The 227,457-nt window shown below is 71.3% G+C and carries 207 protein-coding genes, 6 tRNA genes and 2 riboswitches (2 of these 215 only partly in view); of the genes, 89 read left to right on the top strand and 124 right to left on the bottom strand.

From position 1 onward, the window contains the following. The 3 genes in view from DEJ22_RS04795 to DEJ22_RS04785 are tightly spaced (each overlapping or abutting the next) and all read left to right on the top strand, a layout consistent with a single transcriptional unit that may run on beyond the window. Positions 1-593, top strand: the 3' portion of a protein-coding gene (locus tag DEJ22_RS04795) for an ABC transporter permease (RefSeq protein ID WP_258379651.1). It extends 478 nt beyond the left edge of the window; only the last 593 of its 1,071 coding nucleotides appear in the window; its start codon lies off the left edge, out of view; it ends in the stop codon at positions 591-593. Further along, complete coding sequence (locus DEJ22_RS04790; RefSeq protein ID WP_111227556.1) at positions 590-1,468, top strand: ABC transporter permease; 879 nt, start codon at positions 590-592, stop codon at positions 1,466-1,468. The genes DEJ22_RS04795 and DEJ22_RS04790 overlap by 4 nt, the downstream gene beginning before the upstream one ends. Continuing rightward, positions 1,465-3,105 carry an ATP-binding cassette domain-containing protein gene (locus DEJ22_RS04785; RefSeq protein ID WP_258379652.1) on the top strand — a complete coding sequence of 547 codons (1,641 nt, stop codon included), beginning with the start codon at positions 1,465-1,467 and terminating at the stop codon, positions 3,103-3,105. Before DEJ22_RS04790 ends, DEJ22_RS04785 begins: the two co-directional genes overlap by 4 nt. 103 nt (positions 3,106-3,208) lie before the next feature. On the opposite strand, the gene proP is transcribed toward DEJ22_RS04785, so the two are convergent. After that, entirely contained in the window at positions 3,209-4,783 is a 1,575-nt protein-coding gene (proP, locus tag DEJ22_RS04780) for a glycine betaine/L-proline transporter ProP (RefSeq protein ID WP_258379653.1), read from the bottom strand. 225 nt (positions 4,784-5,008) lie between these two features. Here proP and valS point away from each other — a divergent pair, with 225 nt between their 5' ends. The 4 genes from valS to DEJ22_RS04760 all read left to right on the top strand — a co-directional run bounded on the left by valS (position 5,009) and on the right by DEJ22_RS04760 (position 10,829). Continuing rightward, complete coding sequence (valS, locus tag DEJ22_RS04775) at positions 5,009-7,600, top strand: valine--tRNA ligase (protein WP_111227557.1); 2,592 nt, start codon at positions 5,009-5,011, stop codon at positions 7,598-7,600. 82 nt (positions 7,601-7,682) lie between these two features. Further along, positions 7,683-7,934, top strand: a complete 252-nt coding sequence (locus tag DEJ22_RS04770) for a hypothetical protein (RefSeq protein ID WP_111227558.1) — start codon at positions 7,683-7,685, stop codon at positions 7,932-7,934. A 233-nt stretch (positions 7,935-8,167) separates the two neighbouring features. Then, positions 8,168-8,764, top strand: a complete 597-nt coding sequence (locus tag DEJ22_RS04765) for a TetR/AcrR family transcriptional regulator (protein WP_111227559.1) — start codon at positions 8,168-8,170, stop codon at positions 8,762-8,764. A 37-nt stretch (positions 8,765-8,801) separates the two neighbouring features. After that, positions 8,802-10,829, top strand: a complete 2,028-nt coding sequence (locus DEJ22_RS04760) for a M3 family metallopeptidase (protein WP_111227560.1) — start codon at positions 8,802-8,804, stop codon at positions 10,827-10,829. A 204-nt stretch (positions 10,830-11,033) separates the two neighbouring features. Here DEJ22_RS04760 and clpX read toward each other — a convergent pair whose 3' ends face one another. After that, positions 11,034-12,314, bottom strand: coding sequence for an ATP-dependent Clp protease ATP-binding subunit ClpX (gene clpX, locus DEJ22_RS04755; protein WP_111227561.1), 1,281 nt, complete (start codon positions 12,312-12,314; stop codon positions 11,034-11,036). A 196-nt stretch (positions 12,315-12,510) separates the two neighbouring features. On the opposite strand from clpX, the gene DEJ22_RS04750 reads away from it, so the two are divergent. Both DEJ22_RS04750 and DEJ22_RS04745 read left to right on the top strand, forming a co-directional pair. Further along, on the top strand, positions 12,511-13,233 hold the full coding sequence (locus DEJ22_RS04750; protein WP_111227562.1) for a YcnI family copper-binding membrane protein: 723 nt from the start codon (positions 12,511-12,513) through the stop codon (positions 13,231-13,233). A 65-nt stretch (positions 13,234-13,298) separates the two neighbouring features. Next, complete coding sequence (locus DEJ22_RS04745) at positions 13,299-13,913, top strand: copper resistance CopC family protein (RefSeq protein ID WP_258379654.1); 615 nt, start codon at positions 13,299-13,301, stop codon at positions 13,911-13,913. Positions 13,914-14,005: 92 nt separating this feature from the next. Here DEJ22_RS04745 and DEJ22_RS04740 read toward each other — a convergent pair whose 3' ends face one another. The 5 genes from DEJ22_RS04740 to DEJ22_RS04720 form a co-directional block, all read right to left on the bottom strand. Continuing rightward, positions 14,006-14,665: an ATP-dependent Clp protease proteolytic subunit gene (locus DEJ22_RS04740; RefSeq protein ID WP_058728413.1), complete on the bottom strand. Its 660-nt coding sequence runs from the start codon at positions 14,663-14,665 to the stop codon at positions 14,006-14,008. A gap of 26 nt (positions 14,666-14,691) precedes the next feature. Beyond that, the gene (locus tag DEJ22_RS04735) at positions 14,692-15,318 is read right to left on the bottom strand and encodes an ATP-dependent Clp protease proteolytic subunit (RefSeq protein ID WP_111227564.1); all 627 of its coding nucleotides are present in this window, start codon (positions 15,316-15,318) and stop codon (positions 14,692-14,694) included. Between the two features lie 167 nt (positions 15,319-15,485). Next, complete coding sequence (gene tig, locus DEJ22_RS04730; RefSeq protein WP_111227565.1) at positions 15,486-16,829, bottom strand: trigger factor; 1,344 nt, start codon at positions 16,827-16,829, stop codon at positions 15,486-15,488. Positions 16,830-16,865: 36 nt separating this feature from the next. Next, positions 16,866-16,942 (bottom strand) — tRNA-Pro (locus tag DEJ22_RS04725). A gap of 54 nt (positions 16,943-16,996) precedes the next feature. Further along, entirely contained in the window at positions 16,997-17,320 is a 324-nt protein-coding gene (locus tag DEJ22_RS04720) for a hypothetical protein (RefSeq protein WP_111227566.1), read from the bottom strand. A gap of 55 nt (positions 17,321-17,375) precedes the next feature. Between DEJ22_RS04720 and DEJ22_RS04715 the strand changes: the two genes are divergently transcribed. Further along, a tRNA-Gly gene (locus DEJ22_RS04715) sits at positions 17,376-17,449 on the top strand. Between the two features lie 239 nt (positions 17,450-17,688). On the opposite strand, the gene DEJ22_RS04710 is transcribed toward DEJ22_RS04715, so the two are convergent. Next, a complete protein-coding gene (locus DEJ22_RS04710; protein ID WP_111227567.1) occupies positions 17,689-19,416 on the bottom strand; it encodes a glycosyltransferase in 1,728 nt (575 codons plus the stop codon). Continuing rightward, the gene (locus tag DEJ22_RS04705) at positions 19,413-20,579 is read right to left on the bottom strand and encodes a hypothetical protein (protein ID WP_111227568.1); all 1,167 of its coding nucleotides are present in this window, start codon (positions 20,577-20,579) and stop codon (positions 19,413-19,415) included. The genes DEJ22_RS04710 and DEJ22_RS04705 overlap by 4 nt, the downstream gene beginning before the upstream one ends. A gap of 241 nt (positions 20,580-20,820) precedes the next feature. Here DEJ22_RS04705 and DEJ22_RS04700 point away from each other — a divergent pair, with 241 nt between their 5' ends. Next, entirely contained in the window at positions 20,821-21,135 is a 315-nt protein-coding gene (locus tag DEJ22_RS04700) for a hypothetical protein (RefSeq protein WP_111227569.1), read from the top strand. Positions 21,136-21,234: 99 nt separating this feature from the next. Beyond that, positions 21,235-21,387, top strand: coding sequence for a hypothetical protein (locus DEJ22_RS04695; RefSeq protein WP_181430876.1), 153 nt, complete (start codon positions 21,235-21,237; stop codon positions 21,385-21,387). A 36-nt stretch (positions 21,388-21,423) separates the two neighbouring features. Here DEJ22_RS04695 and DEJ22_RS04690 read toward each other — a convergent pair whose 3' ends face one another. The 4 genes from DEJ22_RS04690 to DEJ22_RS04675 form a co-directional block, all read right to left on the bottom strand. After that, positions 21,424-22,311, bottom strand: coding sequence for an EamA family transporter (locus DEJ22_RS04690; RefSeq protein ID WP_111227570.1), 888 nt, complete (start codon positions 22,309-22,311; stop codon positions 21,424-21,426). A gap of 13 nt (positions 22,312-22,324) precedes the next feature. Beyond that, entirely contained in the window at positions 22,325-22,987 is a 663-nt protein-coding gene (locus tag DEJ22_RS04685) for a response regulator transcription factor (protein ID WP_111227571.1), read from the bottom strand. A gap of 40 nt (positions 22,988-23,027) precedes the next feature. Beyond that, a complete protein-coding gene (locus tag DEJ22_RS04680) occupies positions 23,028-24,632 on the bottom strand; it encodes a sensor histidine kinase (RefSeq protein ID WP_111227572.1) in 1,605 nt (534 codons plus the stop codon). A gap of 93 nt (positions 24,633-24,725) precedes the next feature. Beyond that, the gene (locus tag DEJ22_RS04675; protein ID WP_111227573.1) at positions 24,726-26,132 is read right to left on the bottom strand and encodes a serine hydrolase domain-containing protein; all 1,407 of its coding nucleotides are present in this window, start codon (positions 26,130-26,132) and stop codon (positions 24,726-24,728) included. A gap of 33 nt (positions 26,133-26,165) precedes the next feature. Between DEJ22_RS04675 and DEJ22_RS04670 the strand changes: the two genes are divergently transcribed. Both DEJ22_RS04670 and DEJ22_RS04665 read left to right on the top strand, forming a co-directional pair. Then, positions 26,166-26,819 carry an FMN-binding negative transcriptional regulator gene (locus tag DEJ22_RS04670; RefSeq protein ID WP_111227574.1) on the top strand — a complete coding sequence of 218 codons (654 nt, stop codon included), beginning with the start codon at positions 26,166-26,168 and terminating at the stop codon, positions 26,817-26,819. Further along, the gene (locus DEJ22_RS04665; protein WP_111227575.1) at positions 26,816-28,294 is read left to right on the top strand and encodes an amidohydrolase; all 1,479 of its coding nucleotides are present in this window, start codon (positions 26,816-26,818) and stop codon (positions 28,292-28,294) included. Before DEJ22_RS04670 ends, DEJ22_RS04665 begins: the two co-directional genes overlap by 4 nt. A gap of 44 nt (positions 28,295-28,338) precedes the next feature. Here DEJ22_RS04665 and DEJ22_RS04660 read toward each other — a convergent pair whose 3' ends face one another. From DEJ22_RS04660 to DEJ22_RS04650, 3 genes are read right to left on the bottom strand one after another with little or no spacing between them, the layout of a single operon-like run. After that, a complete protein-coding gene (locus DEJ22_RS04660) occupies positions 28,339-29,268 on the bottom strand; it encodes an Fpg/Nei family DNA glycosylase (protein ID WP_111227576.1) in 930 nt (309 codons plus the stop codon). A gap of 18 nt (positions 29,269-29,286) precedes the next feature. Continuing rightward, on the bottom strand, positions 29,287-29,775 hold the full coding sequence (locus tag DEJ22_RS04655) for a ribose-5-phosphate isomerase (RefSeq protein WP_111227577.1): 489 nt from the start codon (positions 29,773-29,775) through the stop codon (positions 29,287-29,289). A gap of 10 nt (positions 29,776-29,785) precedes the next feature. Continuing rightward, positions 29,786-30,439 carry a helix-turn-helix domain-containing protein gene (locus DEJ22_RS04650; RefSeq protein WP_111227578.1) on the bottom strand — a complete coding sequence of 218 codons (654 nt, stop codon included), beginning with the start codon at positions 30,437-30,439 and terminating at the stop codon, positions 29,786-29,788. Here DEJ22_RS04650 and DEJ22_RS04645 point away from each other — a divergent pair. Beyond that, complete coding sequence (locus DEJ22_RS04645; RefSeq protein WP_111227579.1) at positions 30,438-30,965, top strand: GNAT family N-acetyltransferase; 528 nt, start codon at positions 30,438-30,440, stop codon at positions 30,963-30,965. The two genes, DEJ22_RS04650 and DEJ22_RS04645, sit on opposite strands and share 2 nt — an antisense overlap. A gap of 86 nt (positions 30,966-31,051) precedes the next feature. Here DEJ22_RS04645 and DEJ22_RS04640 read toward each other — a convergent pair whose 3' ends face one another. Further along, positions 31,052-31,696 (bottom strand): mycothiol-dependent nitroreductase Rv2466c family protein, encoded by a 645-nt coding sequence (locus tag DEJ22_RS04640; RefSeq protein WP_349775157.1) that lies wholly within the window; start codon positions 31,694-31,696, stop codon positions 31,052-31,054. Positions 31,697-31,816: 120 nt separating this feature from the next. Here DEJ22_RS04640 and pepN point away from each other — a divergent pair, with 120 nt between their 5' ends. The 3 genes from pepN to DEJ22_RS04625 all read left to right on the top strand — a co-directional run bounded on the left by pepN (position 31,817) and on the right by DEJ22_RS04625 (position 36,012). Continuing rightward, positions 31,817-34,396, top strand: a complete 2,580-nt coding sequence (gene pepN, locus DEJ22_RS04635) for an aminopeptidase N (RefSeq protein WP_111227580.1) — start codon at positions 31,817-31,819, stop codon at positions 34,394-34,396. Positions 34,397-34,480: 84 nt separating this feature from the next. Continuing rightward, positions 34,481-35,545 carry a mechanosensitive ion channel family protein gene (locus tag DEJ22_RS04630; RefSeq protein WP_111227581.1) on the top strand — a complete coding sequence of 355 codons (1,065 nt, stop codon included), beginning with the start codon at positions 34,481-34,483 and terminating at the stop codon, positions 35,543-35,545. After that, a complete protein-coding gene (locus tag DEJ22_RS04625) occupies positions 35,542-36,012 on the top strand; it encodes a globin (RefSeq protein WP_502862334.1) in 471 nt (156 codons plus the stop codon). The genes DEJ22_RS04630 and DEJ22_RS04625 overlap by 4 nt, the downstream gene beginning before the upstream one ends. 85 nt (positions 36,013-36,097) lie before the next feature. Here DEJ22_RS04625 and DEJ22_RS04620 read toward each other — a convergent pair whose 3' ends face one another. Next, positions 36,098-36,940 (bottom strand): NAD-dependent epimerase/dehydratase family protein, encoded by an 843-nt coding sequence (locus DEJ22_RS04620; protein WP_111227640.1) that lies wholly within the window; start codon positions 36,938-36,940, stop codon positions 36,098-36,100. A gap of 129 nt (positions 36,941-37,069) precedes the next feature. Then, positions 37,070-37,771: a DUF8185 domain-containing protein gene (locus DEJ22_RS04615; RefSeq protein WP_111227582.1), complete on the bottom strand. Its 702-nt coding sequence runs from the start codon at positions 37,769-37,771 to the stop codon at positions 37,070-37,072. 43 nt (positions 37,772-37,814) lie between these two features. Here DEJ22_RS04615 and DEJ22_RS04610 point away from each other — a divergent pair, with 43 nt between their 5' ends. Then, positions 37,815-38,672, top strand: coding sequence for an acyl-CoA thioesterase (locus DEJ22_RS04610; protein WP_111227583.1), 858 nt, complete (start codon positions 37,815-37,817; stop codon positions 38,670-38,672). Positions 38,673-38,727: 55 nt separating this feature from the next. Here DEJ22_RS04610 and DEJ22_RS04605 read toward each other — a convergent pair whose 3' ends face one another. Next, positions 38,728-39,210: an acyl-CoA thioesterase gene (locus DEJ22_RS04605; RefSeq protein ID WP_111227584.1), complete on the bottom strand. Its 483-nt coding sequence runs from the start codon at positions 39,208-39,210 to the stop codon at positions 38,728-38,730. A 3-nt stretch (positions 39,211-39,213) separates the two neighbouring features. Then, positions 39,214-40,899 (bottom strand): energy-dependent translational throttle protein EttA, encoded by a 1,686-nt coding sequence (ettA, locus tag DEJ22_RS04600; protein ID WP_111227585.1) that lies wholly within the window; start codon positions 40,897-40,899, stop codon positions 39,214-39,216. 65 nt (positions 40,900-40,964) lie between these two features. Here ettA and DEJ22_RS04595 point away from each other — a divergent pair, with 65 nt between their 5' ends. From DEJ22_RS04595 to DEJ22_RS04580, 4 genes are all read left to right on the top strand, one after another. Beyond that, positions 40,965-42,530, top strand: a complete 1,566-nt coding sequence (locus DEJ22_RS04595; protein ID WP_181430878.1) for a recombinase family protein — start codon at positions 40,965-40,967, stop codon at positions 42,528-42,530. Between the two features lie 842 nt (positions 42,531-43,372). Beyond that, positions 43,373-44,350, top strand: coding sequence for a major capsid protein (locus tag DEJ22_RS04590; RefSeq protein ID WP_111227587.1), 978 nt, complete (start codon positions 43,373-43,375; stop codon positions 44,348-44,350). Positions 44,351-44,425: 75 nt separating this feature from the next. Continuing rightward, on the top strand, positions 44,426-44,746 hold the full coding sequence (locus DEJ22_RS04585) for a hypothetical protein (protein ID WP_111227588.1): 321 nt from the start codon (positions 44,426-44,428) through the stop codon (positions 44,744-44,746). Positions 44,747-44,986: 240 nt separating this feature from the next. Beyond that, entirely contained in the window at positions 44,987-45,454 is a 468-nt protein-coding gene (locus DEJ22_RS04580; RefSeq protein ID WP_146241775.1) for a hypothetical protein, read from the top strand. A gap of 607 nt (positions 45,455-46,061) precedes the next feature. On the opposite strand, the gene DEJ22_RS04575 is transcribed toward DEJ22_RS04580, so the two are convergent. Further along, positions 46,062-46,595: a hypothetical protein gene (locus DEJ22_RS04575; protein WP_111227590.1), complete on the bottom strand. Its 534-nt coding sequence runs from the start codon at positions 46,593-46,595 to the stop codon at positions 46,062-46,064. A gap of 541 nt (positions 46,596-47,136) precedes the next feature. Here DEJ22_RS04575 and DEJ22_RS04570 point away from each other — a divergent pair. Next, positions 47,137-47,694 (top strand): DUF4352 domain-containing protein, encoded by a 558-nt coding sequence (locus DEJ22_RS04570; protein WP_111227592.1) that lies wholly within the window; start codon positions 47,137-47,139, stop codon positions 47,692-47,694. 263 nt (positions 47,695-47,957) lie between these two features. Here the strand turns inward: DEJ22_RS04570 and DEJ22_RS04565 are convergent, their stop codons facing one another. The 4 genes from DEJ22_RS04565 to msrA form a co-directional block, all read right to left on the bottom strand. Further along, positions 47,958-49,277, bottom strand: coding sequence for a P-loop NTPase fold protein (locus tag DEJ22_RS04565; protein WP_111227593.1), 1,320 nt, complete (start codon positions 49,275-49,277; stop codon positions 47,958-47,960). 269 nt (positions 49,278-49,546) lie between these two features. Further along, entirely contained in the window at positions 49,547-50,227 is a 681-nt protein-coding gene (locus DEJ22_RS04560) for a single-stranded DNA-binding protein (RefSeq protein ID WP_111227594.1), read from the bottom strand. A gap of 119 nt (positions 50,228-50,346) precedes the next feature. Further along, positions 50,347-50,550, bottom strand: a complete 204-nt coding sequence (locus DEJ22_RS04555; RefSeq protein ID WP_111227595.1) for a methyltransferase — start codon at positions 50,548-50,550, stop codon at positions 50,347-50,349. A gap of 37 nt (positions 50,551-50,587) precedes the next feature. Next, on the bottom strand, positions 50,588-51,115 hold the full coding sequence (gene msrA, locus DEJ22_RS04550; RefSeq protein WP_111227596.1) for a peptide-methionine (S)-S-oxide reductase MsrA: 528 nt from the start codon (positions 51,113-51,115) through the stop codon (positions 50,588-50,590). Between the two features lie 173 nt (positions 51,116-51,288). On the opposite strand from msrA, the gene DEJ22_RS04545 reads away from it, so the two are divergent. Continuing rightward, positions 51,289-51,555, top strand: coding sequence for a hypothetical protein (locus DEJ22_RS04545; protein WP_258379655.1), 267 nt, complete (start codon positions 51,289-51,291; stop codon positions 51,553-51,555). A 76-nt stretch (positions 51,556-51,631) separates the two neighbouring features. Continuing rightward, positions 51,632-52,831 carry a hypothetical protein gene (locus tag DEJ22_RS04540; protein ID WP_111227597.1) on the top strand — a complete coding sequence of 400 codons (1,200 nt, stop codon included), beginning with the start codon at positions 51,632-51,634 and terminating at the stop codon, positions 52,829-52,831. Positions 52,832-52,913: 82 nt separating this feature from the next. On the opposite strand, the gene DEJ22_RS04535 is transcribed toward DEJ22_RS04540, so the two are convergent. Both DEJ22_RS04535 and DEJ22_RS04530 read right to left on the bottom strand, forming a co-directional pair. Next, positions 52,914-52,986, bottom strand: a tRNA-Arg gene (locus DEJ22_RS04535). A gap of 14 nt (positions 52,987-53,000) precedes the next feature. Beyond that, a complete protein-coding gene (locus tag DEJ22_RS04530) occupies positions 53,001-53,561 on the bottom strand; it encodes a P-loop NTPase family protein (RefSeq protein WP_111227598.1) in 561 nt (186 codons plus the stop codon). Between the two features lie 369 nt (positions 53,562-53,930). Here DEJ22_RS04530 and DEJ22_RS04525 point away from each other — a divergent pair, with 369 nt between their 5' ends. Genes DEJ22_RS04525 through DEJ22_RS04515 form a run of 3 tightly spaced genes read left to right on the top strand, consistent with a single transcriptional unit; the run spans position 53,931 to position 57,047 of the window. Beyond that, positions 53,931-54,764 (top strand): acylneuraminate cytidylyltransferase family protein, encoded by an 834-nt coding sequence (locus tag DEJ22_RS04525; protein WP_111227599.1) that lies wholly within the window; start codon positions 53,931-53,933, stop codon positions 54,762-54,764. After that, positions 54,761-55,633: an N-acetylneuraminate synthase family protein gene (locus tag DEJ22_RS04520; RefSeq protein WP_111227600.1), complete on the top strand. Its 873-nt coding sequence runs from the start codon at positions 54,761-54,763 to the stop codon at positions 55,631-55,633. The genes DEJ22_RS04525 and DEJ22_RS04520 overlap by 4 nt, the downstream gene beginning before the upstream one ends. 13 nt (positions 55,634-55,646) lie before the next feature. Beyond that, positions 55,647-57,047 (top strand): DUF6716 putative glycosyltransferase, encoded by a 1,401-nt coding sequence (locus tag DEJ22_RS04515; RefSeq protein ID WP_146241776.1) that lies wholly within the window; start codon positions 55,647-55,649, stop codon positions 57,045-57,047. 172 nt (positions 57,048-57,219) lie between these two features. On the opposite strand, the gene DEJ22_RS04510 is transcribed toward DEJ22_RS04515, so the two are convergent. Next, the gene (locus tag DEJ22_RS04510; RefSeq protein ID WP_111227642.1) at positions 57,220-57,480 is read right to left on the bottom strand and encodes a thioredoxin family protein; all 261 of its coding nucleotides are present in this window, start codon (positions 57,478-57,480) and stop codon (positions 57,220-57,222) included. A 29-nt stretch (positions 57,481-57,509) separates the two neighbouring features. After that, the gene (locus DEJ22_RS04505; protein ID WP_111227602.1) at positions 57,510-57,800 is read right to left on the bottom strand and encodes an oligoribonuclease; all 291 of its coding nucleotides are present in this window, start codon (positions 57,798-57,800) and stop codon (positions 57,510-57,512) included. A 61-nt stretch (positions 57,801-57,861) separates the two neighbouring features. Between DEJ22_RS04505 and DEJ22_RS04500 the strand changes: the two genes are divergently transcribed. The 5 genes from DEJ22_RS04500 (at position 57,862) to DEJ22_RS04480 (ending at position 61,505) form a co-directional block, all read left to right on the top strand. Beyond that, a complete protein-coding gene (locus tag DEJ22_RS04500; RefSeq protein WP_181430880.1) occupies positions 57,862-58,314 on the top strand; it encodes a MarR family winged helix-turn-helix transcriptional regulator in 453 nt (150 codons plus the stop codon). Next, complete coding sequence (locus DEJ22_RS04495; protein ID WP_111227604.1) at positions 58,311-59,549, top strand: MFS transporter; 1,239 nt, start codon at positions 58,311-58,313, stop codon at positions 59,547-59,549. The genes DEJ22_RS04500 and DEJ22_RS04495 overlap by 4 nt, the downstream gene beginning before the upstream one ends. A gap of 723 nt (positions 59,550-60,272) precedes the next feature. Then, entirely contained in the window at positions 60,273-60,911 is a 639-nt protein-coding gene (gene orn, locus DEJ22_RS04490) for an oligoribonuclease (RefSeq protein ID WP_111227605.1), read from the top strand. Positions 60,912-61,009: 98 nt separating this feature from the next. Then, positions 61,010-61,085: transfer RNA gene (locus tag DEJ22_RS04485), tRNA-His, on the top strand. Positions 61,086-61,160: 75 nt separating this feature from the next. Then, the gene (locus DEJ22_RS04480; RefSeq protein WP_111227606.1) at positions 61,161-61,505 is read left to right on the top strand and encodes a metallopeptidase family protein; all 345 of its coding nucleotides are present in this window, start codon (positions 61,161-61,163) and stop codon (positions 61,503-61,505) included. A 1-nt stretch (position 61,506) separates the two neighbouring features. On the opposite strand, the gene DEJ22_RS04475 is transcribed toward DEJ22_RS04480, so the two are convergent. Together DEJ22_RS04475 and DEJ22_RS04470 are read right to left on the bottom strand one after the other, a co-directional pair. Continuing rightward, positions 61,507-62,775 (bottom strand): acyl-CoA dehydrogenase family protein, encoded by a 1,269-nt coding sequence (locus DEJ22_RS04475; RefSeq protein WP_111227607.1) that lies wholly within the window; start codon positions 62,773-62,775, stop codon positions 61,507-61,509. Then, positions 62,772-64,208 (bottom strand): LLM class flavin-dependent oxidoreductase, encoded by a 1,437-nt coding sequence (locus DEJ22_RS04470; RefSeq protein WP_111227643.1) that lies wholly within the window; start codon positions 64,206-64,208, stop codon positions 62,772-62,774. The genes DEJ22_RS04475 and DEJ22_RS04470 overlap by 4 nt, the downstream gene beginning before the upstream one ends. A 102-nt stretch (positions 64,209-64,310) precedes the next feature. On the opposite strand from DEJ22_RS04470, the gene DEJ22_RS04465 reads away from it, so the two are divergent. Beyond that, positions 64,311-65,654 (top strand): MFS transporter, encoded by a 1,344-nt coding sequence (locus DEJ22_RS04465; protein WP_111227608.1) that lies wholly within the window; start codon positions 64,311-64,313, stop codon positions 65,652-65,654. Here the strand turns inward: DEJ22_RS04465 and DEJ22_RS04460 are convergent. From DEJ22_RS04460 to DEJ22_RS04440, 5 genes are all read right to left on the bottom strand, one after another. Beyond that, the gene (locus DEJ22_RS04460; protein ID WP_258379656.1) at positions 65,644-66,216 is read right to left on the bottom strand and encodes a nucleoside/nucleotide kinase family protein; all 573 of its coding nucleotides are present in this window, start codon (positions 66,214-66,216) and stop codon (positions 65,644-65,646) included. The two genes, DEJ22_RS04465 and DEJ22_RS04460, sit on opposite strands and share 11 nt — an antisense overlap. Further along, positions 66,209-67,015: an energy-coupling factor transporter transmembrane component T family protein gene (locus tag DEJ22_RS04455; protein ID WP_258379657.1), complete on the bottom strand. Its 807-nt coding sequence runs from the start codon at positions 67,013-67,015 to the stop codon at positions 66,209-66,211. Before DEJ22_RS04455 ends, DEJ22_RS04460 begins: the two co-directional genes overlap by 8 nt. Next, complete coding sequence (locus tag DEJ22_RS04450; protein WP_502862322.1) at positions 67,012-68,613, bottom strand: ABC transporter ATP-binding protein; 1,602 nt, start codon at positions 68,611-68,613, stop codon at positions 67,012-67,014. Before DEJ22_RS04450 ends, DEJ22_RS04455 begins: the two co-directional genes overlap by 4 nt. Further along, complete coding sequence (locus DEJ22_RS04445) at positions 68,610-69,332, bottom strand: ECF transporter S component (RefSeq protein WP_349775156.1); 723 nt, start codon at positions 69,330-69,332, stop codon at positions 68,610-68,612. Before DEJ22_RS04445 ends, DEJ22_RS04450 begins: the two co-directional genes overlap by 4 nt. A 7-nt stretch (positions 69,333-69,339) precedes the next feature. Then, positions 69,340-69,451, bottom strand: a riboswitch (TPP riboswitch). A gap of 78 nt (positions 69,452-69,529) precedes the next feature. Then, the gene (locus DEJ22_RS04440; RefSeq protein ID WP_111227610.1) at positions 69,530-69,859 is read right to left on the bottom strand and encodes a spore germination protein GerW family protein; all 330 of its coding nucleotides are present in this window, start codon (positions 69,857-69,859) and stop codon (positions 69,530-69,532) included. 128 nt (positions 69,860-69,987) lie between these two features. Between DEJ22_RS04440 and glgX the strand changes: the two genes are divergently transcribed. The 3 genes from glgX to treZ are packed head-to-tail and all read left to right on the top strand — an operon-like array spanning position 69,988 to position 76,579. Beyond that, a complete protein-coding gene (gene glgX, locus DEJ22_RS04435) occupies positions 69,988-72,381 on the top strand; it encodes a glycogen debranching protein GlgX (protein ID WP_258379658.1) in 2,394 nt (797 codons plus the stop codon). Further along, entirely contained in the window at positions 72,378-74,828 is a 2,451-nt protein-coding gene (gene treY, locus DEJ22_RS04430; RefSeq protein WP_111227611.1) for a malto-oligosyltrehalose synthase, read from the top strand. The genes glgX and treY overlap by 4 nt, the downstream gene beginning before the upstream one ends. Then, complete coding sequence (gene treZ / locus DEJ22_RS04425) at positions 74,825-76,579, top strand: malto-oligosyltrehalose trehalohydrolase (protein ID WP_111227612.1); 1,755 nt, start codon at positions 74,825-74,827, stop codon at positions 76,577-76,579. Before treY ends, treZ begins: the two co-directional genes overlap by 4 nt. 117 nt (positions 76,580-76,696) lie before the next feature. Here treZ and DEJ22_RS04420 read toward each other — a convergent pair whose 3' ends face one another. The 4 genes from DEJ22_RS04420 to DEJ22_RS04405 all read right to left on the bottom strand — a co-directional run bounded on the left by DEJ22_RS04420 (position 76,697) and on the right by DEJ22_RS04405 (position 80,389). Beyond that, positions 76,697-77,491 (bottom strand): polyprenol monophosphomannose synthase, encoded by a 795-nt coding sequence (locus DEJ22_RS04420; protein WP_258379659.1) that lies wholly within the window; start codon positions 77,489-77,491, stop codon positions 76,697-76,699. A gap of 46 nt (positions 77,492-77,537) precedes the next feature. Continuing rightward, positions 77,538-78,251, bottom strand: coding sequence for a class F sortase (locus DEJ22_RS04415; protein WP_181430882.1), 714 nt, complete (start codon positions 78,249-78,251; stop codon positions 77,538-77,540). Continuing rightward, the gene (locus DEJ22_RS04410; protein WP_111227615.1) at positions 78,248-79,399 is read right to left on the bottom strand and encodes a family 8 glycosyl hydrolase; all 1,152 of its coding nucleotides are present in this window, start codon (positions 79,397-79,399) and stop codon (positions 78,248-78,250) included. Before DEJ22_RS04410 ends, DEJ22_RS04415 begins: the two co-directional genes overlap by 4 nt. Before the next feature lie 129 nt (positions 79,400-79,528). Beyond that, the gene (locus tag DEJ22_RS04405) at positions 79,529-80,389 is read right to left on the bottom strand and encodes a DUF4397 domain-containing protein (protein WP_111227616.1); all 861 of its coding nucleotides are present in this window, start codon (positions 80,387-80,389) and stop codon (positions 79,529-79,531) included. 21 nt (positions 80,390-80,410) lie between these two features. On the opposite strand from DEJ22_RS04405, the gene DEJ22_RS04400 reads away from it, so the two are divergent. Further along, positions 80,411-80,779 carry a hypothetical protein gene (locus DEJ22_RS04400; RefSeq protein ID WP_111227617.1) on the top strand — a complete coding sequence of 123 codons (369 nt, stop codon included), beginning with the start codon at positions 80,411-80,413 and terminating at the stop codon, positions 80,777-80,779. Here DEJ22_RS04400 and DEJ22_RS04395 read toward each other — a convergent pair. From DEJ22_RS04395 to DEJ22_RS04380, 4 genes are all read right to left on the bottom strand, one after another. Continuing rightward, on the bottom strand, positions 80,734-82,722 hold the full coding sequence (locus DEJ22_RS04395) for a glycosyltransferase family 39 protein (protein ID WP_111227618.1): 1,989 nt from the start codon (positions 82,720-82,722) through the stop codon (positions 80,734-80,736). The genes DEJ22_RS04400 and DEJ22_RS04395 overlap by 46 nt on opposite strands. Then, positions 82,719-84,245 carry a glycosyltransferase gene (locus tag DEJ22_RS04390; RefSeq protein ID WP_181430884.1) on the bottom strand — a complete coding sequence of 509 codons (1,527 nt, stop codon included), beginning with the start codon at positions 84,243-84,245 and terminating at the stop codon, positions 82,719-82,721. The genes DEJ22_RS04395 and DEJ22_RS04390 overlap by 4 nt, the downstream gene beginning before the upstream one ends. Continuing rightward, positions 84,242-84,820 carry a GtrA family protein gene (locus DEJ22_RS04385; protein WP_111227619.1) on the bottom strand — a complete coding sequence of 193 codons (579 nt, stop codon included), beginning with the start codon at positions 84,818-84,820 and terminating at the stop codon, positions 84,242-84,244. The genes DEJ22_RS04390 and DEJ22_RS04385 overlap by 4 nt, the downstream gene beginning before the upstream one ends. A gap of 238 nt (positions 84,821-85,058) precedes the next feature. Beyond that, entirely contained in the window at positions 85,059-86,063 is a 1,005-nt protein-coding gene (locus DEJ22_RS04380; protein WP_066652995.1) for an aldo/keto reductase family protein, read from the bottom strand. Positions 86,064-86,614: 551 nt separating this feature from the next. Between DEJ22_RS04380 and DEJ22_RS04375 the strand changes: the two genes are divergently transcribed. The 4 genes from DEJ22_RS04375 to DEJ22_RS04360 all read left to right on the top strand — a co-directional run bounded on the left by DEJ22_RS04375 (position 86,615) and on the right by DEJ22_RS04360 (position 90,402). Further along, positions 86,615-87,559: a hypothetical protein gene (locus DEJ22_RS04375; RefSeq protein WP_111228448.1), complete on the top strand. Its 945-nt coding sequence runs from the start codon at positions 86,615-86,617 to the stop codon at positions 87,557-87,559. A gap of 122 nt (positions 87,560-87,681) precedes the next feature. Next, complete coding sequence (locus tag DEJ22_RS04370; protein WP_111228449.1) at positions 87,682-88,242, top strand: YceI family protein; 561 nt, start codon at positions 87,682-87,684, stop codon at positions 88,240-88,242. 409 nt (positions 88,243-88,651) lie between these two features. Next, a complete protein-coding gene (locus tag DEJ22_RS04365; protein ID WP_111228450.1) occupies positions 88,652-89,218 on the top strand; it encodes a TIGR03086 family metal-binding protein in 567 nt (188 codons plus the stop codon). A gap of 257 nt (positions 89,219-89,475) precedes the next feature. Beyond that, positions 89,476-90,402: an aldo/keto reductase gene (locus DEJ22_RS04360; protein WP_284174817.1), complete on the top strand. Its 927-nt coding sequence runs from the start codon at positions 89,476-89,478 to the stop codon at positions 90,400-90,402. Between the two features lie 100 nt (positions 90,403-90,502). Here DEJ22_RS04360 and DEJ22_RS04355 read toward each other — a convergent pair whose 3' ends face one another. Then, positions 90,503-91,432 (bottom strand): oxygenase MpaB family protein, encoded by a 930-nt coding sequence (locus DEJ22_RS04355; protein WP_111228451.1) that lies wholly within the window; start codon positions 91,430-91,432, stop codon positions 90,503-90,505. A 59-nt stretch (positions 91,433-91,491) separates the two neighbouring features. On the opposite strand from DEJ22_RS04355, the gene DEJ22_RS04350 reads away from it, so the two are divergent. Next, positions 91,492-93,174, top strand: coding sequence for a long-chain-fatty-acid--CoA ligase (locus DEJ22_RS04350; protein WP_111228452.1), 1,683 nt, complete (start codon positions 91,492-91,494; stop codon positions 93,172-93,174). 77 nt (positions 93,175-93,251) lie between these two features. On the opposite strand, the gene DEJ22_RS04345 is transcribed toward DEJ22_RS04350, so the two are convergent. The 9 genes from DEJ22_RS04345 to DEJ22_RS04305 form a co-directional block, all read right to left on the bottom strand. Continuing rightward, positions 93,252-94,232: an EamA family transporter gene (locus DEJ22_RS04345; protein ID WP_111228453.1), complete on the bottom strand. Its 981-nt coding sequence runs from the start codon at positions 94,230-94,232 to the stop codon at positions 93,252-93,254. Next, complete coding sequence (locus tag DEJ22_RS04340; RefSeq protein WP_258379746.1) at positions 94,229-96,130, bottom strand: APC family permease; 1,902 nt, start codon at positions 96,128-96,130, stop codon at positions 94,229-94,231. Before DEJ22_RS04340 ends, DEJ22_RS04345 begins: the two co-directional genes overlap by 4 nt. A gap of 150 nt (positions 96,131-96,280) precedes the next feature. Beyond that, a complete protein-coding gene (locus tag DEJ22_RS04335) occupies positions 96,281-97,126 on the bottom strand; it encodes an ABC transporter permease (protein WP_111228455.1) in 846 nt (281 codons plus the stop codon). Beyond that, positions 97,123-98,199, bottom strand: a complete 1,077-nt coding sequence (locus DEJ22_RS04330) for an ATP-binding cassette domain-containing protein (RefSeq protein WP_111228456.1) — start codon at positions 98,197-98,199, stop codon at positions 97,123-97,125. The genes DEJ22_RS04335 and DEJ22_RS04330 overlap by 4 nt, the downstream gene beginning before the upstream one ends. 58 nt (positions 98,200-98,257) lie before the next feature. Then, complete coding sequence (locus DEJ22_RS04325) at positions 98,258-99,103, bottom strand: hypothetical protein (RefSeq protein ID WP_284174808.1); 846 nt, start codon at positions 99,101-99,103, stop codon at positions 98,258-98,260. A 114-nt stretch (positions 99,104-99,217) separates the two neighbouring features. Further along, a complete protein-coding gene (locus DEJ22_RS04320; RefSeq protein ID WP_258379743.1) occupies positions 99,218-100,792 on the bottom strand; it encodes an inositol monophosphatase family protein in 1,575 nt (524 codons plus the stop codon). 141 nt (positions 100,793-100,933) lie between these two features. Next, positions 100,934-101,338, bottom strand: coding sequence for a DUF3054 domain-containing protein (locus DEJ22_RS04315; protein WP_349775155.1), 405 nt, complete (start codon positions 101,336-101,338; stop codon positions 100,934-100,936). A gap of 50 nt (positions 101,339-101,388) precedes the next feature. Next, the gene (locus DEJ22_RS04310) at positions 101,389-102,042 is read right to left on the bottom strand and encodes a spermidine/putrescine ABC transporter substrate-binding protein (RefSeq protein ID WP_111228458.1); all 654 of its coding nucleotides are present in this window, start codon (positions 102,040-102,042) and stop codon (positions 101,389-101,391) included. Positions 102,043-102,400: 358 nt separating this feature from the next. Then, positions 102,401-103,333 carry a DUF3097 domain-containing protein gene (locus DEJ22_RS04305; RefSeq protein ID WP_111228459.1) on the bottom strand — a complete coding sequence of 311 codons (933 nt, stop codon included), beginning with the start codon at positions 103,331-103,333 and terminating at the stop codon, positions 102,401-102,403. Between the two features lie 95 nt (positions 103,334-103,428). On the opposite strand from DEJ22_RS04305, the gene DEJ22_RS04300 reads away from it, so the two are divergent. Then, positions 103,429-104,481, top strand: coding sequence for a zinc-dependent alcohol dehydrogenase family protein (locus DEJ22_RS04300; RefSeq protein WP_111228460.1), 1,053 nt, complete (start codon positions 103,429-103,431; stop codon positions 104,479-104,481). Positions 104,482-104,654: 173 nt separating this feature from the next. Here DEJ22_RS04300 and DEJ22_RS04295 read toward each other — a convergent pair whose 3' ends face one another. The 9 genes from DEJ22_RS04295 to mnmA all read right to left on the bottom strand — a co-directional run bounded on the left by DEJ22_RS04295 (position 104,655) and on the right by mnmA (position 117,717). Beyond that, on the bottom strand, positions 104,655-105,368 hold the full coding sequence (locus DEJ22_RS04295; RefSeq protein WP_258379744.1) for a methyltransferase domain-containing protein: 714 nt from the start codon (positions 105,366-105,368) through the stop codon (positions 104,655-104,657). Further along, complete coding sequence (locus tag DEJ22_RS04290; protein WP_111228461.1) at positions 105,365-106,450, bottom strand: type III polyketide synthase; 1,086 nt, start codon at positions 106,448-106,450, stop codon at positions 105,365-105,367. Before DEJ22_RS04290 ends, DEJ22_RS04295 begins: the two co-directional genes overlap by 4 nt. Before the next feature lie 115 nt (positions 106,451-106,565). Further along, positions 106,566-108,071 (bottom strand): Asp-tRNA(Asn)/Glu-tRNA(Gln) amidotransferase subunit GatB, encoded by a 1,506-nt coding sequence (gatB, locus tag DEJ22_RS04285; RefSeq protein ID WP_111228462.1) that lies wholly within the window; start codon positions 108,069-108,071, stop codon positions 106,566-106,568. After that, positions 108,071-109,618 (bottom strand): Asp-tRNA(Asn)/Glu-tRNA(Gln) amidotransferase subunit GatA, encoded by a 1,548-nt coding sequence (gatA, locus tag DEJ22_RS04280; protein ID WP_111228463.1) that lies wholly within the window; start codon positions 109,616-109,618, stop codon positions 108,071-108,073. Before gatA ends, gatB begins: the two co-directional genes overlap by 1 nt. Beyond that, positions 109,615-109,914 carry an Asp-tRNA(Asn)/Glu-tRNA(Gln) amidotransferase subunit GatC gene (gatC, locus tag DEJ22_RS04275; RefSeq protein WP_058728900.1) on the bottom strand — a complete coding sequence of 100 codons (300 nt, stop codon included), beginning with the start codon at positions 109,912-109,914 and terminating at the stop codon, positions 109,615-109,617. The genes gatA and gatC overlap by 4 nt, the downstream gene beginning before the upstream one ends. 149 nt (positions 109,915-110,063) lie before the next feature. After that, positions 110,064-112,478 carry a transglycosylase domain-containing protein gene (locus DEJ22_RS04270; RefSeq protein ID WP_111228464.1) on the bottom strand — a complete coding sequence of 805 codons (2,415 nt, stop codon included), beginning with the start codon at positions 112,476-112,478 and terminating at the stop codon, positions 110,064-110,066. Positions 112,479-112,594: 116 nt separating this feature from the next. Next, entirely contained in the window at positions 112,595-114,007 is a 1,413-nt protein-coding gene (locus DEJ22_RS04265; RefSeq protein WP_111228465.1) for an alpha/beta hydrolase, read from the bottom strand. 172 nt (positions 114,008-114,179) lie between these two features. Beyond that, positions 114,180-116,567: an NAD-dependent DNA ligase LigA gene (gene ligA / locus DEJ22_RS04260; protein ID WP_258379745.1), complete on the bottom strand. Its 2,388-nt coding sequence runs from the start codon at positions 116,565-116,567 to the stop codon at positions 114,180-114,182. Positions 116,568-116,610: 43 nt separating this feature from the next. Further along, on the bottom strand, positions 116,611-117,717 hold the full coding sequence (gene mnmA, locus DEJ22_RS04255) for a tRNA 2-thiouridine(34) synthase MnmA (RefSeq protein WP_111228466.1): 1,107 nt from the start codon (positions 117,715-117,717) through the stop codon (positions 116,611-116,613). A 53-nt stretch (positions 117,718-117,770) separates the two neighbouring features. Here mnmA and DEJ22_RS04250 point away from each other — a divergent pair, with 53 nt between their 5' ends. From DEJ22_RS04250 to DEJ22_RS04240, 3 genes are all read left to right on the top strand, one after another. Further along, complete coding sequence (locus DEJ22_RS04250) at positions 117,771-119,087, top strand: MFS transporter (RefSeq protein ID WP_111228467.1); 1,317 nt, start codon at positions 117,771-117,773, stop codon at positions 119,085-119,087. 66 nt (positions 119,088-119,153) lie between these two features. Continuing rightward, positions 119,154-119,234, top strand: a tRNA-Leu gene (locus tag DEJ22_RS04245). 119 nt (positions 119,235-119,353) lie between these two features. Further along, positions 119,354-120,082, top strand: coding sequence for a DedA family protein (locus DEJ22_RS04240; RefSeq protein ID WP_111228468.1), 729 nt, complete (start codon positions 119,354-119,356; stop codon positions 120,080-120,082). A 143-nt stretch (positions 120,083-120,225) separates the two neighbouring features. Here DEJ22_RS04240 and rdgB read toward each other — a convergent pair whose 3' ends face one another. From rdgB to murI, 3 genes are read right to left on the bottom strand one after another with little or no spacing between them, the layout of a single operon-like run. Then, positions 120,226-120,819, bottom strand: coding sequence for an RdgB/HAM1 family non-canonical purine NTP pyrophosphatase (gene rdgB, locus DEJ22_RS04235; protein WP_111228469.1), 594 nt, complete (start codon positions 120,817-120,819; stop codon positions 120,226-120,228). Next, positions 120,816-121,547 (bottom strand): ribonuclease PH, encoded by a 732-nt coding sequence (rph, locus tag DEJ22_RS04230; protein ID WP_111228470.1) that lies wholly within the window; start codon positions 121,545-121,547, stop codon positions 120,816-120,818. Before rph ends, rdgB begins: the two co-directional genes overlap by 4 nt. Then, positions 121,544-122,389, bottom strand: coding sequence for a glutamate racemase (murI, locus tag DEJ22_RS04225; RefSeq protein WP_111228471.1), 846 nt, complete (start codon positions 122,387-122,389; stop codon positions 121,544-121,546). The genes rph and murI overlap by 4 nt, the downstream gene beginning before the upstream one ends. An 816-nt stretch (positions 122,390-123,205) precedes the next feature. Between murI and DEJ22_RS04220 the strand changes: the two genes are divergently transcribed. After that, positions 123,206-124,495, top strand: coding sequence for a nicotinate phosphoribosyltransferase (locus tag DEJ22_RS04220; RefSeq protein WP_111228525.1), 1,290 nt, complete (start codon positions 123,206-123,208; stop codon positions 124,493-124,495). A 9-nt stretch (positions 124,496-124,504) separates the two neighbouring features. On the opposite strand, the gene DEJ22_RS04215 is transcribed toward DEJ22_RS04220, so the two are convergent. The 3 genes from DEJ22_RS04215 to DEJ22_RS04205 form a co-directional block, all read right to left on the bottom strand. Continuing rightward, positions 124,505-124,765, bottom strand: a complete 261-nt coding sequence (locus tag DEJ22_RS04215) for a DUF3039 domain-containing protein (protein WP_111228526.1) — start codon at positions 124,763-124,765, stop codon at positions 124,505-124,507. 118 nt (positions 124,766-124,883) lie between these two features. Further along, on the bottom strand, positions 124,884-126,455 hold the full coding sequence (locus DEJ22_RS04210; RefSeq protein ID WP_146241832.1) for an ABC transporter permease: 1,572 nt from the start codon (positions 126,453-126,455) through the stop codon (positions 124,884-124,886). Continuing rightward, a complete protein-coding gene (locus tag DEJ22_RS04205; RefSeq protein ID WP_258379751.1) occupies positions 126,431-127,681 on the bottom strand; it encodes an ABC transporter ATP-binding protein in 1,251 nt (416 codons plus the stop codon). The genes DEJ22_RS04210 and DEJ22_RS04205 overlap by 25 nt, the downstream gene beginning before the upstream one ends. A 302-nt stretch (positions 127,682-127,983) precedes the next feature. Here DEJ22_RS04205 and DEJ22_RS04200 point away from each other — a divergent pair, with 302 nt between their 5' ends. The 4 genes from DEJ22_RS04200 (at position 127,984) to DEJ22_RS04185 (ending at position 130,738) form a co-directional block, all read left to right on the top strand. Continuing rightward, a complete protein-coding gene (locus DEJ22_RS04200) occupies positions 127,984-128,679 on the top strand; it encodes a phosphocholine cytidylyltransferase family protein (RefSeq protein ID WP_111228536.1) in 696 nt (231 codons plus the stop codon). Between the two features lie 44 nt (positions 128,680-128,723). Then, complete coding sequence (locus DEJ22_RS04195; RefSeq protein ID WP_181430997.1) at positions 128,724-129,548, top strand: ABC transporter permease; 825 nt, start codon at positions 128,724-128,726, stop codon at positions 129,546-129,548. Next, positions 129,548-130,318 carry an ABC transporter ATP-binding protein gene (locus tag DEJ22_RS04190; RefSeq protein WP_111228529.1) on the top strand — a complete coding sequence of 257 codons (771 nt, stop codon included), beginning with the start codon at positions 129,548-129,550 and terminating at the stop codon, positions 130,316-130,318. The genes DEJ22_RS04195 and DEJ22_RS04190 overlap by 1 nt, the downstream gene beginning before the upstream one ends. A 108-nt stretch (positions 130,319-130,426) precedes the next feature. Further along, complete coding sequence (locus tag DEJ22_RS04185; RefSeq protein WP_111228530.1) at positions 130,427-130,738, top strand: hypothetical protein; 312 nt, start codon at positions 130,427-130,429, stop codon at positions 130,736-130,738. Positions 130,739-130,752: 14 nt separating this feature from the next. Here the strand turns inward: DEJ22_RS04185 and DEJ22_RS04180 are convergent, their stop codons facing one another. The 5 genes from DEJ22_RS04180 to DEJ22_RS04160 all read right to left on the bottom strand — a co-directional run bounded on the left by DEJ22_RS04180 (position 130,753) and on the right by DEJ22_RS04160 (position 137,028). After that, positions 130,753-131,985 (bottom strand): CDP-glycerol glycerophosphotransferase family protein, encoded by a 1,233-nt coding sequence (locus tag DEJ22_RS04180; RefSeq protein WP_111228531.1) that lies wholly within the window; start codon positions 131,983-131,985, stop codon positions 130,753-130,755. 99 nt (positions 131,986-132,084) lie between these two features. After that, positions 132,085-132,993 (bottom strand): glycosyltransferase family 2 protein, encoded by a 909-nt coding sequence (locus tag DEJ22_RS04175; protein WP_181430998.1) that lies wholly within the window; start codon positions 132,991-132,993, stop codon positions 132,085-132,087. Beyond that, positions 132,990-133,808 carry a CDP-alcohol phosphatidyltransferase family protein gene (locus tag DEJ22_RS04170; protein ID WP_111228532.1) on the bottom strand — a complete coding sequence of 273 codons (819 nt, stop codon included), beginning with the start codon at positions 133,806-133,808 and terminating at the stop codon, positions 132,990-132,992. The genes DEJ22_RS04175 and DEJ22_RS04170 overlap by 4 nt, the downstream gene beginning before the upstream one ends. Before the next feature lie 9 nt (positions 133,809-133,817). Further along, entirely contained in the window at positions 133,818-134,861 is a 1,044-nt protein-coding gene (locus tag DEJ22_RS04165) for a glycosyltransferase family 2 protein (protein ID WP_111228533.1), read from the bottom strand. A gap of 208 nt (positions 134,862-135,069) precedes the next feature. Next, positions 135,070-137,028, bottom strand: a complete 1,959-nt coding sequence (locus tag DEJ22_RS04160) for a S1C family serine protease (RefSeq protein WP_111228534.1) — start codon at positions 137,026-137,028, stop codon at positions 135,070-135,072. Positions 137,029-137,241: 213 nt separating this feature from the next. On the opposite strand from DEJ22_RS04160, the gene DEJ22_RS04155 reads away from it, so the two are divergent. After that, complete coding sequence (locus DEJ22_RS04155) at positions 137,242-138,444, top strand: aminotransferase class I/II-fold pyridoxal phosphate-dependent enzyme (protein WP_111228535.1); 1,203 nt, start codon at positions 137,242-137,244, stop codon at positions 138,442-138,444. Between the two features lie 1,018 nt (positions 138,445-139,462). On the opposite strand, the gene DEJ22_RS04150 is transcribed toward DEJ22_RS04155, so the two are convergent. The 4 genes from DEJ22_RS04150 to DEJ22_RS04135 form a co-directional block, all read right to left on the bottom strand. Beyond that, on the bottom strand, positions 139,463-140,278 hold the full coding sequence (locus DEJ22_RS04150; protein ID WP_111226898.1) for a carbon-nitrogen hydrolase family protein: 816 nt from the start codon (positions 140,276-140,278) through the stop codon (positions 139,463-139,465). A 79-nt stretch (positions 140,279-140,357) separates the two neighbouring features. Next, positions 140,358-140,434: transfer RNA gene (locus DEJ22_RS04145), tRNA-Met, on the bottom strand. Between the two features lie 63 nt (positions 140,435-140,497). After that, on the bottom strand, positions 140,498-143,512 hold the full coding sequence (locus DEJ22_RS04140; RefSeq protein ID WP_181430694.1) for a UPF0182 family membrane protein: 3,015 nt from the start codon (positions 143,510-143,512) through the stop codon (positions 140,498-140,500). 258 nt (positions 143,513-143,770) lie between these two features. Next, on the bottom strand, positions 143,771-144,880 hold the full coding sequence (locus DEJ22_RS04135) for a YlbL family protein (RefSeq protein ID WP_111226465.1): 1,110 nt from the start codon (positions 144,878-144,880) through the stop codon (positions 143,771-143,773). Positions 144,881-145,004: 124 nt separating this feature from the next. Between DEJ22_RS04135 and DEJ22_RS04130 the strand changes: the two genes are divergently transcribed. Further along, a complete protein-coding gene (locus DEJ22_RS04130; RefSeq protein ID WP_111226466.1) occupies positions 145,005-146,420 on the top strand; it encodes a zinc-dependent metalloprotease in 1,416 nt (471 codons plus the stop codon). A gap of 86 nt (positions 146,421-146,506) precedes the next feature. Next, the gene (locus DEJ22_RS04125; RefSeq protein WP_111226467.1) at positions 146,507-147,364 is read left to right on the top strand and encodes a TOMM precursor leader peptide-binding protein; all 858 of its coding nucleotides are present in this window, start codon (positions 146,507-146,509) and stop codon (positions 147,362-147,364) included. Here DEJ22_RS04125 and DEJ22_RS04120 read toward each other — a convergent pair. Together DEJ22_RS04120 and nudC are read right to left on the bottom strand one after the other, a co-directional pair. Further along, positions 147,255-149,009 (bottom strand): ATP-dependent helicase, encoded by a 1,755-nt coding sequence (locus tag DEJ22_RS04120; RefSeq protein ID WP_258379558.1) that lies wholly within the window; start codon positions 149,007-149,009, stop codon positions 147,255-147,257. The two genes, DEJ22_RS04125 and DEJ22_RS04120, sit on opposite strands and share 110 nt — an antisense overlap. Next, entirely contained in the window at positions 149,006-149,941 is a 936-nt protein-coding gene (gene nudC / locus DEJ22_RS04115; protein ID WP_111226468.1) for an NAD(+) diphosphatase, read from the bottom strand. Before nudC ends, DEJ22_RS04120 begins: the two co-directional genes overlap by 4 nt. Before the next feature lie 120 nt (positions 149,942-150,061). Here nudC and DEJ22_RS04110 point away from each other — a divergent pair, with 120 nt between their 5' ends. After that, complete coding sequence (locus DEJ22_RS04110) at positions 150,062-151,060, top strand: phosphotransferase (RefSeq protein WP_111226469.1); 999 nt, start codon at positions 150,062-150,064, stop codon at positions 151,058-151,060. A gap of 163 nt (positions 151,061-151,223) precedes the next feature. On the opposite strand, the gene DEJ22_RS04105 is transcribed toward DEJ22_RS04110, so the two are convergent. Together DEJ22_RS04105 and DEJ22_RS04100 are read right to left on the bottom strand one after the other, a co-directional pair. Then, positions 151,224-154,577: an ATP-dependent DNA helicase gene (locus DEJ22_RS04105; RefSeq protein ID WP_258379559.1), complete on the bottom strand. Its 3,354-nt coding sequence runs from the start codon at positions 154,575-154,577 to the stop codon at positions 151,224-151,226. Further along, on the bottom strand, positions 154,574-157,729 hold the full coding sequence (locus DEJ22_RS04100) for a UrvD/REP family ATP-dependent DNA helicase (RefSeq protein WP_111226470.1): 3,156 nt from the start codon (positions 157,727-157,729) through the stop codon (positions 154,574-154,576). Before DEJ22_RS04100 ends, DEJ22_RS04105 begins: the two co-directional genes overlap by 4 nt. 140 nt (positions 157,730-157,869) lie before the next feature. On the opposite strand from DEJ22_RS04100, the gene DEJ22_RS04095 reads away from it, so the two are divergent. Beyond that, the gene (locus tag DEJ22_RS04095; RefSeq protein WP_111226902.1) at positions 157,870-158,094 is read left to right on the top strand and encodes a DUF3107 domain-containing protein; all 225 of its coding nucleotides are present in this window, start codon (positions 157,870-157,872) and stop codon (positions 158,092-158,094) included. A 1-nt stretch (position 158,095) separates the two neighbouring features. Then, positions 158,096-158,392 carry a hypothetical protein gene (locus DEJ22_RS04090; protein ID WP_111226471.1) on the top strand — a complete coding sequence of 99 codons (297 nt, stop codon included), beginning with the start codon at positions 158,096-158,098 and terminating at the stop codon, positions 158,390-158,392. Positions 158,393-158,505: 113 nt separating this feature from the next. Here the strand turns inward: DEJ22_RS04090 and DEJ22_RS04085 are convergent, their stop codons facing one another. Next, positions 158,506-159,222, bottom strand: coding sequence for a ferritin-like fold-containing protein (locus tag DEJ22_RS04085; RefSeq protein WP_258379560.1), 717 nt, complete (start codon positions 159,220-159,222; stop codon positions 158,506-158,508). Between the two features lie 102 nt (positions 159,223-159,324). Here DEJ22_RS04085 and DEJ22_RS04080 point away from each other — a divergent pair, with 102 nt between their 5' ends. Further along, positions 159,325-160,830 carry a DEAD/DEAH box helicase gene (locus DEJ22_RS04080; RefSeq protein ID WP_111226472.1) on the top strand — a complete coding sequence of 502 codons (1,506 nt, stop codon included), beginning with the start codon at positions 159,325-159,327 and terminating at the stop codon, positions 160,828-160,830. A gap of 183 nt (positions 160,831-161,013) precedes the next feature. Here the strand turns inward: DEJ22_RS04080 and DEJ22_RS04075 are convergent, their stop codons facing one another. Beyond that, complete coding sequence (locus tag DEJ22_RS04075) at positions 161,014-161,895, bottom strand: PHP domain-containing protein (protein ID WP_111226473.1); 882 nt, start codon at positions 161,893-161,895, stop codon at positions 161,014-161,016. Positions 161,896-161,955: 60 nt separating this feature from the next. Here DEJ22_RS04075 and DEJ22_RS04070 point away from each other — a divergent pair, with 60 nt between their 5' ends. Beyond that, positions 161,956-163,440, top strand: coding sequence for an aminopeptidase P family protein (locus DEJ22_RS04070; RefSeq protein ID WP_111226474.1), 1,485 nt, complete (start codon positions 161,956-161,958; stop codon positions 163,438-163,440). A 9-nt stretch (positions 163,441-163,449) separates the two neighbouring features. Then, positions 163,450-163,977, top strand: coding sequence for a GNAT family N-acetyltransferase (locus DEJ22_RS04065; protein ID WP_258379561.1), 528 nt, complete (start codon positions 163,450-163,452; stop codon positions 163,975-163,977). A gap of 76 nt (positions 163,978-164,053) precedes the next feature. On the opposite strand, the gene DEJ22_RS04060 is transcribed toward DEJ22_RS04065, so the two are convergent. Then, entirely contained in the window at positions 164,054-165,037 is a 984-nt protein-coding gene (locus tag DEJ22_RS04060; protein ID WP_111226475.1) for a general stress protein, read from the bottom strand. 158 nt (positions 165,038-165,195) lie between these two features. Between DEJ22_RS04060 and DEJ22_RS04055 the strand changes: the two genes are divergently transcribed. The 4 genes from DEJ22_RS04055 to DEJ22_RS04040 are packed head-to-tail and all read left to right on the top strand — an operon-like array spanning position 165,196 to position 169,137. After that, positions 165,196-166,515: a magnesium transporter MgtE N-terminal domain-containing protein gene (locus DEJ22_RS04055; protein WP_111226476.1), complete on the top strand. Its 1,320-nt coding sequence runs from the start codon at positions 165,196-165,198 to the stop codon at positions 166,513-166,515. Between the two features lie 34 nt (positions 166,516-166,549). Further along, positions 166,550-167,083: a DUF1003 domain-containing protein gene (locus tag DEJ22_RS04050; protein WP_502862519.1), complete on the top strand. Its 534-nt coding sequence runs from the start codon at positions 166,550-166,552 to the stop codon at positions 167,081-167,083. After that, the gene (locus tag DEJ22_RS04045) at positions 167,076-168,242 is read left to right on the top strand and encodes a P-loop NTPase (protein WP_111226477.1); all 1,167 of its coding nucleotides are present in this window, start codon (positions 167,076-167,078) and stop codon (positions 168,240-168,242) included. Before DEJ22_RS04050 ends, DEJ22_RS04045 begins: the two co-directional genes overlap by 8 nt. Positions 168,243-168,285: 43 nt before the next feature. Next, positions 168,286-169,137 carry a class I SAM-dependent methyltransferase gene (locus DEJ22_RS04040; RefSeq protein ID WP_111226478.1) on the top strand — a complete coding sequence of 284 codons (852 nt, stop codon included), beginning with the start codon at positions 168,286-168,288 and terminating at the stop codon, positions 169,135-169,137. A 67-nt stretch (positions 169,138-169,204) separates the two neighbouring features. Here the strand turns inward: DEJ22_RS04040 and DEJ22_RS04035 are convergent, their stop codons facing one another. Continuing rightward, a complete protein-coding gene (locus DEJ22_RS04035) occupies positions 169,205-169,585 on the bottom strand; it encodes a twin-arginine translocase TatA/TatE family subunit (protein WP_111226479.1) in 381 nt (126 codons plus the stop codon). A gap of 65 nt (positions 169,586-169,650) precedes the next feature. Between DEJ22_RS04035 and DEJ22_RS04030 the strand changes: the two genes are divergently transcribed. Then, the gene (locus DEJ22_RS04030) at positions 169,651-170,283 is read left to right on the top strand and encodes an O-methyltransferase (RefSeq protein WP_111226480.1); all 633 of its coding nucleotides are present in this window, start codon (positions 169,651-169,653) and stop codon (positions 170,281-170,283) included. 70 nt (positions 170,284-170,353) lie between these two features. Here the strand turns inward: DEJ22_RS04030 and DEJ22_RS04025 are convergent, their stop codons facing one another. Next, positions 170,354-170,524 (bottom strand): DUF3117 domain-containing protein, encoded by a 171-nt coding sequence (locus tag DEJ22_RS04025; RefSeq protein WP_017887054.1) that lies wholly within the window; start codon positions 170,522-170,524, stop codon positions 170,354-170,356. A 127-nt stretch (positions 170,525-170,651) separates the two neighbouring features. Here DEJ22_RS04025 and DEJ22_RS04020 point away from each other — a divergent pair, with 127 nt between their 5' ends. Further along, a complete protein-coding gene (locus DEJ22_RS04020) occupies positions 170,652-171,812 on the top strand; it encodes an AI-2E family transporter (RefSeq protein WP_181430696.1) in 1,161 nt (386 codons plus the stop codon). Here DEJ22_RS04020 and DEJ22_RS04015 read toward each other — a convergent pair. Beyond that, complete coding sequence (locus tag DEJ22_RS04015) at positions 171,791-173,029, bottom strand: putative hexosyltransferase (protein ID WP_111226482.1); 1,239 nt, start codon at positions 173,027-173,029, stop codon at positions 171,791-171,793. The two genes, DEJ22_RS04020 and DEJ22_RS04015, sit on opposite strands and share 22 nt — an antisense overlap. Then, the gene (gene dapE, locus DEJ22_RS04010) at positions 173,026-174,108 is read right to left on the bottom strand and encodes a succinyl-diaminopimelate desuccinylase (RefSeq protein WP_111226483.1); all 1,083 of its coding nucleotides are present in this window, start codon (positions 174,106-174,108) and stop codon (positions 173,026-173,028) included. Before dapE ends, DEJ22_RS04015 begins: the two co-directional genes overlap by 4 nt. Positions 174,109-174,284: 176 nt before the next feature. Here dapE and dapD point away from each other — a divergent pair, with 176 nt between their 5' ends. Next, a complete protein-coding gene (gene dapD / locus DEJ22_RS04005; protein ID WP_111226484.1) occupies positions 174,285-175,253 on the top strand; it encodes a 2,3,4,5-tetrahydropyridine-2,6-dicarboxylate N-succinyltransferase in 969 nt (322 codons plus the stop codon). Between the two features lie 28 nt (positions 175,254-175,281). Then, entirely contained in the window at positions 175,282-176,100 is an 819-nt protein-coding gene (locus DEJ22_RS04000; RefSeq protein WP_111226485.1) for an alpha/beta hydrolase, read from the top strand. A 317-nt stretch (positions 176,101-176,417) separates the two neighbouring features. Here the strand turns inward: DEJ22_RS04000 and DEJ22_RS03995 are convergent, their stop codons facing one another. The 7 genes from DEJ22_RS03995 to typA form a co-directional block, all read right to left on the bottom strand. Continuing rightward, positions 176,418-177,716: a citrate synthase gene (locus tag DEJ22_RS03995; RefSeq protein WP_111226486.1), complete on the bottom strand. Its 1,299-nt coding sequence runs from the start codon at positions 177,714-177,716 to the stop codon at positions 176,418-176,420. 195 nt (positions 177,717-177,911) lie between these two features. After that, positions 177,912-179,030 carry a succinyldiaminopimelate transaminase gene (gene dapC, locus DEJ22_RS03990; protein ID WP_111226487.1) on the bottom strand — a complete coding sequence of 373 codons (1,119 nt, stop codon included), beginning with the start codon at positions 179,028-179,030 and terminating at the stop codon, positions 177,912-177,914. 15 nt (positions 179,031-179,045) lie between these two features. Next, on the bottom strand, positions 179,046-179,363 hold the full coding sequence (gene fdxA / locus DEJ22_RS03985; RefSeq protein WP_058728223.1) for a ferredoxin: 318 nt from the start codon (positions 179,361-179,363) through the stop codon (positions 179,046-179,048). Positions 179,364-179,400: 37 nt separating this feature from the next. Continuing rightward, positions 179,401-180,618: a PIG-L family deacetylase gene (locus DEJ22_RS03980; RefSeq protein WP_111226488.1), complete on the bottom strand. Its 1,218-nt coding sequence runs from the start codon at positions 180,616-180,618 to the stop codon at positions 179,401-179,403. Positions 180,619-180,637: 19 nt separating this feature from the next. Further along, the gene (locus DEJ22_RS03975; protein ID WP_146241693.1) at positions 180,638-181,177 is read right to left on the bottom strand and encodes a hypothetical protein; all 540 of its coding nucleotides are present in this window, start codon (positions 181,175-181,177) and stop codon (positions 180,638-180,640) included. Between the two features lie 76 nt (positions 181,178-181,253). Next, positions 181,254-182,447: an amidohydrolase gene (locus DEJ22_RS03970; protein ID WP_111226905.1), complete on the bottom strand. Its 1,194-nt coding sequence runs from the start codon at positions 182,445-182,447 to the stop codon at positions 181,254-181,256. A gap of 92 nt (positions 182,448-182,539) precedes the next feature. Further along, positions 182,540-184,462, bottom strand: a complete 1,923-nt coding sequence (typA, locus tag DEJ22_RS03965) for a translational GTPase TypA (RefSeq protein WP_111226490.1) — start codon at positions 184,460-184,462, stop codon at positions 182,540-182,542. Between the two features lie 139 nt (positions 184,463-184,601). Between typA and DEJ22_RS03960 the strand changes: the two genes are divergently transcribed. Then, complete coding sequence (locus DEJ22_RS03960; RefSeq protein WP_111226491.1) at positions 184,602-185,351, top strand: CPBP family intramembrane glutamic endopeptidase; 750 nt, start codon at positions 184,602-184,604, stop codon at positions 185,349-185,351. A gap of 187 nt (positions 185,352-185,538) precedes the next feature. Here the strand turns inward: DEJ22_RS03960 and DEJ22_RS03955 are convergent, their stop codons facing one another. From DEJ22_RS03955 to DEJ22_RS03945, 3 genes are read right to left on the bottom strand one after another with little or no spacing between them, the layout of a single operon-like run. Next, positions 185,539-187,677: a dipeptide ABC transporter ATP-binding protein gene (locus tag DEJ22_RS03955; protein WP_111226492.1), complete on the bottom strand. Its 2,139-nt coding sequence runs from the start codon at positions 187,675-187,677 to the stop codon at positions 185,539-185,541. Next, the gene (locus tag DEJ22_RS03950) at positions 187,674-188,702 is read right to left on the bottom strand and encodes an ABC transporter permease (protein WP_258379563.1); all 1,029 of its coding nucleotides are present in this window, start codon (positions 188,700-188,702) and stop codon (positions 187,674-187,676) included. Before DEJ22_RS03950 ends, DEJ22_RS03955 begins: the two co-directional genes overlap by 4 nt. A gap of 1 nt (position 188,703) precedes the next feature. Further along, positions 188,704-189,687: an ABC transporter permease gene (locus tag DEJ22_RS03945; protein WP_111226907.1), complete on the bottom strand. Its 984-nt coding sequence runs from the start codon at positions 189,685-189,687 to the stop codon at positions 188,704-188,706. Between the two features lie 144 nt (positions 189,688-189,831). On the opposite strand from DEJ22_RS03945, the gene DEJ22_RS03940 reads away from it, so the two are divergent. From DEJ22_RS03940 to DEJ22_RS03930, 3 genes are all read left to right on the top strand, one after another. Then, the gene (locus tag DEJ22_RS03940) at positions 189,832-191,514 is read left to right on the top strand and encodes an ABC transporter family substrate-binding protein (RefSeq protein WP_111226493.1); all 1,683 of its coding nucleotides are present in this window, start codon (positions 189,832-189,834) and stop codon (positions 191,512-191,514) included. Positions 191,515-191,583: 69 nt separating this feature from the next. Then, on the top strand, positions 191,584-192,060 hold the full coding sequence (locus DEJ22_RS03935; RefSeq protein ID WP_111226494.1) for a peroxiredoxin: 477 nt from the start codon (positions 191,584-191,586) through the stop codon (positions 192,058-192,060). A gap of 210 nt (positions 192,061-192,270) precedes the next feature. Continuing rightward, positions 192,271-192,816, top strand: coding sequence for a PH domain-containing protein (locus DEJ22_RS03930; RefSeq protein ID WP_181430697.1), 546 nt, complete (start codon positions 192,271-192,273; stop codon positions 192,814-192,816). A 121-nt stretch (positions 192,817-192,937) separates the two neighbouring features. On the opposite strand, the gene DEJ22_RS03925 is transcribed toward DEJ22_RS03930, so the two are convergent. From DEJ22_RS03925 to gcvT, 8 genes are all read right to left on the bottom strand, one after another. Further along, complete coding sequence (locus tag DEJ22_RS03925; protein WP_111226496.1) at positions 192,938-193,441, bottom strand: PH domain-containing protein; 504 nt, start codon at positions 193,439-193,441, stop codon at positions 192,938-192,940. A gap of 62 nt (positions 193,442-193,503) precedes the next feature. Continuing rightward, positions 193,504-195,246 (bottom strand): dipeptide ABC transporter ATP-binding protein, encoded by a 1,743-nt coding sequence (locus tag DEJ22_RS03920; protein ID WP_111226497.1) that lies wholly within the window; start codon positions 195,244-195,246, stop codon positions 193,504-193,506. Beyond that, positions 195,243-196,193 carry an ABC transporter permease gene (locus DEJ22_RS03915; protein ID WP_111226498.1) on the bottom strand — a complete coding sequence of 317 codons (951 nt, stop codon included), beginning with the start codon at positions 196,191-196,193 and terminating at the stop codon, positions 195,243-195,245. Before DEJ22_RS03915 ends, DEJ22_RS03920 begins: the two co-directional genes overlap by 4 nt. Further along, positions 196,183-197,112 carry an ABC transporter permease gene (locus DEJ22_RS03910; RefSeq protein ID WP_111226499.1) on the bottom strand — a complete coding sequence of 310 codons (930 nt, stop codon included), beginning with the start codon at positions 197,110-197,112 and terminating at the stop codon, positions 196,183-196,185. Before DEJ22_RS03910 ends, DEJ22_RS03915 begins: the two co-directional genes overlap by 11 nt. Positions 197,113-197,355: 243 nt before the next feature. Continuing rightward, positions 197,356-198,984 (bottom strand): peptide ABC transporter substrate-binding protein, encoded by a 1,629-nt coding sequence (locus tag DEJ22_RS03905; RefSeq protein ID WP_111226500.1) that lies wholly within the window; start codon positions 198,982-198,984, stop codon positions 197,356-197,358. Between the two features lie 401 nt (positions 198,985-199,385). Further along, positions 199,386-202,316 (bottom strand): aminomethyl-transferring glycine dehydrogenase, encoded by a 2,931-nt coding sequence (gcvP, locus tag DEJ22_RS03900; RefSeq protein ID WP_111226501.1) that lies wholly within the window; start codon positions 202,314-202,316, stop codon positions 199,386-199,388. Beyond that, positions 202,313-202,690, bottom strand: a complete 378-nt coding sequence (gene gcvH / locus DEJ22_RS03895) for a glycine cleavage system protein GcvH (RefSeq protein WP_111226502.1) — start codon at positions 202,688-202,690, stop codon at positions 202,313-202,315. The genes gcvP and gcvH overlap by 4 nt, the downstream gene beginning before the upstream one ends. A 5-nt stretch (positions 202,691-202,695) precedes the next feature. Then, a complete protein-coding gene (gcvT, locus tag DEJ22_RS03890; protein ID WP_111226503.1) occupies positions 202,696-203,799 on the bottom strand; it encodes a glycine cleavage system aminomethyltransferase GcvT in 1,104 nt (367 codons plus the stop codon). A gap of 171 nt (positions 203,800-203,970) precedes the next feature. Next, positions 203,971-204,061: riboswitch (glycine riboswitch) on the bottom strand. A gap of 95 nt (positions 204,062-204,156) precedes the next feature. On the opposite strand from gcvT, the gene DEJ22_RS03885 reads away from it, so the two are divergent. The 4 genes from DEJ22_RS03885 to DEJ22_RS03870 are packed head-to-tail and all read left to right on the top strand — an operon-like array spanning position 204,157 to position 206,079. Continuing rightward, the gene (locus DEJ22_RS03885) at positions 204,157-204,546 is read left to right on the top strand and encodes a BlaI/MecI/CopY family transcriptional regulator (RefSeq protein WP_111226504.1); all 390 of its coding nucleotides are present in this window, start codon (positions 204,157-204,159) and stop codon (positions 204,544-204,546) included. Between the two features lie 13 nt (positions 204,547-204,559). After that, on the top strand, positions 204,560-205,297 hold the full coding sequence (locus tag DEJ22_RS03880) for a M56 family metallopeptidase (RefSeq protein ID WP_111226505.1): 738 nt from the start codon (positions 204,560-204,562) through the stop codon (positions 205,295-205,297). 48 nt (positions 205,298-205,345) lie between these two features. After that, positions 205,346-205,828 carry an FBP domain-containing protein gene (locus DEJ22_RS03875; RefSeq protein WP_181430698.1) on the top strand — a complete coding sequence of 161 codons (483 nt, stop codon included), beginning with the start codon at positions 205,346-205,348 and terminating at the stop codon, positions 205,826-205,828. After that, positions 205,825-206,079, top strand: a complete 255-nt coding sequence (locus DEJ22_RS03870; RefSeq protein ID WP_111226507.1) for a hypothetical protein — start codon at positions 205,825-205,827, stop codon at positions 206,077-206,079. Before DEJ22_RS03875 ends, DEJ22_RS03870 begins: the two co-directional genes overlap by 4 nt. A gap of 122 nt (positions 206,080-206,201) precedes the next feature. Here DEJ22_RS03870 and DEJ22_RS03865 read toward each other — a convergent pair whose 3' ends face one another. Continuing rightward, positions 206,202-207,080 carry a LysR substrate-binding domain-containing protein gene (locus tag DEJ22_RS03865; protein WP_111226508.1) on the bottom strand — a complete coding sequence of 293 codons (879 nt, stop codon included), beginning with the start codon at positions 207,078-207,080 and terminating at the stop codon, positions 206,202-206,204. 68 nt (positions 207,081-207,148) lie between these two features. On the opposite strand from DEJ22_RS03865, the gene DEJ22_RS03860 reads away from it, so the two are divergent. From DEJ22_RS03860 to DEJ22_RS03850, 3 genes are read left to right on the top strand one after another with little or no spacing between them, the layout of a single operon-like run. After that, the gene (locus tag DEJ22_RS03860) at positions 207,149-207,634 is read left to right on the top strand and encodes a GNAT family N-acetyltransferase (protein ID WP_111226509.1); all 486 of its coding nucleotides are present in this window, start codon (positions 207,149-207,151) and stop codon (positions 207,632-207,634) included. 37 nt (positions 207,635-207,671) lie between these two features. Then, positions 207,672-208,130, top strand: coding sequence for a GNAT family N-acetyltransferase (locus DEJ22_RS03855; RefSeq protein ID WP_111226510.1), 459 nt, complete (start codon positions 207,672-207,674; stop codon positions 208,128-208,130). A gap of 17 nt (positions 208,131-208,147) precedes the next feature. Further along, on the top strand, positions 208,148-208,336 hold the full coding sequence (locus DEJ22_RS03850) for a hypothetical protein (protein WP_146241695.1): 189 nt from the start codon (positions 208,148-208,150) through the stop codon (positions 208,334-208,336). A gap of 24 nt (positions 208,337-208,360) precedes the next feature. Here DEJ22_RS03850 and DEJ22_RS03845 read toward each other — a convergent pair whose 3' ends face one another. The 3 genes from DEJ22_RS03845 to DEJ22_RS03835 form a co-directional block, all read right to left on the bottom strand. Further along, entirely contained in the window at positions 208,361-208,738 is a 378-nt protein-coding gene (locus DEJ22_RS03845) for a hypothetical protein (RefSeq protein ID WP_146241696.1), read from the bottom strand. Next, positions 208,735-208,941 carry a type II toxin-antitoxin system HicA family toxin gene (locus DEJ22_RS03840; protein ID WP_111226513.1) on the bottom strand — a complete coding sequence of 69 codons (207 nt, stop codon included), beginning with the start codon at positions 208,939-208,941 and terminating at the stop codon, positions 208,735-208,737. The genes DEJ22_RS03845 and DEJ22_RS03840 overlap by 4 nt, the downstream gene beginning before the upstream one ends. Before the next feature lie 235 nt (positions 208,942-209,176). After that, the gene (locus DEJ22_RS03835; protein ID WP_258379564.1) at positions 209,177-210,364 is read right to left on the bottom strand and encodes a MalY/PatB family protein; all 1,188 of its coding nucleotides are present in this window, start codon (positions 210,362-210,364) and stop codon (positions 209,177-209,179) included. Positions 210,365-210,532: 168 nt separating this feature from the next. On the opposite strand from DEJ22_RS03835, the gene DEJ22_RS03830 reads away from it, so the two are divergent. Both DEJ22_RS03830 and DEJ22_RS03825 read left to right on the top strand, forming a co-directional pair. Next, positions 210,533-211,309: an isocitrate lyase/PEP mutase family protein gene (locus DEJ22_RS03830; protein ID WP_111226515.1), complete on the top strand. Its 777-nt coding sequence runs from the start codon at positions 210,533-210,535 to the stop codon at positions 211,307-211,309. 370 nt (positions 211,310-211,679) lie between these two features. Continuing rightward, a complete protein-coding gene (locus DEJ22_RS03825; protein ID WP_111226516.1) occupies positions 211,680-211,967 on the top strand; it encodes a hypothetical protein in 288 nt (95 codons plus the stop codon). 91 nt (positions 211,968-212,058) lie between these two features. Here the strand turns inward: DEJ22_RS03825 and DEJ22_RS03820 are convergent, their stop codons facing one another. Both DEJ22_RS03820 and DEJ22_RS03815 read right to left on the bottom strand, forming a co-directional pair. After that, on the bottom strand, positions 212,059-212,406 hold the full coding sequence (locus tag DEJ22_RS03820) for a hypothetical protein (RefSeq protein ID WP_111226517.1): 348 nt from the start codon (positions 212,404-212,406) through the stop codon (positions 212,059-212,061). A gap of 130 nt (positions 212,407-212,536) precedes the next feature. Further along, positions 212,537-212,890, bottom strand: coding sequence for a hypothetical protein (locus DEJ22_RS03815; protein ID WP_111226518.1), 354 nt, complete (start codon positions 212,888-212,890; stop codon positions 212,537-212,539). A gap of 132 nt (positions 212,891-213,022) precedes the next feature. Here DEJ22_RS03815 and DEJ22_RS03810 point away from each other — a divergent pair, with 132 nt between their 5' ends. Further along, positions 213,023-213,649, top strand: coding sequence for a TetR/AcrR family transcriptional regulator (locus tag DEJ22_RS03810; RefSeq protein WP_111226519.1), 627 nt, complete (start codon positions 213,023-213,025; stop codon positions 213,647-213,649). Positions 213,650-214,039: 390 nt separating this feature from the next. Here DEJ22_RS03810 and DEJ22_RS03805 read toward each other — a convergent pair whose 3' ends face one another. Together DEJ22_RS03805 and DEJ22_RS03800 are read right to left on the bottom strand one after the other, a co-directional pair. After that, the gene (locus tag DEJ22_RS03805; RefSeq protein ID WP_146241697.1) at positions 214,040-214,936 is read right to left on the bottom strand and encodes a hypothetical protein; all 897 of its coding nucleotides are present in this window, start codon (positions 214,934-214,936) and stop codon (positions 214,040-214,042) included. Further along, the gene (locus DEJ22_RS03800; protein ID WP_181430699.1) at positions 214,933-216,687 is read right to left on the bottom strand and encodes an AAA family ATPase; all 1,755 of its coding nucleotides are present in this window, start codon (positions 216,685-216,687) and stop codon (positions 214,933-214,935) included. The genes DEJ22_RS03805 and DEJ22_RS03800 overlap by 4 nt, the downstream gene beginning before the upstream one ends. Positions 216,688-217,352: 665 nt before the next feature. Here DEJ22_RS03800 and DEJ22_RS03795 point away from each other — a divergent pair. After that, the gene (locus DEJ22_RS03795; RefSeq protein ID WP_146241699.1) at positions 217,353-218,075 is read left to right on the top strand and encodes a hypothetical protein; all 723 of its coding nucleotides are present in this window, start codon (positions 217,353-217,355) and stop codon (positions 218,073-218,075) included. On the opposite strand, the gene DEJ22_RS03790 is transcribed toward DEJ22_RS03795, so the two are convergent. The 4 genes from DEJ22_RS03790 to DEJ22_RS03775 form a co-directional block, all read right to left on the bottom strand. Beyond that, positions 218,044-219,195 (bottom strand): hypothetical protein, encoded by a 1,152-nt coding sequence (locus tag DEJ22_RS03790; protein WP_146241700.1) that lies wholly within the window; start codon positions 219,193-219,195, stop codon positions 218,044-218,046. The two genes, DEJ22_RS03795 and DEJ22_RS03790, sit on opposite strands and share 32 nt — an antisense overlap. Continuing rightward, the gene (locus DEJ22_RS03785) at positions 219,192-220,025 is read right to left on the bottom strand and encodes a serine/threonine-protein kinase (protein ID WP_181430700.1); all 834 of its coding nucleotides are present in this window, start codon (positions 220,023-220,025) and stop codon (positions 219,192-219,194) included. The genes DEJ22_RS03790 and DEJ22_RS03785 overlap by 4 nt, the downstream gene beginning before the upstream one ends. A 1,489-nt stretch (positions 220,026-221,514) precedes the next feature. Beyond that, positions 221,515-221,823, bottom strand: coding sequence for a hypothetical protein (locus DEJ22_RS03780; RefSeq protein WP_146241701.1), 309 nt, complete (start codon positions 221,821-221,823; stop codon positions 221,515-221,517). Beyond that, complete coding sequence (locus tag DEJ22_RS03775) at positions 221,820-222,005, bottom strand: helix-turn-helix domain-containing protein (RefSeq protein ID WP_111226908.1); 186 nt, start codon at positions 222,003-222,005, stop codon at positions 221,820-221,822. The genes DEJ22_RS03780 and DEJ22_RS03775 overlap by 4 nt, the downstream gene beginning before the upstream one ends. Positions 222,006-222,104: 99 nt before the next feature. On the opposite strand from DEJ22_RS03775, the gene DEJ22_RS03770 reads away from it, so the two are divergent. Both DEJ22_RS03770 and DEJ22_RS03765 read left to right on the top strand, forming a co-directional pair. Further along, on the top strand, positions 222,105-222,713 hold the full coding sequence (locus DEJ22_RS03770; protein WP_111226525.1) for a cupin domain-containing protein: 609 nt from the start codon (positions 222,105-222,107) through the stop codon (positions 222,711-222,713). Then, a complete protein-coding gene (locus DEJ22_RS03765) occupies positions 222,706-223,818 on the top strand; it encodes a tyrosine-type recombinase/integrase (RefSeq protein WP_181430701.1) in 1,113 nt (370 codons plus the stop codon). The genes DEJ22_RS03770 and DEJ22_RS03765 overlap by 8 nt, the downstream gene beginning before the upstream one ends. 22 nt (positions 223,819-223,840) lie before the next feature. On the opposite strand, the gene ychF is transcribed toward DEJ22_RS03765, so the two are convergent. From ychF to DEJ22_RS03750, 3 genes are all read right to left on the bottom strand, one after another. Then, positions 223,841-224,914 carry a redox-regulated ATPase YchF gene (ychF, locus tag DEJ22_RS03760; protein WP_111226526.1) on the bottom strand — a complete coding sequence of 358 codons (1,074 nt, stop codon included), beginning with the start codon at positions 224,912-224,914 and terminating at the stop codon, positions 223,841-223,843. A 130-nt stretch (positions 224,915-225,044) separates the two neighbouring features. Continuing rightward, entirely contained in the window at positions 225,045-225,245 is a 201-nt protein-coding gene (locus DEJ22_RS03755; RefSeq protein ID WP_111226527.1) for a hypothetical protein, read from the bottom strand. A 24-nt stretch (positions 225,246-225,269) separates the two neighbouring features. Beyond that, the gene (locus DEJ22_RS03750) at positions 225,270-225,809 is read right to left on the bottom strand and encodes a hypothetical protein (protein ID WP_111226528.1); all 540 of its coding nucleotides are present in this window, start codon (positions 225,807-225,809) and stop codon (positions 225,270-225,272) included. Between the two features lie 50 nt (positions 225,810-225,859). On the opposite strand from DEJ22_RS03750, the gene DEJ22_RS03745 reads away from it, so the two are divergent. After that, positions 225,860-226,525: an exonuclease domain-containing protein gene (locus DEJ22_RS03745; RefSeq protein WP_258379565.1), complete on the top strand. Its 666-nt coding sequence runs from the start codon at positions 225,860-225,862 to the stop codon at positions 226,523-226,525. Positions 226,526-226,656: 131 nt separating this feature from the next. Then, positions 226,657-227,415, top strand: coding sequence for a GntR family transcriptional regulator (locus DEJ22_RS03740; RefSeq protein ID WP_111226529.1), 759 nt, complete (start codon positions 226,657-226,659; stop codon positions 227,413-227,415). A 9-nt stretch (positions 227,416-227,424) separates the two neighbouring features. Here the strand turns inward: DEJ22_RS03740 and DEJ22_RS03735 are convergent, their stop codons facing one another. After that, positions 227,425-227,457: the 3' end of a tautomerase family protein gene (locus DEJ22_RS03735; protein ID WP_111226530.1), read on the bottom strand. 375 nt of this gene lie beyond the right edge of the window; 33 of the gene's 408 nt are visible here — the last part of the coding sequence; the start codon falls outside the window, past its right edge — the gene reads right to left on this strand; the stop codon is at positions 227,425-227,427.

Below are 227,457 nucleotides of genomic sequence, written 5' to 3'. Positions count from 1 at the left end.
CGCTGACGGGCGCGATCACCGTGACGGCGAGCGTCGTCCCGCACTTCTGGCTCGGCAGCGTGCTCATCGTGGTCTTCGCCAGCGCGCTCGGGTGGGTACCGGCGGTGTCGGACGGCAGTCTGCGCGGGTGGGTCCTGCCCGTGCTCACCGTCGCCGTCCCGGTCGCCGGGTACCTGGCCGAGACGGTCCGCGACGGCGTCGTCGACGCCCAGCGCTCCGCGTTCGCCCTCGCCGCCCGCGGCCGCGGGGAGTCCCGCGTCGGACTCTTCGGCCGTCACCTGCTCCGGCACGCGGCGCTCCCCGGCATCGCACTGTCCGCCTGGGCCTTCGGCTCGCTGGTCTCCGGCGCCGTGGTCGTCGAGTCGGTCTTCGCGCTGCCCGGGATCGGGCGCGCCCTGGTCACCGCGGTCACCCAGCGGGACATGCCGCTCGTGGCCGGGATCGCCCTCGTGTCCGCCGCGGCCTACGTCGTCGTGCTGGCGGTCGCTGACCTGGTCGAGCGGGCGGTGGACCCGCGGACCCGCGACCCACACGCGCCCGTCCGGGCAGGGCGAGTGCGCGTGCGCACGCAGCACGGGGCGGGCACGCGGTGAGCGGGGTGCTGGACCCGGGCCTCCAGGCTGGTGCGTCCGAACGACGGACCCGACGGTCCGAGCGGTTCCGTGGGGGGACGCTCGGCCCGGCGGGCACGGTCGCGGCGGTCGTCGTCGCGGTGGCGGTCGTGGCCGCGGTGTGGCCGTCGCTGCTCGGCGGCGGCGACCCCCTCGCGGTGCACCCGACCGACGCGCTGACGCCACCCGGAGCGGCGCACCCGTTCGGCACCGACGAGTCCGGGCGTGACGTGCTCGCGCGCGTGGTCGCGGGGACGCGGGCCTCGCTCCTGGTCGGGGTCGCGGCGACGCTCGTCGGCGGCCTCACCGGGATCCTGCTCGGCACGCTCGCCGGCCTCGGCGGTCGTGTCGTGGACGCGGTCGTCGGTCGGGTCACCGAGGTGGCGTTCGCGCTGCCGCTCCTGCTCGTCGCGCTCGTCGTCATCGCAGTCACCGGGCCCGGACCGGTACCGGCGACCCTGGCGGTGGGGTTCGCGACGGCGCCCGGGTACGCGCGGATCGTCCGGGCCCTGGTGCGGAGCGCCCGGTCGTCGCAGGTGGTCGAGACCGCCGTGCTGCAGGGCCGCTCCCCCGGCCGGATCCTCTTCCGCCACGTCCTGCCCGCGGCGCTCTGGCCCGTCGTCGCCGTCGCCACGCTCGGGGTCGGACAGGCGGTCGTGTGGGCGTCGGCGCTCAGCTACCTCGGTGTCGGGACCCCGCCGCCCGCCCCGGAGTGGGGTGCGATGCTCGCGGACGGCCGCACCTACCTGCTGACGGCACCGTGGATGAGCACGTTCCCCGGCCTCGCGATCGTCGTGCTGGCGACCGCGGTGACGGTGCTCGGGCGCGCGCTGCGCCGGACGGGGGCCGCGCGGTGACGGGCGCGGAGCAGGAGCCCGGAGACGTTCCGGCGCTGGTCGGTGCCGCACTGCCCGTGGGGACGCGGGTGCTCGACGTCCGCGGACTCTCGGTGTCGATCGACGGCACGACGGTGGTGCACGACGTCGACCTCCACGTCGACGCCGGGGAGTGCGTCGCCCTGGTCGGGGCGTCCGGCTCCGGCAAGACGGTGACCGCACGGGCGGTGCTCGGGCTCTCCGCCGCGGGTGCCGCCGTCACCGCCGACCGCCTCGACCTCGTCGGCACCGATGCGCGTGGGCTCACCGAGCGGCGCTGGCGGCGGCTGCGCGGCAGGTCCGTCGGCTACGTCGGCCAGGAGGCCCTCGGTGCACTCGACCCCCTCCGACCGGTCGGCCGCGAGGTCGCCGACGCGCTGCGCCTGCACACCGACCTGCGGGCGGCGGAACGGGTGGACGCCGTGCGTGCAGCACTGACGGGCGTGGGACTCGACCCGGCGATGGCGACCGACGGCAGACGCTCCGGCACGCTCTCCGGCGGGATGCGGCAGCGTGCCCTGATCGCGGCGGCGACCGTGGCGTCCCCCGCGCTCGTGGTGGCGGACGAGCCGACGACCGCCCTCGACGCAGCCGTCGCCGTCACCGTGATGGGGCAGCTCCGGGCGGTGCAGGACCACGGTGCCGGGCTGCTCGTCATCACGCACGACCTCGGGCTCGTCGCCGGGTGGGCGGACCGGGTGCTCGTCGTCGACGACGGCACGGTGATCGAGCACGGACCGGTCGCCGCCGTCCTCGCCGCGCCGCAGCACCCGGTGACCGAGGCGCTGGTGCGGGCCGCTCGTGCGGGGGTGGACCGGGGCGCACGTCCCGCGCCCCTGACCGGTGCCGGGTCGTCCCCGGTCCTGGCGGGTGCCCGGCTGTCCCGCGCGTTCGACCGGGTCCCCGCCGTGCAGGACGTCTCGATCGCGGTCCGCCCGGGGCGGGTGACGGGCGTGATCGGTGCCTCCGGGTCGGGCAAGACGACGGTCGCGCGGATGCTGCTCGGGCTCGAGGCACCCGACGCCGGCGCCGTCACGCTCGACGGCGCCCCCTGGGTGCCGCTGCCCGAGCGCGACCGCCGCGGCCGTCGGCACCGGGTGGCCGCCGTCGTGCAGGACCCCGGGGCGACGTTCGACGAGCGGTGGAGCGTCGAACGGGTGCTCGCGGACGCGCTGACCGACGGGCGGCAGCGACGGGCGGTCGGTGCCATGTCGGAGCAGGTCGACGCGGCGCTCCGGCAGGTCGGACTCGACCCGGCGCTGCGGTCCCGTTCCCCCCGCACCCTGTCCGGCGGGCAGCGGCAGCGCCTGGCGATCGCGCGCGCACTGGCGACCTCGCCCGAGGTGGTCGTGCTCGACGAACCCGTGACGGCGCTCGACGCGACCGTGCAGGACGCGGTGCTCACGCTGCTCGAACGACTGCGCGACGAGACCGGCGTGGCGATGGTGTTCGTGTCGCACGACCTGCGTGCCGTCCGGCGGATGGCCGACGAGGTGCTCGTCGTCGACCAGGGGCGCGTTGTCGAGCAGGGCCCGGCGGACCGGGTGCTCGGCGCGCCGGATCACCCCGCGACCGCACGCCTGGTCGACGCCGCAGCGCGGCTCGCCCGGGGCGCCTGAGCCGCCGGCCTGCTGCACGCGGCGGCCCCGGCGCCGGACGTGACAGGAGGCACGGTGCGCGTCGCGACGGACGTGCACCGTGCCTCCCGGCCGGCAGCAGCGGCTACGAGCCCGCGGGCTCCTTGTCGGTGCCCGGCTTCGGGGTGTCACCCGAGATGATGGGGATCTCGCTCGTCGAGAAGTCCTTCGCCCAGTCGGACTGCGCGAGCTCCGAGGTCGGGTCGTTGTAGTCCTTGATGACGTCGGCGACCTCGTCCTCGTGCGCGACCGTCGGTCCGGAACCCATGAGCGGCGTCGAGGCGGTCTCCTTCGTGAAGTACACGGCCACCAGACCGATCACGGCCGCGAGCATGAGGTAGAAGGCCGGGATGTCCTCGGCCCACGACAGGCCGGCGTCCTTCGCACCCGCGATGAGCGCCTGCGTCGCGAGGGGCGTCGTGCCGCCGAACAGCGAGACGGACACGTTGAACGCGATCGCGAGCGCGCCGTAGCGGATGATCGTCGGGAACAGCGCGGGGAGCGTCGACGGCATGGTCGAGGTGAACGTGACGAGCACGAGGCCGAGGATCAGCAGGCCGAAGAAGACACCGGCGCCGGTGCCGGACTGGACGAGCTTGAGCGCCGGCCAGGACAGCACGATGAAGCCGATGCAGCCCGCGGCGAGCACGGGACGACGCCCGAACTTGTCGGACAGACGGCCGCCGAAGGTGATGACGACCATCATCAGGATCATCACGATGACGATCAGGATCAGGCCGAACGTGGCGTTCTGACCGAGGTTCGTCTCGAGGTAGGTCGGCATGTACGACAGCAGCATGTAGTCGGTCACGTTGAACACGAGGACCAGGCCGATGCAGATGAGGAGCGAGCGCCAGTTCTCGGCGAACAGCTTGAGGAACGGGGTCTTCTGCGACTCGCGCTCGGCGGCCTGCTCCTGCTGCTTCTGGAACGCGGGGGTCTCCTCGAGCTTCAGGCGGAGGTACAGACCGATGAGCCCGAGCGGGCCGGCGACGATGAACGGGATCCGCCAGCCCCAGCTGAGCAGGGCGTCCTCGGGCAGCGTGTACTGCAGGATCGTGACGATCGAGGCGCCGAGCACGTAGCCGGCCAGCGTCCCGAACTCGAGCCAGGACCCCATGAACCCGCGGCGCTTGTCGGGCGAGTACTCGGCGATGAAGGTCGCGGCACCGCCGTACTCGCCGCCGGTCGAGAAGCCCTGCACGAACCGGGCGACGAGGAGCAGCACGGGCGCCCAGAAGCCGATCGTCGCGTACGACGGGATGAGACCGATCATGAGCGTGCCGGCGGCCATCAGGATCATCGTCAGCGCGAGGACCTTCTGCCGACCGATCTTGTCGCCGATCGGGCCGAAGACGGCACCGCCGATCGGCCGCACGATGAACGCCGCGGCGAAGAACCCGAAGGTCGCGACGAGGTTCGACGTGGGGTCGCCCTCGGGCAGGAAGACCTTGGAGATCGTGACCGTCAGGTACGCGAAGATGCCGAAGTCGAACCACTCCATGGCGTTGCCGAGCGCGGCGGCGGCGACGGCACGCTTGAGCAGCGACTCCTCGACGACGGTGACGTCGTCCTCGGTCAGCTTGCGGCGTGCGCGCTTCGCGGCGGCCTTCGTGCGCAACGGCCGGTCGCCGTGCTGGTGGGCTTCGTTCGGTGCCAAGTTCGTTCCTCCGGTAGTGCTGTGTCTTGCCTTCGGGCATCCGGCGGAGAGCGACTGTGCAGTCCTCGCGAACACCGCGCTCGCCGGACAAACTCCGACAGCCTACCAGATGGAGCGCTCCGACGCGGTGGACCGCTACGATGTGGTCACCGCGGACTGTACTCGCGACACTCAGGCACCTCACCACGGACTCGGTGCCGCACACATCGATCGAAAGGCCCAGCCATGTCGAAGCCCATGCCCGAGAAGCCCACCGTCGACGGACTCGAGCAGGTCTGGGGCCCGGTCTGGGAGCAGGACGGCACCTACCGGTTCGACCGCGACAGCGCGACGAAGGACGCGGTGTACTCGATCGACACCCCGCCGCCGACCGCGTCGGGCTCGCTCCACATCGGCCACGTGTTCTCGTACACGCACACCGACCTCAAGGCCCGGTACGAGCGCATGCGCGGCAAGCACGTCTTCTACCCGATGGGCTGGGACGACAACGGCCTGCCGACCGAGCGCCGCGTGCAGAACTACTACGGCGTCCGCTGCGACCCGCAGCTCCCCTACGACCCGGCGTTCGTGCCGCCGTTCGAGGGCGGCGACGGCAAGTCGAGCAAGGCCGCCGACCAGGTCCCCGTCTCGCGCCGCAACTTCATCGAGCTCTGCGAGCGCCTGACGGTGCAGGACGAGCAGCAGTTCGAGCACCTCTTCCGCACCCTCGGCCTGTCGGTGGACTGGACGCAGTCGTACCGCACCATCGACGACACCTCGCGGGCGAGCGCGCAGCGCGCCTTCCTGCGGAACCTCGAGCGCGGGGAGGCCTACCAGGCCGACGCCCCGACCCTCTGGGACGTCACCTTCCGCACCGCGGTCGCCCAGGCCGAGCTCGAGGACAAGGAGATGCCCGGCGCGTACCACGGCCTGGCGTTCCACCGCACCGACGGTGGCGAGGACGTCGTCATCCAGACCACCCGCCCCGAACTCCTCCCGGCGTGCGTCGCCCTCGTCGCGCACCCGGACGACGAGCGGTTCCAGGACCTCTTCGGCACGACGGTCCGCTCCCCCCTGTTCGACGTCGAGGTCCCGGTGCTCGCGCACCACCTGGCGCAGCAGGACAAGGGCGCGGGCATCGCGATGGTCTGCACCTTCGGCGACACCACCGACGTGGTGTGGTGGCGCGAGCTGCAGCTGCCGAACCGCGCGATCATCGGCTTCGACGGCCGGGTGCGCTCGGAGCAGCCGGAGTGGATCGAGAGCGAGCAGGGCAGGGCGCTGTACGCCGAGATGGCGGGCAAGACCGTGTTCTCCGCGAAGAAGGTCGTGGTCGACGCCCTCACCGAGTCCGGCGAGCTGGTCGGCGACGTCAGGACGATCAACCACCCGGTGAAGTTCTTCGAGAAGGGCGACAAGCCGCTCGAGATCGTCTCGACCCGCCAGTGGTACATCGTCAACGGTGCGCGCGACGAGCAGCTCAAGGAGACCCTCCGGAAGCGTGGCGAGGAGATCGCCTTCCACCCGGACTTCATGCGCGTCCGCTACGACAACTGGGTCGGCGGCCTGTCCGGTGACTGGCTCATCTCGCGCCAGCGCTTCTTCGGCGTGCCGATCCCGGTCTGGTACCCGCTCGACGCCGACGGCAACCCGGTCTTCGACCAGCCGATCGTGCCGACCGAGGCCCAGCTGCCCGTCGACCCGGCCGCCGAGCCGGCGCCCGGGTACTCCGAGGACCAGCGCGGCGTCGCCGGCGGGTTCCAGGGCGAGCTCGACGTGATGGACACCTGGGCGACCTCGTCGCTCACGCCGCAGCTCGCCGGCAAGTGGGAGACCGACACCGAGCTGTACGACCTGGTGTACCCGTACGACGTCCGCCCGCAGGCGCAGGACATCATCCGCACCTGGCTCTTCACGACCGTCCTCCGCAGCCAGCTCGAAGCCGATGTCGCCCCGTGGAAGCACGCGAGCATCTCCGGCTTCATCGTCGACCCGGACCGCAAGAAGATGTCGAAGTCCAAGGGCAACGTCGTCACGCCGCTGGCGATCCTCGAGCAGCACGGCGCCGACGCGGTCCGCTACTGGGCGGCGTCGTCGAAGCTCGGCACCGACGCGGCGTTCGACCCGCAGAACCCGAAGCAGATCAAGGTCGGCCGCCGTCTGGCGATCAAGGTGCTCAACGCGGCGAAGTTCGTCTACGGCTTCGAGCTGCCGAGCGGCGCGACGAGCGTGACCGAGCCCCTCGACGTCGACGTGCTCGCCGAGCTCGGGTCCGTGATCGAGCAGGCCACCGCGGCCTTCGACGGCTTCGACCACGCCCGCGCGCTCGAGGTCACCGAGCGGTTCTTCTGGACCTTCTGCGACGACTACCTCGAGCTCGTCAAGGAGCGCGCCTACGGCACCGCGGCGGACGCGACGCACGAGACCCAGGCGAGCGCGGTCCTGGCGCTGCGTGCCGCGATCGACGCGCTGCTCCGCCTGCTGGCACCGTTCCTCCCGTTCGCGACCGAGGAGGTGTGGGCCTGGACGCACGACACCAGCGTGCACCGCGCGTCGTGGCCGACCGTCGCCGAGCTGCCCACGCAGGCCGAGCCGTCGGGCCTGCTGGCCGCGGTCGGGCAGGCGCTCATCGGCATCCGCGGCGCGAAGACCGCCGCCAAGGCATCGCAGAAGACCCCGGTCACGCGTGCCGTCGTCGCCGCACCGGCCGAGCAGCGGGCGCTCATCGAGCGCGCGGCGGTCGACCTGGCCGCCGTCGGCCGCATCGAGAACCTGTTGTTCACGGACGGCGAGGAGCTCGCGGTGACCGAGATCGAACTCGCCGAGCAGCAGGCGTAGCGTCGCCGTCGACGGGCCGGGCCGCGCGTGCGGTCCGGCCCGTCGTCGCAGGAGCGGACCGCAGCACGTACTGGAGGAACGGATGCAGTTGGGCACACGCTGGAACGTGGGTGGGCAGCCGCCCGAGCGACTCCCCGAGGCGGTGGTCGTCGCCGTGCGCGGGGTCGAGGAGGAGTTGGCCGCCGAGGCCGTGGACGCCTCGACCTGGCGGTGGACGCTCACGTTCCTCGAGGGCAAGCCCGTCGTCGAACTCGACGACGGCACGTCGATCCGCCTCGGACCGGAGGGGACCGCACAGGTCACGAACCCGGACGACGCGGCGGAAGAGGACTGACACCCGCCGGCACGGCAGGCCCGCGCGGACCGGTGCCCCGGTCCACGTCGTCGACGTGGTCCGGGGCACCGTGTGCACGGCGCGCCACCCAGGGTGCCCCATCGTCGGGGGATCAGGACCCGGCGTGTGCACCCCGGATGAGAACGATCGTTCTCGCCGGGCGCGTCCTACACTAGAGAACGTCCGTTCCCACGGCAAGGGGGAACGGCGGACACACAGGGAAGGGGACCGTCGTGGCCACACCGAGCAGCACCGTCGACCCGGAGACCCGGGCGCGGATCGTCGACGTCGCCGACGGACTCTTCTACGCGCGTGGCTTCCAGTCGGTGGGCATGGACGAGATCCGGACCGGGGCGGGCGTCTCGTTGAAGAAGCTCTACGCGGCCTTCCCCGGCAAGGACCAGCTCGTCGCCGCGGTGCTCGGCGGCCGTCACGAGTACTGGGAGCACGGCATCGAGCAGGCCGTCGCCGCGGCCGACACCCCGCGTGACCGGCTGCTCGCGATGTACGACTTCCTCGAGCAGTGGTTCGGCGACGACACCTTCCGCGGCTGCGGCTTCATCAACGCCTTCGGTGAGCTCGGGGCGACCTCCCCGGCCGTCGCCGAGATCGCACGCGAGCACAAGGACTCCTTCCAGCGGTACGTCGCCGGCCTCGCCGCGGCGGCGGTGCCGGACGTGGCCGCGGCCGAGGAGCTCGCCGCGCAGCTCGCGCTGCTCGCGGAGGGGGCACAGACCACGGCCGCGATCGCCGGGACGCCGGAGGCGGCACGGCACGCGCGCCGGGCCGCGGAGGTCCTCATCGACGCTGCCACGACCCGTCGGGCCTGACCGGCCCGGCGACCGGGCCGGACCGTAGGGTGGGGCCATGGACACCCCGTTCGACCAGCCGAGCACCCTCCCCTACGCCCTGCCGCCGTTCGACGACGTCCGGCTCGAGCACTTCCGCCCCGCGTTCGACGCCGGGACGGCCGAGCAGCGCGCCGAGGTCGAGGCGATCGCCACCGACCCGGACGCCCCGACGTTCGAGAACACGCTCGTCGCGCTCGAACGGACCGGGCAGCTACTGACCCGGGTCTCGCACGTCTTCTTCACGCTGTCGTCCGCCGACTCGACGCCCGAGCTGCACGACCTCGAAGCCGAGGTGTCGCCGCTCCTCGCCGCGCACCGCGACGCGATCACGCTCGACGCGCGCCTGTACGCGCGGGTCGGTGCGGTGCGGTCCTCGCTCAGCGAGCGCGCGGACCTGTCCGACGAGGACCGTCGGCTCGTCGAGCGGGTCCACACCGAGATGACCCTCGCCGGGGCCGGCCTCGACGACGACGGCAAGGAGCGCCTCACCGCGATCAACCAGGAGCTGTCGACGCTCACCACCACCTTCGAGCGCAACCTGCTCGAGGACACCAACGACCTCGCCGTGCACGTCACCGACGAGGACGAGCTCGACGGGCTGGACGACGGCGCCAAGTCCGCCGCCGCATCGGCCGCGGCCGACCGGGGGCTCGACGGCTGGCTCGTCACCCTGCCGCTCTACACCGGGCACCCGTGGCTCGGATCGCTGACCGACCGTGGCCTGCGCGAACGGATCATGCGCGCCTCACGATCGCGTGGACGTCGTGGGAACGCGCACGACAACCGCGAGGTGCTGCTGCGCATCGTGCGGCTGCGCGCCGAACGCGCCGAGCTCCTCGGCTTCCCGAACCACGCCGCCGTCGTCACCGCCGACGAGACCGCCGGGTCCCCCGAGGCCGTCGACGGGCTGCTCTCCTCACTCGTCCCGGCCGCCGCTGCCAATGCCGAGGACGAGCGCGCCGTGCGCTCGCGCACCGTCGGCTTCGACGTCGAGGCGTGGGACTGGGCGTACGCCACCGAGATCCTCCGCGGTGCGCAGTTCGCCGCCGACAGCTCGGCCCTGCGCCCGTACTTCGAGGCCGACCGGGTGCTGCGCGACGGGGTCTTCCACGCCGCGAACGCCCTGTACGGGCTGACGTTCACCGAGCGCCCGGACCTGCACGGCTACAACGACGAGGTCCGGGTCTTCGAGGTCCGCGGCGACTCCGGCGAGGAGGTCGGGCTCTACCTGCTCGACCTGTACACGCGGGACGGCAAGCGCGGCGGCGCCTGGATGAACCCGGTCGTCGAGCAGTCGCACCTGCTCGGCACGCTGCCGGTCGTGGTGAACAACCTCAACGTCGCCAAGCCGGCCGCCGGCTCCCCCACCCTGCTGGTCCAGGACGAGGTGGAGACGCTCTTCCACGAGTTCGGACACGCGCTGCACGGACTCATCGCTCGGACGACGTACCCGCGGTTCTCGGGCACGAACGTCGAGCGCGACTTCGTGGAGTTCCCGTCGCAGGTGAACGAGATGTGGGTGTCGTGGCCGTCGGTGCTCGCGAACTACGCGAGGCACCACGAGACCGGCGAGCCGCTGCCGCCGGAGCTCGTCCTCGGGCTGAGCGACTCCGCTGGCTTCAACGAGGGCTTCTCGACGACGGAGTACCTCGCCGCCGCGCTGCTCGACCAGGCGTGGCACCGGCTCTCCACCGCCGAGGCCGCTGCGGTGACCGACGTCGAGGCGTTCGAGCGCCAGGCCCTGGCCGATGCCGGCGTCGACGTCGAAGCGGTACCGCCGCGGTACTCGTCGACGTACTTCGCGCACACGTTCTCGGGAGGGTACGACGCCGGGTACTACGGCTACATCTGGTCCGAGGTGCTCGACGCCGACACCGTCGAGTGGTTCCGCGAGAACGGCGGCCTGTCGCGAGATGCCGGCCGTCGCTTCGCCACGATGCTGCTCGGGGTCGGTGGCGCGCAGGACCCGCTCGAGGCCTACCGCGCCTTCCGCGGGCGCGACGCCGAGGTCGGCCCGCTGCTGCGGCGCCGCGGGCTGGAGTAGGCAGCGTCCGCGCCGCAGCGTCCGCGCCGCAGCATCGAACCACGTTCCCGACATCGAACCAGGCGCGGACCCTGGTTCGATGTCGGATCCGTGGTTCGATCCCGTGCCCGACCCTCCACGACGCCGGTGCGCAGCGCGGGCAACGGGAACACGGCGACGGCCCGGTCCACTGGGACCGGGCCGTCAGCCTGCGCGCGTCGGACGCTACGCGGACTTCTCCGCGCGAGTCGCTCGCGGACGCGGCACGATCGTCGGCGCTGCGTTCTCGAGCACGGACTCGCGGGTGATCACCACACGGGCGACGTCGTCCTCCGACGGGACGTCGAACATGACCGGGCCGAGCACCTCTTCGAGGATCGCCCGGAGGCCACGGGCACCGGTCTGCCGCAGCACGGCGAGGTCGGCGATGGCCTCGAGCGCACCACGGTCGAACTCGAGCTCGACCCCGTCGATCGCGAACATCCGCTGGTACTGCTTCACGAGCGCGTTCTTCGGCTCGGTCAGGATCTGCATGAGCGCGGCCTGGTCGAGCTGCGACACCGTCGTCACGACCGGCAGACGGCCGATGAACTCCGGGATGAGGCCGAACTTGTGCAGGTCCTCGGGCAGGACGTCGGCGAACAGGTCCTGCTGATCGAGCGGGCTGTGCAGCGGAGCGCCGAAGCCGATGCCCCGCTTGCCGACCCGCGACGACACGATGTCCTCGAGCCCTGCGAACGCACCGGCCACGATGAACAGCACGTTCGTCGTGTCGATCTGGATGAACTCCTGGTGCGGGTGCTTCCGACCGCCCTGCGGCGGCACTGAGGCCGTGGTTCCCTCGAGGATCTTGAGCAGGGCCTGCTGCACACCCTCGCCCGAGACGTCGCGCGTGATCGACGGGTTCTCCGCCTTGCGGGCGATCTTGTCGACCTCGTCGATGTAGATGATGCCGGTCTCGGCGCGCTTGACGTCGTAGTCGGCGGCCTGGATGAGCTTGAGCAGGATGTTCTCGACGTCCTCGCCCACGTAGCCGGCCTCGGTCAGCGCGGTGGCGTCGGCGACGGCGAACGGCACGTTGAGCCGCTTCGCCAAGGTCTGCGCCAGGTAGGTCTTACCGCAGCCCGTCGGGCCGATGAGCAGGATGTTCGACTTCGCGATCTCGACGTCGTCGCGGTCCTCGGCAGCGGTGATCTGCCCCTGCGCACGGATGCGCTTGTAGTGGTTGTAGACGGCCACGGCCAGGGCGCGCTTCGCCGGGTCCTGCCCGATCACGTACTCCTGCAGGAAGTCGAAGATCTCGCGGGGCTTCGGCAGCTCGAAGTCGCCGCTCGTGGTGTCCTCGCCCGCTTCGGCGAGGCGCTCCTCGATGATCTCGTTGCACAGCTCGACGCACTCGTCGCAGATGTACACCCCCGGTCCGGCGATGAGCTGCTGGACCTGCTTCTGGCTCTTGCCGCAGAAGGAGCACTTCAGCAGGTCAGCGCTCTCCCCGATGCGTGCCATGTCGGTGCCCTCCTTGGATGACCGGTGCGGTTGACCGATGCAGGCTGGTGACCCGCCCGATGTGATCGACTCTAACCGCATCCGGTGACAGCCACCGCGACGCCGTCCGGCCTGTCCCCGCCCGTTCGCCCAGGGCGTGCACACCTGGTACCGTTACCCCTAGCCTCTACAAGTTGTAGAGAACCGGAAGGACCCCATGACGAAGCGCCTCGCCCTCCTCGGCACCGGAACCCTCGGCGTCACCGCCGCGATCGTCCTCGGCACCGCGGCGGCCGCCAGCGCACACGTCGAGGCCGACGTGACCTCGACCGCCGCGAACTCGTACACGACGGCGACCTTCTCGGTGCCGCACGGCTGCGACGGCTCCCCCACCACGAAGCTCGTCTTCCAGGTGCCCGAGTCCGTCGTCGAGGTCACCCCGACGGTCAACCCGAACTGGACGATCACGAAGGCCACCGAGCCCTACACCGCTCCGTCGAGCAGCACCGCGAGCGACGAGGAGTCCGAGGCCGGCGCCGAGCGCGTCACGAGCATCACGTACACGGCGAAGACCCCGCTCCCCGCGGACGAGCGCGACACCTTCTCGCTCTCGTTCTCGCTGCCGGACGGCAAGCCCGGTGACCGGGTCTCCTTCCCGGTGGTGCAGACCTGCGAGCAGGGATCGACCGACTGGGACCAGGTCCAGGAGAGCGGCGAGTCGGAGCCGGAGCACCCCGCCCCCTCGATCGTCCTGACCGCCAGCTCGTCGAGCGGTGACGACGACGACGCCACCACCGCGACCGCGAGCGACACCAGCAGCACGACGTCCGCGCAGCCCGACCTGGTCGGTCGCTTCCTCGGCCTCGGCGGCCTGGTGGTCGGAGCGGTCGGCCTGGTCGTCGCCGTCGCAGCCACCCGCCGTCGGGACGCCGCGAAGTGACCCGTCGCGCGTGTCCGACGGGCGGCCGCCGGTCCGGCACGTCCCGACGCCCGGTCTGGAGGCGCGTGGCCGCGACCGCCGCGACCCTCGCCGTCGCGGGCGGTGCGGTCCTCGGGCTCGCCGCCCCCGCCAGCGCGCACAACTACCTGGTGTCGTCGACCCCCGCGGTCGGTGGCACGCTCACGGAGCTCCCCGACCGCTTCGACATCACCACGAACGACCGCCTGCTGGCGATCGGCGGGTCCGACTCGGGCTTCGCCTTCCGGGTCATCGGCCCCGACGGGCGCTACCACGAGGACGGCTGCGTCTCCGTGGACGGCCCGTCGATGACCACGAAGGCCGCCCTCGGCGACTCCGGGAAGTACGAGGTCGAGTGGCAGATCGTCTCCGCCGACGGACACACCGTGTCCGACTCGTACGACTTCACGTGGAAGGCTCCGGCGGGCTTCTCCCCCGACCGCGGCACCGCGACACCGGCGACCTGCGCCGACGGTGGCGGGACCGGGTCGACCAGCGCACCCGACGCCGCAGCGGGTGACACCGACGGCGACTCGAGCGCCACGGACGCCCTGTTCATCGGCGCCGGCGGCATCGTCCTCGCCGGCGTCGTCGTGGCCGTCCTGCTGCTGCTCCGTCGCCGCCCCGCTGCCCCGGCAACCGACGACCACGACGAGGACTGACCGCCCCCGCCGGGAACCAGGTCCCGCGAGCCCCGCGCGCGCACTACGAAGGCCCCGCACCGATCGGTGCGGGGCCTTCGTCGTGCGGGGCACTACTTGACGAGCGCCGGCAGGTTCTTGCGGCTCGTGAGGACCTGGTCGATCAGGCCGTACTCGAGCGCCTCTTCGGCGGACATGATCTTGTCGCGCTCGATGTCGTTGTTGACCTGCTCCGGGGTGCGGTTCGAGTGCTTCGACAGCGTCTCCTCGAGCCAGGTGCGCATGCGGAGGATCTCCGCCGCCTGGATCTCGATGTCCGACGCCTGACCGCCACCCTGCTGGGTCGCGGGCTGGTGGATGAGCACGCGGGCGTTCGGGAGCGCCAGACGCTTGCCGGGGGTACCGGCAGCGAGGAGCACCGACGCGGCCGAGGCGGCCTGGCCGAGGCAGACCGTCTGGATCTGCGGGCGGATGTACTGCATCGTGTCGTAGATCGCCGTCATCGCGGTGAACGAGCCACCGGGCGAGTTGATGTACATCACGATGTCGCGGTCCGGGTCCATCGACTCGAGCACGAGCAGCTGGGCCATGACGTCGTCGGCGGACGCGTCGTCGACCTGGACACCGAGGAACACGATGCGGTCCTCGAAGAGCTTCGCGTACGGGTCCTGGCGCTTGAAGCCGTAGGCCGTGCGCTCCTCGAAGCTGGGGAGGATGTAGCGATCGGACGGAGCCGGGACGTTCTGCGCGCCACCGAGCATGGGGAGGTGCATTCTCGTTTCCTTCTCTTCGGTGGTGGTCAGTTGGACTCGGGCTCGGCGGCCGGGGTCGGCGTCTCGCCGTCGCCCACGGTGCCGCCGCCGCCGACGACCTCGTTCGAGGACGCGCGGAGGTGGTCGACGAAGCCGTACTCCAGGGCTTCCTGCGCCGTGAACCAGTTGTCGCGGTCGTTGTCCTTGAGGATCTGCTCGATCGACTTGCCGGTCTGCTCGGCCGTGAGCTCCGCCATCCGCTGCTTCATGTCGAGGATGACCTTGGCCTGCGTCTGGATGTCGGCAGCGGTGCCGCCGAAGCCACCGGACGGCTGGTGCAGGAGCACGCGGGCGTTCGGGGTGATGTAGCGCTTGCCCGGGGTGCCCGACGAGAGCAGGAACTGCCCCATCGAGGCGGCGAGGCCGATGCCCACGGTGACGATGTCGTTCGGCACGAACTGCATCGTGTCGTAGATCGCCATGCCCGCGGTGATCGAGCCACCGGGCGAGTTGATGTAGAGGTAGATGTCCTTCTCAGGGTCCTCGGCGGCGAGCATCAGCAGCTTCGCTGCGATCTCGTTCGAGTTCTCGTCGCGGACCTCAGAGCCGAGCCACACGATCCGGTCTCTCAGAAGGCGGTCAAAAACACTGGGGTTCAGTGTCGCTTCGGCCATGGAAAAGCTCCCGTTCAGTTGTCGCTTGCTGTCGAACTTATCGGGTGCAACGCGGCTCTTCGCGCCTGTTCGCTGTGGGCGGTGCGCGGGCGCGGAAAGTGCGCCGACGACGAACGGGAGGCACGGTGCCAGCTGGCACCGTGCCTCCCGTCCGTCAGCGCGTCGCGTTACTTCGCGTCGGCCTCGGTGACCTCGTCGGCGTCGGCCGACTCGTCGTCAGCCGACTCCTGCGCCACACCGGCGGTGAAGGCGGAGAGGTCGACGACGTCGCCGTTGGTGTCCTTGACGGTCACCTTCGACAGGACGGTCGCGACCGCCTTCGAGCGGGCGACCTCGCCGACCATGCCGGGGATCTGGCCGTTCTGGTCGATGACCTTGATGAACTCGGCCGGCTCCATGCCGTACTGCGCCGCAGCCTGGATGAGGTACTGCGTGAGTTCCTCCTGGGAGACCTGGATCTCCTCCTTCTCGGCGATGGCGTCGAGGAGCAGCTGCGAGCGGAAGGCCTTCTCGCTGGACTCGGAGACCTCCTTGCGGTGCTCGTCGTCCTCGAGGCGGTTCTCCTGCTCGAGGTGACGGTGCACCTCGTCCTCGATGAGCTGCTCCGAGATCGGGATGTCCACGTCCTCGATGAGCTTCTCGACGAGCTTGTCGCGCGCCGCGGCGCCCTGACCGAAGGTCTTGGACTTCGCGATCTGCTCCTTGAGGTCCGCCTTGAGCTCGTCGATGGTGTCGAACTGGCTGGCGATCTGCGCGAACTCGTCGTCGGCCTCGGGGAGCTCGCGCTCCTTGACGGCGGTGACGGTCACGGCGATCTGCGCGGTCTCGCCCTCGCGGTCGCCACCGACGAGCGTGGACTCGAACGTGGTCGACTCACCCGCGGTGAGCGACTCGAGCGCCTCGTCGATGCCCTCGAGCAGGTCGCCCGAGCCGATCTCGTAGGAGACGCCGGTGGCCGAGTCGACCTCGTCGTCACCGATGGTGGCGGTCAGGTCGATCTGGGCGAAGTCGCCGGTCTTGGCCGGACGGTCGACCGTCACGAGCGTGCCGAAGCGGGTGCGCAGGTTCTGCAGCTCCTCCTCGACCTCGTCGTCGGAGACCTCGACGGCGTCGACCGTGAGCTCGTACTGGTCGTACGCGGGCAGGTCGAACTCGGGACGGACGTCGACCTCGAAGGTGAGGACGAGGTCACCCGAGAAGTCCTTGACGTTCGGGAGCTCGGCGACGTCGGCCTCGGCGCGACCGAGGATGCGCAGCTCCTGCTCCTCCACCGCCTGGCGGTAGAAGGTGTCGATGGCGTCACCGACGGCGTGGTTCAGGACCTCGCCGCGGCCGACGCGCTGGTCGACGATCGCCGGCGGGACCTTGCCCTTGCGGAAGCCGGGGATGTTGATCTGCTCGGCGATGTGCTTGTAGGCGTGGTCGATGCTCGGCTTGAGATCTTCCGGCGTCACGTTCACGGTGAGCTTGACGCGGGTGTCGCTCACCTTGTCGACGGTGCTGGTGGCCAAGGGATGTACTCCTGTTGGTTGACGTTCGAGTGGACCTGGTCGGGGCGACAGGATTCGAACCTGCGACCTCCCGCTCCCAAAGCGGGCGCTCTACCAAGCTGAGCTACGCCCCGTGACTGGGCCAGGGTGGCCGCGCACGCCCGAGGGCACGCACGACCGCGACGAGTCTAGCGGTCCCCCGGTGCCTGGTTCCCGGGCGGCGTGCCGCGTGTGGACGGTTCCTGCTCGGCACCGCGCCTGAGCGCCTGCCGCCACCGCAGGCCGACGGCGATCTGCACCCCGAGCGCGGCGACCATGAGCCCGACCCCGAGGACGATCCGCCAGACGTGCAGCAGCGCGTGCCAGGGCTGGGCCTGCGGGTCGCCGAAGACCTCGGGACGGAGCGAGAAGACGACGGCGGCGACGGCGAGCAGCACGAACGAGAGCACCCGGGAGCGCTTGATCCGGCGCGTGTCGGAGTCACCCGGCTGCGGCAGCACGTTCGATGGCATGTCGGGGGCCGTTCGTCCGCTACGATGGTGGCGCTGCGGACGTGAGTCGCAGCGCGGGGATGTAGCTCAATGGTAGAGCCCCAGTCTTCCAAACTGGCCACGCGGGTTCGATTCCCGTCATCCCCTCCACCTTTCCACGGGCTTCCAGCTGGCACTGCGCCGACGCTCGATCCCCGTCATCCCCTCCACCCCTTCCACGGGCTTCCAGCTGGCACTGCGCCGACGCTCGATTCCCGTCATCCCCTCCACGGCCTTCCAGCTGGCACTGCGCCGACGCTCGATCCCCGTCATCCCCTCCACGGCCTTCCAGCTGGCACTGCGCCGACGCTCGATCCCCGTCATCCCCTCCGTACCGGGCCTCGTCGTGCTCAGGCCGTCGTCTTCGTCAGGCCGTGCTCCGTCTTCTCCCAGTAGTGCGGCCGGGTGATCAGCTGCCAGAGCCCCTTGTACGCGGCGATCGAGTGCAGGACCCAGTACACGGGGTTGAGGAGCGCCCACCCCATGAGGTCGAACCGAGCGCGCTTGTAGGGCCCCATCATCGTGAGGTAGATCATCGTCGCGTTGCCGAGCAGGAAGTCGAGCACGCAGAGCCAGAGGACCGGCGCCGGGAACACCGGGGCGGTCCACTCGGGCGGGAGCACCAGCGTCGCGACCGTGACGACGATGCCGGGCAGCATGCCGAGGAACGTCAGCGGCGTCCCGGCGATGAGCAGCGCGAACGCGGCCGCACGACGGATGCCGATCTCGGCCACGAGCGCACGCGGGCGTCGTGCGTGCACGAGGGCGGTCTGCATGTACCCCTTGATCCAGCGGGAGCGTTGCCGGACGAAGTTCGGGATCGAGGTGTTCGCCTCCTCCATCGTCGTGGAGTTGACCACGGCGACGCGGTACCCGACGGCGGAGGCCCGGATGCCGAGGTCGGCGTCCTCGGTGACGTTGTACGGGTCCCACCCGCCGAGTTCGCGGAGCAGGTCGGTGCGGAAGTGGTTGGACGTGCCGCCGAGCGGGATCGGCAACTGGCGGGCGTCGAGTCCGGCGAGCATGTAGTCGAACCAGTACGAGTACTCGAGCGTGAACATGCGGGTCAGCGGGTTCTCGTCGGCGTTGAAGTAGCTCAGCGCCGCCTGCACGCACACGGTGTCGTCACCGGCGCGGTCGAAGGTCAGGAACACCTTCTTGAGCTGGTCCGGGTCGGGTCGGTCCTCGGCGTCGTAGATGACGACGTACTCTCCCTGCGCGATCGCGAGTCCGACGTTGCAGGCGCGCGGCTTCGTCTGGGGAGACCCCGGCGGCACGATCACGATGCGCATCCAGTCCGGCGGTGCGGCGTCGAGGACGGCCTGGCGGGTCTCGTGGTCCTCGGCCTCGACGAGCACGAGGACCTCGAGCCGGTCCTTCGGCCAGTCGAGTACCTCGAGGTTGCGCACGAGGTCGTGCACGATGTTCGCCTCGCGGAAGACGGGCACCAGCACGGTGTACGTGGGCAGGGTGTCGTCATCGAGCGCGGTGACGTCCTCCGCCGACACCTGCTCGACCAGGTCGAAACGGGCGCCGACCATCGACACCCAGAACTTGAACACGATCCCGGCCAGGAACCCGAGCGAGAGCGCCGCGGTCACCACGGCGGCGGTGGTCCCCGGCGCCACGACCAGGCAGGCGGCGAGCACCACCAGCGCGACGACGACGCCGACCTGCTGGCCCCGGGACAGCACGGTGCGGGCGGACAGTGCCGGGTTCGTGCGGGCGAGACCGTGGGCGGCGAGGTCGGCGACCTCCTCCTCGAGCTCGTAGGCGATGCGCTGGCGGACGTCCGCCTCGGACGCGCTGCGGAGCACGACGGGCTCGCCGAACTCCTCGGTGAGCGCGGCGCGGAGCACGTCCGGCTCGGACCGCCCGCTCGTCAGGACGAGCACGCCCTCGCGGATGCGCGCGGACGCGACCCACCCCTCGTCGACGTGCCGCTGCACCGAGCAGCGGTGCGGCGGCCGCCAGTCGGTCTCCTCGCCGCGGTGGCGGCCGGTGGCGACGACGGCCGGGCGGACCGACGACGTGGAGACGGTCGGGCTGCCCTCGGCACGGGGCTCGACGGCGGTCATCCGGCCACCACCGCGACCAGGGCGTGCATCCACTGGACGACGACCTCGCGCTGGAACGCAGCGGCCCACGCGAGCGGCACCTGCAGCACGGCGAGGAGCACGACCAACGCGCTGGTCACCCGGCTGCCGGCCCGCGGGAGGATCGCGATGGCGACGCTGAGCATCGTGACGAAGACGTTGCCCGCTGCTGCGACGGGGATCAGGCCGATCGCGTACCCGCCGATGATCCCGCCGAACAGCGCCGCGACGAGCGCGATCGCGCCCGGCCGGCCGACGAGCAGCGCCAGTGCCGCCCCGGCCACGAGCATCGCCACGAGGAGCAGCCCGTCCGCGGTGGCGAAGAGGTGCTGCAGGCCGGCGAGACGCTCCCCGGAGACGTCGATGGACCCGCGCAGGGCCGCGAACGGGTCGTGGAGGACCATGACGTCGAGTACGGCCGTCGACAGCGCGACGGCGGCACTCGGGAACACGAGCACGAGCACGTTCGCACGCCGGACGCCCTGCTGGCCGCGCCGCGCGAGGTCGAGGAGCGGCGCCGCGAGCGCGGCGATGACGACGTAGACGAACCCCATCGGGTCGAGGAGTGTCGACATCATCAGCGAGAGCCCGGCGCGGAACCCCGCCTGGGTGTCGCCCCACGCGAAGAACCGCACCATGTCGACGACCGCGAGTGCGAAGAGCGCGATGCCGAGGAACGCCTGCAGGTCGTTGAGGGCGACGAACGCGTAGAGCGGGTTCGCACCGAGGGCGATGGTGAACGCGACGACCTTCCGCATCGGCAGCCCACGTCGGAGCATGGCCTGCGCGAGGAGCTGCAGGAGCACGCCGGCCGTGACGCCACCGAGGACCGCAGCGCCGTCAACCCCGAACGGCATGAAGCGCAGCAGTACCCCGGACAGCAGCGGCCAGAGCTGCCCGATGGCCTGCACGACGCCGCCGTCGAGCGCTGCGGTCGCGCGGTCCATGGTCACCTGGTTGCCCGTGAGCTCGAGGAGCGGGGTCGGGGCGATCCGCGACGCGATCACCGCGAGGACGACGTACGGCAGCGCGAAGGCGGCGCGGAGCAGCCACCGCACGGCGACGGGCGGCAGCGGGCGGAGCGTTGCGGGTGCCGGCACCGCACCGGTCGGTACCGGGTGCGGGCGGGAGAGCGTGACGGTCATGCGGCTCCTCCGGGTGAAGCGCGCAGGGGTGTCCTGCACCGTCCATTCCACCTCGCGTTCCGCGGACACGACAGCCCACGAACGGGGTACACGCTGGTCCCCCTGTCTGCGGACCGATCGGAATGGATGCGCGCCACGATCCCCACCCCGGGCTCGACCGACACGCCCGCCGACAGGCCGGTCGCCGCGGCGCGCACGCGCTCGACTTGACGTTGGTTCGAACACACGTTCGAATACCGCTGTGGGACGGCGTCGCGAGAACCGGTGGCAGCCCCCGGAACACCCGGAGGTCGAACGCCCGCGCGCCTACTCGCTGTCCGAGGAGGCGCGCGGGCCCGACGTGTGCCACGCCGTCACGCCCGTGCCCGTGTGGGCGTGGATACAGTTCCCCACCTTCCACATCCGGGTGAAGGGCTTCGCGAAGAGCTGGACGCGCGATGCCGTCCTCGTGGAGTGGGCGCAGTTCGGGCAGCAGGCGGACGCGTGGGTGTGGCGTTCCGCCGTCAAGCACCGCACCCTCCGCGCGGACCGGCATCCGGGGAACGCACTGCATTGACTTCGGCCCGGATGCCGAGGATCGTTCCGTGTGCACCGGTTCGTCGAAATACTCATCGATCGTGTAGTTCGTCCCGACGACCGGATGGAAGGAGGCACCATGAAGAAGCGCGAGGTGCCGTCCTGGGTCGCCCACGTGCTCACCCCGCCGGAGGTCATCGCGGCCTACGTCGAGCGGCGGATCAACGATCCGGCGCTCCTGTCGGGTGTGCAGGCGGAACCCACGTACGCGGACTTCCTCCGCGTCGAGTAGGCGGTCTTCCGGGAGGCGCGGCGGACGTTCCCGACGTCAGGGAACCTGCCCCGCGCCTCCTGTCCGTCCCGCGGCCGGCCGGATGCGTCCGCGTCGCGCCGACAGCGTGACCCCGATGCTCGCGACGCTCACGCAGGCGAGGGCGACGACCTCCTGCGCCGCCAGGCCCTCGCGCAGGACGACCAGGCCCGCCAGGGCGGCGATCGCCGGGCCGAGGCTCTGCAGCACCCCGAACACCCGGGTCGGCATGCGCCGCAGGGCGAGCATCTCGAGCGCGTACGGGAGCACGCTCGACAGGACCGCGACCCCCGCGAACACGAGCAGCAGCGACGGTGCTGCGACGACACCGTCGACCGCGGGCAGGAGCCCGGTCGGCAGCGACACGAGCATCGCGACGACCATCGAGACCGCGAGCCCGTCGACACCGGGGATCGCGGCACCGACGCGCTGGTTCATCACGATGTAGCCCGCCCAGCACGCGGCCGCCGCGACGGCAGCGACGACACCGCCCACTGCGGTGACCGCGGCGGGCCCGACGCCCAGCAGCACGACACCGGCGAGCGCCAGGAGCGCCCAGGTGACGTCGCGCCACCGCCGGGTGTGCACGAGCGACAGGGCGAGCGGTCCGAGGAACTCGATCGTCACGGCGACGCCGATCGGGATGCTCGCGAACGCCACGTAGATGAACACGTTCATGCCGCCGAGCGCCAGCCCGAGCAGCACCGCCGCCGTCCACTGCCCCCGGGTCCAGTGCCGCACGCGAGGCCGGACGAGGAGCACGAGCACGACGGCGCCGATGACGAGCCGGAGCGTGGCTGCGCCGACCGGTGCGACCTCGTCGAAGCGGGTCTTCGCGACCGCCGCACCGATCTGCACGGACACCATCGCGGCGAGCGCGAGGAGCGGTGCGGGGACGCGGTTCACGGCGTGGTCGCGGTCAGCCGAGGTAGGCGAGGACGGCGAGGACGCGGCGGTGGTCCTCACCGGTGTCCTCGAGCGCGAGCTTGCCGAAGATGCTCGACACGTGCTTCTCGACCGCGCCGGTGCCGATCACCAGCGCGCGGGCGATCGCGGCGTTCGTGCGGCCCTCGGCCATGAGTCCGAGCACCTCGCGCTCCCGCGGTGTCAGCGCGGCGAGCGGGTCGCGTCGGCGTCCCATGAGCTGCGTGACGACCTCGGGGTCGAGCACGGTGCCCCCACCGGCGATGCGGCGGACGGCGTCGTCGATCTCCTCGAGCCGGGTCACACGGTCCTTGAGCAGGTACCCGATGCCCGTCGCGCCGGCGGCGAGGACGTCCTCCGCGTAGGTGGCCTCGACGTACTGGGACAGCAGCAGGACCCCGGTGCCGGGGGCGACGCGGCGGGTCTCGACGGCGGCACGCACGCCCTCGTCGGTGAAGGTCGGCGGCATCCGCACGTCCATCACGACCACGTCGGGGGCGTCGTGCGGCAGCGTGGCGAGGAACGTGTCGGCGTCGGCGTACTGACCGACGACGTCGATCCCGGCCTCGTCCAGCACGCGCGCGAGCCCCTCGCGCAGGAGCACGGCGTCGTCGACGACGACGGCCCGGATGCGTGCTGCACCCGGGCCGTCGCTCATGCCGACCAGCCTAGTGGGAGCGTCGGTGCTCCCCGCGGCTTCAGACGCGGCCGACGGGCACGCCGTTCAGGGCGCCGAGCGGGATGCGCGCGGTGACCTCGGTCGGGCCGCCCTCGGGGCTGTTCACGACGAGCTCGCCGTCGAGTGCCCGCATCCGGCCGGTCAGCCCCTCGAGCCCGTGCCCCTCCTGCGGTCGGGCGCCGCCCCGGCCGTCGTCGGTGACGCTGACGGTCAGGTACCAGAGACCGGAGGCGTCGACGATGAGTCCGAGGTACACCCCCGCGGTCGAGGCACCCGCGTGCTTCATCGTGTTCGTCAGCAGCTCGCTGACCGTGAAGTACACGTTGCGCTGGATCTCCGTCGCCAGCTCGAGCCCTTCGGGCAGGCGGACGTCGAGCCCCACGGGGATCGGGGTGCGTGCCACCAGGGCCTCGAGCGCGGCGACCAGGCCGCGGTCGAGCAGGATCGGCGGCGCGAAGCCCCGGGACAGGGCGCGCAGTTCGTCGAGGGCGTCCTGCGCGTGCTCTGTGGCCTCGCCGATGAGCTGCTTCGCCTTCTCCGGGTCGCGGTCGAAGGCGCGCTCGGCGGCGGCCAGGTCCATGCGGAGCCGGACGAGCCGCTGCTGCGGGCCGTCGTGCAGGTCGCGCTCGATCTGCCGGAGCGTCTGACCCTCGGCGGTCACGGCGCCCGCACGGGACGCCTGCAGCCCGGCGACGCGCTGCTCGAGCTGCTCGGCACGGAACCCGCCGAGCAGGCCGAAATCGATCCAGTAATGGGCGAGCACGGAGCCGCGTGCCCAGAGCGGCAGGAGCAGGACGGACGCAGCCATCGACAGCAGGCCGAGGAGCGCGACACCTCCCACGAAGCCGGTGTCCCAGCTCGGGAAGTACAGTCCACCGACCCCGCCCAGGCTCCACGCCGCGCCGACGGCCAGGGGCCACGCGAACCCGACGGCGAGCAGGACCCCGGCCCCGACGGTCACCAGGGCAGCGAGCGGGTAGACCACGGCCGCGTGCAGCAGGTAGAGCCAGTAGTGCGGGTTCGCCACCGCGGAGCCGGTGCGCGTCCACCAGTTCTGCTGCCACCGCGGCGTCCAGTCCACCGGACGGATCGGCCGCGGGTCGGCCCAGCCGATGCGGAGCTTCTCGAACTGGCCGAGCCACCGCGCCACGAACAGCGCGATGAAGAACATCAGGAGCACGAACGGGTTGAACAGGTCGCGCAGGCCCCGACCGAACAGCGCTGCGGGGAACGCCGCGTAGAGTGTGCAGAGCAGCACGGCGGTCAGTGCCATGTACCCGAAGTCGCGCGGCAGGCGGCGCCAGGCCTCGCGGTAGAACCGGCCGGCGGTCATGCCCGAGCCGGCACCGCCCCCGCTCCCCGACGCGCCCGCGGCGGCGAACGGCGGCTGCCCGGCGGCGAAGGGCGACTGCCCCGGTGCGGACGCCTGCCCCGCCGTCGGCGTCGCAGCCCAGCCCGACGGCGCCGTGGGAGGACCGGCGTCGGGCGTGGGGTGCTGTTCGGGCATCGGCTTCGTGGCTCCCTGGTGCACGGTTCCGTCGAGCGGGACGGTCGGTGCACGATCGGCGGCGTGGTCGTCCAGCGGGACGGTCTCGGCCTGGTCGAGGCGGTCGGTGTCGGTCATGGGTCCAGCCTCCCGGAGCCCGTCCCCACGTCCCATCCTGCCGTCTCCCGGATCGGGGGTGGGGTTATCCCCCGGCCTGCGCCGGACGCGCCGTCAGACGAGGGCGGCGGCGACCTCGGGGGTCTCCCCGGGCACCGACCACGGGCGGTGCGTCATGCCGCTGTCCCCGCGGAACGACACGACGGTGCCGGTCTCGTCCCGTGTGTAGGTGATGCGCTCGTCGACCGAGCCGAAGCGGTTGCCCGACGCCATGAGGAGTGTGTCCTCGTCGACGACCGCGAGCCGCACCGGCGACTCCGTGGGGACGGGCTGGGTGGGGTCGATCGCGAGCAGACGATCGCCGATCCGGGCGACGTCGGTGATGCCCTCGAACGTGGTGAACCGTCCCGTGTACCGATCGGTGTCCACGCCCTCGGGCAGCTCGGGACCGGGAGCCTGCTCGTCGGCAGCGGCGTCGAGCAGGTGCACGATGCCGGTCGCCAGCATGCCCGCGGGGCCGGTCGCGCTGCTCGTCAGGACGGAGACCACGAGTGACGACGCCGGGTCGAACACCGACTGCGTGATCTGCCCGGGGAACCCGCCGGAGTGCCCGCGCACCTCCCGCCCGCCGATCCGGTCGACGATGAACCCCGCGCCGTAGCCGCGCGCGGCCGGGTCGCTGTCGAGCGCGCTCCACGCCTTCCGCTGCGCCAGCCGCTTCGCGTGGTCCGAGAGCAGCGAGCCCCGACCGGGCACGTGCGCCGAGAAGTACCGGACGAGGTCGGACGCGGTGCCGTGGAAGCCCGTCGCCGCGGCGAGCGCCCCGGTCGTCACGTGCGGGACGCGCGCGCGGGTCCGCGCGGTGTGCAGGCCCGTGTAGCCGACGACGAACTCGTCCTCGCGGGCGGGGTCGAACTCCGGGCCCGTGCCGGTCAGCCCGAGCGGCTCGACGATCGCGCTCCGGACGTGCTCGGCGTAGGACGTGCCGGTGACGGCCTCGATCACGAGCCCGAGCAGGCCGTAGCCGAGGTTCGAGTAGTTGAAGGCGGACCCGACGGGCACCTTCGCGCCGCCCTCGACCACGAGCGTGACGAGCTGGTCGGAATCCGGGAACGGGTGGTCGAGCGCCCAGTGGTCACCGTCGGCACCGTCGCGGACCACGCCACCACCCATCTCCATCAGCTCGCGCACCGTGGCGTCGGCGATCGGAGAGCCCGCCTCGACGAGCGCGGGCACGAACGAGCCGACGGTGTCGTCGAGCCGGAGCGCGCCGGCGTCGGCGAGCTGCAGCAGCGCGGTCGCGGTGAACGTCTTCGAGTGCGACGCGATCCGGAACAGGTCCGTGGTCGTCAGGCGTCGCCCCGCTTCGACGTCGGCGTACCCCCAGGCCTCCGAGAAGAGCACCTCGTCCTCGAAGCCGATCGCGACCTGCACGCCGGGGAGCCGGAGCTGCCACACCTTGTAGTCGATCCACTCACGGATGTACGGCAGGACGGACTCGTACGCGGCGCGCTTCTCCATGCCGACCAGCCTGGCATGTGCCACGCTCGTCGCATGCGGCACACACCCCACTTCCTGATGACCGACGTCGACGAGGTGCGGCGCCTGATCGACGGGCACCCGTGGGCGACGATCGTCTCGCACACCGCTTCGGGGCTCGTCGCCTCGCACTACCCCTTCCTGCTCGAGGCGCCGGGCCCGGACGACGATCCCGACCACCTCGTCCTCGTGTCGCACGTCGGCAGGCCGGACGAGGTCGCGCACGAGCTCGGACAGCACGAGGTCCTCGTCGTCTTCCAGGGTCCGCACGGGTACGTCTCCCCCGCCTGGTACCCGCCGGAGCAGTTCGTCCCGACCTGGAACCACGTGACGGCGCACTGCTGGGGGACGCCGGAGATCCTGTCCGACGAGGAGAACTTCCGCGTGCTCGGCGAGCTGGTCGACCACTTCGAGCGGGTCATGCCCGAACCGGTGTCCCTCGAGGTCGACGAGGACACGGCCCGGCGCATGGCGAAGGGCACCGTCGGCATCCGCGTCCGGGTCACCCGGTTCGACGCACGCGCGAAGCTCTCGCAGAACAAGGCTCCCGAGGTCGTCGAGCGGATCGTCGCGGGGCTCCGGGGTGACGGCCCCTACGCCTCGCCGGCACTCGCCGACGCGGTCGAGCGCGCACACGTGGAGCGCCGGGACGGACGGGAGGCATCGTGACGGACGTCCTGCTCCGCACCGTCCGCCGGGTGGGCACCTCCGGCGCCCCGTGCGACGTCCGCATCGTCGACGGCCGCGTCGAGGCGGTCGCCCCCGCGGGCACGCTCGACCCCCCGTCGAGCGTCGACGCCGACGTCGTCGAGACCGACGGCGCGTGGCTCGGCCCGGGCCTCGTCGACCACCACGTGCACTTCGACCAGTGGGCGCTCGTCCGCCGGCGCGTCGACGTGTCCACCTGCACCTCGGCGGAGGCGACCGCCGACGCGCTCGCCACGGTCGCGCGCGCCGGTGTGACCGACCTGGTGCTCGTCGGTCACGGCTACCGTGACGGGAACTGGCCCCGCCCCGCACGACGCGAGTTGCTCGACCGGGCCGCACCGGGCCTCCCGGTCGTCGTCGTGGCCGCGGACCTGCACGCCGTCTGGTGCAACGCGCTCGCGCTCGCCCACTGCTCGGCGCTCCTCGGACGGCCGCTCGCGGCCGGCGACGACGGGGTGCTGCGCGAGCAGGACGCCTTCGACGTGACCGCGGTGCTGTCCCGGGTGCCGGACGACGTGCTCGACGGCTGGGTGGCCGAGGCGGTCGACGCGGCGGCCGCCCGCGGCGTGACGCGCGTGGTCGACCTCGAGATGGTCTTCGGGCTCGACCGCTGGACCCGGCGGGTGCACGCGGGGACGGACGGCCTGCGGGTCGACTCGGGGGTGTACCCGGGCGAGCTCGATGCGGCGATCGCTCGCGGCCTGCGCACCGGTGACGTCGTGGACGGCACCCGCGGACTGGCCCGGATGGGTCCGTTCAAGGTGATCACCGACGGCTCGCTCGGCACGAGGACGGCCGCGATGACGTCGGGCGAGGGCGCGCTCGCGTACCCGTTCGAGGACCTCGTGGCGATGGTCCGGCGCGCCGTCGACGCCGGGCTCGTGCCGGCCGTGCACGCGATCGGCGACCGGGCGAACACCCTGGCGCTCGACGTGTTCGAGGCCGTGGGCGCGCGGGGCAGCATCGAGCACGCCCAGCTGCTCGCCGACACCGACGTCGACCGGTTCGCCCGGCTCGGGATCGTGGCGTCGGTCCAGCCGGAGCACGCGATGGACGACCGGGACATCGCCGACCGGTACTGGGCGGACGTGACCGACCGGGCCTTCCCGTTCGCGTCGCTGCACCGGACGGGGGCCGAGCTCCGGCTCGGGTCGGACGCTCCCGTGGCGCCGCTCGACCCGTGGGTGTCGATGGCGGCCGCGGTCGGGCGGGACCGCGACGGCCGTACGCCGTGGCACCCGGAGGAACGCCTGTCCGCGCTGACCGCGTGGCGCGGCTCGACCGAGGGCAGCCGGGTCGGAGTGTCCGTCGGTGACGTGGCCGACCTGGTGTTGCTGGCCGCGGACCCGCTGGCGGTCGCCGACTCGGCGGCGCTGCGCCACGCCGAGGTGCTGGGGACCGCGATCGCGGGGCGGTTCACGCACCGCGACCTGTAGCGGCCGCGGCTCGTTCCGTCCAGCAGCTCCTTCTGGTCCCCGGTCTACTTCTGATCGCGCGGGCACCAGTAGAGCTTGCGTCCGGCCATGTCCGCCATCCGGATCTCGGTCCCGCACACCCGGCAGGGTTCGCCCTGGCGGTGGTACACCCAGTGCCGGTCCTTCCGCGAGCGGACGGCCTTGGCGTGGTCGGCCTCGGACAGGTCGTCCATCGTCAGCATGAGGCCGTCCCGGACCCCCGCGTGCAGCAGCTTCGACCAGTCCTGCCAGAGCGCCTTCGCCTGCTTCACGGTGATCTTCTTGCCGGGCTTGTACGGATCGATGCGCTGCCGGAAGAGCAGCTCGGCGCGGTAGATGTTGCCGATGCCCGCGACCACCGACTGGTCCATGAGCAGCTGCCCGATCGCGACGTTGCGCTTCCGGACGTTGTCGACGAAGGTCTTCTCCGCCTCCGGCCCGTCGTCGTTGATCGGGTCCGGTCCGAGCTTGTCGAGGGCGCGCTGCACGCCGGCCGGGTCCTCGACCACGCAGGCGGTCGGGCCGCGGAGGTCGGCGACCGTGTCCTCGGTCAGGATGCGGACGCGCACCTGGCCGACGGGGTCCGGCGGGAACGCCTCGATCGGGTCCTCGGCCTTCTCCTGCTCGGCCATCCGGTAGCGGGCGAGCCGCGGAGCGCCGATCGACGACAGCGACTCCTCGCCGTCACCGTCCTCGGACAGTGCCTCGGCCGACGAGATCACGCCGGCGAAGTCCCACGCGCCGTAGAGCCCGAGGTGCACGCGGAGGAACAGGTCGTCCTCGAACTCGAGGAACATCTGCTTCGCCACGGCCCGGGCAGCGATCATGCGCTTGCCGTCGAGCTGGGCGGCACCGGCCGCGAACCGCCCCTGCGGGCTGGAGACCTCGCAGCGCTTCCCGACGAAGTGCCGCGAGAACTGGTTCGCGATGCGGTGGACGGAGTGACCCTCTGGCATCGGTCCTGTCTACCCGGACTACTCGTCGATCTGCTTACCGGCGATGTGCCCCGTCGTCTCGTACTCGGCGAGCTGCGCGATCCGGCGGGCGTGACGCTCCTCGCCGGAGAAGGGCTCGGCGATGAAGAGGTCGACGAACCGGATGGCCTCGTCCTCGGTGTGCTGGCGCGCGCCGATCGAGATCACGTTCGCGTCGTTGTGCTGCCGGGCGAGCACTGCGGTGGACTCGTTCCAGACGAGCGCGGCGCGGATGCCCTCGACCTTGTTCGCGGCGATCTGCTCGCCGTTGCCCGAGCCGCCGAAGACGACACCGAGCGCCTCGACGCCCGCGCGCTGGTCCTGCACCACGGCGTGCGCGGCGTTGATGCAGAACGAGGGGTAGTCGTCCAGCGCGTCGTACTCGGTCGGACCGTGGTCGACGACCTCGTGCCCCGCGTCGGTCAGGTGCTGGGCGAGGGTCTTGTTGAACTCGAGGCCGGCGTGGTCCGTTCCGAGGTGGATGCGCATGGCTCCGATCCTATTCCCGGCCCCGCGCGGCCCGGACCACCACCACGACGTACCGCACGGGCTCCGCGCCGGGGTTCCGGTAGACGACGTCGGCGGGCTCGCCGAGCTCGATGCGGTCGCCGGCACCGAGCCGCGTCTGATCGTCGCCGACGACGACCTCGAGCACACCGTCGACCACCCAGATGCAGTGCCGCAGGAACGCGTAGGCGGACGCCGGGTAGGCCACCTGTTCACCGGCCGGGAGGCGCACCTCGGTGACGTCCGCGGGGAAGTCTGCACTCGAGACCGGACGGCGGCGGTACCCGGTCTCGGGGTCGGTCCACGAGTCGGCGGTCGCGCCGCGCTGGACGCCACGTGCCTCGTCCGGGTCGGTCGCCCTGGGCACCTCGTGGTCGAGTGCCTCGTCGAGGAGCTGCGAGATCGTGAGCCCGAACGCACCGGACAGCCTGCCGAGGATCGTCGCCGTCGGGCTCGAGACCCCGCGCTCGACGCGGTTGATCATCGCGCGGGAGACACCGGACTCCTCGGCGAGCTCGGTCAGGCTCCACTTCCGTTCGGTCCGCAGACGCTGCAGCCGCTCCCCCAAGCGGCGCTGGTCGGCGTCGTCCGGGTGTTCGTCACCGGGTTCCGCCGCCGGCTCGACGTCGTCTACGATCTGAGACATGGCGACAGCATATGCGACGGAGTGGACGGCCCCGGTCACGGTCCGGGACTGCGAGCCGCGCGACCTCGACGTCGTCCACGCCCTGCACGTCGACGCCGTGCTGCACTCGACCGCCATCTGGCAGGAGGAGCCGCACCCGCGGGAGTACTTCGACGGGTGGCTCGCCGAGCGTCGTGCCGCCGGACTGCCCGTGCTGGTCGCCGAGGTCGACGGGGCGGTCGCGGGCTACGTCACCTACAGCGCGTTCCGGCCGCACCAGGGGTACCGGCACACGGTCGAGCACAGCGTCTACGTCGTGCCGGCGTTCCGCGGTCGGGGCATCGCGACCGTGCTGATGGAGGCCCTCGTCGCGCACGCCCGGGCGGCCGGGATGCACGTCCTGATGGCGGGCATCTGCTCGACGAACACCGGCTCGATCGCGCTGCACGAGCGGCTCGGGTTCACCGTCGTCGGCGTCCTGCCCGAGGTCGGGCGGAAGTTCGACCGGTGGTTGGACCTGACCCTGATGCGGCTGCCGCTGGCCTGACGGGGCGCCGGCCGGACGGCGGGCGCGGGCGGAGCCGCACCGCGCCTCCCGTCCGTCCACCGGTCGCGTCGTGGACGCTGGCCGGGCTACTCGACGGTGTCGAAGATCGGGCCGACCGTCCGTGAGCGCTTGAGCTCGAAGAAGCCGGGGACCTTCGCGACCGCGACGACGCCGTCCCACAGGTCGAGCGCCTCCTGTCCCTTCGGGGCCGGCGAGATGACGGGGCCGAAGAAGGCGGTGCCCTCGACGGCGATGACCGGGGTGCCGACGTCCTGGCCGACCCGGTCGATGCCGTCCTGGTGGCTGGCGCGGACGGCCTGGTCGACCTCGTCGGTCCAGGCGTACTCGAGCAGGTCCTCGTCGAGGTCGAGCTCGCGGAGCACGGCCGGGACGACCTGGTCCGGGTCGGACTCCTGGCGGTGGTGGACGTGCTCGCCGAGTGCGTCGTACAGCGGCTTGACGATCTCCTGGCCGTGGCGGAGCAGCGCGGCGGTCACGATGCGCGGGTAGACCTGCCCCTTGTGGATGCGTTCCCGGTACTCGTCCGGGATGTCCTGGTCCTCGTTCAGGACGAACAGGCTCATCACGCGCCACGTCACGTCGATCGGGCGCTGCCGCTCGACCTCGCCGACCCAGCGGCTGGTCATCCAGGCCCACGGGCAGTTCGGGTCGAACCAGAACTCCACAGCGGTACGGGCGGTCTCGGTGTTGTCCACAGTCGTCTCGGTCACGCTGCGAGCGTACGCGCGCTCGCTAGGCTGATCCCATCGTCCCGACGGCGCACGACGCCTGCCGGGATCCCCTCACCGCGGACATCGATCGTCCGCGCCGCAAGCGAAGTTGGAGCGTCCGTGCCCGGAGAGAACCTCACCAGAACCGAAGCCCAGGAACGCGCCGCGATCGTCGACGTGCAGACGTACGACGTCGAGCTGGACCTGACCCGCGGGGCCGAGACCTTCGGCAGCACCACGCGCGTCCGGTTCACCGCGACGGCCGGTGCCTCGACCTTCATCGACGCGATCACGAAGACCGTGCACTCGATCACGCTGAACGGCACCGCGCTCGACGTCGCGGCCATCAACGACGGCGTCCGGATCCAGCTCGACGACCTGCAGGAGCAGAACGAGCTCGTGGTGGTCGCCGACGCGATGTACACGAACACGGGCGAGGGCCTGCACCGCTTCGTCGACCCCGTCGACGACGAGGTCTACCTGTACTCCCAGTTCGAGGTCCCGGACTCCCGCCGCATGTTCGCGGTGTTCGAGCAGCCCGACCTCAAGGCCGAGTTCACCTTCACCGTCACGGCGCCGGCCCGCTGGCAGGTCGTCTCGAACTCCCCGACGCCCGAGCCGCACGTCGACGGCGAGGTCGCGACCTGGTCGTTCACCCCGACCGCGAAGATCTCGAGCTACATCACGGCGCTCGTCGCCGGCCCGTACGAGGTCGTCCGCGACGAGCTCACCAGCCGCGACGGTCGCACCATCCCGCTCGGTGTCTTCGCGCGGCGCTCGCTCGCCGAGTACCTCGACCCCGAGTACGTCTTCGAGACGACGAAGAAGGGCTTCGCCTACTACGAGGAGAAGTTCGACGTCCCGTACCCGTTCGAGAAGTACGACCAGCTCTTCGTGCCGGAGTTCAACGCCGGCGCGATGGAGAACGCCGGCTGCGTGACGTTCACCGAGACCTACGTGTTCCGGTCCAAGGTCACCGATGCCATCAAGGAGCGCCGGGTCGTCACGATCCTGCACGAGCTCGCGCACATGTGGTTCGGCGACCTCGTCACCATGAAGTGGTGGAACGACCTGTGGCTGAACGAGTCGTTCGCCGAGTGGGCGTCGACCATCGCCACGGCCGAGGCCACCGAGTGGACCGAGGCGTGGACCACGTTCCAGGCGATGGAGAAGTCCTGGGCCTACCGCCAGGACCAGCTCCCCTCGACGCACCCGATCGTCGCGACGATCAACGACCTCGAGGACGTCCAGGTCAACTTCGACGGCATCACGTACGCCAAGGGCGGTTCCGTCCTCAAGCAGCTCGTGGCGTGGGTCGGCATCGACGCGTTCTTCGCGGGCGTCTCGGCGTACTTCAAGAAGCACCACCACTCGAACACCGAGCTCCGTGACCTGCTCGTCGAGCTCGAGGCGACCAGCGGCCGCGACCTGACCGAGTGGTCGAAGCTGTGGCTCGAGACCGCCGGGGTGAACACGCTGCGCCCCGAGATCGAGGTCGACGAGTCCGGCGTGATCACGTCCTTCGCCGTGCTGCAGGAGGCCCCGGCCGACCACCCGACGCTCCGCCCGCACCGCCTGGCGATCGGCGTCTACGGGTTCGCCACGGACGAGTCGGCGCCGTTCGGTGCCGACACCGCTTCAGCCGGCGGCAAGCTCGAGCGCACGCACCGCGTCGAGATCGACGTCGACGGTGCCCGCACCGAGGTCCCCGAGCTCGTCGGCGTGCACCGCGGCGACCTCGTGCTCCTCAACGACGACGACCTGGCGTACGCCAAGATCCGTCTCGACGAGCAGTCCCGCCGTACCGCGATCGAGCACCTCGCCTCGATCGCGAACCCGCTGGCCCGCTCCATCGTCTGGGGTGCGATGTGGGACGCCACGCGCGACGCCGAGTCGCCCGCGAGCGACTACGTCCGCCTCGTGCTCGGCAACATCGCGACCGAGACCGAGTCGACGACGATCCGCACCACGCTCTCGCAGCTGCTCCTGACCGCGCGCAGCTACGTCGCGCCGGCGAAGGTCGACGCCACCGTCCGCACCGTCGGCGACACGCTCTGGCAGCTGGCGGCCTCGGCCGAGGCCGGTTCCGACGCCCAGTTCCAGTTCGTGAAGTTCTTCGCGCAGATCGCCTCGACGCCGGAGCACGTGACGACCCTGCAGGGCCTGCGCGACGGTTCCGTCACGCTCCAGGGCCTGGAGATCGACACCGATCTGCGCTGGGAGCTGCTCGAGGGCCTCGTGCTCGCCGGTGCTGCCGGTGACGCCGAGGTCGACGCCGAGCTCGCGGCCGACAAGACGGCCTCGGGTGAGCAGGCCGCCGCCCGGGCGCGTGCGACGATCCCCACGGCCGAGGGCAAGCTCGCGGCGTTCTCGTCGCTCGTCGACTCGGCCGAGGCGCCCAACGCGATCGTCCGCCAGACGACCGTCGGGTTCCAGCACACCAACAGCCCGGTCGTGCTCGAGGGGCTCGTGTCGAAGTACTTCGACGTGCTGACGCGCATCTGGGCCGAGCGGACCTACCACATCGCCGACACGATCGTCAGCGGGCTCTACCCGGCACCGCTCGCATCGGTCGAGCTCCGCGACGCGGCGAACGCCTGGCTCGACGCACACCCGGAGACCCCGGCGCTGCGTCGCATCGTGTCCGAGAACCTCGCGGGTACCGAGCGCGCCCTGCGGGTCCAGGCGGCCGACGCCTGACCCTCGCGCTGCGGTCGGACTGAGGCGGGGCCTCGGTGTTCCTCAAGGGACGCCGAGGCCCCGCCCTCTACCATCGTTCGGATCATGAACTTGGCTGCGAACACCGATGACGTCCCGAAGTGGATGTCGAACACCTTCACCCAGTTCGTCGACACGTGGCACGTACCGATCGTCATCGTGGTCACGATCATCGCTGCGATCGTCATCCGGCTGCTCCTCCGCCGCACCATCAAGAGCGTCGTCGACCGCGTCGTCAACGGGGCGAAGCGTCGACAGAACGTCGAGGACACCCAGGCCCTCATCGCCTCCCCGGTGCAGACGGCCCGCGTGGTGCAACGGACACGGACGCTCGGCAGCGTCCTCGAGAACCTCGCGACGGTCGTGGTCGTGATCATCGCGCTGGCGGTGATCATCCCGCAGGTCCTGCCGAACGCCGCCGTCGGGATCGTCGGTGGTGCCTCGCTCATCGCCGCGGGCCTCGCGGTCGGCGCGCAGAGCATCGTGAAGGACCTGCTCTCCGGCGTCTTCATGATCCTCGAGGACCAGGCGGGCGTCGGCGACGTCGTCGACACCGGCCAGGCCACGGGTGTCGTCGAGAACGTCGGCCTGCGCGTCATGCAGATCCGCGACGTGAACGGCATCCTGTGGTTCGTCCCGAACGGGCAGATCCTGCGCGTCGGCAACCTCTCGCAGGGGTGGTCCCGTGTGCTCGTCGACATCACGGTGCCCTACGACACGGACATCGACGCTGTCCAGGATGCCCTGCTCCGCGCAGCCGTGACCATGTCGCAGGAGCCCCGTTGGCGGCAGCGCATCGTCGAGAAGCCGGAGATCTGGGGTCTGCAGTCGATCTCGGATGCCGGCATGGTGTTCCGACTGGTCGTGAAGACGCGCGCCGCCGAGCTCGACGTCGTCGGCCGCGAGATGCGCGTGCGCCTCAAGCGCGCCGTCGACGAACTCGGCGTCACCCTGCCGGCCATGGCGATGATCATGCCCGAGGGGTGGGAGAACGCCACCTCGATCAACGGGCTGCGGACCGTCCGGACCCAGCCGACGCCGGCACCGACGAAGTCCCGCGGGAAGCGTGGGAACCTGTTCGGACGGGCGATCCGCACGGACGACCAGGACCCCGGGAAGGACCACCAGTGAGCGACCTCAACCCGCCGGTTCCCGGGGGCGTCCCCCGGGGCGTCCCCGCACAGCCGATCACCCTGCGGGTCGGTGAGCACGGGGCCAGCGCGACGGGGTCGCTGTACGACCGGATCGGCGGCGCACCGACGTTCGACCGGCTCGTGCGCCGCTTCTACGAGGGCGTGCAACAGGACGAGGTCATCTGGCCGATGTACCCGGCCGACGACCTCGAGGGCGCGATCTGGCGGCTCTCGGCGTTCCTGCAGCAGTACTGGGGCGGGCCGGGCACGTACAGCGAGGAACGTGGACACCCGCGGCTGCGGATGCGCCACAACCCGTTCCGGATCACCTCCGAGGCGCGGGAACGCTGGCTGCACCACATGCACGAGGCGGTGGAGTCGCTCGCACTCGCACCGCTCGACGAGGCGGAGCTGTGGGCCTACCTCGACCGGGCCGCCCACGCCATGACGAACACGTTCGACTGAGCGCACCTGGTCGCTGCCTCGGACGGGAGGCGCGTGGCGGCGCCGCCACGCGCCTCCCGTCCGACGTTGCTGGCTCCGGGCGCTGTCAGCGGGCGTACGAACCGTGTGCCAGGTCCTCCAGCAGGGTCGGGCCGCTCGGCTCCCAACCGAGCGCGGCACGCGCGTGCGCGCCCGATGCCGCCTGGTGCAGGAGCAGTGCGTCGGCGAATTCCCTGCCCAAGCGCGCGCGGCTCTCGTCGGCGCTCTCGGGGACGACGGGCGATCCGTGTGCGCCCGCCTCGGCGATCTCCCGCACGGTCGGGTTGTCACCCGAGGCCGCGACGACGTAGCCGTCCTGCTCGGCTCGGTGCAGGGCGAGCACGTACAGCTCCCCGAGGTCGTCGACGTGCACCGTCGTCCAGCGCTGTGAGCCGTCCCCGACCAGCCGGACCTCGTGCTCGCCATCGCCGACGAACATCGCGGGGATGCCCGCCCCTCGGCCGTGGACGATGCCCGGCGCGATGATCGTGGTCCGGGCGTCGCTCGTACGGACACGCGCCTCGATCGGAGCGCGCCAGGCGGTGAGCGCCGGCGGTGACACCGGCGACTGCTCCGAGATGTCCTCCGAGGCACCGAACGTGAAGATCCCGCCGGTGTGCACGAACGGCTTGACGGTGCCGGAGAGCGCCTCGGTCACGGTCGCGGTGACGTCCGGGTCCACCGACGCGGCGGAGGCCGTGTGGACGACGCCGTCCGACTCGTGCGCGAGGCGCCGGACGAGGTCCGTGTCGGTGACGTCACCGACGACGGCCCGGCCGCCGGCATCACGGACGGTCTGCGCCTTCGCGTCCGAGCGGACGATCGCGCTCACCTCGTGCCCGTGGGCGACGAGGGCGCGGAGGACGGATGACCCGATGTAGCCGGACGCACCGGTGAGGAGGACGTTCATGACGCCACCCAACCACGGCGACCGGCGCGGCTGGTGGACGAGGGCCACACCTGTGGACGGACGTTCCCCTCCACAGCGCACGTGTGGGGCGGTGGCACGTCGTGCCCTGCTGCCGCTCCCGTGACGCGGCTAGTGGTCGAGACTCCAGGCGCGGCGCTTGACGAGGACGTGGCCCCGCGACGTCGTGAGGCGGCTCCAGGGACCGGTCTCGAACAGGCGCACCGGGTCGTGCCCGAGGAACCCGAGGCTCTCCCCCGCGAAGCCCGCCGCCGCGGGCACGTGCTCGATACCCGGCACCGGTCGCCCCCAGACCTCGGCACGGATGCGACGGACGATCGCCTCACCCGCGTTCGACGGCACGGCGTCGGCCACCTCGGCGATGCCGTCGCGCGCAGCCCTGCGCAGGAGTTCCGGTGACACGTCGGGCAACGGCACCCAGCCGCCGCGGGGCGGCGAGATCGCAGCCCAGGTGACGGTGTGGACCTCGTGCGGCAGCTCGACCTCGATCGGGGTCGGACGGGTGGGGTCGGCGCCGTCCGCACCGGCCGCGTCGTGCTCCTCGGCGAGGACCCGCAGCCGCTCCTGCAGCGATGCGAGCGGGACGACCGCGTCGATCCGCTCGGGCTGGGTGAGCGAGAACGTGCGGAGCCCGAGCACCGTGGGCAGCTCGTCCAGCAGACCGATCGGGTACAGGATCGCCGTGTACACCGCGAGGACGCCGGAGTCGGCGATGAGGCGGACCGACCCGTCCTCGATCCGGGCAGCGCGTCCGAGGTAGGTACGGAGGTCGCCGAGCGAAGCGGCGTCGGGAAGCGTGAACGAGGTGCCCATGTCGACACCGATCCTACCGGCGACGGGTTCGTAGACTGCGGGGGTGAACGGCGAACCCGACTTCCTCAGCACCCTCCGCCTGCAGGACACCGGTGCGAGCACCGGCGAGACGATCCTCACCGGCGCCAGCCACTGGTCGCCGGGCGGTCGGGTGTTCGGCGGACAGGTGCTCGCGCAGTGCATCGTCGCGGCACAGCACACCATCGAGGACCGCGACATCCACTCGATGCACGGGTACTTCCTGCGCCCCGGCGACATCGACGTCCCGATCACCTTCGCCGTCGAGCGCATCCACGACGGCCGGTCCTTCGCCACGCGCCGTGTGCAGGCCTACCAGCGCGGCGTGCCGATCTTCTCGATGATCGCGTCGTTCCAGCGACCGGACGAGGGCGTCGAGCACCAGGACCCGTTCCCGGTGGACACGCCGGACCCCGAGACCCTGCCGTCCGCCGCGTCGATCCTCGCCCCGATCGACGACCCGGTGGCACAGGCCTGGGCGGAGCGGTCGATCGACCTGCGGCACGTGGACGGACCCGTGTTCGTCGACGTGCAGGGCGAGCAGGTCGCGCACCAGGCCGTGTGGTTCCGGGTGCAGGGCGAGTTGCCCGACGACCCGGCCCTGCACCGCGCAGTGCTCGGCTACGCCAGCGACCTGTCACTGCTCGAGCCGATCATGCGTCGGCACGGGATGGCGTGGGGGACGCCAGGGGTCAAGCTCGCGAGCCTCGACCACGCGATGTGGTGGCACCGGGACGCCCGTGCGGACGAGTGGGTGCTGTACGCGCAGGAGTCGCCGAGTGCACAGGGTGGCCGGGGCCTGGCGTTCGGACGGATGTTCGCCCGGGACGGTCGTCTCCTGGCCTCGGTCGCGCAGGAGGGCATGATGCGCGTCCCCCGCTGACGCCTACTGACCGCCGCTGACCTCCGGCATCGAGGCCGAGCAGCACGCACGGCCACTAGGGGCGGGAGAACGTCACCGGTGGCTCGATGTACGGCTCGCAGGCAGCGCGCTCCTCGTCGGTCAGACGTCGCGGTCGGTTCGTCGCGGCGTCCACCATGACGAGCGCCGTGGTCGCTCGGGTGTACAGCACCGCAGGTTCGACACCCGCCGGCGACCAGACCTCGTAGGAGACGTCGATGCTCGCGCCGCCGATGCGACCGATCCAGAGCTGCACGTCGAGGGGGCGACGCAGGTACGGGATGGACGCGAGGTACTCGAGCCGCTGCGCCGCGATGACGGTCATCGTGCCGGAGCCCGGCCGCCCGTCGATGATCGGGTCGGGCAGGTCGCCCGGATCGTCGACGTCGGCCGGGTCGTGACCCCAGAACCCCGCGATGCGCGCCTCCTCCAGGAGACGCAGCATCGCGGAGTTGTTGACGTGTCCGTACGCGTCGATGTCACTCCACCGCAGGCGGATGGGAGCGTGGAGCCTCGCCACGGATCAGTCGCGCGTGAGCTTGCGGTAGGTCGCCCGGCCAGGCTTCGCCGCATCGGCGCCGAGGCGCTCGACCTTGTTCTCCTCGTACGCCTCGAAGTTGCCCTCGAACCAGTACCAGTTCGGCGTGCCGTCCTCGTTCAGCCCCTCCCACGCGAGGATGTGGGTCGCGATCCGGTCGAGGAACCAGCGGTCGTGGGTGATCACGACGGCGCAGCCCGGGTACTCGAGGAGCGCGTTCTCGAGGCTGCCGAGGGTCTCGACGTCGAGGTCGTTGGTCGGCTCGTCGAGGAGCAGCAGGTTGCCGCCCTGCTTGAGCGTGAGCGCGAGGTTGAGGCGGTTGCGCTCACCACCCGAGAGCACACCGGCCTTCTTCTGCTGGTCCGGACCCTTGAACCCGAACTGGGACACGTAGGCACGCGACGGGATCTCGGTCTTGCCGACCTGGATGTAGTCGAGTCCGTCGGACACGACCTCCCACAGGTTCTTGTTCGGGTCGATGCCACCACGGCTCTGGTCGACGTAGGAGATGTCGACCGTCTCGCCGATCTTCAGCGTGCCGCCGTCGAGGGGCTCGAGCCCGACGATCGTCTTGAAGAGCGTGGTCTTGCCGACACCGTTCGGGCCGATGACGCCGACGATGCCGTTCCGGGGCAGCGTGAAGGACAGGTCGTCGATGATCACGCGCTCGCCGAAGCGCTTGTGCAGCTTCTCGGCGTCGATGACCTGCGACCCCAGACGCGGGCCCACCGGGATGACGATCTCCTCGAAGTCGAGCTTCCGCGTGCGCTCGGCCTCGGAGACCATCTCCTCGTAGCGGGCGAGACGCGCCTTGGACTTCGCCTGGCGCCCCTTCTGGTTGCTGCGGACCCAGTCGAGCTCCGACGACAGGCGCTTCGCGAGCTTGGCGTCCTTCTTGCCCTGGACCTCGAGTCGGGCGCGCTTCTTCTCGAGGTAGGTCGAGTAGTTGCCCTCGTACGGGTACAGACGGCCGCGGTCGACCTCGGCGATCCACTGTGCGACGTGGTCGAGGAAGTAGCGGTCGTGGGTCACGGCCAGGACGGCGCCGTGGTACTGCTGCAGGTGCTGCTCGAGCCAGAGGACGGACTCGGCGTCGAGGTGGTTGGTGGGCTCGTCGAGGAGCAGGAGGTCGGGCTTCTGCAGCAGCAGCTTGCAGAGCGCGACGCGACGCTTCTCACCGCCGGAGAGGTGGGTGACGAGCTCGTCACCCGGGGGGCACTGGAGTGCGGCCATGGCCTGCTCGAGCTGCGAGTCGAGGTCCCACGCGTCCGCCGCGTCGATCTCCTCCTGCAGGGTGCCCATCTCGGCGAGGAGCGCGTCGAAGTCGGCGTCCGGCTCGGCCATGAGCGCCGAGATCTCGTTGAAGCGCGTGATCTTGCCGTGGATCTCGCCGACGCCCTCCTGCACGTTCTCGAGGACGGTCTTCGACTCGTCGAGCTCGGGCTCCTGCATCAGGATGCCGACGGAGAAGCCCGGGGTGAGCTTCGCCTCGCCGTTGGACGGCTGGTCGAGACCCGCCATGATCTTCAGGATCGTCGACTTGCCCGCGCCGTTCGGTCCGACGACGCCGATCTTGGCGCCGGGGAGGAACGACATCGTGACGTCGTCGAGGATCAGCTTGTCGCCGACCGACTTGCGGGCGCGGACCATCTGGTAGATGTACTCAGCCAAACCTAGAACCTATCCTCAATCGCGTGACGACTAGCAAGAGCGGATCCAAGCCTACCCGGCGCGGGGTGCGTGCCGTGCTCTACAGCCGCCTCAGCCGCGAGTCCCTGGTGTCTACCTCTCTACAGGGGCAAGGCGACGACCTTCGCGCCCTTGCTGAACGTGAGGGCTGGACAGTCGTCGCGTCGTTCGTCGACGAAGGCCTTTCCGGCGGCAAGCGGCGTGCCAACGCCGACGAGGCCGTACGGATGCTCCGCGACGGCGACGTCGACGTGCTCGCCGCGTACGCCGTCGACCGGTTCAGCCGCCAAGGAGTCGGCGAAGACGCAGAACTCGTGCAGATCGTGCGTCGAGGGCGCAATCGCCGCACGCCCCCGCGCGTGATCTTTGTCCGCGAAGCGATCGATTCAGCCTCGGACCCTAGCGGTTGGGCCCTTCGATTCGTCATGGCCTCCGAGGTGGCCCACAGCGAGCGGGAAGCAATGGTCCTCCGCCGTAAGCGGTCAATCGCAGCGCTACAGGCTCAAGGTCGCTTCACGGGTCGTGGTGCGCCGCCGTGGGGCTACCGCTCGGCTCCGTTCGACGACGGCCGCCCTGGCCGTCGCCTCGTACCCGACTCCACAGAGGCCGCCGTGGTCCGCGAGGCGGCTGACCGCCTACTCGGCGGCGAATCCGCTGGCACCATCGCGCGCGACTTCTTGGACCGCGGCGTTCCTGCTCCCCGATCTGCCGCGCGCCTCGCGCTCATTCGCGGTGAAGACCCCACCGGCCTCGCCACCGGAGGCTGGACCTCTGGCATGCTGAGCCAACTGATGCAGAGCCAGTACCTCCTCGGCCGGATCGTGCAGGGCACCCGCAGAGGCGAGCCGGACGAACAAGATTCGTCTGACCGAGGCGAGCGTCTACGCGACCGATATGGCTCCGTCGTTCTCGGCGCTGATGGTCGCCCCTTGCAGGCCTTCGAACCCATACTCGATGTCGACACCTTCCTTCGCCTCCAGGATCGATTCCGCCGGGGGCAGGGGCGCGGTAATCAGGGCCGCCGCCGTGCAGCCCGGCTCGGCTCTGGGCTGATCTGGTGTGGAGAGTGCGGGCACAAGGTCTACGTCGTTCGGTCGGGCGACGACGACTACTACCGCTGCTCGGCGGCACCGCGTGGTCTCCTCCCCGCCAACCAGAGGCACCACTCACGAGTGAAGGCCGACCTGGCCGAGGCGGAGATGGAGCGCGCTTACCTCCGAGCGTTCGGCGGCCTACCCGCGGTGCGATTCGAGGAAGTCAGCCGCGGTGGGGAAGCCGATGACGAAGTCGCGGACTTGACCGAACGAATGCGAGCCGCCACATCAGCCATGCTCGCACCGGGAGCGGACGTTCAAACGCTCGCGTCCGAGGTCGCGGCACTCACCGCGCGGCGGGATGACCTCCTCGCGCTGCCGCGAGAGTCGCGCATAGTCGAAGTGCCGTTGGACGGGACATGGGCAGACGTGTGGGCAGCGTCGACGATGGAGGAACGCCGCGGGCTCCTCGCTGGCGCTTACGACCATTTCGAGCTTCGGCCCGCTGCCGAGACACCGCGCGTCGTGGGACGGGTGCGTCCATCTCGCGAGGAGTTGCCCGCGTATTACGAGCAGTAGCACCGCCGGGAGCGGGCGTCGACAAATGCCGAACGGCCTCTCTCCCGCGCCGGAGAGGGGCCGTTCAGTGTTTGTTGTGCAGGAAGTGCAGGAAGTGCACCCTCTCCCGTTCTCTCTCTAAGACGACGACTCCTAGAGAGAGAGAACTAGGAGACGTGCACTTCCTGCACTTCCTGCACGACAAATCGGCTCGCAGCCCCGCCCGGCGCTGACCACCCCCTCAGAGCGCCCCATCGGCTCGCGGTGCGCGCTCTCGTCTCCATCGCCGGTACGGGTCGGACGCATTGCCCGAGCAGCGCGGGCTGAACTCGCGTGAGCAGGTTGCAGCGTGTCGGCCACCTACTCATACAGGGCCCCCTCGCCTTCGCCGTCGCTCACCATGCCTCTACGACGTCGCATGAGGCGGGGGTCTCCTACCCCGGCGTGCTATGCGCCGGGTATCAGTCTCCGGACAGCGGTGCCACGGTATGGCGCACGCAAGGGACCGCCGCTGTCCGGTCAAGTGTTTCGCCCTCGGTTCGTGTTAGCGAGGGCGGAACCTGCGCAGACTCCTACTGCGCAGTCTCCTGTGGACAGATGCGCGCCACTCCACGCGCGTCTGGCGGCCGTTTGGTCGACGGCCGGACGAAAGGGTGAACGGGCGGGAGGGACGGCGTTCGAGCTTCGGCTCCGCCGCCGCTCCCGCCCTGGTCTCCTGCCGCGCTCCCCCGACCCGGCTCCGGCGCTCCAGGCGAGCGCCACAAGCCGCCCCGCGACTCCTCCGAGCAGGCCTCACCGGAGTCCGCAACCCGCCCAGGTGGCGAACTCCGCACCCGTCCCTCACCTCTGCACAAGGAGCCCCGATGGCCAACAGCTTCAACCCCAACTACGACGCCCGGCAGATCGCCGAAGTCGCGATGGCGCTCTACCGCGACAACGCCCGCCTGGCGTCCCTCGTCGCCGTCTACGACGAAAGCAAGTTCCAGACCGGCAACGGCAACACCGTCTACCTGACCGTCCCCGGCGCGCTCACCGCGCACTCCCGCGGCCTCGACGACGTCACCAACGCGATCGTCCTCGACGCAATCAACGAGACCCGCGAGCCGATCACCCTCGACGTGCACGCCTACTCCGCGGTCGCACTCTCCGAGGCAGACCTCTCCCTCGAAATCGGCGACTTCTCCGCTCAGGTCCTCGCCCCGCAGGTCGACGCCGTCAGCGACAAGATCGAGACCGCCGTCGCCAACGTCATCGCCGGAATCGACCCCGAGGACGGCGTCAGCTTCAACGCATCCAACCCGGTCACCCTGTTCACCAAGGGCCGATCGATTCTCCGCGCTCGCGGCGTCGACGTCGCCGCCGAGGACCTCGTCGCGATCGTCGGCTCGAACGTCGCCGACGCACTGCTCGACTCCGGCATGCTCGACTACCAGGCGACCGGCACCGAGGACTCGCTCCGCACCGGCGCGCTCGGCACGATCCGTGGCTTCCAGACCGTCGAGTCCGGCCGGGTCGACGACGACGAAGTCGTGTTCATGACCGCCAGCGGCATCGCGCTCGCCGTCCGCGCTCCCGAGGTTCCGGCCGGTGCCCCGTTCGGCGCGCTCGTGCAGGACCCCAACACGGGCATGTCGCTGCGCTACCTTCGCGACTACGACGTCAACACCACCCGCGACCGCTCACTCGTCTCGACGTTTGTCGGCGCGCAGGTCGCCCCGCTCTACCGGGTGGACCGCACCCAGGACACCGGCAAGCAGGGCGACAACGGCTTCACCGCCGGTACGGCGGCCGTGACCCGCGTCGCCGGCGGTGCCGTCGCGAAGGTGTCCATCGCGGCATAACGCCACCCCGAGAGGGGCCGCTCGCCTCCGCGGCCCCTCTCAGCCTGCACAGACCGTCACCCCCGGAGTCCACCCATGATCAAGCCCCTCCCCTCCGGCGTCGCACCGATCATCGACGCCGCGGCTCTCGACCAGCCCCACGTCCAGCGCTACCTCGAAGCCCTCGACGAGAACGCCCCCGGCCTCGACCTCACGTGGGACCGCGCGATCGCCGTTGGCGTCCTCGCTGCCAACGAAACCCGTGCCGGTCGACTCGCCGAGCACCTCGACCTCGCCGCTCAGACCTTCGACCGCGACGAGTTCACGACGCTCACATTCGCCGCGCTCACCGTGCTCCTGCCCGGACCGATTCCGCCGACTGTCATCGACACTCTGCTCGGCGTTCCGGCGCGCTGACGCTCACACGGCCGCAAGCGCTAGTGCCCCTTCGCCTGACTCAACTGGGTCAGTGTCACACCAGCGATGGCGGCCCATTGCCCGGCGTCGTTGCTGAGACCGCGGTACGTGCCGACGATCCGGAGCGCGACACCCCAGACCTTCTGGCCCGCGTCGCCATGCGAGAACGAGGGTGGGGGGTGACCCCTCCCCCGCCGGTCGGCCCCTTACCGAAACGGCATAGCGCCTGACACTGAGCGCGTGTTCCGAGGTCCACGGGAAATCGTCTGCCGACCTGAGATCGACCACCCTCACGCAGTCCCACTGACCCCCTGCACGCCCCGCATCAAACCGCACACGGTTTGTCAGACCCCTCCGGGAGAGAAGCTGCACGCACCTGACCTGAACCTCGACGACGCTATCGCCGCGATCGACGACAGCGAGACCCCGCTCCTCGACGACGGGCTCGTACGCCGAGTCGGTCTCCATGCCGCCGCACTCGAAACGGTTGACGCCTTGCCCGAGGTCCGCGACGCCTACGCACTCGCCCTGACAGCCGTCGACCTTCGGCACCGCGCTAACCTCGTCGGCCGCGTCTCCGCCGCCGTGCATCGTGTCGTCCGTCGCGCCAAGCGCATCTACGGCACAAGCTTCGACGGCCCGGTCCCGGTCATGGTCCCGATCCTCCCGCCCGTCGAGACCGAGCCGCGCGACGACGTCGCAGCGTAAAGCAGAGAGCCCCCGCTCCCACTCGCGAGAGTGAGCACGGGGGCTCTTGTCGTCTTGGGCGCGCCCGTTTGGGTCAAGCGCGACAGACCGTTCTAGTCTTCCAGAGGCTCCTCCAGCTTCGGGCCCTCCTCGCGGAACACCAACGGGTGTCCCGGCGTCGGCAACTCGGGAGCGATGTCGCCCTCGTCCGCGACGGAAGTGTGGAGGTCATCGTTCCCCGGAGCCAGCGGCGAAGCAGTTGGGGCCATGGGCGCACTCCGTTCGGGTCAGGCTGAGCAGCAGCGGTGGGCTGATCGTAGTAAGCGAGCGGGCCTCTCCACCAGTCGCGCGACTACACACGCAGTGAACAACGCACCACGCCCCATCGGGGCCTTATCCTGCTTCCGGCGTGCTCACGCTTCGTCGGCGCAGTCATTTCCACTCGTGGCCATTGAGCAGTACGCGAGCGTCTACCTCGCCTGGCGATGCCAGCGCGCGTGCACACGAAGGGCTGCACCAGCATTCGTCTGAGACTGTCGGGGCCGAGTGGGGCAACGTCAAAGGACTGTCCCGCCGAGCCCGCCGCCTTACGTCGGGTGACTGAGGGCCTAAGACCCCGATTCTGGCGTCAGGCGGTTTGGCCGTCCCCGTCGAGCACCCCACCTGCGACACCGACGCCGTCAGCGTCATCCACGTCCCCCGCCTCATCCGAGGTCAATGGCTCATCCGGTCGCAATTCGACCCAATCCGATCGAACCGCCCGGTAGCCACGACGACGGACGACCGCACGCACCCGACGACGCTCGTCGAGTCCCTCGCCGTCTCCGACGTTGATCCGAATACGGAACTCACTATCTTCGCGGGACCGGAGATGCACCCCTTCGAGCGTCGTGCGTTCCTCAACGGCCCATCGGGGCGGCTCTGGCTCCAACTCGATGTCGATATCAGCCACAGCGTCGCTTTGCGGTGCAACTACCGTCACATCGAGATACGTGAGGTTGCTCCCCGGACGGCGTCCCCCGAGGAAAAACACGAACTGCCGCTCCTCCGCGGCGCGAACCCAGAGCTTCCCCCGCCGCGACCTCCCCACCAGCCCTTGCACAACCGGCGTCCCAATCGCCACTGCAAGAGCAGCAGCGGCGAGCACATCTGACGTCTCCATATGTCCTCCTCCGCTGAGAGTAGGCACGCCGTACGACAGTCCCGATGACAGAGGCGCTCGCCACAATCGCCCCATAGCACGCCGCCGACCCGACCGCTTCCAGCCGCCCGTCACGGGTACGCCGTTCTCCCTGAGCCCCGAGGCCCGAGGCGGCCCCGAGCGCGGCGCGGGCTCCTGCCCGTGCACGCATGGATTCAGACCCCCGACGGCCTCTTCCGCGTCATGGGCGAGGCCGTCGCCCAGACCCCCGACGCCGTCCTCGTCCGCTGGGAGCGGATCGACGGGCTCGCGCTCGACGCATGGGTCTGGCGACGTGCCGTGCGGCATCGCGATCCCAGTAGCCGCGAACGGCGGCTAGCCAGGTAACGGTTTCGTTGCGGTAAGGCCCGGAACGGCGGCCGATTTGGTTCGAAGAGCCGAAAAGTCGCGCCGACGATCAGCAGTCTGCACGTGTATCCCCCTTCTGAGGGTCGTGAGCACCCTTCGCTTTCCTCTTACACTTCTCACCGACCCGACTGGATTCACAGCAAGGACCAAGCACATGCGTTCCCTCCGTTTCTCCGCCCCGCTCGTGGGCGTCGCCGCCCTCCTCCTGGTTGCTGGGTGCTCCTCGACCCCCTCGACCGGCACGACTGGCGAGAAGGCCCCGTCGATGGATGACGTCAAGGCATCCACCTCGGCCACAACCGCCGCCGAATCCGAGACGGCCTCGAACGATGGCGTCTACAAGTTCGGCGAGACCGCGAAGTTCGACGGCCTCTCGATCGGCGTCAGCGCGCCTGCCGCGTTCACGCCCGGTGAGTACGCCTACACGGGCGACAACCCCACGCCGAACAACGTGAAGGTGACCATCACAATCCAGAACACGGGCTCCAAGCCGTACGACCCGGTGCTCACCAGCGCCACGATGTCGTCCGGACAGCAGGAGGCAACCGCGGTAGTCGACACCGAGAGCAAGATCGGCGTCCCGCCGACCACCAAGGTACTGCCGGGCAAGGCTGTCAGCTACGACGTCGGGTTCAACGTCGCGGACCCGAACGACCTGCAGTTGGACGTCACCGGCGGTTTCGAGTACGACACGGTGACCTTCACCAAGTAGCGCGACGGTCGTCTGCAGAGGTCAAGCACCGACGCGCCTCAGCGGTTACGACGAGAGGCCCCCGCCCGAGTGATCGAGCGAGGGCCTCTGTCATTTGCCCCTAGCGGCGGCGAGCGCCTCGCAGCGCCAGCGTGAGCGCCGCGAGCGAGACCACGAGCGCCGCCAGGGACAGAGCAACGGTGATTGCCTCCATGCGTCCAGCCTCTCATACTGGAGGGGAGTCGGCCCCCGGATAGTTGCTATATCCGGGGCCGACTCCTCTGCTACAGCTTCGCGATGGACTCGAACCGATCCTTGTAGAAAAACACCAGCCAGCCAAGCGGAGTGATCGAATTGATTGTGCGCGACCCGTTGTCGGGGTCAATCTCTCGTGCCACAAGGTTCACGTCGGCGAGCGCAGTAACCGACGCAGTAAGTTGCTGTTGATTGTTGAATCCGTAAGCCTCATACTCACCTGACCCCGCTCGCCCCGCGGTCTGGCGAGCGAGATCAGTGAAGAACTGCCATACGCGCGGCTGAACGCCGCGCGCATCCTCGTACGCATGCTCCGCCTGCTCCAACAGCCACGACTCGACCAACCGGTCGCGATCTTCCTCCGACGGAAGCGGCTGTCCGGCGTTGAGATAGTGTTCAGCGAGCCAGTTCGAAAATTCCTGCGCCCTTTCCATCGAGTCACGCAGGTTCCGATGGAGCGCCTGATAGATAAACTCAAATCCAGTTGGAGTGACAGGCGCGGTAGCACCCTCCTCGCCGTAGTAGTCGATTCGCCGTCCGACGGCGTCGACGGCTGCGCCATCTTCGAGCGGACCTACGATGGTAGGTGCCTGAATCACACCGCTGAGGCGTTGCGTCCTAGCGCGGGAGACGATCCCGCGCGAGCCGCACAAGACCCACCGCACGCCCGGGATGTTGAAGACGCGATCCCGAAGCTCGTCCAGCGTTGCCCGCGCTTTGCCGGACGATTCGAGGATTTCGAGATTGTCCAACACGCAAACGATTGCCCCCTTGCCCGATCCGAAGACACGAGCAAGTTCATTACGCACCGAGGTCTCGAAGCCGGACCTCGTGAATCCCTCGGAGGTGTTGGGCTCAGACCCCTCCCCCATGTCGATGCCCATGCCAAAGGCTTGACCGCCGCCCGACCAAGATTCGTACTGCGCGCTGTTCAGCCACTTGTCGACGGCCTTCGTATCTGGCTCGGGAAGACCCACTTGTCGGAAGGAGCCGCGGTACTGAATGAGCGTCTGCGCGAGCACCCGGAACAGGTCATCGACGAAAGCCTCAACGTCCTGCCGAGGCTGAAGGGCGCTAACGGCGGGAAGGAATAACTCCCCACTCTTCGCCTTCATGCAGGCGTCTGCCATCCGGTAGACAGCCACGTTGATCATGCTTGTCTTGCCCGCCCCAATGGGACCTTCGACGGAGGCGTGCGCTCCGCCGGAGCCGATCCGCATCTGCAAATTCGCGATGTCGACGTCTCGCCCGGCAATCAGAGTGTCGCCCGTGGCATCGGCTTGCAGCGTCTCTTGACTGTAGGGATTGGCGGAGAATCCAAAGCGCGGCCACAGCGCGAACAAACTCATGGCCTGATGCTAGAGGGCTGAGCGCCCCGACCGCGAGCGAGAAAGGGTCCTCGGCAGTCAGGTGCTAGGTTTTAGGTGTGGTCGGATGTACTCAGCCATATCGCGGCAAGTCTACTGACACCGGGGCGTCGAGCGACCCCTGCCTCGCGGATCGGTGTCCCCGCTCGGGGCGGTGGAGGTGACACGAACGCCGGGACCCGTCCGGGCGGCGGGAGACCGTCGCACGAACCCGCGGCAGCGGACACGACCCAGGTCGGCCGACGCCCGGATCATGCTGCCTCGCGCCCGGACGCCGTGGTCGGTTCGCCGTCCTCGGCGGGCGGTGACGCCGGCGGCGTGAAGTCTCCCCCGAGGAGCGCGGCGGTGTGGCGCGCGGCCTCGGCGGGGTCCGGGAGTTCCTCGCCCGTTCCTCCGACGGCGTCGACCCCGTCGCCCCCGTCCCCGACCGTCGGCTCCGCCGCGAGGCCGTACGCCGAGCCGTCCTCCCGAGGGTGGGTGGTCCGGTGCTCGGCACCCGTGGAGCCGCGGACCTCGCCGGTGCGCGGGTCGACCGTCTGGGAGTCGCCCGGTACGGCGGAGGACTCGCTGCTGTGCCGGGGCACCCGGATCCAGTTGCTGATGCCCCACGCCAGGTCGTGGCCGATGCCCTCGGCGTCGATCTCGACCGAGGTCCCCCCGCGGCCGTCGCGTTCCCACGTGCGGATGCGCACCCTGCCGGTCACGACGATGCGGTCGCCCTTCTTCAGCGACTTGTGCACGTTCGCGGCGAGGGAACGGAACGCCGTGACGGTGAACCAGTTCGTCGTCCCGTTGGTCCAGGACGAACTGGCACGGTCCCAGCGACGGGACGGGGACGCCAGGCGCATGCTCGAGATGGCGATGCCGGTGTCGGTGACGAGGTACCGGGGCTCGGTCGCGACGATGCCGCAGACGGTGATCGTGTCGTTCATGGGTCGATCGTCATCGAGCCCCGAGCCGCAGGAGCGGCTCGGGGCTCGATCTGTGACGGAGGGACCCGACCAAGCAGGTTGTGCAGGAGGAGTCCCCCGCGCCTCCCGGCCGGTGCCCGTCAGTGGGAGCGGAACTCGGGACGGTCCGCGAGCGGCCCGAGCGCCGCGTGGACGGCACCCTTGGCCGACTGCAACGACGGGTACGTCCCGCCGCCGCCGTCCCGTCCGTAGAGCTCGACGTGGAACCCGTCCGGTGCGCGGCGGATGCTCCCGACCGCGCCAGCCGGACCGACGGCCACCCAGGTCCCGGTGTTGCCCATCATCGTTCGACCACCTCCTCGTGGTCCCGACGCCCGCGTCTCAGGACGCCAGGATGTACTGACCGTACGCCTTGCGGACCTTGTTGACCTTGGGCAGTGCCACCGCCATGCAGTACCCCTGCCCGGGGTTCTTCGCGAAGAAGTCCTGGTGGTACTCCTCCGCCCGGTGGAAGGTACCGAGCGGCTCGAGCGTCGTCACGATGCCGCCGTCCCAGATCTCCGACGCGCGCTCGATCGCCCGCTCGAACAGGGCTCGCTGCTCGTCGTCCGCCGGGAACATCGCCGAGCGGTACTGGGTGCCGACGTCGGCGCCCTGGCGGTTCAGCTGTCGCGGGTCGTGCAGCGTGAAGAACACGTCGAGGACCACGTCCGCGGGGATGACGGACTCGTCGAAGGTCACCGCAACGGCCTCCGCGTGGCCGGTCGTCCCGGTGCAGACCGCCTCGTACGTGGGGTCGTCGGTGGAACCGCCGACGTAGCCGGACACCACGTCCTGCACACCCTGGAGCGTGCGGTAGACCGCGTCGAGACACCAGAAGCAGCCACCTGCGAGCACGAACGTCGTCATGGGGTCAACCTACCTTCCTGGGCTCCTTCGGAGCCGCGTACCGGGTGCGTCTCCTGCACAACACCGGCGGTGTCGACGCTGTTCCCCACGGCGGAACGACGGCTCCGGCGCTGTCGGTGGTCCGCCGTAGCGTCAGCCGCACCACATCGACGACCGACCACCAGGAGGCACCCGTGCAGACGAGCACCGAACCCGCGTTCCGCATCCGCTCCTCGCCGGTCGCGCGGAGCCGTGGTGACCTCCGTGTCCTCGACGTGCGCGACGACCTCAGTCGGGTCACCCGGGCGAACGGCGAGATCGTCGGCTACGTCGACCGGGTGGACCTCGCCGGCGGCACGGCCTACCGAGCTCGCCGCTACGTGGCGACCGAACGACGCTTCGTCGAGCTGCCGAACGTCTGGTCGGCGGACGATGCGGTGGACTGCCTCCGCTGGGGGTGAGCAGCCCGTGCTCCGTGTCGACGGAACGCCGTGCCGCCTCCGCCGATCCGCGCACCACGCTGCATAGGGTTCGCCCATGGACTGGTGGAACGACCTGACCGACTGGACCGCGTCCGACGAGGGCTGGCGGGTGCTGTCCGGCGCGATCATCCCCTTCGTCGCGATCGTCGTCGCCGGCGTGATCGCCGCACTGATCGGCAGATCCGCGGCGAAGCGCGTCGTGGCGTTGCACGACCGCGAGAGCCGGAACGCCGCCGTCGCGGGCGTCGTCTCGGCGGCACGCAAGGCGGCGCGGTGGGGCGCGCTCGGGCACGAGGAGCGGGCCTACACCGATCACCTCGCCGAGGACGCCGATCTCCGTCTCCGCATGCTCCCGGTGAGCGGCGCGACCCTCGCAGCGGACTGGGCGCAGCACGAAATCGCGGACATCAAGCGGAACTCGTCCACGTTCACCTCGCAGGCAGACCAGTCCCTCGGTGAGTTCCGCGACCGCCTGCTCGAGTGGCAGGCCCGGCCGAACCGAGCCCGCAAGCTGTTCAAGTCCGACCTCGAGCGCTGGAAGTTCGACTCGCCGGACCCCGACGCTGAGCTGATCGCGCGCCAGCAGGACTGGAACGCCGGTCAGCAGGAGCAGCGGAAGGCCGACGGTAGCGCCGATGCGGACTCGTCGCAGACGACGCCCACGACGACGTCGCTGCGGCCGGCCCCGCAGAGCGGTGCCCAGCACGGCAACCCCGCGCAGGGCACCCCCGTGCAGAGCAATCCCGAGCGGAGCAAGGCTGCACGCCCGGGCACGCAGCAGGCGAACCCGACGACTCCGGACGACGACCGTGCTGCCACGACGCCGATCGACGACGTCCGGCCGGTCGCCGACACCCGCACCCGCCCCTACGGTGACGGCGAGACGGTGCAGCTCGACGGCACCCCGGTCCGCCCGCAGCTCGGGTCGCCGCTCGCGTCGACCCGGCAGGGCACCGCCACGGCGACCAGCTCCCGCAACGACCTGGGCGGCCCCGACGCGGAGGACGTCCGCGCCGTCGACGCGACCGACCGGAGCGACGGCTCCTCCGAACGCAAGCCGGTGTCGGCTCCGCGGATCGCGAGCCCGACTTCGGCCGACGCGCACGTGAACCGAGCGTCGGCGTCTGCTTCCGGGCTCGAGCGATCGGCAGCGCCTGCGAGCGACGAGGACGATGCGGACGGCGGGGACACCTCCCCGTACACGCAGCCGATCAGCGCGAGCGAGCTCCGACGCCGGGCTGCCGACGACGAGTGAGCTCAGCGCACGGCGGCTGACCAGCAGCCGCCGTGATGACGAGAGGCCGCCATCTGATGGGATGGCGGCCTCTCGTCGTACGTGCCCCCGGCAGGAATCGAACCCGCGACACGGAGGGTAGAAACCACCTGCTCTATCCACTGAGCTACGGAGGCGGGCGGCGACGATTCTACCGCCGACGGTCACCGAGGTGCTGCACGAAGCGATCGACCTCGGCCTGGCTGCGGAGGTGGACGATGCGGAGGTGCGGCACGCTGCGCTCGACGATCGCGACCCGACGCCGCGTCTCGTGCTGGGTCCGGAGCCCCCAGCGGACGATGTGGCCGCGGTCGGTGAAGAAGGTGCGGAGCGGTGGCTCGACGTTGCCGTTCCAGAGCTCGGTCCGGTGGATCCGTCGGCGCAGGGTGCGGCGGACGAGTCGTGAGATCGCCACGTGCACCGGCAGGTCGATCCAGACGAGGGTGTCGGCTCGGTGCGCGAGCATCGGACGTGTCGCGGTGTACTGCCACTCGGTGACCCAGGTCGGCTGCCCCGTGAAGGCCTCGACCTCGGGGACGAACGTCGCCCGCGGGGTCCAGTCGGGGCCGTGGTGGATGGAGTCGATCTCGGTGTGCGGGATGCCGAGCGTCCGGCCGATGCGCCTGGCCGTGGTGGTCTTGCCGACGCCGGCGGTCCCGGCGACGAGCACACGACGGGGTCGGGGGTCGAGGACGTCGTCGGCTCCGAGCACCGTCCGACCCGAGCCGGGGTGGCGGCTGTCCGCGCAGCGGGAGGGCGAGGCCGAGGGCGTCCCGGGCGGTCCCACCGGCACCCAACGGGCGGAAGCGGCACGGAGACGATCGGCGAGCGACCAGGAACGCCCGCTCGCCCCCGCGGTCGACCAGCGGCGGAGCCTCCCGGAACCCACCCACTGGCGAACGGGCGGAACCGGCACGGAGGCGCGTGGGGCGCGACAGGAACCGCCCGCTCGCCGACGGGACCGACCAGCGGCGGGGCCGCACGGAACCTGCAGCGGGGGCCGCCGCGCGTTCCGCAAGGTTCGGCCCGCGTCTGCCTGCAGTTCGTCCCGGGGTCACCACCCCTCCGTACGGTCCCCAACATGCACTCCCCCGGAACCGTCGTGGCGATCGTCCCGGCCCGAGCGGGTTCGAAGGGCATCCCCGGCAAGAACCTCCGCACCGTGGGCGGCCGCTCCCTCGTGCGCCGAGCGGTCGAGGCAGCGCGGGCGGCCGAGACGATCGACACCGTGGTCGTCTCGACCGACGGTGACGCCATCGCCGCCGAGGCCGAGGCGGCCGGCGCGACCGTCGTCCGGCGGCCGGCAGAGCTCGCCGGCGACGAGGCGTCGTCGGAGTCCGCCCTGCTCCACGCCCTCGACGTCCTCGATGCCGCGCGAGACGGAACCGGGCCAGACGCCCCTGCCCACGACGACTCCGCACGAGACGGCACGGCGCACGGGGCGCCAGGCCCCGAGATCGTCGTCTTCCTGCAGGCGACCTCGCCCTTCGTCGACCCCGCGGACCTCGACCGCGCCGTCCGCCGAGTACGGGACGGTGCCGCGGACGTCGTCCTCGCCGCCGCCCCGTCGCACGCCTTCCTCTGGCGCACCACCGCAGACGGCCGCGCCGAGGCGGTCAACCACGACGCGACGACCCGTCCCCGCCGCCAGGACCGCGAGCCCGAGTTCCGTGAGACCGGGGCCTTCACCGTCTTCCGCGCTGCCGCCTTCCGCGAGCACCGGCACCGCTTCCACGGTCGCGTCGAGCTCGCCGTCGTGGATCCCGCCCTGGCGATCGACGTCGACGACCTCGCGGACCTCGAGCACGCCGACGCCCTCGCGACCCGGCACGACGCGGGACACCGCGCCGCGCACGGGGGCGGCGCACCCGGCCAGACCCCCACCACCGTCCCCGCACCGAACGGAGCACCATGACCGTCACCATCGGCACGTCGACCATCGGCGCCGGCAACCCCGCCTACCTGATCGGCGAGATCGGCCTGAACCACAACGGCGACGTGGACGTCGCGAAGCGGCTCGTCGACGTCGCGGCCGATGCCGGCCTGCAGGCCGTCAAGTTCCAGAAGCGCACGCCGGAGATCTCCACCCCGGAGCACATGAAGGCGACCCCGCGGAGCACCCCGTGGGGCGACATGACGTACCTCGAGTACCGCCACCGCGTCGAGTTCGACCGTGATCAGTACATCGAGATCGGGGACCACGCGACGCTCCGGGGCCTCGACTGGTTCGCATCGCCGTGGGACGAGCCGAGTGTCGACTTCCTCGAGGACCTCCGCGTCGTCGCCTACAAGATCGCCTCGGCCTCGGTCACCGACCTCGGCCTGCTCAGCGCCGTCGCGGCGACCGGCAAGCCCGTGATCCTGTCGACCGGCATGTCCACGCTCGAGCAGATCGACCGGGCCGTCGAGACGCTGGGGAGCGACCGCCTCGTGCTCATGCACGCCACGTCGACCTACCCGCTCCCCGCCGAGGAGGCGAACCTCCGCATGATCGACACCCTCGCCCTGCGGTACGCGGGTGTACCGGTTGGGTACTCCGGGCACGAGCCCGGGCTGCAGATCTCGCTGGCCGCCGTCGCACTCGGCGCCTCGGCGGTCGAGCGGCACATCACGCTCGACCGGACCATGTGGGGCTCGGACCACGCTGCCTCGCTCGAACCGCACGGCCTGCAGACGCTCGCCCGCGACGTCCGGATCATCGAGACCGCGCTCGGCGACGGCGTCAAGCGGATCTTCCCGGGCGAGGTCGCGCCGATGGCGAAGCTCCGCCGCGTGGGTGCGTGAGCCGGCGGCGGACGTGAGCGACGGCGGGCGCGAGCCGACGGACGGACGGGAGGCGCGCCTCCCGTCCGTCACCCCGCCCCGCGTCCGTCGCGTGGTCGGCCTGGTCGACACGGACTCGTTCGCGAAGTGGGGCGCGCACCTGCTCGCCTCGGCCCCGGCGCACTGGCGCCTCGAGCTGGTCGTCGTGGCGACGCCGAGGTCGGCCAGCCGTTCCCAGCTGCGTGCAGCGTTCCGCGGGCTCGATGCGCGGTTGGCGCACCTCTCGGATGCGCCGCCGGAGCCGGTCGCGGTGGACCTGGTCGTCCGCGGCCTGCAGGACGACCCGCCGGACGCCGTCCTCGTGGCGTGCATCGGGCCGGTGGCGGAACTCGTGATCGATGAGGTCGCGCGACGCGTCCCACGGCGGCCGGTGCTGCTGACCGGGTTGCCCGGCATCTCGTTCCCGGCGAAGTGGAAGGGCGTCTTCCTCCGTGCTCGGGCCGACCTGTTCGTGCTGCACAGCCACCGCGAGGTCCGCGCCTACCGCGACCTCGCACGAGCGGGCGGAACGGAACCCCACTTCGCACTCGCGACGCTCCCCTTCGCCCGCTCGAGGGGTGGCGCGGCGGACGACGACACGGTCCGCGACGCCGTCGTGTTCGCGGCGCAGCCGAGCGTCCCCTCGGACGAGCAGGACCGACGGCGGATCGTCGGATGGTTGGCCGAGACCGCCCGACGGCATCCCGAGTGGCGCGTCGTCGTGAAGGTCCGGGCGACGGCCGGCGAGCACCAGACCCACCGCGAGCAGTTCCCCTACCCGGACCTGCTCCCCGCCGACGCACCGTCGAACCTCGTGGTCGAGGGCGGTCCGATGGCGCAGCACCTCGCCCGCGCGGTCGCCCTGGTGACGGTGAGCTCGACCGCGGTGCTCGAGGCCGTGGCACAGGGGGTGCCGGCGCTCACGCTGACGGACTTCGGCGTCTCGCGGGCACTCATCAACGAGGTGTTCGTGGACAGCGGGCTCGAGGGTGACGCCACCGACCTGGTCGACGGACGCTTCGGCCGGGTCCGGTCCGAGTGGATGCACGACAACCACTTCCACCCGCCGACGGACGACGACTGGGTCGACCGGGCCGAGGCACTCATGGTGCTCCGCGATGCCGGCGCCCTCGTCGACCGTCCGCCCGCGCGCCGGAGCCGGGGCGGCGCGCTCCGGCGGGCCTGGGAGCGGAAGAACGCGCTCGGTGCGGCGGACCGGTCGGTGCTCGGCGCGGTCGCACTCGCGGTCGGCACACCCGTGCGGACGGCGAAGCGTGCGGTGCGACGCGTGCTGCGACTCGTGCGCCCGGTCGCGGCGGCGCCGCAGCTCGTCGGCCCTCCGCGGTCGCAGCGCCGGCCGGTGCCGGTCGGGGACGGGACGCGTCCGGGCGGCTGACCCGGAGGCGGAGGCCGACCGCGGCCCGGGCGACCATCCCGGTGGCTGGAGGCCGACCGCGGCCCAGGCGACCGTGGTGGTCGGGGCCGACCGCGGCCGGGGTGACCGCGATGGCGGAGGTGCGCCGTGCCTCCAGGCCGGACACCGGGCGGGCGGAACCGGCCGTGCGTCCTCAGAGGGCCTTGGCGACCGCCAGCAGCAGTTGGTCCCGCGAGGGGACACCGGGAGAACGGAAGACCTCGGCCCCGTCGTCCCGCCGCACGATGATCGTGGGGGTCGATCGGATGCCGAGGTCCTCCGCGGTGTCCAGGTGCGCTGCGACGTCCCGCTCCGTGACCCGGAGCCCCGGGACCAGCCCCGCCGCCTCGGCGGTCACACGTCGGGCGGCCGCGCACGGGGCGCAGAAAGCGGAGGTCCAGAGGTCGAGCTGCACGACCGTCGCCAACGCAAGTGGTGCGGGATCTACTCCCGGTCGAACTCGCCGCTGCGGTCGCCGCGCTCCTGCAGGTCGTCGACCGGGTCGGAGTCGGCGGCGTCGTACTCGTACTCGACCGAGGTCTGGTCCAGCACCTGACGGGTCTTGGTGGCCTTGTAGGTGAAGGCCGTCTGCAGGCCCTCGACGTCCGCGTACACCGTGACCTCGTCGTCGACCGCGTCGCTCGTGGCGGTGCGGCTGTCGGTCGTGCCGTCGAAGGGACCGCCGTGGAAGATCGCGGTGTACTCGTCGCCCTCGTTGATGGTGATGTCGCTCATGCGTCCCTTGTACCAGGGGCGACCTGTTGACGGATGCATAGCCCAGCTATATAGTTCGGGTATGGAATCAACGCGAGCGCAGACGGTCGAGACGCTCCTCGTCTCGGTCAACCGGTTGATCCGCGCCGCAGCGCAGGCCACCGGGAACCCGACGTCGTCCGCCGTGTGGCGGACGCTCGGGATCCTCGAGACCGAGCAGCCACTCCGGCTGGGCGAACTCGCCGCCGCGTCACGCGTGGCGCAGCCCACCATGACCAAGCTCGTCGCCGGCATGCTCGCCGACGGACTCGTCTCGCGCAGCGTCGACCCCGACGACTCCCGCGGGCAGCTCATCGAGCTCACCGACGCCGGGCGCGACCGGCTCCGCAGCTGGCGCGCCACCATCACCGAGACGGTCGGGCCGGTGTTCGCCGACCTCGGCGACGACGACTGGGACGTCCTGCACCGCGCGGCCGCGATCATCGCCTCGCGCACCACGACCACGACCACCACCAGAACGGAGATCCACGCGTGAACGCCCACGCACCTGCTGCGTCCGGCAGCATCCTCAAGCAGTCGTCCGCGGTGTGGGCGATCGCCTTCGCCTGCGTCGTCGCCTTCATGGGCATCGGCCTCGTCGACCCGATCCTCCCCGCGATCGCGTCGTCGCTGCACGCCACCGCCGCGCAGACCGAGCTGCTCTTCACGAGCTACCTCGCCGTGACCGGTGTCGCGATGTTCTTCACCAGCTGGGTGTCGAGCCGCATCGGCGCCAAGAACACGCTGCTCATCGGGCTCGCGCTCATCGTCGTGTTCTCGGTGCTCGCAGCGACCTCGGGCAGCGTCTGGAACATCATCGGCTTCCGCGCCGGATGGGGCCTCGGCAACGCACTCTTCATCTCCACCGCGCTCGCGACCATCGTCGGGGCCGCTTCGGGCGGGACCGCTTCGGCGATCATCCTGTACGAGGCAGCGCTCGGCCTCGGCATCGCCGTCGGACCCCTGGTCGGCGGACTGCTCGGCTCGGTGAGCTGGCGCGGCCCGTTCTTCGGCGTCACCACGCTCATGGCGATCGCCTTCATCGCCGTCGTCGTGCTGCTCGAGTCCTCCGGGCTCGAGAAGCCCACGCCCACCAAGCTCTCGGCGCCGTTCCGCGCGCTCGGGCAGCCGGCGCTCGCCGCCCTCGCCGTCACGGCGCTCTTCTACAACATCGGCTTCTTCGTCCTGCTCGCCTACACACCCTTCCCGCTCGGCTTCGGCGCGCTCGGCATCGGCTTCACGTTCTTCGGCTGGGGTGTCGGGCTGGCGATCACCTCGGTGTGGGTCGCGCCGATGCTGACCGCCCGCATGCGCCGGACGACCGTCCTCAAGATCGCCCTGCCACTGCTCGCCCTCGACCTGTTCGCCGCCGCCGTCGTCGTGACGTCGCAGGTCGGGCTGATCGTCTGCGTCGTCGTCGGCGGACTCGTCCTCGGTGTGCTCAACACGGTGCTCACGGAGTGCGTCATGGAGGCGACCGACCTCCCCCGTTCGGTGGCATCGAGCGCCTACTCGGCGGTGCGCTTCATCGGTGGCGCCATCGCCCCGCCCGTGGCGACGCTGCTCGCGGACGAGTTCGCCCCCTCGGCGGCGTACGTGTTCGCCGCGGTCTCGGTGGCGGTCGCGTTCGTGGTCGTGGTCCTGACCACGAAGGTGCTGCGGCGGGTCGACGACGGGGCGGAGTCGGAGCGCGTCGAGGCCGAGGCGATCTCGGCGGGCGAGATGGTCTGACGCGTCGGGAGGGCGGGCTCGTCCCGCGCTGTCTGTCTGCACGGGGCGCTCGAGCGTCTGCTCGCGGTCCTGCAGGCTCGAACGGGCGGGATCGGTCGTCGAACCATGGATTCGGCCGCCGATCCCGCCCGTTCGTCGTGCGTGCTCGGCGACGGCCGCCACGGTGTCGGTACTGCACTCGCGGACGCGAGCGGGCGGAACCGGTCCTCGCACAACGCGAGCGGGCGGAACCAGTCCTGGCGGAGCGCGAGCGGGCGGATCCGGACCTGGAGGAGCGACGCCGGTTGCTGTTCGCGCCCGTTCGGCGTGGAGCGGGGACCGCCCGCCCGCGCGAGCCGTCGCGCCGGAGGGTGGCGCGCCTCCCGGACGCGCACCGGCCCCACGAGCGGGCGGAACCCGGTGTTGCAGCGGCCGGAAGCAGCTCCCACCCGCTCGCGGCACGGCGTGCCGGACGGGAGGCGCGCGCTGAGCCCGGCAGCCCACCTCGCGACGAGCGGGCGGAACGGGACGTCGAGCGGCCCGGTGTCGGCAGCTTCCGCCCGCTCGCCGTCCGAACGCACGGACGGGAGGCGCGCGCTGCGCCCGGCAGCCCACCTCGCGACGAGCGGGCGGATCGTGCGCTCGCACGCGCCCCGGCGCGCAGGATGCGCCCGCTCGCGGCACGCGGTCCACACCACCGCCCCCGCGAGCGGGAGCGTCACACGCGCGGAATAGGATCGGGACATGGCAACTGCGAACGATCGCCTCGTCTGGATCGACTGCGAGATGACGGGCCTCGACCTCGCGGTCGACGAGCTCGTCGAGGTGGCCGTCGTCATCACGGACTTCGACCTCGTCCCCGTGCACCCGGGCTTCGACATCGTCATCAAGCCCGACCAGTCGGCGCTCGACAACATGAACGAGTTCGTGACCACCATGCACACGACGTCCGGCCTGCTCGAGGAGATCCCGGACGGCGTCTCCCTGGCCGACGCCGAGTACCAGGTGCTCGAGTACATCCTCCAGCACGTCCCGGCCGAGGGCAGCGCGCCGCTGGCCGGCAACACGATCGGCACGGACCGCGCGTTCCTGTCGAAGTACATGCCGCGGGTCGACGGGCACCTGCACTACCGCAGTGTCGACGTGTCGAGCATCAAGGAACTCTGCCGCCGCTGGTTCCCGCGCGTGTACTTCAACGCGCCGGAGAAGCACGGCGGGCACCGTGCCCTCGCGGACATCCTCGAGTCGATCCGCGAGCTCGAGTACTACCGCCGCGCGGGCTTCGTCGCGGAACCCGGCCCGACCACCGAGGACGTCCGCGCCGTCGCGGCCGAGGTCGTCGAGCGGTGGGAGCCGCGGCTCGCGCAGCCCGCCGCCGAGTAGCGACAGGCACAGCCGCGGAGGAGCGACACGCGTGGTCCGCGGCGCCTCCCGCATGTACTACTATTGAGTGGTCGCGCCGGTCAGCCGGAGCAGGCATGGTGGGTATAGCTCAGTTGGTAGAGCGCCTGGTTGTGGTCTAGGAGGTCGCGGGTTCGAGACCCGTTACTCACCCCAGTGCACGAAGGCCCCGTCCGAGAGGACGGGGCCTTCGTCGTTCTCCGATAGCGGTGTGCCACGATCGACGTCGTGATGGAGATGTCCGCCGACGAGTTCGAGCAGCTCGTGACCGACGAGCTCGACCTGCTGCCCGACGAGATGGTCGACGGGCTCGACAACGTGGTGTTCGTCGTCGAGGACGAGCCCGAGGACGGCTCCGACCTGTTCGGTGTGTACGAGGGGGTCGCCGCGACCGAGCGTGGGCAGTACGGGTTCGGCGAGCTGCCGGACCGGATCGTGGTGTTCCGGAAGCAACACCTCGAGGAGTGCGACACCGTCGAGGAGCTCCGGGACGAGGTGCACACCACGCTCGTGCACGAGATCGGGCACTTCTACGGCATCGACGACGCCCGGCTGCACGAGCTCGGCTGGGCGTAGCTCAGAACCGCGTCGGCCCGACCTCGTGGTACCGCTCCCACGCGTCCACCGGTCCTCGCCCGTGCAGCACGTACTCCCCCACGAGCCGCTCCTTGTACACCGTCGGGTTGTGCGACGCGACGACCCGCGCGTTCCGCCAGTGCCGGTCGAGCGCCCTGGTCCGGTCCGCCGCCGAGGCTCCGCCAACCTCGAACAACTCCGTGGCCGCACGCAGCACCCGCGGACCGACCTCGACCTGCGCCTGGTAGACGGCGTTCTCGGCAGCGTCGAGCAGCGCGTGGTCGACGCCGGCCCCGGGCTCGTTCGTCGCCACCACCGCGTCGAGCTGTCCCGCCGCGGCGACGACGAGCGACCGCGCGGTGAACGCCCCGGCGGCGAGCCGCCCGAGGACCGCGAGCACCTGCGGGTCCTCCCCCGGCGTCGCCGCGTTCGCGTGGATGTAGGTGCGGGTCCGCGGCCGGACGAACGCCACAGCGTCGTCGACGACCGCCTGCCCGATCCCGGCGAGGACCGCCAGCAGGTACAGCTGGTAGAACGCCTGGATGTGCGACAGCGGCGCGTCCCGGTAGGCCGAGATCACCGACGGGTCGACGGGAACGCCGTCGAACACGGTCGTCCCGGAGGCGGTGAGCCGCTGCCCGAACCCGTCCCAGTCGTCGACCCCGGTCACGCCCGGCGCGTCGGTGGGCACCGCGAACGTCACGCGCTCGCCGTCGCGGTCGGCCGCCAGGTAGATCCAGTCGGCGTAGAGCGTGCCGGTCGAGTAGAACTTCCGCCCGTCGAGCCGCCACGTGCCGGAGTCGTCGGGAGCGACGGTCGTCGAGATGTCAGCGAGCGTGGTGCCGGTCCGCTCCGAGGTCGCGTTCCCCACGATCGCTCCGTCGACGATCCGCTGGAGCCACTCGTCACGAGCGGGCGAATCCGGGCGGAGCAGCACCAGCTCGGTGTACCCGAAGTGCCCGCGCCAGAGGTGCGCGATGTTCGAGTCCGCCGCCGCGAGGTCCGCCACCAGATGCGCCAGCTCGACGAGCGTCACGCCGGAGCCCCCGCGGTCCTCGGGCACGCGGAGTCGGCCGAACCCCGCCTCCGCCAGCGCACGGACCTCGGCGTGCGGGAGCTCCCGCTCCCCTGGCGTCCCGGACGCCAGCTCGCGTGCGACGGCACCCTCGCGGATGCGGTCGAGGACCGGCGCGAATCGAGCCCGCAGGGCTGCGAGACGGTCGGTCTGGAGGCGCGGCTCGGCCCCGTCGGTCGTCGTCGCGTCCGTCACGCGGTCACCTCCACGGCGTCGCGTGCGCCGTCCGCCTCCGTCGCGCCCACGCCCCCGGAGCCTCCGGAGAACGCCCCGCGCCACCGCCGGGCGGGGTGCGAGTCGGGCAGCTGCGGGTGGCCGAAGAGCTTCTCGCGCAGGGTGCCCTCCCGGTACTCGGACTGCATGAGCCCACGCTCCTGCAGGGTCGGCGCGATGTGGTCGACGAACTCCTCGTAGGAGCCGGGCAGCGTCCAGTTGATGACGTTCACGCCGTCGACACCCACGCGCTGCCACTCGGCGAGCTCGTCGGCGATCTGCTCGGGCGTCCCGACGACGCGGGCGCGGAGCTTGGCGGACAGCCGGGCGAGGTCGGCGATGGTCGGTTCGCGGTCGCCGGCAGCTTCACGGAGCCACTGCAGGTGCGACTGCCCGGCGTGCGTCCGGACCTCGGACAGCGGCGTCGCGGGGTCGAGCGGCTCGCCGGTCTCCGGGTCGAACCCGAGGTTCGAGTGCACGAGGAAGGCGTCGGCCGCCAGGTACTCGTCGATCTCCGCCTCCTTCGCCTTCGCCTCGGCCTCGGTGGAGCCCGTGACGAAGGTCAGCCCGAGGAAGAACGCGATGTCCTCACGGCGGCGGCCGGCGGCGGCAGCGAGGTCACGGGTCTCGCGGATGAGCTGCTCGGTGGCGTCGCGGTTCGAGGTCAGGATGAACTGCGCCTCGGCGTTCCGCGCGGCGAAGGCCCGACCGGCGGGCGAGGACCCGGCCTGGAACAGCACCGGCGTGCGCTGCGGCGAGGGCGCCGACAGGTGTGGTCCCTGCACGTCGTAGCGCGTGCCGTGGTGGTCGATGCGGTGCACCTTCTCCGGGTCGGCGTACCCGCGCACCGGGTCCTTCAGCACGGCGCCGTCCTCCCACGACCCCTCCCAGAGCTTCGCGCAGACCTCGAGGTACTCCTCGGCCCAGGCGTAGCGCTCGTCGTGCTCCTCGAGGCGGTCGGCGCCGAAGTTCCGGGCCGCGCTGTCGAGGGCGCTCGTGACGACGTTCCAGCCGATGCGGCCGCGGGTGATGTGGTCGAGCGTCGAGACCTTGCGGGCGAAGTCGAACGGGTGCGCCTGGATGACGCTCGACGTGAACGCCAGGCCGAGGTGCTCGGTGGACACGGCGAGCGCGGAGAGCAGCACGGACGGGTCGTTCGAGGGGATCTGCAGCCCCTCGCGGAGGTTCGTCGCGTAGTCGCCGCGCGCGGGGCCGTACGTGCCGACGACGTCGGCGAAGAACATCGCGTCGAACTTCCCGCGCTCGAGCGTCCTCGCGAGGTCGGTCCACAGCGTCACGTCGTCGAAGTCGGCCTGGCGGGCGTCCGGGTGCCGCCAGAGGCCGTGCTGGATGTGCGACGTCGTGTTCATGACGAAGGCCGCGAAGCGCAGCGGACGGGTCGGTGCATCGCTCATGCCGTCCATGCTCCCCGGGGACCGCGCTCGCGCGGTCATGACGTGACCTCGCGTTACGCGCGGTGTTCCCCCGCGCCGTGGGGGCGACCATGCTCCTGAGGCATGCCGACCCAGACGACCGCAGCCACGCCTCCCGTCCGTCCCGCCGCCCCGTCGACCACCGCGACCCGTCGTCGTGTCGCCCTCGCGTCGTTCGTCGGGACGACCGTCGAGTACTACGACTTCTACCTGTACGCGACGGCCTCGGCGCTCGTGTTCGCACCGACGTTCTTCCCGTCCGTCACCCCCGCGGTCGGCGTCATCGCGTCGTTCGCGACCTACGGCGTCGGCTTCGTGGCGCGGCCGCTCGGCGGCATCGTGGCCGGGCACCTCGGCGACCGGATCGGGCGGAAGAAGCTGCTCGTCGCGTCGCTCGTGCTCATGGGCATCGCGTCGACGCTCATCGGGGTGATCCCCTCGGCGGCGACGATCGGGGTCGGCGCCGTGGTCGCCCTCGTCGTGCTGCGACTGCTCCAGGGCGTCGCGGCCGGAGCCGAGTGGGGCGGTTCGGCACTGCTGTCGGTCGAGCACGCGCCGGCACGGCACCGGGGGCTGTTCGGAGCCTTCACCCAGATGGGGTCGGCGGGCGGGATGCTCCTGGCGACGGGGGTCTTCACGCTCGTGCGGACCCTGCTCGGCAACGAGGCGTTCCTGGCGTGGGGGTGGCGCCTGCCGTTCCTGTTCTCCGCGGTGATCGTCGCGGTCGGGCTCGTCATCCGGCTCGGCGTGCAGGACGCCCCGGTGTTCCAGGAGCTGCGCGCCTCCGGCGGTGTCGAGCGCTTCCCGGTGTGGCAGGCGATCCGTCGGCACCCGCGGTCGATCCTCGTGACCGCCGGGCTGCGGCTCGTGCAGCCGGCGCTGTACTCGATCCTGACGACGTACTCGCTGACCTACCTCGGGACGAAGCGCGGTGAGGAGGGGTCGGCGGCGGGCCTGCAGGCGGTGCTCGTCATCTCGGCGGTGTCCCTCGTGTCGACACCGTTCTGGGGGTGGCTGTCCGACCGGGTGGGGCGACGACCGCTCGCGATCGGGTCGGCGATCGGGATCGGGGTGCTGATCTGGCCGTTCTTCGCGTTCCTCGACGCCGGGCCGCTCGTGCTGCTGCCCCTCGTGGCGCTGATCGGCATGAGTGTGTTCCACGACAGCATCTACGGGCCGCAGGCGGCGTGGTTCGCGGAGCAGTTCCCGACCGGGCGCCGGTACTCGGGGATGAGCCTGGGGTACCAGATCGGGTCGATCTTCTCGGTGGGGCTGACGCCGTTGCTCGCGGCGGTGTTCGTCGAGCTGGGCGGTGGCTCGCCGTGGATCCTGTGCACCTACATCGGGGTGTACGCGGTGCTCTCGGTCGTGGCCGCGGTCGTCGCGGTCGACCCGGTCCGTGACGGTACCGCCCGGTCTACGTCCTGAGCGACACGTCCGCGAGCTCCGCCGGCCGCTCGGCGGCGATGAACGCCCGCTCCTGCGCGGCCCACCGCTCCCACTCGCGGGCGAAGACCTCGCCGTCCCGTCCGATGGCCCGGTCCCACCGCACGTCGTCGTCCGCCTCGAGCCACACCCGGAGCGTGGCCAGGGGCGCCGATGCGCGCGACAGGGCTCCGCACCCCTCGACGACGAGCGGCGTGCGCGGGTCGATCGACACCCAGTCCGCCGGCTCCGACGTGTCCCAGTCCCAGCGCCGGTACCCCGACGGCGGCCCGAGCACGTCGGACACCACGGCACCCGCAGCCGACCGCAGTCCGTCCCAGCCCGGGTAGACGTCGTCGAGGTGCACGACCTGCGCGCCGAGACGTGCCGCCAGGGCGTCGCCGAGGGTGGTCTTGCCCGTCCCCGACCGTCCGTCGACCAGCACGACGAGTCGGCCACCGGTGGCGGCGGCGACCCCGGCTGCCGCCGCCGCGAGCCCGTCCACGAGCGACGGGTCCGGCGCCGTTCCCCCGGCGGTCGCCTCCGGCCGCACGACCTCAGGCACGCCAGGTCCCCGCAGCCACGGCCACGCCGACCGACACGACCCCGATCCCCACGAGCGCGGCGACCATCGCCCACTCCGGTCCCGCGAAGCGCGCCTGCCGCGCCCACGTCCGCGGACCGGGAGCGCCGAAGCCGCGCGACTCCATCGCGACCGCCAGGGTGGTCGCCCGACGGAGCGCGAGCACGAGCAGGGCGAACGCCATGGACGCGCCGCGCCGCAGTCGTCCGTGGTCCGCGAGCCCCCGCGCGCGCCGCGCCATCGCGAGCTGGCGCCAGTCCTCACCCAGCAGCGTCGTCATCCGCACCGCGGCCAGGGCCCCGAGCACGAAGCGTGCCGGCAGCCGCAGCAGCTGCGCGAGCCCGTCGGCCAGGTCGGTGGGGTCGACCCCGACGAAGAGCACGACGGCCGGCAGCCCGACCGCGAGCACCCGCAGCGCGGTCGCGAGCGCGAGCGTGAGCGACCCGTCGGTGACGTGCGCGAAGCCGAGGTCGAACCACTCCCGCCCGGAGGGCCGCCCGTACAGCGCGATGCTCAGCGCCGTCAGCGGCACGGCGACGAGCACCGGCGACGCCCGCAGCAGCAGGGTGCGCGGCGGGATCCGGAGCACCGGCAGGAGGAGCAGCTCCAGCGCGAGCGCGACGGCCGCGGAGACGACGTCGAGACTCGTCACGAGGCACACGCCGAGCGCGAGCACCCCGAGCATCGCAGCAACGGGCTGGACGCCGGCGACACCGCGGCGCGTCCGGCCGGGAGGCGCGGCTCGCCCGCCCTGGTCGGCACGCGTCGTCGGGGCGGTCACCGGTGCACCTCCGTGGTCGGTCGGGCCAGGCCGGGTCCGGATGGCGGCACGGGGTGCGCGCCGTCGGCGGCCAGCACGACCTCGTCGGCGTCGAGCGCACGCACCAGGTCACGGTCGTGGGTCACCACGACGAGCGCCGTCCCCGCGTCCGCCGTCGCGCCGAGCAGGTCGACCACCGCCTGCCACGTCGCACGGTCCTGCCCCGAGGTGGGTTCGTCGAGCACGACCACGGGCGGCCGCGAGGCGACGACGGCACCGATCGCGAGCCGCCGCTGCTCGCCGCCGGACAGCGTGAAGGGGTTGGCGTCGGCGAGGTGCCGCAACCCGAACGCGTCGAGGAGCTCCTCCACCCGTTCATCCGCGTCGGTCGAGCCGAGCGCGCGCGGGCCGGCGGCGAGCTCCTCGCGGACACTGCGCGCGACGAACTGGTGCCCGGGGTCCTGGAACACCGTGCCGATGCGGGCGGCGAGCTGTCGGCTCGTCCACCGGACCGGCGCGTCGCCCGCCTCGTCGGCGAGGTCGGGCGTCGCCCGGAGCGTGCCGCCCGCGGGTCGCAGGAGCCCGGCGAGGGTGAGGCCGAGCGTCGACTTGCCGACGCCGTTCGGACCGGTGACGGCGAGGACCCGGCCGCGCCGGACCCCGAGGTCGATGCCGCTGCCGACCCGGGTCCCACCGGCACGTCCGAGGACGCCCCCGCGTGCGGTCGCGAGCCCCAGCGCCTCGAGCAGCACCGCTCCCCCGTCGAGCGGGCGGGACGTGCGCTCGACGGTCGGTGCACCCGGTGCCGTTCCGCCCGCTCGCGACGAGCCCCGGGCCGGTTCGGCACCGGGCACCCACACGCCGGCCGCCGTCAGGGCGGCACCGTGCTCGGCGAGCACCGTCGCGGGCGCTCCGTCCGCGACGACCCCGCCACCCGGCTCGAGCAGGACGAGCCGGTCGACCAGGTCGAGCCAGGTGCCGATCCGGTGCTCGACCACGAGCATGGTCGCACCGGTGGTGTCGAGCAGCGCCCGCACGGCGTCGTGGACCTGTGCGACGCCCTCGAGGTCGAGGTTGGCGCACGGTTCGTCGAGCACGAGCACCCCCGGACGCATCGCGAGCACGCCCGCGAGGGCCAGGCGCTGCCGCTGGCCGCCGGAGAGGCGGCTCGTGGACCGGTCGAGCGGCAGGTCGAGTCCGACGACGCGGAGCGCGTGCCGGACGCGGTCCCAGGTCTCGGCCCTCGGCACCCCGGTGTTCTCGCACCCGAAGGCCACGTCGTCCCCGATGCGTGACATCACCGTGTGGGCCTCGGGGTCCTGCATGACGAGGCCGACCCGCCCGCGGACCGCGCGGGGGTCGGCGCCGTCGACCAGGACCGAGCCCTGCACGGCTGCGGCGGTGTCGTCGTCGGGGTCCGGCTCGTCCGCCAGCACCGCTGCGACCGCGCGGAGCACCGTCGACTTGCCGGCTCCCGAGGGACCGACGACCGCGACGCGCTCACCCGGCTCGACGACGAGGTCGAGGCCGCGGACCGCCCAGGCGTCCCGTCCGGCGTACCGCCAGCCCCAGTCGCGGAAGGCGATGCGCGCCGCCCCCGAGGACGACACGGACGTCACCGGGCGGCGCGGGACCCGCGCTCGGCCGGAGCGGGGCCGGACTGCGCTCCGTCGACCGGAGCGGTCACGCCGGTCGAGGCCGTCGACTCCTGCCCGGTGGACCCCGTCGAGCGTCGAGCGTGCTCACGCCCCGCGGCGAACGAGGACAGCACACCGGTCGCGGCGAGCGCCCGCACGAGCAGCCAGGAACCGAGCCCGGCGATCACGGCGCCGGACACCACGGCGGACACGACGTAGACGGTCTTGAACGCCGCGTCGAGCCCCGGGTACCAGAGCACGGTGTCGTTGATGCCGAGGGCGAGCCCGGCGGCGGCCCCGGCGAGCACGACGACCGGCAGCCGGTACGCCCGGTACAGGAACAGTGCGAGGACGAGCTCGGCGCCGAGGCCCTGCACGAGGCCGGCCTCGAGCGTCAGCCAGCCCCACTGGGTACCGAGCAGCGCCTCGACGCTGGCGGCGACCATCTCGGCGTAGAGGGCGGCACCGGGCTTCCGGACGACGATCGCGACGACCGGGCCGGCGAGCAGCCAGACCCCGCCGAAGAGCGCCTGCGTCCCGGGCAGGACCAGGCCTGCGACGGTGCTGATCGGCTCGTAGCCGAACTCCCAGAGCTTGAAGACGACACCGATCGCGACGGCGAGCACGCTCGCGACGACGATGTCGACGACCCGCCAGCGCAGGGAGCGCTTCGGGGCGGTGGACGGTACTGCGGACTGCATGGTTGCAGGCATCGTTGCTGACTCCTCCCTGCGCCGGCATGACCCGGATCAGGTTCGACGGTCGGAGCGCCGTTCGCTCCCTCTCAGCCCGGCGGTCCCGGACTCCCGTGTGTGTGGCAGCAGTCTAGACGCGGTCGTGACCGCGTGACGGACGGGAGGCCCGTGGCGGCGTCGCCACGGGCCTCCCGTCCGGTGGGTCACTTCTTGAGGGCGCGGATCACCTTGCTGAGCGCCTTGCCCGTCACCCAGATGGTCGGGATGCTCACCGCGAGCAGCGAGATGAGGTTCGGCTCGAACTGCAGGTCCTGACCGGGACGGCGCACGTAGGCACCCACCGGGATGGACGCACCGCCGCCACCACCGCCACCCGCGCCGCTGTCGTCGCCGTCTCCTCCGGCACCGAAGCCGAACCAACCGATGGAGACCGGGATGAGCGTCTGGTCCCCGACCTCGACCGGCTCGCCGTAGTTCGTCGAGACGCCCACCGGGCGCACCTTGTCTGCGATCTGACTCACGATGTTGGCCATGCGCGCGAGGCTACTCGGCGCTCCCTCCACAGGGCGCCTCGCTCGGGATCCGTCCACTGCTGCGGGTTGTCTGCGGACGCGGGCAGCCCGCGCCGATACCTTGGCGGAACCCACACCTGGAGGACCGTTTGCACACCTGGCCCGGCAACCCGTACCCCCTCGGGGCGACCTACGACGGCAGCGGCACGAACTTCGCCCTGTTCAGCGAGGTCGCCGACCGCGTGGAACTGTGCCTGTTCGACGACGCGGGGAACGAGGAGTGCGTCGACCTGGTCGAGGTGGACGCCCACGTGTGGCACGCCTACCTGCCGAACGTCGCTCCGGGGCAGGAGTACGGCTTCCGCGTGCACGCCCCGTACGACCCCGAGAACGGTCTCCGCGGCAACCCGCACAAGCTGTTGCTCGACCCGTACGCCAAGGCGACCAGCGGCGACATCGACTGGGACCAGGCGCTGTTCTCGTACACGTTCGGCGACCCGGACTCCACGGACGACCAGGACTCGGCGCCGCACATGATGAAGGGCGTCGTCATCAACCCGTTCTTCGACTGGCAGGGCGACCGGGCTCCCCGGATCCCCTACGGCGAGACGGTGATCTACGAGGCGCACGTCAAGGGCCTCACCGAGACGCACCCCGACGTCCCCGAGGAGCAGCGGGGCACCTACGCCGGCGTCGCACACCCGGCCGTCATCGAACACCTCAAGCGCCTCGGCGTCACGACGCTCGAGCTCATGCCCGTGCACCAGTTCGTCAACGACTCCACGCTGCAGGAGAAGGGGCTGTCGAACTACTGGGGCTACAACACGATCGGCTTCTTCGCGCCGCACTCGCACTACTCGTCGTCCGGCGACCGCGGGCAGCAGGTGCAGGAGTTCAAGGCGATGGTCCGCGAGCTGCACCGCGCGGGCATCGAGGTGATCCTCGACGTCGTCTACAACCACACGGCCGAGGGCAACCACCTCGGGCCGACGCTGTCGTTCCGGGGCATCGACAACGCCGCCTACTACCGCCTGGTCGAGGACGACAAGCGGTACTACATGGACACCACGGGCACCGGCAACTCGCTCAACGTCGGTCACCCGCACTCGCTGCAGCTCATCATGGACTCGCTGCGGTACTGGGTCACCGAGATGCACGTCGACGGCTTCCGCTTCGACCTCGCCGCGGCCCTGGCCCGCGAGTTCTACGAGGTCGACCGGCTGGCGGCCTTCTTCGAACTGGTCCAGCAGGACCCGATCGTGTCGCAGGTCAAGCTCATCGCCGAGCCGTGGGACGTCGGTCCCGGCGGGTACCAGGTCGGCAACTTCCCGCCGCAGTGGTCCGAGTGGAACGGCAAGTACCGCGACACCGTGCGCGACTTCTGGCGTGGGGAGCCCTCGACGCTCGGCGAGTTCGCGTCGCGCATCTCCGGCTCGGCCGACCTGTACGAGCACGACGGCCGGACGCCCAAGGCGAGCATCAACTTCATCACCGCGCACGACGGCTTCACGCTGTACGACCTGGTCGCCTACAACGAGAAGCACAACGAGGCCAACGGCGAGGACAACAACGACGGCGAGAGCCACAACCGGTCGTGGAACTCCGGGGTCGAGGGGCCGACCGACGACGAGAGCGTGAACGCCCTGCGGTTGCAGCGCCGACGGAACTTCCTCGCGACGCTGCTGCTGAGCCAGGGCGTGCCGATGATCGCGCACGGCGACGAGCTCGGCCGCACCCAGCACGGCAACAACAACGTCTACGCGCAGGACTCCGCGATCAGCTGGATCGACTGGGAGCACGCGGACGACGAGCTCATCCAGTTCACGGCCGACGTGGTGAAGCTCCGCCACGACCACCCGACCTTCCGCCGCACCCGGTACTTCAACGGCCGCCCCGTGCGACGGGGCGAGGGCGAACCGCTGCCGGACGTCGTGTGGCTGACCCCCTCCGGTGACGCCATGGACCCCGAGGACTGGGACTCCGGCTTCGGCAAGAGCGTCGGCATGTACCTGAACGGCGAGGGCATCCGCGGACGCGACCGCTGGGGTGAGCGGGTCACGGACGTGGCGTTCCTGACCTACTACAACGCGCACGACGACGTCGTGACGTTCACGCTGCCGCCCGAGGAGTACTCGCCCGGGTGGACCGTGCGGATCGACACGGCCGAACCCGGCGCCCGCGACGAGGTCCTCGACGCGGGCACGCCGCTCGACGTCCCGGCGCGCTCGATGATCGTGCTGCGCGCCGAGCCCGACCACGAGGTGTCGACCACCCCCGTCGACGCCGAGGCGGAGGCATCGGGCGCGCACCACTCCACGCCCACCAACCCCGCGGGTGCCCCCGCGGCGTCGGCGGCCGACCCGGCCGAGGCCACCTCGACGGACGCGTCGTCCCCGACCGAGGCGGTCGAGGGCGGCACAGGTCAGGACGCCGACGCCTCGGTCGCAGATGCCTCGGTCCCAGATGCCTCGGTCGACGACCATCCCGACTCCGACGACCCTGCCGCAGAACCCGAACCCGACACCTCAGGAGCCACCAGGTGACCGCACGACGCGTCCCCACGTCCACCTACCGACTACAGGTCACCGCCGACTTCGACCTCGCGTCCGCCCAGGGCGTGGTCGACCACATCCGCACCCTCGGCGCGGACTGGGTCTACCTCTCCCCTGTGCTGCAGGCCGAACCCGGATCGCAGCACGGCTACGACGTCGTCGACCACTCGCACGTCGACACCGAGCGCGGTGGCGACGCCGCGCTCCGTGCCCTGGCCGAGGCCGCGCACGCGGCCGGTCTCGGCGTGCTCGTCGACATCGTGCCGAACCACGTCGGTGTCGCCACCCCCGAGGCGAACCCGTGGTGGTGGTCGCTGCTCGAGTCCGGTCAGGGTTCACCGGTCGCCTGGGCGTTCGACGTCGACTGGGAGGCCGGCGACGGTCGCGTCCTGGTCCCGGTGCTCGACGACCGCCTGCTCGACGCGGTCGAACTGCGCGACGGCAGGCTGTACGTCGGCGACACCGCGTACCCGACCGCCGAGGGGACGGTGCAGGACGGCGACGACGTCGCGACCGTGCACGCCCGACAGCACTACGAGTTCGTGCACTGGACGCGTGCGGACCGCGACCTCAACTACCGCCGCTTCTTCGCGGTGAACACCCTCGCGGCGATCCGGGTCGAGGAACCCGAGGTCTTCGCGTCCTCCCACGCCACGATCGGCGCCTGGTTCCGCGACGGCCTCGTGGACGGCCTGCGGATCGACCACCCGGACGGCCTCTACGACCCCGCCGGGTACCTGCAGGACCTGCACGAGCTGACCGGTGGCGCGTACACCCTCGTCGAGAAGATCCTCGAGCCGGGCGAGCAGCTGCCGTCCTCCTGGCCCGTCGACGGCACGACCGGGTACGACGCCCTCGCCGTGCTCGACCGGGTGCTCGTCGATCCCGCCGGCGAGGAGCCGCTCACCGCGGCGTCCGGCGCCGAGCCGACCGACTGGCAGCGACTGACGCACGACACCCGGCGCGGGATCGCGGACGGGATCCTCGGCAGCGAGGTCCGGCGCCTCGCCCGACTCCTGACCCCGGTCGCGCCGGACGTCCCCGAGGACCGCATCGTCGACGCCGTGGCCGAGATCGTCGCCTCCTTCGAGGTCTACCGCACGTACCTGCCCGAGGGCGTCCACCACCTCATCGACGCGCTCGAGCGTGCCGCAGGGACCCGACCCGACCTCGACGACGTCATCGACCGGATCGCACCCGCGCTCGTCGACCCCGGCCACGCCGCGGCCGTCCGTCTGCAGCAGACCTCGGGCATGGTGATGGCGAAGGGCGTCGAGGACACCGCGTTCTACCGCACCTCGCGCCTGACCACGCTGAGCGAGGTCGGCGCCGACCCCAGCGTCTTCGCCGTCTCCGTCGAGGCCTTCCACCAGGCGCAGCGCGACCGTCAGGGCAGCTGGCCGCACACCATGACGACGCTCACCACGCACGACACGAAGCGCAGCGAGGACACCCGTGCGCGGATCAGCGTGCTGGCCGAACTCGGCTCCGAGTGGAGCACCACGCTGGACCGCCTGCAGTCGCTGGCACCGCTGGACGACGCCGTCCTGGCCGACCTGCTCTGGCAGGCGATCGTCGGAGCCCGCCCCGCGAGCCGCGAGCGCCTGCACGCCTACGCCGAGAAGGCCTCGCGCGAGGCCGGGGACAGCACGACGTGGACCGAGCCGGACGAGGCGTTCGAGGAGCAGATGCACGCCCTGGTCGACGCGTCCTTCGACGACCGGCGGGTCGTGGCCGTGCTCGACGAGCTCGACCAGGTCGTGGACGCCGCCGGGTGGTCCAACGGCCTGGCGCAGAAGCTCGTGCAGCTCACCATGCCGGGCGTCCCCGACGTCTACCAGGGCACCGAGTTCTGGGACCGTTCGCTCGTCGACCCGGACAACCGCCGCCCGGTCGACTACGCGGAGCTGCGCCACGTCCTCGCCACGCTCGACGGCCCGGACGACGACGGCCCCGAGCGACTCCCCGCGGTCGGGCTCGACGGCGCCGCCAAGCTGCTGGTCGTCAGCCGTGCCCTCCGCCTGCGTCGCGACCACCCGGAGCTGTTCACGCGGTACCTCGGCCTCGAGGCGACGGGCAGCGCCGCCGACCACGTCCTCGCCTTCGACCGCGGCGGAGCGGTGACGGTCGCCACCCGACTGCCCGTCGGCCTCGAGCGGGTCGGCGGGTGGGGCGACACGCTCGTCCACCCGGTGCCGCTCGAGCGCGTCGACCTGCTCACCGGTCGCCGCTTCCCGGCGTCCCGCGGCATTGCGCTCGCCGAGCTGCTCGCCGACCTGCCGGTGGCCCTGCTCGTGCCGGCCGGACTCGCGGACAGCACCACCCCGAGCGACGCGGCCGCGTCGTCCGAGCACACGAAGGCCCCCGCCGCTGGGTCCGACGGCGCCGCCGTCTCCGACCAGCAGGCCGAGATCGAGATCCTGGAGGGTCACGCATGACCGTTCCCGCCCGCTACGCCGTCTGGGCGCCGAACCCGGAGCGCGTGCGCCTGGTCGTCGACGACGTCGAGTACCCGCTGACCCGCGGCGACGACGACTGGTGGAGCACCGACGAGGTGACCCCGGTCGTCGGCGCCCGCTACGGCTTCCGGATCGACGACGACGAGGACGTCCGGCCCGACCCCCGCAGCCGGTACCAGCCGGACGGGGTGCACGGCACCTCCGAGGTGGTCGACCCGGAACGGTTCGCCTGGACCGACGAGTCGTGGACCGGCCGTCCCGCCCGCGGTGCCGTCATCTACGAGATGCACATCGGCACCTACACGCCCGAGGGCACGCTCGACGCGGCCGCCGCGAAGCTCGACCACCTGGTCGAACTCGGTGTCGAGTTCGTCGAGCTCCTGCCCGTGAACGCCGTCAACGGCGAGTGGAACTGGGGGTACGACGGCGTCGGCTGGTTCGCCGTGCACCACCCCTACGGTGGACCGGACGCCTACGACCGTTTCGTCGACACCGCCCACGCGCTGGGACTCGGGGTCATCCAGGACGTCGTGTACAACCACCTCGGTCCGAGCGGCAACTACCTGCCGCTCTACGGTCCGTACCTGCTGCAGGGCCTCGGCAACACCTGGGGGGACTCGGTCAACGTCGAGCACCCCGAGGTCCGTCGGTACGTGCTCGACAACGTGCGCATGTGGTTCCGCGACCATCACGTGGACGGCCTCCGCCTCGACGCGGTGCACGCCATCCGTGACACGACGCGGCCGCACGTGTTGCAGGCGATGGCCTCCGAGACCGAGGCGTACTCGGAGTTCGTGGGGCGCCCGCTGTCGCTCATCGCCGAGTCGGACCTGAACGACCCGGTCATGTTCCGTCCGCAGGAGGCCTCCGGCTACGGCCTGACCGGACAGTGGTCGGACGACTTCCACCACGCCGTCCACGTCGCGGTCACCGGTGAGACGAACGGCTACTACGCCGACTTCGCCCCGCTGTCGGCGCTGGCCAAGGTGCTCGATCACGGCTTCTTCCACGACGGCACGTGGTCGTCCTTCCGGGGGAAGCGGCACGGTCGCCCGATCGACCGCGGGACCTCACCGGCGACGGCGCTCGTGGTGGCGAACCAGAACCACGACCAGATCGGTAACCGTGCCGCCGGCGACCGGCTCGCAGCGACGCTGGACGACGAATCGCTCGTCATCGCCGCTGCGCTGACGCTGCTCGGTCCGTTCACGCCGATGCTCTTCATGGGCGAGGAGTTCGCAGCGACGACCCCGTGGCAGTTCTTCACCTCGCACCCCGAGAAGGCACTCGGCGAGATCACGGCGAAGGGCCGCATCGCCGAGTTCGCCGAGCACGGCTGGGACGAGTCGGTCGTGCCCGATCCGCAGGACCCGTCGACGTTCGCGAACTCGAAGCTCGACTGGGCCGATGTGACCTCGGAGCGGGGTGCGCGGATCCTGCGTGCCTACCGGGTGCTCGTCGCACTGCGTCGCACCGAGCAGGCCTTCGTCGACCACCGCTACGAGGCGAACGCCGTGCGGTTCGACGAGGACGACCGCTGGCTCGTGCTCACGCGGGGCCTGCTCGGCCCGGACGCAGCGCCGGTCCACGTCGTGGTGAACTTCGCCGACGACGCGGCCGAGGTCGCCGTGCCGGACGCCACCGGCGAGGAGCTCTACCGCTTCGGCGAGGCGACCGTCGAGGCCGGCGTCGTCCGGTTCGCGTCCCGCGGCGTGGTCGTCCTGCGCTGACGGACGTCCTCGCGACCGATCCGTCGATGCGACAGTCCCCCGTGGAACTCCCACGGGGGACTGTCGCGTTCGCGGGCCGGATCGACGCAGAGCGCGACCGGGCACAGCGCAGCTCGGCTAGGCCGACTGGTCTCCCACGGCGTGCGCGTTCTTGCGGACCGAGGGCAGACGGCGGTGGTCCTTCACGAGGGAGCGGAGGTCACGCAGTCGACGGTCGACGCCCCACTTCGTGACCAGGGTCAGGCTCTCGCGGACGATGTTGCCGCTCATCTTCGAGACACCGAACTCGCGCTCCGTGAACGTGATGGGCGTCTCGACGACCCGGAGTCCGGCCTCGAGGGCGCGCCAGCACAGGTCGACCTGGAAGCAGTAGCCCTTGGACGCGACCCCGGCGAGGTCGATCCGCTCGAAGGCCTCGGACGTGAAGACACGGAAGCCACCGGTCGCGTCTCGGACGGCGATGCCGAGGGCCAAGCGCGTGTAGAGGTTGCCGCCGCGCGACAGCAGCTCGCGGTACCACGGCCAGTTCTCGACCTCGCCGCCCTTGATCCAGCGGGAGCCGAGCACGAGGTCGTTGGAGTCGGCCAGCTGGAGCATCCACGGCAGGTACTCCGGGTGGTGCGAGCCGTCGGCGTCCATCTCGACGAGCTTGTCGTAGCCGTGCTCGAGACCCCAGGCGAAGCCGGCGAGGTACGCGCCGCCGAGGCCGTCCTTGACCGTTCGGTGCATCACGTGGACCCGGTCGGTCTCACGGGCGATCGCGTCGGCGATGTCACCGGTACCGTCCGGTGAGTTGTCGTCCACGACGAGGACGTGGACGCTGTCGTCGGTGGCAGCCAGGGTGCGGGCGACGATCGGGCGGACGTTCTCCGCCTCGTCGTAGGTCGGGATGATGACCAGGGACGTGCTCATGGTGCTCCTTGTGCTTCGCATCGAAGGGTATCGGGTCGCTCCTGCGTCAGTCCGACGAGAGGTCTGCGAACACGATCAGATTGTCTGTGTAGTGCCCGGTGGCGGTGTCGAACGTGCCGTCGCAGGTGATCAGCCGGAGCTGCGGTGTGGGCGCACTGCCGTAGACGTCGCTCGTCGGGAACGCCGACTTCGCGGCGCGCTCCGAGCGCTCGACCGTGAAGGTCCTGGTGCTGCCGTCGGACATGTCGACGTGCACCTCGTCACCGGCCACGAGTTCGTCGAGGCGGAAGAACACCGCGGCGCTCGTGGGGCTGTCGACGTGACCGGCGATGACGGCCGGTCCCACCTGCCCCGGCACGATGCCGTCGGCGAACCACCCGGCGCTGTCCCAGTCCTTCGGCGGGTCGAGCTCCCCCGCGGCACCGCGGCCGAGGTCCTCGAGACCGGAGGACACCCCGATCGCCGGGATCTCCACCCGTACCGGTGTCGCCGTCGAGCGGGTCGCCGGGGCTGCCGGGTCCTGGAACCCCGACGTGTCACCGGCCCCGGAGCCGTTCGCCGCCGCACCCGGGTCGGTCGTCGCGGACGCACCGCTGCTCGCCGCGGATCGCGGCACACCGCCGTCGTTCCCCGTGGTCGCGACGGCCACCCCGGCGATGCCGCCGCCGACCAGCGCCGCCGCGAGCACCCCGCCGACGACCGCGCCACGGCGGCCGGACCACCAGCGGGTCGGTCCGGTCGCGGCTCGGCGCCCGGTCACGAGGCACCTCCTGCGTCGGTCGCGCAGCCACCGAGGACGTCCGACGTGAGCATGGTCGCGCCGAGCGCCGCCCACGCGTCGCCGTAGTAGGTCGGCGTGGTCGCCGCCGTCCGGTCCATCCGGCGCAGGTCGGCGGCGGCGGCCGAGGACGACCCAGCAGCGTGCTCCGCGGCTGCGCGGGCCGCGTAGGCCAGCCCACTCGTGTCCCCGGTCACGGCCGTCCCGCCGAGGTCGAGCTGCGCCGCAAGCTGCGTGCTCCGCGCGAGGGTCGGCGCGACGGAGCCGGCGAGCGCACGGTCGTCCGCGGAGCAGGCCTCGGCGTAGCGCAGCGGCAGGCGCATGGCCTCCCACCCGTAGACGACGCTCCCCTGGTCGCCCGTCGCCGGCATCGGGTCGACGGAGCCGTCCGCATGCACCTGCGACCAGTCGCTCGGCAGGTCGCTCTCGTCGAGCACGGCGGCGGTCGCGGCCGACGAACCCCGCTCGAGCTCGGTCCACCGCCGGTCACCCGTGGCCCGCTCGAGGATCCGGAACGCAGCAGGCGACGCGTACGAGGCGTTGTACCGGTACGGCTCGCTGTCCGCCCACGGGCCGGGCAGCAGGATCGTGCCGAGGTCGGTCGTCGCGGTCTCGTGCTCGAGGATCGCGGACGCCACGGCCTTGCCGGCCGCCGTGTACCGCTCGTCGTCCCAACGCTCCCCCGCGAGCACGAGGGCCCGGGCGGCGTCGAGGTCGGCGTCGCTCGCGGACTGCTCGTCGGCGACCCCGTCCTCCGGCGTCCACCGCCAGGCGAGCAGGTCGTCGTCGGTGAGCAGGTGCCGCTTCGTCCACGACCAGATCTCGCCGAAGGTCTTCCGGTCGTCGCTGGCGTACGCGATGAGCAGGCCGTAGGCCTGACCCTCGCTGACGGTGTCGCCGCCCTGGTCGGTGCGGACGACGCGACCGTCCTGCACGTAGTCGTCGAGGAAGTCCGTGCGGAGCTGCGCCGCGCTGCGGTCGACGTCCGGAGCTGGCGACGAGGTCGCGCTCGAGGTGGCACCCGTCAGCGGAGCGCGGTCGCTCCAGGGGCGGACTGCGACGAGGGCGACGCCCACGGCGACGACGAGCGCCGCCGCGGCGGTGATGGGGATCCAGGTCCTGCGGGTCATGCCGGCACCTCTTCCGGGTGGTCGGGGACGGTCGGACGGGAGGCGCGGACCACGTGGGCGGACCGGCTGCGGTGATCCGCGCCTCCAGGCCGGGCCCGACGGGTCACGCGACCCGTCGGCGGCCGTCGGTCAGCGGAACAGCGAGCGGAACGCCGCGACGACCGCGTGCGTGAACTCGGTGAACGGGCGGTCGGCGGCTGCGCCGCCGCCACCGGTCTGGACGCCGCCGGCCGGGGTCGCTGCCGTGGCGGCCGCGTCGGTGACCGGGACGACGGTCAGGTCGCCCTTGCTGTCGTCGAGCACGAAGAGCGTCGAGACGGTGTTGCCGGCCAGGTCGACGTCGGCCGTACCGCGCTGACCGCTGCCGGAGACGTCGAGCGACCACTTGCCGGCGCCGACCGTGGCGTACTGCGTCGCGGTGCCGAAGGCGGCGTCCTCGGCGATGGCGGTGCCGTCGGTGGTGCTGACGTCGACCTCCTTCGCAGTGGTCGCTGCCTGCACGAGCCGGAGCTTCGCCTTGCCGTCGCCGGGCTGCTGCAGGTCGTCGGTGAACGCCGTGGTCTTCAGGTCGTCGTTCTTTCCGTAGGCGACGACGGTGTTCGCGTTGCCCTGCTGGACCTGGACGTCGGTCGAGATCACGGGGGTGGAGTCCGGCGCGTCGGCGGCCCGCATCGAGAGGACGTAGGTACCGACCGGGAGCTCCTGGTACGGGCTCACCTGGCCGTACGTGACGTCGTCGAGCTCGAAGACCTTCTTGCCGCCGGACAGGCTGGTCAGTTCGACGTCGACGCCCTTCGTGTCCGGGGAGAGGTGGCCGACGCGGAGCCAGCCCTCGTCGGTGCCGGTCGCGGCCGAGGCGGTCTGCGGTGCGGCGAGACCGACGGTCGCGGCGACGAGGACTGCTGCGATGCCGCCGACGACGACCGGACGGCGGGACGTGCGGCGCACGGGAGTGCGTGCGGAGGTCAGGGCGGAGGTGCGTGCGTGCATCGTGGGGCTCCTTCGGTTCGCGTGGTGCTGGTGCTGGTGCTGGTGGTGGTGGTGCTGGTGCTGGTGCTGGTGCTGGTCGTGATGTCTCGCGAGCGGGCGCTTCCTGCTCACTCCCGGCGGTCCTGCCGCCGGTTCCGTCCGCTCGCGGTCGAGCGGTGGTCCACAGCCCTCGCCCTTCCGCGAGCGGGCGGATCCTGCTCACTCCCGGCGGTCCTGCTGCCGGTTTCGCCCGCTCGCGGGCAACCGCGCTGCTGGTGCCCGGTCACCCCGTGCGAGCGGGCGGTTCCTGCTCGGGACGGCATCCCGCGCTACCGGTTCCGCCCGCTCGCGGAGGTGAGGGCGTATCAGGACGCGCTCGTCGGCGTCGTCGTCGGATCGGCGGGCGCGTAGGTCACCGTCAGCCGCTCCCCGTCCCGCTCGAGGTCGGTCGGGCGGAGTCCGTCGCTCATGGCCTCGAACGTGGCGGCGGCCCGAGCAGCTTCCGCCCGGTCGCCGGTGTGCAGGACGACGCGTCGGAAGGGCTGCCCCGTCTCGCCGGTCAACGGGGTGAACCGGTCGACCGACACGGACTGGTCGGCGAGCACCTGCCCGAGGGCGAGCACGGCGCGTGCATCGACCTGGCCGGCCCGGAACTGGGACTTCGTCTCGGCGTCGGCCCGGAGCGCGGGGTTCTGCGCGAGCTCGGTGCCGATCGTCTTCCGCCCGTTCGTCGCAGCGGTGATGGCTCGGTCCGCCGACGCCTCGCCCTCGGCGTGGATGCGGCGGACGTCGACCTGCTGGTCGCCGGTGCCGAACGTCGCCACGCTCGTCGAGTTCCGGATGGCCTGGGTGACGTCCTGCGAGGAGTTCCCGCCGGTGCGCATCGAGTCCGTCGTGACGACGTAGTCCGAGTCCTTCCACCCGTTCGGCGACTGGCGTTGCACGGCGGCGTCGGTGTCGAGCTTGTAGTACCAGATCACGTTGTTGCGGGCGTACCCGTCACGGACGAGGTCGACCCACATGGCGTCGTCCACGAGCAGGCGAGAGGACTTCGGGACGTTGTCGCCGACCCACCGCTCGGCCTGCTGCATCGGAAGGTCGAGGTTCGCGACGAGGAAGCCGCGGAGCTGCGTCCCCCACAGCGGCACGGCCACCACGAGCGCAGTGGCGGTGACGACGGCCCACGTGGCGCCGAGGATGCGGCGGGCGAACCCACGGACGCGCGGCCGAGCGTTGCTGCGCGTCCGGCCGGCCAGTGCCAGGACCGCCCGTTCTGCCGTGTACGCGACGAGCAGCGCCGCGAAGGGCACGAGCATGATCACGTACGGCACGGGCAGGTAGCCGTTCGGGCGGAACATCATCGCGAGCAGGAAGACGAGCATCGCGGCGATCGGGCGGACACGGCGCAGGAAGAGCCCGACGACCGCGGCGACCGAGCCGAGCACGATGAACACGGGGTCGAGCGCCCACCACTGCGCGGCGGCCTGGTTTGCGAGGCTCCCGACGTCGAAGATCGACCCGGAGGCAGTGCGCGATCCGAGCTGGTACGTGATGCCCTCGAACAGGCTGACCCGACCGGTACCCGGCAGGAGCTCGCCCTTCACCGCAGCGAGCAGCAGGTAGCCGCCGCCGATGACGACGAGCACGGCTCCGGCGACGCTGAGCGTGTAGCGCCGGGTGCTCCTGTCGGCGCGACGGACCGCGATCCAGATCAGGAACGGCAGCGCCAGCAGGTACGTCTCCTTGGAGAGCACCGCGATGCCGAGGCAGGCAGCGGCACCGGCGAACCCGGCGAGCTGCTGCCGGCGGCTGAGCACGAGCACGAACGCGGCGAGGAGCCACGGGGTCGCGACGTTGTCGATGTAGACCGTGCGGTGGTACTGCAGGGCCAACGGCGAGAGGGCGAAGACGAGCCCCGCCACGGCCGCCGTCGCACGACCTGCGCCCAGTCGGCGCGCGAGCACGAAGAGCAGCAGGCTCGAGACGGCGGCGAAGAAGACCATCGCCTCACGGGCGGCCTCGACGGCGAACGGGTAGCGCGCGAACGCCCCGGTCAGCGACGTGTACGCCGCGATCTGGATCCACCCGAGCGGCGGGTGGTCGTACCAGTACGTGTAGTGGGTGATCTCGCCGAGGTTCGCGATCGCCCATGCCTGGGCCGTGTAGGTCCCCTCGTCGTCGATTCGCTGCGGGGTGCCGGACATGTTCCAGGCCTGCACCACGACGGTGACGGCGAGGACGGGCAGCAGCCAGCCGAGGCTCGCCGCGTGGACGCGGAACCAGCCGCGCACGCCGGACAGGGAACCGGTGCCGCGGACGGGGATCCCGGTGGTGTGGGTGAGGCTGGCGGTCATCGGGCACCTCCGGTGGTCGAGCCGGCGAGCTCACGCTCCGACGAAGACGAAGGCGACGAGGACGACGACGACGCAGCCGACGAGCTCGTCAGCTCGGATGCGAACCCGACCACCTCGGAGTGGCTGCCGCCGGTGCGGTGCTGCCCGGTGTGCTCGGTCTTCTCCCACCCGTTCTGCCCCTTGACGTGGCGGACGACGGCACGGACGGCCGCTGCGGCAAGGAACACCTGGTAGGGCACAAGGCCGAGCACGAGCTTCACGTAGTCGCGGATGCGGACCTTCTCCTTGTAGATGCGGCCGAACTCGTTGAGCCCGACGACCTCGACGGCGAGGAGCATGAGCGTCGGCGCCACCGGGATGAACGAGACGAGCGCGACCGGGGTCGGCACCTTGACGAACAGGATCATCAGGACGCTGAGCGGGATCAGCAGACCGGTCGCCGCCTGGATGAACGGCATCGTCAGCATGTAGCGGGCGAAGAAGCGCTGCCGGAAGGACGGCAGCTTCTTCCACTCCCCCTTGCCGAGGACCTGCAGGAAGCCCTGGTTCCACCGTGTCCGCTGCTTGAGCAGGGACGCGAAGGTGGGCGGGGTCTCCTCGCGGGTGACCGCCTCGGGGCTGTAGGCCACGACGACCTTCGCCCCGTCGGCGGACAGCCGGACGCCGAGCTCGCAGTCCTCGGCGAGGCAGTGCGCGTCCCAGCCGTTCGACCACTCGAGCCGCTCCTTCGTCACGAAGACGGTGTTGCCGCCGAGCGGGATGAACTTCGAGCCGGCGTGGAAGTGCAGGCGCGAGCGGAACCAGAAGTAGTACTCGAGCACGTTGCGCAGCGACCACCAGCTCGACTTGAAGTTCATCAGCTGCACGCCGCCCTGCACGACGTCGGCGCCCGTCTCCTGGAAGCGCGAGTCGACGAGCGACAGGAGCTTCGGGTACACCTCGTCCTCGGCGTCGAACACCCCGACGACGTCGCCGGTGGCGTACTGCAGCGCGAGGTTCATCGCCTTCGGCTTGTTCTTCGGCGCGGTGTCGTCGACGACCACCCGGATGAGCTCCGGGTGACGGGCGGCGGCGGCGCGGACGACCGCGTCGGTCTCCGGGTCGTCCTCACCGACGATCGCGATGATCTCGAAGTCCGGGTGGTCCTGCTTCGCGAGCATGTCGAGCGTCTCACCCATCACGTCCTGCTCGTGCCGGCCGGGCACCAGCAGGGTGAAGCGGTGGGCCGCCGGCAGCGGCGTCTGGCTGAAGCTCGTCGACTTCAGCGCGTCGCGCGAACGCCACGCGTGCAGCATCCACCACAGCGTCGTGAGCGCGATCACCGTGAGCAGCACGGAGACGGCGATGAGCGCGGAGTACCCGATCCACTCGCCCAGCGACCAGGCGACCTGCGGGGCCTGCCCCGAGCCTCCCGTCGGGACGTCCGTGGTCCCGCGGTTCGGGAGGTTCCCGGCGGGCCCGGTCCCCTCGTTCGGCTGCAGCAGCGGCCCGGCGGCCGTCAGCAGCGTGGCGGTGATGGTCATGCGGCGTGCTCCTTCGCGTGAGCGTCGGTGGAACGGAAGACGAGGGCCTTGTACGCGACGAACCGGAAGGCGGTGCCGAGGACGAGACCCACCCCGTTGCCGGCGACGTTGTCGGCGAGGGTCGAGGTGAAGCCGAGGACGTAGTGCGAGACGAACAGGCAGGCCGCGGCGATGCCGAGACCGATGACGTTCGTGACGGCGAAGAGGAGTCCCTCGCGGAGGGTCTCCTTCCGGCCGACCTGCCGCTGCGAGCGGAACGTGATGGAGCGGTTCGCGAGCCACGCGACCGCGGTGGCGACGACGGCGGAGGCGATCTTCGCGGCGATCGGGCCGTCGGGCAGGACGGTCGCGCGCAGCAGGTTGTAGGCCCCGAGGTCGATGAGGAAGCAGATCGCTCCGATGGTGCCGAAGGATGCGAGCTGCGTCACCGTGGCGCGGAGCCGCGGGACGAGGGCCGGCCGTGCGACGGGCGCCGCAGGGCCGCCGGTCGCCGCTGGGTGGGCGGCTGACGCGGCGAGGCTCGGCACCGGGCCGGTGCCGGGTGGCACCAGAACGGGGGTGTCGGTTCGGGTCATGCCCCCTCTTCGGGGGCGTGCGACGGGGCGGTTTGGTCGGGGTACAGGCTCTGCCAGGACCCTGCCAGTTCCACGACACGTGCTGTTCACCAGTGAACATCTGTCAACGTTTGGGCCGGTCAGGGGGCAGAACGACCGTCCGTCCGGACGGTCACCGTGGCTGTGTGCTTGCTGGACGACGGACGGGAGGCACGGCGCCAGCTGGCACCGTGCCTCCCGTCCGTCGGTCGGTCGCAGGTTACGCGGGGCGCTGCTCCGGGCTGACCGTCTTGCTGGCGTCGCGCTCCGGGATGTCCCCGAGGGCCTCGTCGATGGCGGCGAGCGCGTCGGCGTCGAGCGTGACGCCCGCGGCCTTCACGTTGTCGGTGACCTGCTCGGGGCGGGACGCGCCGACGATCGCGGAGGCGACGTTCGGGTTCTGCAGCGTCCACGCGATCGCGAGCTGGGCGAGCGTCAGGCCGGCCTGATCGGCGACGGGCTGCAGGCGCTGCACGGCCTCGAGGACCTCGTCGCGCATGAACCGCTTGATCATGTCCGCGCCGCCCTTCTCGTCCGTGGCGCGGGAGCCCTCGGGGGCCGGCTGGCCCGGCTTGTACTTACCGGTGAGGACGCCCTGGGCGATCGGCGACCAGACGATCTGGCTGAGGCCGAGCTGCTTCGAGGCGGGGACGACCTCGCCCTCGATGACACGCCACAGCATCGAGTACTGCGGCTGGTTCGAGATGAGCTGGAAGCCGAGCTCCTTCGCCAGTGCGGCACCGGCGCGGATCTGCTCCGCGTTCCACTCGCTGACACCGATGTACAGCGCCTTGCCCTGGCGGACGACGTCGGCGAAGGCCTGCATCGTCTCCTCGAGCGGGGTCTCGTGGTCGTAGCGGTGGGCCTGGTAGAGGTCGACGTAGTCGGTCTGGAGGCGCTCGAGCGAGCCGTCGATCGACTCCATGATGTGCTTGCGGGAGAGGCCGACGTCGTTGTGCCCCTTCGGACCGGTCGGCCAGTAGACCTTCGTGAAGATCTCGAGCGACTGGCGGCGCTCGGCCTTGAGCGCTTCGCCGAGGACCGTCTCCGCCGCGGTGTTCGCGTACGTGTCGGCGGTGTCGAACGTGGTGATGCCGGCGTCGAGCGCTGCCCGGACGCACTGGGTGGCGACGTCGTTCTCGACCTGCGAGCCGTGCGTCAGCCAGTTGCCGTAGGTGATCTCGGAGATCTTGAGTCCGGAGTTGCCCAGGTACCTGAATTCCATGGTGCTGACGCTAGTGGAGTGAGCGCTCTCGTGAGGGGGCGTGGGAGTACCTGGCGGGGTGGGCGGGGTGCGCTCGCGAGGGGCGGCCCCGGACCGCTCCGCATCTCGCCCGGCCGGCGAGACCCGCACCACCCAGGGCACGAGGACGCCGGGAGGTGGCTCCCGCACCGTGCACGCGAGCGGGCGGAGTACGTGGGGACGCGCCTCCCGTCCGATGCGTGTCCGCCCGCTCGGGCCCCCGCGGGCTGCGGAACGAGTCCGCTCGGCCGGGCAGTTCGAACGGCCGGGATGCGCGCATGCTGCGGACGCGGCGTCCGAACGGGCGCGACGTCCGAACGGGCGAGATGCGCGCATGCTACGGCCACGGAGCCCGAACGGGCTGAAGCGGAGGCGCGAGCGTCCCAGACCGGTGCGGTTCCGCCCGATCGCGCCACGGCTCACGACACGACGGCTCGCCCTCCGCTCCTCCACACCGGCCCGCGTCAGCCCGCCCTCCACAAGCCCGCCACGAGGACCACGAGGCTGCAGCACACCGTGCCACGCTCCCCGTCATGGACCTCGCAGACCACTTCCCAGCAGCACTCTGCGGACGCCCCTTCCGCGTTCGCGAGGCACTGCACCGCGGAGTCTCCGCAGCCCGCCTCCGCTCGCGACACCTCTTCCGCCCGTTCCACGGCACACGATGCTGGTCGCCGCCGACCGACCACGCCGAACGCGCCCGCGCCCTCGCCCCACGCCTCCGCGCCGACCAGGCCTTCAGCCACACCACGGCCGCCCACCTGCTCGGCATCCCCCTGCCCCTGCGACTCGAGCGCGACCACCGGATCCACGTCGCGACGATCGGGACGGACCAGGCGCTCCGGGTCCGCGGCACGGTCGGGCACCGTGTCAAGGCTGGACGCGCCCACGTGGTGTTCTCCGGCACAGCGAGGGTCGTCGACCCCGCGCACACCTTCGTCATGCTCGCGAGGATCCTGACGTTGGACGAGCTCGTCGTCGCCGGTGACGCCCTCGTCGGGTGGCTGAACTGGTGCACGGTCGCCGAGCTCGCAGCCGCCGTTCGCAGACACCGCGGAGCTCGGGGCATCCGCAAGGCCCGTGCCGCGCTCGCCGAGGTCCGGGCCGGCTCGAGGAGTCCCGGCGAGACCCGACTGCGTCTGACGCTGGTGCGACGGGGCCTCCCGCAACCGGAGCTCAACCACGACGTCGTGGTCGACGGTCGCTGGGTCGCTTGCGTCGATCTGGCATACCCGACCGCCCGCGTCGCGATCGAGTACGAGAGCGACCTCCACCGCACGGACGCACGGACGTTCCGCAAGGACCTCACGCGCGGCGAGCACCTCAAGGACGTCGACTGGTGGCTCGTCCGTGCGACGGCAGACGACGTCGGTCCGCTCGCCGATCAGTTCGTCCGGCGCGTTCGACGCCTGCTCGCGACCGGCACGGCCGGGAGGCACGACTCCCGCCCCCGAGATCACCTTGCGACGTTCTCGTGAACTTTGGTTGACGCTTCAACCAAACGGGTGCAGAATGGGTTACCATCGGATCGATGCAGGCGCATGTAATTTTCTTGCGCCTGGTCGGGAACCGCAGACCAATGCTCTCGTAAGGAGTCACCATGACGCTCACCGCTTCCGCCATCCCCGGCTACCAGACCGGCACCTGGAAGATCGACCCGACGCACTCCGAGGTCACCTTCTCGGTCCGCCACCTCGCGATCAGCAAGGTCAAGGGCTCGTTCGAGCGCTTCGACGCGACGCTCGTCACCGCCGAGAACCCGCTCGACTCGACCCTCGAGGCCTCGATCGACGTCGCCAGCATCAACACCAACCAGGCGCAGCGCGACCAGCACCTCGCCACCGGTGACTTCTTCCTCACCGAGGAGCACCCGCAGATGGTCTTCAAGTCGACCGGCATCCGCGAGGACGGCGACGACATGCTCATCGACGGCACCCTCACCCTGCGCGGTGTGACCAAGGACGTCACGCTGAAGACCGAGTTCGGTGGCGTCACCACCGACGGCTACGGCCAGGTCAAGCTCGGTGCCGAGGCGACCACGAAGATCGACCGCACCGAGTTCGGCGTGAACTGGAACGCTGCGCTCGAGGCCGGTGGCTTCACCCTGGGCAACGACGTCACGATCAACCTCGACGTGCAGTTCGTCCTCCAGGCGGCCTGACCCTCCGCATCCCTCGAACCACGGTCACCCGCCCCGCAGCACTGCGGTGCCGGTGACCGGGGGCACCGAACACGCGCACCTGCAGTACCCGGCGAACGGCCCGGCTCCTCCCCCACGGAGCCGGGCCGTTCGGCGTCTCACCCCCGGCGCCCCCTCCCTCCTCCTGTCGACGCCGAGCGGGCGGAATCAGCGGCGTCCGTGGTCTTCCCGGCGCTGTTTCCGCCCACTCGCAGCCAGCGAGCGAGACCGCGGGGCACCCCGTCCCGTCCCGTCCCGGAACCGCCGCGACACCCGCCCTCGCTGCCCGACCGCGAGCGGGCGTAGCGTGTCGTCTGCCCGGAGCGCGGGAATCGCCCGCTCGCGGGGCCCGTTGCACCCGGCACCCGCCCTGACGAAGAGGAGCACCACCATGGCCACCGACTGGATCGCGCTGCAGTCCCTCGCCGCAGCCGAGTTCGGCCGCCGCGTCGCCGCCGTGACCGACTGGGACGCCCCCACTCCGGACTCCGAGTGGACCACCCGTGACCTGGTCACGCACGTCATCGACGAGCAGCGGTGGATCCCGAAGCTGCTCACCGGATGCGACTACGCGCAGGCGGAGGCCGACCTCGAGCCGATCGGGCACGATCTCGCCGCCGAGTGGGCGAAGTTCGCCGCCGAAGCCACGGAAGCCTGGCGCATCTCGCCCGCTGACACACCCGTGCACCTGAGCACCGACGTGGTCCGAGCCGAGGAGTACCTCACCGAGCAGACGAGCGACATCACCATCCACACGTGGGACCTCGCCCGGGCAACCGGCACGGACGAATCGCTCCCCGCCGAACTCGTGCAGGCCGTCTGGGAGTACTTCGAGCCGCAGATCGAGGACCTCGCGGCGACCGGGCTCTACGCCGCTCCCGTGCAGGTCGACGACGACGCCCCGCTGCAGGTCCGCCTGCTCGCCGTCACAGGACGCGATGCCAGGGTGAACGCATGACCGCAGAACCAGCCCGCTCGATCCCGGCGGGCGAAACCGCCGCGGAAACCACCACGGACGCAGCACACAACGCCCCCTCGACCCCGGCGGGCGAAACCGCCGCGGAAACCACCACGGACGCAGCAGACAACGCCCGCTCGGCCCGAGCGGGCGAAGACACCGCCGGAGCCGGAGACGCCGCCACCGGCAACGCTGCGGCCGTCAGCACCACCCGCCTCGGGGCGTCCGGCCTCGAGATCAGCCGCGTCGTCCTCGGGATGATGTCCTACGGCAAGCCGGACCAGGGCGCCCACGCCTGGAGCGTCGACATCGACGAGGCCCGCCCCTTCGTCCGTCGGGCCTTCGAGGCCGGCATCACCTCCTTCGACACCGCGAACGTGTACTCCGCCGGCTCGAGCGAGGAGATCACCGGGCAGCTCCTCAAGGAGATCGCCCCGCGCGAGGCGGTCCAGGTCTTCACCAAGGTCTTCAACCGCATGCGCCCCGGCCCCAACGGCGCCGGACTCTCCCGTGCGGCGATCATGCACGAGATCGACGCCTCGCTGACCCGCCTCGGTACCGACTACGTCGACTTGTACCAGATCCACCGCTTCGATCCGCACACGCCAATCGAGGAGACCATGGAGGCCCTCCACGACGTCGTCAAGGCCGGCAAGGCGCGCTACATCGGCGCGAGCAGCATGTGGACGTGGCAGTTCGCACAGATGCAGCACACCGCCGAGCTGCACGGCTGGACGACCTTCGTCAGCATGCAGGACCAGTACAACCTCCTCGAACGTGAGGAGGAGCGCGAGATGCACCCGTTCGCACAGGCGACGGGTGTCGGCGTGATCCCGTGGAGCCCACTCGCCCGCGGCAAGGTCACCCGCCCGTGGGATGCCCAGGGATCGGGCAGCCGTGCTGATACCGACGAATTCGGCAAGACGCTCTACCGGCAGGACGAGCAGGCCAACCGCGCGATCGTCGACGCCGTGCAGCAGGTCGCCGAGGCCAGGGGCGCGAGCATGGCGCAGGTGGCCCTCGCGTGGGTCGCCGGGAAGCCCGCGGTCAGCGCCCCGATCATCGGCGCGACCAAGGAGCACCACATCGACGACGCGGTCGCTGCCGCCGGGATCGAGCTCACCGACGACGAGGTGTCGCGGCTCGAGTCCGCCTACACTCCGCGCGTGCCGTCCGGTTTCTGACGCGACCACGGGACGGACGGGAGGCGCGGTGCCGGCTGGCACCGCGCCTCCCGTCCGTCCCGTGGTCACGTCACGTCACGCGGTACGGAGCCCGCACCGCTCAGGCAGGCGCGTCCTGCCGCGACTCCTGCTCGAGCCGCGCGATCCGGACCAGCGCCGCTCGCTCGGTGCCCGACGTCGTGCCCAGCACCGCGCCGATGCCGCCGAGGACGACGCCCGCGACCTGCCGCACCGGCAGCTGCACCGGACCGACCCCGGGCGTCCGCAGTCGGAGCATCGAGCGGTGCCGGGGGTCGAGCGAGGACACCGCGCCGTCGAACAGTGCCCGGTACCCCGGACGCAGCAGCCGCGCGACCGGTGGGTCCTTGATGAACCGGACGACGTCGTGGGTGCGGGCGTCGGCCTTGAGCTCGCCGCGGTCGAGGTACCCGTTCATCTGGTCCCGCAGCTCCGCGTCCGTCTCGGGCGCGTCCTCGACGCCCATGAGCCGCCCGGCGACCGCCCACTCGCGGACGTAGGCGTCGGCACCGCCGGGGATCGGCTGCCCCCAGAGCTGCGCGCTCCGGAGGAACGCATCGGTGAACGCGAGGTGCACCCACCGCGCCAGGTCCGGGTCGTTCGCCGCGTAGGGCCGTGTGATGCCGTGGCCGTCGACGTACTCGCCGACCACCCGCTCGTGGAGCTTCCGCACCCACTGGCTGGCGTGCGTGGCCTGCTGCGTGTCGCCGTGCGACACCGTGTAGATCCATCGGATCGTGCCCGCGAGCCGCCCGAAGGGGTCCTCGCGGTACCGGGAGTGGTCGGCAACGCCGGCGAGGGCACCGGGGTGCAGGGCCTGCACGAGCAGCGCACGGACCCCGGCGAGCACGGTGTGGTTGCCGCCGTGCACGGCCCAGGTCGCGGAGCCGGGGCCGAAGAACCCGGCGTCCGAGCCCTGCTCGAGCTCGTCGATCCAGGCGGGACGTTCGGTCGCGCCGTTGGTGAAGGTGTCGTTGAGGCGGGAACGGAACGCGTCGGACACGGATGGCATGGGGCCATCGTCCGTCGCGCCCCTGACAATGCGCACTGCCCCGCCGGTAGGTTGGCCGGGTGAGCATCGACACGCCTCGTCCCTGGCTTGCCTCGTACGCCCCGGGGGTCCCGCACGACATCGACGAGCCCACGGGCTCCCTGTCCGACATCGTGGAGCAGTCCGCGGATCGGTTCCCGGGGAAGGTGGCGCTCGAGTTCTTCGGCAGGACGACGTCGTACGCCGACCTGCAGGAGCAGATCCTCCGAGCCGCGAACGGCCTCAGGAAGCTCGGCGTGCAGGCGGGTGACCGCGTGGCGATCGTGCTGCCGAACTGCCCCCAGCACGTCGTGGCGTTCTACGCCGTCCTCCGCCTCGGGGCGATCGTCGTCGAGCACAACCCGCTCTACACGGCGCGCGAGCTCCGCCACCAGTTCGAGGACCACGGCGCGAAGGTCGCGATCGCGTGGGACAAGTCGGTGTCCACGCTGCAGGACTTCCCCGCGGATCTGCGCCTCGACGCGATCGTCTCCGTCGACCTGACACGCGCCATGCCCCGTGCGACACGTCTCGCCCTGTCGCTGCCCGTGGCGAAGGCCCGCGAGTCGCGCGCCAAGCTGACCACGAGCGTGCGCGGCACGACGAAGTGGGACGACCTCGTCTCCACCCGGAAGCTGTCGAAGCGCCACCCGCGCCCGGCGACCACCGACGTCGCGCTCATCCAGTACACCTCCGGCACGACCGGGGTGCCGAAGGGTGCCGTGCTCAGCCACCGGAACCTGCTCGCCAACGCCGCCCAGGCCCGGGCGTGGGTGCCGACGATCCGACAGGGTGACAACACCGTCTACGCGGTACTGCCGATGTTCCACGCGTACGGCCTGACGCTGTGCCTGACGTTCGCGATGAGCATGGCCTCGCGGCTCGTGCTCTTCCCGGCGTTCGACCCGGCACTCGTCCTCAAGGCGATGAAGAAGCACCCGCCGACGTTCCTGCCGGCCGTGCCGCCGATCTACACCCGGCTGCAGCACGCGGCGGACTCGGCGAAGGTGTCGCTGCAGGGCATCGAGATCGGGATCTCCGGTGCGATGCCGCTGTCGCAGAGCGTCGTCGAGCCGTGGGAGGCCCGGACCGGCGGCTACCTGGTGGAGGGCTACGGCCTGTCCGAGTGCTCCCCCGTCCTCATGGCGAACCCGGTCTCACCGGAACGGCGCCTGGGCGCGATCGGCCTGCCGCTGTCGTCCACCGAGGCCCGCGTGGTCGACCCGGACGACCCGTCGAAGGTGCTCGGCACCGGCGAGGCCGGCGAGCTCCAGGTCAGGGGCCCGCAGGTGTTCCGCGGGTACTGGGGCAAGGCCGAGGCGACCGACGAGGTCTTCACCCCCGACGGCTGGTTCCGCACCGGTGACGTCGTGTCGATCGACTCCGACGGCTTCGTCAGCATCGTCGACCGGCTCAAGGAGCTCATCATCACCGGCGGCTTCAACGTCTCGCCGTCCGAGGTCGAGGACGCCCTGCTCAAGCACCCGAGCGTGCGCGAGGTGGCCGTCGTCGGCATCACCCAGGGCGGCAACGAGCAGGTCGTCGCGGCGGTCGTCCCGAAGGACCCGAAGGCGTTCGACGCCGAGGCACTCCGTGCGTGGTCACGCGAGCAGCTCGCGGCCTACAAGGTGCCGCGCCGCATCGTCGTGGTCGAGGACCTGCCGCGCTCGATGATCGGCAAGGTGCTCCGTCGCAAGGTGCGGGACCAGATCACCGCGAAGTAGCGGCCCGCGCACCCCGAGGTGCGGGACGGACCGGATCACTGCGGATCGGCGGCCACGTGCCCCGGGCGCGGGGAAGATCACTGCGGAGGAGCGGCCCGCGCCCGTCCCGGGAGCGAGAGCAGCGCGAGTCCGAGCACGACGAGCGCGATGCCGACCCAGCCCAGCGCGCCGAGGTGCTCGCCGACGACCAGCACGGCGAGCACCGCGGCGACGACGGGTTCGAACAGGGACAGCAGGGTCGCGACCGAGGCGCTCACCCGCCGCAACCCGACCGCGTACAGGGAGTGCCCGAGCACCGTCGGGACGAGCGCCAGGTAGGCGAACACGGGCCAGTTGCCACCGACCGCGAGCGCGTCGCGGCCGGCGACGGCGGCGAGCACGACGAGCGGCACGGCTGCGAGCCCGAAGACCGCCCCGACCACCCCGCGCCCGCCGACTCCGATCGCGCTGCCGGACACGGCTCCCGACAGCGCCGCCGGCACCGGCACGGGTGGGGACGCCGCGTGCATCCCCCGCGCGACCGCCCACGAGTAGGTCGCGTACGTCAGTCCGGCGAGGAGGGCGCTCCCCAGCCCGAGCAGCAGCGACCCGTCGCCCGGCGCCTCCGACCGCGCGAGCGTCACGACGACCATGCCGACCACGCTCACCAGGGTGGCGACGGTCCAGCGGCCCGTGACGCGCCTCCCGTCCGCGCCCCACTCCACCAAGCCGGCGAAGAGCGGCGACGAACCGATGGCCACCGTCGTGCCGAGCGCGACGCCCGCACCGGCCAGGGCCGCGTAGAAGGCGACCGCGTACACGACGAGCGAGACGGCTCCGAGCAGCACCCAGCTGCGTGTACCCGGCCGGGCGACCGCGTGCAGGGCGGAGCGGCCCGTCGTCGCGGCGAGGAGGATGCCGCCGAGGCCGAAGGTCACCGCCCCGAAGACGAACGCGGGCACCCCCGGAGCGAAGTGGGTCGCGGTGCCCGTGGTGCCCCACACCGCGGCGGCGACGAGGACCGCCGCGTACCCGCCCGCCGGACGGGAGGCGCGCCCGACCGCCGCCCCGTCGGTCACGACACGTGGACGGTCGGCCGTCGGTGGACGTCCGGCTCCGCCTCGCGCAGGACCTCGCGCGTGACCGGGGCGACGTCACCGACGCCGGTGAAGACGAAGCGCAGGGCGTTCTGGATCGGGCTGCCCTCGTTCCACTCGAAGTAGATGCTCGGCACCACCCCCGCGATGTCCCGCACGGCGAGCAGCGTCGACGCGATCGTGTTCGGGACGTTGCCCGACCGGACGCGCAGCACGCGGTGCCCGTGCACGACGTGGCCCTCGACGACCAGGTCCTCCTCGAAGTCCGACGAGTCGGCCGGGAGCACCTCGAGGAACATCGTCGGCACGCGTGCCGGGATGCCCGAGTCGCGCCGTTCCTCACGTCCCTTCGACCGGTACGCCTCGGCGGTGCCCGCGCCGGGCTCGTTCGCGATGATGCAGATCGAGCTGAACTGGTCCGCGTCGGCCTCGATGAACTGCCGGGCGATCGCGTCCAACTCGATCGACGACGCGCGGAGCTCGAACGACCGCCGGACGCGGGACACGAGCGACACGACGACGATGGCGATGATGAACACCGCGGCGATCCGCACGCCGTCCGGGCGTTCGATGACGTTCGCCACCGTCGTGTAGACGAACACGACGGCGATGACGCCGAAGCCGATCGTCCGCTTCTTCTGCTGCTTCCGCCGCGCCGAGAGCGTGACCGCGACGGCCGCACTCGTGATGAGCACGAGGACGCCCGTGGCGTACGCGCCGCCCTGGGCATCGACGTCCGCCTCGAAGATGATCGTGATCGCGAAGGCGATGAGCGTGAAGATGATCACGAGCGGACGGGTCGCGCGCGCCCACTGCGGTGCCATGCCGTACCGCGGCAGGAAGCGCGGCACGAGGTTGAGCAGCCCCGCCATCGCGCTCGCACCGGCGAACCACAGGATCGCGACGGTCGACGCGTCGTACACCGAGCCGAACACGTTGCCGAGGTACTCGTGTGCCAGGAACGCCAGCGCGCGCCCGTTCGCCCCGCCGCCGGGCTGGAACTCGTGCTGCGGGATGAGGAACGTCGTCGCGATCGAGGACGTGATGAGGAACGTGCTCATGATGATCGCCGCGGTCGTCAGCAGACGCTTCGTGCCGCGGATCCGACCCTCGGGTCGCCCGTTCGGGTCGTCGCCGGCGTCACCGCGCACCTGCGGCATCACCGCGACGCCGGTCTCGAAGCCGGACAGCCCGAGCGCGAGCTTCGGGAAGACGACGAGCGCGATGCCGATCATCACGAGCGGGTTGCTGTGCTGTGCCGTGAGGTTCGACCACCAGTCGCTCGCGACGACCGGCCGCTCGAAGACGTGCCACAGCGCGACCACGACGACGACCGCGTTCAGCAGCAGGAACACCGCCACGAGCCCGACCGCGATGCCGATCGCCTCCTTGAAGCCGCGGAGGAACACGATCCCGAGCAGGAGCAGCAGCAGCAGGGTGATGGGCACCGGGATCTCGGTGAACCAGTGCGGTGTGAACGGGTTCTCGGCGATGTGCGCCGTGGCGTCCGCCGCCGACAGCGTCATGGTGATCATGAAGTCCGTCACCGCGAACCCGAGCAGCACGAGCACGAACAGCTTGCCGGCCCACCAGGGCAGCAGCTTCTCGAGCATCATGATCGACCCGGCGCCCTTGAAGCTGTCCGAAGCCACCCGCCGGTACACGGGCAGGGCACCGAAGAGCGTCACGAGCACGAGCACGATCGTCGCGATCGGCGAGAGCAGGCCGGCGGCGAGCGCGGCGATGGCGGGCTGGTACCCGAGCGTCGAGAAGTAGTCGACACCGGTCAGGCACATCACCCGCCACCACGAGTGGGTCTTCTCGACCTCGACCTGGTGGGGTCCCTGGTGCGAGGCACCCTGGTCGGCCCCGTGCAGCATCCACCGCCGCAGCCGCACGGCGCGGTCGGTGGGTCGCTCGGTGGCACCGCGCTGGGCGGCGCGCTCGGCTTCGGTCGCGGTCACGAGAGACGATGGTAAGCGGTCCCGGTGACCGTCGGGGCCCCGACCCGGAGGCTGTGGACGACCGGGTCAGCCCGCGCTGATGCGTGTGTACTTGCGCACCGCCCACGGGACGAACACCACGAGCATCACCACGATGCCCACGAGCACCGTCACGACCGGGTGCTGCATGGTCCAGACGTCCGGCACCGGCGCGGTCCCGACGTTGCCGAACAGCTCGCGGGCGGCCTGCACGAGCGACGACACCGGGTTCCACTCCGCGAACACTCGGAGGACCAGTGGCATCGTCTCGCTCGGCACGAAGGCGTTCGAGATGAAGGTCAGCGGGAACAGGATCATGAACGACGCGTTGTTGATGACCTCCGGCGTCCGGACGCTCATCCCGAGCAACGCCATCACCCAGCTGAAGGCGTAGCTGAAGAGGAGGAGCAGGCCGACACCCGCCAGGAACTCGTGCGGTGCCGACCCGACCCGCCAGCCGACGGCCAGACCGGTCAGCATCATGATCACCATCGAGATCGCGTTGAGCACCAGGTCGGAGTTCGTCCGCCCGACGAGCACCGCCGACGCCGACATCGGCAGCGTGCGGAACCGGTCGATCAGGCCCTCCTTCAGGTCCTGCGCCATCGCCGATCCCGAGAACGTCGCGCCGAACACGACCGTCTGCGCGAAGATCCCCGCCATGAGGAACTGCGTGTAGTCGGTCCCCCGCACCTGGATCGCGCCGCCGTAGACCTGGCTGAAGAGCAGCACGAACATGATCGGCTGCAGCACGGCGAAGACGAGCATGTCGGGCGAGCGCTTGATCTTCGTGAGGTTCCGCTTCGTGACGGTCCACCCGTCCTCGAACCAGACCGCGACGGGCGAGGTCACGACCACCGGCAGTTGCTGCCGCGGCGCGCCGACGGCGGTCACCGGACACGCTCCGGGGTGCTGTCGGTCGCGTCTCCCGCGGTCCGCACCGGTTCGCGCCGACCCGGCCGGGAGGCACGTCCCGCCCCCGCGGCGCCGCCACCGTCCGGCGCGTCCTCCTCCGCAGCCGTGGCGGCGTGTCCCGTGAGGCGCAGGAAGACGTCGTCCAACGTCGGCCGGCGCATGCCGGCGTCGTGCAGCCGGATCCCCGCGTCCCCGAGGTCCGCGAGGACCCGCTGCAGCGCGAGCGGACCCGCATCGACCGCGATGCCGGAGGTGCGTCCGTCGGTCGACGTCTCCACGTCCCCGACGCCGTGGCGGCGGAGGGCGGTGACCACGGCCTCCCGGTCGTCGTCGTCCACCAGGGTGACCACCACCCGGTGCCCGCCCACCTGGGCCTTGAGCTCGTCGGCGGTGCCCTCGGCGATCACGCGGCCGTCGTCGATCACCGCGATGTCGTCGGCGAGCTGGTCAGCCTCCTCCAGGTACTGGGTGGTGAGGAGCACGGTGGCGCCGTCGTCGACGAGTCCCTCGATGATGCCCCACAGCGCCAGGCGGCTGCGGGGGTCGAGCCCGGTGGTCGGCTCGTCGAGGAACAACACACGCGGGTTCGCCACGAGCGCGCCGGCGAGGTCGATGCGACGCCGCATCCCGCCCGAGAACCCCTTGACCGGACGGTCGCCGGCCTCGGAGAGGTCGAACACCTCGATGAGCTCCCGGGCGCGCTGTCGGGCCACACGACGCCCGAGGTGGTACAGCCGGCCGATCATCTCGAGGTTCTCGGCGCCCGTGAGGTTCTCGTCCACGGCCGCGTACTGGCCGGAGACGCCGATGGAGCGCCGGGTCGCCTGCGGGTCCGCGACGACGTCGATCCCGTCGATGGTCGCCCGGCCGCTGTCCGGCGTGACGAGCGTGGTGAGGACCTTCACGGTGGTGGTCTTGCCGGCGCCGTTCGGTCCGAGCAGCGCCGTGACGGTGCCCTCGGGCACGGCGAGGTCGAGCCCGGCCAGTGCGTGCACCGGGCCCGATCGCGATCGGTACGTCTTGGTCAGCCCGGAGGCTTCGATGATGGCCATGTCGCTCCCTCGTCGGCCACGTCGGTGTGGTGGGGGTCGGCGGGAGCGACGACGTCAGTCAGACGTCGAAGTCACCGCCGAAGTCGCCGAAGCCGCCGCCGCCGAAGTCACCGCCGCCGCCGCCGAAGTCACCGCCGCCGTCGTCCCAGCCCGCGTTCTCGTACCCGCCGCCGTCGGGAGCGCCCGCGTCGGACGCCCCGCCGTCACCGGAGTCGGCACCAGTGTCCTCCGAACCACCGTCACCCGCAGCATCGGTACCGCCGTCGAACGAACCGGCGTCCGGCAGGAAGGCGCTCATGATCGCGGACCCGATGACGTACCCGGCGACCGTGCCGAGGATCGATGCGCCGATCATCCGGCCGAACGACGGACCTCCGCGCTGCCCCATCGCGCCGGCCCCGCCGTTCATCCCGCCGAGCGAGCGCTCCATGAAGCCGGGCTGACGGATCTCGGACCGGGTCGCCGCCTGCGCGAGGGAGCGGGGGTCGTCGCCGCGCGGGGCCTCGCCGTCGGGCGCACTGCGGGTGAACTCCTCGTAGACCATCCGGCGCTGCTCGGGCGTCAGGGTCGCGAAGGCCTCGGCGTGGACCTCCTCGATGCGCTCGGGCGGTGCCGTGCGGAGCAGGTAGCGGTAGCGCTCGACGGCGCGCTGGTCGTCGGGGGACACCGATCCCTGCTGCCCGTCCGGCTGGGCGGGACCGCCCCACTGCGGCTGGCCGTACTGCGGCTGGCCGTACTGCGGCTGGCCGTACTGCGGCTGGCCCTGCGACGCGGGCGGCACCTGGTAGGACTGCTGCCCGTACTGGTACCCCTGCTGCTGCGGCTGCTGCTGGGGTCGGCCCCACTGGTCCTGCTGACCACGGTCACGCTCGGGACGGCCGAGCAGTCGGTCGAGGAATCCCATGTCGTCGCTCCTTCGGTGCGGTCCGGCCCGGTCGGGTCGGCACGTCGTCTGCCACCCTAGGGAGCACCGACGACCGCTGACTGTACGGCCGCACAGAACTGGCCGTGAGCGGCGTCAGGGGCGGCCGAGCGCCGTCGACCACACCTCGAACAGCTCGTCCGCGGCACCGGGGTGCGCGACGAGGAAGGGCTCGCCCTCGGGCGGGAAGCCGTCGACCGGACCGGTCCGCGTCAGGACGACACCGCCAGCCTCGTGCACGAGCAGCACCGCGGCGCCGTGGTCGACCGGGTCGAAGGACGGCACGCACCCGCCCACGCCGCGTCCGGCGGCCACCTGCGCGACCGTGAGCGTGCTCGAACCCATCACGCGCACGGCGCAGGCTCGGTCTGCGAGCGCCTCCACGAGCCTCCCGAGCCCGACCCAGGCACCCTGTCCGCCGAACTCGGCGCCGACGACCGCTCCGGCGAGCGGGCGCGGGGTGTCGTCGAGCCGCAGCGGGGTGTCGCGCAGCACCGCGCCGCGCCCGTGACGGGCCTCGAGCACCTCGCCGCGCCACGGGTCCGCGACGACGCCGACGAGCGGGCGACCGCCGCGCGTGAGGCAGAGCGACATCGAGGTCCAGGGGAGGCCGTTCACCAGGTTGGTGGTGCCGTCGACCGGGTCGAGGTACCACCGGTGCCGGTCCCCGGGAGCCTCGCCGTACTCCTCGCCGGTGAAGCCGTGCGTCGGGAAGGCGGCCCGGACACGGGCGCGGACGAGTCGCTCGACGGCCCGGTCGACGTCGGTGACCAGGTCCCCCGGGGCCCGCTTGGACGCGACCTGTCCGACGGGGTGCTCACGGGTGAAGGCGATCACCTCGTGCGCGATCCGGTGCGCCAGGGCCTGTGCCCGGGTGGCGAGTTCCTCCTCGGTCGGCTCTCGGTCCTGCTGCGCCCAGCCGTCCCGCTCCCCGTCGGCGAGCACCGCCCGCGCAGATGCGACGTCGTCCGTGGCGATCAGGTCGGCGCCGAGCCGGGCTGCCCACCGGACCGGCTCGGGGGCGTCGACCGTCCGGACCGCGACCGCGAGCCCGAGAGCGTGGGCTGCCGCGACGGTCTCCGGTGTGAGGAAGACGTCGTCGAGCACGAGGGTCGACGGGCGCACCTCGGCGGTGTCCGCGGCGGTCGGGGCGGTGAGGGTCTCCCAGACCGCCCAGGTGTCGGCGTCCGGCAGGGCCGCGCGGACGGCCGCGAGCGAGGCCGCTGTCCCCGTCCAGGCGACGGTCGTGTCCCAGGTGGACGAGGCGACGGTGCGGGTGGCGACGAGGGCGTCGGCGGGGTCGTCGACGTGGACCAGCAGCGCGGCCCGGCAGCCGTGGAGCCGCTCGAGCACGGCGTCGAGGCGCGGGATCCGGTCGAGGCCGTTGCCCATGCGGGCGACGTCGCACCACGACACGTCCGCGACGCGGCGGGGGTCGCCCCACAGCCGTCCGAGGGTCTCGTCGTGCAGGAGCACGGCGACCCCGTCGGCGGTCCGGCGGACGTCGACCTCGACGACGTCGGCTCCGAGGGCTTCTGCGACGGCGATCGCGGGCAGGGTGTCCTCACGCCGCACCCGCGGTGCACCACGGCGGGCGACGAGTCGCGGGAACGCCCGTGCGGTGTGCTCGTCACGGTCCGGTCCGACGGTGGCGTGGTCGAGCGTCGTCATCCCCGCATGGTGGCCCGGCGGGGTGGCGAACCGGTGACCTGCGGGTGAACGGATCCGGTCGGCCGCGGCGGTTCGAGCCGGGCCGCGATCGCGCCGTCCCGCGAGGAGGCCGCGTCGTGCCCGCGACGGGGCCGAGCTGGGTCAGGCCCGTCCGCGACCGCGTCGTCCTCCCCGCGACACGACGACCGCGACGACGAGGCGCCACCCGAGCAGGAACACCGCGAGCACGACGGTCGCCACGATGACGAACGACAGCGGCAGCGGGTCACCCGCGACGTCCCCCTGCCCGGTCAGGACGCGGAGCAGCATGCCGATCGCGACGGTGGCGACCCAGACGACCACGCCGGTCGGCCAGGTCCGCAGCGGCCGGACCCATCCCCGGACCACGAGGTAGCCGACGGCCCATCCGGCCAGGAACGGGTACGCGGTCGTCCAGAGCCCGGGCAGCGACGCCGCCTCGGCGTGGGACGACCGCCCGATGAGCGCGAAGGCGACGATGAGGACGATGTCGACGACGGCTGCGAGCCAGCCCCAGGTGCGAGTCACCACACCATTCTGGCCCGACCCCGGCGGAGTGGAGGACAGTGGGCGGTCGGTCAGAAGAGGCCCTCGCGCCCTGCTTCCGCAGAGCCGTCGAACCCGCGGAACATGTCGGACACGAGCGCAGCGATCTGGGGCTCGACCAGGCGCTCGACGGCCTCGGCGATGCGCGGTCGGTGTTCGACGAGTGCCAGGCACACGGCCGTCCCCGTCGCTCGCGCGCACTCGTCCGAGAGGGCGATCTCGTGCCGGAGAGCCGCCTTCGCCTCGTCCGAGAGCGGCTCCCGCGGCGCCTGCTCCCCCGCTCCCGTGCCCGTCAACTCGTCGAGCGTGAACAGGAACGGCTCGCCGGGCGACGGCTCGGGGTCCACGTCGAGTCCCTGGAACTCCGGCGACAGTCCCTCGGTCGGCTGGTACCCGGCGTGCCGCTTCCGGGCCGCCGCTCGTTCGAGCTCGCGCTGCAGCAGCGGCAGGTTCCTGGCGGTGTACTCGTCGACGGCGTCCTCGACGATCGTCGAGATCCGTCCGATCAGCGCGTGCTGCACGGCGTGCGGGACGTCGGGTCCGAACCCGGCCGCGGTCGCGATCGGCGAGCCGGTGCACCTGCGGCAGATCCGGGTGCGCGGACGGGCCGTGCCGATCTGCCAGCGCGGGAGCCAGCGCAGCCACACCTCGACCGCACCTCGCACGCGACCGTCGATGCCGTCCATCCCTCAACAGTAGGCGTCGACACGCCGATCGCCCCGGACCCGCGCGCGAGCGGGCGGAAACGCACCACCCCGCCCGTCCACCGCCGCTGGAACCGCCCGCTCGCCACACCCGGGGCCCACACCACCACCGCACCCGTCGCGAGCGGGCGGAAACGCACCACCCCGCCCGTCCACCGCCGCAGGAACCGCCCGCTCGCCACACCCGGGGCCCACACCACCACCGCACCCGTCGCGAGCGGGCGGGAACGCACCACCCCACACCCGCCACACCGCAGGGAACGCCCGCTCGCGCGGCGGCGGCCGGGAGGCGCGGGGCACCCCGATCGCCAGGGTCGCGCGCGTCAGGTGGTCGGCGCGGTCAGGCCTTCGGCTCGGTCACGAAGTCGATCAGCTCCTCGACGCGGCCGAGCAGCTGCGGCTCGAGGTCGGCGAACGTCCGGACCTGCCCGAGGATCCGCTGCCACGCGCGTGCGACGTCGGCCTGGTCCTCAGCGGGCCACCCGAGGTGCTGCAGGATGCCCTTCTTCCACTCGATCGAGCGCGGGATCGTCGGCCACTGCTCGAGTCCGAGCCGCGCGGGCTTCACCGACTGCCAGACGTCGACGAACGGGTGCCCGACGACGAGCACGTGTGCACCCCACTTGCCGCGCATCACGGCCTCGGCGAAGCGGGACTCCTTCGAGCCCGGCACGAGGTGGTCGACGAGCACGCCGACGCGACGGTCACGGGTCGGACGGAACTCGTCGAGGACGTCGGCGAGGTTGTCGACGCCCTCCAGGTACTCGACGACGACGCCCTCGACGCGGAGGTCGGCGCCCCACACCTTCTCGACGAGCTCGGCGTCGTGCTTGCCCTCGACCATGATCCGCGACGGCAGCGCCACGCGGGCACGCTGTTGCTCGACCGCGAACGAGCCGGACGCGGTACGGAGGCGACCGCCGTCGGAGGCGTGCCGCACGGCGGGCACGACTCCGGGCCTCCCGGCCCTCCCCACGGCACGAGCCGGCGGCGCGGCCGCGGCGGAGCGACCCACCGGGGCCTGCGGGCGACCGAGGGTCACGAGCTCACCCTCGAGCAGGAACTGCCCGGTGAAGGGGAAGGCGCGGGTGCGACCCTTCCAGTCCTCCAGGGTGACGTTGCCGGCCTCGAGGCCCACGACGGCGCCAGCCCAGCCGGAATCGGGGTCCTCGAGGACCATGTCGCGTTCGAGCGGCACCTGCCGCACCTTCTTGACGCCCTTCGAGCGCCAGTCGCCCGAGAGCACGTCACTGCCGTACCGGTCGTCGTCCACCCGGGAAGCGTAGTGCCGACGGGTCCCGCAACGGCGCCGGATCCCTGGCGCGTCACCGCACGCGCCGCGACCACCACCGATCGGAAGGCCACACCGTGCGCGCAACCGTCATCCACGCCCCTCGCGACATCCGTGTCGAGGAGCGTGACCTCCCCACCGTCATCGACCCGACCGACGCCGTCGTCAGGGTCACCGCCGCCTGCGTCTGCGGATCGGACCTCTGGCCGTACCGCGGCGTCCGCGACACGAAGGAGCCGCGCGCCATCGGGCACGAGTTCGTCGGCGTCGTCGACTCCGTCGGCGCGGAGGTCTCGGACCTGTCCGTCGGCGACTTCGTGATCGCGCCGTTCACCACCAACGACGGCACGTGCCAGGCGTGCGCCCACGGCATGACGAGCGGCTGCGAGCACGGCTCCACGTTCGGCGTGACGCCGGACGCCTACGGGCACCCGATGGGCGGCGCGCAGGCCGAGTACGTCCGCGTCCCCGATGCCGCGGCGACGCTCGTGAAGGTGCCGGGCCCGGTCGACGACGACCTCGTGCCGTCGCTCCTCACACTGTCCGACGTCTTCTCCACCGGCCACCACGCCGCCGTCTCGGCGGGTGTGGGCCCGGGCCGGACCGTCGTGGTCGTCGGTGACGGCGCGGTCGGCCTGTCCGCCGTGCTCGCCGCCGCGCGTCTGGGCGCCGAGCGGATCATCGCGATGAGCCGGCACGCGGACCGGCAGGCCCTCGCCCGCGAGTTCGGCGCGACGGACGTCGTCGAGACCCGGGGCGACGAGGGCGTGGCCGCGGTGCGCGACCTGCTCGGCGGAGACCTCGCCGACTGCGCGCTCGAGGCCGTCGGCACCGCGGAGAGCATGGACCAGGCACTCCGCGTCGTGCGTCCCGGCGGGAACGTCGGCTACGTGGGCGTGCCCGCGGGCGACCCCGAACTGCCGATGCCGTTCCTCTTCGCGAAGAACATCACGGTCGGCGGCGGGATGGCTCCGGCGCGCGCCTACATCGAGGAGCTGCTCCCCGACGTGCTCTCGCGCACCATCGACCCCGGCAAGGTGTTCGACCTCGAGCTGCCCCTGGACGAGGCGGCCGAGGCGTACGCGGCGATGGACGAGCGTCGGGCGATCAAGGTGCTGCTCCGCCCGTGAAGCCAGCCGGCGCCAGCCGGCGCCAGCGCGAGGCTCGGCCCCGCGGACACGTTCGCAGCGGTACACGCACGAACCGGTCCGCGGGGCCGAGTCCCGGGGCGGAAGCGCCCGGGCCGACGGCCGACAGCCGGCGGCAGGCGCCGCGCACGGCAGGCATCGCGGCGATGCGCACGTCAGGCGTCGCGCACCGCGAGCACCCGGTGCGGGGAAGCCCGCTCGGCCCGCCAGCCCGCGGGCAGCACGGTCTGCAGTTCCGGCACGGTGAACGACCGGCGGATCGATCGGAGGCCGTCCACCCGCACGAACGTGCCCGCCGACACGAGTGGTGACGCCAACGCGTACGCCCGGTAGGCCTGCCGCGACCGCCGGATGTCCGAGTGCAGGCTCCTCCCGGTCGCGAGCTGCTCCGAGTCCGCCAGGAACGACGACCGGGCGGCGTCGTCGAGGTGGTGCAGGACGTGGTTCGACACGACGACGTCGAACCGCTCGCCCGCGGCGACGAGGTCCGCGCTCGATGCCCGTCGGAAGGACACCCCGCGGCTCGCCGTCCGCGTCGCCGCCGTGATCGCCCGGTCGTCCGGGTCGACGCCGACCACCTCGATCGAGAAGCCGTCGGACCCGGCCCACCGCACGAGCGACCTCGCCAGGTCGCCCCCGCCGCACCCGAGGTCGAGCACCCGCGCCCGTCCGCTCGGCGGCAGGGCCGGGACGACGTGCGTCCGCCAGACGGCGCGCCACCCGCTCACGAGCGCGTTCACCACCGCGAACCGACGGAACGTCCGGTCCAGCGCGCGCGGGTCGCACGCGGGGTCGTCCATGAGCTCCTGCAGCTCGGTGTCGCGCACGCTCAGGTCGACCGCGCCCGGGCGGGGCTCCCGCCCGCTCACGCCCCGACCGCCGTCAGCCTCGCGCTCTCCACCGTCAGGCCGGGCCCGAACGCCACGGCGACGACCGGCGTACCGGTGGACAGACCCTGCTCGACCGCGTCCCGGAGCACGAACAGCACCGTCGCGCTCGACATGTTGCCGTGGTCACGGAGGACGGCACGGCTCGACTCCACCGCACCGTCCGGCAGCGCCAGCGCGTCCTGGGCGCGGTCGAGGATCGCACGCCCGCCCGGGTGCACCGCCCAGACCGGCACGTCGGCGAAGGTCTCCCCCTCGCCGAGCAGCGGGGTGACCGCCGCGGGCACGTGCACGCCGACGAGCTTCGGCACCGCGGTCGAGAGGACCATCTCGAAGCCCTCGTCACCGATGTTCCACGCCATCTCCGAGGCCCCCTCGGGCACCGTCGCGGTGGCGAACCGTTCGATGCGGAGACCGGCACCGCCCGCGGTCACGACCGCCGCCGCGGCCCCGTCGCCGAACACGCTGTTCGCGACGATCTGGTCCGGGTCGTCGGAGGCCCGGACGTGCAGCGTGCAGAGCTCGGCGCAGACGACGAGCACGACCGCGTCCGGGTCGGCCTCGGCGAACGCGGCCGCGATCCGGAGCGCGGGGAACGCCGCGCAGCACCCCATGAATCCGATGTGGTGACGGAAGACGCCGGCAGGCAGCCCGAGCTGCTCGACGACGTCGATGTCCGGTCCGGGCTGCGTGAAGCCCGTGCAGGAGACGGTCACCAGGTGGGTGACGCGGTCCGGCGACACCCCCGCTCGCTCGACCGCGTCCCGAGCGGCGGCGACGAAGAGCGCCGGGGCGAGGTCCCGGTAGCGGTCGTTGCGGGTGCCGGTGGAGGGCGACACGAGCGCGCCGGAGTCCTGCCGGAAGAGGCCACCCGGCCGCGACGCGTCGAGCTCCTCGATCACGGTGTGCCGGTGCTCGACGGCGGACACGTCGAACGCAGCCGGGACGATGCGTGCGCCGAGCCGACCGAGGTCCGGCTGCCCGGCGAACAGGTCACGCACCGCGCGCTGGTCGAGGGTCGTCTCGGGTACGGCGGTCCCGATGGCACGGATCGTTGCGGTCACTCCTCATCCTGTCACCGGTTCGCTGACGCGTCCCCAGGATCGCGGACGGCCCGACGACGGACGGGAGGCACGTGGCGGACCCCGCCACGTGCCTCCCGTCCGTCTGTCGGTCGCGCTACGACTGCTGCGCGCGCTCCAGCACCAGCTCACGGACGCGGGCCGCGTCGGCCTGGCCCTTCATGGCCTTCATGACCGCGCCGATGATCGCGCCGGCGGCCTGGACCTTGCCGTCCCGGATCTTGGCGAGGACGTCGGGCTGGGCAGCGAGCGCCTGGTCGACCGCGGCGGTGAGGGCGGAGTCGTCCGAGACGACCTTGAGCCCGCGGGCCTCGACGACCTGCGCCGGCGATCCCTCGCCTGCGATGACCCCTTCGAGCACCTGGCGCGCCAGACGGTCGGTCAGGTCGCCGGACTCGACGAGCGCGATCGTCTCGGCGACGTGCCGCGGCGACACGAGGTCACCCGCGGCGGTCTCCTGCGCGTTCGCGACGCGGCTGATCTCGCCCGTCCACCACTTGCGCGCGGCTTGCGGCGACGCACCGGCTGCGACCGTGGCCTCGACCTCGTCGAGCAGCCCGCCGTTGACGACGTCCTGGAACTCGAGGTCGCTGAAACCCCACTCGCCCTTGAGCCGACGACGACGCGCGACGGGCGCCTCGGGCAGGGACGCCCGGAGTTCCTCGACCACGGCGGGGTCCGGCACGACCGGCAGCAGGTCGGGCTCCGGGAAGTAGCGGTAGTCGTCGGCGTCGGACTTCGGACGGCCGGCCGAGGTGCGACCGGTGTCCTCGTGCCAGTGGCGGGTCTCCTGCGTGATCGTGCCGCCCGCGGCGAGGATCGCGGCCTGGCGCTGGATCTCGTAGCGGATCGCGCGCTCGACGGCACGGAACGAGTTGACGTTCTTCGTCTCGGTCCGGGTGCCGAGCTCCTCCTGGCCCCACGGCCGCAGCGAGATGTTCGCGTCGCAGCGCAGGTTGCCGCGTTCCATCCGGGCCTCGGAGACGCCGAGCGCGCGGACGAGGTCACGGATGACCTGCACGTACGCGGCGCCGAGCTCGGGAGCACGGTCCTTCGCGCCGAAGATCGGCTTCGTGACGATCTCGACGAGCGGGACGCCAGCGCGGTTGTAGTCGACGAGCGAGTACTCGGCGCCCTGGATGCGGCCGGTGGCACCGCCGACGTGCGTCAGCTTGCCGGCGTCCTCCTCCATGTGGGCACGCTCGATGGGGACGTTGAAGATCGTGCCGTCGGCGAGCTCGACCTCGACCTCACCCTCGAACGCGATCGGCTCGTCGTACTGCGAGATCTGGTAGTTCTTCGGGTTGTCCGGGTAGTAGTAGTTCTTCCGGGCGAACCGTGACGACTCGGCGATCGAGCAGCCGAGCGCGAGCCCGAGCTGGATCGAGTAGCGCACGGCCTGCTCGTTCACGACCGGCAGCGACCCGGGCAGCCCGAGGTCGACCGGGGTCACGTTCGTGTTCGGCTCGCCACCGAAGAAGTTCGGGGCGTCCGAGAACATCTTGGTCTTCGTCGCGAGCTCGACGTGGACCTCGAAGCCGAGCACCGGCTCGAAGCGCTCGAGCGCCTCGTCGAAGTCCATCAGCGCGTCCTTCTGCGCCATCAGATCACACCTTCCTGCGCAGCGGACTGCTGAGACTGGTCGAGGTCCGGGATGCTGTCGATGAGGGGGCGACCCCACTGCTGCTCGAGCAGGCGCTCGAGGGCGGCGCCGTAGCGGTAGAGCCGGGCGTCCTCGCGCTGCGGGGCCATGAGCTGCACGCCGGTCGGCAGCGAGTCCTCGGGCGCGAGGCCGTTCGGGATGCTCATGCCGGGGACGCCGGCGAGGTTCGCCGGGATCGTCGTGAGATCGTTGAGGTACATCGACAGCGGGTCGTCGAGGCGCTCCCCGAGCGGGAAGGCCGTCGTCGGCGCCGACGGGCTGATGAGCAGGTCGACCTGGTCGAACGCCGCCGCGAAGTCACGCTGCACCAGGGTGCGGACCTTCTGCGCGGACCCGTAGTACGCGTCGTAGTACCCGGCGCTCAGCGCGTAGGTGCCGAGGATGATGCGGCGCTTCACCTCGGGGCCGAAGCCGACCTCGCGCGTGGCAGCCATGACGTCCTCGACGGTGGCACCGTTCTCGGGCGTGACACGGAGCCCGAAGCGCACCGAGTCGAACTTCGCGAGGTTCGACGATGCCTCGGCCGGGAGGATCAGGTAGTACGCGCTGATGGCGTACGCGAACGACGGAGCGTCGATCTCGACGACCTCGGCGCCCGCCTGTTCGAGGATCGCGACCGTCTCGCGGAAGCGCTGCGTGACGCCGGCCTGGAAGCCCTCGCCTCCCGCCAGCTCCTTGACGATGCCGACCTTGAGCCCGCGGAGCGTGTCGGCCTGCAGGCCCTCACGCGCGGCGGCGGCCATCGAGGGCCAGGCGTCGGGGATGGAGGTCGAGTCCTTGGGGTCGTGCCCGCCGATGACGTCGTGCAGGAGCGCCGCGTCGAGGACGGTGCGCGACACCGGACCGATCTGGTCGAGCGACGACGCGAGTGCGATCGCGCCGTACCGGCTGACGCCGCCGTAGGTCGGCTTCACGCCGACGGTGCCCGTGACCGCGCCCGGCTGGCGGATCGAACCACCGGTGTCGGAGCCGAGGGCGAACGGCGCCTCGTGTGCGGCGACGGCCGCTGCCGACCCACCGCCGGAGCCGCCCGGGATCCGGTCGAGGTCCCACGGGTTGCGCGTCGGACCGTACGCCGAGAACTCGGTCGTCGAGCCCATCGCGAACTCGTCCATGTTGGTCTTGCCGAGCGGCACGAGGCCGGCGGCCCGGAGCTTCGCCACCGGGGTGGCGTCGTAGGGCGGACGCCAGCCCTCGAGGATCTTCGAGCCCGAGGTGGTCGGCATGTCCTGCGTGCACAGGACGTCCTTGATCGCGATCGGCACGCCCGCGAGTGCGCCGAGGTCGTCGCCGGCGGCACGCCGCGCGTCGATCGACTTCGCGGCCGCGAGGGCGTTCTCGTTCACGTGCAGGAACGCGTGCACGTCCCCGTCGACCGCTGCGATCCGGTCGAGGTGGGCCTGGGTGGCCTCGACGCTCGAGACGTCGCGCGCGACGAGGGCGTCGGCGAGGGCGGCCGCGCTGAGGCGGGTGAGGTCGTCGGTCACTGCTCTTCTCCCAGGATGGCCGTCACGCGGAACCGTTCGCCGTCGGAGTCCGGAGCGCCGGACAGCGCCTGCTCCTGGGTCAGCGTCTGCCCCACCACGTCGGGTCGGGTGACGTTGCCGAGCGGCACCGGGTGGCTCGTCGCCGGGACGTCGTCGGTCGCGACCTCGGCGACCTTGGCGACGCTCTCGACGATGTGCGACAGCTCCCCGGTCAGCTTCTCGATCTCGTCGGGCGTGAGTGCGATACGCGCGAGGTTCGCCAGGTGGGCGACCTGCTCGCTCGTGATGTCAGGCATGGTGCTCCGTCGATCGGTTCGTGGAATGCGCACCAGTCTATTGGCCGCGTCCGGCCGCGTCGCCACGCGGAGCGGGCCTGTGGAAGGACGGTCCGGAGGCGCGGTGCCGGTCCGTCGGGCCGGCACCGCGCCTCCAGGCGGTCCCGTCCCTACCCGTGGCCCGGTGCCTGCCCCGTCGCCCCGCCCGGCGTGGTCCCCCGCCCCGTCCCGTTGCCGCCGCCGACGACGCCCGGTCCGGCCGGGGCGGCCCCCGTCCCGGTCCCCGTCGACCCGTCCGCTCCGGTGCCGGCCGTCGTGCTGCCGGTCGCAGCGCCGTCCGTGGCCGCGCCGTCCGTGCTCGCACCGTTCGTCACGGGCGCCGGGCCGGGCTCCTCCCCCGCCGACGGTCCACCGGCCGCGCCGTCACCGGACGACTGCTGCTGTGCGCGCGGCGTCGCGCCGATCATCGCGGGGTCCGGCTCCGGCAGGGCGTCACCGCCGTACCGCTGGTCGAGCCAGGACATCATCGAGCGGCCGACGCCGAACTTCGCGCTGTACCCGGTCGTGCCCTGCGGGAAGGAGACGTGCGCCAGGCCGACGTTCCCCGTGACGTTCCCGATCCACGTGGCGTTCGTGTACTTCGTGCTCGACGCGACGAGCCAGTTCTGCACGTCACCGTCGGTCGTGCCGGTCTTCGCGAACTTCGGGGTGCTGTCGCCCGGGTTCGCCGACGCAGCCGTGCCGTCGCCGGTCAGGACCCCCTGCAACGCGAAGTCGACCGTGCCGGCGACGTCGGCGGAGACCCCGCGCGTGCAGCTCGAAGGCGTCGGCCGGATCGTCGTCCCGTCGGCCTCCCGCACCGAGTCGATCACGGTCGGGGTGCAGACGACGCCGCCGTTCGCGAAGCCCGCGTACGCCTCCGCGAGGTCGATCGGCGAGAGCTGGTTCGTGCCGAGCACCGAGGCCGGGTTCGACGCCGGGGCGCTCCCGTTCGCCTGGTGGATGCCCATGGACTGCGCGAGCTCCTTGATCTTGCAGAGGTCGAGCTGCTTCGCCATCGCCCCGAACGCGGTGTTGATCGACTCGGAGGTCGCCGCCTGCACGCTCATGCTCGCGGGCACCGCTTCGGCGTTGGCGACCTGCCAGTCGGGACCGCCGAGCCGCTCGCACGAGTTCGTGAACTCCGACTGCGCGAAGGTGTGCTCGCCGGTCGGCACCGACTGGGACAACGTGTGCCCGGACGCGAGCCACTCGGCGAGCGTGAACACCTTGTAGGTCGAACCGGTCTGGAACCCGCCGGAGTTCCCGTACGCCGAGTCCGCGTTGTAGTCGATCGCGGTCGCCCCGGCACCGGCGGCGTCGCCCTGCGTGTAGGTGGTGTTCTGCACCATCGACAACACCCGGCCCGTGCCCGGCTCGACCGTGACGTTCGTGCCGCCGAGGTCGACGCCGTCCATGGTCGCGGGGACGTAGGTCGACAGCGCCGCCTGTGCCTGGGCCTGCAGGTCGAGGTCGAGCGAGGTGTGGATCTCGAGTCCCTTCGTGTCGAGCGTCTGGATGCGCTCCGCGGCGGTCGTGCCGAACGCCGGGTCCTGCAGCACCTGGTCACGGACGTAGTCGCAGAAGTACCCCGCGTCGTCGGCACTCGCCGCCGCCGAGCACCCGTTCGCGGTGTCGGTGACCTGTGGCGTGATCGGGGTGGCCTCCGCCTGGTCGAGCTGCGCCTTCGAGATGTCGTGGTGCACGTACATGCGCTGCAGGACGTAGTCCCGCCGGGTCTTCGTCGCGGCGTAGCCGTTCGCCGCACCGTTGTCCTCGTCGTCCGGCTCGTCGATGCGCAGGTTCGCGGGGTTGTTGAGGATCGCGACGAGGGTCGCCGACTGCACGAGCGACAGGTCCTTCGCGTGCACGCCGAAGTAGTGCTCGGCGCCGGCCTCGGCGCCGTAGACCCGGCCGCCGAGACCGACGAGGTCGAGGTACCCCGTGAGGACCTGGTCCTTCGTGTACTTCTTGTCGACGGCGATCGCGTACCGCATCTCCTGGAGCTTGCGCTGCGGGGTCACCCCGGCGGCGTCCTCGTAGCAGGCCGCGATCTTCCGCTGTGTGTCCGCGGCGTCCTTGCCGGTCAGCTCCTCGCACTGCTGCACGAGGACGTTCTTCACGTACTGCTGGGTGATGCTCGACCCGCCCTGCACGTCCCCGCCCACGACCGTCGCCGCGACGCCGCGCAGGGTGCCGAGCACGTCGATGCCGCCCTCGGCCTCGAACCGCGGGTCCTCGGTGTCGATCGCTGCGCGCTTCAGGGACTCCGCCATCTGGTCGGACGCGACGTCGGTCCGGTTCTCGGCGTAGAAGGACGCGATCTTGACCTGCTGCCCGCCCTTCGTCGCGTACACCGACGACACCTGCTGCGGCGTCTGGATCTCGAGGTAGCTCGGCAGGTCCTCGAAGAACGAGACCGCCCCCGAGGTGCCCTCGCCGGCCACCGCGACCGCGGGCGTCACGGCCACCGCCACCAGCAGGCCCGCGAGGCCGGACATCGCGACGAAGGTCAACAGGGCCCCGGTCCACCGCTTCGCACGCATGGCGGCACGCTACGGCGACGGACTGGGGCTGGTCTGCCGTGGGGCCGCCGCCGCCTGCGGCCGTCCTCAGGAACGCCCACAGCTGCCCGGGCCGCTCGGGCCTGGGCCGCGCACGGTCAGTCGCGGGGCTGGAGGTCCTGCGGACGCAGGAGGTACATGTCCGGAGCCGTCCGCGGCGCGTCGCCGCCGTCCTGGCCACGCCGCGCCTGGTGTCGCACCAGGTCCCCACGACCGACGGCGATGAGCGCGACGTCGTGGAGCGACGCCGTGCCGGGCTTGAGGTAGTCGTTGTGTCCCTCCGGACGGCGGAAGGGCCCGTCGTCGCGGGCGACGCTGTCGGCGGACAGGTCGAGGAGCGTCGAGCCGAACCCGGGCGAGCCCGGGTCGGTGCCGAAGTACCCGGAACCGGCGATCGGATCGCTGTGCGCGTCACCCACGTAGACCTGGCCCGCGTGCACGGCGAGCTCCTGCGCGGTCCGCACGTCGCTGCCGGGTGACCCGAGCACCGTGAGCGAGTCCGCCTGCATGTGCCCGGAGGAGAGCGCCATGAGCGCCGTGGTCGATCCGTACGAGTGGGCGACGACGTTGAGGCGGGGCCGGTCGTCGCCGCGGACGGCGTCGAGTCCGTCCACCACCCGCTCGAGCCGCTCGGCGCCGGTCTGCGCGAGACCGAGGGAGAGGATGTTCGACATGTCGGGCGTCCGGTAGCCCATCCACGCCACGACGGCACTGCTCGCGGCGCTCCGGTCGGTGCGACTCGCGGCCAGCGCGGCGACCGTCGACTGCTCGTCGTAGAGGTGCCCGGCGGTGTCCGTGAAGTCGTGCATCTGCCCGGTGACGGTGAAGAACATCCCGGGGACGACCACCGTCACGTCGCGGGCGGTGCCGAGGTCGCCGACGGCGATGGCCGCGCGTCCGGTCCCTCGGGTGTCGAGCACGACGAGGGCACGTTCCGCCTCACCCGGCTCACGGTGCAGGGCCGCCCGGACCTGTTCGAGCATCGCCGTGCGGGCGGAGTCCGTCACGGCATCGGCATCGGCATCGGCATCGATGTCGATCCCGCCGCTCGACCCGACTGCGCCGGGCGCCTCGCGGGCGAGGGTGAGTCGGTTCGCGCGGTCCCGGACGTCGTACGGCACGCCGTCGAGGTTGCCGACGACGGCGGGAGCGCCCGCGACGAGCCGGTCGTGGGTGGCGGCGGGGAGCGCTCCCCACCACGCTGCGACGTCGACGGCGGTCGGCGGCCGGTCCTGCGCGGTGGCGATGACCCGCCCGTCACGGTCGGCGCGAGCGAGGTCGGCCGGGTCGACGGCGACGAGGTCGGTCAGGAACTCCCGACCGCGTGCGTGCGCGAGCGCCTCGAGGTCCACCGAGGCCGGCCCCGCTGCTCGCGGCTCCGGCCCGAGGACCGGGTCCGGAGGGACCTCGGCGACGTCCACGCGCACGGCGACCGTGGGCGCGGCTGGGGCCTCGATCACTCTCATCGAGTGCATCGAGGCGGTGAGCAGGGCCGCAGCGATGAGCAGCAATCAGGTCTCCCCCGGGAAGGCCGTCTCGTCGTCCCCCTCCAGGCGACGAGTGATGCCCTTTCGAGTGTAAGGAGATCGGGACCCGACGGGGGTGCGCGCTGCAACATGCCCCCCGGACTGGGTACACCGGCAGGCGCGTCGTGTTCGTCCGATCGCGCCCCGGTGTGCCGCGTCACCCCGCGGCGGGCTGCTCCTCGGCGGGTTCCCCCGCGCTGGAGCCGGTCCCGTCGCGATCCTCGGCGGGCGCGAGGGCTCCCGGGCCCTCGGTCACGAGCAACCGGAACTGCTCCGCGTCGATGATGCGCAGACCGAGCTGCTCCGCCTTGGTCAGCTTCGACCCCGCCCCCGGTCCGGCCGCGACGAAGTCGGTCTTCTTGCTCACGCTCGACGCGGCCTTGCCGCCGGCGGCGATGATCGCCTCCTGCGCGCCCTCGCGCGTGTAGCCCTCGAGCGAGCCGGTCGCGACGACGGTGACCCCGCTGAGCACACCACCCTCGACGGCCGCTCCGGGGCCGGGGTGGTCCGGCGTGGTGAACTGCACGCCGGCCGCGGTCCAGCGGTCGATGATCTCGCGGTGCCAGTCGACCGCGAACCAGTCGAGCAGGGCGTCCGCGATGATCCCGCCGACACCGTCGACCGCCGCGAGCTCCTCGTGCGACGCGTTCCGGATGCGGTCGAGCGACCCGAAGTGGTTCGCGAGCGCGCGGGCGGCGACGGGGCCGACGTGCCGGATGCTCAGCCCGACCATGATGCGCCAGAGCGGCTTGGTCTTCGCGGCCTCGATGTTCGCGAGCATCTCGAACGCGTTCTTCGACGGGTAGCGGCTCGGCTCGCCCGTGTGGTCCGCACCGCGCGCTGCGGGGTCGAACGGCGGGTCGGTCTTCTTGCGGGCGCGGCTGAACGGCGTCACGCGTTTCGGGGTGCCGTCCTCGTCGGTCTTCTCCATGCCGGTCTCGGCGTCGCGGACGATCACCTCGATGGGGACGATGTCCTCCATCGTCAGGTCGAACAGGCCGGCTTCGGTGACGAGCGGCGGCTGCTCGGGGTGCAGCGGCTGGGTGAGTGCCGCGGCGGCGACCTCGCCCAGGCCCTCGATGTCGAGCGATCCGCGGGAGGCGATGTGCTCCACGCGCCCGCGCACCTGCGCCGGGCAGCTGCGGGCGTTCGGGCAGCGGAGGTCCTTGTCTCCCTCCTTCGCCGGTGCGAGGGGCGTGCCGCACTCGGGGCACGCCGCGGGCATGACGAACTCGCGCTCGCTGCCGTCACGGAGGTCGACCACCGGGCCGAGGACCTCGGGGATGACGTCACCCGCCTTGCGCAGGACGACCGTGTCACCGATGAGGACACCCTTCGCCTTCACGACGTCCTGGTTGTGCAGGGTCGCCTGGCGCACCACCGAGCCGGCGACCTCGGCCGGCTGCATCACGGCGAACGGGGTCGCACGTCCGGTCCGTCCGACACTGACGACGATGTCGAGGAGTTTCGTGTGGACCTCCTCCGGCGGGTACTTGTACGCGATTGCCCAGCGCGGCGCCCGGGAGGTCGACCCGAGTTCCTCGTGCAGGGCCAGGTCGTCGACCTTCACCACGACGCCGTCGATCTGGTGCTCGACCGACGCGCGACGCTCACCGGTGGTCCGGACGAAGCCGAGGACCTCGTCCACCGTGTCGAACACCCGGTAGTGCGAGCTCGTCGGCAGCCCCCACGTCTGCAGCAGCTCGTAGACCTCGGACTGCGAGTGCACCTCGGTGTCGCGCTCGAGGTCGCGGACCGGCCACGCGCCGATGCCGTGCACGAGCATCCGGAGGCGCCGCAGCCGGTCGACCATCAGGGCCCGCTTCGCGTCGGACTTGCCCTCCTCCTTCTGGCGGAGCGACCCGGCCGCCGCGTTGCGCGGGTTCGCGAAGACGCGCTCCCCCGCGTCGCGCTGGCGGGCGTTCAGCTCGTCGAACTCGGCGACCGGGAAGAAGATCTCGCCGCGCACCTCGACGATCGCCGGGTGCCCCTCGCCGGACAGCCGGTCCGGGATCGAGCCCATGGTCCGGACGTTGCCGGTGACGTCCTCGCCGACCACGCCGTCGCCGCGGGTGGCCGCCGACACCAGCCGGCCGTGCTCGTACCGCAGGTTGATCGCCAGACCGTCGATCTTCAGCTCGGTCAGGAACCGGATGCGCTCCGACCCGGCGTCGCGCTGCACCTTGACCGCCCAGTCGGTGAGCTCTTCGGGGCTGAAGACGTTGTCGAGGCTGAGCATGCGCTCGGCGTGCTCGACCGGCGCGAACTGCACGGTCTGGGCCTGGCCGCCGACGGTCTGGGTCGGGCTGTCCGGCGTGAGGAGGTCGGGGAAGCGCTGCTCGATCGCGTCGAGTCGGCGGACCATCGTGTCGTACTCGGCGTCCGAGACGGTCGAGCCGTTCCCCTCGTAGTACTCGTGCCGCAGCTCGTTGACGCGCGTGCGGAGGCGGTCGACCTCCCGCTGGGCCTGGGCGGCGTCGAGGTCGGCCGGGGCCATCGTCTCGAACGTCGAGTCGGCGGAGTCGGCGGGCGTGGTCTCGCTCATGCCTCAGTTCTACCGTGCACCGCCGACCCCGGACGCAGCGGGGTCAGACGGTGGCGGGGACGGCGCTCACGGTCCGGTCGATCGTGCACTGCCCGAGCACACGGGTGCCCACGTAGACGACGGCGGTCTGACCCGGCGCGACGCCCGAGAGCGGCTGGTCGACGTCGATCACGAGCTCCCCGTCCGTCACCCGCGCGGTCGCCGGCACCGGGTCGGCGTGCGCGCGGATCTGCACGTCGCACGCGAACAGGACGGTCGGGTCCGCCGGGGCGGTCCCGGCCCAGGTGTAGCGGGCACCCGCCATCGCGCGGACGTCGAGGGCCTCCTTCGGCCCGACGACGACCGTGTTGTCCTTCGGCCGGATCTCGAGGACGAACCGCGGCTTGCCGTCCGGCGCCGGGCGCCCCAGGTGCAGGCCGCGGCGCTGCCCGACCGTGTAGCCCGTCGCGCCCTCGTGCTCGCCGACGACCGTGCCGTCGCGCTCCACCACGGAACCCGGCTCCGTACCGACCCGGTCGGCCAGCCACCCGCGGGTGTCGCCGTCGGGGATGAAGCAGATGTCGTAGGAGTCCGGCTTCTGTGCCACCGTCAGCCCGCGCGCGGCGGCCTCGGCCCGGACCTCGTCCTTCGACGGGGTCGCCCCGAGCGGGAACATCGCGTGGTCGAGCTGCTCGGCCGTCAGCACGCCGAGCACGTACGACTGGTCCTTCGCCCACGCGGCCGAGCGGTGCAGCTCACGGGCACCGTCGGCCCCCGTGACGATCGAGGCGTAGTGCCCCGTGCAGACGGCGTCGAACCCGAGGGCGAGCGCCTTCTCGAGCAGCGCGGCGAACTTGATCCGCTCGTTGCAGCGCATGCAGGGGTTCGGCGTCCGGCCGGCCTGGTACTCCGCGACGAAGTCGTCGACGACGTCTTCCTTGAACCGCGCCGAGAAGTCCCACACGTAGTACGGGATCCCGAGCGCCGACGCCGCGCGCTGGGCGTCCATCGAGTCCTCGATGGTGCAGCACCCGCGGCTGCCGGTGCGGAGTGTGCCCGGCATCCGGCTCAGCGCGAGGTGCACCCCGACGACGTCGTGGCCGGCGTCGACCGCCCGGGCCGCGGCCACCGCCGAGTCGACCCCACCGCTCATCGCCGCAAGTACACGCATGCAACCAGGGTAAGCGCTTCCCACGACGACGCCAGGCGTACCGTGGCTCGACGATGACGAGCACCACGAACGACGCCTTCGACCGCCGCGGTGTCCTGCTGTCCGGGTTCCTCCCCGCAGCACTGTTCGCGATCGGCGAGGGCGCGATCATCCCGATCATCCCGATCGCGGCCGACTCCCTCGGCGCGAGCCTGGCCTTCGCCGGGTTCGTCGCCGCGCTCATCCTGGTGGGCGAGCTCATCGGGGACGTGCCCTCGGGCGTGGTCGTCGGCCGGATCGGCGAGCGGAACGCGATGACGGGCGCCGCGCTGGTCTCCGTCGTCGGGCTCCTCGTCTGCGTCGTCGCACCGGACCCCTGGGTGCTCGCGGTCGGGGTGTTCCTGGTGGGCGTCTCGACGGCGGTGTTCGCGCTCGCCCGGCACGCCTACATGACGACCGCCATCCCCCTGCACATCCGCGCCCGGGCGCTCTCGAGCCTCGGCGGGGTGTTCCGCTTCGGGTACTTCGTCGGTCCGTTCGTCTCGGCCGGCGTCGTCCACCTGACGGGCACGACGCAGAGCGCCTTCTGGATCCACGTCGTCTGCTGCCTCGCGGCGGCGGTCGTGCTCCTCGTGCTGCGCGACCCCGCGACGGGCGCACGGGGTCTGCGGTTGCCGAGCCGCGCCTCCAGGCCGGACGCGACCGACGCGGCACGGCGCGCGGCACCCGCCCCGCACCCGGACGAACCATCCACCGACACCGGTGCGCAGTTCGTCGAGCGCGAGGCGCACGGCCTGTTCCGCACCATCCGCGAGAACCGTGCCGTCCTCGCGCGCCTCGGCAGCGGGGCGGCGCTGATCGGAGCGCTCCGTGCCGGACGACAGGTCATCCTGCCGCTCTGGGCGGTCAGCGTCGGTCTCGACGACGCCTCGGCAGCGCTCGTCATCGGCATCGCCGGCGCCGTCGACTTCGCGCTCTTCTACACGAGCGGGCAGATCATGGACCGGTGGGGACGCCTCGCGAGTGCGCTGCCCTGCATGCTCGGTCTCGCCGTCAGCTACTTCCTGCTCGCCTGGAGCGGCCACCTCGACGCGAAGGTCGGCTGGTTCGTCGGCATCGCCATCGGCATGTCGCTCGCGAACGGCGTCGGCAGCGGGATCCTCATGACGCTCGGTGCGGACCTCGCGCCGCGGGGCAACCCGGCGCCCTTCCTCGGCGCATGGCGGTTCACGGGTGACTTCGGCTCCGCGGCGGCGCCGCTGGTGATATCCGGGGTCACCGCGGTCGCGTCGCTCGCGCTCGCGAGCGGCGTGATGGGCGTGCTCGGCCTGGTGGGCGCGGGGATCCTGCTGCGGTACGTGCCGCGGTACCTGCCGCGTCGCCTCCGCTGAGGGGACGGACGGGAGGCGCGTCCCACGCCCGCCCCGTCCCGCGCGCTCGGTAGACTGCCGCTGCTCGCGGGAGTGGTGGAATCGGTAGACACGCAGGATTTAGGTTCCTGTGCCCCAGGCGTGAGGGTTCGAGTCCCTCCTTCCGCACGGTCCTCGGTCCGCTGGGTGAAGTCATACCGTCGAGGGATGGTCCCGTCACCGCCGGGCGGTACCCTCGTCACGCGGGAGCCTCCCCGTGCCCCCGCCCCGACACGACCGGAAGAACCATGCACTCCGTCGCACTCGCCCTGATCCCGTGGCTCGACCCGCAGTACATCCTCGACCACTTCGGGGCCATCGCCGTGCTCGTGGTCTGCGCCATCGTCTTCGCCGAGACGGGCCTGCTCATCGGGTTCATCTTCCCCGGCGACAGCCTGCTCGTCATCACGGGTCTCTTCGCCTTCGACCGCGGCGGCCAGATCGGTGGCATCCCGATCTGGGTGGCAGCGCTGATGATCGGCGCCGCAGCGTTCCTCGGTGGTGAGCTCGGGTACTACATCGGCAAGAAGGCCGGACCCCCGATCTTCGAGCGCAAGGAGAGCGGCCTGTTCTCCAAGGAGAACGTCGACCGGACGAACGCGTTCTTCCACCGCTTCGGCCCGCTCGCGGTCATCCTCGCGCGGTTCGTCCCCGTGGTCCGCACCTTCCTGCCGATCGCGGCCGGGGTCGGGCGCATGAACTACAAGAAGTACTCGCTGTACAACGCCGTCGGCGCGGTCGTCTGGGGCGTCGGCGTGACCTTCCTCGGGTACTTCCTCGGCTACATCCCGCCGATCGCCTACATCGTGCGGAACTACATCGACGTGATCCTCATCCTCGCGGTGCTCGTCACGGTCGTCCCCGCGGGCCTGCACTACTGGCGCACGGCGCGCAAGGCGAAGCACGCGGCCGAGGCCGAGCAGGCAGCGGCCCAGCGTGCAGCGACCGACGGTCCTGCCTGGCCCGCAGGGCAGTAGGCACCGGGGCGGATCGCCGCCTCGCCGCAGGACCGCCGCGTCGCGTCGCAGGGTCGCCGCCGCGTCGCAGGCGCCGCCGCACGAGAGGAAGCACCCCGCGCCACGAGGTTCCGTGGCGCGGGGTGCTTCCTCTCGTGCCCTCGTCAGACCGCGAAGTACTCCCGCACGATCGGGGCGATCCCGCGGAACGCCTTCGACCGGTGCGACAGGGCGTTCTTCTCGTCGCGGGACAGCTGTGCTGCGGAGCGGTCGGCGTCGTCCGGCTGGAACACCGGGTCGTACCCGTGCCCGCCGTCCCCGACCGGTTCCGTCAGGACCTCGCCGTTCCAGACCGCCTCGAACAGGTGCTCGGTGCCGTCCGGGGTGACGAACGCCGCGGCGCAGACGAAGGCGGCGGTCCGTTCGACCACGCCCTCGAGGTTCTGCAGCAGCAGCGCGATGTTGTCCGCGTCCACGCGCGTCCCGGCGTACCGGGCCGAGTGGATGCCGGGGGCTCCCCCGAGTGCGTCGACCGCGATGCCGGAGTCGTCGGCGAGCGCCGGCAGCCCCGTGTGGGCGACCGCCGCGCGCGCCTTGATGAGGGCGTTGGCCGCGTAGGTGTCGCCGTCCTCGACGGGCTCCGGACCGTCGTAGCCGACGAGCTCGACGCCCTCGCCCAAGGCTTCGCCGAGGATGCCCCGCAGCTCGACGACCTTCCCCTGGTTGTGCGTCGCCAGGACGACGGTGCCGCCGGTCACGCGAGGCCCAGCACGTCGCGCTGGATCGCCGCGAGCGACTGGTTGCCCGCGAGGCCGAGGTCGAGCAGCGTGTTCAGCTCGTCGCGGTCGAACGGCGCGTGCTCCGCGGTGCCCTGCACCTCGATGAACTTCCCGGAGCCGGTGGTCACGATGTTCATGTCGGTGTCCGCCGCGGAGTCCTCGGTGTAGGCCAGGTCGAGCATCGGCTCACCGCCGACGATCCCGACCGAGATCGCCTGCACGCTGTCGGTCAGCGGCGTTGCCTTCTTCGCGATGAAGCCCTTGTCGCGACCCCACTCGATCGCGTCGGCCATGGCGACGTATGCGCCGGTGATCGATGCCGTGCGGGTGCCGCCGTCCGCCTGCAGCACGTCGCAGTCGATGACGAGCGTGTTCTCCCCGAGGCCCTTCATGTCGACGACCGCCCGGAGCGACCGTCCGATGAGCCGCGAGATCTCGTGCGTGCGCCCGCCGACCTTGCCCTTGATCGACTCGCGCTGCATCCGCTCGTTCGTCGAGCGGGGCAGCATCGAGTACTCGGCGGTGACCCACCCCGTTCCCTTGCCGGCCATCCACCGCGGGACACCGTTCGTGAAGGAGGCCGTGCACAGCACCTTCGTGCTGCCGAACGAGATGAGCGCGCTGCCCTCGGCCTGCGTGCTCCACCCCCGCTCGATGCTGACCGGACGGTGGTCGGTGGCGCTGCGGCCGTCGATGCGGGTGCTCATGGGGTCCTTTCGGTTCGGGGCAGGGTGATCGCCCCGGTCTGGAGGTGCCCGACGCTCGAGACCTCGGGACCGAGGAAGCGCCGGGCGAGCCGGATGAAGCCGTTCTTGTCGTCGCCGGTCGCCTCGAACGCGTAGCTCGGCGGCTCCGGCGTCGTCCGCTCCAGCCCGTGCTCGACGAGCCGGCGGTACACGTCGTTCGCGGTCTCCTCGGCGCTCGACACGAGCGTCACGTCCGGGCCCATCACGTACTGGATCGCGGCGGACATGAGCGGGTAGTGGGTGCAGCCGAGCACGAGCGTGTCGACGTCGGCGTCGCGGATCGGGGCGAGGTACTGCGCGGCGACCTCGCGGAGGGCGGGCGACGAGGTGTCGCCGGCCTCGACGAACTCGACGAACCGCGGGCACGCGGCGAGCGTCAGGGTGACGTCGGCGGCGACCGCGAACGCGTCCTCGTACGCCCGGGAGGCGATGGTGCCGACCGTCCCGATCACCCCGATGCGACCGGTGCGCGTCTGCTTCACGGCCGCGCGGGCGGCCGGCTGGATCACCTCGACGACGGGAATCCCGTACGCCTGTTCGTAGCGTTCGCGGGCGTCGCGGAGCACGGCGGAGGACGCGGTGTTGCACGCGATCACCAGCGCCTTCACGCCCTGGTCGACCAGGTCGTCCATGACCTCGAGCGCGTACCGCCGGACGTCGGCGATGGGCTTCGGGCCGTAGGGCGAGTGCACGGTGTCCCCGACGTACCGGATGCTCTCGCGCGGCAGCTGGTCGATGATCGCCCGCGCGACCGTGAGTCCGCCGACCCCGCTGTCGAAGACTCCGATCGGTGCATCCGTCACCCGACCAGCGTACCGAGCCGCTCCCCCGTTCCCCCACTGCGTGCGCGACCCGGGCGCGACCCGGGCGGCGGGCACCCCACGCTCACCGCGCGAGCGGGCGGAATACGCAGCACGCACGTGTCCCACCCGTCGGTTCCGCCCGTTCGCGCGCGGCACCACCCGGACACGTGCGCCGACCGACGTCCGCGCACCGCGCCTCCCGACCGGGCGGATCCGCACGCCCCACCTCCGAGGACCGCGGTCCCGCACGCAACGGTGCGATGTGCCCGAGAGCCGTTCCCGCCCTCCAGCTCGGTCCGGTCAGGACCCGCGCCGACCCGGCGTGGAGGCACGTCCAACCCCGCGAGCGGGCGGTTCCCGCTCGGCACTGGGCGTCGAACGCGCCGCTTCCGCCCGCTCGCCGCGCCGGCCCTGCCCGCAGCGACCTCCCACCTCACGAGCGGGCACTTCCCGCTGGGCACGGAGCGTCACGGCGGCCGCTCCTGCCCGTTCGCCGCGCCACCCTGGCCGGCAAGCACGCCGACCCCTCGAGCGGGCGGTTCCCGCTCCGCACTGGGCGTCGAGCGCGCCGCTTCCGCCCGCCCGCCGCTCCGGGCCGACCGGGCCGGCCAGGCCACCCCCACCCCAGCCCCAGCCCCAGCCCCAGCCCAGCCCCGCCCGGCCCCGCCGGCCGGCCGCTCCGCCCAGGAGGCGCGACCCGCGCCGCGACACCCGGCCGCCCACGGGCGCCCCGAGCACTCCTCGTGCGCACCCGACGACCCCGCGCACACCGCGCGCCCCGCGCCTCCCCACCGCTGCGTCGCTAGTGTCGGGGAGGTGACCAGCGCGCTCCTCACGGACCAGTACGAACTCACCATGGTGGACGCCGCCCTCAAGGACGGCACCGCCGATCGACGCTGCGTGTTCGAGGTGTTCGCCCGCCGCCTGCCCGACGGCCGCCGGTACGGGGTCGCCGCCGGCCTCGGCCGCTTCCTCACGGCCCTCACCGAGTTCCGCTTCGGCGACGAGGAGATCGCGTTCCTCCGCGAGCGCAACGTCATCGACGAGGGCACCGCCCGCTGGCTCGCCGACTACCGGTTCACCGGTGACGTCCGCGCCTACCGCGAGGGCGAGGTCTTCTTCCCGAACTCCCCCGTCCTGCAGGTCGAGGGCACCTTCGCCGAGTCGGTCGTCCTCGAGACCCTGGCGTTGAGCATCCTCAACGCCGACTCCGCCGTCGCCGGCGCCGCCGCCCGGATGGTCTCCGCCGCCGACGGCCGCCCGCTCGCCGAGATGGGCTCCCGTCGCACGGGCGAGTGGAACGCCGTCGCGGCCGCGCGCGCCGCGTACATCGCCGGGTTCGGCGCGACGAGCAACCTCGAGGCAGGTCGCACGTGGGGCATCCCGACGATGGGCACCGCCGCACACGCCTTCACGCTCCTGCACGACTCCGAGGAGGCGGCGTTCCGCTCCCAGCTCGACGCCCTCGGCGACGGCACGACCCTGCTCGTCGACACCTACGACATCGAGGCCGCCGTCGAGACCGCCGTACGCCTGACGAACGGTCGCCTCGGCGCGGTCCGCATCGACAGCGGCGACCTGCCGAGCGTCGTCGCGGCCGTGCGCGCCCAGCTCGACCGGCTCGGTGCGCCGGCGACGAAGATCACGGTCACGAACGACCTCGACGAGTACACGATCGCCGCGCTCCGCGCCGCCCCGGTCGACTCCTACGGTGTCGGCACGAGCGTGGTCTCCGGGTCCGGGCACCCCGCCGCCGGCATGGTGTTCAAGCTGGTCGCGCACCAGACGCCCGCGGGCGACGAGTGGGTGCCTGTGGCGAAGAAGTCGGTCGACAAGGCCTCGACGGGCGGGCGGAAGGAAGCCGGTCGTCGGCTCCGGAACGGCGTCGCGACGGCCGAGGTCGTCCTGACCTCCGGACGCGTCGGGCCGGACGAGCGTCCGCTGCTCGTCCCCGTGGTCGAGCACGGCGAGGTCGACCCGGCGTTCCTCGGCGTCGCGGGGGTCGAGGCGGCCCGGGCCCACCACAAGCGGGCCAAGGCCGAGCTGCCGGTCGACGCGTCACGCATCGGCCGCGGCGACCCGGCGATCCCCACCCTGGTGATCTGAGAAGCCGGGCTACTCGGCCTTCATCTTCTCGTAGATGGCCTTGCAGTCCGGGCAGACCGGGAACTTCTCCGGGTCGCGGCCGGGCACCCACTTCTTGCCGCACAGGGCCTTCACGGGCTTGCCCGACAACGCGGACTGCAGGATCTTGTCCTTCTTCACGTAGTGCGAGAAGCGCTCGTGATCACCGGGCTCGATCGCCTCTTCCTCGAGGAGCTTCTCGAGCTCGCGGTCCATCACGTCGAGGCCGCCGCCGGGTTCCGTCATGCTCATGCCCCCAGCGTACGACGGTGCGGCTGTCGCCGCGACGGACGGGAGGCACGGTGTGTGCCCGCACCGCGCCTCCCGCCCGTCCGGTGGTCGCCTTCCGGGCGGCGCGGACGTACCGGGTTCAGTTCCGCTGCGCTGCGGCGAGCAGGTCGGGGCCGTGCCGGTCGAACAGTCGACCGCCGACGAGGATCCCGGCGACGAGCACGACCAGGCCGACCGCGACGCCCACGACCAGGGTCGCCGTCGCCCACGGGTCCGGGCCCTCGACCGCGGTGAGCACGGCGAGCCAGGCCGCCGGCACCAGCGACACGAGGATGCCGACGATCATGGTGGTCTGTGCCACCGCGGCGGTGGTCCCGGCCGCCTGCGGCTGCTGGAAGGGGTGGTCGCCGGGCCGCACCGTCGGGTACGCCAACAGGACCGACACGACGCTCGACAGGCCGAGGCCGGCGAGGAGCGCACCGACCGCGAGCCCGGTGAGCACCGGGAACGCCGTCCAGTCACCGAACAGGTCAGCGGACACGGCGGCACCGGCGACGACGAGCGGCAGCCCGACGACGAGCACCGGCACCAACCTCCCGAGCCGGTCGCTCCACCCCGGCGCACCGGATGCGACGTGGAGCCAGACGGCGGTGTTGTCGTAGGAGACGTCGTTGTGCGGCAGGAACCCGGCGATGAGCGCCATGAGGGGCAGCGGGACGAGCGCGGTCCAGTGCCACGGGACGCCGGCGACGCCGAGCGGCAGCACGACGATCGGCACGAACAGGATGACCAGGTACGACATCCGGTAGCGCGGGTCGCGCCCCCAGTAGGTCAGGGCACGCGCGGCGACCGCGCCGACGGGGTTGGACCCGAGCCGGTCGAACCAGCCGAGCCCGCGGTAGCGACGGGTGGAGGCACGGCCGTCGACCGATTCGAGGGCTCGGCCGACGAGCGCCCACCACGACCACGCGAGGAGGGCGACCACGACGAGCGCGACGACGAGCTTCAGCAGCCCCTCGGCGATGCGACCACTCGCGACGTCCGCCGGCACGGCCCACGCCGCACCCCACGGGGTCCACCCGGCCACGTCGGCGACGCGCTGCAGTTCCGTGCTGGCGGGGTCGAGCCAGTCCGAGCGGAGCAGGAGCGACGCGACGGGCAGCCCGAGCACGACGATCACCAGGGCGGCCAGCCAACCGGCGTCCCGCGATCGCTGCGGTCCGACGAACGTCGCGCCGACCGCCGAGGCGACGCGCACGAACAGGGCGCAGGTCGCCGTGCCGAGCAGGGCCGCGACGAGGGCGAGGACGGCGGCGCCGCCGGTGCGTGACCACACGCCGACCTGTCCGACCGCGACGACCGCGACCGCCAGCACCGGGACACCGACGAGTCCGGCGACACCGAGGCCGATCGCCAGCTGGCGGCGGTCGATGCCGAAGACGGCGAAGCGGCGCGGGTCGAACTGGTCGTTCCGACCGGCGACGAGCGGGACCAGGGTGAACGCCAGGGTGACGAAGGTGCCGACCGGCACCGCGATCGACCGCGCGACCTCGGCCGGGGCGGAGCGCAGGGCGAGGAGCTCGCCCGCGACGAACACGGCGGCGACCAGACCGAGCACGCTCCCGAGCACGACGAGCACCGACCGCCGGGCTCCCCCGCGGACCTCGCCCGCGAGCAGGTCGACCCTCAGTCGGAGAAGCTGTGCAACCATTCCATGCTCTCTGCCACGACGCGGCCGCCCGCGAGTTCGACGAACTTGTCCTCGAGGCTCCGGCGCCCGCGGACCTGCGCCATCGTGCCGGAGGCGAGGACCCGGCCACCGACGATGATCGCGACCGAGTCACAGGTGCGCTGCACGAGTTCCATGGAGTGGCTCGAGAGCACCACCGTGCCGCCGCCGCGTGTGTACCGGCGGAGGATCTCGGTGATCGTCGCCGCGCTCACCGGGTCGACCGACTCGAAGGGCTCGTCGAGCACGAGCACGCGGGGCGAGTGGATGAGCGTGGCGGCGAGCGCGATCTTCTTGGCCATGCCCACCGAGTAGTCGGCGACCTGGCGGCCGAGCGCCTCGCCGAGTCCGAAGGCCTCAGCGAGGTCGGCACTCCGCTTGCGTGCGGTCGCCCCGTCGAGACCGCGGAGGGTCGCCGAGTAGTGCAGCAGCTGGCCACCGGTGAGACGGTCGAACAGCCGGAGCCGGTCGGGCAGCACACCGAGCGCACGCTTGGCGGCGGCGGGGTCGGACCAGACGTCGTGGCCGAGCACCGTGACCGTGCCCGCGTCGGGGCGGAGCAGCCCGGTGATCATCGAGAGGGTCGTCGTCTTGCCGGCGCCGTTGGGGCCGACGACGCCGAAGATGGAGCCCTGGCGGATCTCGAGGTCGACCTCGTCCGCGGCGAGGGTCTGGCCGTAGCGCTTCACGAGCCCGCTGGCCCGGAGCACGACCGGTTGCTGCGGCTGGGCGGGCTGCGCTGCCGTCGCGGTCGCGGTGGGCTGGCGCTTCGGAGCGCGCTTCTTCTTCGGGGTGGTCTTCGCCGTGGTCGTCGCGCGGTCCGCGTCGGTCGGGGCGCTCGGGTCGTCCGCAGCACGCTGGTCGTTCGAGGCCCTCTGGCCGGCCGTGCTGCTGGTCTCGGCCGGATCGCCCGGGCCGCCCGGTCGGGAGGCACGACCCTTGCCCTTCCCCTTGCGCGGCGTCCGAGCCGTGCCGGACGCAACCGCGTCCCCCGTGGTCCCGACGACCGCCGTGGTCTCGTCGACCGCCGTGGTCTCGTCGATCGCCGTCGCTGTCGCGTCGTCGGTCATGTCGTCGTCATCGGAGGCGTCCCGCGCATCCCCGTCCCCCTGGTCGTCCTCGGCCGCGTCCCCGGACGGGTCCTCCGCCTCGGTCAGCCAGGCGGCGTCGGACGTCGCGTACACGTCGTCGTCATCAGCTGCAGCCACCGCCCCACCGTACCAACGCGGTCGAGGTGGTCAGGGACGCGCCTCCGGCAGGATCACGAATTGAGTACGAAGCACGCACACCCGTACCCCACAGCGCACTCGTTCCGTATCATTCACCAGGGCACGACGGAGTGTTCACCACTTGGAAACCTGCACGGACGGGCGTCCCGTGGCCGTTCGTCCCCCACTGTGACAGTGCAGGATGCGCGGTCTCACGGCGAATTCGGACGCACCGCGAGCAGACTCGACCAGGCCCGCCCGTGCCCCACGCGGCGCGCGGGCGGACACCAGAAGGGACCAGCATGACCACGCAGATCGTCATCCTCGCAGCGGGGATGGGCAGCCGGCTCGGCCGCAGCCTGCCGAAGCCGCTCACCGAACTCAGCGACGGCCGCACCATCATGCAGCAGCAGTTCGACAACATCCGCGCCGCGTTCGGCTCGAGCGCCCGCGTGACGATCGTCGTCGGCTACAAGTCGGAGTACATCGTCGAGGCCTTCCCCGAGGCGAACTTCGTCTACAACGAGTCCTACGACTCCACGAACACCTCCAAGAGCCTGCTCCGTGCCCTCAAGGCCACCGGCAAGAGCGGTGTGCTCTGGATGAACGGCGACGTCGTCTTCGACCCGCGCGCGCTCGTCCGCGCCGCGGACATGATGGACCAGGACCGCTCGTTCGTCAGCGTCAACACCGAGAAGGTCTCCGACGAGGAGGTCAAGTACACGGTGGATGCCGACGGTTGCATCAAGGAGCTGTCGAAGCGCGTGGTGGGCGGCCTCGGCGAAGCGGTCGGCATCAACTACGTCTCGTCGACCGACAAGCAGGCGCTCATCCGCCAGCTCGGACGCGTCGACGACCAGGAGTACTTCGAGGGCGGCATCGAGGCTGCGATCGCCGAGGACGGGCTACGCTGGTCGCCGATCGACATCTCCGACCTGTACGCGGTCGAGATCGACTTCGCCGAGGACCTCGAGCGCGCGAACGACCTGTTCGCCTGAACCCCCGTCAGGAACCCCTCGGCGGTTCCGCCGGGAGGGAAACCGTGACCACAGCGAGTGCGCCGACCGCGCCCGCGACGACCGCACCAGCGGTGTCGAGGAGCGCCGGTCGGCGCTACCGTCAGGCGCTCTGGCTGCTGACCGTGCGCGACCTGCGCGTCCGGTACTCCACATCTGCGCTGGGGTACCTCTGGTCGATCCTCGATCCGCTGGTGATGTCGGCCATCTACTGGTTCGTCTTCACCCAGGTCTTCCATCGCGGCTCGGTGGGTGAGGAACCGTACATCGTGTTCCTGCTCTCGGCGTTGCTGCCCTGGATGTGGTTCACCGGGGCGGTGTCGGACTCCACCCGGGCCTTCATCAAGGAGACCAAGCTCATCCGGTCGACGACGATCCCGCGCAGCATCTGGGTGGCACGGGTGAACGCGTCGAAGGGCATCGAGTTCCTGCTGAGCCTGCCGGTGCTGGCGGTCTTCGCGATCGCCACGGGTGCACGCGTGCACTGGGAACTCGCGCTGTACCCGCTGGCCATCCTGCTGCAATGCGCGCTGGTCTACGGCCTCGGGCTGATCGTCGCCCCGCTGGTCGTGTTCTTCCGTGACCTCGAGCGCGCCGTGAAGCTCGTGCTCCGCTTCCTGTTCTACGCATCGCCGATCATCTACGGCACGCAGGCGCTCCCGGACCGACTGCACGACGTCGCCGCGCTCAACCCGCTCAGCGGCATCTTCGGCATCTACCGCTCTGCCTTCTTCCCCGGTCAGCTGGACTGGTTCGAGGTCGGCGTCTCCGTCGTCGTGACCGCCGTCGTGCTGGTCGTGGGTCTCGTCGTGTTCCGGCGCAGCGAGCACCGCGTCCTGAAGGAGCTGTGATGACCGCCACCGACCGGGCCGCACGCCCGACCACCGTCGCCCCCGTCATCTCCGTCCGTGACGCAGGCATCCGGTTCAAGCGCAACCGTCGCGCCAGCCGCAGCTTCAAGGACCTGTTCGCGGGCAGCAACCGCCGGAAGCGCGCGGACGAGTTCTGGGCGCTGCGGAACGTGTCGTTCGACGTCCGACCCGGCGAGGCGATCGGCGTCGTCGGTCGGAACGGGCAGGGCAAGTCGACCCTCCTCAAGCTCGTCGCGCAGGTCATGCTGCCGGACGAGGGCCGCGTGCAGGTGAACGCCGGCGTCGCTCCGCTCATCGAGATCACCGGCGGGTTCGTCGGCGACCTGTCGGTGCGGGACAACGTGTACCTGACCGCCGGCCTGCACGGGATGTCGCGGGCGGAGATCCGGGACGCCTTCGACGAGATCATCGAGTTCGCGGAGATCGGCGACTTCGTCGACACCCCCTACAAGCACCTGTCGAGCGGCATGAAGGTGCGGATCGCGTTCGCGGTGATCTCGCGCCTCGACGAACCCGTCATCCTCGTCGACGAGGTCCTGGCGGTCGGCGACAAGGGCTTCCGCGAGAAGTGCTACAAGCGCATCGAGGAGCTGCTCGCCGGAGGACGGACGCTGTTCTTCGTGTCGCACAGCGACAAGGACCTGCGGCGCTTCTGCGACCGTGGGCTCTACCTCGACAAGGGGCGGCTCCAGCTGGACGACACGATCGAGGCGGCACTCGAGCGGTACGCGGCGGACCACGGGGACTGACCACCCCTCCTCCACACCCGGGTCCAACTCCGGCCTCCTCCACAGGACAGGTGCACCCCGGTGTCTCCGGGGCTCCCGACGTCGGCCCCTCCCCCTACCGTGGCCCGCATGCACCACCCACCCACGGCCTACGCAGTCCCGTTCACCGTCGACCGTTCCCGGGCACCACGTCGCTACGACCTGGTGAACACCGGCACCGAACCGCTCCACGCGATCTCGCTCACGCACCTGGGCAGCGGCTACTGCCCACCGCTCGCGGTGAACCAGCTCGACCCGGGCCGATCGCTGTCCCTCGCGGTCTTCGGCGCGGACCCCGAGCAGACCGGCATCGTCGTGGTCCGCTGGCGGCGGCCGGACCGCTCCGAGTACCTCTGGCGCATGTCGCTCGTCGGCGACAGGCTGGTCGGACTGGCGTCGTGAGGACGCCCGCGCGCTCAGGCCTCGCCGCGCTCCGCGGCCACCTCGTGCCAGCGGGCGACGAGCTGGTCGATCGCGGCGTGCAGCCGGGCGGTCGCGACGCCGGGGGTGGTGTCGCCGAAGTACCGCTCCACCCAGTGCCGCAGCTTCGCGAGCTCGTCGGCGTCGTGCGCGGCGGCGTCGACCCGTGCCACCACGTCGGCTGCGTCTCCGGCGAGCAGCCAGTTCGCGTCGCCCAGGTAGCCGCGCTCGTCGACGTCCGCGTCCGGCGAGACCGGACGGGTCACGATGAGCGGCTTCCCGACCGCCAGCCGGTCGTAGATCATCGCACTGATGTCGGTGATCGCGACGTCCGCGTCCGCGAGCTGCCAGCCGAGCTCTCGCCCGTCGTCGTACACGTGGTGGGCGGACGGATCGGCGGCGTTGGTGGAGGCGATCGCCGCGACGATGCGCTCGTGCGCTGCCCGGTAGCCGGCGTCCAGCACTCCGCTGCGCGGGTGCGGGCGGTAGACCAGCCGGTGCCGGGGCGACGCGAGCAGCCGTTCCGCGAGCGTGACGCCGTGCGACGCGATCGAGCCGTAGGCCGCCGCAGCACGGTCGCCCTCCCAGGTCGGCGCGTAGAGCACGACCGTGCGGTCGTCCTCCGGGTACGGCACGGCTCCCGCGAAGTGGTCGGCCTGCGGGCGCCCGATCGCGATCGTGCGTCGGTCGACGTCGTAGTCCCACAGGGCTGCGGCGAGCCGGTCACGAGCGGCGTCGCCGGCGATCAGGGCGCGGTCGTACGCCTTGAACTGGTTCGTCGTCATGTACATCTTGTCGCTCTCGCCGTGGTTGACGAAGACGTGCCACATGCGCCCGTACCGCATCATCTGGAAGTTCCGGGCGTTCTGGTTGACGTACAGGACGATCTTCGGTGCCTGCTCCTTCACGAACCGCTCGAGGTCGACGACCTGGCGTGCGTAGACGACCGGCACCGGCGACTCGTCGAGCAGGGCCAGCATGGCCCCGGGACTGCGCGAGACGATCGCGACCGGGTGCGCGGCGGCGAGCTCGGCCAGGGGCGCGTACCACTGCCGCACCTGGTACATGTTCACCGGGCCGTCCGCGAAGTAGACGGCGATCTCGATCGACCGCGGTGGCAGCGGCGGCACACCGGGCAGTCGGCGGGCGAGCTCACCGCGGCTCCGACGCGCGCGCAGGAGACGACGGGCGAGACGGATCGCGGTCCGGGCGTCCTTGGTGATCGGCATGGTGGTCCTCAGGCTACGGGCTCGGTGCTGGCGGTCCGGGCAGCGGACCGGGTCTGCGGCGCGTGCGGCGGCACGGCCACCGGGGTGCGGGCGGCGCGGTCAGACGACCGGTGGCCGCCCGGCCAGGGTCATGCGACCGATGGTCAACCACCCCATGGGAGCGGCCGGACCGCAGTCGGCCGTCCACCCCTCGCGGATGCCGACGAACCAGGTCCGCAGGCGCAGCGGGTGCCGCCACCAGCGTGCGACCTGGATGGCGGCCCACGACCCGACGTAGACCGGGCGGAGCACCGCGGGCAGGTTCCGACGCGCCAGGAACACGCGGTTCCGCGCGTTCAGCCGGATGTACTCGCGGTGCCGGGCCGGGTCGATCGCCGGATGGTGCGCGACCAGGTCCCCGGCGTACCAGGCCCGACGGCCGGCGTCCCAGACGCGCCACGCGAGCTCGATGCCCTCGTGCGCGTAGAAGTACGGTGCGCCCCAGCCGCCGACGGCCCGGTACACGTCCGTCGGCAGGACGACGGCGCCCTCCCAGACCGAGAACACGGACGACGAGTCCGTCGGCGAGCCCTTGCGGATCCGTGGCACCCAGCGGCGGGGGTTCGCAGCGCCGGTGGGGTCGACCACGCGGGGCTGCACCAGCCCGAGCGACGGGTCGCGCTCGAACAGCGCGACGGCGTCCCGCAGGAAGGTGGGCGACGGGATCGAGGCGTCGTCGTCGAGGAAGAAGACGTACTCGCCCTCGACGACCTCCGCTCCAGCGTTGCGCCCGGCGGGGATCCCGACGTTCTCGGGCAGGGCCAGGGCACGAACACCGTCGGGCAACCCGGTCGGCGACCACCCGTTGCCGACGCAGACGACGTCGAGCTCGACGTCCTGCTGCGCGAGCACGCTCTCGAGGCCGCGGCGCAGGTCTTCGGGACGGGTGCCCTGCGACAGGCTGACCACGCCGATGCGGGGCCGGTCGCGGTGCGGCACGGCGTTCCGTCGAGCCGTGCCGGCGCTCACGCGCGGACCCGCTTCGACGAGATGATGGCGACGAAGTGACCGGCGGTCGCCAGGACCGCGAGCGGCAGCAACGCCCCGACGAGCACCCGGTCGGCGAGCGGGTGGCCGATCACCAGCGCGACGAGCGCGAACGCGACGGCCAGGATCGTCAGCTCGACCGAGTGGTACAGCCGGTGGAACGGCAGGAACCGCGCGGCCCGGCGCAACGATGCCAGCCGCCGGCCGGACGGGACGGTGCCGGCATCGCGCCGGTCGACGAGCTTGTCGAGCCCCGAGTTCGCACGCGCGACGTGCACCATGTCGTTCAACGCCTTGTTGAGCACGATGACCAGTCCGAGCGCGCAGCCGATCGTGGTCCACATCCAGTCTGCGCCGTGGATCGGCCAGGTCGCTGCCCGGATGCCGAGTGCGACCGGGATCAGGCCCTCGGTCGTGTAGTGCCCGACCTTGTCGAGGAAGACCCCGGCGGGCGAGCGGGTGCCGCGCCACCGCGCGACCTCCCCGTCGCAGCAGTCCACGAGCATCTGGAGCTGCCCGAGCACGAGGGCGAGCAACGCTCCCCAGATGCCCGGGACGAGCAGTGCCGCGGCGACGCTCCACCCGACCAGGATCATCAGCCCGGTCACCTGGTTCGCCGAGACCCGCGTCTTCAGCAGCAGCCACGTCAGGTACGGAGAGACGTCGCGCAGGTACAGCGAGGCCGTCCAGTGCTCGGCGTTCGCCCGCGCGCGGACCTCGTCGGGTTGGGCGACCGCGCGGAGCTCGGCGATCGAGGTCGGTCGGGCGCTGCCGCGGCCGGTGGTGTCGTCGGTCAAGGGGTCAGGTCACCGTCCCGTGTGCGTGGTCAGCTCGGAGGTCCGGGTGAGGAACCCGATGATGAAGCCGATGCCCCAGCCCACGTGGATGCACGGGAGCACCACGATCAGCCAGAGCATCGTCGGCAGGCAGGAGCGCCGCGCCACGAGGACGGCGCCGAGCACGACGAAGACGAGGTAGACGGCGGGGACGACGAAACCGGTCATCGCCCAGGCGACGGGAGACCCGATGGCGGCGCCGACGACCCCGACCAGTCCGGCGACGACCCCGAGTGCCATCGCAGCGACCATCGCCGGCGGCACGAAGTACCGCAGACCGTTGTTCGCGGGGAACCGTCGGGCGAGCTCGCCGCGCCAGAGGCCGGTCGCGACGAACTGCCGCACGAGTCGGCGGAGGCTCGGCCGCGGCCGGTACGTCACGACGAGCTCGGGCGTGAACCACACCGTCCCGCCGGTCTGCCGCAGGCGTCGGTTGAGCTCCCAGTCCTGGCCGCGCTTGATGCCCTCGTCGAACAGGCCGACCTCGAACAGGCGCTCACGCCGGAACACCCCGAGGTACGCGGTCTCCGCCGGTCCGGCCTTGCCACCGACGTGGTGCGGCGTGCCGCCGAGCCCCACCCGGCTGCCGTACGCCAGCGCCACGGCGCGCTCGAACGGCGTCCGGCCCTCGGCGTGCATGATGCCGCCGACGTTGTCCGCGCCCGACTCGAGCAGGACCCGCACGGCGATCCGCGTGTAGTCCGAGGGCAGCACCGAGTGCGCATCGACCCGGATCACGACCGGGTGCACGGACGCGCGGATGGCGACGTTGAGTCCTGCCGGCGTCGACCCCACCGGGTTGTCGATCGCTCGGACCCGGGGGTCGGCGGCGCTCATCTCGGCAACGAGTTCGTTCGTGCCGTCGATGGACGGCCCGAGGGCGAGGATGACCTCGAACGGCCCGTCGTAGTCCTGCTCGAGCAGGCTCGACACCGCCGCGCGGACCTCGCCGACCTCGTTGAGGACCGGCATCACGTACGAGACCCCCGGCAGGGGCTGTCCGTCTGTCTGCATGCGGTCCTCGGGGTCGTGGTCGGTGCGCGGGGCGCACCTCGGACGGCACCGCCCCGGAGAGCAGCCATGAGCCTATCAAGCGGCCGGAGCCCTCACCTGCGTCAGGTCCGGCGCGGTCCGACCGCGCCCGTCGGCGGACCGTCACCACATGACGGACGGGAGGCGCGGTGCCGACCAGCACCGCGCCTCCCGTCCGTCAGACGTCCCGTCAGCTCTTGTACGTTCCGAGCGTGACGTCGGTCTCGCGCGTCTGACCGTCGCGGATGTAGGTGATCGTCGTCTTCGCACCGCCGGCGAAGAAGCGCACCTGCGCGGTCAGGTCCGTCGCGTCGGAGACCGTCGCCGAACCGATCTTCGTGACGACGTCGCCCTTCTGCAGCCCTGCCCCGGCAGCGGCGCCGCCGGACGACACCGACTTGATGAGCGCGCCCATCTGCGTGGCCTTGGCGTCCTCCGAGGCGTCACCGACGGTCGCCCCGAGGAGACCGTGCGTTGCCGAGCCGTTCTCACGGATCTCGTTCGCGACCCGCTGGACCAGGTTCGACGGGATCGAGAAGCCGACGCCGATGCTGCCGGACTGCGCGTCGGACGACTGCGAGCTGCCCGCGCTCGCGATCGCGACGTTGATCCCGATCAGCTTGCCCTTCGAGTCGAGCAGCGCACCACCCGAGTTGCCGGGGTTGATCGATGCGTCGGTCTGGATGACCGGGAGCGAGACCGTCGTCTTGGCGGACGAGCTGCTGCCGTTGTCACCGTTGCCCCAGAAGTCGAAGGGGCCGCCGTTGCCGTTGCCGCCCTCGTTCGAGTCGCCGCCCTGGCTCGGGGCGCTCGACGTGACCTGGATGCTGCGGTTCAGCGTCGAGACGATGCCGTCGGTCACCGTGTTCGACAGGCCGAGCGGCGCGCCGATCGCGACCGCGGTGTCACCGACGTTGAGGTCGGACGAGTTCGCGAAGGAGATCGGCTTCATGTCGGTCGCGTCGATCTTGATCACCGCGAGGTCGACCGTCGGGTCGGTGCCGACGAGCTTCGCGGGGTAGATCTTGCCGTCCGACGTCGTGACGGTGATGGTGCCGTTCGAGCTGTCGCCGTCGAGGGTCACCACGTGGGTGTTGGTGACGATGTAGCCGTCCTTCGTGAAGACGACGCCGGAGCCGGTGCCACCCTCCGAGCCGGACGACACGTTGATCGTCACGACGGACGGCGTCGCCTGCGCCGCGACCGCGGTGACGACGGTGGCGTTGTTGTAGTCGTTCACCGTGAGGTTGCCGCCGTTCTGCGACGAGCTCGAACCGATCACGGTGCCGCCGCCGGCCTGCGACGCGCCCGCCGCCCAACCGGCACCGCCGCCGACGAGGCCGGCGAGGACCAGGCCCGCGACGATCGGGAGCACGAGCTTGCCGCGGCCGTTCTCACCCTTGGTCCGCGCACTCGCGGTCGTGCCGCCTGCGGCAGCACCCGCAGCGGCGCCGCCGAAGTAGTGGCCGTTGCGCTGGTTCGCCCCGTCGACGTCGCCGAAGGCGGTGGCGGAGGTCGGCGCCTGCGCGGAGCCGGGGTAGGAGGCGCTCTGGTGGGTGCCGTACTGGGAGCCGTACTGCGACGTGCCCTGGGCGTACTCGCCGTAGCGGGGCTGGCCGTACTGGGTCTGGCCGTACTGGGTCTGGCCCTGGCCGTACTGGCTCTGGCCGTACTGGCTCTGCTCCTGCCCCTGGCCGTACTGGCTCTGCCCCTGGCCGTACTGGCTCTGCCCCTGGCCGTACTGGCTCTGCTCCTGCCCCTGGCCGTACTGGGGCTGGCCGTACTGACCCTGGCGGTACTCGTCCTGGTCTCGGCCGTACCGGCCCTGACCGCCGTAGGCGTTGTCGGAGCCGTACGGGCTGGCCTGCTCGGTCGCAGCGCCGCCCTCGGAGTCCAGCGTGGGGTACGGCGCCGTGTACCGGGCGGTGGGGTCGGCGGAGGAGATGACGTCGGTCTGCCCCGCCCCGGAGTGGTCGATCACGTCGGTGTGGTCGTGGTCCGTGTGACGGTCGGTCGGCTGTCCGGAGACGTCCGGGGTCGACGCGCCCTCGCCGGAGGTGCCGCGCGAGGCGTCCTCGGCTGCGGCCCGGTGGTCGGTGTCCTGGGGGCGGTTCTCGTCGCCCTGGCCGTGTGGCGTGGTGTCGGTCATGCTGGACGTGCTCCTTTCAAGCTCGTGCAGTCTTCCGGACCCACCTGAGCGGTGCTCCTGCTGGGGCTGCAAGCGGCCTATGGCGATCTTATGCGTGGGCTGTGGAGGGGTCTCCCGGGCTCACTCGTCCTGCCCACGCGGACGGATCGCACGCCACGAGTGCGTCGCCCACTAGGTTGGGGTCCTCGTGGCCGTCGACGCACCGGAGGACCCATGCACCGCACCGGACCATGGCTCAGAGCCGCCGAGGGAGCGATGCTGCTCGGCCCCGACGGCGTCCCGGCACCCACGGTCTTCGCCGAGATGAGCGCGCTCGCGGCTGCGACCGGGGCGATCAACCTCGGCCAGGGGTTCCCTGACGAGGACGGCCCCGCCGCGGTGCTCGAGGCAGCCGTCGACGCCGTCCGACGCGGTGTGAACCAGTACCCGCCCGGCCGCGGCGCCCCGGAGCTCCGCGCCGCGGTCGCCGAGCACCAACAGCGCTGGTACGGCCTGACGGTGGACCCTGATCGTGAGGTCCTCGTCACCGCCGGTGCGACCGAGGCCCTGGCAGCGACGCTCCTCGCCTTCGTCGAGCCGGGAGACGAGGTCGTCACCCTCGAGCCGTTCTACGACGCGTACGGCGCGCTGATCCGCCTCGCCGGCGGCACCCACGTCACCGTGCCGCTCACCGCCCCGGACTTCCTGCCCGACGAGGACACTCTCCGCGCTGCGTTCTCCGACCGCACCCGAGTCGTGCTCCTCAACACGCCGCACAACCCGACCGGACGGGTGCTCCCCCACGAGGTCCTCGCCACCGTCGTCGAACTCGCCGAGCGGCACGACGCCCTGATCGTCACGGACGAGGTCTACGAGCACCTGACCTTCGACGTACCGCACGTGCCGATCGCGACGCTGCCGGGAGCCGCGGACCGGACGGTGACCATCTCGAGCGCGGGCAAGACCTTCAGCACCACGGGGTGGAAGATCGGCTGGCTCACCGCCCCAGCACCACTGGTCGAGGCGATCGTCTCGGTGAAGCAGTACCTCACCTTCGTCAACGGCGCGCCGTTCCAGCCGGCGATCGCGGCCGGCCTCAGACTGCCGGACGAGGTCTTCCACGGCATCGCCCAGGAGCTCTCCGCCAAGCACGACCTGCTCGCGGCCGGGCTCCGCTCGGCCGGGTTCGACGTCCTGCGGCCGGACGGCGGCTACTTCGTCATCGCGGACACGGCGCCGCTCGGTCACCGGGACGCCCGCGAGTTCTGCCTCGCGCTCCCGGAGCTGGCCGGCGTCGTCGGTGTCCCGGTCTCCGCCTTCGTCCGACCCGACCACGCAGTGGGGTACCGGTCGCTCGTGCGGTTCGCGTTCTGCAAGCGCCGGGACGTGCTCACCGAAGCGGCGAGCCGCCTCGCCGCGCTCACGCCCTCCCGCTGAACCGACGGGAGGCACGCCCTCCCCCGCCCCGCGGGCCCCGTCCGCCCCGCCCCACCATGTCCCGGTGCCGGGCGTTCCCGGCACCCGTCGTGTTCCGCCGACGCACGTCGTGTCCAGCTCGGCCCCGGATGACGCCGGTGCCGTCGTCGCGAGCGGACGCTTCCTGCTGTGCTCCCGCGCGCTGCGTGCACCTTCCGCCCGCTCGTCGTCCCCCTCGTCGTCTCGCGCGGCTGCCACGAGCTGGCCCGGACCGCGATCGTCCCGCGGCCGCCCCGCGCCCTCGCGCCCGCCGACGAGCGGGCGTTTGCTGCGCCGTGCGAGTACGTCGACCGGAGATTCCGCCCGCTCAGTACCCAGGGTGCTCGAGGCTCGAGGCTCGAGTGGTTGGACCTCGTACCCGATCCGCGGTCCCCGAGCGGGCGGATGCGGTGGTCGGCGGCGGCGCACTCCCACACGTTCCGCCCGCTCGACTCGTGCGACCGGCCGCTGACGACGAACGGGCGCAGCAGCCGGGGCGTGCACGAGACCTGGCGTCCCGCCCGTTCGAACGGAGCCGTTCATCTGGAGCCGGGCACGGACGGGCGGAATCGGCACGTGTCGCGCGCCCTCCCGGAAGGTTCCGCCCGTTCGGTGGCGGCCGTCCGTCCCAGGGGCAACGCCAGCGGGCGGAATGTGCGCACGGCGCGCGACCTTCGGCTCGATTCCGCCCGTTCGGGTCGTGCGGCTGAGCCGCGGTGACGTGAGCAATGACGCGAGCGGTGGTGCCTCGTGCGCCTCGTGCGCCTCGTGCGCCTCGTGCGCCTCGTCCGCCTCGTGCGCCTCGGGCGGCGTGCGGCGCGCCAACGGGCGGAACCGACGTTCGTCGCGCGCACGTGCTGACCTCTTCGCCCGCTCGCCACCGTGGGCGGACGAACAGGCGACGGGGCCGGACGCTTCCGCCCGCTCGTCGTGGGTGGCCGGACGGGCAGGCGCGGGCGCGGGCGCGGACGGCTCGAGCCGGGTCGACCGTCAGGGGGTGTCAGACGCGGGGGTGCACGTCGAAGCGTCGGAGTGACAGCGAGGGGTTGACGGCCCGCACCGCGTCCGTCGTCGCCGTGTCGACGGTCGCGAGGAGGGTGCCCGGGGCAGCACCGGCAGCGGCGACCGCCACGCCGCTGGGATCCACGACCACCGATCCGCCGATGCCAACCGGCCCCGTCTGCCCGACCCCGACCACCCAGACGGTGTTCTCGATGGCGCGGGCGGTCAGGAGGGTCCGCCAGTGGTGTTCCTTCCCCGGACCGCGGACCCACTCGGCCGGCAGCACGACGACGTCGGCAGCGCCGGTCTCCGGTGCCGCCAGGCGGCGCGTGACCTCCGGGAAGCGCAGGTCGTAACAGGTCTCGAGCCCGACCCGGACGCCGCCGAGTCCGAACACCGGGAGCTGGTCGACGGCACCGGACTCGATGCGGTCCGACTCCTTCGACCCGAACGCGTCGTAGAGGTGCACCTTGCGGTAGGTGGCCGCGAGCGAACCGTCCGCCAGGACGGCGACGAGGGTGTTCCGGAACCGACCGGCCGACTCCGCGGTCTCGGCGACGCCCACGACGAGCGCGACGCCGTTCTCGCGCGCGATCTGGCGCAGTCCGCTGACGAACGGACCGTCGAGGGGTTCCGCAGCCGCGACGAACCGGTCGTCGATGTCGGCGGAGAAGTACGAGGTGTACTCGGGCGTCACGAGCAGGTCGGCTCCGCGGAGGGCCGCGTCCCGAGCGGCGGCCCGGACGGTCTCGAGGTTGGCGACGGGGTCGTCGACGGGGGCGAACTGCGCGGCGGCGACGGTCAGGGTGGCCATGGGGCGAGCGTAGTCGCGCACCGACTGCACACACGAGGAAGGCCCCGGTCCGAGTGGACCGGGGCCTTCTTGTGACGCTTGGTTGCGGGGGCAGGATTTGAACCTACGACCTCTGGGTTATGAGCCCAGCGAGCTACCGAACTGCTCCACCCCGCGGCACATCCAATAGCCTACACACCCCCGTGGCGGGGCACAAATCGAGTGCCCCGCCACGGCGTGTCAGTTGCCGTTCTCGGCTTCAGTGGCGGCTTCGATCGCGTCCTGCAGGCGCTTGTCCGCCTCTGCCGCAGCGACCAGGTCGTTGTCGGCGTAGGCCTTCTGGCGGTCCTGGAGCGCACTCCGCGCGTCGGCCAACGCCCGGTCGAGCGCCTCGTTGCCGGAGCCACCCGACGAACCGCCCGCGTCGCCGGACGTCGAGCCGGAGTCACTCGACCCACCCGACGAGTCGGACGAGCCCGACCCCGGGTCGGACGAGCCGGAGTCCGACTCGGACGAGCCCGGATCCGTCGCACCGGTCGAACCCGAGCCGTCGGCAGCACCCTGGTCACCGGCCGCAGCGCCGGAGTCGCCGTCGAAGAGCTCGTTGAGCGCCTGGTCGAGGGTGTCCTCGAACGCGATCTTGTCGCCGAAGGCCACGAGCACCTTCTGCAGCAGCGGGTACGAACCGCTCGAGGTCGACTGCACGTACACGGGCTGCACGTAGAGGAAGCCGCCGCCGACCGGCAGCGTGAGCAGGTTGCCCTGCTTCACGGTCGAGTTGCCGCGCTTCAGGATGTTCAGCTCCTGCGACACGGTGGTGTCACCGTTGAACAGGCTCTGCACCTGTGCGGGACCCGGGATGTTGTCGGTCTTCGGCATGGTCAGCAGCGTGAGCTTGCCGTAGTTCGACGCCTTCTCGCCCTTGCCGGCACCACCCGCGTCCGAGTCCACGGCCAGGTACCCGGTCAGCACGTTGCGGTTGTTGGCGCCGGCCGACTGCTGCGGGATGTAGGTCGTGTACAGCGAGTACGCCGTGTCCTGCCCCGGCACCTTCATGGTCAGGTAGTACGGGTCCTGCAGGTTGCCCTGGGAGGCCGTGGTCCTGGTGCCGAGCGCGTTCGTGGTGGTCTGTGACGCGGTGTCGTTCGACGTGTCCGAGTCGTTCGTGCCGGTCGTCGTCTCCTGCGGCGTGTTCCACGCGTCGTCGCCCGAGTAGAACGAGTTCGCGTTGGTCACGTGGTAGGTGCCGAGGATCGAGCGCTGCACCTTGAACAGGTCGGTCGGGTAGCGCACGTGGTCGAGCAGCTCCGCGCTCATCTCGGAGACGGGCTGGGTCGACGTGGGGAAGATCTTCTGCCAGGTCTTGAGCACCGGGTCCTCGGTGTCCCACGCGTAGAGCGTCACCTTGCCGGTGTACGCGTCGACGGTGGCCTTGACCGAGTTGCGGATGTAGTTCACCTGGTCGGTCCGGAACGTCGACGACTCGGTGCCGGCGACGGTGTCGGACAGGCTCTGGCTCTGCGAGTACGGGTACGCGTCGCTCGTCGTGTACCCGTCGACGACCCACTGGATGCGGTGGTCGACGATCGCCGGGTAGGCGTCGCTGTCGAGCTTGAGGTAGGGCGCGACCTTCTGCACGCGCTGGATCGGGTCGCGGTCGTACAGGATCTGCGACTTGCTGTTCACCGCGTCCGACAGGAGGATCTGCTCGGACTGGAACTTCGCCGCGTAGACGAGGCGGTTGAAGAACCCGCCGAGGCTCGGCCCGCCGTCGCCCTGGTACGTCGTGGTGGCGTTGCCGCCGTTGCTGTCGTCGGAACCGGCCGGGTAGTCGAGCTCGATGTTCTTCGAACCCTCGGGGCCGCCCACGATCGAGTACGGCGGCGAGGTCTCACCGAAGTAGACGCGCTCCTGGTAGTTGCCGAGCTTGCCGTTCGACGGGATGCCCGACTCCAGGAACACCGGCTTGCCGTCGCTCGCGCGCTGGTTGCCGTACGCGGCCGTGACGCCGAAGCCGTGCGTGTAGACGAACGTCCGGTTGTACTGCGTGTTCGCCTGCGCGCTGAGGCCCTCGAGGTCGATGTCGCGGACCGCGAGCACGGTGTCCTCGGTCTGGCCGTCGATGTCGTAGCGGTCGACGTCGAGCTCGCTCGGGAACTTGTAGTACTGCCGGTACTGCTGCAGCTGGCTGAAGGTGTCGGAGACGATCTTCGGGTCGATCAGACGGATGTTCGCCGTGGTCTGCGCGTCCTGTGCGAGGGCGCCGGAGCTCGCCTCGGTCGTGGCATCGTAGTTCTGTTCCTGGACCCCGCTCACGCCGTAGGCGTCGCGGGTGGCCTTGATGTTGCGCTCGATGAACGCCGACTCGTAGGTCCGCTCCGACGGCTTGACCTGGATGCGCTGCACGATCCACGGGTAGATGCCGCCGATGACGATCGCGGCGACGAGCAGCAGCCCGGTGCCGACGATCGAGATGCGCCAGCGGCCGATCACGGCGGTGACGATGAACAGGATCGCGACGATCGCCGCGATGCCCGCCATGATCTCGCGACCGGGGATGACGGCGTTGACGTCGGTGTATTGGGCACCGGTGATGAGCGGGTTGTCCTTCGTCAGCGCGGCGTACTGGTCGAGCCAGAGGCTCACCGCCTGGAGCGCCACGTAGACCGCCGCCGTGACGGCGAGCTGGATGCGTGCGGCCTTCGAGATGCGGACCTCGCGCCCGCCGAAGCGCAGCGCGCCGTAGAGGTAGGTCGCGGCCAGCGCGGCGATGCCCGCGATGAGCACCACGGCCGACGCGTAGGCGACGACCGAGCGCCAGAACGGCAACTCGAAGACGTAGAAGCCGATGTCGAGACCGAACTGCGGGTCCTTCTTGCCGAACGGCGTCCGGTTGAAGTACTCGAGCACCATGCTCCACCGGCCGGCGGTCGCCAGGCCCGCGAACAGGCCGAGTACGACCGGGATCCCGATCATCACGGCGCGGCGCAGCGGCTCGATGACCTGCTGGTAGCGGTCGAGCTGCGAGTTGAGCTTCGCGTAGACCGGGCGGAACCGGAACGCGAGCGCGATGCTCACGTAGACCGGCACGGCCATGCCGAGGAACCCGGCCACGAACATGAGCGTGCCCGCGATCCAGCGCGTGGTGAGGACCTGCTGGAACCCGAGCTGCGCGAACCACGCGTAGTCGGTGTACAGGCTGGCGAAGATGAAGAAGCCGATCACCAGTGCGGCCAGCACGATGATCGTGACCACGATCGGGACCCGCGGCGAACGCCGCCCAGCAGGGCCCGAGGTGGACGAGGTTGTCGTCACTTGATGTGCTCCAGACGTGTCGGACCGGCGGGCCCGGCACGGCGGGCCGTCAGTGCACCGATCCTATTGGTCCGGACCGACAGCGAAACTGTACGGGGACTCAGGAAGCTGCGCCGCACCTCTCCCTCGAGCGCGGCCGGGCGGCCGGGAGGCACGCCCCGCGCCGTGCGGGCAGGTCGCGGTACCGGGTCGGCCGGCTCAGGAGCCGCAACGCGCGAGTCCGCTCGTGCTCTTCCCCGAGGCGATCGTCTCGAGGTCGGTGACGGCCTGGTCGAGCGTGGCCACCTCGTAGACGTCGAGCCCGTCCGGCACGTGGCCCACGACCTCGTCGCAGTTCCCCGCGGGGGCGAGGAACACGGTGGCGCCCGCGTCCTTCGCACCGTAGAGCTTCTGGCGGATGCCGCCGATCGGCCCGACCTCACCGTCGGCGGTGATGGTCCCGGTGCCGGCGACGTGCTTGCCGCCGTTGAGCTCCCCCGGCGTCAGCTCGTCGATGATCCCGAGCGCGAACATCATGCCGGCGGACGGCCCGCCGACGTCCTGCAGGGCGATCGTCACCTCGAAGGGGAAGTCGTACCGCTCGGTGACACCGACCCCGAGGAGCGGGGTGCCCTGCTCCTCGCGCGGGGTGACCTCGACCTGCTCGCGCTCGCCGTCCCGCAGGAGCGTGACCGTCGCCGGCGACGAGGTACCGTGCTCCGCGACCGCCTGGCGCAGGGAGCCGGCGTCGACGTTCTCGGTGAGCTGCTTCCCGTCGAACGCGGTGATCACGTCGCCCTCGCGGATCTTCCCGTCCGCCGCGGAGCCGTCCTGCACGCTGCCCACCCGGAGCTCGGTCGGCAGGTCGTAGCCCTGGTGGATGAGCGCCGCGGCGACGGCGGACTGCTGCGAGGACCGCATGTCGGCCTCGTCCCGCTCGTTGACCTGCTCGGTGGTCGTGCCCTCCGGGTAGATCGCGCTGACGGGGATCACGGCCTCGGACCGCGAGAAGAGCGCTCGGACGACGCTCGTCCAGGACGGCCGGTTCGTGGCGTCGCCCTGGATCCCGACGGTGAGCATGTCGAGGGCACCGGCCGTCGGGTACGTCTCCGCCCCGTCGATCTGGATGAGCTCGACGTCCTTCGCGTCCCCGCCCTGCCCCTGCCGCTGCGTGCCGATCGTGTTGTAGACCGGCCCGGGCACCTCGATCAGGTACGGGCTCGGCAGGAAGCTCGCCAGGAGTCCGAGCACCACCGCACCGATGACGAACGCCCAGCCGACGGTGCGCGAGCGGGAACGGCGACGGGGCTCGGGAGCGAAGAGGGTCACGGGCGTCCTTCCACGGGGCGGTGCGCCCGCGCTCACGGGCTGTTCGCCCTCGGCGCAGCGGTCCGGGCCTCCCCACGGGAGCATCCCAGGCGCGGCCCCGTGAGCAGCGATTAGCGTAGTCGTCATGCCTGATCAACCGCAGCCGGGGCCGGACGACGACTTCCAGGAGATGCTGCGCAAGCTGCTCTCCGGAGAGGGGCAGATCGACCCGTCGCAGCTCGCGAGCGCGGCCGGTCTGCCGAACGACCCGGCCTTCGTGGCGAACCTCATGGGCCAGCTGCAGCGGGCGGCGCAGTCGGGTGGCGACGGCATCGACTTCTCGGTCGCGTCCGAGCGCGCCACCGCGATCGCCCGCGACGGCGGGCACCCGGTGGACCCGGCGACCTCGCAGGCGAGCGACCAGGCGTTCCAGGTCGCGGCGCTCTGGCTCGACGAGGCGACCAGCGTCCCCGAGCTGACCGCCACGCCCAGCCTGTACACGCGTGAGCAGTGGGCGAAGGCCACGACGCCGGTGTGGGCGCAGATCGCCGAACCGGTGGCGCTGAGCATCTCGAACGCCCTGACCGAAGCGATCGAGCAGCGGGCACCCGAGCAGCTCAAGGCGATGCTCGGCGACGTCTCGAAGGCGATGCGCGGGGTGGGCGGCGCCCTCTTCGCGATCCAGCTCGGCCAGGTCGTCGGGCAGCTCTCGAAGGAGGTCGTGTCCGGCGGCGACGTGGGCGTCCCGCTGCTCGACGAGCAGGTGGCGGCCCTGCTGCCGCAGAACGTCGCGGAGTTCGCCGACGGCCTCGACGTGCCGGAGGACGAGGTCCGCATCTACCTGGCCGTCCGCGAACTGGCGCACGCGCGGCTCTTCCGGTCGGCGCGCTGGCTGCGGCTGCACATCATCTCGTCGATCACCGACTACGCCCGGGGCATCCACATCCCGTTCGACCGGGTCGAGGAGCTCGCGTCCGAGATCGACCCGACGAACCAGGAGCAGTTGCGCGACGCACTCGCGTCGGGTGCGCTCATCCCGCCCCGTACGCCGGAGCAGGAGGCCGCGCTCGCCCGACTCGAGACCGTGCTCGCGCTCGTCGAGGGATGGGTCGACACCGTGACCGCAGCGGCCACCGTGCGCCTGCCGAGGTCCGGGGCGATCGCGGAGATGGTCCGCCGTCGCCGTGCCACGGGAGGTCCCGCCGAGTCCGCGTTCGCGACGCTCGTGGGACTCGAGCTGCGTCCCCGCCGCCTGCGCGAGGCCGCCGCCCTGTGGCAGCGGGTCACCGAGGAGCTCGGGGCCGAGCAGCGTGACGCCCTCTGGTCGCACTTCGACGCCGTCCCGACCTCGGAGGACGTCGACGACCCGGACGCGTTCGTGCTCCGGCTGCGCAACCCCGGCCGCTCGGCGGAGGACGACGCGTTCGACAAGGCCCTCGAGGACCTGCTCAACGACACGACGGGCGACCGTCCCCGCGAGGACGAGAGCGGCGGCATCGAGGAGGACGGTCCCGACGGTCCCGGGTCCGGTCCCACCGACGGCGACACGCCCACGAGGTAGTTCTCCACAGCACCCCCACGAGGTAGTTCTCCACAGATGGTGACGGCCGGTCCGCACGGGGCCGGCCGTTCCGTCACGGTGGGACGATGGGCATCCGCATCGACCCCACGCTCGAGTTCGTCTGGCGCGACCCCGCGACCGTGCAACTCGGCGTCGATCCGCCGCGCGCCGTCGTCCCGGTACCGAGCGTGGCCGAGGAGCGCTTCCTCTGTGCCCTGCGCCGCGAGACCAGCCGCGACGCGTTGACCGCCCTCGCCGCCACGACCGGGTGCCGACCCGAGGTCGCCGCGCGCGTCCTCGGCGACGCCTCACCCGCCGTCGTCGACGTCCTGCCGGAACCCCTCGCCCGGGCCGAGGTCCACGGCGCCGGTCCCCTCGCCGACGCCGTCGCGGGCATGCTGTCCGGCGAGGGGGTCACGGTGGCCCGGAGCACCGCGCCCCGCGGCGGCCCGGTCGTGCTGCCGGACCCGCCGCCGGCGATCGCGGTGGTCGTGGCGGACCACGTCGTCGACCCTGCGCTCCGGTCGGCGTGGGCACGCCGGGGTACCCCGCACCTGGCGCTCGTCGTCGGGGACGGGCGGGTCCGCCTCGGGCCGGTCGTCGTGCCCGGTGCCGGACCGTGCCTGCAGTGCGTCGAGTACGCCCGGGTCGACGAGGACCCGGCGTGGCCGACCCTCGCCGCGCAGGTGTGGGGCCGTCCCGCGGCACCGCTGTCACCCTGGCGGCTGGCCGCGGTCGCGTCCGCGACCACCCGGATGGTCGTACAACGCCTGCCGCGCACCACCCAGCAGCCCGGGTCCGAGCAGGTGGTCTTCGACCGTGACGACCTCGCGGTCAGCCTGCTGCCGGTGTCCCCGCACCCGCGCTGTGCGTGTCGAGCGCTGCCAGGAACCGGCTCGGGGCCCGGGCACCCCCTCGCGTGGAACCCTGTCGCGACCACGTGACCGTCACCGACCGGCGGGCACGGGTCAGGCCCACGTAGAACAGGCGTCGCTCCTCGTCGACCTCGGCGTCGGTCGTGGCGTGCGAGATCGGCAGCAGCCCCTCGGCCGCGCCGACGACCACGACGTGCGGCCACTCCAGCCCCTTCGACGAGTGCAGTGTGGCGAGGGTGACCGCGTCGAGCTCCGGCTCGTGGTGGGTGGCCGCGCGGTCGACGAGGTCCTGGGTGAACTGCTGCATGGTCGTGCCGGGGGGCGCCGCCTCGGCCAGACCCATCACGGCCTGCAGCGCCTCCCACTGGTCGCGCACGGCGCCCGTGCCCTCCGGCGGGGTGGGGGTCCACCCGCTCAACTGCAGCACGAGCCCGACACGTCGGGTGAGTTCGTCGTCGGTCTGCCGCACCGCTTCCCCGCGCATGTGGTGCACGGCGAGCTTCACCTCGGGACGGTCGAAGAACCGCGTGCCGCCCTGGACCCGGTACGGGATCCCGGCGCGGCCGAGGGCGGACTCGAGCGCGGCCGACTGTGCTCCGACGCGGTACAGCACGGCGCACTGGCCGAAGGACGCGCCGCGGGCGACGAGCTCTCCGATGCGCCGGGCGACGGTCTGTGCCTCGTCGCCGTCGTGCACGCACGCCAGCACCTCGGGCTGTGGACCCGACTCGGTCGACTGCGCCACCAGGTCGAGCGCGCCGGGCTGCCCGCGCATCAGGGTGTTCGCGGCGTGCACGACCTCGGGCGTCGACCGGTAGTTCCGTTCGAGACGCAGGACCGACCCCCGCGGGAACTCCGATCCGAAGCCGAGCAGGTACCGGCTGGACGCACCCGCGAACGAGTAGATCGTCTGGCTGGCGTCACCGACCACGCACACGTCGTCACGGCCGCCGAGCCACGCGCGGAGCAGGTCGTGCTGCACGGGCGAGACGTCCTGGTACTCGTCGACGACGAAGAACCGGTACTGCTGCCGGACGTACGAGGCCACCCGCGGCTCGGACTCGACCATGCCGAGCGTCGCGAGCAGGACGTCCTCGAAGTCGAGCTGACGGCGGTCGTCCTTGAGCTGCTCGTACGCCTTCATGAGGTCGACGACGCGCCGCGGCGGGGTGTCCCGCGGCATCACCCGGTCGGCCGCGGCGGCCTCGTACTCGTCGTAGGTCAGCATCTGCACCTTGCGCCACTCGACCTCGGCGGCGAGGTCACGGAGCACCGGGGTGTCGACGTGGATCCCGACCGCTTCGGCGGCGTGCGCGATGACACGGCCCTTCGACTCGACGATGCGCGGGGCGTGCCCGCCGACGGTGTCCGGCCAGAAGTAGCTCAGCTGCGCCATCGCGGCCGCGTGGAAGGTGCGCGCCTGGACCGTCCCGGCACCGAGCGCGCGGAGTCGACTCCGCAGCTCTCCCGCCGCCCGTGTGGTGAAGGTCAGCGCCAGGACGTGGTTCGGCGAGTAGGTGCCCGTCGCCACGCCGTAGGCGATGCGGTGGGTGATCGCGCGGGTCTTGCCGGTGCCGGCGCCGGCGAGCACCGCGACCGGGCCGAGGAGGGTGCGTGCGACGGTCTGCTGCTCGGCGTCGAGCGCTGCGAGCAGTTCCTCCGGCGACGGCGGGCGCACCGGCGGGGCGCCGGTCGCTGCACGGGGATCGGTCACGGGACGTCCAGCGGCCCGCCGTACCACTCCTCGATGATGGCGCGGGCGATCGACGTGCGGCCGGGCAGCAGCAGGGTGTCCTCGGCGCGCTCGCGGACCTCGTCACGCGAGAACCACCGGACGTCCAGGATCTCGACGCCGTCCGGTCGTGCGGTCGACGGGTCGCCGTCCACTGCGCGGGCACGGAAGCCGAGCATGAGCGACGCCGGGAACGGCCACGGCTGCGACCCGAGGTACTCGGGCTCCTCGACACGGACGCCGGACTCCTCCCAGACCTCGCGGCGCACGGCGTCCTCGAGCGACTCCCCCGGCTCGACGAAGCCGGCGAGCAGCGAGTAGCGGTCGGCGTCCCAGGCCGCGTTCGAACCGAGCAGGATGCGGTCGTCGGCGTCGGTCACGCCGACGATGATCGCCGCGTCGGTCCGGGGGAAGAGCTCGTGCCCCTCGGGGTCGCGGCGGACCCAGCCGCCGCTGACGACCTCGGACGGGGACCCGGTCCGCGGGGAGAACCCGTGCACCGCGTGCCAGTTCGCCATCGCCACGGCCTCGACCGCGAGCCCCTGGTCACGGGCGGACAGCTCGGTGCCGAACATGCGCAGGCTCGCCCACGCGTCGTCGTCGGGTTCGATCGCCGCGGCGGCCGCGCCGTCGAGCAGGGCGGCCACGAAGCGGGTCCCAGCGGGGGCGTCGGGGGCGTCGACGACCGCGCGGCCGAGGTACAGCGTGACGGTGCCCTCCGGCACGGCCTCGGCACCGACGAAGCGGAGCGCGCCGTCGGCCTCCCGGAGCAGCTCGGCACCGCGGACCGGCAGCCACCGCGTCGACGGGTCGGCACGCAGCACGCGGTCGAGGTCGGGCGTCGTCCGGAACTCCGCGTCGCGGTCGAGTTCGTTGCGGGACAGCGGGAGCCGGGCGGCGAACTCGACGGTCACGGCAGGGCGCTCCTCAGGTGGTGACGGGCTCTTCGGCGGGACCTGCGTGGACCGTCCCCGGGCTTGCACAGGTCAGCGTGGCGTGCGCTGGAGCACCGGACGCGGACCTACCCTGAGGGCATGGCGGGTTCCCAGTTCACTCTAGCCGCGTTGGCGACGACGGCCGTTCCCGGCCTGGTCGTCACGGGCACGCGCACGCTCGGGTCGGCGGCGTCCGGCGACTACGAGTCGGCGGTCCTCCGCGACGCCGACGGCGCACTCAGCGCGATCCGTCGGCCGCGCAACCAGCGGGCCGAGGCCCGGCAGTCCGCCGACCTGGTCGCGATCCGCGCCCTCAGCGCGGGCATCCGGACGCGTCTGCCGTTCGCCGTCGCCGAGTACCGCGGGCAGGCCCCGATCGGTTCGACGCGGGCCATCGTCACCACCTACCTGCCCGGCACGCACCCGTCGCTGCGCGACCTGGGCGAACGGCCCGAGCTCGCGACCTCGGTCGGCCGTGCCCTCGCCGCCGTGCACCAGCTCCCGACGAGCTTCGTGACGGACGCCGGTCTGCCGTCGCTCACCCCGTTCGAGGTCCTGCGCTCCGCCGTCTCGGTGATGGACCGGGCCGTGGCGACGAAGCTCGTCCCCGCCGCCCTGGTCGAGCGGTGGGAGGGCGCTGCACGCGACCAGCAGCTCTGGCAGTTCACGCCGACCGTCGTGCACGGAGGACTCGGTACCGGTGTCGTCCTGGCCGACGGCGACGCGGTGACCGGGATCCTCGACTGGGGCGAGCTGCGCCTCGGCGATCCGGCGAGGGACCTGGCGTGGGTGCTGGCCGGTCGGCGTGAGGCGTTCGACACGGTCCTCAGCGCGTACGAGGCGAACGGCGGCGGACGCGACCGCCAGCTCGCCCAGCGCGCCCGGGTCCACCACGAGCTCGAGACCGCGCAGTGGCTGCTGCACGGCGTGCAGGCGAAGAGCACCGAGGTGGTCGACGACGCGGTCGCGATGATGCACCGGCTCGTCGACGCGGTGCAGACACCGACCGCTGCGCCGCTGCAGTCCGTGTCCCCCGACACGATGGAGATCGGCGAGGTCGAGCAGCTGCTGTCGTCGACCGAGCGCCGGCACGGCTGATCCCGACGGCGGTGCGTCGCCCGTCGTGACCGACCGTCGGACGGGAGGCGCGCTGCGGGCCCGTCCCGCGCCTCCCGTCCGTCCGCTCCTGCGACCCGTCGTCAGGTCGCGTCAGCCGAGCGCCTCCCGTGCGTCCGCTCCTGCGACCCGTCGTCGGGGCGCGTCAGCCGAGCGCCTCGCGCCAGGCGCGCTCCAGCCCGGCGCGGTCGAGGAGCGCCGCGGGCCGCACCTCGAGGTCGTCGGCGACGAAGTAGAAGACCGCGTCGACCTCGTCGACGTGCCGCCCGGTGAACTCGGCGTAGGCGACGCGGTACAGCGCGAGTTGCAGCTGTCGCGCCGCCAGGTCGTCCGCACCGGTCGGGGCCTTGCCGGTCTTCCAGTCGACGACCTCGGCACGGCCGTCGATCTCGTAGACGGCGTCGAGCTTGCAGACCACGCTGTGCCCGAGGAACGGGATGTGGATCTCGCGTTCGACCTCGATCGGTGTGAGGTCGGCCCAGCGGGACCGGGCGAAGGTTGCCTGGAAGTCCGCCAGCCGTCGGGCGTCGTCGTCCGTCACCGCGGCGTCCGTCGATGCGTCGACGGCCTCGTCCGCGTCGAGGTCACGCTCCCCGTCCCACAGGTCGAGCGTCTCGAGCGACCCGCCGCCCCGCGCCCGCTGCTCGACCCACTGGTGGAAGAGCGTGCCGAGCCGGGTCGCCCGGTACGGCCGTTCGGGCATCGGACGGCGCAGCCGCTCGGCGACCGCGTCCGGCTGTCCGACGTAGTCCTTGAACCCGGACGCCGGTACCCGGTGCGGGATCGCGACGCGGTGCCGTCCGGACCGGCCGGCCTGTCGTTCGGCGAGCAGCAGGTCGATGTCCGCAGCGAACCGACCGGCGGCACCGGGATTGGCGTTCCGGACGCGCTCCGCGGCGGCGAGGACCCGTGCCCCGCGCTGCCCGAACGGCACGTGCGGCCACGTCTGGGTGGCGCCGTCGGTGCCGAGCGGGTCCTCGTCGTGCACCGTCGACTCCGGCACCGCGTCGACGGGCACGACACCGACCTCGACGAGGTCCCGCAGGTACCGGCTCGGCTCCGTCGGCTTCACCCCGCCCGACCAGAACGAGCCGGACACGAGCAGGTCGTGCCGGGCACGCGTCAGGGCGACGTAGGTCAGCCGTCGCTCCTCGTCCTCGTTGCGGGACCGGACCTGCTCCTTGTACGCGTCGATCGCGTCGACGACGCCCTTCTGGTCGTCGTGGCCGCGCCAGTCCAGCCGCGGGAGCTCCTCGGCGTCCCCGCGGAACTCGTACGGCAGCCGGCCGAAGCCGAGCCAGCCCGACGATCCCTCCTGCGGGCGGGCGGGGAGCGCGCCCTCGACGAGCCGCGGCACCGCGACGGCGTCCCACTCCAGGCCCTTCGACCCGTGGATCGTCAGGATCTGGACGGTCCCGGCCTCGGGTTCCTCGGAGCGCGGGCCCATGTCGTCGCGGCGCGCGGCGGCGTCGATCCACCCGAGGAACGCGCCGAGGTCGGCGCGGTCGTCGGTCGTGACGAAGCCGGCGAGCTCGTCGATGAACGCGTCGAGGAACGCCGCGCTGCCCTGCTCGTGCGCCGCGACCTCGACGTCGAGCCGCATCTCCTGCACCACCAGTGTGACGAAGTCGACCAGGTCGCCCGCGGCGCGGGACCGCAGTGCCGCGAGCTGTTGCCCGAGCGCGCGCATGCGCTGCCGGCCCGCCGGGCTGATGCCTTCGAGCGCACCGTGCTCGTCCGGGGCGGTCGCCACGAAGTCGAGCGCGTCGACGATCGAGCCGTGCTCCCCCGCGGCGACGGACGCCCGGAACGCGGCCGTCAGTTCGTCGTCGAGGCGCTGCTGCGTGTGGTCTCGCCGGAACAACCACCGCGCGAGTTCGTGCAGCGCCGCGATGTCCGCTGCGCCGACCCGCCACCGAGCACCGGCGAGCAGCCGGATGAGGTCGTTGCCCGCGGCCGGGTCGTGCAGCACGCGGAGACAGGCGACCAGGTCGACGATCTCCGGCCGTTGCAGCAGCCCGCCGGTCCCGAGCACGTGGAACGGCACCCGGTGCGCGCCGAGTGCGGCGGTGAAGGCCGACAGGTCCTTCCGGGAGCGCAGCAGCAACGCCATCGAGCCGTCCGGAGCAGCCGCACGACGCTCCGAGAACCACCGGGCGACGGCGTCCGCCTCCTCCGGCAGGGTCTCCGGGAACACCGCGGTGACCGTGCCGCGGTCGGCACCGGGCCGCGGAGCGAGACGCTCGACGGCGACCTCGGACGCCTCGGACAGCGGTCCGACGACGGCGTTCGCGCCTGCGAGGACGTCGACCGGGTTGCGCCAGCTCGTCGAGAGGGCGAAGGTGACGGGGGCGCCGGCCGCCGACGTGTCCTCGTCCCCGAAGTCCCGCGGGAAGCGCGCCAGGTTCGCCGCGCTCGCACCGCGGAAGCCGTAGATCGACTGGTGCGGGTCACCGACGGCCATCACCGGGTGCCCCCGGAAGAGGCGGGCGAGGAACCGGGTCTGCACGACGGAGGTGTCCTGGTACTCGTCGAGCAGCACCACGCGGAAGCGCTGCCGCAGGTCGTCGACGACGCGGGGCGCCGACTCGGCGGCGGCGAGCGCCAGGGCGATCTGGTCCGAGAACTCCACGAAGCCGCGGTCGACCTTCTGCCGGCGGAACTCCTCGACCAGGTCGACGAGCGGTTCGAGGGCACCGATCGCGGCGACCGCGTCGGTGACGGCCTTGTAGGGGTTGCCCCTGGCGTTGCCGGGGAGCTCGAGCAGCCCCGCGAAGTCGATCGCGAACCGCCGCAGGGACGCCGGGTCGACGAGGTGCTCGGAGACGGCACCGGCCAGGGACACCACCGCCGCCGTCACCGTGTCGACGTCGCGGTCGAGTCCGGCGAGTCGGTCGTCGCGAGCCCCGACGACGACCCGCCGCGCGAGCTGCCAGGCGGACGGCTCGGTGAGCACCTGCGATTCGCCGTCGCGGCCGACGAGCAGTGCGTTCTCGCGGAACACCGCGTTCGCGAAGGCGTTGTAGGTCGACACCGTCGGCGCCTCGAAGGCGTCCGCGGCGACGAGCAGCCCGACGTCCTCGAGGGCGCGGATGCGGTCGTTGATCCGGACGGACAGTTCACCGGCGGCCTTGCGGGTGAAGGTCAGGCCGAGCACCTCTGCCGGGCGGACGAAGCCGTTCGCGAGCAGCCAGACGACCCGGGACGCCATCGTCTCGGTCTTGCCGCTGCCGGCACCGGCGACGACGAGCGCGGGGGCGAGCGGCGACTCGATCACCGCACGCTGCTGGGCGGTGGGGCGTGGACGGCCGAGGGCGTCGGCGATCGCGTCGGCGTCGTGGCGGGCGGAGGCGACCGACCCACCGTCGATCCTGGTGGGCACGTCCGTCATGCCGGGCACGTCCGTCGTGCCGGGCACGTCCGTCGTGCCGGGCGCGGCCGTCCTGCCGGGCGCGGCCGTCGTGCCGGGCACGTCCGTCGAGTCGGTCCGGGTCGTCACCAGGTCACCTCTCCCACCACGTGGATCCGGCACTCGACACCGGTGCGGGCGCGGTCGCAGTGGTCGTCGACGTTCGCCAGGAAGGTCCTGCCCGCCATGCCCCGTGCGACCTCGTGCAGCCGCTCACGGTACGCCTCACGCGTCTCGTCGTCGAAGGCGTGCTGCGTCCGTTCCGAGTAGGCCCGGCCACCGCGCGGGTTCTGCACGAAGACCAGACGGGCGTCGGCCATCCGGGCGCCGGCGGGCACCCCCTCGACCGCGCCGTCCTCGACCGCGAGCTGGTACGCGCCGAGCTGCGGGTGCCCGGGCATGTCGTTCTTCTCGCTCGGCATCGACCGGCCCGTCTTCAGGTCGACCACGCTGACCCGGCCGTCGGGGTCGACCTCGATGCGGTCGATGCTCCCCCGCATCCGCGCGGGGCCGGTCACGAGGGCGAACGACGTCTCGGCGCCGAGCAGACGACGTCCGGCGCTCGCGAAGGTCTGCAGGTAGTCGCTCAGGCCCTCGATCATCCGGCGGGTGCGCGCCCGCTCCCGGTCGGCGACCCACGGCGACTCGAACGTCAGCTCGTCCCAGCGTCCCTCGACGTGCTGCCACAGCGACTCGACGTCCACCGCGGACGCCTGCTCCATCGCCTCGTGCACGATCGTCCCGATGCCCATCGCCGGACTCGGCGCACCGCCACCGAAGGTCTGGACGAACCAGTGCACCGGGCACTCCTCGAAGGTCCCGATCCGCGACGGCGACACCGCGACGGTCGGCGCCACCGGCTCACCGCCCTCGTGTTCGGGCTCCGGTGGAGCGTCGAGGTCGACGAGGGGGTCGTCGGTCGTGGGCTCGGCGGCGCCGTACCACTCGTCGGGTGCGGCTCCGGGCACGCCGGCCTCGGCGAGGCGGGCGAGCGCCGATGCGGCCTCGTGGTCGCCCGAGGTCACGACGCGACGGCGCAGCGAGCCCGCCAGACCGCGGAGCGAGAGCGGGTGCACGGTGGGCTGCCGGTCCGGTGGGACCGGCACGAGACGGACGAAGGGCGACGGTGCCTCGTCGTCGTTGGCGACCGTGCCGATGACGACCTGGGTGGTCGCGCGGGACACGGCCCGGGCGAACAGCCGCAACTCGTCCGCCACCACCGCGGCCCGGTCGTCGATCGTGCTGTGGTCGACGCCGCCCGCCGCCCGGACCAGTCCGTCCGGATCGAGCAGGCTGCCGCGGACCCGGGTGTTCGGCCAGACGCCGTCCTGCAGCCCCAGCACCACCACCACGTCGCACTCGAGCCCGATCGTCGCCGAGGGCGTGAGCACCCGGACCCGGCCGGCCGTGCGGTCCGGCCCGATCGAGTCCTCGGGCAGGTCGGCGCCGAGCAGGTCGTCGACGAACACCCGGGCGGGTGCGTCCGGGGTGCGCTCCACGAAGCGCTTGGCTGCGGTGAACAGGCCCACGACCGCGTCGAGGTGCCGGTCGGCCTCGGCCGCGCCCACCCCGCCGGACGCGGACTGCCCGCCCCACGTCGTCGCGAGGCCGCTGCGCTCCCACAGCCCCCAGAGGATCTCCTCGATGCTGGCCTCGGCCGCCGCGTCGGCGTGCGCCTGCACCAGGCTCCGCGCGAGACGGGTGGCACGTCGGGCGAACCCCGCGTCGATGGTGGCCAGCCGCTCCGGCGCGCCGAGCGCCTCGACCAGCAGCTCGTCCGCCGTCCGGGTGCCGCCGCCGGCGAGCTCCTCACGGCGCAGGGCCAGCCGGAGTCGTCGCATGGCCAGGGTGTCGAGACCGCCGAGGGGCCCGGTCGCGAACGACGTCGCGAGCTCGGCGTCGAGCGGGAGCACGCCGAGGGCGACGGCCGCCGCGTCGAGCAGTGCCCGCGCCGCGCTGTCGTCGCGGGGCCGGACGGGCGCGGCGCCGGCGGTGGCCGGGACCTCGGCGACGGAGAGCGCCCGCACGAGTTCGGGGATGGCGGCGCCGCTGCGCGTGACCACGGCCATGCGGTGCCACGGCACGCCGTCGAGCAACCGGTGCTCCCGCAGGCGTCGGGCCACGGCGACGACGAGCGCCGAGCGGCTACCGGCCTCGAGGTGCACGACCGCGTCGCTCCTGGCGTCGGCGGCCGACGCAGCCGCCGTGCGCTGCCGCCCGGCGGCCGCCGCACCGATGCGAGTGGTCACCGCGCCGACGAGCTCGCGGACCGGGGCGGGGTGCCGGTGCACGGTCCCGAGCACGACCTCGTCGACCCGCTCCACACCGAGCCGCACCGCCAGGCGACCGAGCACGTCCGGTTCGGCACCGCGGAAGGCCGACGCGGCGATGTCGGGGTCGCCGAAGGCCACGACCTGCACCCCCGCGCGGGCCAGGGCGCCGAGGAGTGCGATCTCGCCCTCGACGAGCTCCTGGGTGTCGTCGACGACGACGAGCCGCAGCGCCGCGACACTGGCCGGCACCTCGCCGCGGAGCACCGCCGCGGTCGCGAACGCCACGAGCTCGGCGGCGTCGAGGCTGCTGCCGCGGAACGCGGTGACGGCGGCCCGGTACTCGTCGACGAAGTCCCCCACGGCGCGCCACTCCGGGCGCCCCGTGTCGTCGGCGAGCTCCCGCATGTCGTCCGGTTCGATGCCGGCCGCGACGGCGCGCATCATCACGTCGCGCAGGGCCGTCCGGAACCCGGCCCGCTCCCGCACGACCGCGGTGATGGGCGGAGGCCAGTCCGGCCCCGTCCCGTCGGTCTCGTGCCCCTCGAGCAGGTCCGCGATGATGCGGTCCTGCTCGCCGCCGGTGAGCAGCGTCGGCGTCTCCTGCCCCTGCTGGGCCGCGGCGTGCGCGACCACCTGGAACGCCAGGGAGTTCACGGTCCGGGCGAGTGCGCCGGGGACGACCCGGTCGACCGCCGCCGCGAGCCGGTCGCGCAGCGCCGTCGCCGCCGTGCGGGCCGAGGTCAGGGCCAGCACGGTCGCGTGCCCGTCGGGCGACACCGCGTCGGGCCGCGAGAGCCGGTCGGCGACGAGGCGGGTCAGCGTGGTCGTCTTGCCCGTGCCCGGCGCTCCGATGACGGCGGCGTGCCGGCCGTCCGGCAACGCGAGCACGGCGTCCTGCGAGGGGTCGGCGACGAGCGGGCGGGCGACTCCGACGTCCTCGCGGAGGGTCGTCAGCGTGGTCCTGGGCACGCGGACACGGTACCGAGGACGGCCGACAGCGACCGCCGACCCACCGGCCCGGCGACCGGCTGCTCGGCGGACGCACGAGTGCGAGTGCGCCCCGGGCGAACGACCGGTGCCGTCCGGGAGCGCTCGGATACGCTGTGCTCGTGGACATCAAGATCGGCATCATCAACAGCCCGCGCGAGATCGCCTTCGAGACCGCCCAGAGCGCCGAGGAGATCGAGCAGGCCGTCGCCCAGGCCCTCGAGTCGCAGTCGACCCACCTCTCCCTGAAGGACGAGAAGGGCCGTCGGTTCATCGTCCCGGTCGCCTCGCTCGCCTACGTCGAGGTCGGCGCCGAGGAGTCGCGACGCATCGGCTTCGTCGCCTGACGTGGAACTGCTCTTCGCCGTGCTCGGCGGCCTCATCGCCGGGGCCGTCGCGCACGTCGTGGTGCCGTGGCGCTCGACGCGCGGCGCCCTGCTCGGTCCGGTGATCGGCGGCGTCGTCGCCGCGGTCGCCTGGGAGGCACTCACCTGGGCCGGGTGGCCCTACGACGGCGGGTGGATCTGGGCGGTCGCGCTGCTCGGAGCGGGGGTCGTCGCCGTCGTTGCCGAGTGGCTGCTCGGCCGTCGACGGACCGCCGCCGACGAGGCCTTCTTCGAGCGCGCACGCACCGAGCGCGTCTGACGGCGGCACGCACCGGATGCGTCCGACGGCAGCACGCACCGGATGCGCCGGTCGGCGGTCCGCGCCGGACGGCCGCACGCACCGAGGCCGCGCGACAGCAGCCCGGTCAGGCGTCAGGCGGTCAGACCGAGTGCGTCCATCCGCCGCGTGTGCGCCGCGATCAGCTCCGTCCACACCGGCTCCAGGCGTTCCTGGTCCTCACGTGCGTGGGACGCGAGCGCCGAGCGCGCGACCAGCAGCGTGTCCCCCACGAGTCGTCGTCCCCACATCGCGAGACGCGAGCCGATGCGCGGGTCCTCCTCGATGTGCGCCGCGAGCTCCTGGACGACCGCCGGCTCCTCCCGCGCGTCGAAGACGGAGCGCAGGCGCTGCCGGACGTCGAGCGGCAGCGACCGGAGCAGGCTGCCGAACAGGTCGTTGAGGATGCCCGCCGTGACGTAGCCCGTGAGCATCGACTCGTACCAGTCCGCGCCGCTCGTGCGACGGAGGAAGCGGTCGATCGCCTCGCGGTGGGGCTCCATGAGCTCCGCGGGTGCCCAACCGCCTCGTTCGATCTCGGCGACGATCGTCCGGTGCCGTTCGAGCGCGGTCGTGGCGAGCACGCCCGTGACCAGCCGCCCGGACATCGTCGGGGCCGCCGCACCGGCGCGGCCCATCGTCTCGTAGAGCGACAGCTGCAGGTACGCAGCCTGCCCGAGGTACACGTCGAGCTCGGGGCTCACGTCGTCCAGCTGCAGGCGCTCCACGGGCGAGGCGTTGCGCGGGTTCCGCGACGCCAGCCACGCGGCGGCGAGCTGCGCAGCGCGCTTCCGGTTCCACCACGACACCACGTGACAAGCATACGGGCCACCGGCCGCTGACCCGTCCGGGGCGCTGGCGTCGCCCGCCGTCGGTAGACTGGCGTCGACTTCCACCAGGACTAAGGTGATTCTTTGACTTTCGCAGACCTCAACATCGAGCAGGACATCGTCGATGCGCTCGCGACGAAGGGCATCTCCGAGCCCTTCCCGATCCAGCAGCAGACGATCCCGCTCGCCCTCACCGGCCAGGACATCATCGGCCAGGCGAAGACCGGTACCGGCAAGACCTTCGGGTTCGGCCTACCCCTCATCCAGCGTCTCGGCGCCGCTCCTGAGCCGGGCGTGAAGGCGCTCGTCGTCGTCCCGACGCGCGAGCTCGCGGTCCAGGTGACCGAGGACCTCGAGCTGGCCACCTCGAACCGTCCGACCACGATCGTGTCGATCTACGGCGGCAAGGCGTACGAGGGCCAGATCGAGCAGCTCAAGGCCGGCGCGCAGATCGTCGTCGGCACCCCCGGGCGACTCATCGACCTGCAGCGCCAGCGGCTCCTCGACCTGTCGAAGGTGCAGGAGGTCGTGCTCGACGAGGCCGACCGCATGCTCGACCTCGGGTTCCTGTCGGACATCGAGCGCATCTTCCAGGCCGTCCCGGCGGTCCGTCACACGATGCTCTTCTCGGCGACGATGCCGGCTCCGATCGTCGCGCTCGCCCGCCGGTTCATGACCCGTCCGGTGCACATCCGCGCGACGGACCCGGACGAGGGCCTGACCCAGGCGAACATCAAGCACGTCATCTACCGCGCGCACTCGCTCGACAAGGACGAGGTCATCGCCCGCATCCTGCAGGCCGAGGGGCGCGGCAAGACCGTCATCTTCACCCGCACGAAGCGTGCCGCGGCGAAGCTCGTCGAGGAGCTGAAGGACCGCGGCTTCAACGCGGCCGCCGTCCACGGCGACCTCAACCAGGAGCAGCGCGAGCGGGCCATGGCCGCCTTCAAGGCCGGCAAGCGCGACGTGCTCATCGCGACCGACGTCGCTGCGCGCGGCATCGACGTGGACGACGTCACGCACGTCATCAACCACACGATCCCGGACGACCCGGACACGTACCTGCACCGTGCGGGTCGCACGGGTCGCGCGGGCAAGACCGGCATCGCGGTGACGTTCGTCGACTGGGACGACCTGCACAAGTGGACGCTCATCGACAAGGCACTCGAGTTCGGCATCCCCGAGCCCGTCGAGACCTACTCGTCGTCGCCGCACCTGTTCACCGACCTCGACATCCCGGCCGGCACCAAGGGCCGACTGCCCGGCGCCTCCTCGCACGCGGCCGAGGCCGGCTCCGCGCCCAAGCGCAGCGGTGCACGCCAGAGCAGCGAGCGCAGCGGTGGGCGCCAGGCCAGCGAGCGCAGCGGCTCCCGGTCGCGGTCCCGGACCCGCTCGGGAGGCCCGCAGGACTCCGCCGCACCGGCTCCCGCCGAGCAGACCACCGGCCCCGACGCCCCGGTGTCGACCACCGAGGGCACCTCGACCGACGGCGCCGCGAAGCGCCGCCGTCGCCGTCGTCGTCGCAGCAGTGGCAGCGGCTCGGCCGAGGCGACCACCTCGGCACCGCAGAGCAGCGGCGAGGGCGAGTAGCGCCTCCCGCCCGCTCGGAGGCCCCGTCACCGACGTGACGGGGCCTTCGTCGTGCGCGCTCGCGTTCGCGTCATCGATGGAGCAGGAACTGTCGGATGGCGCCCGTCGACTCGACGTCTCCTGCGCCACCGACGGACGGCGAGGCCCCCGCGACAGGACCGACGGTCAGCGGGACGCGCAGCCTCAGGCCAGGCGGGAGCCGGCACCGTGCACCGGGGCGCTGCCGGTGGCCTGGTCGACGATCGCGTCGAAGGAGTGCCGCGCGGTCCGGTGCTCGCCGAAGCGGTTCGGCTTGCCCGTGCCGTGGTAGTCGCTCGACCCGGTGACGAACAGGCCGTAGCGCCCGGCCCAGTCGAGCAGGGTGCGCTTGCCGTGCGCCAGGTTCTCGCGGTGGTCGACCTCGAGGCCACCGAGCCCGGCGTCGACCAGCTCGCGGAGCATCGGCTCGTCGATGACGATCCCGCGCGAGGACGCGGCCGGGTGTGCGATCACCGGGACTCCCCCGGCGCCGCGGATGAGTTCCACGCCGCGGAGGGGGGTCGGGGCCTCGTGCGGCTCGTAGTACCCGGAGGCCGGGTGCAGGATCCCCCGGAACGCCGCGCTGCGGTCGGGCTCGAGCCCGCGTGCGACCAGGGCGTCGGCGATGTGCGGGCGGCCGATCGTGGCGCCGTCGCTCGACTGTGCGAGGACGTCTGCCCACGTGATCGGGTGGTCGCGACCGATGCGCTCGACCATCCGGCGCGCCCGGGAGAACCGACCGTCGCGGATGCGGGCGGTCTCCTCGACGAGGGCCTCGTCCGCGGGGTCGACCAGGTAGCCGAGGACGTGCACGCTGCGGTGCCCGACCCGCGTGCTCAGCTCGAGCCCGGGCAGCAGCGACATCGGCCGGTCACGGACGGCGGCAGCGGCCTCGTCCCACCCGGCGGTCGTGTCGTGGTCCGTCAGGGCGACGCCGTCGAGGCCGGCAGCGGCGGCCGCGGCGACGAGCTCCGCCGGCCGCTCGGTGCCGTCGGACACGCTCGAGTGGGCGTGCAGGTCGATGAACGGATCGGGCACGTCCTCCATGCTACCGACAGGTGAACAGCCGCTCAGGCCGGAGGGGCGGCTCGGTGCGATGATGGGGACATGGCCGACACGACTCCCCGCGCGACGAGCAACCGATCCACCACCCCCGGGTCCTCGACCTTCAAGGACCACATCGCGTCGCAGTGGGCGGACCGTGCGCGGCCGCTGCCGGAGCCCCGTGAGCAGGCCGCCTTCGCCGCGGAGCGCCGGGCACGGCTCTCCGAGCTCCACCCGGGCCGCACGATCGTGGTGCCCGCGGGTCAGGCGAAGGTGCGCTCGAACGACTGCGACTACCCCTTCCGTCCGCACTCGACCTTCGCGCACCTGACCGGCTGGGGCACGGACACCGTCGTCGGTTCGGTGCTCGTGATGACGCCGAACGGCGCCGGCCACGACGCCACCCTCTACTTCCGCGCCACCGCGGGCCGCGACTCCGAGGAGTTCTACGCGAACCCCGAGATCGGCGAGTTCTGGGTGGGACCCCGTCCGTCGCTCGACGAGGTCGCCGCCGACCTCGGCATGGCGACGGCCGACCTCGGCGCGTTCGCCGCGGTCGCCGACGGTCTCGACGCCTCCGTCCTGGTCGTCCGTGACGCCGACGCCGAGCTGACGCGGGTCCTCGACGAGCGACTCGGCACCGCGGTCGGCGGCTCCGCCGGCACCGAGGACGTGCCCGCCACCGACGACGTGCTCTCGCGCGACCTGTCGGAGCTGCGGCTCGTGAAGGACGCGTACGAGGTGAACGAGCTGCGCAAGGCGGTCGACGCCACGAGGTCCGGCTTCGACGACGTGATCGCCGACTTCGACGCCGTGCTCGCACACCCCCGCGGCGAGCGCATCGTCGAGGGCACCTTCAACCGTCGCGCCCGCGCCGACGGCAACACGGTCGGCTACGACACGATCGCAGCCTCCGGGCACCACGCCTGCATCCTGCACTGGACCCGGAACGACGGAGCCGTGCAGCCGGGCGACCTGATCCTCATCGACGCCGGCGTCGAGGTCGACTCGTTCTACACGGCCGACATCACCCGCACACTGCCCGTGAGCGGGACCTTCACAGACGTGCAGCGGATGGTCTACGAGGCCGTGCTCGAGGCGGCCGACGCAGCGTTCGCGATCGTGGAGCCGGGCATCACCTTCCGAGAGGTCCACGCGACCGCGATGGAGGTCATCGCCCGGAAGACCGCCGAGTGGGGCTTCCTGCCCGGCACGGCGGAGGAGTCGCTGCAGCCGGACAACCAGTTCCACCGTCGTTACATGGTCCACGGGACGAGCCACCACCTCGGCCTCGACGTGCACGACTGCGCGAAGGCCCGCCGCGAGATGTACATCGACGGCGTCGTGCAGGCCGGCATGGTGTTCACGATCGAGCCCGGCCTGTACTTCCAGCAGGACGACCTCACCGTTCCCGAGGAGTTCCGCGGCATCGGCGTCCGCATCGAGGACGACGTGCTCGTGACCGCCGACGGCGCCGAGAACCTGTCCGTCGGGATCCCCCGGACCCCCTCGGAAGTGGAGGGGTGGATCGCCCGCACCGGCCGCTAGCCTGAGCGGGTGACGACGACGCCCGAGGCCTCCCCCAGCACGACCACCTCTCCGTCCGACGCCCCGATCGGCACGGCCGTCCCGCGCGGCCTGTCGATCGACGTCGAGCACTTCGACTCCCCCGACGCGCAGCGCCTGCGTGCGGCGCAGCGGTTGGAGATCGACCGGTCCTACGGCGGCGACACGGAGCCCGGGGAGAAGCCGACGGCGGACTCGATCGCGGTGTTCTTCCTCGCCCGTGACGAGGACGGCACGCCCCTCGGGTGCGGTGGGCTGCGCCTGGTGCAGGACGGCATCACCGAGGTGAAGCGCATGTACGTGCGTCCGGAATCCCGCGGAGCCGGGGTGTCGAGCGCGATCCTCCGTCGCCTCGAGGAGGCCGCCATCGACCTCGGCTCACCCGCGCTCGTGCTCGAGACCGGCGACCAGCAGAAGCGCGCCATCGGCTTCTACGAGCGCGAGGGCTTCACCCGCATCGCGAACTTCGGCCCCTACGTCGGTGCGGTGCGGTCGATCTGCTACTCGAAGGTCCTCTGACCGGTCGCCCTCCCACGACGCACGACGCCCGCATCGACGATCGTCGATGCGGGCGTCCTGCGTGGTGCGCTGGTCGTCACCCGCGCTCACCGTCGCGACGGTCGTCGGGTGTCGGACCCGGGCGCTGCGCGGCGCCGTCGACACGCTCCCCGTACTGCGGCGGCTCGTCGGGTCGGGACTGCGGGACCCGCGGGTCGGTCGCGGGTGCCTGCCGGGGCGCGGTCTGCGGGGTCTCGCCGTAGCGCGGACCGTCGTTCGTCCCGTACCGGGGACCGTCGTTCGTGCCGTACCTGGGGCGGTCGTCCGCGCCGGTCTGCGGTGCGCCCTCGCGCCCCGGTCCCTGCGGCCCACCGCCGGGGTGGGCGGAACCGGCCTGCGGACCGGGAGCCGGCGTGCCGAGCTGCTGGGGGCCTCCCGGCTGACGGGGGCCGCCCGGCTGGTGGGGCGTGGACTGTCCGCCGTAGGGCGAGCCCTGCTGCGGTCCTGGCCGCCACGGCTGCTGCCCCTGGAAGGGACGCGCCTGCGTGCCGGGAGCGCCGGGCTGCGGGGCGTCGTTCCAGTGGGTGGACGGGGTCGCACCGTGCTGGCCGAGGATCCGCTGCGCCTGCCCCGTGAGCTGCGGGTCGACGACGATCTGGTAGTTCGTGGCGAGCACCTGGTGCACGCTCGTGAAGTCCCGCTGCCGCTTCGTGATGGCGAACGAGACGATGCCGTACAGCATGCCGAACGCCGCACCGATGATCGCCGCGGCGAGGATGAGGCCGCCCGCGCTCGGGGCGAACAGCGTCAGGACGATGCCGAAGAAGATGCCCAACCAGAGACCGGACAGCGCACCGGCGATCGCCGCGCGGCCGTACGTCATCTTGCCGGTGACGCGCTCGACGGTCTTGAGGTCGTTGCCGACGATCGAGATCTTCGCGACCGGGAAGTCCGCCTCGGCGAGCTTCGCGACGACGCGCTGGGCGTCCGGGTAGCTGTCGTAGGTGCCGAGGACGTCCCCACGCGGCAGCGTCGGGAAGGCCTGGGCGGTGCGTCCGGCGAACGGGCTCTGGTTGCTCACCCAGCCATCATCCACCGAGCACCTTGCGATCGCACGTGCGCCTCCCGGGAACCTCCGGGGCACGGGCGCGGAGGTCCTCCCGGACAGCCGGTGCACTGTCTCAGCGTCCGCCGGGTCCGCTCGTCCCCGGCCCGAGCGGCAACGACTACGCTGGACGGGTGAGCGCCACGAAGGTCTTCGTCGCCCGCCTCGCCGGGTGCTCCGTCTTCGACCCCGCGGGCGACCGCGTCGGTCGCGTCCGGGACGTCCTGGTCGTCTACCGTCGCGTCGACGCTCCGCACGTCGTCGGGCTCATCGTCGAGGTGCCCGGCAAACGCCGCATCTTCCTCAGCATCGGCCGGGTCACGTCGATCGGCGCCGGCCAGGTCATCACCACGGGCATCGTCAACATGCGCCGCTTCGAGCAGCGCGGCGGCGAGGTCCGGGTCATCGCCGAGATGCTCGGTCGCAAGGTCCTCATCAAGAACCAGCGCATCCGCGCCACCATCGAGGACGTCGCGATCGAGGACCGCGGGCAGGGCGACTGGGAGGTGTCGCAGCTCTTCCTGCGGAAGCCGAAGACGACCCCGTCGCCGTTCGGCAAGGGGCCGACGACCTTCGCCACGTGGAACGAGGTCACCGAGGACGAGCTCCCCGGCGAGGCCCAGTCCGCCGAGCACGTCATCGCCGCCTACTCCGACCTGCTGCCGGCCGACCTGGCGTCGACGCTGCTCGACCTGCCCGAGGAGCGCCGGTTCGAGGTCGCCGAGGAGCTCCCCGACGACCGGCTGGCCGACGTGCTGGAGGAGATGCCCGACCAGGAGCGCATCGAGATCCTCACCCGGCTCGAGGACGCCCGCGCAGCCGACGTCCTCGACCAGATGCAACCGGACGACGCCGCCGACGTCCTCGCGCAGTTCCCCGACGACCGGAGCGAGGCCCTGCTGCAGCTCATGGAGCCGGAGGAGGCGCAGGACGTCCGCATGCTCCTGGAGTACGAGCCGGACACCGCGGGTGGTCTGATGACCACGGAGCCGGTCATCGTCTCGGCCGACGCGACCGTCGCCGAGGGCCTGGCGCTCATCCGCCGGCACGAGCTCGCCCCGGCGCTCGGTGCGAGCGTCTGCGTGGTGCTGCCGCCGTACGAGCCGCCGACCGGTCGGTTCCTCGGGCTCGTGCACTTCCAGCGCATGCTCCGGTACCCGCCGAACGAGCGCCTCGGCACGCTCATCGACCAGCAGACCGAACCGGTGCGGGTCGACGCCAGCGCCGCCGAGGTCACGCGGGTCATGGCGACATACAACCTCGTGTCCGTCCCCGTGGTCGACGACGCCCACCGTCTGGTCGGGGTGGTGACGATCGACGATGTCCTCGACCACGTCCTGCCCGACGACTGGCGAAGTCAGGGCGAGGGGGATGCCCCCTCGCGACTCCGCCAACGCCAGCGCAAGACGCCCGTGACGACGGGAAGGAGGACCACCCGTGGCCCGAACGGATGACAACCGCCAGGAGCGACTCGACTCGCCCAAGGGCATGCGCACGCGCGTGCTCCCGACCCGACGCCGTGGTCGCGGGGACACCTTCGGTCGTGCGACCGAGGGCATCGCCCGGGCGATGGGGACGCCCTGGTTCCTGGTCGGCCTGACGCTCTTCTGCGCCCTGTGGATGGGCTACAACACCCTCGCACCGAAGTCGTGGCAGTTCGACTCGGCCGCGATCGGCTTCACGGCGCTGACGCTCGTGCTCTCGCTGCAGGCCTCGTACGCGGCACCCCTCATCCTGCTCGCGCAGAACCGGCAGGACGACCGCGACCGCGTGCAGTTCGAGCAGGACCGTCAGCGTGCCGAGCGCAACCTCGCGGACACCGAGTACCTCGCCCGCGAGGTCGTCGCACTCCGCCTGGCGATGCGAGAGATGGCGTCGAAGGACTTCATCCGTGCCGAGATCCGGTCGTTGCTCGAGGAGCTCGACCGCCGCGACGCGGAAGAGGCAGCGCTGCGCGGCAGCGGCCCAGTCGACGACAGCACGGGGGCGACGAGCACGGGGGCGACGAGCACGCGTGGCTGACGGCACCGCACCGACACCCGACGAGCAGCTCGGCACCGCGGTCCTCGCAGCACTCGGTCGCGTGCTCGACCCCGAGATCCGTCGGCCCGTCACCGAGCTCGACATGATCCGCGGGGTCGACGTCCGGCCCGGAGGCTCGGTGCGGGTCGACCTGCAGCTCACGATCGTCGGGTGCCCGGCCGCCGACACCATCGAGCGCGACGTGCGCTCCGCAGCCGGGTCCGTGGACGGCGTTCGCCACGTCGACGTCGACGTCTCCGTCATGGCCCCGGCGACCCGCGCCGCGCTCACCGAACGGCTCCGCGCCGGCCGACCGCGCGGCGTCCAGTTCACCCCGGACTCACTCACCCGGGTGATCGCCGTCACGAGCGGCAAGGGCGGCGTCGGCAAGTCCACGGTGACCGTCAACCTGGCCGTCGCGCTCGCGGCGGCCGGGCAGCGCGTCGGCGTCGTGGACGTCGACGTGCACGGCTTCAGCGTGCCCGGGCTCATGGGCCTCACGGACGAGCACGGCGTGGCACCACGACCGACCCGTGTCGACAGCATGATCCTGCCGCCGGTGGCGCACGAGGTGAAGGTCGTCTCGATCGGCATGTTCGTCGACGACGTCTCGACCGCGGTCTCCTGGCGTGGGCCGATGCTGCACCGCACCGTGTCGCAGTTCCTCACGGACGTGTGGTTCGGCGACCTCGACGTGCTGCTGCTCGACCTGCCGCCCGGCACCGGTGACGTCGCGATCTCGGTCGGGCAGCTCCTCCCCCACGCCGAGGTGCTCGTCGTCACGACGCCCCAGGCCGCGGCGGCGGACGTCGCCGAGCGGAGCGGGGTCGTCGCGCGGCAGACCGGGCAGAAGGTCATCGGCGTGGTCGAGAACATGGCGGGGCTCGTGCAACCCGACGGCAGCGTCCTGCACCTGTTCGGCGAGGGCGGCGGCGACGAGACCGCCCGGCGGCTCTCCCGCGACCAGGAGTTCCCCGTGCCGGTGCTCGGCCGGGTCCCGCTGTCGGTCCCGCTGCGCGAGGGCGGCGACGCCGGGGTGCCGGTCGTGCTCGGTGTGCCGGACGACCCCGCCGCGGTCGCCCTGCGCGACGTCGCCGAGCGGATCACCACGATGGGCCGCGGGCTCGCCGGCCGGAAGCTCGGTCTCTCGCTGTCCTGAGCGCCGCTCGCACCGGACCGCACGTCCTCGGTACCGTGGCGGCATGGACAGCACCGACCACGTCACCGTCGACTGGGACGCCGCCCGTGAGACGAACCGGGCGAACTGGGACGACCGGGTGCCCATCCACGAGGGCGCCTACGACGTCGCAGCGCTCGACGACCCCGCGCACCGGTCCGACGTCGTGCGGAACGACCTGCCCGCCCTGACCCCCTGGCTGCCGGGCGGCTCGCTCGACGGCCTCGACCTCTGCCACCTGCAGTGCCACATCGGCACGGACACGGTCTCGCTGGCCCGCGAGGGCGCCCGCGTGACCGGCGTCGACTTCTCGGCACCCGCGCTGGCATCGGCAGCCGCCCTGGCCGAACGGCTCGGTCTCGACGTGACCTGGGTCGAGACGGACGTCCTCGACGCGCGGGCCGCCGTCACGGGCGACTTCGACGTCGTCTACACGAGCATCGGCACCATCTGCTGGCTGCCCGACCTGGACCGCTGGGCGGCGCAGGTCGCCGCGCTGCTGCGCCCGGGCGGTGTGTTCTACATCCGCGACGGGCACCCGGCGTTGTACGCCCTCGACGAGGACGCGGACGAGCTCGTCACGCGGTACCGGTACTTCCCGGACGGCACGGCGCAGCAGTGGGAGGACACCGGCACCTACGTCGGCGAGGGGACGGTCGCGAACACCCGGACCTACGAGTGGCCGCACCCGCTGTCGGAGGTCGTCACCGCGCTGCTCGGCGCCGGCCTGCGCCTCCGCCGTCTGGACGAGGGCCGGACGCTCCCGTGGCGCTTCAGCCCGCGGATGGAGGAGGACGGCACGGGGTCGTGGGTCTGGCCGGCGGAGGACCGCGACCGCATGCCGACGACGTTCACGATCGTCGCGACGCGCGACTGACGACGGACGGGAGGCGCGGTACCAGCTGGCACCGCGCCTCCCGTCCGACGTGTCGTCACGGGAGGCGTCAGGTCGCCTCGGTGTCGAAGGGCGCGGCCTCGCCCTCGGCGAGCGGCACCACCGGGGCCGTCGCGCGCACCTTCGACGCGGTGACCTGTGCGGTCTGCACCGCCGCCATGCCGCTCGCCGTGCTGCTGCCGGAGTCGAGCAGGGCGTCGCGGATGATGCGCCGCGGGTCGTACTGCCGCGGGTCGAGCTTCTGCCAGTCGACGTCGTCGAACTCCGGGCCCATCTCCTCGCGCATGCGGTCCTTGGCGTTGTCGGCGAACCGGCGGACGGCCTTGACGAACTCGGCGAGCTTCTGCGCGTACATCGGCAGGCGCTGCGGTCCGAGCAGCAGCACCGCGATGATCCCGATGATCAGGATCTTGTTGAAGTCGATGGACACGGGGACGAGCGTAACCCGTCCACGCTGCGGCGCACCCGTAGAGTTGTCTCCCGAACGGAGTGTGCGTGTCAGAGAAAGAGTCGAACTGGAAGTTCGCCGAGGACATCGTCTCGGAGCCCGAGGTGATCGCCCGAGCGCGAGAGCACTCCCTCGAGCTCGGGGTCGAGGCGATCTCCCCCGCGATCGGTGCGCAGATCGCCGTCGTCGCCGCCGCGTCGCGCGCGTCGAGCATCATCGAGATCGGCACGGGCCTGGGCGTCTCCGGCCTGTACCTGCTGAGCGGCGCACCCGACGCGACCCTCACGACGATCGACGTCGAGGTGGACCACCAGCAGCACGCCCGTGACGCCTACATCGCCGCGGGCACGGCGCCCTCGCGCGTCCGGCTCATCCCCGGGCGGGCGAACCAGGTGCTGCCACGGATGAACGACGCCTCGTACGACGTCGTCCTCGTCGACGCCGACCCCGAGCACGTCATCGAGTACGTCGAGCACGGACTCCGGCTCGCCCGGGTCGGCGGCACCGTGCTCGTGCCCCACGCGCTCTGGCGCGGGCGGGTCGCTGACCCCGTCCGACGGGACCGCGCGACCACGGACTTCCGCCTGCTGCTGACCGAGGTCTCGACGTCCGGCGCCGTCCGCAGCGCCCTGTCGCCCGCCGGTGACGGCCTGCTGCAGATGACGAAGGTCTCCGCCTAGCACCGAGGGCCAACGACAGGAGGCCCGGAGCGTACGCGCTCCGGGCCTCCTGTCGTGGTGCTTCGACGTACTAGGCCGAGACGACCTCTGCCAGTGCGTCGTGGAGTTCCTTGGCCTCGGCGTCGTTGACCGAGACCACCAGGCGGCCTCCACCTTCGAGCGGAACCCGCACGATGATGAGTCGACCCTCCTTGACAGCCTCCATCGGCCCGTCACCGGTCCTCGGCTTCATCGCTGCCATCAGATGTCCCCTTTCGTGCAGAAGATGCGTGCCCATTATCCCGTACCGGAGGGGCAACTGCGAAACCGCCCAGGTTGGGGGTGTCGGAATGCGACGTTCTCGCGGCTCGGAGTGGTCACCTGTGCGGATGCCGAACATCCGCTCCGTGCTCCGTCCACAGCCTGATCCGGTCGCCGAGGCGGTGCCGAGGGGCATGCGCATCGCCGGAGCGTTCTCGTGGCGGTTCCTCGTCGTGGTGGCCGCCCTCGCCGTCGTCGTCGCCCTCGTGGTCCTGCTGCAGCACATCGTCGTCCCGTTCCTGGTCGGGCTGCTCGTCTGCGCGCTGCTCGCCCCGTTCTCGGCGTTCCTGCAACGGCACCGGTGGCCGAAGTGGCTCGCCGTGCTCACGGCCTGCGTCTCGGTGGTCGTCGTCCTCGGCGTCCTGGCGCTCGTCGTGACGGCACAGATCCGCTACGACCTGCCGACGCTCGAGCGCCGGCTCACGAGCAACGTGCAGACCTTCCAGACCCTGCTCGCGTCCGAGCCCTTCGGCATCACCTCGGCGCAGGTCACGAAGTACCTGGCAGAGGCGACGAAGTTCCTGCAGACCCACGTCGCGTCGATCCTGTCCGGGGCAGCCGAGGCTGGCAGCGGACTGGTGCACGCACTCGAGGGGTTGTTCATCGTGGTCTTCACCACGATCTTCGTGCTGATCGACGGCCACCGGATCTGGTCGTGGGTGATGCGGATCTTCCCGCGACGCTCGCGCGGACGCATCGACGCTGCCGGTCAGGCGGGCTGGAAGACCCTCACCAGCTTCATCCGGGTGCAGCTCGTCGTCGCGGTCACCGACGCGCTCGGCATCGTCATCGGCGCACTCGCGCTCGGCCTGCCGCTCGCCGTCCCGATCGGCGTGATCGTGTTCTTCGGCGCGTTCGTCCCGGTGGTCGGTGCGATCGTGGCGGGCACCGTCGCCGTGCTCATCGCGCTCGTCTTCAACGGGCTGGTGCCGGCGCTGGTCATGCTCGCCGTGGTGGTGGTCGTCCAACAGCTCGAGAGCCACGTGCTGCACCCGTTCCTGACCGGCTCGGCCGTCCGCGTACACCCGCTCGGCGTCGTGCTCGGTGTCACCGCGGGCACCACGATCGCCGGTGTCGTCGGGGCGTTCTTCGCGGTGCCGTTCATCGCGACCGTGAACGCGATGGTGCACGCCGCCGCCGACTGGCGCCCCGGCGAGGACCCCGCAGCCACTCCCGCCGCCGAGGACTCAGACGACCGCGAGGTCGATCACGGCGGGGTCCAGTCGTAGCCGTCGACCCACCAGCACGTGTACAGCCACACGAACTGCAGACCGAGGCACACGGCCACCACCAGCACCCGGTACACCCGCGACCGCGGGAGGGCGACGATGCCGAGCAGCGGCGCGATCGGCAGCAGGATCCGCCAGGTGCTCGACTGCGGGAAGAACACCGCGAGCAGGTAGACGACGTAGGCCACGCCCCACAGGCGGAGTTCCAGGCCGATGCGGCGGACGGCGGGGTGGGCGACGAACACTGCGAACCCGAGCACCGCCACGGCGAGCAGGATCCCGCCCGCCGGCTGCCCGAACCACCACCCGGCGCCCTGGATCCACGGCGCGAAGGGGACGAGCTCCTTCCACCCGATGTACGACGACCGCCAGGCCAGCTCGGTGTCGGTGTAGGCCTTCGGCACCCCGGTCACGGCCCAGGCGATCGCGGGCCAGGCCAGACCGACGAGCCCGGAGACCGCGGCGACCGCCAGCGGCGGCACGGCCGTGCGCAGGGTCGGCCGCTCCGCCTCCCGCACCCACGACGGCCGGATCGCCCAGGCGGCCAGGAACAGCGCCACGAGGAACGCGAACGCCAGTCCGGTCGGCCGGGTCATGCCGAGCAGCAGCACGACGGGCAGCATCGTCCACCACCGGCGGTCGACCATCAGCAGCAGTGCGACCAGGAGGAGGAAGAGTCCCATCGCCTCGGCGTAGGCGACCTGGAACACCGCGGACACCGGTGCGACGCAGAACAGCACCGTGGCGAAGGTCGCCCGGCCGTCGTCGAGGAAGCGGCCCACCAGCCGTCGGAACACCAGCGCGGCGCCCCAGCCCGCGACCAGGGACACCGTGACGGCGACGGCCTCGAACGACGCGCCCGTCAGCACCATCAGGCCGCGCACGAGGAACGGGTACGCGGGCATGAACGCCCAGGCGTTCTCCGTCACGTGGCCGGCTGCGTCCACCGGCAGGACCGAGGGGTACCCGTTCGACGCGATCACCCGGTACCAGGCGCCGTCCCAGATGGCGGCGAAGGACAGGTACGACGGGTGTGCAGCGGTGAACGAGTTCGCGGTCTGCACACCCGCGAAGGCCAGGAGCATCGCGCCCGTCACCATCCGCGCGGCCACGTACACGACGCTCACGCGGACCCACCACGGCACGAGCCGGTAGCGCGCCCGCCAGCGCCCGGCGTCGAGGTGCCCCGCGACGGTGCGCGCGGGGCCGGTCGTCACGCCGTCAACCACCGACGCAGGCCGTCCTCGACCGCGGTGATCTGGTCGACGGGGACCTGCTCGTCGTCGTGGTGCGCGAAGACCGGCTCGCCGGGTCCGTAGTTCACCGCCGGGACGCCGAGCGCCGAGAAGCGGGCCACGTCCGTCCAGCCGTACTTCGAGCGCGGGGCGGGCCCGCCGACCGCTGCGACGAACTGCTGCGCGAGCGGAGCGTCGAGGCCGGGACGCGCCCCGGCTGCGAGGTCGACGATCTGCACGTCGTACCCGTCGAACAGCTCACGGATGTGCGCGACCGCCTCGTCCGCGCTGCGCGACGGCGCGAAGCGGTAGTTCACGTGCACCATCGCCTCGTCCGGGATCACGTTGCCCGCGATGCCGCCCGTGATGCCCACCGCGTTCAGACCCTCGCGGTACTCGAGCCCATCGACCGTCACGGTGCGCGGCTCGTACGCGGCGAGGGTGGCCAGGATCGGTGCCGTCTTGTGGATCGCGTTGTCGCCGATCCAGCTGCGTGCGCTGTGGGAGCGCTTGCCGAACGTCCGGACCTCGGCGCGGAGGTTGCCGTTGCACCCGCCCTCGATCTGCGCCCCCGACGGCTCCCCGAGGATCGCGAAGTCGCCAGCGAGCAGCTCGGGACGGGTCCGCGCGAGCCGACCGAGGCCGTTGAGGGAGTCGCTGACCTCCTCGTGGTCGTAGAACACCCACGTGACGTCGACGTTCGGCTCGGCGAGGTCGTGCGCGAGCTTGAGCTGCACGGCGCAGCCGGCCTTCATGTCGACCGTGCCACGGCCCCACAGGATCTCGGTGCCGTCGTCCGCGGTGCGGAACTCGGTCGGCAGGTTGCCGTTGAGCGGGACGGTGTCGATGTGCCCGGCGATCACGACCCGGCGCTCGCGGCCGAGCTGCGTGCGCGCCACGATCGCGTCGCCGTCGCGGACGACCGCGAGGTGGGGCAGCGCCGAGAGCGCCGCCTCGATCGCGTCGGCGAGGGGTCCTTCGTTCCCGGACACCGACTCGATGTCGCAGATGGCACGCGTGATGTCGATGGACGAGGCGGTGAGGTCGAGCTGCTCCGGCATGCGGTCAGCGTACCGGCCGCGTCCAACAGCCATCGGTGAGGCGACCGCCTGTGGACGGGGGCCGCCCGTCCACAGGTGGTCGCGCCTCCAAACCGGGTGGACCGCGGACGGGAGCGTTCTCCACAGACCGTCTCCCCGGACGGGTCGCCGCCGGGCACGCTCGCTACCCTGGTGGCGTGACCGACGCGACCGCTGCCACCGACCGACCCACGCACGCATGGGGCCACGGCCTCGCGACGATCGCCGCGGACGGCACCACCCTCGACACGTGGTACCCGGAGACGCACCTCGGCGAGCGTCCGGCCGACGCGGTGGTCCCGCCCGAGCTCGAGGCGCACGTCGGCGACGACCCCCGGCGCGAGGTCCGGGTCGAGGCGGTGACCACCGAGATCGTCATCGACGACGCACCGACCAGCACGCCCGACGCGTACCTGCGGCTGCACCTGCTGAGCCACCTGCACGTGCGACCGAACGAGGTCTCGCTCGACGGCGTCTTCGGGCACCTGCCGATCGTCGCGTGGACCAACGCCGGTCCGGTGCACCCCGAGGCCCTGGCGCGCCTGCGCCCGGTGCTGCAGCGCGCGGGCATCGCGGTGCACGCGGTCGACAAGTTCCCCCGCCTGCTCGACTACGTCGTCCCGGACCGTGTGCGCATCGGCGACGCCAACCGGGTGCGCCTGGGCGCCCACCTCGCCCCCGGCACGACGGTCATGCACGAGGGCTTCGTGAACTTCAACGCCGGCACCCTCGGCGACGCGATGATCGAGGGCCGGGTGTCGCAGGGCGTGGTCGTGGGCAACGGCACGGACATCGGCGGTGGCGCCTCGATCATGGGCACGCTGTCCGGCGGTGGGACGCACCGGGTGTCGCTCGGCGAACGGGCGCTCCTCGGGGCGAACGCGGGGCTCGGCATCTCGCTCGGTGACGACTCCGTGGTCGAGGCCGGGCTGTACGTGACGGCGGGCACCAAGGTCGTCCTGGTCGGCGCAGCGCCCAGCCCCGACGGCACGCCCCGCACGGTCAAGGCCGCAGAGCTGTCGGGGGTGCCGAACGTGCTGTTCCGGCGCAACTCCCTCTCGGGTGCGGTCGAGGCCCTGCAGCGCCAGGGGCAGGGCATCCAGCTGAACACCGCGCTGCACGCGTAAGGCGCGGTCCGCCTGCCAGACTGACGGCATGGGGGCGGTGATCGCAGGGCCGGGCGATGCCGTGCCGGTGCGCAGGTACGGGCGTCCGGGTGGGCCGACGCTGGTCTGGCTGCACGGCGGCGGGTTCTTCCGCGGTGGCCTCGACCAAGCGGAGTCGCACGCCGTGGCAGGTGCGCTGGCCGGCCGGGGGCTGTCGGTCGTGACCGTGGACTACCGCTTCGCCCCGCTCCCCGGGCTCCCCTGGGTGGGCCGGACCGGCCCTCGACCCCGCGCCCGCTGGCCGCACGCGCACGACGACGTCGTCGCTGTCGTGCAGGACGCTCGGCGGAGGACGCCCGGTCCGCTGCTGCTCGGGGGTGCCAGTGCCGGAGCGTGCCTGGCCTCGGCTGCGACCCTCGGCCTGCTCGACGCCGGCGATCCTCCGGACGGAGTGGTCCTCGCCTACGGGTTCCACCACGCCCGACTTCCCCGTGACCGCACCGTGCAGCGCACCGTCCGCGGGCACCGCCGCGTGACGCACGCGCCGTGGGCCCTCGACGTCGCGAACCGGAACGCGGTGCCCCGTGGGTCGCTCGTGGAGCGGACGGCGTTCGCTGGTGGGCAGGACCTGACCGGCTTCCCGCCGACCCTCGCCGTCGACGCCGCGTCCGACGCGATGCGGGCGTCGGGCGAGCGGTTCGCCGCCGAACTCGTCTCGGCGGGCACGTCGGTGGAGCGACACGTCCTGGCCGATCGGCACGCGTTCCTGAACCGCCCGGGCACACCCGCCTTCGTCGCCGCGATCGACCTGATCGGCACCTGGGCAACGTCGGCGGGCCGGTTCCGGGCGGCGCGCCGAGGGTCCTGACCGCCGCGACCAGTCCGGCGCGCGTCGGGCGACATGCATCGGAGCCGGGCGTACCCGGCGGAACCGGGCGTACCTGGTCGAAGCGGGCGTACTCAGTCGGCCGGAACGACCAGGTAACCCCGTTTCCGCTTGCCATGGCACTCGCAATGGGAAGGAACGGGCACCGTGTCGGACGGGACCGAGTGGGCAGGACACGCCGCGCGCACGTCACCGAGCGGGCGAAGTACGTCGCCCTACGCGCCTGAGCGTGACCGGAAAGGCCCGCTCGCGGGACGCGAGCGGGCCTTCGGGCCTCCCGACCGGACCGAGGTCAGGCGTCAGCGAGCGGGCAGGTCCCGCTCCGGGTGCCCGACGTACAGCTGCTGCGGGCGGCCGATCTTGTTGAGCGGGTCGTTGTTCAGCTCACGCCACTGCGCGATCCACCCCGGCAGGCGCCCGATGGCGAACAGCACCGTGAACATCCGCGGCGGGAAGCCCATCGCCCGGTAGATGATGCCCGTGTAGAAGTCGACGTTCGGGTAGAGCTTCCGGCTGACGAAGTACTCGTCCTCGAGCGCGATCTGCTCGAGCTCCATCGCGATGTCGAGCAGGTCGTCCTGCACGCCGAGCGACTGCAGGACCTCGTGCGCGGACTCCTTCACGAGCTTCGCCCGCGGGTCGTAGTTCTTGTAGACGCGGTGCCCGAAGCCCATGAGCTTCACCCCGCGCTCCTTGTTCTTCACCCGCTCGACGAAGCGCGACACCGGCTCGCCGGAGTCCTTGATCTGCTGGAGCATCTCGAGCACGGCCTCGTTCGCACCGCCGTGCAGCGGACCGTACAGCGCGTTGATGCCCGCGGAGATCGACGCGAACATGTTCGCCTTCGTCGAGCCGACGAGCCGCACGGTCGAGGTCGAGGCGTTCTGCTCGTGGTCCTCGTGCAGGATGAGGAGCCGCTCCAGCGCCTTGGACAGCACCGGGTTCGGCTCGTAGGGCTCGGCCATCGTGCCGAAGTTCAGCCGCAGGAAGTTGTCGACGAAGGACAGCTTGTTGTCCGGGTAGAGGAAGGCCTGGCCGATCGCCTTCTTGTGCGCGTACGCGGCGATGACCGGGAGCTTGGCGAGGAGCCGGACGGTCTGCAGCTCGACCTTCTCGGGGTCGTCGACGTCCATGTCGTCCTCGTAGTACGTGGACAGCGCGCTCACGGCGCTGGACAGGACGGACATGGGGTGCGCCGAGTGCGGGAGCGCGTCGAAGAGTCGGCGGAGGTCCTCGTGCAGCAGCGTGTGCCGACGGATGCGGGCGTCGAAGCCCTCGAGCTCCTCGGCGGTGGGGAGCTCGCCGTAGATGAGGAGCCAGGCCACCTCGAGGTAGGTGCAGCCCGATGCGACCTGGTCGATGGGGTACCCGCGGTAGCGCAGGATGCCCTGGTCGCCGTCGATGTAGGTGATGGCGCTCTTCGTCGCGCCGGTGTTGACGAAGCCGTAGTCGAGCGTGTTGAGCCCGGTCTGCTTCTTCAGCGAGGAGATGTCGATGGCGGACGCGCCGTCGACGCTCGGCAGGATCGGGAACTCCGCCGTGCCACCCGGGAACGTCAGCGTCGCGGTCTCCGTCGACTCCGCGGCGGCGGGGCTCACGGGGACGGGCGTGGTGGGCGGTGTGGCCGTCTTCTGAGCGTCGTTGGCAGTGTCAGTCACGACGACAGCCTAACTGCGCCGACTGTCGGTCGTGCACCACCGGAAGGCGGAGATCTGGTGGATTCCACGGATTGCGCGGGGAGCCACGTGTCGCTTCGGTGCCTCGTCACGGCCAGGAGGCGCGACGCAACGCGATCAGGACGCCCCGAGCCTCCGGGTGCTCGCCAGTCGCTGCGCGGCGGCCGCGATCCGGTCGTCGGTCGCGGTGAGCGCCACCCGCACGTGCTCGGCACCTGCAGACCCGTAGAAGGTGCCCGGCGCGACGAGGATGCCCCGCTCCGCCAGCCAGCCGACGGTCTCGAGCGCCGGCTCGCCGCGGGTGGCCCAGAGGTACAGGCCGGCCTCGCTGTGGTCGATGCGGAAGCCCGCTCCTTCGAGTGCCCGTCGGAGCATGTTCCGTCGAGCGCGGTAGCGCGCCTTCTGCTGCTGCACGTGCGTGTCGTCCGCGAGGGCGACGATCATCGCGTCCTGCACGGGCAGCGGCGGCATCATGCCCGTGTGCTTCCGGACCGCGAGCACCTCGGCCAGGACCGCCGCGTCCCCCGCGACGAACGCGGCGCGGTACCCAGCGAGGTTGGACTGCTTCGACAGCGAGTACACGCTGAGCACGCCGTCGACCCGGTCCCCCACGACACGGGGGTCGAGGATCGAGGGGGTCGGCGCCCCGTCGTACGGCGGCTCCCACCCGAGTTCGGCGTAGCACTCGTCGCCGACGATCACCGCGCCGAGCTCCCGTGCCCGCGATACCGCGGCGCGGAGGTGCTCCACGGAGAGCACGCGGCCGTCCGGGTTACCGGGCGAGTTCAGCCACACGAGCCGGGTCGTGTCCGGCCACGCGGCGGGGTCGTCGGACGCCAGCGCCTCGGCCCGGACGAGGGCCGCGCCGAGTTCGTAGGTCGGGTACGCGGCTTCGGGGAACACGACGGTGTCGCCCGGGCCGATGCCGAGCCAGAGCGCGAGCCCCGCGATGAACTCCTTCGAGCCGATCGTCGGCAGGACCTGGTCGGGCGCGAGGGTCACGCCCTGCCTGCGGCCGTACCACTCGGCGATCGCCTCGCGCAGCGCAGGCGTGCCGGCGACCTGCGGGTACGCGTGCGCATCGGTGGCCCGGGCCAGTGCCGTGCGGACGACCTCGGGGGTCGGGTCGACGGGCGAACCGACGCTGAGGTCGACGATGCCGCCCTCGTACGCCGCAGCGCGCTGCTTGAACGGGACGAGCTGGTCCCAGGGGAAGTCGGGGAGGTCGAGCGCCACGTGCGGATCCGCGGGTCAGCCGCGCGGGGGCTCGGCCATGACGACGGGGTGGTCCTTGTGGATCACGCCGACCTTGGCGGCACCACCGGGCGAACCCACCTCTTCGAAGAACTCGACGTTGGCCTTGTAGTAGTCGGCCCACTCGTCGGGCAGGTCGTCCTCGTAGTAGATCGCCTCGACCGGGCAGACCGGCTCGCACGCACCGCAGTCGACGCACTCGTCGGGGTGGATGTACAGCGACCGGTCACCCTCGTAGATGCAGTCGACCGGGCATTCGTCGATGCAGGCGCGGTCCTTGACGTCGACACAGGGCTGGGCGATCACGTAGGTCACGGTGGGGGTGCTCCCTTCGGACTGAGCACTCCCGAGTCTACTCGCGGCCCCGGGACGCCCCTGACCGGCCGTCCGCCTGGGCGATCGCGGCCCGCGCCCGGAGCCCGGACAGGTCCGGCCAGGCGAGCGTGAACGCCGCGATCGCCGCCGGCCCGAAGGTCCAGACGTACCCGGCGAGGTTCGCGAGCACGAGCGGCGACGACTGCCCACCCACGCTCGACAGCACCTGCGTGGCGACGATGACGGCGATGCCGGCGGCCGCGACCATCGCACGCGAGCGGTAGAGCAGGCGCAGGCCGACGACGAGCCCGAGCACGACGAGGGTCGTGATCACCATGCCGATCGGGAAGCCCCCGAGGGTCTGCTGGTGGGTGACGGTACCGAGCGCCCCCGCCACCAGGCCCGCGACGGCGGCCACCACGACGGCCGTCGCCTTGCCCTGGCCGGAGAGCTCCGCGAAGGTCTCGGGCACCCGGGGCACGGGGTCGGCGTCGTGCCGGTAGGCCTCGATGGCGGGCGCTTCCTGACGGACGCCGTGCGGCATCACCCAGGTCAGGCGCTGCGGATCAGCGGGGTCCACCGGGTCCACGGAGACCTGCGACCGGTACTGCTCGACCGCGGCACGCACCTTCGCGCGGACCGGGACGACGTCGACGGTCAGGTCGACCTCGGCGGAGTCCGGGTCGACGATCATCGAGAAGGGGACCTCCTCGGCACGGGCCGCGTACCGCGCGGCGTGGTGCACGCGGACGTGGTCGGGGTGACCGTACCCGCCGTCGTCGGCGTAGCTCACGACCGCGTCGGCACCGGTCGACCGGATGGCGGCGCGCACGTCGTCGACGACCTCGCCGAGGTCGGCCCGGGTGAGCGAGTCCGCCGGGGCGTCGTCGGCACTCGTGGCACGGCCGTCGGGTCCCCACTGCATGCCCGAGTCCGTGTACCGACGCTCCGGCAGGTCGGTGGGTCGCGCTCCCGGGCCCCCGAGCCACAGGTGGGCAGGCCCCCCGAGCGCGGCCAGCGCCGCGGCGATCTCGGTGGCACGGTGCGCGGCCACCCGCGGGCCGTCCCCGGCGAGCGGCGCGAGGGCGTCCGTCAGCATCTCCCCGCGCTCCCCGCGCGTCGCGGTGAGCACGGTCACCTCGGCTCCGAGCTCGAGCAGGGTGGCGATGGTCCCGCCGGACGACAGGGTCTCGTCGTCGGGGTGGGCGTGCACGAACAGGACGCGTTCGGGACGCGTTGCGGGAGCCTTGGACATCGCCTCCCAGGGTACTTCGCTAGCGGGGCGTGACGATGTACGTCGCGGTGACGCCGTCCTTGGTCTCGGACAGCGTGAGCACCACGCGGTGCGCGTCGCTGCGGAACAGGCCGAAGGCGCTCGACGAGTCGGCGCGCTTCGCGGACTCGGTGTAGCCGGCCGCCGCGAGCTGCTCGGCCGCGGCCTGGAAGTCGCCGACCGAGGCCACGCGGACCTGGACGACCCAGCCGGATCCGTTCGGGCCGGCGCCGCCACCGAGCACGGTGCCGTCGACGAGGGGCACGTCTGCGGTCGGGAAGCCGTCCGGCACCTTGCCGTCCGAGGTCACGCCCGTACCGTCGAGCGCGGCGTCGAGCGCGCCGTCGATGCCGCCGGCGACCGAGGCCATGCCGTCCTGGATCGCCTTGCCGTCGATGCCCTGGACGGTCTCGCTGACGTTCGAGGCCACCGACGATCCGAGGTCGGTGGCCTGCCGGACCGCGTCGGCCGAGCAGCCGGTCAGGCCGGCGAGGGCGATGCCCGCCGTGACGGCGGCGATGAGGGTCCGGGTCGTGCGCATGCGCAGCACCCTAGGGGACCTGCCGGGAGGCGCGGCGTGCGTTCCCTGGGAAACCTCCCGCCCGCCTCCCCGCCCGTCAGGCGAGGTAGGCGCGGGCGGCCGCCGTCAGGGCATCGACGCCGACCGGGATCGCCGTCTCGGCCTGCGGAGCGTAGAACGGCGAGTGGTTGCTCGGGATCTCCTCGCCCCGCCGGAAGCGCTCCGGGTCGGTGATGCCGGTGAACCAGTACACGAGCGGGACACCCGCAGCGGTGGCGAGCTGGCCGACGTCCTCCGAGGCCATCGCGAGCCCGATCTCGAGGTCGCGGGCGTCCGGCACCGCGCCGCGGAGCGCCTCGAGCACCCGCTGCGCCGCATCCGCGTCGTTCACGGTGACCTCGGCCCCCGGGGCGCGCTCGATCGTCGGGGCCGACAGCCCGCCGGCGTCGCTCTCGGCGCGGACGATGCGCTCGATCGAGGCGATGATGCGCTCGCGGGTCTCCTCGTTGCGGGCCCGGGTCGAGATCTCGATGACCGCCTGGTCCGGGATGATGTTCGGCCGGGTGCCCGCGTGGAAGCTGCCGACCGTGACGACGCCGGCGTCGGAGGGCGAGACCTCGCGCGAGACGACGGTCTGCAGCCGAACGACGGCGCTGGCGGCGGTGACGATCGGGTCGAGCGAGGCCTGCGGCGCCGAGCCGTGGGCGCCACGGCCGTTGAACGTGACGGTCAGGCGGTCGCTCGACGCCATCACGGGACCGCTGCCGACCGCGACGATGCCGACCGGCGCCGGGGCCGAGTGCTGCCCGAGCACGACGTCCGGCTGCGGGAAGCGCTCGACCAGGCCGTCCTCGATCATCGCGCGGGCACCGGAGATCACCTCTTCCGCGGGCTGGAACACGGCGACCACGGTGCCGTGCCACGCGTCGCGGGTGTCGACGAGGCGCTCGAGGGTGCCGAGCAGCCACGTCACGTGGATGTCGTGCCCACAGGCGTGCATGGTCGGCACCTCGACGCCCTCGTCGTCGCGGCCGGTGTGCGTGCTCGCGTAGGGCAGGCCGGTGCGCTCCTGCACGGGCAGGCCGTCCATGTCGGCGCGGAGCCACACGGTCGGCCCCTCGCCGTTCGACAGGACGCCCACGACCCCCGTGCCGCCGACGCCCGTCGTGACCTCGATCCCGCCGATCTCGGCGAGCCGCTCGGCGATGACACCGGCGGTGCGGTGCTCCTGGAAGCCGAGCTCCGGGTGGGCGTGCAGGTCTTGGTACAGGGAGAGGAGGTCGAGGGTCACGCCCTCCACCGTAACCCCACACGCCGACGGCCCGGCCACCTCGTGCGGTGACCGGGCCGTCGGACGGAGGCAGTGCCTCCAGGCTGGGCCGCTTACGCGTCCTGGCGCTTCAGGCGTGCGTAGGCGCGCTGGCGGGCCTGCGCGTCGAGCTCGACCTTGCGGATGCGCACGTTGTCGGGGGTGACCTCGACGCACTCGTCCTCGCGCGCGAACTCCAGGCACTCCTCGAGGGAGAGCTGGCGCGACGGCGTCATCGACTCGAAGGAGTCGGCGTTCGCCGAACGCATGTTCGTGAGCTTCTTCTCCTTGGTGATGTTCACGTCCATGTCGTCGGCGCGCGAGTTCTCGCCGATGACCATGCCCTCGTAGACCTCCTCCGTCGGGTTGACGAAGAACGTCATGCGCTCCTGCAGGTTCGTGATGGCGAACGGCGTGACGACACCGGCGCGGTCGGAGACGATCGAACCGTTGATGCGGGTCTGGATCGGGCCGGCCCACTCGTCGTAGCCGTGCGAGATCGCGTTCGCGATGCCGGTGCCGCGGGTCTCGGTGAGGAACGACGTGCGGAAGCCGATCAGGCCGCGCGACGGCACGATGAACTCCATGCGGATCCAGCCGGTGCCGTGGTTCGTCATGTTCTCCATGCGACCCTTGCGCGCGGCCATGAGCTGCGTGATCGCGCCGAGGTGCTCCTCCGGCGTGTCGATCGTCATGTGCTCGTAGGGCTCGAGGAGCTTGCCGTTCTCGTCACGCTTCGTCACGACCTGGGGCTTGCCCACGGTGAGCTCGAAGCCCTCGCGGCGCATCTGCTCGACGAGGATCGCCAGCGCGAGCTCGCCGCGGCCCTGGACCTCCCAGGTGTCCGGGCGGCCGATGTCCTGCACCTTGAGCGAGACGTTGCCGATGAGCTCGCGGTCGAGGCGGTCCTTCACCATGCGGGCCGTCAGCTTGTGCCCCTTGACCTTGCCGACGAGCGGGCTGGTGTTGGTGCCGATGGTCATCGAGATCGCCGGGTCGTCGACCGTGATGGTCGGCAGCGGCCGGACGTCCTCGGGGTCGGACAGCGTCTCACCGATGGTGATGGTGTCGAAGCCAGCGACGGCGACGATGTCACCGGGACCCGCCGACTCGGCCGGGTAGCGGTCGAGCGCCTTCGTGATGAGCAGCTCGGTGATGCGGGCGTTCACGACCGTACCGTCGTGCTTGACCCACGCGACCGTCTGCCCCTTCTTCATCGTGCCGTGGAAGATGCGGAGCAGCGCGAGGCGGCCGAGGAACGGCGAGGCGTCGAGGTTGGTGACGTGCGCCTGCAGCGGGTGCTCGTCGTCGTACTTCGGCGCGGGGACGTGCTGCAGGATCGCCTCGAACAGCGGCTCGAGGTCGTCGTTGTCGGGCAGCGAGCCGTCCTCGGGCTTGTTGCGCGACGCGGCGCCGGCACGACCGGACGCGTAGACGACGGGCACGTCGAGGATCGCGTCGAGGTCGAGGTCGTCGACCTCGTCGGCCAGGTCGGAGGCCAGGCCGAGCAGCAGGTCCTGCGACTCGGAGACGACCTCGTCGATGCGGGAGTCCGGGCGGTCCGTCTTGTTGACGAGCAGGATCACCGGGAGCTTCGCGGCGAGCGCCTTGCGGAGCACGAAGCGGGTCTGGGGCAGCGGGCCCTCGGACGCGTCGACGAGCAGGACGACACCGTCGACCATGGAGAGACCGCGCTCGACCTCGCCACCGAAGTCGGCGTGGCCGGGGGTGTCGATCACGTTGATCGTGATGCGACCGCCCGGGTTGAACTCCTCGGCGTGCTTCCCGTTGTAGAGCACCGAGGTGTTCTTCGCGAGGATGGTGATGCCCTTCTCGCGCTCGAGGTCGTTCGAGTCCATCATCCGGTCTTCGCCCTCGAAGTGGGCGTCGAACGAGTTGGTCTGCGTGAGCATCGCGTCGACGAGGGTGGTCTTGCCGTGGTCGACGTGTGCCACGATGGCGACGTTGCGCAGGTCGGACCGGGTGGCGAGCGCCATACAGGACATCCTTCAAGTGTTCGGAGAAGATCGGGCGGCCGACGGCGGCTCTCGCGCCGTGGTGGCACTGCCCGTGGGTGGGCTGGAACGCCCGACACGCCAGTCTACCGGTAGTTCGCAACCCTGAGGAGTACAGCGCATGAGCCGACGGCGAACGTGGATCGAGATCACGATCGTCCTCATGCTGTCGCTGGGCGGCAGCGCGCTGTACTCGGTCCTGCAGATCATCGACGACCTGTCGCAGACGACCCCGCTCGGGCAGCAGTCGACAGCGCTGAACACGTCGACCACGACCGTGCAGTACGTCGACCTCGCGCGGCAGCTCGTCGGCATCGCGGTCGACCTCGCCCCGGTCGCGCTGGTCTGCTACCTGCTCTGGAGCGCGAGGCGCCCGCACCTGCACCGCCTCGGGATCGACCGGTTCCGGGTGCGGCCGGACCTCGGCGGCGCCGCGCTCATCGCGCTCGGCATCGGCATCCCCGGGCTCGCGTTGTACTTCACGGGCCGGGCGCTCGGCTTCACGGTGGACGTCGACCCCGCGGCGCTGAACACGTACTGGTGGACGATCCCCGTCCTGCTGCTCTCGGCCGTGCGGTCCGGGTTGCAGGAGGAGGTCATCGTCATCGGGTACCTGTACGAGCGGCTCGGCGGACTCGGGTGGGGGCGCTGGCAGGTCATCCTGTCCACCGCCGTGCTCCGCGGGAGCTACCACCTGTACCAGGGGTTCGGGGCGTTCGTCGGGAACGCGGTGATGGGGATCGTCTTCGGGTGGATCTACACGAGGTGGGGACGGTTGCTCCCCCTCGTGATCACGCACTGCCTGCTCGACGCCGTCGTGTTCGTGGGCTACCCGTTCGTGGCGCAGGCGTTCCCGCAGCTGTTCCGGTGAGCGGGTGCGTCGCCGAGGCGAGACGCCGGCGTGCCCGTCAGACGGACGCACCGGTGCGAGACGCCGCAGGATCCGGCGGCGTCCCGACGTGACGAGACCGTCTCATGGCAGGACCGGCCCGAGGTGACCGGGCGACGGACGGGAGGCGCGGCGCCGCCCGGCACCGCGCCTCCAGTCCGTCGACCGGTCACGCGACCAGCTGGGGCACCTTCTCCGGGTAGTGGCACGCCGCGCGGTGGTCGCGCTCCGCGCCGCGGCGCGGCGCCTTGTCGGGTACCTCGTCGCGGCAGCGCTGCTGCTCGGCCTCGGGCAGCATCGCGTACAGCGGGCAGCGCGAGCGGAACCGGCAGCCCGTCGGGCGCTCGGTCGGGCTGGGCGGGTCCCCCGGCAGCAGGATGGTCCTCCGCGACCGCTCGACCACCGGGTCGGGCACCGGCACGGCCGACATGAGCGCCGCCGTGTACGGGTGCATCGGGCGCTCGAAGACCTCGTCGACCGCGCCCTCCTCGACGGTGCGGCCCAGGTACATCACGCTCACCCGGTCGGCGACGTGTCGGATCACCGACAGGTCGTGCGACACGAACAGGTACGACAGTCCGAGGCGTGCCTTGAGGTCGGCGAGCAGGTTGAGCACCCCGGCCTGGATCGACACGTCGAGCGCGGACACCGGCTCGTCGAGCACGATGAGCTCCGGCTCGGTCGCGAGCGCCCGAGCGATCGAGATGCGCTGCCGCTGACCACCCGAGAACTCGTGCGGGTAGCGGTCGGCCTCGGCGGCACGGAGGCCCACGAGCCCGAGGAGCTCCGGCACCCGCTCGGCGATGCGGTCCGACGACGCCCCGATCGCCCGGAGCGGCTCGGCGACGACGTCGTAGACCGACATGCGCGGGTCGAGGCTCGCCGCCGGGTCCTGGAACACCATGGAGATGCGCTGCCGCAGCTGCTTCGACGCCGTGACCGGCTGTCCGAAGAGCTCGACCGTGCCGTGCTCGGGTCGCTCGAGGTCCATCAGCTGGTGCAGGGTCGTCGACTTGCCGGAGCCGGACTCCCCCACCAGCCCGAGGGTCTCGCCGGTGCGGATGTCGAGGTCGACCCCGTCCACCGCGTAGACCTCGCCGACCTTGCGCTTGAACACCGACCCCTTGACGAGCGGGAACGTCTTCGTCAGGCCCTCGACCTGCACGACGGCGGGACGCTGCTCGCGCGCGGCGGGCGTGGTGACCGCCGCGCCGCCGTCGGGGATCTCGGGCAGGCGGAAGATCGCGCCCGCGTCGGCGTGGGCCTCGGCGACCTCCTCGTACCGGTGGCAGGCGACGGCGTGCGGGACGGACGTGTCGACCGGCCCTTCTCCGGGGACGCCGGCCGCCACGTCGACCGCGGCGAGCGGCGGCTCCGACCCTCGGCACACGGCGGCGGCGAGCGGGCAGCGGTCGGCGAACGGGCAGGCGTCCGGCAGCCCGATGAGCGACGGCGGCGATCCGGGGATCGGCACGAGTGGTTCGCCGCTCGACTCGTCGAGCCGCGGCAGCGCACCGATGAGCCCGATCGTGTAGGGCATCCGCGGGCGGGCGAACAGCTCGTCCGCGCTCGCCGTCTCGACGATCCGGCCCGCGTACATGACGGCGATGCGGTCCGCGATGCCGGCGATCACCCCGAGGTCGTGGCTGACGAAGACCAGCGCCGCGCCCGTCTCGCGCTGGGCGGTGCGGAGCACGTCGATGATCTGCGCCTGGATCGTCACGTCGAGCGCCGTGGTCGGCTCGTCGGCGAGGATCACGTCCGGGTCGTTCGCCATCGCCATCGCGATCATCGCGCGCTGCCGCATGCCACCGGAGAACTCGTGCGGGAAGGCGTCGACGCGCTGCTCGGCCTGCGGGATGCCGACGAGCTCGAGGAGCTCGATCGCCCGGGCTCGTGCGTCCTGCTTCGACGCGCCCCGGTGCACACGGACGGTCTCGGCGATCTGCTCGCCGATCGTGTAGACGGGCGTGAACGCGGACAGCGGGTCCTGGAAGACCATCGCGACCTTGGCGCCGCGCAGCTTGCTCATCTGCTTGTCGCTGCGACCGAGGAGTTCCTGCCCCTCGAGCGTGATCGATCCCGTGACCTTCGTGGTCTCCGGCAGCAGCCCGAGGATCGCCATGCTCGTCACCGACTTGCCCGAACCGGACTCGCCGACGATGCCGAGGACCTCCCCGCGCCGGAGCTCGAGGTCGACGCCGCGGACGGCGTGCACGACGCCACGCGGGGTCGGGAAGCGGACGTCGAGGTCGCGGACGCGCAGGAGCGGCTCGGTCGTGGTGGTGGTCGTGGTCGTGGTGCTCATGCGCCGGCCCCTGCCTGCGTGGTGATGGTCGCGGCGTCGACCGCGGCCTGGTTCTGGTCGCGCTTCCGACCGGTGCGCTTCTGCTTCTTGCCCGTCGCCGAGGTCGGGTCGAGGGCGTCGCGCAGGCCGTCGCCGAGCAGGTTCGCCGCGATCGCGAAGACCACGAGCGCGCCGGCAGCGAAGAAGAACAGCCACGGGCTGGTGAGCGCCGCGTCCTGGTTCTGCGCGATGAGCGTGCCGAGCGAGACGTCCGGCGGCTGCACACCGAAGCCGAAGTAGCTGAGACTCGTCTCCGCGAGCACCGCCGCACCGACCTGGATCGTGCCGTCGATGATGAGGAACGACGCCACGTTGGGCAGGATGTGGCGGAGGATGATCCGGAACGGGCCGATCCCCATGTACCGCGCTGCCCGGACGAACTCGCGCTCCTTCACCGAGAGCGTCATCGAGCGGACCACACGCGCGGTCACCATCCAGCCGAAGGCCGCGATGAGCACCACGAGCACGAGCCAGCCGGAGTCCTGGATGCGCGGGCTGATGATCGCGATGATGAGGAACGACGGCAGCACGAGCAGCATGTCGACGAAGAACATCACGATCCGGTCGACCCAACCGCCGAAGTAGCCGGCGGCGGCGCCGGTCAGCGCCGCGAGCGCGGTCGAGAACAGGGCGACGAGCAGGCCGATCAGCAGGCTCTTCTGCATGGCGCGGGCGGTCTGCGCGAAGACGTCCTGGCCGATACCGTTCGTGCCGAACCAGTGCGCGCCGCTCGGCGGCTGCGAGAACGCGGTGTAGTCGATCTGCGAGTAGCCGTACGGGCTGACGAACGGACCGATGAAGGCGAACGCGAAGAGCAGCACGATCACCGCGAGGCCGACCCCGGCGCCGCGGTTCATGAAGACCCGGACGACGGTCTGCAGGAAGCGGTTGCGCTGCTTGCCGCCCGGCTTCGGGCTGCCCGGGAGCGGCGTGTCCGACCGGCCGATGGTCGTGCCGTCGACGGGTTCGATGCGGGTGTCGGTCATCTCAGCTCCTCCGCACGCGGGGGTCGAGGGCGGCGGTGAGGACGTCGGCGAGGAACCCGGCGATGAGCACCACCACCGAGGCGAAGAGCGTGTACGCGGTCACGGCGTTCACGTCGTTGTTCTGCACCGAGTCGATGAACCAGGCGCCGAGCCCGTTCCACCCGAAGATCTTCTCGGTGAAGGTCGCACCGGTGAGGATGCCGAGGAACCCGTAGGCGAACAGCGTGGTCATCGGGATGAGCGCGGTGCGGAGCCCGTGCTTGAAGGTCGCCTGCCGCTTCGTCAGCCCCTTCGCCCGCGCGGTCCGCAGGAAGTCCGACCCGAGGACGTCGAGCATCGTCGCGCGCTGGTAGCGGCTGTAGATCGCGATGAGCCCGAGCGCGATCGAGATCGTCGGCAGCAGCAGGTGCACGCCGCGGTCGAGGAACAGGTCCCACCAGCTCCCGGTCAGACCCGGTGTGGCCTCGCCGGTGAAGTTGATGAGCTGCGTCCCGGTGTCCTGGTTGAGCTTCGTCGCTCCGATCTTCAGGAACACCGCGGTCAGGAACACCGGGGTCGAGATGAGCACGATCGAGATCACCGCGCTCACCCGGTCCGAGATCCGGTACTGCCGGATGGCGTTCCAGACGCCGAGCAGCACCCCGAGCAGGATGCCGAGCAGGGAACCGACCACCAGCAGCCGCAGGCTCACCCCCAGGCGCGGCCAGAACGCGTCGTTGACGCTGCGGTCCTGGATCGTCCGGCCCAGGTCGCCCTGGACCGCGTCACCGAGCCAGTGCCCGTACCGCACGACGATCGGTGTCTTGTCGTTGACACCGATGTCGTCGAGCTTCTTGTCGATGGTGGCGGCCGGCGGTGCCGGGTTCCGCTCTGCGTAGACGGATCGGGGGCTGAACGTCGCCGAGGCCAGGAAGTACGTCAGCGATGTGGCGAGGAACACGAGCACGACGTAGTACACGAGTCGACGCGCCAGGAAGCGGGTCATGCGGAACACCATACGACCCGATTTGTTTCCGGGAGATCACATGTGGCCGCTCGGGGCGTAACGAATTGGTGTTTGCAACAGAACGGGTCGACTGCCCCTGCGCGGGGGTCGTATGGTGATCCACAACTTCACGAGGGGAAGACCATGAAGCACAGGAAAGTCCTGGCGTTGACGGCGGCACTCGCCGGCTTCGCTCTCGTCGCCACCGGCTGCTCGAACGGATCCGACGGTGGATCCGGCGGCGGTTCCGACGACTCGGGCAAGAAGACCCTGCCCACCTCGGCACAGATCAACGAGCAGCCGGTCTCCGACCTGCAGGACGGCGGCACCCTGCGCCTCCCGATCTCGCAGTGGATCACGCAGTGGAACTACAACCAGGTCGACGGTGCCCTGGTCGACGCGTCCACGATCGAACAGGCGACGATGCCGTTCATCTACGTGATCGACGACAAGGGTGCCCCGCAGCTCGACACCGACTACGTCTCCAAGGCGGAGGCGACGAGCGACGACCCGCTCACGATCGAGTACGAGATCAACCCGAAGGCGAAGTGGAACGACGGGTCCCCCATCACGTGGAAGGACTTCGAGAACGAGTGGAAGGCCCTGAACGGGACCAACCAGGACTACCTGGTCGGGTCGACCACCGGGTACGAGGACATCGCCTCGGTGTCGAAGGGCTCGTCCGACCAGGACGTGAAGGTCGTCTTCGACAAGCCGTTCTCGGACTGGAAGTCGCTCTTCAGCCCGCTCTACCCGGCGAGCCAGACCGGCACCCCGGAGCAGTTCAACGAGGCGTACAAGGGCAAGGTGCCGCTGTCGTCCGGCCCGTACAAGGTCTCGAAGCTCGACGAGACCGCCGGCACCGTGACGATCGTCCCGGACGAGAACTGGTGGGGTGACAAGCCGAAGCTCGACCAGGTGATCTTCCGGTCGCTCGACGGCAACGCGGACGTCGACGCCTACCTGAACAAGGAGATCGACTCCGTCCTGACGACGACGTCAGAGCGCTTCGACCGTGTGAAGAACGCGAAGGACTCGAAGGTGTACGCCTCGACCTCGGCGCAGTACACACACGTGGACTTCTCGTCGAAGGGCGTCCTCAAGGACAAGCAGCTCCGACTCGCGATCCAGCACGCGGTGAACCGCGAGGCGCTCGCGCAGGTCATCGGTGGGACCCTGCCCTACAAGCTCGGCACGCTCGACAACCACATCTTCCTGTCGACCGACGACGGCTACGAGTCGAACACCGACCCGAACGGCACCTTCGACGTCGAGAAGGCGAAGAAGATCCTGGACGACGACGGCTGGAAGACCGACGGTCAGTACCGCAAGAAGGGCGGCAAGACGCTCTCGCTCTCCGTCACGATCCCGTCGGGTGCGACCGCGTCGCAGAAGCTCTCCGAGGTCATGCAGCAGCAGCTCAAGGACGTCGGCATCGAGCTCAAGCTCAAGTCGGTCTCGGTCGACGACTTCTTCGAGCAGTACGTCACGCCGGGCAACTACGACATGACGATCTTCGTGTGGGGCGGCACCGGCTTCCACTCGGGCGGCGCGTCGATCTACACGACCGGCGACACCGGCCAGAACTACGGCCGCATCGGTGACCAGGCGATCGACAAGCTCATCGCGCAGGCGATCGCGGAGCCGGACACCAAGAAGGCGAACACGATCTGGAACAAGGTCGACAAGCAGGTCTGGGCGATCGGGCACTCCATGCCGATCACCGCGAAGCCGGCCCTCGTCGCGCAGAACCCGAAGCTCGCCAACTACGGCGCGTTCGCGGGTGCGCAGAACATCGACTGGACCAAGGTCGGGTTCACGAAGTAGCAGCACGACACCAGGACGGGCCCGGTCGCACGACGCGACCGGGCCCGTTCCCTGTCCTACTGTGTGCACATGAGCATCCCCGAGCCGGGCGACACCGCGCCCGACTTCTCCCTGCCCGGCCTGATCATCCGGAACGGGGAGCGCACGGACGACGAGTACACCCTGTCGGCGGTCATCGGTCGTCCCCTCGTCCTCGCCTTCTACCCCGGCGACGCGACGCCGGTGTGCACGGCCCAGCTCTGCAGCTACCAGGAGGAGCTCGACGACTTCACCGACCTCGGGGCCGTCGTCTGGGGCATCAGCCCGCAGGCCCTCGACTCGCACGAGGACTTCGCCCGGGGTGCCTCGCTCACGTTCCCGCTGCTGAGCGACACCGGCGGGGACGTCGCGCGGGCGTACGGCGTCCGCGCTCCGGGCATCGGCCTCCGCCGCTCGGTCTTCGTCATCGACGCCGACGGCATCGTCCGCTGGCGTCACGTCGGCCTGGTCGGCCTGCGGTTCCCGAAGGCCGAGACCATCCGCGAGCAGGTCGAACAGCTCGTGTGACCGCGCCGCAGGCATCCCGTTCCTGAAGATCGGGCATCGGGTGTTGACACCCGAACGGGGCGTGCCGACCATGGACGGACGAGGTCCGCAACGGACCCGCCTCCCCGGGGAACCGGGTCGTCCGGCGGTACGCGCAGGTGTGTCACACCCGCTCCCGGACGTCCCCGGGGAGGCGCTCTCGACCCCGCCCGCTCCCCTACGATGGCCTGGATGAGCACCGTCGTCGCGCCCCGGATGCGCCTGTTCGCCGTCGTCCTGTGGGTGGTCGCGATCGCGCTCGTGCCGCTCGCACTCCTGACCGGGGGCAACCCGTGGCTCGTCCCCGTCCCGAGCATCTTCACCGCCTTCCTCGCGTGGGCCGTGCTCTGGCGCCCGCGCTTCGAGCTCACCGACGACTCCCTCACGATCGTCGACGTCCGCCGAACGAGCACCTACCCCTGGCGCCGCGTGCAGGAGATCCGGACGAAGTACGGCATCGAGGTGGTCACGACCGAGGGCGTCCGCCGCACCTGGCTCGCGACGCGACCGACCGCCGCCCTCGGGCTCCGTCGGCCCGGCGACGGCACGACGACGGCGGCCGACGTGCCGGAGGTCGCGGACGTCCTCCGTGCGCACGTCCCGGCGCCGGTCGTGCACGACGGGCCGCCGCCGGCGACGGTCGAGGCAGCGACCATCAGCCACCGCGTGCACGGGTGGTCCGTCACGGCGATGATCGTGCTCGGCGTCGCCGCGTCGATGGCGGCGGCACAGCGCTAGAGCGGCGCCGCGACGGCCGGGAGGCGCGTGGCGGGAGCGCGCGGAGCCTCCCGACCGTCGCGCCGGCGACGGGGCGCGCGTGGCGGCACCGCGCCGAGCCTCCGGTCCGGCGCGTGGCGGGTCAGACCGCGAGCGCGACCACGGAGACCGCCAGCAGGACCGCCACCGCTCCCCCCGTGACGACGGCGAGACGGTCCCACCCGCGGCGGACGTCACCGTCGGGGGCCCCGGCCGCGCGGCGTGCGCGCCAGCGCTGGCGGATCGTCCGCAGTTCCACCGGCTCGTGCGCCGCGGACAGCTCCCCGCGGCTGAGCGGACGCGACCCGCGGATCGACGGTCCACCCCGGCAGGTCACCGAGCGCCCGTCCGCGGTCTGCACCACGATCTGCCACCGGAGCCGGACGTCGGTGACGGCCACCCACGGGACGCGGGTGGTGCGCAGGGGGTTCACGACGGTGAGCGCATCGTCGTCGAGCCGGACGGCCGGTCGGACGGTGAGCACCCAGAGCGCCCACACGATCGCGGTGACCGGACCAGCCGTTGCCCAGAAGACGTCCCAGCTGCCGCGCGCGCCCGCGTCGAACAGCAGGAAGACCCCCAGGACGACGACGAGGCCGGACGCCACCGCCCCTCCGCGACCTGCGCGGAGGACGACGGGACGTCCGGCCTCGGGGTGGTGCAGCGGGATCAGCGCCCGAACTCGAACCCGGCGCCCGGGATCGCCGCGAGCAGGTCCTTCGTGTACTGCTCCTTCGGGTTCGCGAAGACCTCGTCGGTCGTCGCCTTCTCGACGATCTGCCCCTTCCGCATGACGCAGACGTTGTCCGCGACGAGGCGGACGACGGCGAGGTCGTGGGTGATGAAGAGGTACGTCAGGTCCAGCTCGGTCTGCAGCTCGGTGAGCAGGTCGAGGATCTGGCCCTGGACGAGCACGTCGAGCGCGGAGACCGCCTCGTCGAGCACGATGACCTCGGGCTTGAGCGCCAGCGCGCGCGCGACCGCGATGCGCTGCCGCTGCCCACCGGACAACTCGTTCGGGTAGCGGTTCACCATCGACTTCGGCAGCGCGACCTGATCGAGCAGCTCGAGCACGCGGGCCCGGCGGCTGGCCTTGTCGCCCACCTTGTGCGTGGCGAGGGGCTCGGCGATCGTGTTCCCGACGTTGTACATCGGGTCCAGCGAGCCGTACGGGTCCTGGAACACCGGCTGCACGCGGCGGCGGAAGTCGAAGAGGTCCTTGCCCTTCAGCGCGCCGATGTCGATGCCGTCGAAGGTCACCGAACCGCCGGAGATCGACTCGAGCTGGAGCACGAGCTTCGCGACGGTCGACTTGCCCGAACCCGACTCGCCGACGAGCGCCGTGGTGGTGCCCTTCGGGATCGCGAACGACACGTCGTCGACGGCCTTGAGCTCGCGGGACTGCAGGTTCTTGCCCCGCAGCTTGTAGACCTTCTCGAGGTTCTTCACCACGATGAGGTCCTTCGCCGGACGGTGCTCGCGCTCCTGCGCCCGGGCGATGAGCTCGTCGTCCTCGCTGCCCGCGTCGGCGATGTCGACACGCTGGTGCTGCACCTTCGACTGGATGCGACGGCTCGCGAGCGAGGGCGCCGCGGCGACCAGGCGCTGCGTGTACGGGTGCTGCGGGTTCGCCAGGATCTCCTTCGAGGGACCCGACTCGACGACCTGGCCCTTGTACATCACGACGAGCTTCTCGGCCCGCTCGGCCGCGAGTCCGAGGTCGTGCGTGATGAACAGGACCGAGGTGCCGAAGTCGCGCGTCAGGGTCTCGAGGTGGTCGAGGATGACACGCTGCACGGTCACGTCGAGCGCGGAGGTCGGCTCGTCGGCGATGAGCAGCTGCGGACGGCTCGACAGGCCGATGCCGATGAGCACGCGCTGGCGCATGCCGCCGGAGAACTCGTGCGGGTACTGCTTGAGGCGGGTCGCGGCGTCACCGAGGCCGGCCTCCTGCAGCACCTCGACCGCGCGGGCGCGGATCGCGTGCTTGCCGGTCGCCATGCCGTTGGCCTTGATCGCCTCTTCCACCTGGAAGCCGATCGACCACAGCGGGTTGAGGTTCGACATCGGGTCCTGCGGGACGTAGCCGATCTCCTTCCCGCGGATACCGGCCATCTCCTTGTCGGACAGACCGACGAGCTCGCGCCCGTTGAACTTGATCGACCCGCCGGTGACCTCACCGGTGCCGGCGAGGAGCTTGATGATCGCCTGTGCGCTGGTCGACTTGCCCGAACCGGACTCGCCGACGATGGCGAGGCGCTCCCCCTGCTCGAGGGTGAAGTTGACACCGCGGACGGCCTGGACGACACCGCTCTGCGTGCGGAACCCGACCTGCAGGTCGGTGATCTCGAGCAGCGGAGCGCCGGCGCCGGCCGGACGGCTGGTGGTGGGATCGGTGAGCGTCTCGGTCATCGACGGGCCCTCGCCTTCGGGTCGAGCGCGTCGCGGACCACGTCGCCGAGGAGCAGGAACGCGAGCACGGTGATGGACAGGGCGGCCGACGGCCAGAAGATCGTCGAGGGGTTGGTGCGGATCGACGTCTGCGCGGTGCCGATGTCGAGGCCCCAGCTGAGCGCCGACGGCGGCAGCCCGATGCCGAGGAACGACAGGGTCGCCTCGGCGACGATGAACGTACCGAGGGACACGGTCGCGACGACGATGACCGGCGCGAGGGCGTTCGGGATGACGTGGCGCACGAGCGTGGTGAAGCGACCGACGCCGAGCGCGGCCGAGGCCATCACGTAGTCCGACTGCTTGGCGCTGAGGACGGCACCACGCATGATGCGGGCAATCTGCGGCCAGGCGAACGCGGCGAGGACGAGCGCGACGGTGATCGCGTTGCGGGCCGGGATCACGGACATGATCACGATGGCGCCGAGGATGGTCGGGATCGAGAAGAAGATGTCCGCGATGCGGGACACGATCGTGTCGAGCCAACCGCCGTAGAACCCGGCGAGGGCGCCGATGATGATGCCGACGATCGACACCAGGACCGTCGCCACGAGACCGACGATGACGGAGTTCCGCGCGCCCCAGATGACCCGTGCGTACACGTCGTAGCCCTGACGGTTGAAGCCCAGCGGGTGGCCGGACTCCGGGCCGCTGTTGCTGTTCGCGAGGTTCGCCGACGACGGGTTCACGTGGGTGAACAGGCCCGGGAAGACCGCGACGACGAGGACGAGGAGGATCAGGACGGACGAGACCCAGAACGTCGGGCGGACACGCATCGAGTCCCATGCGTCGGTCCACGTCGAACGGGTCTTCTCGTTCTCGTCGACCTGGTCCACCGCCTGGAGCGGGGTCTCCTCGATCGGCGCGACGAAGTGCGTCGCGGAACGGGGTTCGGCGTTACTTGGCATAGCGGATCCTCGGGTCCAGGACGGCGTAGAGCAGGTCGACCAGGAGGTTGGCGAGCATGAAGATGATGACCATCACGGCGACGAAGGACACGACAGTGGGGCCCTCGCCGAGCTTGACGGCACGGAAGACCGTTCCGCCGACGCCGTTGATGTTGAAGATGCCCTCGGTCACGACCGCACCGACCATCAGGTTGCCGATGTCGACACCCAGGTAGGTCACCACGGGGATGAGCGAGTTGCGGAAGATGTGCACCCCGACGACGCGGCGACGCGGGAGGCCCTTCGCCGTGGCGGTCCGGACGAAGTCCGCGTTCATGTTCTCGGCCACGCTGGCACGCGTGAGTCGCACGATGTAGGCGAACGACACCGTCGCGAGCACGATCGCCGGCAACACGAGCTCCGACCACGGTGCCTGACCCGACACGGTGACGCGGAACAACCCGAGCTGGATGCCGAACACGTACTGCAGCAGGAAGCCGACGACGAAGGTCGGTACCGAGATGAGCAGCAGCGAGACGACGAGCGCGGTGGCGTCGAACCACTTGCCCTTCTTCAGACCGGCGATGACACCGACCACGATGCCGGCCACGGCCTCGAAGACCAGCGCCAGGATCGCCAGGCGCGCGGTGATCGGGAAGGCCGAGGCGAGCTGCTGCGACACCGGGAGACCCGAGTACGTCACGCCGAGGTCGCCCCGGAAGACGCCGCCGATCCAGAGCAGGTACTGGACGATGAACGGCTTGTCCAGGTTGTACTGCTGCCGGAGGGTCTCGATCACCTGCGGCGACGGCTGGCGGTCGCCGAACAGCGCGGCGATCGGGTCGCCGGGCAGCGAGAAGACCATGAAGTAGATGAGGAACGTGGCCCCGAAGAAGACGGGGATGAGTTGCAGGAGGCGCTTGCCGAGGTACCAGAGCATCAGATCGCTCGGTCCTGCGCGGCGCGCATGTCGTTCAGGTTCATGTCGTGAGGGGTGGACGGTCCGAGGGTCGGCACGGGTGTCCGGTGCGGGCGGCGGCGCCCGCGGTTGTGGGGAGGGTGGTTCCGCCGTGGTACGGGGGCCCGGAGACCGTGTGGTCTCCGGACCCCCGTCCGGTGGCCGCGGAGCAGGATACCTGCTCGCGGTGTGTCTCCGCGGTGTTCGTCCGCAGTGGAGACGGTGTTACTTGGTGACCTCGATGTCGTAGTACAGCGGCACCGAGTCCCAGCCGAACTTGACGTTCTTGACGTTGTCGGCCGACCAGACACCGGTCACGTTCGCGTACCAGAGCGGGATCTCCGGCAGGTCCTGGAACAGGAGCTCCTGGGCCTGGTCGAAGTACTTGTTGCCCTCTTCGACGGTCGCAGCCGAACGGCCCTTGGCGAGCAGCTCGTTGTACTCCGGCGAGTCGTAGCGCGCGTAGTTGCTGGACGAGCCCTCACCCATGGTCGGGCCGAGGAAGTTGTACAGCGACGGGTAGTCGGCCTGCCAACCGGTGCGGCTACCGCCCGTGAGCTTGTCGTTCGTCTGGGCGTCGAGCGCCTCCTGGAACGTCGGGATCGCCTTGCCCTCGGCCTTGATGCCGAGCGTGTTCGCGATCGAGTTGGTGACCGCGGTCACCCATGCCTCGTGGCCGCCGTCAGCGTTGTAGGCGATGGTGAGCGTCTCGTCGTACTTCGACATGTCGTTCGCCTGGGCCCAGAGCTTCTTGGCCTCCGACGGGTTGTAGTCGAGGACGTCCGAACCCTTGAGGTCGTCCGACCAGCCCGCGATGACCGGCGAGGTGAAGTCCTTGGCCGGGGTGCGCGTGCCGTCGAAGATCTTGTCGGTGATCTCCTTGCGGTTGATCGCCATCGACAGGGCCTCGCGACGCAGCTTGCCCTCCTCGCCCTTCCAGTGGTCGAGGTAGTAGGGCAGGTAGAAGCCCTGGAAGATCGCGGCCGCCTGGTTGACGTTCGAGTCGGGGAAGTCCGACTTGTAGGTCTGGAAGGCGCTGTCCGGGATCGCGTCGAGGACGTCGAGGTTGCCGCCCTGCACGTCCGCGTAGGCGGTGTCCTGGGTGGTGTAGAACGTGATCGTCAGACCACCGTTCTTCGGCTTGCGCTTGCCGGCGTAGTCCTCGTTGGTGACGAGCTTGATCGACTGGTTGTGCGTCCACGCACCCTTGCCGTCGAGCTTGTACGGACCGTTGCCGATCGGGTTCTCACCGAAGGCCTTGGTGTCCTTGTAGAAGTCCGAGGGCAGCGGCATGAAGGCCGAGTAGCCGAGGGACAGCGGGAAGTCGGACTGCGCCGACTTCAGCGTGACGGTGAACTCGTCGTCGCCGACGACCTTGAGGCCGGTGAGCTCCGAGTCCTCATCGGCGCTGTAGCCCTCGATGTTCTCGAAGAAGTAGCTCGCGCCCTGCGCGTTCGACTTCTGGGCAGCCCAGTTCCACGCCTTCGTGAACGACTCGGCCGTGACCTTCTCGCCGTTGGTGAAGGTGTAGTTGGTGTTGAGCTTGATGTCGTAGGTCTTGGAGTCATCGGTGTCGATGCTCTTCGCGACCTCGTTCACCGGCTTGCCGTCGGCGTCGTACGAGACGAGGCCCTCGAAGATCGACGTGATGATCTTGCCGCCACCGGTCTCGGTGGAGTTCGACGGGATGAGCGGGTTCTGGGGCTCGGAGCCGTTCGTGGTGACGATTCCGGACGCGTTCGTCGAGCCCGAGTCACCGCCGTTGCCGCTGCCGTTGCTGGAGCAGCCGGTCAGGGCGATTGCTGTGGCCCCGAGCACGGCGAGGGCAGAGAGCCCAGCGCGCTTCTTGATCAAGGTTCCTCCTGGTGCATGGGACGAGCCAGGCACAGAGGTGCTGCCGGGCGCGTTTGTCCTTGCACTGTAGGCAGTGCTCGGACCCCCGGCCAAACCCTGCGGCCATCGGTTACAAACCGGAAACCAAGTTGCAGGATCATTGCGAGAGGATGCAAGATTCGGGCGCGCCTGGCGACCCGGAGCGGGATTGTTGCTTCTGCAACGAAGTTGTTGCACGAGCGCACAGCCATGGGCTAGTCGAGCACGCCTCGCGAGGCCGTGGAGCGCTCCGACGTCCCGCCGATCGGAGCGGACCGCTCGGACCCCTCGTGCACGTGTGCCCTGCGCGGGCTCCCGGACAGGGCACACGCTACGCGCTCAGCGGTCGGACCGCCGCCGTGTGACACGGCCGGCGGGTCGGATCAGGCGAACGCCTCGATCGGCGGGCAGGCGCAGACCAGGTTGCGGTCGCCGTACGCCTGGTCGATCCGGCGCACCGGCGGCCAGTACTTCCGCGCGCTGATGCCGGGCACCGGGTAGACCGCCTGCTCCCGCGTGTACGGGTGCGTCCACTCCCCCGAGATCGCGGAGGCCGCGGTGTGCGGCGCGTGCACGAGCGGGTTGTCGTCCGCCGGCCACTCGCCACGCTCGACGGCAGCGGCCTCGGCGCGGATCGCGAGCATGGCGTCGACGAAGCGGTCGAGCTCGGCGAGGTCCTCGCTCTCGGTCGGCTCGACCATGAGCGTGCCCGCGACGGGGAACGACATGGTCGGGGCGTGGAAGCCGTAGTCGACGAGGCGCTTCGCGACGTCGTCCACGGTGATGCCCGACGACTCGCGCAGGGGGCGCAGGTCCAGGATGCACTCGTGCGCGACCAGGCCCGATTCCCCCGTGTAGAGGACCGGGAACGCGTCGCGCAGTCGAGCGGCGACGTAGTTCGCGCCGAGCACGGCCGCTTCGGTCGCCCGCGTCAGTCCTTCGAGCCCCATCATCCGGACGTACGTCCACGTGATCGGCAGGATGCTCGGGCTGCCGTACGGGGCCGCGCTGACCGGACCGCCCGCGTGGGCGAGGCGGCCGTCCTGCTCGGGGCTCCCGCCGGCCGGGTCCGGACGGCGATCGGCCTGCTGGGCCATCGGGTGACCGGGCAGGAACGGTGCGAGGTGCGCCTTCGCCGCGACCGGCCCGACACCGGGCCCACCGCCGCCGTGCGGGATGCAGAACGTCTTGTGCAGGTTGAGGTGCGAGACGTCGCCGCCGAAGTCGCCGAAGCGGGCGTGCCCGAGCAGCGCGTTGAGGTTCGCGCCGTCGACGTACACCTGACCACCGGCGTCGTGCACGGCATCGCAGACCTCGCGGACGTCGTGCTCGTACACGCCGTGCGTGGACGGGTAGGTGATCATGAGCGCCGCGAGCTGGTCGCCGTGCTGGGCGGTCTTGGCACGGAGGTCCGCGAGGTCCACGTTGCCGTCCTCGTCGCAGGCCACGACGACGACCCGCATGCCGGCGAGCACCGCCGACGCGGCGTTCGTGCCGTGCGCGCTCGACGGGATGAGGCAGACGGTGCGGTCGAGGTCACCGCGTGAACGGTGGTACCCGCGGATCGCGAGCAGACCCGCGAGCTCGCCCTGGCTGCCCGCGTTCGGCTGCAGGGAGACGGTGTCGTACCCGGTGACCTCGGCCAGCCAGGTCTCGAGGTCGCCGATCATGTCGAGGTACCCCTCGACGTCCTCACGCGGGGCGAACGGGTGCACGTTCGCGAACTCCGGCCAGGTGACCGCCGCCATCTCGGTCGCCGCGTTCAGCTTCATCGTGCAGCTGCCGAGCGGGATCATGCCGCGGTCGAGCGCGTAGTCCTTGTCGGCCAGGTGCTTGAGGTACCGCATCATGCGGGTCTCGCTGCGGTGCGCACTGAACACCGGGTGCGTCAGGTACTCGCTGCTCCGCAGCAGGTCCGCCGGGAGGCCCGTGCCCGCGTCGCGCACGACGGCCTCGGCCGCCGGGACGGTCGCGTCGACGACGCCGAACACGTGAGCGAGCGCGCGCACGTCGTCCGGCGTCGTCGTCTCGTCCGCCGAGAGCTGGAACGTGTCGGCGTCGACGAGGTGGAGCAGGTAGCCGGCTCCGCGAGCTGCGTCGACCACGGCGGCGGCACGACCCGGCGCGCGGAGCGTCAGGGTGTCGAAGTACCCGTCGTGCACGACGTCGAACCCGGCGTCGCGAGCGACCCCGGCGAGCGCCGTCGTCGTCCGGGCAACCCGGTCGGCGATGAAGCGCAGGCCCTCGGGCCCGTGGTAGACGGCGTACATCGACGCCATCACGGCGAGGAGCACCTGGGCGGTGCAGATGTTGCTCGTCGCCTTCTCGCGGCGGATGTGCTGCTCGCGGGTCTGCAGGCTGAGGCGGTACGCCATCTGCCCGTCGGCGTCGAAGGACACCCCGACGAGGCGGCCGGGGAGCTGGCGCTCGAGCCCGGCCCGGACGGCGAGGTACCCGGCGTGCGGGCCGCCGAAGCCGAGCGGGACGCCGAAGCGCTGGCTGGTGCCCACCGCGACGTCCGCGCCGAGGTCGCCCGGGCTGGCGAGGAGCGTCATCGCGAGCAGGTCGGCCGCGACGACCGCGATGCCACCCCCGGCGTGCACGCGCTCGATGGTCGTCGACGGGTCCACCACGCGCCCGGAGGCACCGGGGTACTGCACGATCGCTCCGAAGGCGCCGTCCAGGTCGTCGTCGCTGGGCCCGGCCGCGGCGTCGAACTCGCGCAGGGCGATCCCGACCGCGTCGGCGCGGTGGTCGAGCAGGGCGCGGGTCTGCGGCAGGAGGTCGGCGTCCACGAGGAACGCATCGCCCTTCACCTTGGACGCGCGACGGGCGAGCAGCATGCCCTCGACCACCGCGGTGCCCTCGTCGAGCATCGACGCACCGGCGGTCGCCATGCCGGTCAGGTCGGAGACCATCGTCTGGAAGTTGATGAGCGCCTCGAGACGGCCCTGCGAGATCTCCGGCTGGTACGGCGTGTACGCCGTGTACCAGCTCGGGTTCTCGAGCACGTTCCGTTGCACCACTGCAGGCGTGTGCGTGCCGTGGTAGCCGAGGCCGATCATGGCGCGGCGGACGGTGTTGCGCCCGGCCTTCGTCCGGAGTTCGGCGAGCGCCTCGGTCTCGCCGACGGCTGCCGGGATCGTGGAGTGCGTCGTGGGTGCCGCGTGGATCGACTCCGGGATCGCCGCACGGACGAGGGCGTCGAGCGAGGGCTGGCCGACGGCGTCGAGCATGGTGCGCTGGTCGGCCGCGGTCGTGCCGATGTGCCGGTCGGCGAAGGTCGTCTGCAGGTTCTGGTCGGTGGTCGTCATGCGAGGGACGCCCGGTACGCGACGTGGTCCATCAGGTCCTCGGGGAACGACGTGCCGTCGACCTTGAGCTTCACGAGCCAGCCGGCGCCGAACGGGTCCTGGTTGACGGTGTCCGGGGCGTCGACCACGGCGTCGTTCACCGCGACGACCTCGCCCTCGATCGGGGCGAAGAGCTCGCCGACGCTCTTGGTCGACTCGATCTCGCCCATCTGCTCGCCGGCGGTCGTGGTGCTGCCGACGGCGGGGAGCTCGACGTAGACGACGTCGCCGAGCTGCTCAGCGGCGTGGTCGGTGATGCCGACGGTGACGGTGTCGCCCTCGACGAGGATCCACTCGTGGTCGGCGGTGTACTGGAGTGCGGTCTGGTCGGTCACGGAGATCAGCCTCTCGGGGTGCGGCGGTAGAAGGGGAACGGGGTGACGGTGCTGGGGATCGCCGTGCCGCGCACGTCGATGTGGAGGACCTGTCCCTCGGTGGCGAGGGCCGGGTCCACGAAGGCCATCGCGACGGGGTGCCCGAGCGTCGGCGACAGCGCCCCGGAGGTGACCGTGCCCACGACGGCGCCGTCGTGCACGACGTCGTACCCGGCCCGGGGAGCACGGCGGCCCTCGGTGACGAGTCCGACGAGCACGCGCGCGTCCGGGGCCGGTTCCACACCGGCGTCCCCGACGAAGGAACCGGAGGTCGCGACGACCCGGCCGAGACCGGCCTGGTCGGGCCGCACGTCGGTGGACAGCTCGTGGCCGTACAGCGGCATGCCCGCCTCGAGCCGTAGGGTGTCGCGCGCGGCGAGTCCAGCGGGGACGACGCCCCGGTCGGCCCCGGTCTCGAGCAGCGCGTCCCAGATCGACGCCGCGACGTCGGTGTCGCTGTAGATCTCGAAGCCGTCCTCGCCGGTGTACCCGGTGCGGGCGACGAGGACCTCGGCGCCGTCGAACAGCGCGTGCAGGACGCGGTAGTAGCGGAGCTCGTCGAGCGGGGTCTCCGGCTGCAGGCGGTCGGCCACGACCAGGGCGTCGAGCGTGCCTGCGGCGGCCGGACCCTGGATCGCCACGAGCGCCGTGGTGTCCGAGTCGTCGGTGACCTCGACGTCGTAGCCGTCCGAGCGCGCGGCGAGCGCGTCGACCGCGACCGAGCGGTTGGCCGCGTTCGCCACGACGAGGAAGACGTCCTCGCCCGTGCGGTACACGACGAGGTCGTCGAGGATGCCGCCGTCCTCGGCGAGCAGGAGCGAGTACTTCGCCCGGCCGACGGGCATCGCGCCGAACGACCCGGCGAGCGCGTGGTCGAGGAACGGCACGGCGTCGGGGCCGACGACGCCGACCTCGGCCATGTGCGACAGGTCGAAGACGCCCGCCGCACGGCGCACGGCGTGGTGCTCGGCGAGGTCCGACGAGTACCGCACGGGCATGCGGTACCCGGCGAAGTCGGTGAAGGTGGCGCCCGCAGCCTCGTGCGCGGACTCGAGTGGGGAGGAACGCATGACGGAGTTCTCCTGGCATCGGCAGGACCCGACGGCCGTCGTCGGGTGGGAACTCCCCCTCTGTCATGGGCCTGAGAGTTTCACCGCGGCCCGTGAGGTCCGGCGGCTTTCACCGTGGGCGAGACGTCGCGCTGACCCGGGCGGGGACGCGTGTCTGCTTTTCAGAGTGGCCTGTCCGCTGCGGTGTGGGACCTGAGAGATTGACGGGGAGGTTGCTCCTTCGGTGCCGTGCGCGTGCGCTCGGCTCTCCCGCGGCGGGTGTGCGGCCGGTCTTCAGTTGTGCAGGCCCGAGCATACCGACCCCGCGTTTCCGGCATGTGTCGCGGCAGCGCGTTCGACGTCTCGTAGAATGCGGGGATGGCAGGACAGCGATCGCGCCCCCGGGGGCAGCTCGAGCAGGCGGTCCTCGAGACCCTGCGGGCAGCGGCCGACGCCGGTCTCGACACGGGGTGCACCGCACGGCAGGTCCTCGACGCCTTCCCGGAGCCGCGTCCGGCGCTGACGACGGTCCTCACCGTGCTCGACCGCCTCGGCCGCAAGGGCCAGGTCGAGCGGCAGGAGCACGACGACGCTCCGCTGACGTTCCGCGCCGTGCACAGCCGCGAGCAGCAGACGGCGTCACTCATGTCGAGCGCGCTCGCCGCCGCGTCGGACCGCGAGGCCGCGCTGCTCCAGTTCACCGGCTCGCTCGCCTCGGACGACCTCGACGTCCTGCGCCGTGCCCTCGACGCCCGAGCCCGCTCCTGAGGGACTCCCCGCAGTGGTCGTCGCCGGAGTCGTCCTCATCGCCCTCGCCCTCGTCGTCGTGGTGGTCGCGCCGCGCGTCCTGACCCGGTCCGCGTGGACGATCGACCACCCGCGTACCGCACTGGTCTCCTGGTCGGTCGCGGTCCTGCTCGGCGTGGTCGGCTTCGTCGTGGGCACCACGCTCGTGGTCGTGGCCAACCGGCCGGTCACCGATCCCTTCCGGATCGGTGAGTCCCCCACGCACGGTCTGAACCTCGGCGTCGCGCTGCTCGCCGTCGTCGCCTTCGTCGTCGCCGTGCGGGTCCGTCCGGGTCCCGAGCACGAGGCGGTGCGCGAGGCGATGCGGTCCGGATCGGCACCGCACCGCCGCATCGACGGCACCACCGTCGCCCTGGTGGAGGCGGACCACGCGCTCGCCTGCGCCGTGCCCGGCCGCTCCGGCGGGGTGCTCGTGAGCACCGGGCTCGCCGACCTGCTCCGGACCGACGAACTGGAGGCCGTGGTCGCCCACGAGCGCGCCCACCTGACCCAGCGCCACGCGGTTGCCGTCGCGATCGCCGAGTCGATCGAGCGTGCGGTCCCGTGGGTGCCCGGCGCGCGCGCCATGGCGCGCTCGACGCGCGTCCTCGTCGAGTTCGCCGCGGACGACGCGGCGGCCCGACGCGTCGGTCGTGACGCCCTGCGCCGCGCCGTGCTCGTGGCGGACGGGACGAGCGCGCTCGGGGCGATCCGCGCCTCCCGGCTGAGCTGACCGGACCCCGCGCGCCTGTCGGAGGCGGGGATTAGGGTTGCAGGCACCGTGAAGCCACTGACCGAAGCAGACATCCGTTCGTCGTTCGTGAACGCCACCCCGGACGAGCTCGAGCAGCTCCCCATCCCGGGGCTGCACGAGATGCTGTGGGACGAGCGCGAGTTCCTGGGCTGGCGCGATCCGCAGGCCGCGCGCCGGGGCTACATCGTGTCGTGGATCGACGACCGCCCGGTGGGCATCGTCGTCCGGTCCGCCGGCGGCTCCCTCCGCCCCGGCATCGCGGCGATGTGCTCGTTCTGCCACTCGCCGCAGCCGGCGACGCAGGTCCGCCTGTTCTCCGCCGCCCGTGCCGGGGAGTCGGGCCGGAACGGCAACACGATCGGTTCGTACATCTGCGAGGACCTCGGCTGCTCGATGCTGATCCGGACGGCGCCGCCGCACCTCAACCCGCCGGCGACGATCGCCATGCGCGGCGAGGCACTGCTGCAGCGGGTGCGGAACTTCACCGAGGACGTCGCGAAGACCGCGTGAGCCGGTTCGACACCGCACGCTGGGCCGTGGTCGAGGAACAGGGCGACGGGCGCTGGCGGCTGAGCATCCGCGACGAGGCGGACGACGAGCTCGGAGCGCTCGGAATCGGGGTCGAGGGTCCGTGGGACCCGGACGTCGAACCGCACGTGGCGTTCGTGCTCGTGCAGCTCGGCCTGGCACTGCGCGGTGCCCGGCCGTGGCACGAGGACGAGCTCGGCGACCAGCGGGCACCGGTGCTGCCGCTCGGCTGAACGGCGAGGCGGTGCGCGTTCGACGAGTTCGAACCACGGATTCGACATCGAACCGGCCGCGCGTCCTGGTTCGATGTCGGATCCCTGGTTCGAGCCGGGGCGGCTCGGCGGTACGGCGCGGCTCAGGGCTCGGTGGCGGCGATGAAGTTCCGGAGGATCTCGCGGTCGTCGTCGGCCCTGACCGCCCAGACCAGTTCGCTGCGGTGCGGGTCGTCCCGCAGCGGCAGCAGCACCACGTCGTCGGGGGCGGCGAGCGTCGCACTCTCGGGCGCGACCGTGACACCGAGACCGGCTCCGACGAGGTGCAGCACGGTGGCCCACGTCGTCGCCTCCTGCACGACCTCCGGGCGGCGCCCCCCGGCGATCACGGGTGCGAGGTTCCGCTCCGTCGCGACGGCGCCCGCTGCCGCGGGGAAGAACACGAACGGGTCGTCGACGAGCTCCGGCCCCGCGATGGAGGCCCGCTCCGCCAGCCGGTGCCCGCGTGGGACGGCAGCGACGAACGGCTCCGAGCGGAACGGCAGGAACCGCACCGCCGGATCGGGATCGGGGTCTCGCAGCACCGCGAGGTCGAGCTCGCCGCGGACGATGCGCGCGAGCAGCGTCGACGAGTAGCCCTCGGCGAGTTCGACGCGGACGAGCGGGTACCGCTGGCGGAACGCCTGGACGCGCTCGATCGGACCGAGTGGCAGCGCGGACACCACGAAGCCGACGTCGAGCCGCCCGGCCTCCCCACGCCCGACCCGCACGACCTCGTCGAGGTCCCGCTGCGCCTGGTCGAGCAGCGAGCGAGCCCGTCCCTGCAGCACCCGCCCGGCCGCGGTCAGGGCGACGCTGCGCGAGGTCCGGACGAACAATTCCACCCCGAGGTCGCGCTCGGTCCGACGGATCTGCTGGGACAGCGCCGGCTGTGCGATGCGCAGTCGCCCGGCGGCTCGTCCGAAGTGCAGCTCGTCGGCCACGGCGAGGAACGCCCGGAGTTGCCGCAGGTCGACATTCATGCACACAGCCTATCGATCGGAACGAACGAGTATTGGACGTGATCGGATTGCCGTTCGAGGATGGGTCCATGCCCGAGACGACCCCCACCCTGACCATCGCTGAACTCGAGTCCGCCGCCGACGCCGCAGCGTTCCGCACCCTCAACGAGGCGTGGATCAAGCGGTACTTCACGCTCGAGGACGAGGACCGCGCGATCCTCGGGGACCCGACCGGCCGGATCGTCGAGCGCGGAGGCGCGGTGTTCGTCGCACGGCTCGACGACGAGGTCATCGGCTGCATCGGGATCATGCCGGTCGGCGAGCGCGTGTTCGAACTCGTCAAGATGGCGGTCTCACCAGCACACCAGGGTCACGGCACCGGCCGGAAGCTGATCGCCGCTGCGCTCGACCGTGCCCGGGCGCTCGGCGCGCAGCGCGTCGCACTCGAGAGCAACAGCAGGCTGGCGAGCGCCGTCCACCTGTACGAGGCGTTCGGCTTCCGGCACCTCGGACACGACGAGGTCGCCCCGAGCCCGTACGTCCGCGCCGACGTCCACATGGTGCTCGACCTCTGAACGCCGAGCGGAACCGACCAGCCGGTACCGTCGAGCAGTGCACATCCGACCGCGTCGCGACGACGACCTGCAGCACCTGGTCCGCGTGCTCCGGCGCACGCACGACGAGGACGGCTACCCGGCGCACTGGCCCGACGACCCGACGGTGTGGCTGACACCACCAGGGCACCTCGCAGCCTGGACCGCGTGGTCGTCGGGCAGCCTGGTCGGTCACGTCGGACTCGCCGTTCCCGACTCGGACGCGGCGCCGCTGGTCACCCGCCTCCTGGTCCACCCGGACCACCGCGGGCACGGCACCGCCGACGCCCTGCTGGCGACTGCCGAGGGCTCCGTGGAGTCACCGCTCCTCCGGCTCGACGTGACCGAGGAGAGCCCGGGCGCTTGGCGGCTCTACGAGCGTCGTGGGTGGCGGATGACCCACCGTTCTCCTGCGGACTGGGCGAAGCCGGACGGGTCGGTCCCGGTCCTGCGGTGGTACGAGAAGCGCCTGCGGTGACCCGGTACGCTCGCGGCATGGCGACGTACGAGGTGCAGGCCGTCCGTGAGCGCGGCGTGTGGCAGGTGTTCATCGAGGGGACCCCGATCACCGAGGTCCTGCGCTGGTCGTCCGTCGGCCCGGTCGCGCGGGAGTTCCTCGCCATGGACCGCGACGACGACCTGCGCATCCGCGTCGTCGGCCGCAACCAGTACATCGACGACTGAGCCGTCCCACCGACGTCCGCGGCGCTACCGGGCTGCCGCGACCAGCTGCTGCGCCCGCTGGTGGGAGACCTCCAGCAGCGGACCGATCTCCCGGACCGTGAGCCCCGCTTCGTGGAGTGCGAGCGCCGCCGCCGCCGTCTCCCGCGCTGCCTCCGACCGCGCACGGTCCGCAGTCTCACGGAGCGTCTTCGCCCGGTCGAGGTGTTCTCGAGCGGCCGAGGGCATGACGACCTCGACCGCGAGGTCGAAGGACTGCGGATCGCGGTCGTGCACCGCCGCCAGCCAGTCGCGGGCCATCGGCTCGATGTCGTTCTGCCGCTTCGCCTGGGTCATCGGTTGCCCGTCGATCGAAACGACCCAGTAGCGGTCGCCGCGTTCTGCTCGTACCTGGTGCGTGCTCATGGCGTCCACCGGTCCTTCCGCTCACAGTTCCGCAGGATGGCGCGGGCCGTCTGCTCCTCGATCTCCCGGTGCCGCGGCACGACGACCGTCGCCGGACCGAACCGGTAGACGTCGTGCCGGCCACCGTGCCGGTGGAGACGGAAGTCGACACCGGCTCCGGCGGCGAGTCGATCGAGTCGTCGGAGCAGCTCCGCACGCTTCACGGTACGTGCCCAGCGAGACGTAGGCAAGCTTGTCCAGTGACGTTGGACGGAAACGGGGTTGCTGACTGCACGGGCCGAGCCTGGCTCGGCCCGTTGCCGACGCACATGCTGGTCGGCGAGTTCGTGGAGAACTGCTGGCCCGCGTGATGTGTGCAGGAACAACGACGACCTGTCGGACGCCATGGACCTGCTCAGGGGACCCGCGCCTCCCGGCCGGACGCGCGGCGCGTGTCGCTCACGCAACGTGCCAGACCAGCCCCTCCTGCGCGCTCGACGGGTACGCCGCCGCGATGCGGTGGACCGCCTCGCGCAGGGTCTCCGGCGAGCACGCCAGGTTCAGCCGCGCGAACCCACGACCCTGCGCGCCGAACCCCAGCCCGGAGTTGAGCGCGACGTAGGCGTGCTCGCGGAGCGGCACCGCCGGGTCGTCCCCCAGGCCGATCCCCCGGAAGTCGAGCCACGCCAGGTACCCGGCCCGCGGCCGCGTGTAGACGACACCCGGCAGGTGCTCGGCGAGCAACGAACCGAGCAACCGCTCGTTCGCGACAATCCGGGCGACGACGTCGTCGAGCCAGTCCGTCGCCAGGCTGAAGGCCGCCAGGTTCGCGTGCAGGCCGAGGATGCTCGTGCGGCAGGCGACCTCCTCCCACAGGGTGTCGAGGAGCGCCGCGGTCCGGTCGTCCCCCGCCACCATCACGGAGCACTTGACCCCTGCGAGGTTCCAGCCCTTGCTCGCGCTCGTGACGCAGACACTACGGGCGCCGGCGGGTTCGGCGACCATCGCGAACGGGGTGAAGCGGACGCCCGGATGGGTCAGCGGTGCGTGGATCTCGTCGCTGATGACGAGCACGTCGTACCGAGCGGCGAGTTCGGCGAGCGCCTCGAGGTCGGCGCGGTCGTGCACGAGTCCCATCGGATTGTGCGGGTTGCAGAGCAGGAAGACGCGGACGCCGTCGGCGAAGGCGCGCTCGAGCCCGTCGAGGTCGAGCCGGTAGACGCCCCACTGCTCGGTGAGCGGGACCTCCTCGACCCGACATCGCGCCTCTTCCACGAGCTCGAAGAACGGCGGGTACACGGGCGGGGTGATCGCCACACGCCCGCCCTCGGGCAGCGCGAGCCGCAGCGACTCGACGATCCCCACGCTGACGTCGGTCGCGAGGTGCACGCGACCCGGGTCGACGGCCCAGCCCCAACGGTCGCGCGCGAACTGCGCGAAGGCCGGGGCGAGCGGCCCGGGGCCGTCCAGGTACCCGAGGTCCGACTGCTGCACCCGCTCGACCAGCGCCTGCCGGATCGCCGGGGCGACGTCGTGGTCCATCTCGGCGACGAACAGGGGCAGCACGTCGGGCGCGTAGCGCGTCCACTTGATGCTCGTGCGGACCCCGCGGAGCGTGCCGACCGGGTCCTGTTCGTCGTCAGCCATGCGTCCCAGCATGCATCGACCGGGAGGCCCGGTGCGAGTCCGGCCGTCATCCTGCGTCGCCGTCCGGTCGCGTTCCGCGCGGGTCCGGGGCGCACACGACGTCGGGTCGATGACCGCGACCCGACGTCGTCTGCTCCATCGTGCGGGCTCCGCGGATACGTTCGCTCCATGAGCACGAGCACCGCCGACAAGGCGACCACCCTCAAGCAGCTGCACGAAGCCCCCGAGATCCTGCGCGTCGTCAACGTGTGGGACGCGATCAGCGCGAAGGTCGTCAGTGACCTGCCGGAGACGAAGGCCATCGCGACGGCCGGGCACTCCATCGCCGCGAGCCACGGCTACGAGGACGGCGGCATGCCGCTCGACGTGGCCCTCGCGGGCGCCGCGACCGTCGCCGCCGCAACGGACCTGCCCGTCACGGCGGACCTCGACGACGGGTACGAGGACCCGGCGGAGACGATCCGACGCGCGATCGCCGCCGGGATCGTCGGCGCGAACGTCGAGGACCGGCTCCGTCCGTTCGACGAAGCAGTCGCCCGGGTGGCCGCGATCACCGCCGCGGCCGAGGCCGAGGGCGTCGCCTTCCAGCTCAACGCCCGGACCGACGCGATCGCCCGTGGCGGGGACCGGCCGATCGACGAGAGCATCGAGGACGCCATCGTCCGCGGCAAGGCCTTCCTCGACAACGGCGCGGCCCTCGTCTTCGTGCCCGGCGCGATCCAGCGCGACGTCGTCGAGCGGCTCGTCGACGGGCTCGGCCGGGGCAAGCTGTCGGTGATCGGGCTGCCGGGCGCCCTGCCCGCCGCCGAGTACCAGGAGCTCGGCGTCGCCCGCATCTCCTACGGACCGCTCACGCAGCGCGTCGCGCTGCGCGCCCTGCGTGACCTGGCGACCGACCTGTACGGCGACGGCGTCGTGCCGGAGGACACCCCCTCCCTCAACTGACGGACCACCGGACGGGCGCGCCCCGCTCAGCCGCGACGCGAAGCGTCTCGCGGGGCGCGCCGACCGAGCCTGCGAGGGAGGGGTGCGCGGTCGCACCGTGCCTCCCGTCCGTGTTCCTGGACGTCTCGCCGAAGGTGGCGTACAGTGTTCATTTGGTGCACTGCAGCGAACCCATCTGACTCGCGCACACCAGCCCGTCTCGTACCGACCCGCCGGGTCGCATTCCACCGAGACCACCGCTCGATCCGATCGGACGAGCTGCACGTCGAGACACGACGTGCGCGCCCGCAGTCGATGCGTCGCGCCGGACCACGAAGTCCGCCGACCACGACTCGACCGGGCGCCGAACGACCAGGAAGTACCGCACCACATGACCAGCAACGACCGCATCACCATCACCGGGACCGCACTCGCGGCGCCCGTCGTCTCCCCCGACCGCATCGCCGAGTTCCCGGTGCGCGACGACCGCTCGCAGCGCGAGTACCTCGTCCGCATACCTGCCGACGACCTCCGTCTGTTCGTCACCCGTGACGCCCGCGTGGACGTCGACGGCGAGGCGGGATGGACCGTCCCGGGCCGCTCCTGGCGGGGCGAGGCGAGCCGGACCATCCTGCTCGCTGGCTCCGTCCGCAAGGGCGAACTGGCCCTCGCCGCCTAGTCCCGCGCCCGGGCTCACACGACGGACGCCGCCGGCTCCTCGCCGGCGGCGTTCGTCGTCCTCGCGGTGACGGTCGGCTCCGTCGACTCGATCAGTCCCGCTCCGTGGCCGACGGTTCCTCGGCGCCACGGAAGCGCTCCCCGCCGTCCGCGTTCACGGGGAGGGACGGTCCTGCGCGGAGCGCCGCGTCCCGGAGCCGTCGGATGAACGCCGGGTCCTCGGGTTCGAGCTCGTCGTCCGGCGCGACGGTCACGCAGAGCTCGCTCGCGGGCCCGACCAGCAGGATCGACGTCGCCACCGATCCGTCGTCGCCCACACTCGGGACCGAGATCGTGTCGGTCCGCGCGTTCGCCCCGAGGACCGCCGCGTAGTCGGCGACCGCATCGGCGATCAGATCACCTGTGAGGATCAGACTTGCGTCGTAGTGGATGTACTTCACGTCCCCTCCTCATGTCTCCCCCGACGGTAGCTTCCCCGCTCCCGAAGGACACTCGGAGTGTGCGTTCCGCGGCCAGGGGTCGGGTCGGGTGGTGCCGGACCGAGCGGGCCGTGCTCCGGGGAACCGGTCGTCAGACCTGGGGCGGTTCCGTCCGCAGTCGCTTCGCCTCGGGTTCGTCGGAGTGCGACGAGGCCGCGTCCGCGAACCGGCCGCCGCCCACCGCCTCGGTGCGCCGGGCCAGCTCGTTGACGAGGTCCTCGTCCTCGGGCTCCAGCTCGTCGTCGGGCGCCACCTCGACCATGATCTGCGATGCGGGGCCGAGCAGCACCTCCGCCGTCGTGCCGTAGCCCTCGGCGTCCGCGGTCGGGATCTCGACGATGTCCGTCGTCCCGTTCTCGCCGAGCGCAGCGGCGTAGGCGAGCACCGCCTCGGCGATCGCGTCGCCGGTCATCACCCGGTTCTCTCCGTAGACCACGTACTTCATCCACCCAGCCAACGCGGCCGGATGGGCGCCCACTCAGGTTGGGCCTCCGACGGGGGACGTCGCGGTCCCGCAGAACGAGCGTTCCCAGTTCTGGGGGTGGCCGACGACCGCCACACCCGCTGGACTGGAGACATGCCATCGTTCCAGGTCGTCGACACGTCTGCGCTGCTCCGGGTCGAGGTCGTCGACGCCATGATCCGGGTGCTCCGGGCGAACGCCCTGCACGAGGTGTCGTACGAGCACGTCGCCACGGAGTCCGGCCGCCCCGTCGAGGTCGTCACCGACCTCTTCCCGACGTGGGACGGCCTCCTGCTCGCGACGATCGACCAGTGGAACGACCAGCGCACCACGCCCCTGCTCCCCATCGCCGAGCGCAGCGGGACGATCGTCTTCCTCCGTGCCATCGTCTCCGCGAACGTGGCCGACCCGGCACTCATGCGCTTCCTGACGTCGACGCTCAACATCGCCGCGACGCCGCACCACCCACTCGCGCCGATGCTGCACTCGCGGTGGCGGAAGTTCCACGGGTTCGTGCTCGCCGCGCTGCAGCGCGACATCGAGGTCGGTCGTGAGCCGCACACGATGGAGCCGGCGCGCGGCGCGGAGCAGCTGCTCGCCACCTACGAGGGGCTGCAGCTGCAGTCGATGGTGCGGCCGGAGATGGACCTGCTCGAGTCCTTCGACCGCGCGGTCACCCGGCTGCGCGAGGGCTGGTCGCGCGAGTACGTACCGCCGGTGTGGGACCTCGAGACGGTCTGACCGGAAGACATCCGACAGACGCGCCGGGAACGGCGTCCGACGGAGGTCGGGCGCCGCTCCGGGACTGCTAGTTGTTGAATCGGAACGTCCTGTCGAAGTGAAGCTGCGTGTATGTGACGCCAGACCCGCAGAATTACAGGCAAGCAGACGTTGTGGAGATCCGCACTGATCGATGCGTAGTCGTCCCTACGACGGACTAGCGACGGACTCCGATGCCCTGATCCGCTACGGCAGACAGCAGGGATGGAGGACCTAGGCCCGAGCGATGCCATGTTGGCCGGGCCCGCGCCGGTGTGGCGTCCGCTTGGGCCTGCGGACCCAGCTCGCGCAAGGACGGGTGCCTGGTTCGCTACGCCATTTTCTCAGCAGCTACGCGCGATCACCGGACGACTACAGGTGCCGGGTGATTGAGCCGACATACACGGTTCCGGCCTCAACGGCGAAGTAGATCCGCCCAGTGTGGGGGTGGAGCTTCGTATGCCATTCACACTGGCGAACAGTCTTCCCGAATGTAAACTTCCGGGCCGACATCGCCTTGCCGTTCTTATGGGTTTTGGCATTTTCTGGAGATGCGTTAACCCCGAAAGAGCCAAGCAGGGCGATTCGCGTAACGTTCGCGCTGGCCTCTTTCCAGACGCGGACGGCCTCGTCATGCAGGACCTCAAGATGTTCGACGAGCAGACCGACATTATCTCGCTCGGCTCCGTCGAGTGACTTGATCGAACTCCACGCCTCGTTGGAGAACACGATGGCGGGAAAGAGGTCCTTTGCAGCGCCTCGTAGGTCGTCGTAAGTGTCCAGACCGGCAACCCGGTACGAACTCCGGACAGCGGCTAAGTCGGACGCTCCATTCTCATAGGCAACGTGGAGGATCACTCCAAGCGTCGAAACCGGCTGCGTGCAGTCCACCGGCCAGCACGACGCATCACTGCCGAGAAAGACAACCCCTCCTGGTTGAAGGTTCCCCACGTCGAGCGCGAGAACGTCCACGTTCTGGGCTGCACCCAAGAACGGTGTGTAATCGAGGACATGGTCAGGCGCAGCAGAGCGAGCGGGCAACACGCGTGGAACGTAGCGGCCGTATGCCCGCCAAAAGTCATGTTGAGGAAAGCCTTCAACCTCCGGCGGATTTGCCGCCATCTTTGCGAATTCCTCGTACGTGGCGCTCCCCAGTTTGAATCTGCCATCCTCCACCCAATTTAGGAAACGACCCCAAAATTCCAGCGATTCCGAAGCCTCTGGCGAAGGGAGGAGAATTTCGGGGTCGTAAAGGTATGCCAGGCTCACTCGGCAGCCCCCGAACGGATACGCCTCAAGTTCGCTTGCACGATGGCGGTCGCGTCCTCCTCAATGTCAGAAAGAAATCCTGTCGGCCACTCCGACAGGTCGCCGTACTCGCTGATGATTAGGTCTCGACTATATGCGCCGCCCTCCGCGGGCTCCACGAATGCCACCGTGACTCGCGAGGTATCAATGAGCCCTTCTGCCACTCGTCGGCGTAGGCGGGTAACAAGAGCCTCACTATGTGTCTCAACAATGATGTTGAGATCGGGACGAGCCGTCAGCAGGAAGTCCGCTAGCCTCGATTGCACGGCCGGGTGGAGATGCAATTCCGGCTGTTCGACAATGAAGATAGACCGCTCGGGAGAGGCGAGTACCGCCACCACAAGGGGTAACGCCTGGCTCACGCCCACACCAACATCGGTGAGATCCCGCTCTTCACCTGCTAGGCGTACCTTCATGCCGATCCCCAGTTTGCCTTGATTCTCGACACTCACATTTTCGCCGATGTCCAGGTATGCGAGCCAGGTATCTACCCCCTGCGCGAGAGTACCCACCGTCGATTCGCCGTTGGGCAAGCGATATCGTCGAACATCATCTCCAGCCCGAGAGAGAAGGACTGCGCTGAATTCACCTCGAGTGCCAACCGGAAGACCCCTAGCAAGCTCATTCCACTGATTCCAAACAACCCTCGGCTCGTCACGTAGCGGGCCAAGGTATTGCACGCGGTTCGCGATCGATTCCATTGCCTCTACTAGCAAGCGCAGCGCTTGCAGCGTGTCCTCGAGAGTGTTCTTCATCTTCGACTCAAGAACGCCCGCCCCGTCCATCCGTCGGAACATCGTGGAACGTGGCCCGATAGGAACATGCACGTACGTTCTTCTGGAACGGATTTCTGCAGCTAGCGCGATTGCAGAAGCCTTGTCCTCGTCACCAAGAGCGCGCCACGCTTGCTCAAATCTGTACGGGTTTCCGTTCCTTGCCACAAGAAGACTCGTGAGTGCTTCGGCAAGCACGGACGGCGCTTCCTCCATGCCGAGCTCAATCAGGCGCACAAATTCCTGGATAATTGCCCCGATGCTGAAGTCAGACGGAAAAGATCGATCGGCGCGGGCACCGGTGGGGTTCATGACCGATTCGTCGAGCACAGTCTTGATTGCTTTGGTATATTGCTTAACGATCTCGGCGGGATCGACTACCTGAACCAGACCAACCGGCGTCAGCCCGCTCATTCCCAGGTATGTCCGCAACAGTCGCGGCTCGGACGGGAGCGCTGATTTGAGATGGAGCAGGTCAGTCGTACCCCAATCCGCGAGTGCTTCAGCTACGACATCCATGTCGTTCGAGCGCGAGTAATTCCTGTTCAGTCTCATGTGTGCCTCGGACACGCCGAAGCCAAGACGCGCTATCTCAATCTGAGATACGGTAAGAACGGCGTCATCTTTGCTGGCGACGAGATCCAAAACAATTCGCAAACCCTCTGGGAGTCCGCCTCCCTTCGATCCAGTCAATTCGACGCGAACCGACTGGTCTGGGGATTGACTTCTAATCAAGTCCGACGCTGCTCCGAGGCGCACGAGCGGGCCGTTAAGCACGACCGGACCGTCGTGGTAGCGACTTTGCGCGGTCATTAGGAGCGACTGGATCGCAGAGGACTTTCCACTGCTATTCACGCCAGTGAGGATCGTCAGAACTCCTGGAGACAGATTGAGTTCGGCGTGACCGAGACCCTTGAAGTCGCGAATACCCCAGCGCATTATTCCCCTGTTTGCATGTGAGTGCCGGATCGAGCGCCACGAACTCGCAGTCCGCGCTCGGAACGACGATATCTCATCGTTACGGATTCCGGGGGTCATCGCGTGCTCTCCCCTTCTGGTGCCACAGCCCAACCCGGCCACCGGGCAACCGTCGCCTCAAGGTCTCCCAGACCCGCGCGCACCGCGGGATGCAGCACGGTCCGATCGCTGTCGAGCGGTCGTGGGGAGGGGTGGATAGCCCCCCTGCGTGGTGAACGTCGTTCCAAGCGCGCCCGGTCTGCGACCTCTGTTCGGGCTTCGAGGCACCATTCAAGGTCGGGTGCCCAGCTGGGTCTTCGAGCCCCGCTCCCCTAGAGGCAGCGCTTTTGCGGCAAACCGGTCCTGCCCACCTCGGCGGTGGCATCTGGCGTTGCTCCGTCAGAGACCGACGGACCGCGTCGTGCCCTCTGGTAGTCGAAATCGGGCATCGCAGCTTGGCCGAAATGCTTCGCAACGAATTGCTCGTGTTGATGAACACCTGCAGGCTTGATCCTGGAAGGGAGTGGGAGCAGCAGAGCACGGAACGAACCCGCGGGTGCCGAGAGATCCGGGTGACCAGAGCCGGACCGTACCGGAGCGAGCCCGTCCGTCGGGGCGCTTATCTGTTGTCTGGCAGGCTGGTCGTCGTGACCGACTTCTCGCTCCTCCCGACATCGAGCGGGCGGGCTGGCCGACGGTTCGAAGCCGTTGGAGAGCGTGAGCTGTACCCGGCCGCGGTCGCCGCTATCGCGACGCTGCCGGGTGCGGCGTCCGGCCTGACCGTAGTGCCGGAGATGACCGGCCCCCTGGGCATACCCGACTTTGTCGCCCTCGTTGGCGGCCAGCGGAATTTAGACGCACGTGCCCGCTTGCGAGTGCCGCCGATCCTCAGTGAACTCGATGCTCAGATCATCGCTGTGCTCCACCCACAAGCTCCCCGCACCGTCGAGTACCTGCAGGCGCAGATTCAAATGCGGCAGGACTTGTTGAAATCCCGCCTTTCCAGCCTTCGCCGTTCGGGCGCCGTAGCCGAGACCTCCACTGGGGCGTGGGTTCGCGACCCGGGCTTCACGCCGGGCGGCTCTCTTTATGCCGTCGAGGCCAAAGTTCGCGACTTCCCGCGAGCACTGAAACAGGCACGCAGGTATCGAACCTGGGCAATGAACTACGTACTCGTACTCGGCCCTCTCGGCCCAAGGGCCGCAAAGCAGGCAACGGAGGAAGTCATTGCCGACGGAGGCGGTCTAGTGATCGACGGCAAATGGGTCCGAAAGCCAATAGTGCGTCGACAAACAACTCTTCAGCGCATCCAGGCCTTCGAGTATCTCCACGCCGCCCTTACCACCCCTCCTGCGCTTGGAACTGCTTGAGCCCGGCCAACAGTTCCGACACCCACTCTTTGCCGCCGACAGCGGCTCCTGTGATCCTGACAACGTGATCCCACTCACTCAGGGCGTTCTCGTAGTTCTGGATCAAAGTGGCGACACGCTCAGGAGTTGTCAGCGGCGCCAGGTCATTCTGAATGTCTCGCAGCACGCGAGCATGGTGCGAGAAGGCGTTTTCGGGCCCCTTCGCAACCGAACCGATGGTGAGCCGATTAGCACGGGACACATCTTGAGCTCTGAGCGTCGCATAATCTCCACCCTGCAGGTTCCCGTAAAGAAGCTTGAGAGTGGGGCGCTGATACCAAGATCCGCCGCCGGAATCAGGATCGGCCCGCTCAGCGTAATCAGGGTAGGCCAGCACTCGCTGTCTCACATCCCATCCGCTACCGATGGACCGAGCATTAACGGCGAGCGCCGGAATGCCCGCGAGGTCGCCGTGACCGATAACGACTTCAGCATTCATCGACAAAGCATAGGTCGTTCGCAAAAGCCCGCTGACCTCTGAGGCCTCCACCAATGGCGGTACCACGCTCTGCGGCCGCGCTACCGACAAAATCCATCCCGCAGGTGCGAATTGGTCAAGAGCGCCGATGAGAGCATCAAGCTCGCTCCCCCCACTCCAGAAGTGGGAGTCGCCCACCATGGGGAGCCAGAACGGAGCACCCGCGGCTTCCTCTCGGGCTACCCTCGCAAGGTCGATCACCTGATCCACGGTCGGACCCTGGACGCCGTGCATAAGAATGGTCGGGGCGAGCAACGGTAGTTTGTATTGACGTTGGATTGCGAAGACCTTGCGGATGTGGCTGCGACATAGGTCCAAAGTGGAAAGATCGCCACGTGCGCCATCCCAAAGGTCCCATAGACCGTAATACCGGAAGTCCCCCACTCCAGGCATCTGCAAGGCGTGTGTAGTCGGGTCAAACCAAACCTCCCCGCCCGCCTTCTTGATCCGGCTCACTACGGCATCGAAGCTGATCTTATAGCCCGTATTCGCAATAGGCGAGCTGAACGGAGACAACACAGCTCCGCGTGCATAGCCCCCCTTGACTGCGTTCTCCGTCCACTTAGGAAGGTTGTTCCTGACAGAGTCCTGGATAAGAATCATGCCAGCTCCTCCAGCGCGACTGAGAGTGCAGCGCCGTTCCGATAGCGGCGCACGGGGTGAGGATGAAGCGCCCTCTCGATGATCGTGCCTAGTTCGGCAGAAAGATCGGGCCTAGCATCCGAAAGAGGCCGATGCTGGACCCTCACTAGTCGTGACACGTAATCGGCATCGTCGCCGCGCCAAGGAACAGGAACATCCCCGGTCGCCGCTGCGTACATAAGTGCGCCTATGGCAAACACGTCTGAGGCGGGTGTTGGTGAGGTGTACGCGTGTAGGTGCTCAGGAGTCATGAAACCGGGAGTTCCGGGCTGACCTCCGACTGTGATCCCGCTCTTGAGCGCATGCTTAGCAAATCCTGGGTCGAGAACGACGTATTCACCAGAATCTAAGCGCCGCACATTCCCCGCACTGAGATCCCGATGAACTACCCCTTGCTCATGTAGAGCCTGCAAGCCATTTGCGACGTCGAGACCGAGTCGGACGATTTCCGCTTCTTCCCACGGCTGTCCAAAAAGGGGGCCAACGTCAGTCCCGGACAGGAACTGTTCCAGCCAAGCTGCGCCATCTACGGGGTCTCCGATCGTGCGGAGAGGTGACTCGACTCGCACAACGTTTGGGTGAGCAGTAGCGGCCAGGAGATCGACCTCGCGCCGTGCGCGTTCGAGGGCCAATGGCTCGGTGGAGATCAGGTGCACCAATTTGAGAACGCACTCCCGCCCTTCCTTTCGGACCAGGAACACTGCCTTCTGACCTCCAACCGTCAACGGACGCACCACCTCCACTTCGAGCAGGTTCAGCGCCTCGGCAAGTCGATCTTCAGGACTTCTCATGTTCGACAGCCTATGGAATCGCGCGATCGCGCGAGGGTCTTTCCCTTCAATGGCACCCAAAGAGGGGATACGCCTGCTCCCCCAGACCCGCGCGCACCGCGGGATGCAGCACGTACCGATCGTCCGACCGACCGGCGGGGGGAGGGGTGGTGCCCCCCCCTCGATGTCCGACCTATCACGAACTTGCACCGCTCTGGCGGTACGCGACTTCGAGGAGCTGTCGCTCGACCGCGTCAGGAGCTTCGTCGACAAGTCCCCGACCGCGTTCTCGCCGCCACCAGCGGAGCATTGACTCGCGACGATCGCCTCCCCTGAGCGGCACCTCGGCATCATCAACAACTCCTACGATCTCGGACGCAATGCGAGGTTCGCCCTGATGGACCGAGGGTTCAGGCCACACTGGTTTCGGCGGCGCCATTCAGGGGAGCCTCCTTCGCCAAGTGCTCCTCGTCGCGCAGCTCTTCGACAACGGGGCGAGCGTCGCTCTGTTCATCGTTCGAGGCGGGTGCCTGCTGCTCTGTCAGGCCATTCTTGGCGCCCTACTGCTGGCCTTCACCTTCGGTCAGCGGCTTATCTGGCCGTTCGTTCTCACCGGGCTACTGAAGGCGGTAGAGGTAGGGATGCGTCTTGACCGAGCGGTGCGCGCCCGAGCCATCGATGCGCGACCACTGGCACACACACGACGATCAGCATCAGCACGAGCGCGACGTCGCGGGCCCTTCGGGGAGCTGGTGGAAGCCCCAACGCGCCCACATCCGGATGACTCATACACACGAGCACCATCCGGACGCCCCCATCGTCGGATGCGTGGAGAAGCTAAGGCGTGGCTCGAACAGGGAGAGGAGCCCGGGCAGTGGATGCCCGGGCTCCTCTTACGCGGCTCGGAGTCGCATGCGCCCGTGCGCGTCGTCCTGTCGAGCGCACAGCCGGTTGGGTGTTTCAGGGTCGATCCCGTCGCTACAGACCAAGCACGGGACAGGAACCCCGACGGTCTCCCAACGGAGAGCCGAAGAGGAGCCTTCCGTCGCTACCTCGTTAACCCGGTAGTTCCTGTCCTCACCTTGCCTGTCCTTTCCTTGCCTGTCCTTTCCTTGCCTGTCCTTTCCTAGTGCGTCATCGGTCACGTCTGCGGTCACAGCCTGCGGTGACGCAGCCGACCTGCGGGCACGGTACTCGCGGCTGTTCTTTGCGCTGCGTCCGCGTTGCTGCGCGAGGGCCGCGGCCGTGGACTGTGTTTCCGCCCACCGCTGAACCCTGTAGCCGTCGACCTCGTCACACCAGAGGCCCGAAGCGAGAAGCTCGCCGACCGCGCCAGGATCGGGCCCTCCGGGGTGCAAGAACCGGAGCTGCGTCCGCGCGATGAAGCCGTCACTCTGCTGCTCATTCGCGAGCATCAGCGAGTAGCTGAACATCCGCCAGGCGTAGTCGGAGAGAGCATCGATGCGAGGGTCGTGCAGCCATCTCGACGGGAGGCGGGCGTCGACCACCGCTAGTGCCCTCCCGAACGCCTGGGCAAGTCGCGGTCCACCCTGTGCGCGGCCTCCAGCAAGCGCACCGCCAGGCGGCGAGCGCCGTCCGCGGTCATGCTCCGGGAGTACATCATCGACATCCGCCGCTCACGACCGTCAGGCGACCGTCCCGTCACCTCGATGGTCGCGGGCGCTTCCTCACCGTCTTTGTGGATATTGTTGATCATGTCCGGTTCGTTCCCTTCGTGCTGGTCGATGCCCCCCATGGAGTTGCAGCTCGATGCGGGGGCCTTGTCGTTGCTGGTCGCGCCCGAGGAAGCGTCGATCAAGCCGCTTCCTCGGCGTCGAACTGCGCCTCGATGTATGCGACCACTTCCGTCTCCCGGAACATGATGCGACCGGCGATCTTCGCGGATGGCGGGGCGGTGCCCTGCCCTCGCATGTAGCGGAGCTGGGCCGGTGACCGGCGGAGCATCGCCGCCACTTCGTCGACCGTGAGCAGCTTGATCATGAAGTCCTCCTTGTGTGAGCTAGTCGGGATCGACCAGCTCAGCGAGTGAACCACACGAGCTAGTCGAAATCAACTCGCTCAGCGTGTACAGTGAGGCGCATGTCAGCTGAGGTTGTGGACGATGCGCAGGTCGGTAGGAACATCACGAGGTTCCGCGGAACGCGCTCGCAGAAGGACCTCGCGGACGCGATGCGAAGCGCGGGGCACAAGTGGTCCCAGGCGACCGTGTGGGCCGTAGAGAAGGGCGACCGACCGCTCCGGTTGCTCGAAGCGAAGGACGTCATGCGCATCCTGGGAATGCACACGTGGGACCTCATGCAGCCAGACGAAGGCGCAATCGTCAAGATCGCGATACACGAGCTGAACGTCGCCACGGGCGAGCTGCGCGATGCCGCCGAGGCCTACATCCGAGCGCAGGACCGACTCGCGTCGTACGCCGACATCTACTTCGATGCGCAGGCTGCACGCGGTGACGACGCCCTGTTCGTGATGGAAGCGAGCGACATCGAACCTTGGTTGGAGCAGTCCGCGGAAGGGGAGGTGACCGACGTGCGAGAGGAGATGCGCGCCTCCGCTGCCGCCCAGCGGGACGTAGACAACCGCGGCATGACGGAGGAACAGCTCGCCGCCATGAAGGAGGTGCCGACCCGGCCGAGGGGCAGGTTCGAGCAGATCCTGCGCCAGAGCGAGGAAGCTTCCCGTGGCTAGTGTCCAGCGGCGACCCGACGGCCGCTGGCGTGCACGCTGGCACGACGAGACCGGCCGGGAGCGTGCAAAGCACTTCGACCGCAAGGGAGAGGCCACGCGGTTCCTCGCGGATCTCGACGCTGCTCGGCGGAACGGCACGTACGTCGACCCCAGCATCGCGAAGACGACTCTCGCGGCCTTCTACGCTGACTGGGCCCCTCGCCAGGTCTGGGCCGCCACGACTGTCACGGCGATGGATGTCGCGGTCCGTGGCTGCACGTTCAAGGATGTGGAGTTCGGCAGGCTGCGACGCTCACACGTTGAGGCCTGGGTCAAGACGATGAGCCTGACTCTCGCCCCCAGCACGATCCGTACTCGGGTGAACAACGTCCGAGCGGCTCTCCGTGCCGCTGTACGGGACAAGCTCCTCGCGAGCGACCCATCGGACGGGGTGACACTTCCGCGGGCTCGAAAGGCCGAGCATGCAATGCGCATCCCGACTCCAGAGACCGTGGGGTCCGTACTCCGCGCAGCGGACGACTGGTTCCGGCCGTTCGTCGCCTTGTGCGCCTTTGCCGGGCTCCGGCTGGGTGAAGCAGCGGCAGTGCAGTTCTCGGACATCGACTTCTTGCGGCGGCAACTGCACGTCCAGCGGCAGGTACAGCGCGCCACTGGCGGCGAGGTTCGGATCACACCGCCGAAGTACGGGTCGGAGCGAATCGTGCACCTCCCTGACGAGCTGATGACGATGCTGGCGCAGCACGCATCCCTCGTCGGCACCCATGGAGACGAACAATGGATGTTCCTCGGAGACAACGGCAACCCACCGCACCAGAACACGATCCACTACTGGTGGACCAAGACCCTGCGTGCAGCTGACGCTGAGCCGACTCGCCTGCACGACCTTCGGCACTTCTACGCGTCCGGACTCATCGCAGCAGGCTGTGACGTGGCGACCGTTCAGCGAGCACTCGGGCACGCGAAGGCGACCACCACGTTGCAGACGTACACCCATCTCTGGCCGACCGCTGAGGACCGGACCCGGTCGGCCGCGGCAGGCATCATGCGCGCCGTTTCTGCAGCTCCCGCGGACTCAGCGCGGACTGAGAACGCTCAGACCGCCTAGTTCCCAATGACTGCGCGGGGTGTCAGTTGTTGAAGCGGAACTCCACCACGTCGCCGTCCTGCATCACGTAGTCCTTGCCCTCGATGCGGGCCTTGCCGTGCGCACGCGCCTCGGCGATCGAGCCGGCCTCCATGAGGTCCTCGAACGAGATGACCTCGGCCTTGATGAAGCCCTTCTCGAAGTCCGTGTGGATGACGCCGGCCGCCTGGGGAGCCTTCCACCCCTTGCCGATCGTCCACGCCCGCGCCTCCTTGGGCCCGGCGGTCAGGTAGGTCTGCAGCCCGAGGGTGTCGAAGCCGATGCGGGCGAGCTGGTCGAGGCCCGACTCGGTCTGCCCGGTCGACTCGAGGAGCTCGGCGGCGTCCTCGGGGTCGAGGTCGATGAGCTCGGACTCGATCTTCGCGTCGAGGAACACGGCCTGCGCGGGGGCGACGAGCGCGGACAGCTCGGCCTTGCGGGCCTCGTCGGTCAGGATCGATTCGTCGACGTTGAAGACGAAGATGAACGGCTTCGCGCTGAGGAGGCCCAGCTCGGCGATCGGCGACAGGTCGATCGAGGTGGCGGAGAGCAGGGTGCCCTGCTCGAGCGCCGCCTTGGCCTCCTTCGCGGTCTCGAGCACGATCGGCTCGGCCTGCTTGAGCTTCACGGTCTTCTCGTACCGCGGCAGTGCCTTCTCGATGGTCTCGAGGTCGGCGAGGATCAGCTCGGTGTTGATGACCTCGAGGTCGTCCTTCGGGGACACCTTGTTCGCGACGTGCACGACGTCGTCGTCGGCGAAGCCACGGACGACCTGCGCGATCGCGTCGGCCTCGCGGATGTTCGCGAGGAACTTGTTGCCGAGACCCTCGCCCTCGCTCGCGCCCTTGACGATGCCCGCGATGTCGACGAACGACACCGGCGCGGGCACGGTCTTCTCCGAGCCGAACAGCGTCGCGAGCTGGTCGAGCCGCGGGTCGGGCAGGTTCACCACGCCGACGTTCGGTTCGATCGTCGCGAACGGGTAGTTCGCGGCGAGGACCTGGTTCTTGGTCAGGGCGTTGAACAGGGTCGACTTGCCGACGTTCGGGAGACCGACGATTCCGATGGTGAGAGCCACGGGACGACAGCCTACCGGCGGCGGCCCTCCGGAGCCGACCCGAGGGTCACGCCGCCGGTTCCGGACCGAGGTGCCAGCGGCGGGGCAGCCGTGCCGGTCGTGCCGGTGGGGAGCCTCCAGGCCCGTGCGGTCAGTACGGCCAGATCCCGAGGAGGAAGCTCACGAACGTCAGCAGCAGGCCGTGCGCGATCCCGAGCACGATGCAGGCGACCAGGCCCGCCGTCAGGAGCAGGGTGGCGCCCAGCCCGATCCCCCGGCGCACCGTGTGCGGCTGTGCGTCCACACGCGGCGCGCTCGCCAGCAACTGGTCCAGGTCCCTCGGCTCCCCCATGCGCTGACTGTACGTCGCGCAGGGTCAGGACACCAGGGCCGCGACGCGCTCCTCGACCAGTCCGAGGACGTCGGCCTGGAGGCGCTGGGAACCCCGCCAGTCGCCCGGCACCTCGAGCGCGTGGTCGGCCCCCTCGACGGTGTGCAGCCCGGCACGCGTCGCGCCGACCGCGGACGGGATCCACATCGCGTCGGCAGACCCGCCGACCGCGACCGACCCGGTGCCCGCCCCGGCGAGCGCTGCGACGACCGCCGGGTCCGTCAGGACCGGCGTGAGCCACACGCCGTCGGTGTCGTGCCGCACCGCCCACGGCAGGGCGAACGAACCGAAGGACTTGGCGACGACGAGGTCCGGACGGCGGCCGGCGAGCGCTGCGTCGACCTGCGCCTCGACGAACGCGACCGGGTCGGCCTTCGCTGCAGCGTCGACCCTCCACGCCGGCGCGACGACCTCGGCTCCGTGCTGCTCGGCGATCGCGCGGGTCCACCAGAGCAGGGGCGCCTGCTGTCCGTAGCCGGCACCGGGCAGGACGAGGACGAGCGGCGGGGTGGTCGATCCGGTCACGCCTCGGACGCTACCGCGCGCGGCCGCAACGCCGACGTCGCGCGCAGGTGATGTCGGAACCCCGTGCGAGCATCGAGGGCGTGCCGTTGAACTTCACCGCGATCGACTTCGAGACCGCGAACAGCTCGCCCGCCAGCGCCTGCTCGGTCGGCCTCGTCAAGGTCCGCGACGGCCGGGTGGTCGAGCGGGCGTCCTGGTTCATCCAGCCCCCGGTGGGGCACGACTCCTTCCTGGAGTGGAACACCCGCATCCACGGCATCGTCGCGTCGGACGTGGTCGGTGCGAAGGGCTGGGCGGAGCAGTACCGCGACATCGTGGCGTTCGCCGAGGGGGACGTCCTGGTCGCGCACAACGCACGCTTCGACATGGGCGTGATCGCGGGCGGCTGCTCGGCGACGGGCACCGAGCTGGCGGAGCACCACTCGTTGTGCTCCCTGCAGGTCGCGCGCAAGACCTACACGCTCGAGTCGTACCGGCTGCCGTCGGCGGCACGGGCTGCCGGGTACGAGGGCTTCCAGCACCACGACGCGGCTGCCGACGCCGAGGCGTGCGCCGCCATCGTCGTGCACGCCGCGGGACAGCACGGTTGCGACACCGTCGAGGCGCTCGGTGCCGCGACCCGCGTGCACATCGCGCCCGTGCGGCCGCGGGCGGAGCAACCCCGAGCGGCGGCACAACCCCGGCTGTCGAACCGCCCGATGATCTTCGCGGACTGACCCTCCCCGTCGGTCGTCGTACCTGGCGGGACGGTGACCGACGGTCGCCGGCTGCCTGTTCGCCCGATGGTATTGTCACGACATTGCCGTTCCGGCGCCGGCGCCGGTGCCGTCAGCCCCGGAGGACCGCGATGACCAACGAAGGCCAGCTGCCGTCCGACCTGTTCATGGACCTGGACCGGTCGGGCCCCATGCCCCTCTACTTCCAGGTCGCCTCGCGCATCGAGGAGGCGATCCGCTCCGGTGCGATGCCACCCGGAGCCCGGCTCGAGAACGAGATCGCACTCGGCGAGCGGCTCGGTCTGTCGCGTCCGACGATCCGGCGCGCCATCCAGGACCTCGTCGACAAGGGACTGCTCGTCCGCCGACGGGGCATCGGAACGCAGGTCGTCCACGGCCCGGTGACCCGCAAGGTCGAGCTCACGAGCCTGTACGACGACCTCGCCCAGGGTGCGCAGGCCCCGACGACGAAGCTGCTCGAACGCGACGACGTGCCGGCGAGCGACGCGGTCGCCGAGGCCCTCGGGATCGCACCGGGCACGACGGTCGCCCACATCCGCCGGGTGCGGTTCGCCGAGGACGTGCCGATGGCGATCCTCGAGAACTACCTGCCCCCGGAGTTCACGGAGATCACGGACGGCGACCTGCAGGCCCACGGGCTCTACCAGCTGCTCCGTGCCCGCGGTGTGACCATGCGCGTCGCCAAGCAGCGGATCGGTGCGCGGGCCGTCACCGACGACGAGGCCTCGCTGCTGGAGATCGAGGACGGCGACCCCGTGCTGACCATGAGCCGCACGGCGTACGACGCGTCCGGCCGGGCGGTGGAGTACGGCGTGCACTGCTACCGCCCGGACCGCTACTCGTTCGAGGTCACCCTCGTCGACAAGTAGGTCGGCGCCTCAGCTCGCGGAGGGCACGCCCAGTTCCCCGGT

Source organism: Curtobacterium sp. MCSS17_007, from assembly GCF_003234175.2.
Classification (GTDB): domain Bacteria; phylum Actinomycetota; class Actinomycetes; order Actinomycetales; family Microbacteriaceae; genus Curtobacterium.
Note: the sequence above shows the minus strand (reverse complement) of the source record. Positions and strands in the feature narration are given on the sequence as shown.

What these genes read in the sequence shown, in the direction of transcription:
- DEJ22_RS04000 (WP_111226485.1), top strand. Translation starts at nt 175,282, where the DNA reads ATGGGGGCGGTGATCGCAGGGCCGGGCGATGCCGTGCCGGTGCGCAGG.
- clpX (WP_111227561.1), bottom strand. Translation starts at nt 12,314, where the DNA reads ATGGCACGCATCGGGGAGAGCGCTGACCTGCTGAAGTGCTCCTTCTGC.
- DEJ22_RS04670 (WP_111227574.1), top strand. Translation starts at nt 26,166, where the DNA reads ATGCGGCACACACCCCACTTCCTGATGACCGACGTCGACGAGGTGCGG.
- DEJ22_RS04660 (WP_111227576.1), bottom strand. Translation starts at nt 29,268, where the DNA reads ATGCCAGAGGGTCACTCCGTCCACCGCATCGCGAACCAGTTCTCGCGG.
- DEJ22_RS03975 (WP_146241693.1), bottom strand. Translation starts at nt 181,177, where the DNA reads ATGCGCACGACCCGGACCCTCATCGCCGCCGTCACGGCGGGCATCGCC.
- rph (WP_111228470.1), bottom strand. Translation starts at nt 121,547, where the DNA reads ATGAGCACCCGCATCGACGGCCGCAGCGCCACCGACCACCGTCCGGTC.
- DEJ22_RS04740 (WP_058728413.1), bottom strand. Translation starts at nt 14,665, where the DNA reads ATGCACCTCCCCATGCTCGGTGGCGCGCAGAACGTCCCGGCTCCGTCC.
- DEJ22_RS04165 (WP_111228533.1), bottom strand. Translation starts at nt 134,861, where the DNA reads ATGCAGACAGACGGACAGCCCCTGCCGGGGGTCTCGTACGTGATGCCG.
- DEJ22_RS03830 (WP_111226515.1), top strand. Translation starts at nt 210,533, where the DNA reads ATGAGCACGAGCACCGCCGACAAGGCGACCACCCTCAAGCAGCTGCAC.
- DEJ22_RS04200 (WP_111228536.1), top strand. Translation starts at nt 127,984, where the DNA reads ATGACCACGCAGATCGTCATCCTCGCAGCGGGGATGGGCAGCCGGCTC.
- gcvT (WP_111226503.1), bottom strand. Translation starts at nt 203,799, where the DNA reads ATGCGTTCCTCCCCACTCGAGTCCGCGCACGAGGCTGCGGGCGCCACC.
- DEJ22_RS04505 (WP_111227602.1), bottom strand. Translation starts at nt 57,800, where the DNA reads ATGAGCGACATCACCATCAACGAGGGCGACGAGTACACCGCGATCTTC.
- DEJ22_RS03740 (WP_111226529.1), top strand. Translation starts at nt 226,657, where the DNA reads ATGACCAACGAAGGCCAGCTGCCGTCCGACCTGTTCATGGACCTGGAC.
- DEJ22_RS04525 (WP_111227599.1), top strand. Translation starts at nt 53,931, where the DNA reads ATGCACTCCCCCGGAACCGTCGTGGCGATCGTCCCGGCCCGAGCGGGT.
- DEJ22_RS04210 (WP_146241832.1), bottom strand. Translation starts at nt 126,455, where the DNA reads ATGGTTGCACAGCTTCTCCGACTGAGGGTCGACCTGCTCGCGGGCGAG.
- DEJ22_RS03835 (WP_258379564.1), bottom strand. Translation starts at nt 210,364, where the DNA reads ATGGCTGACGACGAACAGGACCCGGTCGGCACGCTCCGCGGGGTCCGC.
- DEJ22_RS04705 (WP_111227568.1), bottom strand. Translation starts at nt 20,579, where the DNA reads ATGACCGTCACGCTCTCCCGCCCGCACCCGGTACCGACCGGTGCGGTG.
- DEJ22_RS04310 (WP_111228458.1), bottom strand. Translation starts at nt 102,042, where the DNA reads ATGGACGGCATCGACGGTCGCGTGCGAGGTGCGGTCGAGGTGTGGCTG.
- gatB (WP_111228462.1), bottom strand. Translation starts at nt 108,071, where the DNA reads ATGGCGCAGAAGGACGCGCTGATGGACTTCGACGAGGCGCTCGAGCGC.
- DEJ22_RS03825 (WP_111226516.1), top strand. Translation starts at nt 211,680, where the DNA reads ATGACCAGCAACGACCGCATCACCATCACCGGGACCGCACTCGCGGCG.
- DEJ22_RS04695 (WP_181430876.1), top strand. Translation starts at nt 21,235, where the DNA reads ATGAAGAAGCGCGAGGTGCCGTCCTGGGTCGCCCACGTGCTCACCCCG.
- DEJ22_RS03885 (WP_111226504.1), top strand. Translation starts at nt 204,157, where the DNA reads ATGGCAGGACAGCGATCGCGCCCCCGGGGGCAGCTCGAGCAGGCGGTC.
- DEJ22_RS04040 (WP_111226478.1), top strand. Translation starts at nt 168,286, where the DNA reads ATGGACAGCACCGACCACGTCACCGTCGACTGGGACGCCGCCCGTGAG.
- DEJ22_RS04395 (WP_111227618.1), bottom strand. Translation starts at nt 82,722, where the DNA reads ATGACCGCCAGCCTCACCCACACCACCGGGATCCCCGTCCGCGGCACC.
- DEJ22_RS04650 (WP_111227578.1), bottom strand. Translation starts at nt 30,439, where the DNA reads ATGTCTCAGATCGTAGACGACGTCGAGCCGGCGGCGGAACCCGGTGAC.
- DEJ22_RS03930 (WP_181430697.1), top strand. Translation starts at nt 192,271, where the DNA reads ATGAGCACCGTCGTCGCGCCCCGGATGCGCCTGTTCGCCGTCGTCCTG.
- DEJ22_RS03865 (WP_111226508.1), bottom strand. Translation starts at nt 207,080, where the DNA reads ATGAATGTCGACCTGCGGCAACTCCGGGCGTTCCTCGCCGTGGCCGAC.
- DEJ22_RS04585 (WP_111227588.1), top strand. Translation starts at nt 44,426, where the DNA reads ATGATCAAGCCCCTCCCCTCCGGCGTCGCACCGATCATCGACGCCGCG.
- DEJ22_RS03800 (WP_181430699.1), bottom strand. Translation starts at nt 216,687, where the DNA reads ATGCGCTGGGGTATTCGCGACTTCAAGGGTCTCGGTCACGCCGAACTC.
- DEJ22_RS04735 (WP_111227564.1), bottom strand. Translation starts at nt 15,318, where the DNA reads ATGGCCGAAGCGACACTGAACCCCAGTGTTTTTGACCGCCTTCTGAGA.
- DEJ22_RS04150 (WP_111226898.1), bottom strand. Translation starts at nt 140,278, where the DNA reads ATGGCCACCCTGACCGTCGCCGCCGCGCAGTTCGCCCCCGTCGACGAC.
- DEJ22_RS03845 (WP_146241696.1), bottom strand. Translation starts at nt 208,738, where the DNA reads ATGAGCACGCACCAGGTACGAGCAGAACGCGGCGACCGCTACTGGGTC.
- DEJ22_RS03775 (WP_111226908.1), bottom strand. Translation starts at nt 222,005, where the DNA reads ATGATCAAGCTGCTCACGGTCGACGAAGTGGCGGCGATGCTCCGCCGG.
- DEJ22_RS04480 (WP_111227606.1), top strand. Translation starts at nt 61,161, where the DNA reads ATGGAGATGTCCGCCGACGAGTTCGAGCAGCTCGTGACCGACGAGCTC.
- DEJ22_RS03920 (WP_111226497.1), bottom strand. Translation starts at nt 195,246, where the DNA reads ATGACCGAGACGCTCACCGATCCCACCACCAGCCGTCCGGCCGGCGCC.
- DEJ22_RS04320 (WP_258379743.1), bottom strand. Translation starts at nt 100,792, where the DNA reads ATGACGACGCTCGACCACGCCACCGTCGGACCGGACCGTGACGAGCAC.
- DEJ22_RS04355 (WP_111228451.1), bottom strand. Translation starts at nt 91,432, where the DNA reads ATGCCATCCGTGTCCGACGCGTTCCGTTCCCGCCTCAACGACACCTTC.
- DEJ22_RS04445 (WP_349775156.1), bottom strand. Translation starts at nt 69,332, where the DNA reads ATGCAGTCCGCAGTACCGTCCACCGCCCCGAAGCGCTCCCTGCGCTGG.
- DEJ22_RS04760 (WP_111227560.1), top strand. Translation starts at nt 8,802, where the DNA reads ATGGACACCCCGTTCGACCAGCCGAGCACCCTCCCCTACGCCCTGCCG.
- DEJ22_RS03810 (WP_111226519.1), top strand. Translation starts at nt 213,023, where the DNA reads ATGCCATCGTTCCAGGTCGTCGACACGTCTGCGCTGCTCCGGGTCGAG.
- DEJ22_RS04410 (WP_111227615.1), bottom strand. Translation starts at nt 79,399, where the DNA reads ATGACCCGCAGGACCTGGATCCCCATCACCGCCGCGGCGGCGCTCGTC.
- DEJ22_RS04340 (WP_258379746.1), bottom strand. Translation starts at nt 96,130, where the DNA reads ATGCTGCACGGGGCCGACCAGGGTGCCTCGCACCAGGGACCCCACCAG.
- DEJ22_RS04680 (WP_111227572.1), bottom strand. Translation starts at nt 24,632, where the DNA reads ATGACCGACACCGACCGCCTCGACCAGGCCGAGACCGTCCCGCTGGAC.
- DEJ22_RS03745 (WP_258379565.1), top strand. Translation starts at nt 225,860, where the DNA reads ATGTCGGAACCCCGTGCGAGCATCGAGGGCGTGCCGTTGAACTTCACC.
- DEJ22_RS04270 (WP_111228464.1), bottom strand. Translation starts at nt 112,478, where the DNA reads ATGCGTGCGAAGCGGTGGACCGGGGCCCTGTTGACCTTCGTCGCGATG.
- DEJ22_RS04370 (WP_111228449.1), top strand. Translation starts at nt 87,682, where the DNA reads ATGACGCTCACCGCTTCCGCCATCCCCGGCTACCAGACCGGCACCTGG.
- typA (WP_111226490.1), bottom strand. Translation starts at nt 184,462, where the DNA reads ATGGCGCTCGCCACCCGGTCCGACCTGCGCAACGTCGCCATCGTGGCA.
- DEJ22_RS04050 (WP_502862519.1), top strand. Translation starts at nt 166,550, where the DNA reads ATGCGCACGCGCGTGCTCCCGACCCGACGCCGTGGTCGCGGGGACACC.
- mnmA (WP_111228466.1), bottom strand. Translation starts at nt 117,717, where the DNA reads ATGCGTGTACTTGCGGCGATGAGCGGTGGGGTCGACTCGGCGGTGGCC.
- DEJ22_RS04110 (WP_111226469.1), top strand. Translation starts at nt 150,062, where the DNA reads ATGGCGGGTTCCCAGTTCACTCTAGCCGCGTTGGCGACGACGGCCGTT.
- DEJ22_RS03945 (WP_111226907.1), bottom strand. Translation starts at nt 189,687, where the DNA reads ATGACCCGCTTCCTGGCGCGTCGACTCGTGTACTACGTCGTGCTCGTG.
- DEJ22_RS04325 (WP_284174808.1), bottom strand. Translation starts at nt 99,103, where the DNA reads ATGGGATTCCTCGACCGACTGCTCGGCCGTCCCGAGCGTGACCGTGGT.
- DEJ22_RS03910 (WP_111226499.1), bottom strand. Translation starts at nt 197,112, where the DNA reads ATGCTCTGGTACCTCGGCAAGCGCCTCCTGCAACTCATCCCCGTCTTC.
- DEJ22_RS04180 (WP_111228531.1), bottom strand. Translation starts at nt 131,985, where the DNA reads ATGCCGATCACCAAGGACGCCCGGACCGCGATCCGTCTCGCCCGTCGT.
- DEJ22_RS04675 (WP_111227573.1), bottom strand. Translation starts at nt 26,132, where the DNA reads ATGGAGAAGCGCGCCGCGTACGAGTCCGTCCTGCCGTACATCCGTGAG.
- treZ (WP_111227612.1), top strand. Translation starts at nt 74,825, where the DNA reads ATGACCGTTCCCGCCCGCTACGCCGTCTGGGCGCCGAACCCGGAGCGC.
- DEJ22_RS04620 (WP_111227640.1), bottom strand. Translation starts at nt 36,940, where the DNA reads ATGAACGTCCTCCTCACCGGTGCGTCCGGCTACATCGGGTCATCCGTC.
- DEJ22_RS04385 (WP_111227619.1), bottom strand. Translation starts at nt 84,820, where the DNA reads ATGACCCGAACCGACACCCCCGTTCTGGTGCCACCCGGCACCGGCCCG.
- DEJ22_RS04215 (WP_111228526.1), bottom strand. Translation starts at nt 124,765, where the DNA reads ATGAGCATGACGGAACCCGGCGGCGGCCTCGACGTGATGGACCGCGAG.
- DEJ22_RS04075 (WP_111226473.1), bottom strand. Translation starts at nt 161,895, where the DNA reads ATGGAGGACGTGCCCGATCCGTTCATCGACCTGCACGCCCACTCGAGC.
- DEJ22_RS04365 (WP_111228450.1), top strand. Translation starts at nt 88,652, where the DNA reads ATGGCCACCGACTGGATCGCGCTGCAGTCCCTCGCCGCAGCCGAGTTC.
- DEJ22_RS04570 (WP_111227592.1), top strand. Translation starts at nt 47,137, where the DNA reads ATGCGTTCCCTCCGTTTCTCCGCCCCGCTCGTGGGCGTCGCCGCCCTC.
- DEJ22_RS04590 (WP_111227587.1), top strand. Translation starts at nt 43,373, where the DNA reads ATGGCCAACAGCTTCAACCCCAACTACGACGCCCGGCAGATCGCCGAA.
- DEJ22_RS04655 (WP_111227577.1), bottom strand. Translation starts at nt 29,775, where the DNA reads ATGCGCATCCACCTCGGAACGGACCACGCCGGCCTCGAGTTCAACAAG.
- DEJ22_RS04720 (WP_111227566.1), bottom strand. Translation starts at nt 17,320, where the DNA reads ATGCCATCGAACGTGCTGCCGCAGCCGGGTGACTCCGACACGCGCCGG.
- gatC (WP_058728900.1), bottom strand. Translation starts at nt 109,914, where the DNA reads ATGCCTGACATCACGAGCGAGCAGGTCGCCCACCTGGCGAACCTCGCG.
- DEJ22_RS03950 (WP_258379563.1), bottom strand. Translation starts at nt 188,702, where the DNA reads ATGACCGACACCCGCATCGAACCCGTCGACGGCACGACCATCGGCCGG.
- DEJ22_RS03790 (WP_146241700.1), bottom strand. Translation starts at nt 219,195, where the DNA reads ATGATTCTTATCCAGGACTCTGTCAGGAACAACCTTCCTAAGTGGACG.
- DEJ22_RS04520 (WP_111227600.1), top strand. Translation starts at nt 54,761, where the DNA reads ATGACCGTCACCATCGGCACGTCGACCATCGGCGCCGGCAACCCCGCC.
- DEJ22_RS03940 (WP_111226493.1), top strand. Translation starts at nt 189,832, where the DNA reads ATGAAGCACAGGAAAGTCCTGGCGTTGACGGCGGCACTCGCCGGCTTC.
- DEJ22_RS03770 (WP_111226525.1), top strand. Translation starts at nt 222,105, where the DNA reads ATGTCAGCTGAGGTTGTGGACGATGCGCAGGTCGGTAGGAACATCACG.
- DEJ22_RS04555 (WP_111227595.1), bottom strand. Translation starts at nt 50,550, where the DNA reads ATGATGGGCAACACCGGGACCTGGGTGGCCGTCGGTCCGGCTGGCGCG.
- DEJ22_RS04185 (WP_111228530.1), top strand. Translation starts at nt 130,427, where the DNA reads ATGCACCACCCACCCACGGCCTACGCAGTCCCGTTCACCGTCGACCGT.
- DEJ22_RS04390 (WP_181430884.1), bottom strand. Translation starts at nt 84,245, where the DNA reads ATGACCATCACCGCCACGCTGCTGACGGCCGCCGGGCCGCTGCTGCAG.
- DEJ22_RS04465 (WP_111227608.1), top strand. Translation starts at nt 64,311, where the DNA reads ATGCCGACCCAGACGACCGCAGCCACGCCTCCCGTCCGTCCCGCCGCC.
- DEJ22_RS04750 (WP_111227562.1), top strand. Translation starts at nt 12,511, where the DNA reads ATGACGAAGCGCCTCGCCCTCCTCGGCACCGGAACCCTCGGCGTCACC.
- DEJ22_RS04645 (WP_111227579.1), top strand. Translation starts at nt 30,438, where the DNA reads ATGGCGACAGCATATGCGACGGAGTGGACGGCCCCGGTCACGGTCCGG.
- DEJ22_RS04560 (WP_111227594.1), bottom strand. Translation starts at nt 50,227, where the DNA reads ATGAACGACACGATCACCGTCTGCGGCATCGTCGCGACCGAGCCCCGG.
- DEJ22_RS03860 (WP_111226509.1), top strand. Translation starts at nt 207,149, where the DNA reads ATGCCCGAGACGACCCCCACCCTGACCATCGCTGAACTCGAGTCCGCC.
- DEJ22_RS04770 (WP_111227558.1), top strand. Translation starts at nt 7,683, where the DNA reads ATGCAGTTGGGCACACGCTGGAACGTGGGTGGGCAGCCGCCCGAGCGA.
- DEJ22_RS04375 (WP_111228448.1), top strand. Translation starts at nt 86,615, where the DNA reads ATGGACCTCGCAGACCACTTCCCAGCAGCACTCTGCGGACGCCCCTTC.
- DEJ22_RS04615 (WP_111227582.1), bottom strand. Translation starts at nt 37,771, where the DNA reads ATGGGCACCTCGTTCACGCTTCCCGACGCCGCTTCGCTCGGCGACCTC.
- DEJ22_RS03980 (WP_111226488.1), bottom strand. Translation starts at nt 180,618, where the DNA reads ATGTCCAAGGCTCCCGCAACGCGTCCCGAACGCGTCCTGTTCGTGCAC.
- DEJ22_RS04380 (WP_066652995.1), bottom strand. Translation starts at nt 86,063, where the DNA reads ATGGAATTCAGGTACCTGGGCAACTCCGGACTCAAGATCTCCGAGATC.
- DEJ22_RS04420 (WP_258379659.1), bottom strand. Translation starts at nt 77,491, where the DNA reads ATGAGCACGTCCCTGGTCATCATCCCGACCTACGACGAGGCGGAGAAC.
- DEJ22_RS04155 (WP_111228535.1), top strand. Translation starts at nt 137,242, where the DNA reads ATGCACCGCACCGGACCATGGCTCAGAGCCGCCGAGGGAGCGATGCTG.
- DEJ22_RS04020 (WP_181430696.1), top strand. Translation starts at nt 170,652, where the DNA reads ATGCCGAACATCCGCTCCGTGCTCCGTCCACAGCCTGATCCGGTCGCC.
- ligA (WP_258379745.1), bottom strand. Translation starts at nt 116,567, where the DNA reads ATGAGCGAGACCACGCCCGCCGACTCCGCCGACTCGACGTTCGAGACG.
- dapE (WP_111226483.1), bottom strand. Translation starts at nt 174,108, where the DNA reads ATGCCGGAGCAGCTCGACCTCACCGCCTCGTCCATCGACATCACGCGT.
- msrA (WP_111227596.1), bottom strand. Translation starts at nt 51,115, where the DNA reads ATGACGACGTTCGTGCTCGCAGGTGGCTGCTTCTGGTGTCTCGACGCG.
- DEJ22_RS04565 (WP_111227593.1), bottom strand. Translation starts at nt 49,277, where the DNA reads ATGAGTTTGTTCGCGCTGTGGCCGCGCTTTGGATTCTCCGCCAATCCC.
- orn (WP_111227605.1), top strand. Translation starts at nt 60,273, where the DNA reads ATGGCAACTGCGAACGATCGCCTCGTCTGGATCGACTGCGAGATGACG.
- DEJ22_RS04405 (WP_111227616.1), bottom strand. Translation starts at nt 80,389, where the DNA reads ATGCACGCACGCACCTCCGCCCTGACCTCCGCACGCACTCCCGTGCGC.
- DEJ22_RS03850 (WP_146241695.1), top strand. Translation starts at nt 208,148, where the DNA reads ATGGCGACGTACGAGGTGCAGGCCGTCCGTGAGCGCGGCGTGTGGCAG.
- DEJ22_RS04500 (WP_181430880.1), top strand. Translation starts at nt 57,862, where the DNA reads ATGGAATCAACGCGAGCGCAGACGGTCGAGACGCTCCTCGTCTCGGTC.
- DEJ22_RS04190 (WP_111228529.1), top strand. Translation starts at nt 129,548, where the DNA reads ATGACCGCCACCGACCGGGCCGCACGCCCGACCACCGTCGCCCCCGTC.
- DEJ22_RS04240 (WP_111228468.1), top strand. Translation starts at nt 119,354, where the DNA reads ATGCACTCCGTCGCACTCGCCCTGATCCCGTGGCTCGACCCGCAGTAC.
- DEJ22_RS03915 (WP_111226498.1), bottom strand. Translation starts at nt 196,193, where the DNA reads ATGCCAAGTAACGCCGAACCCCGTTCCGCGACGCACTTCGTCGCGCCG.
- DEJ22_RS03755 (WP_111226527.1), bottom strand. Translation starts at nt 225,245, where the DNA reads ATGGGGGAGCCGAGGGACCTGGACCAGTTGCTGGCGAGCGCGCCGCGT.
- DEJ22_RS03960 (WP_111226491.1), top strand. Translation starts at nt 184,602, where the DNA reads ATGAGCCGACGGCGAACGTGGATCGAGATCACGATCGTCCTCATGCTG.
- DEJ22_RS03815 (WP_111226518.1), bottom strand. Translation starts at nt 212,890, where the DNA reads ATGAAGTACGTGGTCTACGGAGAGAACCGGGTGATGACCGGCGACGCG.
- DEJ22_RS03955 (WP_111226492.1), bottom strand. Translation starts at nt 187,677, where the DNA reads ATGAGCACCACGACCACGACCACCACCACGACCGAGCCGCTCCTGCGC.
- valS (WP_111227557.1), top strand. Translation starts at nt 5,009, where the DNA reads ATGTCGAAGCCCATGCCCGAGAAGCCCACCGTCGACGGACTCGAGCAG.
- DEJ22_RS04160 (WP_111228534.1), bottom strand. Translation starts at nt 137,028, where the DNA reads ATGACCGACACCACGCCACACGGCCAGGGCGACGAGAACCGCCCCCAG.
- DEJ22_RS04710 (WP_111227567.1), bottom strand. Translation starts at nt 19,416, where the DNA reads ATGACCGCCGTCGAGCCCCGTGCCGAGGGCAGCCCGACCGTCTCCACG.
- DEJ22_RS04540 (WP_111227597.1), top strand. Translation starts at nt 51,632, where the DNA reads ATGGACTGGTGGAACGACCTGACCGACTGGACCGCGTCCGACGAGGGC.
- DEJ22_RS04250 (WP_111228467.1), top strand. Translation starts at nt 117,771, where the DNA reads ATGACGAGCACCACGAACGACGCCTTCGACCGCCGCGGTGTCCTGCTG.
- DEJ22_RS03935 (WP_111226494.1), top strand. Translation starts at nt 191,584, where the DNA reads ATGAGCATCCCCGAGCCGGGCGACACCGCGCCCGACTTCTCCCTGCCC.
- DEJ22_RS04330 (WP_111228456.1), bottom strand. Translation starts at nt 98,199, where the DNA reads ATGGCCATCATCGAAGCCTCCGGGCTGACCAAGACGTACCGATCGCGA.
- DEJ22_RS04025 (WP_017887054.1), bottom strand. Translation starts at nt 170,524, where the DNA reads ATGGCAGCGATGAAGCCGAGGACCGGTGACGGGCCGATGGAGGCTGTC.
- DEJ22_RS04630 (WP_111227581.1), top strand. Translation starts at nt 34,481, where the DNA reads ATGAACTTGGCTGCGAACACCGATGACGTCCCGAAGTGGATGTCGAAC.
- DEJ22_RS04440 (WP_111227610.1), bottom strand. Translation starts at nt 69,859, where the DNA reads ATGGCCAACATCGTGAGTCAGATCGCAGACAAGGTGCGCCCGGTGGGC.
- DEJ22_RS04125 (WP_111226467.1), top strand. Translation starts at nt 146,507, where the DNA reads ATGGGCATCCGCATCGACCCCACGCTCGAGTTCGTCTGGCGCGACCCC.
- DEJ22_RS04685 (WP_111227571.1), bottom strand. Translation starts at nt 22,987, where the DNA reads ATGAGCGACGGCCCGGGTGCAGCACGCATCCGGGCCGTCGTCGTCGAC.
- DEJ22_RS04360 (WP_284174817.1), top strand. Translation starts at nt 89,476, where the DNA reads ATGATGTCCTACGGCAAGCCGGACCAGGGCGCCCACGCCTGGAGCGTC.
- DEJ22_RS04575 (WP_111227590.1), bottom strand. Translation starts at nt 46,595, where the DNA reads ATGGAGACGTCAGATGTGCTCGCCGCTGCTGCTCTTGCAGTGGCGATT.
- DEJ22_RS03785 (WP_181430700.1), bottom strand. Translation starts at nt 220,025, where the DNA reads ATGAGAAGTCCTGAAGATCGACTTGCCGAGGCGCTGAACCTGCTCGAA.
- gcvP (WP_111226501.1), bottom strand. Translation starts at nt 202,316, where the DNA reads ATGACGACCACCGACCAGAACCTGCAGACGACCTTCGCCGACCGGCAC.
- DEJ22_RS04470 (WP_111227643.1), bottom strand. Translation starts at nt 64,208, where the DNA reads ATGAGCGATGCACCGACCCGTCCGCTGCGCTTCGCGGCCTTCGTCATG.
- DEJ22_RS04070 (WP_111226474.1), top strand. Translation starts at nt 161,956, where the DNA reads ATGGCCGACACGACTCCCCGCGCGACGAGCAACCGATCCACCACCCCC.
- DEJ22_RS04130 (WP_111226466.1), top strand. Translation starts at nt 145,005, where the DNA reads ATGCCTGATCAACCGCAGCCGGGGCCGGACGACGACTTCCAGGAGATG.